At 31.5% G+C, this 166889-nt stretch carries 147 protein-coding genes and 1 riboswitch (1 of these 148 cut by a window edge); of the genes, 87 read left to right on the forward strand and 60 right to left on the reverse strand.

Annotated features, from left to right (window positions below):
* The 4 genes from ASC44_RS01935 to ASC44_RS01950 all read right to left on the reverse strand — a co-directional run.
* Positions 1-719, reverse strand: partial view of a T9SS type B sorting domain-containing protein gene (locus tag ASC44_RS01935; protein ID WP_241491391.1) — the 5' portion only. Its footprint begins 673 nt before the window's first position; only the first 719 of its 1392 coding nucleotides appear in the window; its start codon is at positions 717-719; its stop codon lies off the left edge, out of view.
* 168 nt (positions 720-887) lie between these two features.
* Positions 888-2186 (reverse strand): hypothetical protein, encoded by a 1299-nt coding sequence (locus ASC44_RS01940; protein WP_055445940.1) that lies wholly within the window; start codon positions 2184-2186, stop codon positions 888-890.
* A gap of 245 nt (positions 2187-2431) precedes the next feature.
* Positions 2432-2803, reverse strand: coding sequence for a hypothetical protein (locus ASC44_RS01945; protein ID WP_338035183.1), 372 nt, complete (start codon positions 2801-2803; stop codon positions 2432-2434).
* A gap of 880 nt (positions 2804-3683) precedes the next feature.
* Positions 3684-4328 carry a LysE family transporter gene (locus ASC44_RS01950; RefSeq protein WP_055445942.1) on the reverse strand — a complete coding sequence of 215 codons (645 nt, stop codon included), beginning with the start codon at positions 4326-4328 and terminating at the stop codon, positions 3684-3686.
* A 170-nt stretch (positions 4329-4498) separates the two neighbouring features.
* Between ASC44_RS01950 and ASC44_RS01955 the strand changes: the two genes are divergently transcribed.
* The 5 genes from ASC44_RS01955 to ASC44_RS01975 all read left to right on the forward strand — a co-directional run bounded on the left by ASC44_RS01955 (position 4499) and on the right by ASC44_RS01975 (position 9525).
* The gene (locus tag ASC44_RS01955) at positions 4499-6007 is read left to right on the forward strand and encodes a BCCT family transporter (protein WP_241491392.1); all 1509 of its coding nucleotides are present in this window, start codon (positions 4499-4501) and stop codon (positions 6005-6007) included.
* 7 nt (positions 6008-6014) lie between these two features.
* Positions 6015-6644: an alpha-ketoglutarate-dependent dioxygenase AlkB family protein gene (locus tag ASC44_RS01960; RefSeq protein ID WP_055445943.1), complete on the forward strand. Its 630-nt coding sequence runs from the start codon at positions 6015-6017 to the stop codon at positions 6642-6644.
* 256 nt (positions 6645-6900) lie between these two features.
* On the forward strand, positions 6901-7566 hold the full coding sequence (gene nfsB / locus ASC44_RS01965) for an oxygen-insensitive NAD(P)H nitroreductase (protein ID WP_055445944.1): 666 nt from the start codon (positions 6901-6903) through the stop codon (positions 7564-7566).
* A gap of 20 nt (positions 7567-7586) precedes the next feature.
* Complete coding sequence (locus tag ASC44_RS01970; protein WP_055445945.1) at positions 7587-8594, forward strand: zinc-binding alcohol dehydrogenase family protein; 1008 nt, start codon at positions 7587-7589, stop codon at positions 8592-8594.
* Between the two features lie 448 nt (positions 8595-9042).
* Complete coding sequence (locus tag ASC44_RS01975; RefSeq protein WP_055445946.1) at positions 9043-9525, forward strand: cupin domain-containing protein; 483 nt, start codon at positions 9043-9045, stop codon at positions 9523-9525.
* Between the two features lie 271 nt (positions 9526-9796).
* Here ASC44_RS01975 and ASC44_RS01980 read toward each other — a convergent pair whose 3' ends face one another.
* On the reverse strand, positions 9797-10186 hold the full coding sequence (locus ASC44_RS01980; RefSeq protein ID WP_055445947.1) for a winged helix-turn-helix transcriptional regulator: 390 nt from the start codon (positions 10184-10186) through the stop codon (positions 9797-9799).
* Between the two features lie 222 nt (positions 10187-10408).
* On the opposite strand from ASC44_RS01980, the gene ASC44_RS01985 reads away from it, so the two are divergent.
* The 21 genes from ASC44_RS01985 (at position 10409) to ASC44_RS02085 (ending at position 33701) form a co-directional block, all read left to right on the forward strand.
* Positions 10409-11032, forward strand: a complete 624-nt coding sequence (locus tag ASC44_RS01985; protein WP_055445948.1) for a putative quinol monooxygenase — start codon at positions 10409-10411, stop codon at positions 11030-11032.
* Positions 11033-11044: 12 nt separating this feature from the next.
* The gene (locus ASC44_RS01990) at positions 11045-11947 is read left to right on the forward strand and encodes a hypothetical protein (RefSeq protein WP_055445949.1); all 903 of its coding nucleotides are present in this window, start codon (positions 11045-11047) and stop codon (positions 11945-11947) included.
* A gap of 28 nt (positions 11948-11975) precedes the next feature.
* Positions 11976-12830 carry an acetolactate decarboxylase gene (gene budA / locus ASC44_RS01995; protein ID WP_055445950.1) on the forward strand — a complete coding sequence of 285 codons (855 nt, stop codon included), beginning with the start codon at positions 11976-11978 and terminating at the stop codon, positions 12828-12830.
* 36 nt (positions 12831-12866) lie between these two features.
* A complete protein-coding gene (locus ASC44_RS02000) occupies positions 12867-14384 on the forward strand; it encodes an antibiotic biosynthesis monooxygenase (protein WP_055445951.1) in 1518 nt (505 codons plus the stop codon).
* 213 nt (positions 14385-14597) lie between these two features.
* A complete protein-coding gene (locus tag ASC44_RS02005) occupies positions 14598-15116 on the forward strand; it encodes a nuclear transport factor 2 family protein (protein ID WP_055445952.1) in 519 nt (172 codons plus the stop codon).
* Between the two features lie 39 nt (positions 15117-15155).
* Positions 15156-16097: an NADP-dependent oxidoreductase gene (locus ASC44_RS02010; RefSeq protein ID WP_055445953.1), complete on the forward strand. Its 942-nt coding sequence runs from the start codon at positions 15156-15158 to the stop codon at positions 16095-16097.
* A gap of 29 nt (positions 16098-16126) precedes the next feature.
* Positions 16127-16753: a putative quinol monooxygenase gene (locus tag ASC44_RS02015; protein WP_055445954.1), complete on the forward strand. Its 627-nt coding sequence runs from the start codon at positions 16127-16129 to the stop codon at positions 16751-16753.
* A complete protein-coding gene (locus tag ASC44_RS02020) occupies positions 16750-18588 on the forward strand; it encodes an antibiotic biosynthesis monooxygenase (RefSeq protein ID WP_055445955.1) in 1839 nt (612 codons plus the stop codon). Before ASC44_RS02015 ends, ASC44_RS02020 begins: the two co-directional genes overlap by 4 nt.
* A gap of 29 nt (positions 18589-18617) precedes the next feature.
* Positions 18618-20108 (forward strand): aldehyde dehydrogenase family protein, encoded by a 1491-nt coding sequence (locus ASC44_RS02025; protein ID WP_055445956.1) that lies wholly within the window; start codon positions 18618-18620, stop codon positions 20106-20108.
* A 273-nt stretch (positions 20109-20381) separates the two neighbouring features.
* Positions 20382-21656 (forward strand): DcaP family trimeric outer membrane transporter, encoded by a 1275-nt coding sequence (locus tag ASC44_RS02030; RefSeq protein ID WP_055445957.1) that lies wholly within the window; start codon positions 20382-20384, stop codon positions 21654-21656.
* 36 nt (positions 21657-21692) lie between these two features.
* Entirely contained in the window at positions 21693-23390 is a 1698-nt protein-coding gene (gene aspT / locus ASC44_RS02035; RefSeq protein ID WP_055445958.1) for an aspartate-alanine antiporter, read from the forward strand.
* An 18-nt stretch (positions 23391-23408) separates the two neighbouring features.
* Positions 23409-25004 carry a bifunctional aspartate transaminase/aspartate 4-decarboxylase gene (locus ASC44_RS02040; protein ID WP_055445959.1) on the forward strand — a complete coding sequence of 532 codons (1596 nt, stop codon included), beginning with the start codon at positions 23409-23411 and terminating at the stop codon, positions 25002-25004.
* A 238-nt stretch (positions 25005-25242) separates the two neighbouring features.
* Positions 25243-25866: a MarC family protein gene (locus ASC44_RS02045; protein ID WP_055445960.1), complete on the forward strand. Its 624-nt coding sequence runs from the start codon at positions 25243-25245 to the stop codon at positions 25864-25866.
* Between the two features lie 85 nt (positions 25867-25951).
* Positions 25952-26548 carry a glutathione-regulated potassium-efflux system oxidoreductase KefF gene (gene kefF, locus ASC44_RS02050; RefSeq protein ID WP_055445961.1) on the forward strand — a complete coding sequence of 199 codons (597 nt, stop codon included), beginning with the start codon at positions 25952-25954 and terminating at the stop codon, positions 26546-26548.
* 4 nt (positions 26549-26552) lie between these two features.
* Positions 26553-28442, forward strand: a complete 1890-nt coding sequence (locus tag ASC44_RS02055; RefSeq protein WP_055445962.1) for a monovalent cation:proton antiporter-2 (CPA2) family protein — start codon at positions 26553-26555, stop codon at positions 28440-28442.
* Between the two features lie 6 nt (positions 28443-28448).
* The gene (locus ASC44_RS02060; protein WP_055445963.1) at positions 28449-29327 is read left to right on the forward strand and encodes a helix-turn-helix domain-containing protein; all 879 of its coding nucleotides are present in this window, start codon (positions 28449-28451) and stop codon (positions 29325-29327) included.
* A gap of 113 nt (positions 29328-29440) precedes the next feature.
* A complete protein-coding gene (locus ASC44_RS02065; RefSeq protein WP_083476223.1) occupies positions 29441-30319 on the forward strand; it encodes a nuclear transport factor 2 family protein in 879 nt (292 codons plus the stop codon).
* Between the two features lie 245 nt (positions 30320-30564).
* Entirely contained in the window at positions 30565-30942 is a 378-nt protein-coding gene (locus ASC44_RS02070) for a nuclear transport factor 2 family protein (RefSeq protein ID WP_055445964.1), read from the forward strand.
* A 6-nt stretch (positions 30943-30948) separates the two neighbouring features.
* Positions 30949-32097, forward strand: coding sequence for an ergothioneine biosynthesis protein EgtB (egtB, locus tag ASC44_RS02075; RefSeq protein WP_055445965.1), 1149 nt, complete (start codon positions 30949-30951; stop codon positions 32095-32097).
* A gap of 3 nt (positions 32098-32100) precedes the next feature.
* On the forward strand, positions 32101-33048 hold the full coding sequence (locus ASC44_RS02080; RefSeq protein ID WP_055445966.1) for an L-histidine N(alpha)-methyltransferase: 948 nt from the start codon (positions 32101-32103) through the stop codon (positions 33046-33048).
* On the forward strand, positions 33045-33701 hold the full coding sequence (locus tag ASC44_RS02085) for an aspartate/glutamate racemase family protein (protein ID WP_055445967.1): 657 nt from the start codon (positions 33045-33047) through the stop codon (positions 33699-33701). The genes ASC44_RS02080 and ASC44_RS02085 overlap by 4 nt, the downstream gene beginning before the upstream one ends.
* A gap of 35 nt (positions 33702-33736) precedes the next feature.
* Here ASC44_RS02085 and ASC44_RS02090 read toward each other — a convergent pair whose 3' ends face one another.
* Positions 33737-34468 (reverse strand): NUDIX hydrolase, encoded by a 732-nt coding sequence (locus ASC44_RS02090; RefSeq protein ID WP_055445968.1) that lies wholly within the window; start codon positions 34466-34468, stop codon positions 33737-33739.
* A gap of 380 nt (positions 34469-34848) precedes the next feature.
* Here ASC44_RS02090 and ASC44_RS02095 point away from each other — a divergent pair, with 380 nt between their 5' ends.
* The 6 genes from ASC44_RS02095 to ASC44_RS02120 all read left to right on the forward strand — a co-directional run bounded on the left by ASC44_RS02095 (position 34849) and on the right by ASC44_RS02120 (position 41681).
* The gene (locus ASC44_RS02095) at positions 34849-35607 is read left to right on the forward strand and encodes a hypothetical protein (RefSeq protein WP_241491393.1); all 759 of its coding nucleotides are present in this window, start codon (positions 34849-34851) and stop codon (positions 35605-35607) included.
* Positions 35608-35692: 85 nt separating this feature from the next.
* Positions 35693-36760 (forward strand): substrate-binding domain-containing protein, encoded by a 1068-nt coding sequence (locus tag ASC44_RS02100; protein WP_241491394.1) that lies wholly within the window; start codon positions 35693-35695, stop codon positions 36758-36760.
* 18 nt (positions 36761-36778) lie between these two features.
* Complete coding sequence (locus ASC44_RS02105; RefSeq protein WP_055445971.1) at positions 36779-38302, forward strand: sugar ABC transporter ATP-binding protein; 1524 nt, start codon at positions 36779-36781, stop codon at positions 38300-38302.
* Between the two features lie 18 nt (positions 38303-38320).
* Entirely contained in the window at positions 38321-39289 is a 969-nt protein-coding gene (locus tag ASC44_RS02110) for an ABC transporter permease (protein WP_055445972.1), read from the forward strand.
* A gap of 13 nt (positions 39290-39302) precedes the next feature.
* The gene (locus ASC44_RS02115; RefSeq protein WP_055445973.1) at positions 39303-40799 is read left to right on the forward strand and encodes a mannitol dehydrogenase family protein; all 1497 of its coding nucleotides are present in this window, start codon (positions 39303-39305) and stop codon (positions 40797-40799) included.
* The gene (locus ASC44_RS02120) at positions 40800-41681 is read left to right on the forward strand and encodes a carbohydrate kinase family protein (RefSeq protein ID WP_055445974.1); all 882 of its coding nucleotides are present in this window, start codon (positions 40800-40802) and stop codon (positions 41679-41681) included.
* Between the two features lie 178 nt (positions 41682-41859).
* Here the strand turns inward: ASC44_RS02120 and ASC44_RS02125 are convergent, their stop codons facing one another.
* The 8 genes from ASC44_RS02125 to ASC44_RS02155 form a co-directional block, all read right to left on the reverse strand.
* A complete protein-coding gene (locus ASC44_RS02125; RefSeq protein ID WP_055445975.1) occupies positions 41860-42537 on the reverse strand; it encodes a type 1 glutamine amidotransferase domain-containing protein in 678 nt (225 codons plus the stop codon).
* Positions 42534-42665 carry a hypothetical protein gene (locus tag ASC44_RS18420; protein WP_275044191.1) on the reverse strand — a complete coding sequence of 44 codons (132 nt, stop codon included), beginning with the start codon at positions 42663-42665 and terminating at the stop codon, positions 42534-42536. The genes ASC44_RS02125 and ASC44_RS18420 overlap by 4 nt, the downstream gene beginning before the upstream one ends.
* A 220-nt stretch (positions 42666-42885) precedes the next feature.
* Entirely contained in the window at positions 42886-44043 is a 1158-nt protein-coding gene (locus tag ASC44_RS02130) for an iron-containing alcohol dehydrogenase (protein WP_055445976.1), read from the reverse strand.
* A gap of 80 nt (positions 44044-44123) precedes the next feature.
* Positions 44124-45122: an NADP-dependent oxidoreductase gene (locus ASC44_RS02135; protein ID WP_055445977.1), complete on the reverse strand. Its 999-nt coding sequence runs from the start codon at positions 45120-45122 to the stop codon at positions 44124-44126.
* Positions 45123-45130: 8 nt separating this feature from the next.
* Positions 45131-45763 (reverse strand): NAD(P)H-dependent oxidoreductase, encoded by a 633-nt coding sequence (locus ASC44_RS02140; protein ID WP_055445978.1) that lies wholly within the window; start codon positions 45761-45763, stop codon positions 45131-45133.
* Between the two features lie 17 nt (positions 45764-45780).
* Positions 45781-46446 carry an NAD(P)H-binding protein gene (locus ASC44_RS02145; protein WP_055445979.1) on the reverse strand — a complete coding sequence of 222 codons (666 nt, stop codon included), beginning with the start codon at positions 46444-46446 and terminating at the stop codon, positions 45781-45783.
* Position 46447: 1 nt separating this feature from the next.
* On the reverse strand, positions 46448-47032 hold the full coding sequence (locus ASC44_RS02150; RefSeq protein WP_055445980.1) for a TetR/AcrR family transcriptional regulator: 585 nt from the start codon (positions 47030-47032) through the stop codon (positions 46448-46450).
* Positions 47032-47400: a DoxX family protein gene (locus tag ASC44_RS02155; protein ID WP_055445981.1), complete on the reverse strand. Its 369-nt coding sequence runs from the start codon at positions 47398-47400 to the stop codon at positions 47032-47034. Before ASC44_RS02155 ends, ASC44_RS02150 begins: the two co-directional genes overlap by 1 nt.
* A 414-nt stretch (positions 47401-47814) precedes the next feature.
* Between ASC44_RS02155 and ASC44_RS02160 the strand changes: the two genes are divergently transcribed.
* On the forward strand, positions 47815-49680 hold the full coding sequence (locus ASC44_RS02160) for an OmpA family protein (RefSeq protein ID WP_055445982.1): 1866 nt from the start codon (positions 47815-47817) through the stop codon (positions 49678-49680).
* A 200-nt stretch (positions 49681-49880) separates the two neighbouring features.
* Positions 49881-50885 (forward strand): LLM class flavin-dependent oxidoreductase, encoded by a 1005-nt coding sequence (locus tag ASC44_RS02165; RefSeq protein ID WP_055446077.1) that lies wholly within the window; start codon positions 49881-49883, stop codon positions 50883-50885.
* A 4-nt stretch (positions 50886-50889) separates the two neighbouring features.
* On the opposite strand, the gene ASC44_RS02170 is transcribed toward ASC44_RS02165, so the two are convergent.
* The 10 genes from ASC44_RS02170 to ASC44_RS02210 form a co-directional block, all read right to left on the reverse strand.
* The gene (locus ASC44_RS02170) at positions 50890-51534 is read right to left on the reverse strand and encodes a thiamine phosphate synthase (RefSeq protein ID WP_055445983.1); all 645 of its coding nucleotides are present in this window, start codon (positions 51532-51534) and stop codon (positions 50890-50892) included.
* A 42-nt stretch (positions 51535-51576) separates the two neighbouring features.
* The gene (locus ASC44_RS02175) at positions 51577-52164 is read right to left on the reverse strand and encodes a thiamine phosphate synthase (RefSeq protein WP_055445984.1); all 588 of its coding nucleotides are present in this window, start codon (positions 52162-52164) and stop codon (positions 51577-51579) included.
* Positions 52165-52516: 352 nt separating this feature from the next.
* A complete protein-coding gene (locus ASC44_RS02180) occupies positions 52517-52933 on the reverse strand; it encodes a heavy-metal-associated domain-containing protein (RefSeq protein WP_055445985.1) in 417 nt (138 codons plus the stop codon).
* 22 nt (positions 52934-52955) lie between these two features.
* The gene (locus ASC44_RS18160; RefSeq protein ID WP_169787486.1) at positions 52956-53111 is read right to left on the reverse strand and encodes a hypothetical protein; all 156 of its coding nucleotides are present in this window, start codon (positions 53109-53111) and stop codon (positions 52956-52958) included.
* Positions 53112-53152: 41 nt separating this feature from the next.
* On the reverse strand, positions 53153-54865 hold the full coding sequence (locus ASC44_RS02185) for an efflux RND transporter periplasmic adaptor subunit (RefSeq protein WP_055445986.1): 1713 nt from the start codon (positions 54863-54865) through the stop codon (positions 53153-53155).
* A gap of 77 nt (positions 54866-54942) precedes the next feature.
* Positions 54943-57441 carry a heavy metal translocating P-type ATPase gene (locus ASC44_RS02190; protein WP_055445987.1) on the reverse strand — a complete coding sequence of 833 codons (2499 nt, stop codon included), beginning with the start codon at positions 57439-57441 and terminating at the stop codon, positions 54943-54945.
* Positions 57441-58727: a TolC family protein gene (locus tag ASC44_RS02195; RefSeq protein WP_083476224.1), complete on the reverse strand. Its 1287-nt coding sequence runs from the start codon at positions 58725-58727 to the stop codon at positions 57441-57443. Before ASC44_RS02195 ends, ASC44_RS02190 begins: the two co-directional genes overlap by 1 nt.
* Entirely contained in the window at positions 58727-59080 is a 354-nt protein-coding gene (locus ASC44_RS02200; RefSeq protein WP_055445988.1) for a four helix bundle protein, read from the reverse strand. The genes ASC44_RS02195 and ASC44_RS02200 overlap by 1 nt, the downstream gene beginning before the upstream one ends.
* An 89-nt stretch (positions 59081-59169) precedes the next feature.
* Complete coding sequence (locus tag ASC44_RS02205; protein ID WP_055445989.1) at positions 59170-63036, reverse strand: efflux RND transporter permease subunit; 3867 nt, start codon at positions 63034-63036, stop codon at positions 59170-59172.
* A 109-nt stretch (positions 63037-63145) separates the two neighbouring features.
* Positions 63146-63559: an HYC_CC_PP family protein gene (locus tag ASC44_RS02210; protein WP_055445990.1), complete on the reverse strand. Its 414-nt coding sequence runs from the start codon at positions 63557-63559 to the stop codon at positions 63146-63148.
* A 91-nt stretch (positions 63560-63650) separates the two neighbouring features.
* On the opposite strand from ASC44_RS02210, the gene ASC44_RS02215 reads away from it, so the two are divergent.
* The 3 genes from ASC44_RS02215 to ASC44_RS02225 all read left to right on the forward strand — a co-directional run bounded on the left by ASC44_RS02215 (position 63651) and on the right by ASC44_RS02225 (position 66547).
* Positions 63651-64229, forward strand: a complete 579-nt coding sequence (locus tag ASC44_RS02215) for a Crp/Fnr family transcriptional regulator (protein ID WP_055445991.1) — start codon at positions 63651-63653, stop codon at positions 64227-64229.
* Positions 64230-64312: 83 nt separating this feature from the next.
* Entirely contained in the window at positions 64313-65407 is a 1095-nt protein-coding gene (locus ASC44_RS02220) for an alkene reductase (protein WP_055445992.1), read from the forward strand.
* Positions 65408-65488: 81 nt separating this feature from the next.
* Positions 65489-66547, forward strand: coding sequence for an NAD(P)-dependent alcohol dehydrogenase (locus ASC44_RS02225; RefSeq protein ID WP_055445993.1), 1059 nt, complete (start codon positions 65489-65491; stop codon positions 66545-66547).
* A 97-nt stretch (positions 66548-66644) separates the two neighbouring features.
* Here ASC44_RS02225 and ASC44_RS02230 read toward each other — a convergent pair whose 3' ends face one another.
* Positions 66645-67946 carry a Na+/H+ antiporter NhaC family protein gene (locus tag ASC44_RS02230; protein ID WP_055445994.1) on the reverse strand — a complete coding sequence of 434 codons (1302 nt, stop codon included), beginning with the start codon at positions 67944-67946 and terminating at the stop codon, positions 66645-66647.
* A gap of 54 nt (positions 67947-68000) precedes the next feature.
* A riboswitch (SAM-I-IV-variant riboswitch) is annotated at positions 68001-68099 on the reverse strand.
* A gap of 266 nt (positions 68100-68365) precedes the next feature.
* On the opposite strand from ASC44_RS02230, the gene ASC44_RS02235 reads away from it, so the two are divergent.
* The 4 genes from ASC44_RS02235 to ASC44_RS02250 are packed head-to-tail and all read left to right on the forward strand — an operon-like array spanning position 68366 to position 72879.
* Positions 68366-69697: a TolC family protein gene (locus ASC44_RS02235; RefSeq protein WP_055445995.1), complete on the forward strand. Its 1332-nt coding sequence runs from the start codon at positions 68366-68368 to the stop codon at positions 69695-69697.
* 11 nt (positions 69698-69708) lie between these two features.
* Positions 69709-70908, forward strand: coding sequence for an efflux RND transporter periplasmic adaptor subunit (locus tag ASC44_RS02240; protein ID WP_055445996.1), 1200 nt, complete (start codon positions 69709-69711; stop codon positions 70906-70908).
* Between the two features lie 4 nt (positions 70909-70912).
* Complete coding sequence (locus ASC44_RS02245; protein ID WP_055446079.1) at positions 70913-71656, forward strand: ABC transporter ATP-binding protein; 744 nt, start codon at positions 70913-70915, stop codon at positions 71654-71656.
* A gap of 2 nt (positions 71657-71658) precedes the next feature.
* Positions 71659-72879 carry an ABC transporter permease gene (locus ASC44_RS02250; protein WP_055445997.1) on the forward strand — a complete coding sequence of 407 codons (1221 nt, stop codon included), beginning with the start codon at positions 71659-71661 and terminating at the stop codon, positions 72877-72879.
* Between the two features lie 68 nt (positions 72880-72947).
* On the opposite strand, the gene ASC44_RS02255 is transcribed toward ASC44_RS02250, so the two are convergent.
* Both ASC44_RS02255 and ASC44_RS02260 read right to left on the reverse strand, forming a co-directional pair.
* Positions 72948-74114 (reverse strand): MFS transporter, encoded by a 1167-nt coding sequence (locus tag ASC44_RS02255; RefSeq protein ID WP_055445998.1) that lies wholly within the window; start codon positions 74112-74114, stop codon positions 72948-72950.
* 215 nt (positions 74115-74329) lie between these two features.
* Positions 74330-75292: a bile acid:sodium symporter family protein gene (locus ASC44_RS02260; protein WP_055445999.1), complete on the reverse strand. Its 963-nt coding sequence runs from the start codon at positions 75290-75292 to the stop codon at positions 74330-74332.
* A gap of 351 nt (positions 75293-75643) precedes the next feature.
* Between ASC44_RS02260 and ASC44_RS02265 the strand changes: the two genes are divergently transcribed.
* The 8 genes from ASC44_RS02265 to ASC44_RS02300 all read left to right on the forward strand — a co-directional run bounded on the left by ASC44_RS02265 (position 75644) and on the right by ASC44_RS02300 (position 84159).
* The gene (locus ASC44_RS02265; RefSeq protein WP_055446000.1) at positions 75644-76681 is read left to right on the forward strand and encodes a sensor histidine kinase; all 1038 of its coding nucleotides are present in this window, start codon (positions 75644-75646) and stop codon (positions 76679-76681) included.
* Positions 76682-76684: 3 nt separating this feature from the next.
* On the forward strand, positions 76685-77416 hold the full coding sequence (locus ASC44_RS02270) for a LytR/AlgR family response regulator transcription factor (protein ID WP_193787254.1): 732 nt from the start codon (positions 76685-76687) through the stop codon (positions 77414-77416).
* A 135-nt stretch (positions 77417-77551) separates the two neighbouring features.
* Entirely contained in the window at positions 77552-77851 is a 300-nt protein-coding gene (locus ASC44_RS02275; RefSeq protein ID WP_055446001.1) for a hypothetical protein, read from the forward strand.
* Between the two features lie 234 nt (positions 77852-78085).
* On the forward strand, positions 78086-78664 hold the full coding sequence (locus tag ASC44_RS02280; protein ID WP_055446002.1) for a DUF6515 family protein: 579 nt from the start codon (positions 78086-78088) through the stop codon (positions 78662-78664).
* Between the two features lie 1229 nt (positions 78665-79893).
* The gene (locus tag ASC44_RS18485) at positions 79894-80109 is read left to right on the forward strand and encodes a tail fiber domain-containing protein (protein ID WP_161804994.1); all 216 of its coding nucleotides are present in this window, start codon (positions 79894-79896) and stop codon (positions 80107-80109) included.
* 90 nt (positions 80110-80199) lie between these two features.
* Positions 80200-82038, forward strand: a complete 1839-nt coding sequence (locus ASC44_RS02290) for a leucine-rich repeat domain-containing protein (protein ID WP_055446004.1) — start codon at positions 80200-80202, stop codon at positions 82036-82038.
* Between the two features lie 301 nt (positions 82039-82339).
* Complete coding sequence (locus tag ASC44_RS02295; RefSeq protein WP_275044194.1) at positions 82340-83380, forward strand: aspartyl protease family protein; 1041 nt, start codon at positions 82340-82342, stop codon at positions 83378-83380.
* 179 nt (positions 83381-83559) lie between these two features.
* Entirely contained in the window at positions 83560-84159 is a 600-nt protein-coding gene (locus ASC44_RS02300; protein ID WP_055446006.1) for a DUF6642 family protein, read from the forward strand.
* Between the two features lie 213 nt (positions 84160-84372).
* Here the strand turns inward: ASC44_RS02300 and ASC44_RS02305 are convergent, their stop codons facing one another.
* The 3 genes from ASC44_RS02305 to ASC44_RS02315 are packed head-to-tail and all read right to left on the reverse strand — an operon-like array spanning position 84373 to position 87823.
* A complete protein-coding gene (locus ASC44_RS02305) occupies positions 84373-85113 on the reverse strand; it encodes a hypothetical protein (RefSeq protein ID WP_055446007.1) in 741 nt (246 codons plus the stop codon).
* Positions 85110-86069 carry a hypothetical protein gene (locus tag ASC44_RS02310; RefSeq protein ID WP_055446008.1) on the reverse strand — a complete coding sequence of 320 codons (960 nt, stop codon included), beginning with the start codon at positions 86067-86069 and terminating at the stop codon, positions 85110-85112. Before ASC44_RS02310 ends, ASC44_RS02305 begins: the two co-directional genes overlap by 4 nt.
* Before the next feature lie 2 nt (positions 86070-86071).
* On the reverse strand, positions 86072-87823 hold the full coding sequence (locus tag ASC44_RS02315) for an amidohydrolase family protein (RefSeq protein ID WP_055446009.1): 1752 nt from the start codon (positions 87821-87823) through the stop codon (positions 86072-86074).
* Positions 87824-87981: 158 nt separating this feature from the next.
* On the opposite strand from ASC44_RS02315, the gene hpf reads away from it, so the two are divergent.
* Entirely contained in the window at positions 87982-88284 is a 303-nt protein-coding gene (gene hpf, locus ASC44_RS02320) for a ribosome hibernation-promoting factor, HPF/YfiA family (protein WP_055446010.1), read from the forward strand.
* A gap of 659 nt (positions 88285-88943) precedes the next feature.
* Here hpf and ASC44_RS02325 read toward each other — a convergent pair.
* From ASC44_RS02325 to ASC44_RS02335, 3 genes are all read right to left on the reverse strand, one after another.
* Positions 88944-90176 carry a class I SAM-dependent rRNA methyltransferase gene (locus tag ASC44_RS02325; protein ID WP_055446011.1) on the reverse strand — a complete coding sequence of 411 codons (1233 nt, stop codon included), beginning with the start codon at positions 90174-90176 and terminating at the stop codon, positions 88944-88946.
* Positions 90177-90181: 5 nt separating this feature from the next.
* On the reverse strand, positions 90182-91300 hold the full coding sequence (locus ASC44_RS02330) for a DEAD/DEAH box helicase (protein ID WP_055446012.1): 1119 nt from the start codon (positions 91298-91300) through the stop codon (positions 90182-90184).
* A gap of 88 nt (positions 91301-91388) precedes the next feature.
* The gene (locus tag ASC44_RS02335; RefSeq protein WP_055446013.1) at positions 91389-92942 is read right to left on the reverse strand and encodes a DEAD/DEAH box helicase; all 1554 of its coding nucleotides are present in this window, start codon (positions 92940-92942) and stop codon (positions 91389-91391) included.
* Positions 92943-93044: 102 nt separating this feature from the next.
* On the opposite strand from ASC44_RS02335, the gene ASC44_RS02340 reads away from it, so the two are divergent.
* Positions 93045-93860, forward strand: coding sequence for a DUF1853 family protein (locus ASC44_RS02340; protein WP_055446014.1), 816 nt, complete (start codon positions 93045-93047; stop codon positions 93858-93860).
* A 59-nt stretch (positions 93861-93919) separates the two neighbouring features.
* On the opposite strand, the gene ASC44_RS02345 is transcribed toward ASC44_RS02340, so the two are convergent.
* A complete protein-coding gene (locus ASC44_RS02345) occupies positions 93920-95653 on the reverse strand; it encodes a DUF2891 family protein (RefSeq protein WP_055446015.1) in 1734 nt (577 codons plus the stop codon).
* Between the two features lie 579 nt (positions 95654-96232).
* On the opposite strand from ASC44_RS02345, the gene ASC44_RS02350 reads away from it, so the two are divergent.
* From ASC44_RS02350 to ASC44_RS02380, 7 genes are all read left to right on the forward strand, one after another.
* On the forward strand, positions 96233-98530 hold the full coding sequence (locus tag ASC44_RS02350) for a type IA DNA topoisomerase (protein WP_055446016.1): 2298 nt from the start codon (positions 96233-96235) through the stop codon (positions 98528-98530).
* Between the two features lie 59 nt (positions 98531-98589).
* Positions 98590-99177 carry a pseudouridine synthase gene (locus ASC44_RS02355; RefSeq protein ID WP_275044192.1) on the forward strand — a complete coding sequence of 196 codons (588 nt, stop codon included), beginning with the start codon at positions 98590-98592 and terminating at the stop codon, positions 99175-99177.
* A gap of 71 nt (positions 99178-99248) precedes the next feature.
* Positions 99249-100496 (forward strand): mechanosensitive ion channel family protein, encoded by a 1248-nt coding sequence (locus tag ASC44_RS02360; RefSeq protein ID WP_055446018.1) that lies wholly within the window; start codon positions 99249-99251, stop codon positions 100494-100496.
* Positions 100497-100600: 104 nt separating this feature from the next.
* Positions 100601-101278, forward strand: coding sequence for a TetR/AcrR family transcriptional regulator (locus ASC44_RS02365; protein WP_055446019.1), 678 nt, complete (start codon positions 100601-100603; stop codon positions 101276-101278).
* Positions 101279-102946, forward strand: coding sequence for a peptidase domain-containing ABC transporter (locus tag ASC44_RS02370; RefSeq protein ID WP_055446020.1), 1668 nt, complete (start codon positions 101279-101281; stop codon positions 102944-102946).
* A 1-nt stretch (position 102947) separates the two neighbouring features.
* The gene (locus ASC44_RS02375; protein ID WP_055446021.1) at positions 102948-104300 is read left to right on the forward strand and encodes an HlyD family secretion protein; all 1353 of its coding nucleotides are present in this window, start codon (positions 102948-102950) and stop codon (positions 104298-104300) included.
* Positions 104301-104304: 4 nt separating this feature from the next.
* Positions 104305-105696, forward strand: a complete 1392-nt coding sequence (locus ASC44_RS02380) for a TolC family protein (protein ID WP_055446081.1) — start codon at positions 104305-104307, stop codon at positions 105694-105696.
* Between the two features lie 39 nt (positions 105697-105735).
* Here ASC44_RS02380 and ASC44_RS02385 read toward each other — a convergent pair whose 3' ends face one another.
* The 3 genes from ASC44_RS02385 to ASC44_RS02395 all read right to left on the reverse strand — a co-directional run bounded on the left by ASC44_RS02385 (position 105736) and on the right by ASC44_RS02395 (position 107679).
* Positions 105736-106293 (reverse strand): Pycsar system effector family protein, encoded by a 558-nt coding sequence (locus tag ASC44_RS02385; RefSeq protein WP_055446022.1) that lies wholly within the window; start codon positions 106291-106293, stop codon positions 105736-105738.
* Between the two features lie 140 nt (positions 106294-106433).
* The gene (locus ASC44_RS02390; RefSeq protein ID WP_055437136.1) at positions 106434-106886 is read right to left on the reverse strand and encodes a cold-shock protein; all 453 of its coding nucleotides are present in this window, start codon (positions 106884-106886) and stop codon (positions 106434-106436) included.
* A 97-nt stretch (positions 106887-106983) separates the two neighbouring features.
* Entirely contained in the window at positions 106984-107679 is a 696-nt protein-coding gene (locus ASC44_RS02395; RefSeq protein ID WP_055446023.1) for a hypothetical protein, read from the reverse strand.
* A 421-nt stretch (positions 107680-108100) separates the two neighbouring features.
* On the opposite strand from ASC44_RS02395, the gene ASC44_RS18425 reads away from it, so the two are divergent.
* Entirely contained in the window at positions 108101-108235 is a 135-nt protein-coding gene (locus ASC44_RS18425; RefSeq protein WP_255411477.1) for a hypothetical protein, read from the forward strand.
* 79 nt (positions 108236-108314) lie between these two features.
* Here ASC44_RS18425 and ASC44_RS02400 read toward each other — a convergent pair whose 3' ends face one another.
* Positions 108315-110303, reverse strand: coding sequence for an alpha-ketoacid dehydrogenase subunit alpha/beta (locus tag ASC44_RS02400; RefSeq protein ID WP_055446024.1), 1989 nt, complete (start codon positions 110301-110303; stop codon positions 108315-108317).
* A 234-nt stretch (positions 110304-110537) separates the two neighbouring features.
* Between ASC44_RS02400 and ASC44_RS02405 the strand changes: the two genes are divergently transcribed.
* The 6 genes from ASC44_RS02405 to ASC44_RS02430 all read left to right on the forward strand — a co-directional run bounded on the left by ASC44_RS02405 (position 110538) and on the right by ASC44_RS02430 (position 115335).
* A complete protein-coding gene (locus ASC44_RS02405) occupies positions 110538-111485 on the forward strand; it encodes an isopenicillin N synthase family dioxygenase (protein WP_055446025.1) in 948 nt (315 codons plus the stop codon).
* A gap of 82 nt (positions 111486-111567) precedes the next feature.
* Entirely contained in the window at positions 111568-111894 is a 327-nt protein-coding gene (locus ASC44_RS02410) for a translation initiation factor (protein WP_055446026.1), read from the forward strand.
* 5 nt (positions 111895-111899) lie between these two features.
* Positions 111900-112841 (forward strand): DUF1835 domain-containing protein, encoded by a 942-nt coding sequence (locus tag ASC44_RS02415; RefSeq protein ID WP_055446027.1) that lies wholly within the window; start codon positions 111900-111902, stop codon positions 112839-112841.
* The gene (locus tag ASC44_RS02420) at positions 112831-113700 is read left to right on the forward strand and encodes a nucleoside phosphorylase (RefSeq protein ID WP_055446028.1); all 870 of its coding nucleotides are present in this window, start codon (positions 112831-112833) and stop codon (positions 113698-113700) included. Before ASC44_RS02415 ends, ASC44_RS02420 begins: the two co-directional genes overlap by 11 nt.
* A gap of 140 nt (positions 113701-113840) precedes the next feature.
* The gene (locus ASC44_RS02425) at positions 113841-114695 is read left to right on the forward strand and encodes a substrate-binding domain-containing protein (RefSeq protein ID WP_055446029.1); all 855 of its coding nucleotides are present in this window, start codon (positions 113841-113843) and stop codon (positions 114693-114695) included.
* Between the two features lie 274 nt (positions 114696-114969).
* Positions 114970-115335: an endonuclease domain-containing protein gene (locus tag ASC44_RS02430; RefSeq protein ID WP_055446030.1), complete on the forward strand. Its 366-nt coding sequence runs from the start codon at positions 114970-114972 to the stop codon at positions 115333-115335.
* A 539-nt stretch (positions 115336-115874) separates the two neighbouring features.
* Here the strand turns inward: ASC44_RS02430 and ung are convergent.
* Positions 115875-116540 carry a uracil-DNA glycosylase gene (gene ung, locus ASC44_RS02435; protein ID WP_055446031.1) on the reverse strand — a complete coding sequence of 222 codons (666 nt, stop codon included), beginning with the start codon at positions 116538-116540 and terminating at the stop codon, positions 115875-115877.
* 78 nt (positions 116541-116618) lie between these two features.
* Here ung and ASC44_RS02440 point away from each other — a divergent pair, with 78 nt between their 5' ends.
* The 16 genes from ASC44_RS02440 (at position 116619) to ASC44_RS02510 (ending at position 134342) form a co-directional block, all read left to right on the forward strand.
* Positions 116619-117134, forward strand: coding sequence for a GNAT family N-acetyltransferase (locus tag ASC44_RS02440; RefSeq protein WP_055446032.1), 516 nt, complete (start codon positions 116619-116621; stop codon positions 117132-117134).
* Positions 117135-117191: 57 nt separating this feature from the next.
* On the forward strand, positions 117192-118685 hold the full coding sequence (locus ASC44_RS02445; RefSeq protein ID WP_055446033.1) for a YfcC family protein: 1494 nt from the start codon (positions 117192-117194) through the stop codon (positions 118683-118685).
* Between the two features lie 143 nt (positions 118686-118828).
* On the forward strand, positions 118829-119959 hold the full coding sequence (locus ASC44_RS02450) for an FAD-dependent monooxygenase (RefSeq protein WP_055446034.1): 1131 nt from the start codon (positions 118829-118831) through the stop codon (positions 119957-119959).
* 10 nt (positions 119960-119969) lie between these two features.
* On the forward strand, positions 119970-120464 hold the full coding sequence (locus ASC44_RS02455) for a Cif family virulence factor (RefSeq protein WP_055446035.1): 495 nt from the start codon (positions 119970-119972) through the stop codon (positions 120462-120464).
* A 57-nt stretch (positions 120465-120521) separates the two neighbouring features.
* Entirely contained in the window at positions 120522-121142 is a 621-nt protein-coding gene (locus ASC44_RS02460; RefSeq protein WP_055446036.1) for a Type 1 glutamine amidotransferase-like domain-containing protein, read from the forward strand.
* A 123-nt stretch (positions 121143-121265) separates the two neighbouring features.
* On the forward strand, positions 121266-121442 hold the full coding sequence (locus ASC44_RS18010) for a hypothetical protein (RefSeq protein ID WP_161804995.1): 177 nt from the start codon (positions 121266-121268) through the stop codon (positions 121440-121442).
* A complete protein-coding gene (locus ASC44_RS02465; protein WP_055437123.1) occupies positions 121433-122266 on the forward strand; it encodes a helix-turn-helix domain-containing protein in 834 nt (277 codons plus the stop codon). The genes ASC44_RS18010 and ASC44_RS02465 overlap by 10 nt, the downstream gene beginning before the upstream one ends.
* 207 nt (positions 122267-122473) lie before the next feature.
* Entirely contained in the window at positions 122474-123976 is a 1503-nt protein-coding gene (locus ASC44_RS02470) for an aldehyde dehydrogenase family protein (protein WP_055437407.1), read from the forward strand.
* A 160-nt stretch (positions 123977-124136) separates the two neighbouring features.
* The gene (locus ASC44_RS02475; protein ID WP_055437122.1) at positions 124137-124667 is read left to right on the forward strand and encodes an NUDIX hydrolase; all 531 of its coding nucleotides are present in this window, start codon (positions 124137-124139) and stop codon (positions 124665-124667) included.
* A gap of 140 nt (positions 124668-124807) precedes the next feature.
* Positions 124808-125602 carry a tRNA pseudouridine(38-40) synthase TruA gene (gene truA / locus ASC44_RS02480; protein WP_055446037.1) on the forward strand — a complete coding sequence of 265 codons (795 nt, stop codon included), beginning with the start codon at positions 124808-124810 and terminating at the stop codon, positions 125600-125602.
* Positions 125603-125686: 84 nt separating this feature from the next.
* Positions 125687-125869 (forward strand): hypothetical protein, encoded by a 183-nt coding sequence (locus ASC44_RS02485; protein ID WP_152973249.1) that lies wholly within the window; start codon positions 125687-125689, stop codon positions 125867-125869.
* A 292-nt stretch (positions 125870-126161) separates the two neighbouring features.
* Positions 126162-127841 carry an AAA family ATPase gene (locus ASC44_RS02490; protein ID WP_055446039.1) on the forward strand — a complete coding sequence of 560 codons (1680 nt, stop codon included), beginning with the start codon at positions 126162-126164 and terminating at the stop codon, positions 127839-127841.
* A 458-nt stretch (positions 127842-128299) separates the two neighbouring features.
* The gene (locus ASC44_RS02495; protein ID WP_055446040.1) at positions 128300-129334 is read left to right on the forward strand and encodes a hypothetical protein; all 1035 of its coding nucleotides are present in this window, start codon (positions 128300-128302) and stop codon (positions 129332-129334) included.
* 184 nt (positions 129335-129518) lie between these two features.
* The gene (locus ASC44_RS02500; RefSeq protein ID WP_055446041.1) at positions 129519-131693 is read left to right on the forward strand and encodes an endonuclease MutS2; all 2175 of its coding nucleotides are present in this window, start codon (positions 129519-129521) and stop codon (positions 131691-131693) included.
* A 201-nt stretch (positions 131694-131894) separates the two neighbouring features.
* Positions 131895-132701: an alpha/beta hydrolase gene (locus tag ASC44_RS02505; RefSeq protein ID WP_055446042.1), complete on the forward strand. Its 807-nt coding sequence runs from the start codon at positions 131895-131897 to the stop codon at positions 132699-132701.
* 1209 nt (positions 132702-133910) lie between these two features.
* Positions 133911-134342, forward strand: a complete 432-nt coding sequence (locus ASC44_RS02510) for a thiol-disulfide oxidoreductase DCC family protein (RefSeq protein WP_055446043.1) — start codon at positions 133911-133913, stop codon at positions 134340-134342.
* A gap of 70 nt (positions 134343-134412) precedes the next feature.
* On the opposite strand, the gene ASC44_RS02515 is transcribed toward ASC44_RS02510, so the two are convergent.
* From ASC44_RS02515 to aroC, 7 genes are all read right to left on the reverse strand, one after another.
* On the reverse strand, positions 134413-134655 hold the full coding sequence (locus ASC44_RS02515; protein ID WP_055446044.1) for a hypothetical protein: 243 nt from the start codon (positions 134653-134655) through the stop codon (positions 134413-134415).
* Between the two features lie 424 nt (positions 134656-135079).
* On the reverse strand, positions 135080-136957 hold the full coding sequence (locus ASC44_RS02520) for a CPBP family intramembrane glutamic endopeptidase (RefSeq protein WP_083476225.1): 1878 nt from the start codon (positions 136955-136957) through the stop codon (positions 135080-135082).
* Positions 136958-137034: 77 nt separating this feature from the next.
* Positions 137035-137370 (reverse strand): hypothetical protein, encoded by a 336-nt coding sequence (locus ASC44_RS02525; RefSeq protein WP_055446046.1) that lies wholly within the window; start codon positions 137368-137370, stop codon positions 137035-137037.
* A gap of 3 nt (positions 137371-137373) precedes the next feature.
* Positions 137374-138198, reverse strand: coding sequence for a sulfurtransferase (locus tag ASC44_RS02530; protein WP_083476226.1), 825 nt, complete (start codon positions 138196-138198; stop codon positions 137374-137376).
* Positions 138199-138334: 136 nt separating this feature from the next.
* Positions 138335-139657 (reverse strand): dicarboxylate/amino acid:cation symporter, encoded by a 1323-nt coding sequence (locus tag ASC44_RS02535; protein WP_055446047.1) that lies wholly within the window; start codon positions 139655-139657, stop codon positions 138335-138337.
* 49 nt (positions 139658-139706) lie between these two features.
* On the reverse strand, positions 139707-140279 hold the full coding sequence (locus ASC44_RS02540; RefSeq protein ID WP_055446048.1) for a hypothetical protein: 573 nt from the start codon (positions 140277-140279) through the stop codon (positions 139707-139709).
* Between the two features lie 74 nt (positions 140280-140353).
* On the reverse strand, positions 140354-141412 hold the full coding sequence (gene aroC, locus ASC44_RS02545; RefSeq protein ID WP_055446049.1) for a chorismate synthase: 1059 nt from the start codon (positions 141410-141412) through the stop codon (positions 140354-140356).
* A gap of 110 nt (positions 141413-141522) precedes the next feature.
* On the opposite strand from aroC, the gene ASC44_RS02550 reads away from it, so the two are divergent.
* Entirely contained in the window at positions 141523-142383 is an 861-nt protein-coding gene (locus tag ASC44_RS02550) for a hypothetical protein (RefSeq protein WP_055446050.1), read from the forward strand.
* 111 nt (positions 142384-142494) lie between these two features.
* Positions 142495-143337 carry a UDP-2,3-diacylglucosamine diphosphatase gene (locus ASC44_RS02555; RefSeq protein WP_055446051.1) on the forward strand — a complete coding sequence of 281 codons (843 nt, stop codon included), beginning with the start codon at positions 142495-142497 and terminating at the stop codon, positions 143335-143337.
* Here ASC44_RS02555 and ASC44_RS02560 read toward each other — a convergent pair.
* Entirely contained in the window at positions 143334-146240 is a 2907-nt protein-coding gene (locus tag ASC44_RS02560; RefSeq protein WP_055446052.1) for an FAD-binding and (Fe-S)-binding domain-containing protein, read from the reverse strand. The two genes, ASC44_RS02555 and ASC44_RS02560, sit on opposite strands and share 4 nt — an antisense overlap.
* 115 nt (positions 146241-146355) lie before the next feature.
* Between ASC44_RS02560 and ASC44_RS02565 the strand changes: the two genes are divergently transcribed.
* The gene (locus ASC44_RS02565) at positions 146356-146841 is read left to right on the forward strand and encodes a hypothetical protein (protein WP_055446053.1); all 486 of its coding nucleotides are present in this window, start codon (positions 146356-146358) and stop codon (positions 146839-146841) included.
* Positions 146842-146943: 102 nt separating this feature from the next.
* Positions 146944-147462 carry an OmpH/Skp family outer membrane protein gene (locus ASC44_RS02570; protein ID WP_152973250.1) on the forward strand — a complete coding sequence of 173 codons (519 nt, stop codon included), beginning with the start codon at positions 146944-146946 and terminating at the stop codon, positions 147460-147462.
* Between the two features lie 109 nt (positions 147463-147571).
* Here the strand turns inward: ASC44_RS02570 and bshA are convergent, their stop codons facing one another.
* The 12 genes from bshA to ASC44_RS02635 all read right to left on the reverse strand — a co-directional run bounded on the left by bshA (position 147572) and on the right by ASC44_RS02635 (position 162501).
* Positions 147572-148717 (reverse strand): N-acetyl-alpha-D-glucosaminyl L-malate synthase BshA, encoded by a 1146-nt coding sequence (gene bshA, locus ASC44_RS02575; RefSeq protein WP_055446055.1) that lies wholly within the window; start codon positions 148715-148717, stop codon positions 147572-147574.
* A gap of 160 nt (positions 148718-148877) precedes the next feature.
* Positions 148878-151841 (reverse strand): serine hydrolase domain-containing protein, encoded by a 2964-nt coding sequence (locus tag ASC44_RS02580; RefSeq protein ID WP_055446083.1) that lies wholly within the window; start codon positions 151839-151841, stop codon positions 148878-148880.
* A gap of 373 nt (positions 151842-152214) precedes the next feature.
* The gene (locus ASC44_RS02585) at positions 152215-153330 is read right to left on the reverse strand and encodes a TlpA family protein disulfide reductase (RefSeq protein WP_055446056.1); all 1116 of its coding nucleotides are present in this window, start codon (positions 153328-153330) and stop codon (positions 152215-152217) included.
* A 38-nt stretch (positions 153331-153368) separates the two neighbouring features.
* A complete protein-coding gene (serB, locus tag ASC44_RS02590) occupies positions 153369-154592 on the reverse strand; it encodes a phosphoserine phosphatase SerB (protein WP_055446057.1) in 1224 nt (407 codons plus the stop codon).
* A 33-nt stretch (positions 154593-154625) separates the two neighbouring features.
* Positions 154626-155111 (reverse strand): hypothetical protein, encoded by a 486-nt coding sequence (locus ASC44_RS02595; protein WP_055446058.1) that lies wholly within the window; start codon positions 155109-155111, stop codon positions 154626-154628.
* 35 nt (positions 155112-155146) lie between these two features.
* Complete coding sequence (locus ASC44_RS02600; RefSeq protein ID WP_055446059.1) at positions 155147-156643, reverse strand: PH domain-containing protein; 1497 nt, start codon at positions 156641-156643, stop codon at positions 155147-155149.
* Positions 156644-157150 (reverse strand): PH domain-containing protein, encoded by a 507-nt coding sequence (locus tag ASC44_RS02605; RefSeq protein ID WP_055446060.1) that lies wholly within the window; start codon positions 157148-157150, stop codon positions 156644-156646.
* A gap of 408 nt (positions 157151-157558) precedes the next feature.
* Positions 157559-158350 (reverse strand): (Fe-S)-binding protein, encoded by a 792-nt coding sequence (locus ASC44_RS02615; protein ID WP_055446062.1) that lies wholly within the window; start codon positions 158348-158350, stop codon positions 157559-157561.
* A 223-nt stretch (positions 158351-158573) separates the two neighbouring features.
* Positions 158574-158906 (reverse strand): hypothetical protein, encoded by a 333-nt coding sequence (locus tag ASC44_RS02620; RefSeq protein ID WP_152973251.1) that lies wholly within the window; start codon positions 158904-158906, stop codon positions 158574-158576.
* Positions 158907-159048: 142 nt separating this feature from the next.
* The gene (locus ASC44_RS02625) at positions 159049-160359 is read right to left on the reverse strand and encodes a 4Fe-4S dicluster domain-containing protein (protein WP_055446063.1); all 1311 of its coding nucleotides are present in this window, start codon (positions 160357-160359) and stop codon (positions 159049-159051) included.
* Between the two features lie 18 nt (positions 160360-160377).
* Positions 160378-161340, reverse strand: a complete 963-nt coding sequence (locus tag ASC44_RS02630; protein WP_055446064.1) for an MlaD family protein — start codon at positions 161338-161340, stop codon at positions 160378-160380.
* Between the two features lie 54 nt (positions 161341-161394).
* Positions 161395-162501 carry an N-acetylmuramoyl-L-alanine amidase family protein gene (locus ASC44_RS02635; protein ID WP_055446065.1) on the reverse strand — a complete coding sequence of 369 codons (1107 nt, stop codon included), beginning with the start codon at positions 162499-162501 and terminating at the stop codon, positions 161395-161397.
* Positions 162502-162591: 90 nt separating this feature from the next.
* On the opposite strand from ASC44_RS02635, the gene ASC44_RS02640 reads away from it, so the two are divergent.
* Together ASC44_RS02640 and ASC44_RS02645 are read left to right on the forward strand one after the other, a co-directional pair.
* The gene (locus tag ASC44_RS02640; RefSeq protein ID WP_169787487.1) at positions 162592-165366 is read left to right on the forward strand and encodes a putative LPS assembly protein LptD; all 2775 of its coding nucleotides are present in this window, start codon (positions 162592-162594) and stop codon (positions 165364-165366) included.
* 90 nt (positions 165367-165456) lie between these two features.
* Positions 165457-165837 carry a Rid family detoxifying hydrolase gene (locus ASC44_RS02645; RefSeq protein WP_055446067.1) on the forward strand — a complete coding sequence of 127 codons (381 nt, stop codon included), beginning with the start codon at positions 165457-165459 and terminating at the stop codon, positions 165835-165837.
* A gap of 172 nt (positions 165838-166009) precedes the next feature.
* On the opposite strand, the gene ASC44_RS02650 is transcribed toward ASC44_RS02645, so the two are convergent.
* Positions 166010-166889, reverse strand: an 880-nt coding sequence (locus tag ASC44_RS02650) for a T9SS type B sorting domain-containing protein (RefSeq protein WP_083476227.1), incomplete at its 5' end; no start/stop codon positions are given.

A 166889-nucleotide genomic window follows, 5' to 3' on the forward strand; every position in this document is an offset into this window, starting at 1 on the left:
CCAATAGTACTTAAAGTAGTTGGACCTTGATCTGGACAAAATATATTGCCTAAACTTGAAGATATTCCAGCATCTGCTTCTCCAGAGCTAACCGAACTAATTGTAACACGATTAGAAAATGAATTTGAAGTACACGTACCATAATTAGTCTCTACAAAATAAGTACCTTCTTGATTTACTGTTAGTGATGGACCATCTGAAACAAATACAGAGGTAGTAGAGCTCGTTTCTTTGTACCATTTAAAAATAAGTTCAGGATAGTTTAAAGGAGAGTCGTTATTTCCTGTACCTGGATTATCTATGGTTAGCAAATAACTTCCACCAGCACAATAGACACCAGTTGAAACTAAATTATTTATAGTAAATGGAGCGTCTTGAATTTTATAGTAAGCAGCAAAAGTGGCAGATGGCGAACTAGTTGCAGCAGGCGCACTACTTTTTATACGAATCCTATAGCTTTCTCCAGCAGTTGTATTTGGTAAAGAAAAATTTAAAGTCGCAGGAGAATTTATAACGGTTCCAGCATTAGATGTATATATAATATTTCCGTTAGAGAAATCACCGAAAGCATCGGATAATTCTATTGAAAATTGATTTGAAGCATTTAATTCATTCTCTGGAGAAAATACAAAAGTAGTAGAGTAGGTGTTAAAATTCGAGCTTGCACATGCTTGACTAAAGCCTAAATTTGGAGTTCCAATTACTATTTGTGAGTTCACTTTTTCTTGAGAAAAAAGAATTAAAAAATAGAGTAAGAAATATAGTTTATTGTTTGTATACATTGGGTTGTATTGTAGATTTTTTTTCTATAAGCACTAGATGTTTTTTAGGTTTATTGTTATTTTGATTTATCACAAAGTATAGCGGCTTTGATATTAAATTTTTGTTTAATCTTTTCTAGAAGCAACAATTTTATTAATTATTAACCTATAGTCTGGTTTTTTTTGGTTTTTTGCATCTATAAAAGTTTCAGAATCGGGACCTTTAGAATACACATTATCAAATGCTCTACTACCATACCAATTTTCTAAATCTTCATTTATCCTTTTATCTTTTATAAAAATATTTCCGTTACAATTATTAAAATAGTTATTTGTAAAAACTATTTTTTCGAGGCTATCATTATTAATAATAATCTTTTTATCAAGTATCGCAGCAGGATTAAAACCAGAAATCACACTTTCATTTATTCTAAAAGTAACACTATTTCCAACATATATGGCTTCATTTACTAAGCCTACTTTTATATCATACTCTAAATCATTACTAATATTAATTAGTGTAAGATTATTAGCATCAAACGATGTTTGTTTTTTTGTTAAATCTGTGTTTTCTAATGTGTTATTATTTAGAATATTTAAACACCTTGAAGCTTCTGGTCTAGAGACATATGGTGATTTTACAGCAAGAGAGTTCGTTATTTGACATTGCGCTCCGTAGTTTGCTTCGTAATCATTACTGCTTGATTTATAGGATATAATTTTATTTAAAATTAATTCTCCACCTAAAATTGAAACAGAATTTCCTTCACAGTAAGTTACCATTACGTGTTCAAATGAAGTAGTATTACCAACGCCTGCTAAAGTAAGAGCATTAAAATAACCATGACTTTTAGTTCTTTTACCTGCATATTCAATTCTTACATATTTTAATATTCCCGAATTACTCTCTACGTTATCTCCACCATATTTTAAATATTCTGCGTCTCTTGCATTTAAACCGAAGTTTATTATACTTTTATTACCGGTTATATTGGTTGGTGCATCACCAAGAATAAAAATGCCTCCCCAATCTCCCGGTTTTTTTACACTTCGATTCGATGTAAAGACAATTGGATCAGTATTTTTTCCTTCTGCAATTATAGTAGAGCCATTGCTTATAGTTAATGAACCTTTAGTTTTGTAATCTCCCATAATTACTGTCCCAGGTTCAATTGATAATGTAGTACTATCTGTTACAAACACATCTCCCGATAAAAGATAGATCTCACTTTTGTATAATTTTGTATCTTTATTAATCTCGCCACTTAGAATTTGAGTTGCTTTTCCATAATCAACTTTATTTGGTTTGAATTCCGTCCATGAATTAAGCCAATTTTCATAGCCAATAATTCCTTTTTCTTGTTGACCAAATACATTACTTAGTGTAATGATTAGTAGTAAGATTGTTAGAGCGATTTTTTTCATAATGGTTAAATTCCTAATTATATAGGTTATATGGAAGTAATTTATATTTTAAATATAATAATTATTTATGTGTTAAGTGCTAAAAACACCGATAAAACGTATAAAATATAAATTTTCATAAGTTTTATCCTACGATATAATGGTTGTTGCACCTATTAGGTTATTTAAATTCGTGATTAGTTGTAAAAAAAACCTCAACTATTCTTGTTAAGACTTTTAAAGATTTGTTTGAAATTAATTAAGGATTAATCTGCTTTAAAATCGTTATAAGTATGCAGTGATTTTAAAGTTTCTTCATAAAATAATATAGCAGCTATAAGATCGCCAGAATCTGAGTACGGTAATATTGATTTTTGAAATTCTACTGTACTATCAAAATATTCAATAGAAGCTTTTCTGCTTGTTTCTAATGCTTTTTTATTTTCCTTTGTCTCTGGAATTCCTAAAGACGCCATAGTAACATTTGGTTTTGTAGCAAATGCTATATTTGGTAATATATTCACAATCGCTTCAATACGTTCAATATATAAAGTAAGTAAATCACCTTTATTTAATCTTTTTAATTCATCAAGATTGTGGTATTTGCTTATACCAACTTTTCCGCTAATTAATCTCATTGAAGATTTATTTTTTTGTGCGAAACCTATACTAAGCATCATGAAAAAAATAATTGTAAGGAGTGTAGTTTTTGTTCTCATTTGGGGATTTATTAAATAAGTATGAAGCAAATCTATATAAATAAATGAAAAAAACAACTTTAAAATAACTTTTTTTTGTTTTTCTTAACAATTTAAATGCGTTTTTATCAGACAAACGGTACTAACACTAGTTAAAACGCATATTTTACCGATTAAATGTTTTGAATGAGATTTTCAATTTTTTACCGTTGTAATAGGATGAAACCAAGAATGTTAATGTTAATATTTTGTATATTAAATATCTTTATTTTTAATTATTTGATATTTAAAATGAAGTACTAATCACTTGTTAAACACAATGTTAAATGCATTGCATCGATAATAAATGGAGAGGCAACGAAATTGATTTTTACAACTTATTTCTTTCGTTATATATATGTGAATAATGTTTTTAAAAATTCACCTTATTTGAGATATTGAAGTCAATGTTCCAATTTTTAATAAATTTATATTTAGGAGAAATTGTTGCTAAATTCTTATTTTTATAACAATTCCAAAATTAGTTTCTTATTAGTACATCTTGGTTCGATAACAAATTGTATGCTTCCAAAAGCTTTATAAGCTGATTTAGATAATGAAAATATTATTTTTTACCTGATTATTTTCGTTCGTTTAAATATCAATGTGCATATTGTATTCTTAGATTACAATTGAGATAATTCTAGAATATAAAACATTTTCAATGTTAGTTTTCTTATTTAAGACTATAAATGTTTAATAGTATTATTTTTTTTGATTTGTAAGTTCAGTAAACAATAAATGTAAAAGAAGTATAAAATAGTTGTAAAGTGCTTGGATACTAGAAGAATAGTTTAATAAACTGAAATATAGAACCACAAACTAATAAAACACCAATTATTCTGTTAATTCGTGTCGTTATGTTCTTCATTTTTGTTTTAAGGATATGACTAAATTTTCCGTAACCATAAAGAGTTATTACTTTTCCCAAAAAGACACCAGTTAAAAACAAAATTAATAAAAGTAATTCGATGTCTATATTTAGATATAGCATCTTTTTGTTTAAAAAAGAAATGACTAATATCCAATAAATTAAAACAGTTGGGTTAATTAAACCGAGTATAAAACCTAACATTCGTTTAGAAATATTATATCTTTTTTTTATTAGAATACACTCTTCATTCTCATCTTTTACACATTCCTTTCTACCTAAAACAAGCACAATACCAACCGTTAATAGTATAAATGCAATTATATATTGCAGCCAGATGTTTGTGTCTACAAAATTTTCAATTTGCATATTAAAAGAAATAGCAACTAAAACTAAAATGAGTTCTGCTAACGCGGCTGTATATACAATGTTTAAAGCACTTTTTACATGTTCTTTTATGGTAGTGTTAATTACAGCGACATTAGTTGTGCCCAATGGTAGCGCTCCAATTATAGCAGTAATTAAACCTAGTAAAAAATAGATTAATACACTCATGTGTTATGGTTAGTTTTTAAATATATAAAATAGGTCGTTGGGATTAGAAATAGCTTTCAAATAATAATACTTAAAAAGACTAAGAATAATTATATCCAATAGAATTTTAAATTATTTAACACGGATTAAATTTAAAATCTAATTCCTATTTTTACATAAACAATAATAATTTGATTATAAAAAATATAAAAAACCATTCGATTCTATTAATATCAGTAAGCATTATATTTGCTTGTACATTGATTGTGTTTTTTGCAACCGAAGCAAGTTATAATGCTATTGAAAGTGCTTCATTATGGGTTCGGAATTATTTTGGATACTTCTATTTGTACTTAGGTTTTGGTTGTGTTGTAGCATTACTATTGGTAGCGTTTTCTAAATATGGAAACATAAAATTAGGCAGTTCAGATTCTAAACCAGAATACTCGTTGTGGTCTTGGATTGCTATGTTGTATAGCGCAGGAATGGGTTCTGGTATTTTGCTAAGAGCAGTGCAAGAACCTGTTTATATGCAACAAAATCCGCCTTTTGCATCTGGTGTATCTAATGAAACTGTAGCATTGGAATTCACGTTTTACCAATGGGGAATTACAGCTTGGGCATTTTATGGGCTATTTGCAGTTATTGTTGGTTATGCTTTACATGTCAACAAAAAGAAAGTTAGAATTAGTGCCACTATTGAAGATCGTATTAAAAACGAATCGATAAGAGCAAGTGTAGATATTATCACTATTATCACCACTATTTTTGGATTAATTGCGGCTATTGGTTTAGGTACGACTCAAATTAATGGTGGATTAAATCACGTTTTTAGTACAGATTTTGGACTAATGACAACTATAATTCTTTGTGTTTTTATTTCTACAATAGCCTGCTATTCCGCTTGGCAAGGTGTTAATAAAGGGATTAAAATATTTTCTAAACTAAACATTATTGTCACTTTGGTCATTTTGTTATTCGTTTTTTTTACAAGTGATATTCAGGGTATTGTGGTTTCTTTTTTTACTGCTTTATATCAATACATTATCGACTTTATACCCATGAGTTTGGCAATTGGAAACTATAATCCAGGATTAGAGTTTTTAACAGGATGGACCTTCTATTATTGGGCCTTTTGGTTAGCTTGGGCGCCTTTTACAGGTATATTTATTGCGCGTATTTCTAAAGGAAGAACCATAAGACAGCTGTTGTTAGGCGTTTTAATTATTCCAAGTTTAGGAACCTTCTTTTGGTTTTCGGTTTTTGGATCTTCAGCTTTTCATTTGATTGAAGCTTGGGGCAGTTACGATAATCAATTCGGGAATGTATTCTCATCTATTTTTGTGTTTTTTGAACAGTATCCATTCGCAACATTTTTAAATATAACCTCTATATTTTTATTAATCAGTTTTTTAATTACTTCTGTAGATTCAGCGGTATTCGTGCTAAGTATGTTTACGGATAAAGGGTCCAAAAATCCAAATAAAACGCATCGTGTAATCTGGTCTGTTTTCATCTTATTAGCAACCATTGCTTTAATTCTTTTAGGTAATATTAAGGCAAATGTCAATGTATTGGAAGCTGTGCAACGCTTGTTAATTATCACTTCGCTACCGTTTTCGTTTTTCATCATTATTATGTTTGGCTTTTTTGTAAAAGATCTTAGAAAAAACCGACTAAAAGTTAATAATAAAGAATAGGGTAATTATGGAATCATTCAATCAAATAGATTTGTTTTCGACTAACGAGGTCCATATAACTGAATTTGATTTACCTGGTGCTGCTGTTACTTTATTTGAGAATTTCTTTTCAATAGAAGAAAGCGATCGATTATATAATAGTCTTTTAAAAAACACCAATTGGGAGCAAGACCAAATGGCTATATACGGTAAACAAATAGACTTACCCAGACTTACAGCTTGGTATGGCGATACGGATTTAGAAGTTGCCTATGTTGGAAAAACAACAAAGCTACGGCCTTGGACTGCGGAGCTTTTAAAAATCAAAGAACGCATAGAGCAAGAGGTAGATATCAAATTTTCGCGCTGTTTACTTAATTATTATAGAGATGGAAAAGACAGTGTAGATTGGCATCAGGATTATGAAGCAAATCAACGCAAAAATACCGTTATTGGTTCTGTTACTTTTGGAGAAACAAGACCTTTTCAATTGAAGCACGCAACACGTAAAGATTTAAAACGCTTAGACATTCCTTTAAAACATGGTAGTTTGTTGCTAATGCAAGATGCTACTCAAAATAATTGGAAGCATAAAATTCCGAAAACTACAAAAAAAATTAGACCACGAATAAACCTAACTTTTAGATGGGTTGGATAAAACTAAAATGGTATTAAAAAAAGAGTAACTAAAACTAAATGTACGTTGTGCAGTTTGGAAATTGCTTATTATCTTTTTTATGAAAACTTTAGGAATTACCTTTAATTATACCGGTATTCCCTGTTTTTATACATTAAATTGGATTGATTTTCTAGTTATTTTTGTACTATCATTTATGACCGTTATTGCGAGGTTTTAATACTATACTTACTTTTGTCACTATAAAAATGATAGTTAATTAATAAAACATATAAAAATGAATTTACAAGACACATTAAACTGGAGATATACTACTAAGGAATACGACACAACCAAGAAAATATCTGAACAAGATATGGCACAAGTTAAAAATTTATTACGAATGAGTCCTTCAAGTATTAACCTGCAACCTTGGCACTTTATCGTTGCTGAAACTACAGAAGGTAAAGCACGCATGACAAAAGGAACACAAGGCTTTTTTCATTTTAATGAACCAAAAATAACGAATGCATCAGCTGTAGTCTTGTTTTGTTCGAAAACAAGCGAAGGTGCAGATGACACTTTTTTTAAACACCTTTTAGAAGTACAGGATAAAGACGGAAGATTCCCTAATGAAGACATAAAAAACGGGATGTACGGAGGAATGAACGCTTTTGGAGATATTCATAAATATGATTTAAAAGACTATCAACATTGGATGGAAAAGCAAGTATATCTTAACATTGGTAACTTTTTATTAGGAGTTGCAAGTTTAGGTATCGATGCTACGCCAATGGAAGGTATTGATGTAAAAGCGCTAGACGAAGAATTTGGATTAAGAGCAAAAGGATTCACATCTTTAGTGGTTGTTTCTTTAGGATATAGAGCAGCATCTGATTTTAATTCGACTGACAAAACACCAAAATCTAGATTACCACAAAGTGAAATTATCACTGTAATATAATTGCAAAAATTTTAATTCAGATGAAAGCAATAGGATATAAAGAGAATTTACCAATAGACAATGTAAATTCACTACAAGACATAGAAATAGCGACTCCGAAAGCAACAGGAAGAGATATTTTAGTAGAGATTAAAGCCATTTCGGTAAATCCTGCAGATTACAAAGTACGTTCAAATATGCCTGTACAGGGTGACGATTGGAAAATTATTGGTTGGGACGCAACAGGTATTGTAAAGGAAGTTGGAGAAGATGTCACTTTATTTAAAGTTGGTGATGAGGTTTGGTACGCTGGTGATTTTACACGTCAGGGTAGTTATGCGCAATTTCAGGTGGTAGATGAACGTATTGTGGGTAAAAAACCAACAAGTTTATCGTATGCTGAAGCTGCTGCCTTACCATTAACATCTCTTACTGCTTACGAAATGTTATTTGATAGATTAGAGGTTTCTAAAGACGATGCCAATAAATCTATTTTAATAATAGGAGCAGCTGGTGGCGTTGGTTCTATAATGGTACAATTAGCCAAAAAGCTAACAAAACTGAACATTATTGCTACTGCTTCTCGCGAAGAAACTACCGATTGGTTAAAAGAATTAGGTGCAGATACGGTTATCAACCACAGAAATAAATTGAGTGAAGAGTTTGAAAAATATAACCTTCCTGCTCCAGAATATGTTGTGAGTTTAAATGCTACGGAACAACATGTAGATGAAATTGTAAAGCTGATTAAACCACAAGGGAAATTCGGATTTATTGATGATCCAAAAGTGATGAATGTGATGCCTTTTAAAGGGAAAGCAGTGTCTACACACATTGAGTTAATGTTTACGCGTGCTATGTTTCAAACAGAAGATATGATTGAGCAACACAACATTTTAAACAATGTTTCTCAATTAATAGACAACGGAACAATTAGAACCACTTTAGGGGAGAACTTCGGAAATATTAATGCTGAAAACTTACGTAAAGCACACGCTTTCTTAGAAACCGGAAATGCAAAAGGTAAAATAGTTTTAGAAGGATTTTAATTACGCGTCACTTCGAGTGAATTTTGAGGTACGAAAAAATTAGTATCGAGAAGACTCATAGTTCAGAAGGTTCTCGATACAAAATTCTAAAAAGAATTTCACTCGAACTGACAATCTATATTATTAAAAGATCATCATAAACATACGTCACTTCGAGTGATTTGGAGTTATTGAAAATCAAAATATATTTTTGATTGAAGATATAAGAAGTTTGTATCGAAAAGCCAAATAGATAAGAATGGTTCTCGATATAAAATTCTGAAAATAGAATTTCACTCGAACTGACAAACTAACTATTAATCAATATATAAGATTGTCACTTCGAGTGTTTTTATTGAAATAAAATGGAAATAAAAATGTATCGAGAACTTAGGAATACGGTTGTTTTTCAATACTAACAACTTTAGAATTAATTTCAATCAAACTGACTAAATATATAAATAGAAAAATGAATTTCAAATCAATTATAGCAGCAGTAGCTGTAACCGCTTTATTTGCAAGCAATAGTGTAAATGCACAAGTAAACACCATAGATTCTTTAGCAACATCAAAAGTGCAACATTTCAATTTTGACAAAATGGAATCAGAAACTATTGGAGAAGGAATCAAACGTAAATGGTTCCATGGTGAAAAAGGTCAAATGACAATTTTTAATTTGGAAAAAGGAGCGCATATTCCTTGGCACAAACACCCAAACGAACAGATAACATACATCATGTCTGGTAAGGTTAAAATCAAGACTATTATTGATGGTAAAGAAACATTTGTAGAAGTTGGAGCAGGAGAAGTGATTGTATTTCCTGAAAATGTACCTCACGAATTTTGGGCTTTAGAAGAAACTGTAGATTTAGATGTGCACGTTCCTGTCCGAGAAGATTGGTTGTCTAAAGAGCTTCCAGATTACTTGAAGAAGACAGAAAAACAAGATTAGTGCGTCACTTTTAGTGAATTTTGAGTCATGAGAAATATGTATCAAGAAACCTAATAGATAAAAATGGTTCTCGATACAAAATTCTGAAAAGAATTTCACTCGAACTGACAACCTAAATAAAAACATATTAGATTTTTTAAAAATTTTAACAAATAAAGAAACCGTAATTTATACTAGAAGTAAAGCAGAATTTAAAGATATATAAAAAACAATTATTAAATCCGTAGTGATTAATTAATACCATAAAAGCCACAACATACTGTGGCTTTTTTTATTTCGTTTCTTCAAACAAAAACTCTCCTTTGCTTTCTGCAGCAAACAATCCCCATTCTGTAATAGATTGTAAAATTGGCGAAAGTGTTTGCCCAAATTCAGTAAGCGTATATTCTACTTTCAAAGGTGGTTTTTTTGTAAATACTTTTCTATTTATCATACCGTCAGCTTCTAATTGTTTTAGTTGTAAACTTAATGTACGTTCGGTAATTCCTGGAATCTCCTTTCGTAATTCATTATAACGTCTTTTACCTCCAATTAGGTGGGTAAGAATCACACTTTTCCATTTTCCTCCTATAAGTTCCATAGCGGCACTTGTTGGGCAGAAGGATATTTTATTGTTGATTTTAATCTTTGGTTTTTTTTCAAATAGTTCTTTTCTATCCATTTCTATAGTATTTATTGTTTTCAAATTTACTATACATTAAATTAGTGTGCAACTATATTTTTTATAGTAATAATTCTTTGTTTTATATTATTGATATTCAGTATTTTGAAAATTATTTTTATACTATACTTCTTGACCGTTATTGCACAGTATTCAAACTAAGTATACTTTTGTAACTATAATTTTGATAGTATTAAAAACCAATAAGTTAAAACATATATTATGAAAAGCACAATAGTAAAATTTACCGCAAAACCAGAACACGCTACTAGTTTTGCAACAACATTAAAAGAAGCACAAGCAGCAACACAAAAAGAAGCTGGTAATAAAGAAATTAAAGTATTTGTATCTAAAGCAGACGCCAATGTATTTTTTGTTTATGAACGTTGGGCAGATAAAGCAGCAATAACATCTCACGATAATGAGCCGCACACAAAAAAGTTAATGAAAGTTGGACAAACTGCATTAGCAGGTGCTCCAGATTTTTATTTCTTAGGGGATACAAACCCGTTGCCAGACCATTCTAAATCTGCAAACCCGGAAGATGAAGTATTTATCATTTTCTTCATATTTAAGTTGAAAACAGAATTTAGAGCACAACTTTTAAATCAGTTTGAAGATCATATTAGAAATACAAGAAAAGAGGAAGAAGGAAACATTCTTTTTGATTTATACACGGTAGATGATCAAGAAGATACTTTGGCTGTTTATGAGCATTGGAGAAAAGAATCTGATGTTTGGGACATTCACTTTCACCAACCATACGCAGTAAAAACAGGTAAATTAATGGAAGAAGCTGTTGTTGGAGATTTAAAACAGTATATGAATTTTGTAACTGAAATTTAAAAATTTTTTAAAATGAAAAATATAATTACAGCACTAGTTTACGGAATTATCGTTGCAGTTGGTATTCAGGAAATTTCTGCTCAAGAACCTAGTATGAGAACTTTTAATGAAAACACAAAAGCAGTACAATTAGATAAGGGTACGATGCAAATTTTTGATTACGGTCAAACTAAAGTTCACGTTTACGAAACCAAAGGGTTTTTTAATACACATGCTTTTTTTATTGAAAAAAACGGAAAAGGAGTATTGATTGAAACACCACCAATGAAAGATAATTACAAGGAGCTTGTAAATTATATTGTTGGTTTAGGTTACACAAATATTGATGTGATGGTTTCTTATCATTTAATAGGAAAGCACTTTTTTGATACGGATAAACTAAAATTTAACCATATATATTCTAATCAAGAATCTTTAGATTATATGACGAATTCTGGTAATGAATCGCTCTCAAAATTAGCAGAAGTCTCAGGTGAAGATCTAGACGAAACTACAATAGTACCAACCGATTTGCTAGAAGCAGGAGCACAAGAAATTTCAGGAATTCCTTTTATTATTACGCCAACTGGTTTTGGTTTTGATGTAGAAATGCCAGAAATAAAGGCTGTCCACTTGCATATGGTTGGGCACGATAACCATACTATGATTTTTAATTCTGAATTTATAGACACCGTAATTAACGAGCTTTCTGATTTTCAGGAAAAAGGGTATACCACCTATTTTTCTTCACACAGTGCACCCGAAACTTCGGGAGATGTAACCATTAAAATTAATTATCTTGAAGAAATGAAAGTACTACTTGCTGCTTCTAAAAATAGCGAAGAATTCATTCAGAAAATGGATAAAGCCTATCCTAATTTTGGATGGAGAAATTACTTATTAGGAAGTGCAAATATGTTGTTTACTGAAAACTAATCCAGTTTAACAAAAAAAATCAACCATTATGAAAAAACTAATACTAATATTTTCGTTGGCGCTTGTAGCAAGCTGCGGAAATGAGACTAAAAAAGAAGCAATATCAACTTCGGAAGAAGCACACGGACATTCACATTCTAAAGGTACGGACGAACACGGTTTGGCACCTCATACCGAAAATACCATTCATCAATATGCACCAACGGTTGCCTTGTTAAATAGTATTTACGAAGGTAATATTACGCCGCAACAAATGGTACAACAGGGTAACATTGGTATTGGAACCGTAAATCATTTGGCTGGCGAATTGGTTGCTGTAGACGGAGTGGTATATACGATTGATGCCGAAGGCGGAATCGCAGAAGCACCAGACGATTTAGAATCTCCGAATATGACGATGATAAATTTTCAACCGAAACAAACGGTAACTGTTGAAAATATTGAGTCTTATGAAGATTTAACTAGAGAGCTTCAAAAATATTCAACCTCTAAAAATAGCTTTTACGCATATAGAATTAAGGGTGAATTTAAGCACTTAAAAATGGCTTCAGCGCACAAAGTAGAGAACGAAGATGTGTCTTTATTTGAGTATTTAGACACACGTGTAATGTATACTAGAGATAATATTAAAGGGACTTTGGTTGGCTTATTTACACCAGATTATTTAGGAAACATCGTGATTCCAGGAATGCATTTTCACTTTTTATCAGACGATATAAAATTGGGAGGACATTTAGAAGACATCAAATTTGATAAACTGTCTATTGAAATTCAAGAGGTAAACCAAGTGAATTTACAACTTCCAGAAACTGAAAAATTCAGAAATAAAGATTTAAAACAAGGTGCAGCACCAAAGGCTACAGCAAAACAAAACGGAAAATAATATTGCTCAAAAAAAGCAACTAATTAAAATATAAAGATGAAAAACATACTAATGGCGATTTTTAGTGTCTTGATTATTACAAGTTGTTCTGATAAAAAAGAAACACCAACCATCACACAAATGGTAACTTTTTCTGTTAAACCAGAATACATACAAGCGTTTAGAGAAGCACAAGTAAATAGCTTAAATGCTTCTTTAAAAGAAGAAGGAAATTTAGAAATGAAGTTGTATGCTAATGATAATAACCCTTACGAACTTTCTGTATATTCTAAATGGAAAAACAAGGAGGTTTATGAATTGCATAAAACATTACCACATAGCAAAGCGTTAGCACCATTGTTTGAAAAAGCACTTGCTAGTGCACCAAAAGTGGTGAGATTAGAAGATACAAAATACCCTCATATAGATTCTAAAAAGTTAATTACAACAGGTGATGAGCGCGCTGTATTTATGCCTATTACTATAAAAGAGGAGTATAGAGATCAGGTAATTAAACAATTTGAAAATTATGCTGACAATGCAAGAAAACAAGAAGGAAACATCTTTTTTGATTTTTACACGGTGGAAGGAGATGCAAATGCTTTTTATGTTTACGAAAACTGGAAAAATGGCGATGATATTTGGGCTGCATACGTAGCACAACCATTTGTTACAGAAAGTAAACAGTTATTAGATAAGGCACGCATAAATATAAGGGAAGATCGCGATGTTGTTTTTGCATCTGAATATGATGAGACTACTTTAAATGAAAACTATACTTTAGAAAAATTATGGGAGGTAGAAGATGTAATTATGCCAGAATCTATATTATCAATACCTAATCACGACTTTGTATATGTATCTGTTATTAATACGTATGAAAAACCAGGATATATCAGTAGATATACTAAAAATGGGGTTTTAGATGCTAAGAAATGGGTTGAAGGCATTGCTATCCCAACAGGTAAAGCTTTTTATAATGGAAACATGTATGTAGTTGACCAGTCTCAGGTTCATATTATCAATATTGAAACAGCTAAAATTATAAAAACAATACCATCCGAAGCTAAAACCTTAAATGACATTACTATAGGAAAAGATGGTGTTGGTTATATTTCAGACATAACAACAGGTCGAATTTTTAGATTAAAAGATGATAAAATAACGTTTTGGTTGCACTCTGATGAGTTTCCAACTCCTAATGGAGTATTACTTAAAGAGGGCAATTTAATTGTAGGTAGCATAGGAGATGAGTTGTCTCAAAGTTTAAAACCAGAACAATTAGGGTCTTTGTTTAAAATTAATCTAGAAGACAAATCTATAACTACAATAAAGCCCTCAGAAAGAATGGGAGCAATAGATGGTGTTGTGCCATTTAAAAATGGAATGATTGTTAGCGATCCAATGAATGGTAAAATATTCTATGTAACCAATTACAAAAAAGAAGTAATTACAGATAATACAAGTTTTGGGGGTAGTAATGCTGACTTAGGTATTGATAATCAAACTCAAGTATTATTTGTGCCTTATTTGTTTCATAATAAAATAGCTGCTTATAAAATTGTAAAAAAGTAGTTACAGTTGAGAATAATATATGTTCTAAAAATTAACACAAATCATTCATAAAAAGAAAGTATCATTTTTGTTAATTAAATCATAAAATATTGATATTAAATAAATTACGGACACAATACACCATTAAAGGTACATTATTTACCATTACTAAACTACAAGACATTTATAGATTTGTAGTGTCATTAAAATTAACAAATAACTAAAATTAAAATTATGAAAAAAGTACAACTAACAGTAGTCTTAATTGGTGCTATCTTATTAGCATCTTGTTCTGATAATTCTGGGGAATTAAAAAAATTAAATGAAAACATTACAAATTTGGAATCTAAAATAGAAGTTCAAAATCAGGAGCAAGCGACTTTAGAGGCAAACAAAAAAGTAGTAACAGATTTTTATCAAGACCTCTTCGGAAACCAGAATTATCAAAACATAGATAAATATGTTGGTCCGGTTTACATTCAGCACAACCCTAATGTTGCAGATGGTAGAGAAGCGCTTAAAGAAATGTTACCTATTTGGTTAAAAGATGCTCCTAAATTTAAACTCAACTTCAATCTTATTGTTGCAGAAAAAGACCTAGTTTTTGTACAAGTAATTACAAATAAAGAAGGTGATAGAACCTCTACAATGGATGTTTTTAGAATTACAGACGGTAAAATTTCTGAACATTGGGATGCGTTTAACACCTTCAATAAAGGAGATAAATCTGCGAACGATAATCCTTTATTTTAATCAAATTCATCAAATATAATTTTTTTAAAAACACACATTATGAAAGCAATAGTATTAGAAAAAGCAGGAGGACCAGAAAACCTTCATTTAGCAGAAGTAGAAAAGCCAAGCATAAAAGAAAACGAAGTGTTAGTTGCTGTTAAAGCAATTTCATTAAACCCTGCAGATGTAAAACCAAAGTACGCTGACAAAATGTTGGATTCAATGTACGGTAAAAATCGTCCAGTTATTTTAGGATGGGATATTGCAGGAACAGTAACTGAGGCTGGTACAGCCGTTACCGATTTTAAAGTAGGTGATACTGTTTTTGGGATGGTAAACTTTCCAGGAGCAGGTAAAGCATACGCGGAATTTGTTGCAGCACCAGAAGCTCATTTAGCACTTATGCCAAGCAACGTTTCTTTTGAAGAAGCTGCTGCGACCACTTTGGCTGCTTTAACGGCATTACAAATTTTAGAAGGAAAAATAAATAAAGGCGATAAAGTTTTAATACAAGCAGGTTCTGGTGGTGTTGGCCATTTTGCAATACAAATTGCAAAGAGTTTTGGTGCGTATGTTATTGCAACTGCATCAGCCAAGAACAAAGATTTTATACTGTCTATTGGAGCAGATGAAGCTATTGATTATCATACCCAAAATTTTGAAGAGGTGTTGTCTGATATAGACTTTGTTTTGGATACTCAAGGTGGTCAAGTATTAGTGAACTCCACTAAGGTTTTAAAAGATGGAGGAACAGTAATTACCACTTTTGGTATGGATATGCCCGAGGAAGCTAAAGCTATAGCAGAGAAAGAAAACAAAACGGTTTCTAATATTTTAGTGCATTCTAGCGCTAAAGATATGAACACTTTAAAAGGAATGATAGAAAGTGGTGCTATCAAACCAAACATCTATAAAACGTTTGCTTTTGAAGATATGGCAGACGCGCATAGAGAAGTTGAAAAAGGGAGAACAGTAGGTAAAGTGATTGTTACTCTTTAGAATTAATCAATAATTTAAAATCAAGTAAAATGATAAAAGTTATAGGTCAGTTTGAAGTAAAACCAGCATTCCGTTCTCAATTTAAAGAGGCTTTAATGACTGTAAAAAAGGGAAGTGTTGAAGAACCAGGATGTTTGGGTATTCGCTTGTTTGAAGACAAGCAAAACCCTAATATGTTTTTTGGATATGAATTGTTTACCGGAGAAGAGGCTGTGGCATTTCATCGTTCTCAACCCTACGAACTAAAACTAGCAGAATTAGCAAATGAAGCACTTGTAAATCCACCTAAAGCTTATGTTTTGGTTGGTGAAGTTTCCGAAGAAAAAGGAGTTGAAGAGTTTAGTAGTACTGCAAATTCAGCAGAACTACGTGTTATTGCTTTGTTTGATATTAAAGCTGATGAAAACAAAAAACTGATCGCACAATACGAGAAGCAAATTCCGAATGTGCGAGCACAAGATGATTGTGTTTCTTTCAATGCATATACGGTTTTAGAAAATCCAAATCAGTTAGTGGTTATTGAAGAATGGAAGACGCAAGAATTTGCACAGAAATTTTCTACAACAGACGCACTTTCTATGGAAACTGGTAAAGTGTTATCAGAAACATTAGAACGTCCTATTCCAGAATATTTACATCAAGTAAACGAGATATGAAAAATTCAATTTACACAATAGTAGTACTGCTAGTCATTGTATTAGTAGGATGTAAGGACAAAGAAGTGCCAAAAGTTTCAACAGATAAAGAAAGTGAGGAGCTAATTACTAACGATTTTTCTGTAGCTATAAAATGGGAATTAGACGGGTTTAAAATGCCGGAATCTGTGTATGCCTCACCAAATCATAAATGGTTGTATGTTTCTAACACCAATGGTGCAGCACCTGGTTTTATAAGTCGCGTTTCTAAAGATGGAGTAATTGACAACCTTAATTGGACAACCGGATTAACTGCTCCTACAGGTTCTGATATTTATAAAAACACCTTGTATGTTGCCGACCAAAAGCAAGTGCATCTTATAAATCTAGATAACGGAAGTATCATAAAAAGTTACACAGACAACGAAGCAGGTTCTTTAAATGACTTAACCATAAACCAAAAAACAGGACAAGTTTTTATTTCTGATGTACCTGGTGGTAAAATTTACACTATTGAGAATGACAAATTAGTGGTGTGGTTACAGTCGGATAAAATTCCGTTTCCGAATGGTGTTTTTGTAGAAAACAACACGTTGGTTGTTGCTAATTACGGACTAGAAAATGGAGAAGGATTAATGCGAAAAGAATGGAAACCTGAAGATTTTGGTTCATTATATAACATTGATATCACCTCTAAAAAGGTAACGTTAATAACTTCTTCAAATAAAAAAGGAGTGTTTGATGGTGTTACATCTTTTAACGGTGTTTTGCTTGCCAGCAGTAACCCAACAGGACAATTATTCACGTTTGATGGTGATAAAAGCTATTTAATTGATGCGTCTTCCAAAGGAATTGCAGACATTAATACGGATGGTGAAATCATTTATGCACCTTATATTTTCGATAATAAATTGATTGCCTACCAGCCCGTTTCTTGGGATAGAATTACTACTAAAGAAGGTTATATAGAAAAAGGAGCCGACAATTATTATGGTGATGAAGGCGGAACTTCTATTGCGACTAGCGATGGAATTATTAAAGGGAATTTTGGTGGACAAGAATTGAAAGGGACTTGGAATTGGGAAGGTGAATATTTCTGTAGAACAAGTACTCTAGGAACAATGGATTTAGGTTCAGACTGTATTCAGATTGATGTTACAGATACTAAAATGCGATTAATTTTAAATAAAGGAGCAGGAATGTCTGTGGTTTATGATAAAAAGAAAGACCCAGAAATTACCATTTTATCAACTTTTAAAATAAAATCGGACAAGATTGATTTGTTTAAAAAGGAAATGCTAGCCAATCAAGATGTGGTGCGTAAAGAGGCTGGAACTTTAGAAATTAAGTTGTTTCAAGATAAAAACAATCCAGAAAATTTTTTGGTCTTCGGAATAAATGAAGGAGAAAAGACTTTAGAATCTCATACGGAAGCAGTAGACAAAAGAGGAATTGCAGATCGCGTAAAATCGGCTTTGATAGAAGCGCCTAAAACCTTGTTTTTAAATAACGAAAAACCATTACCAACTAATGATTTTAGTCAAATTAAAGTGGACAATAATGAAGTGTTATTGTTTTTCATTTTTGAAATTAAAGAAGGCTATAAAGAAGAGTTTGTGAAACAATTAATAAAGCACACAGAACTTACCAGACAAGAAGAAGGCAACATCCGTTTTGATTTTTACAGCATTAAAGGAAAAGAAAATTCTTTTGCATTGCAACAACGTTGGAAAAATGATGAAGCTGGTGTTACCCACAGAAAACAATCGTATACACAGGTTACAGATAAATTAATGAAAGAGGCTATTATAGCATCTTCTCAGCAAGAATTTTTTGTGAATCAGATTGAAAAATAGAAAAAATTAATTAAGAAAACATACCAAAAATGAAAACACAAGAAGAATTACCTGATTACACCAAAAAAATATTTGTTGGTGGCGAATGGAAAGATGGAAAAGGACCAGTAATAAAAGATATAAATCCTTGGAATCAAGAGGAGTTATTCTCTTTAAACGGTGCCACAGAGGATGATGTAAATGAAGCTTTTGAAACAGCTGCAATTGCACAAAAAAAATGGGCTGCAGTATTACCTCCAGAAAAGAGCAGAATGATGCAAAAACTAGCTACGGTTGTTAGAAATCGTAAACAAGAATTTGCAGAATGGGCACGAAAAGAAGTAGGAGCAACTTTGGCAAAAGGCTATTTTGAAGCTGAGTTAGTAGCTAGTGTTTTTGAAAGCGCTGTGCATTTACCATTATTAGTAGAAGGTAAAATTTTACCAAGAGATATAGAGGGTAAAGAATCTATTGCAGTTAGAAAACCATTAGGAGTAATAGGATTAATTTCTCCTTGGAATTTCCCAGGACAATTAACAGCTCGTACTTTAGGACCTGCGTTAGCGGTTGGTAATGCAGTGGTTTTAAAACCAGCATCAACATCTATAGTTACTGGAGGATTAATTTTCGCTTCATTTCTAGAAGAAGCAGGTTTCCCAAAAGGATTATTAAGTGTGTTGCCTGGTGGAGGTGGAACTATTGGTACTGCAATTACAAAGCATCCAATCTCAAAATTAATTTCTTTTACAGGTTCAACTCCGGTTGGTCGTCAAGTAGGGCAAAATGCGTTGAGTGCAGATATTATTAAAAATATCGAATTAGAATTGGGTGGTAACAGTCCGTTTGTAGTGCTTGAAGATGCAGATATTGATCAAGCTGTAGAAGCTGCTGCTTGGGGTAAATTTATGAATCAAGGTCAGATTTGTATGGCGATTAACAGAATTATCGTAGAAGATAAAGTCTATGATGAATTCACAGAGAAGTTTATCGCAAAAGTTAAAACCTTAAAACGTTTGGATATGAATGATCCTGACACGTTTGTAGGACCAATTATAGATCAAGCACAATTTGACACCGTTAAAAATTTAATAGACGAAGCTAAAGCACAGGGTTATAAAATGGCTTTAGGTGGTGAAGCAGATGGTTTGCATATGCCACCACACGTTTTTGTAGATACAGATGAAAACTGTCCGTTATTCAAAAACGAGATTTTTGGACCAGCAGTTTCTATTACACGTGCTAAAGATATGGAAGACGCATTGCGTCTAGCTAATGCTACAGATTTTGGTTTGTCTAGTTCTGTATTTACACAAGACGAAGCTAAAGGAATGGCATTTGCACAAGGTATTGAAGCAGGTATGACACATATTAACGATCAGCCCGTAAATGATAGTGCTTATGCACCATTTGGTGGCGTTAAAAACTCAGGATTAGGTCGTTTTAATGGACAATGGGGTGTAAAATCGTTTACCGTAGCACATTGGATTACTATTCAAAAAACACCAAGAAAGTATCCTTTTAAGGCATCAGATTTTCAATAGAAACAGGTAAAGTCTTATTTGTAACATTAGAAAGCCCTATTCTTGAATATTTACATCAAAAAAGTGTATTGTAAACACTATTGAACATTAAATATAAGATCTTTTTTTACTAAACTGACTTATGTCATTTGTGGGGCTTTTATTGAAGACTAGTTTCGCCAATATAAGCTTTAAGCATATGACTAAGTTTAGTAATTAAAGACAGTCATCAATATGGCTTCAGAGTAATACATATGATAATAGTATAATTAAAAATCGTTAAGATTTTCTAAGATGCCAAAACCAAAAAAAATGACAACCAACTTTAAAATAGTAGTAACTTTTTGCTTTACAATGCTAGGTGCTTATGCCTTTGCACAAGATAGCGTAGATACACTATCCGTAAATCAACAAAATAATACAAAAGACAATCAGGATCCGCTTCCGGTTAGAGAAAAAAGGAGTCGTTATAAAGAGAATCGGAAATCAAAGAAAATATCACTCGATTTTATAGGTTATATTAAGCTAATTGGCGGATTAGATTTAGGGAATATTCAAAATACTAGCGAGTTTTATCCTAGTAAAATTCCGATTTATCCAACTTTGCGTGAAGAAAAACCGCGTAGTTTTTTAGATGCTAGACAAACACGACTTGCTGTAGATGGTAAGTATGAAGTATCAGATACTGAGAAAATTCACATTTATGTAGAAATGGATTTTTTCAACACAGAAGCTGCAACCAGCTTTGTACCACATTTACGCCATGCTTACGGAGAATATAAAGGGTTTTTAATTGGTCAAACGTGGAGTACCATGAAAAACACGTCAGCTTTTCCTGTACAAGTAGATTTCGAAGGACCAAATAGTATTACGGGACCTAGAAATCCAATGATTAGATATACACAGTCCATTAATAACAAGTATTCTTATGCTGTAGCTTTAGAAACGCATAGTGAAGATTATACACCTTTTGATGTTAATATAGATGACAGCATGGCTTTTTTATATGTTCCAGATTTAATAGGATATATACAAAAGAACGGTAACTGGGGAAACCTTAGACTAACAGGGATTCTTAAAAATATGTCATATACAAATACCAGCTCAGATGCTATTAAAAGCATAACTAGTGGAGGTGCAGCGGTTTCTGGTATCGTTAAATTTTTAAATAGAAAAGAAATTAATGATGATATTAGATTTAGCTACACGTATGGAGTTGGTATTGCACATTACATAAACGATTTAAGAGGTCAAGGTTTGGATGCCGCACCAGATAATAATGATGATATGTCACCAATACCTGCTATGGGAGGATTTCTAGCCTACAAGCATGCATGGAGTAAAACAGCGACGTCTAGTGCTGTTTTTAGCTTTACGAGTATTGATAATTCTGATTATACAGAAGATAGTATGTATGATTTTTCTACGTATGGTGCAGTAAATTATATGTGGTCTCCTGTAGATAGATTGGATTATGGAATAGAACTTATTTACGGAAAAAATCAAAATAAATTAGGTGATAACGGCGTAGGGTATCGTGCCCAGTTCATGGCAATCTACCACCTGTAATCTAATTACAAATCAGTACTAAAATTAAAACATATTATGGAAATTATTTACAATACACTCAGAAATTTCCCTTATCTCACCTTGTTTTTAGCAATTGCTATTGGGTATTTTGTAGGGAAGTTTAAAATTGGAAAATTCACCCTTGGTGGTGTAGCAGGTACATTAATTATGGCTGTAGTTATTGGTCAAGTTGGTGGGTTTGAAATTAGTGGAGAAGTTAAAAGTCTCTTCTTTGCTTTGTTTATTTTTATGGTAGGTTATTTAGGCGGTCCGCAATTTTTTGCTTCATTAAAATTATCTTCTTTAAAGTTTTTAGTAGCCGCCTTTTCAATGACGGTTTTAGGATTATTAGCAGTAGTCGGTCTTTCAATGTGGATGGGTCTTGACAAAGGTATGGCTGCCGGATTGGCTGCAGGAGGATTAACTCAATCTGCAATAATTGGTACAGCAGGAGAAGCGATAGATAAATTGGGATTAGCCACAGAGGTAGCCAAAATTATGAAAACAAACGTAGCTGTTGGTTATTCAATTACTTACATCTTTGGTTCTATCGGACCAATTTTAATGGTCTCTTTTATTCCAATAGTAATGAAATGGGATATTAGAGCAGAGGCTAAAAAACTAGCGGCAAAACTTGGTGGTAGTAAAGAAATGGTAGAAGGCGAATTTGATCCCATCAAAAGAGTAGATACTAGAGTATTCAAAACTTCAAAAACATCAAAGTATTTGAGTAAAACAGTTCAAGATTTTGAAGCTGATTTTAATTCTAATTTAACGGTAGAGCTTGTTATTAGCGATGGTAAAAACATAGAGCCTACAGTAGATTTTCAAATTAAAGAAGGCGATATTTTATTTGTAACAGGATTAATAACTGCCTTTTCTAATGCTAGTAATACTTTAGGTGAAGAGATTTCAGAAATTGGAGCAAACATTGATTTTACAGAAGAGCAAAGACACGTTATTATTTCAAATAAAAAACTACAAGGCAAGACTTTAGCTGAAATCCGTAAGCAATTAGGTCTAACTAAAACACACGGTGTTTATATAAATAGCATTGTTAGAATGTCTCATGAATTAGCGGTTTTAGATAATACTGAAATTCATGCTGGTGACGAAATAACATTGGTTGGTAAGACCAAAGACTTAGATAGAATAGAAAAAGAAATAGGATATAAGCCAACGTCAATCAATAGTACAGATTTTATAGTCTTTGGTTTAGGTATGGTCGTTGGTTATTTAATCGGCGAAATTAATTTTGATATCAATGGAACAAACGTTGCGTTAGGCTCAGGATTAGGCTGTTTAGTTTCTGGTTTAATCATTGGTTTTTTAAGAACAAAACACCCAAAAATGGGAGGTATAAACGTTGGTGCTGCTAGTTTTATTCAAACTTTCGGACTTGCTGTTTTTGTAGGTATCGTTGGCTTAAATGCTGGTGCTCCTGCTTTTCAAGCTATTCTAAAAAGCGGTATTACCTTATTCCTTTTAGGAATTTTAGTAACAATGATACCTATGATTGTTCAGTTTATTATGAACTTCTATATTTTAAAAATAAGAAATCCTGTAGAAGCTTTAGGTGTACTTGTTGGAAGTAAAAGTGCCAATCCAGCATTCTCATCTCTATTAGATAAAACACAAAACGCAACACCAACGCCAACATTTACAATGACATACGCGGTGGCAAATATATTTTTAACACTTTGGGGACCAATAATTATTGCATTGATGCCTTAAATTATAAAACACATTATAATGAAAAAACAAGAAGAAGTAGAACTTAATACGTTAAGTCCGTTTGAAGTAAAAGATACACTAATTAAATTAGCGAAATCTAATCATCAACATTCAATGATTAATGCAGGTAGAGGTAATCCAAACTGGATTGCAACAAAGCCTAGAGATGCCTTTTTTCAACTTGGTTTATTTGGTTTAGAAGAAAGTAAAAGACAATTTCAGGAACTAGACGGTTTTGGTGGTATTACAGATAAAGATGGTATTACAAAAAGATTTCAAGCGTATTTAGCTTTAAATAAAAATGTTATTGGGTTACGTTATTTAAATGACTTATTTCAATTTGCTGTAGCTAATTATGGTATTGATTCAGACGATTTAATGTTTGAATGGGTTAATGGTATTATAGGAAATAATTATCCAGAACCAGGACGCATGTTAAAGCATTCTGAAACTATAGCTCATGCTTATTTAATGAAAGAAATGAGCGCAGGAGCAACACCTCCAGAATCAAAATATGATGTATTTGCTACAGAAGGTGGTACAGCTGCAATGGTTTACATATTCAATTCTTTAAAAGCCAACAAGTTTTTAAAAGCAGGAGATACCATTGCTATTGGGACGCCTATTTTTACGCCTTATTTTGAAATGCCAGCGTTAAAAGATTACGATTTAAAAATGGTCTTGATTAATGCAGACGAAAACGATAACTGGCAAATTCCAGATTCTGAAATCGATAAACTTAAGGATACCAAAGTAAAAGCATTCTTTTTGGTAAATCCAAGTAATCCGCCATCAGTAAAATTAAGTGAGTCTACTTTAGATAAAATTGCCAAAATAGCAAAAGATAGAGAAGACTTGATTTTATTGACTGATGATGTTTATGGATCATTTACAGAAAACTTTACATCACTAGCAATTAAAGCTCCAGAGAGTACCATTTTAGTGTATTCTTATTCAAAATATTTTGGAGCTACAGGTTGGAGACTTGGTGTAATAGCATTAAATGAAAATAATAATTTTGATAAAATGTTAGCCAAACTTCCTGAGGAAGATAAAGTAGAATTGCGAGAGCGTTATGGAACTATTTCATTAAATCCAGATGGTATAAAAATGATAGATCGTTTTGTTGCAGATAGTCGTAGTGTAGCTTTAAATCACACTGCTGGTTTATCTACACCACAACAAATTCAAATGTCTTTATTCTCTTTAGCAACTTTAATTGATACTGAAAATAAGTATAAAAAAGATGTAAAAAAATTGGTTAGAAATAGATATGATAAACTTTATAAAGACTTACCTGGTAAACCATTAATATCTGAAGATAATAAGAATGCAGCATATTATTACACCTTGGTAGATTTCTTGAATTTAGCTAGAGATAAATATAATGAAGCGTTTAGTAAATGGGTTGGCGAGAATTATAACGCTTTAGATCCAGTAATTCGTTTGGCAGAAGAAGAGTCTATTGTAGCTATGCCAGGTGGTGGTTTTGACGGTCCCGATTGGACTATTAGATTCTCACTTGCTAACTCTTATTCTGAAGATTTTGAAAAAATAAGCATTTTAATAAATGATATTATTGATGAATATTATGATGAATTTCAGAATAAATAAAACACAAAATTATTTAAGATTCCGTATTTTTAATTAAAGGTTATTAGTACCTTAAATAAGAAGACAGTATATTTAAATGCTGAGATTAATTTTTATTAATCTCAGCATTTCTTATATTATAAAACAAAAGAGGTTTATCCTTGATTTTTAGAGTTTTAAATAATTAGAAAATAAGTTAAAATTACTTTGGTAGTATAGAAGTAATTTAATTTTTTTGCAGATTAAAATTTCACAATTAATGGATAACTTAATTACATTTTCAATTACCGTATTTACAGGTTTTTTTGCTATAACAAACCCTATATCAAACATGACTGTTTTTGTGTCTTTAACCAAAGGTGCAGATAAAGTAACAAAAAGAGCAATTAATAAAAAAGCAAATATTATAGCCTTTATAATTGTAACGGTTTTTATTCTTTTAGGTAAATATATTTTTGAGTTATTTAACATTAGTATTCCAGCATTTAAAATAACAGGAGGTATTTTAATATTTTTTATCGGTTTTGATATGTTACAATCAAAACAGTCGAATGTTAAAAGCTTAAATAATGTACATATAGACGAAGATATTGCGGTTTCACCGTTAGCTATTCCTATTTTAGCAGGACCAGGAACCATTGTAACTGCTATGAATTTTGTATCTAATGCAGCACCGTTACAAATGTTTTTAGTAATTGCTATTTTTGGATTTATGAGCTTGTTAACCTTTTTTACATTTAAATTAAGCGATCTTATTGTTAAATTAGTGGGACATAATGTAATTTCTGTAATAGGAAAAATAATGGGTTTAATAATAGCCATTATAGGTACTGGTATGATTATACAAGGAATTAAAATTTCTTTTGATTTAATAGCTAAATAGAATTATAAGCTTTAACCAAACATTTTAGCCATGGTCGTGGTTCATTTTTTATAGCGATAAGAATAAATTTTAGACACCAAATAAAATGAAAAAAATACTAGTTCTATTTTCTCATCCAAAATTTGAAAAATCAAGAGCAAATACTGCATTGGTAAATCATATAAAAGATATTGAAGGTGTGACATTTCATGATTTATATGAACGTTATCCAGATTTTAATATAGATGTTTCAGCAGAAAAAAAATTATTAAATGCACATGATATTATTATCTGGCACCATCCATTTTATTGGTATAGTTGTCCGCCATTAATGAAACAGTGGATTGATATGGTGTTAGAATTTGGTTGGGCTTACGGTCCAAATGGAAACGCATTGCAAACCAAAACATGTTTAAATGTTATAACTACTGGAGGTTCTAGAAAAGTGTATTGCTCAGAAGGTAGTAATAGTTTTACAGTTCGTCAATTTTTAAGACCGTTTGAGCAAACTGCTAATTTATGTGGGATGCAATATTTACCACCATTTGCAGTCATGGAAACACATAAATTAAGTGATAGTGATTTAAGTAACTATGCTTTAAAATATGTCGAATTAATTACTTTGCTTAAACAAAGTCTTTCCAATAGTGATTGTGAAGGATTTTCATTTATAAACGATATTCCGAAACTAAATACACCATAAATTTATGACTGGAAGTATACTTTTTGAAGCCATAGTCTTTTTATTAGGCGCAATTATTTGTGTATCTATTGCTAAAAAATTAGGCTTAAGTTCTGTAATTGGTTATTTATTAGCAGGTGTTTTAATAGGACCTTACGTCTTAGGATTTATAGGTAAAGAAGGTGAAGATATCTTACACTTTGCCGAATTTGGTGTGGTAGTAATGCTATTTTTAATTGGCTTAGAAATCGAACCAAAGAATTTTTGGAATATGCGAAAAACCATACTAGGTATGGGAGGATTACAAGTAGGAGGAACCATGTTGCTTTCCTATATTCTGTTTGCTTTACTTGGTTTCGATTGGAAAGTAGCTTTAGTAATCTCTATGGCAGTAGCGCTATCTTCTACAGCAATTGCCATGCAAACGATAAAAGAAAAAGGCTTAATGAATACTACGTTTGGTTCATCTTCTTTTTCTATTTTATTATTTCAAGATATTATTGTCATTTTTATGTTAGGTTTTATTCCATTATTATCTAATACAGACGATAACGCTTCCGCGGAAAAACATAGTGAACATGCCAATTTATTAGAAACACTACCTATTGGTTTTCAGACTTTAGCGATTATTTTATCTGTAGTTTTAATTATTATAGCTGGTCGTTATTTAATTGTTCCAATGCTACGAAAAGTGGCTAAAACAGGAGTTAGAGAATTACTAATTGCTGCTGCTTTATTAATCGTTTTTAGTATTTCTTTTTTAATGGAATATGTTGGAATAAGTCCAGCATTAGGAGCTTTTTTAGGTGGAGTAGTACTTTCAAACAGTGAGTTTAAACATGAGTTAGAAAGTACATTAGAGCCTTTTAAAAATTTACTTTTAGGGTTGTTTTTTATGGCTGTTGGCGCTTCTATTAACTTTATTGTTATTGCAAATAGTCCTTTAGAAATAGGAGGTGTTCTAATAGCGATTGTAGTTATTAAAGCTTTTATTTTGTTTGTAACTGGCCGTGTTTTTAAATTAAAACTAGATCAAAAATTACTACTAACATTTAGTTTAGCACAAATTGGAGAATTTGCCTTTGTATTATTGTCTTTTGCATTTGGTCTTAATATTTTGTCGCAAGATCAAATGGATATGATGCTTGTAATAACAGCTTTAAGTATGTCGCTTACACCAATTATTGGTATTATTAACGAACGTTTTATTCTGCCAAAAATTGGTACTAAAGAATCGATAAAAAGACCAACAGATCATATTGCAAAATCTCAAAAAATTATATTGGTAGGTTTTGGCCATTTTGGAAATACTATTGGACGGTTCTTGCGCTCTCATGGTGTAGAAGCAACCATTTTAGATCATGATTCTAACCGTGTCGATTTTCTACGTAAAATGGGATTCGAAGTGTATTATGGAGATGCTACTCGTCTAGATTTATTAGAATCTGCGGGAATTGCTGAAGCTAAAATAATTATTTGCGCTACTAATAAAATAGAAGTTTCTAAAGCTATTAGTAAAATAGTAAAAGAAAAATATCCTCATGTAGAAATGATGATTCGTACTAAAAACCGCTATGATGCCTACGAACTACTTAATCTTGGTCACGAAAATATTTACCGTGAATCTCTGGAAACGTCATTAACTTTAGCTAAAGATGTGTTGAGTAGAATGGGTTTCAGAAAATACACGCTTAACAGACAAGTACAGAATTTTATTAAATATGATGAAGACAGTCTAAGGCGTCTAGCATCCGAGCCTAAACAAGAAGATAATTACATTTTTAAGGCTAGAAAAGAGCTAGAGCAACAAGAGAAATTTTTAAACGAAGATTTTAAAAGAGGTATTGTAGATTTCGATAGTCATTGGGATAGTGAGCATATTAGAAAAGTTTTAGAAAAAACGAAAGAAGAATAATTACTAATGGAGAAAAGTATTCCACATATTGAATTTGATTCTTTAAAACCAGATAATAGTGGTATTGAAATATTAACAATTGAAAGTATTGCTATACGTAAAACCGAAATAGATCATAGTCCCGAAAAAGCCCACCAATTGGCTTTTAATATGATTGTGTTTTACACTGCAGGAGAGAGTAGGCAGCTGGTAGATTTTGTATGGCATGAGGTGAAAAGGAATACAATCATTCACCTATCTAAAGGCCAAATTAATGCGTTTCAATTTAACGAAGGTTTACAAGGTTACGTAATACTATTTACCGAGGACTATTTAAAAAAGCAAATAAATACATTGCCTAAAAATGAACTAATTAGATTATTTAATGCACATTTATTTTCTCCAATTATTCAAGCTTCTCAAGACTCTAATGTTTTAAATTATATAGAATTATTTCACAAGGAATATTCTAATATAGAAGAAGGCTATAATCAAGAAAACACATATAATGCTTTGTATTCTATTATCTTTTCAAAATTAGAACGCCTAAAACAATACCAAACCTTTCATTTAAAACGATCGGATAAATTAAACAGTTTCTTAGATTTTAAATCTCATTTAGAAACTCATTTTAATACGAGCAGGAATGCAGATTTCTATGCCGAAAAGCTAAACATTACCTACAAACACTTAAATAGTATTTGTAAAGACATGGTTAGCGTTACAGCAAAGCAATTTATTGATGCTTTTGTAATTTTGGAAGCTAAGCGTTTGCTTATAAATTCGGAAATAAAAAGTACAGAATTAGCGTATTCTTTGGGTTTTGAAGAGCCAACCAATTTTGTAAAATATTTCAAGAAACATACAGGATTTACCCCAAACACGTTTAAAAAAGACTACATATAATTTTTTAAGGTTCGATATTAACCATTTTCACAACCATTTTCACCTTTAGTAATCTGTATTGCTATAGTAATTTTGTACTCAGAATTTAACTATTAAAAAACAAATAGCAATACATGAAAGAAACACTTTTAGCAGTAACTCTAGTTTTAACATTAGGAGCATGCAAATCGGAAAAAGGAATAGAAAAGGAATCACTAGTAAAAAAAGAAGTAAAAATGGAATTATCAGTTAAAGATAAAACAATAGCAGTACTAAAAAGTATTGAAACAGGAGACAAAGAAGCTGTAAGTTATATTAATTCAACAAACTATAAGCAACACAACCTTGCAGTGGGAGACGGACTAGCAGGTTTTGGAGCTTTATTGGCTCTTGCACCAGCAGATGGTTTTAAAGTAAATACAGTAAGAGCTTTTGAAGATGGAGATTATGGTTTTGCCCAAACCGAATACGATTTTTTTGGACCAAAAATTGGTTTCGATGTCTTTCGTTACGAAAACGGACAAATTGTAGAGCATTGGGATAACTTAATTGAAACAGCAGCAGCAAATCCTAGTGGTCATACGCAAACAGACGGAACAACTACAATTACAGATTTAGATAAAACAGAAGCAAATAAAACATTAGTTGCTAATTTTGTAAATGATATTTTAGTAAACGGTAAAATGGAAAAATTAACGGGTTATTTTGATGGCGATAACTACATACAACATAACCCAAATATTGGAGATGGTTTATCTGGTTTAGGTCAAGCATTAGAAGCTATGGCTAAACAAGGAATTACAATGGAATATACAACAATACACAAAGTATTAGGCCAAGGTAACTTTGTATTAACCATTAGCGAAGGTAAATTTGCAGGACAGCCAACATCTTATTACGATTTGTTTAGAGTTGAAAATAATAAAATAGCAGAACACTGGGATGTTATGGAGACTATTGCAGCAGAAGCAGATAGAAAAAACACAAACGGAAAATTTAATTTCCCTAATTAATGTCCTAAACCATTAGTTGATTAATTAATAGTAAAAAGGTTATCAATTTGATAGCCTTTTTACTTTAATAACAGTTTAAAGCAAAAGCTTGGAAAACAAATAATAGTTGTCGCTTTAGCTGCTTTTAATATGATTTAATAAATATTTATGAAAACTCCTTTTTAAAATTAATAAATTAGTGGAGAATAAATAATGAATTAAATAGCATTATGACTTATAAGACAAACCAATTTTAACCGTAGAATATGAATTTGGAACAAAACAAAGAAAACGCAATTGCATTTTATAAAACGGCCTATTTAGGGAATCCTAAAAAAGCAATGGAATTGTATGGAGGTGATAATTATAAGCAACACAATCCTTTGGTTGCAGATGGAAAACAGGCATTTATAGATTATTTTGATCGTATGCATAAAGAATTTCCAGAAAAGTCTATCGATTTTGTAAGAATTATTGCTGAAAACGACTTAGTTTCTTTGCACACACATCAAATTTGGCCGGATAACGATCAATATGTTACAATGGATTTTTTTAAATTTGATGATAATGGTAAAATTATAGAACATTGGGATAGCATACAGCAAATTCCAGAAACGGCTATGCACAATAACACGATGTATTAAAATTATATGAGTATTATAACACATTTTAAACAGGTAAGAGCGCAAACGGTATCGTTTTGCAGTCATTTAAATGTCGAAGACTATTCAATTCAAGTAGTTGCTTTTGCAAGTCCAGCAAAATGGCATTTAGCACACACGACTTGGTTTTTTGAAGAGTTTATTCTAAAACCTTTTCTACCCAATTACAAAGTGTTTAACGATAATTATGGCTTCTTATTTAATAGCTATTATAATACTTTAGGAACACGAGTTTTACAATCTAATCGTGGTAATATGTCTAGACCTGGTACTAACGAAATTTTAGAGTACAGAAGTCATGTAGATGAAAATGTCTTAAAACTATTAGCTCAAAATTCTAGTAAAGAATTAACGGATTTAATTATTTTAGGATTAAACCACGAGCAGCAACATCAAGAATTATTGGTTACAGACGTTAAATATATGTTTGGTCATAATTCATTATTTCCTATTTATAAAAAAGATGAAAATCTTTTAAAAGATCATAATACATCTGCGGACACAACACAAATTAACGAAGGTGTTTACACTATCGGTTACCAAGGAAATAATTTTTGTTACGATAATGAATTAGGAGCACATAAGGTGTTTATAAACGATTTTGAAATAAATAATTTTTTAGTCACAAATGGCGATTACATAGCATTTATGGAAGCTGGAGGATATTCAGATTTTAATCTTTGGTTAGATGAAGGTTGGTCTTGGGTAAACAAAAACAAAATAAACGCACCATTATATTGGTTTAAAATAGATGAAATTTGGCATTATTACACTTTGGCAGGTTTACAACCAGTAGATGAAAATGCTATTTTAGGTCATATTAATTTTTATGAAGCTAATGCTTACGCAGAATGGAAAGGGATGCGATTACCAACAGAATTTGAATGGGAAGTAGCATCCAAAGCATTAAATTGGGGAAAACGATGGGAGTGGACGGCAAGTGCCTATTTACCTTATCCAAAGTTTGAAAAAGCAAATGGTGCAGTTGGCGAATACAACGGAAAGTTTATGAGCAACAAAATGGTATTACGTGGTGCATCTGTTGCAACATCTCAAAACCATAGTAGAAACACATATAGAAATTTTTTCAGCCCTTTAGAGCGCTGGCAATACACAGGAATTAGATTAGTAAAATAATACATGATAGAACAATTTAAAGACTCTGTAAACAACGGTTTAAGCGCAAAACATAAAAATTTACCATCAAAATATTTTTACGATAAAAAAGGAGATGCCCTTTTTGTCGAAATTATGGGTTTACCAGAATATTATCTCACGAGAGCCGAGCATGATATTTTTAAAAACCAAACGTCTAATATTATTGGATCTTTAAAATTAGAGAAAGACACCTATTTTGAGTTGATAGAATTAGGTGCAGGAGATGGAACCAAAACCAAAGAATTACTTAAATTATTAAGTAAAGAAGGTTATGATTTTGATTATCTGCCTGTTGATATTTCTCAAAATGCTTTAGATAACCTGGAAAGTAATCTAAAAACTGAATTGCCTTCGGTTTCAGTTAAAACAAAGCAAGGTGACTATTTTGAGGTTTTAGAGTCTTTAAAGCATAGTAAGCATCCTAAAGTAATACTATTTTTAGGTTCTAACATTGGTAACATGAATGATGCTATTGCATCAATATTTATGCAAAACCTAAGCGCTAATCTAAACTTAGGAGATAAACTGTTTTTAGGAGTAGATTTAATAAAACCCGAAGCTATCGTTTTACCAGCATATAATGATAGTAAAGGTGTAACTGCTGCTTTTAATTTAAATTTATTAGACAGAATTAATAAAGAATTGAACGCTGATTTTAATAGAAATAACTTCGCTCATACACCCGAATATAACGAGACTGAAGGTATTGCTAAAAGTTACATAACAAGTACCAAAAATCAGGAAGTGTATATTAAAGCGATAGATAAAACTTTCAGCTTTGCTAAAGACGAAAAGATTCATTTAGAAATTTCAAGAAAATATAATAGTGAAATTCTGAATAAGATTATTTCCAACACACAATTCAGTATTAAAAATAAATTAAGTGACAGTAATAACTATTTTGCTAATTACATTTTAGAAATAGAATGAGTAAATTAGGAATGTTAGGTCTTGGAAGTTTTTCAACGTTGTTTTATATAAAAGAACTTAATGCTTTGTATAATGCAAAACACGGTGGATTTAGTACATGTCCTTTTAAAATGCTGAATGTAGATTTTGATACTATAAACAATCTATTACCAAACACATCTAAAGCTTTAGATGCTATTGTAAAGGACAATTTAAATAAGCTGAAAGCTTTAGAAATAGACACAATTGTAGTACCAAATATAACTTTACATGAAACTATAGATAGGTTAAGTATTGAAGCCAATATTATTCATCCTGTAGAGGAAACTATTTCTAATGTTAAAGAAAACAAGCACACTAATGTTACCATTTTTGGCACATTATATACTATGCAATCCAATTATATTACATCTAAATTTAGAGCAGAAAAAATTAATGTTTTACAAGTTTCAAAAGAAGATAAGCAACAAATAGATGATTTAAGAATAGCAGTATATAACGGTAAAGAAAACCAAAAACAGTTAGAAATATTTAATGAGTTAATTAATAAATATACTGAAAATGGAGTAGTGGTTTTAGCTTGTACAGAATTATCGGTAGCTTATAATATTAAAAACAACCTAGTTTACGACATGGCTAGAATTCAAATAAAAAAATCTGTTAATCCATTGTAATTAATTGCATTAGCTTGGTTTATCTTTAGCATCACTTACATACTAATTAAATAATTTTTACTAAACATTTTTTTGTAAATATCCATACTAAACATATAAAGTTGAGCAGGTTTTTTAGATACACCTACTTGTTTTTCGTCTAAAGCAATAATATATTTTTTGTTAATTAACTTACGTCTAAAATTTCTATTGTCTATTTCTATTCCTAAAATAGATTGATACAAATCTTGCACTTCATTAATTGTAAACTTATCTGGAAGTAGTTTAAATATAATAGGTTCAGACAAACATTTTACTTTTAAATCCTCATAAGCTTCTAATATTATTTTCTCGTGGTCGAAACCAATTTCAGGTAATGCATTAATAGGAAACCACTTGGCATCAAACTTATTATCTTTTAAATCTACATCTTCAGTTTTTAATAAAAAATAGTAAGCTATTGTTACCGTTCTTAGGTTAAATTCTTCATTTTTAATCCAAATTAAGTCTTTAGGGTTTGTTAAACGATCCGGATTTCCGAAAGCCTTAAATTGTTTTTTGTATTGGTTCGTTAATCCTGTTAACTCCTTTAAAACGCGAGTTGCAGAATCGTCTAAAGTTTCATTATTATAAACATGATATCCAGTAAGAACATAATCATCGACTAAAATCTCTTTTTCAGATTCTAAAAAACGTTTTATTAATAAAACATTTAATGATTTAGTATTAGTATCATATCCAAAAACGACACAATCCACAGATAAATTCAATATTTTTTCAGGTTTCATAAAGATATTTCTATTAAATAGGAATTAATATTTTGCGAGGTATAAATGTATGTAAAATTTATTAAACGTCAATTATACATTACAATTCATTGATTGTTATAAAGTATAATATATTCATATTAAGGATAATATAGCATACATAAAAGATAAAATAACATATTTTTTTAAGAATTTATTAGGGTTTTATAATTTAAATATGATACATTTGAAAAAACAAACGTAATTATGACGTTTAAAATTATTTTATAATTTATAATCTTAATAATATGAACATGAGCAAACTAACGTTATTAGAAAATTCTTCTAAGTCAAAAAAGAGCACTACTCAAAAAGTATTTCAATTAACTCTTGGGTTTTTAATGCTTTGTTCATTTAATATAATGTCAGCACAAAAAGAAGAAAACAAAGTTGATGCTTACGAACCTTTTAGTATTGGTGCGCATTTAAAAAACATGCATACTTGGCATGGATTTGTTGTGCATCCTGGAGCATTGTTTGCCACTAATATAGAATACAATACAAAAAACAAGAAATTTACCTTCGGTTTTTGGGGAGGAGCAAGTTTTTCTTCTGTAGATGTAGAAAACATTAACACTGGAGAAAAAGAAAGTGCTTATTATAAGGAGTTTTCAATTTATACAAAGTATCGTTTTTCTGATAAGTTTTTTATAGAAGCTGTATCGCACAACAATTATACTGGAGTAGAAGAAAGAGGAGATAAACTAAGCTATTGGAGTTACGATAAAACACAAGGTTATAATTTTGTAGATCTAAATTTTGGATACAATCTTACACCTAATACATTACTTTATTTTGCTACTATTATTAATGGAGGTTCTGGTGATTATGATTTTAAAGAAAATGGAGATTTAGAAAACTCATGGACTCATTATTTTGAAGTGAGTAGTAAAGTATGGGAAAAGGACAACTCGAGTTTGTCTTTATTTGCAGGTGGCGCTTGGTCCTTTATAACAGATAAAACCTTTTATACTGAAGGTTCAGGGAATATTATAAATGTTGGTGCTACATTTAGTAAAAAACTAGCAATTAGTAATTATAACGTGCCAGTCGATGTTACTGCCATGTGGAATCCAGAACAAGAAAAAACAGTATTGCAGTTAGATATTACATTGTTTTAAATAGGAAATAAAACAGTAATTGCTACTATATAACAATAAGGTATTAACTTACCTATTAGAATAAAACCTTTAAGTAATATTTAAAATGATGAAAGTAAAAAACTTAAGATTGGCCCTAAAATTAATATGTATGCCATTGTTGGCAATCTTATTAAGTCTACTACTAAATAGCTGTGTAGAACATTTGGATGTTAATAAAGCAACGGTTAACAGTGAAGGAGATACAGGAGCTGTTTTTAAAAGTGCTATTGATCTTACGGGCAAAAAAATAGGCTATTGCACACCATCTTTAAATGCACCGTATTATCAAGCTTTATTACAAAGTATAAAAGCTACGACTGAGAAAAATGGTATGATATTTTTATCGGCAGATGGTCAAGATGATATTACAAAACAAATAGCAGCGGTAGAGGATTTAATTACCAAAGGTGTTGATGCTTTATTGTTAAACCCGAAAGATCCAGATGCTTTAGTTGGTATAACGAAAGTTGCAAAAGCAGCAGGAATTCCTGTATTTATTATAGATAGTTCTATAAATCCTTCGGCAGATTTTGTTACAACAATCCAATCTAATAATCTAGCAAATGGAGAGTTAGCAGGCGAGTGGTTAGTTAAAAAAATGGGAAAAACACCAATGAATATTGCTTTATTGAGTGGTAATGCAGGAAACCCAGTAGGTCGTGCACGTAAGCAAGGTTTATTACAAGGTATTACAGAAGAGCAATTACGTACCCAAGGAAAGATTGATCTTAATGTAAAAACGCAAGCATATACTGAATGGTCTTATGCTGGTGGATTAAAAGCTATGGAGGATATTTTAGTAGCGCATCCAGATATTAATGTAGTGATTACAGAGTCTGATGTGTGCGTGTTAGGTGCTATTAAAGCTATTGCACAAGCAGGTAAAACGGATGACATTTTAATAGTTGCAGGAGCAGACGGACAAAAAGAAGCTATTAAATACATTATGGAAACCGATTTTTATGGTTGTACCGCAATGAATAGTCCAGTACAAATTGGAAAAAATGCTGTTAAATATGCAGTCGAATATATGAACGGAAAACGCGATTTTGATAAAAAATCGTATACAGCACCTTTATTAATTACAAAGGAAAATGCTGCTAAGTACTACAATCCTAATGCTTTATTTTAATAGTTAATATCCATTGATATGAAAAATTCAGAAAATGAATATCGTCTTGAAATGTCTGGTATATCCAAAAGTTTTGGTGTTGTTTCAGTACTTAAAGATGTGACTTTAAAAGTAAAGCCTGGAGAAATTCATGCTTTATTAGGTGAAAACGGAGCAGGAAAATCTACACTTATAAAAATATTAAGTGGTGTACACCATAAAGATTCTGGTACAGTACGTTTAAATGGTGAAGAAATTAATCCAAAAAACACGCACGAAGGTCAAGTTTTAGGAATCAGTGTTGTGTATCAAGAACTGTCTTTAGTAAATGATTTATCTGTTGCCGAAAATATTTATTTACACAAATTAGGTGCGAGTAAATTTTGGATGAATTGGGACAAAATCACCAAAGATGCTCAAGAATTAATTGATTCTTTAGGATTTACAATTGATGCTTCTGCAAAAGTTAGAAATTTAAGTATTGTTCAAAAACAAGTGGTCGAAATTGCAAAAGCATTATCTGAAGACACTAAAGTTTTAGTTTTAGATGAGCCTACAACTGTTTTTGATCCTACAGATACTAAAAAGTTGTTCGACAATCTTTTTAGATTACGAGATCAAGGAATTTCAATAATATACATTTCTCATCATTTAGATGAAATCATTAAAATAGCAGATTCTATTACAGTGCTTAGAGATGGAGTGGATACCGGAACCATGGCTGTAAAAGATACAGATACCGATGGCATTATACGTTTAATGATTGGTCGCGAATTAAAAGATTTGTTTCCTGCAAGAAATGTGGAAATTGGAACAGAACCTATTTTTGAAGTTAAGAACCTAACAGCAAAAGATACTATAGTTCATGATGTTTCTTTTTCAGTACGCCCAAGCGAAGTGCTTGGTATCGCTGGATTAGGAGGAAGCGGAAGAACAGAAACTGCGAAACTTATTTTTGGAGCAGACAAAAAGAAATCTGGAACTTTAATTCTAAATGGAAAAGAAATTAAAACAAAATCTCCGGTAGATGCTGCTGCACATCAAATAGGCTTTGTGTCTGAAGATAGAAAGGAAGAAGGTGTGTTTTTACCATTATCTATTAGAAGAAATGTTAGTGTAACTAATTTTAAATCCATTTCAGGAAAACTAGGCTTTATTAATGTGGACAATGAGTATAAAAAAGTGTTGGGTTTAATTGATAAGTTAAACATAAAAACACCAAGCTCTGAGGTTGATGTTAAAAACCTAAGTGGTGGAAATCAACAAAAAGTAGCCTTAGCCAAATGGTTAAGTATAGATAGTAAGGTCATTTTTATTGATGAGCCAACTAGAGGAGTAGATGTTGGTGCTAAAATAGAAATCTACAACCTAATAAATGAAGTCGCTAAAAAAGGTGTTGGTGTGGTTGTAATATCATCAGATATGCCAGAAATAATGGGTATTTCGGACCGTATTCTTGTAATGCATGAAGGTACTATTTATGGCGAATTACAAAAAGAACAATTTTCAGAAGAAAACATATTGCGTTACTCAATTGGTAAAGCATTAAAACAACACAATTAATATTAAAAATTTCACGTTATGGCTTTAACATTAAAACAACAACTTAGCAGCCCAGGTGGTATTCTTAAGTTTTTAGTAAAGTATAATACTATATTTATTTTTATTTTACTGGTTATCTTTTCAGCATTAATATCCGATGTGTTTTTCACTTCAGTAAACCTTTCAAATTTATTAAAACAAGTTTCAGGTATAGGTATTATTAGTATTGGTATGCTGCTTGTAATTTTAACAGGAGGAATCGATCTATCGGTAGGTTCCATGGTAGCTTTGCTAGCGGTTACGTTCGCAATTCTAATAAACTTAGTCATATTACCATTGGCTATTGTGCTTACTATTGCTATTGGTTTTGGCTTAGGTAGTGTTTCTGGTTACCTCGTCGCTTATCAAAAAATGGCACCATTTGTCGCAACATTAGCATTAATGACTATTGCTAGAGGTTTAGGTTTTATATACGCAAAAGGATCTCCGGTAACGTTTAAAACTGCTGGCGGTGTGTTTATGTCAAACTTCGCAAATAACTCCACTTTAGGGATTCCTAATATTGCTATTGTATTTTTTATAATTGTAATCGCAACCATGGTTATGCTACGTTATAATGTGTTTGGAAGATTAATTATAGCTATTGGTAGTAATGAAGAAGCCTCACGATTATCAGGAATAAAAGTTAATAAATACAAGTTTTTAGTGTATGCTATTTCTGGAGCTTTGGCTGCTACTGCGGCTATAATTGTAGCGTCTAGAACTAATTTAGGATCACCAAACATGGGAATGTCTTGGGAGCTAGATGCCATTGCGGCCGTTGTTATTGGTGGTGCTAGTCTAAATGGAGGTAGAGGAACAGCAATAAACACATTAATGGGCGTTCTTATTTTAGGATTAATAGGAAACATATTAAACTTATTAAATGTACCGTCATATCCACAACAAGTAGTAAAAGGAGCTATTATCATATTTGCCGTATTACTTCAAAGATTTGAAAGCAAATAATTAAATTATTAAGATGAAAAATTACAAATTAAATTCTGAAAATCTTTCTAGTATTTCTGAAAGAATTACAATACCTCAATACGATAGAACTAAAATTAAAACAGGTATTGTACATGTTGGTATTGGTGGTTTTCATAGATCGCACGAAGCTTTTTATACAGATCAATTATTGCACGATCAATCTATTACAGATTGGGGAATTTGTGGTATTGCATTATTAAATTTTGATACCAGAATTTATAATACATTAAAAGAGCAAAATGGCCTTTATACTTTAATTGTTAAAGAACTAGATGGTACACATACTAATCGTGTTATTGGTTCTGTAGTAGAGTATTTGTATGCTCCAGAAAATCCAACTGCTGTTGTCGAAAAAATGGCAAGTCCTGAAGTTAAAATTATATCATTAACCATTACAGAAGGTGGTTATAATTACAATGAGGCTACAAAAGCATTCGATTTTGGTAACTCTTTAATTCAACATGATTTAGATTATCCTGAAGCACCAAAAACGATTTTTGGTTATTTAACACAAGCGTTAAAATTAAGAAAAGAACGTGGTTTAAATGGTGTAACTATCCAATCTTGCGATAATATTCAGGGCAATGGACACATGACTAAAACAATGTTACTTAGTTATGTTGGTAAAGCAGAACCTAGTTTAATGGCATGGATAGAATCTAATGTGTCTTTTCCAAATGCAATGGTAGACAGAATTACACCAGCAACAGCACCTAACGATATATTAAATTTAATTAAAACTACGGGAGTACATGATGCTTGGCCAGTAGTTTGCGAACCATTTAAACAATGGGTTATTGAAGACGATTTTATTGCAGGAAGACCGGCTTGGGAAACTGTTGGAGCTCAATTTGTTGAAAATGTAGAACCTTACGAAAAAATGAAGCTTAGTCTATTAAATGCAGGGCATTCTGTATTAGGTATTCTTGGAGCATTAGTAGGATATTCTACCATAGATGAAGCCGTTAATAATCCTAATATAAGTGCTTTTTTAAATAACTATATGGATACTGAAGTTACACCAACTTTAGGCGATTTAGATAGTATTAACTTAAAGGAGTACAAGCATTCTTTATTAGAAAGATTTGGAAACATAAACATTAAAGACCAAATAGATCGTATTTGTTCAGAGAGTTCTGCTAAGTTCCCAATTTTTGTTTTACCAACTGTTAATGCACAATTAATAGGTAATGGTACTGTAGAATTAGCTGCTTTTATAGTTGCTGCTTGGGCAATTTATAGTTTAGGAAACGATGAAAACGGTAAGTCTTTAATAATTAAAGATGCTATGGAATTGCAATTAAATGAAAAAGCAAAAATGGCAGTAAATAATCCAAAAGTATTTTTAGAAATAGAATCTATTTTTGGTCAACTTAAAAACGATAAAACTTTTGTAGCGGCATATACCAATGCATACAAAAATATTGTTGCCAATGGAGTTGAAAAATCTGTAATGGATATTAATAGTAATGTTTTAAACGAAATTTAAATGAAAAATATAGTTTGCTTTGGCGAAGTACTATGGGATGTTTTTCCAACACATAAAAAAATAGGAGGTGCGCCTCTAAACGTTGCTTTAAGGTTACAATCATTAAACAACAATGTCTCTATTATTAGTAGCATAGGAAATGACAAAAAAGGAAAGAAAATAGAAGCATATATTGAAGATCATGGTGTAAATATTGATAATTTACAAGTTGATGAAAAATTTAAAACAGGAAAAGTAAAAGTCATGCTTAATCAAAAAGGATCGGCTTCTTATGATATTAAATTTCCTCGTGCATGGGATAATATTCAAATAAATGAGAATACTAAAAAAGCAACAAATCAAGCAGATGCTTTTATCTACGGAAGTTTAGTAGCAAGAGACGATACTTCAAGAGATACTTTATATGAACTTTTAAAACTAGCAAAATATAAAATATTCGATGTTAATTTAAGAGAGCCATATTATACTATAGATGTTTTAAATCACTTAATGAATGAGGCAAATTTCATTAAATTTAATGATGATGAGATTTTCGAAATAGGAGGAATGGTAAATTCTAAAACACATTCTTTAGAACAAAACATGAAGTTTATTGCAGAGCAAACCAAAACCGAAACTATTTGTGTTACAAAAGGAAGGCACGGAGCTATTTTACTGTATAACGATACTTACTATTATAATAGTGGTTATCAAATTGAAGTTGTAGATACTGTTGGTGCCGGAGATTCGTTTTTAGCAACATTAATTAGTAAATTAATTAATGGTGATGATCCACAAGAAGCCATAAATTTCGCATGTGCTATTGGTGCTTTAGTTGCAGGCAGTGAAGGTGCAAACCCAGAAATAAAAACAGAAGACATTAATAATTTTATTTTTCCCTAGCTAATTTTAGCATTTAATTAAACTGATTGATAGCGGTTTTAAGGCTTTGTGTTGTGCATAAAGCCTTTTTTATGTGTAATAGATAAAGAGATTTAAATGAATACAATCTGTATTTAGCAGAAATAAGAAAAGGTTGTCCAATTTGGACAACCTTTTTTACTAGTATATAAATTGAAGCTTATTTTAAGCTTGCTAATAACTTTTCTGCAACTAACTCAGAAGATGCTGGATTTTGGCCAGTAATTAAATTACCATCTTGAATAGCGTAAGCTGCCCAGTCTTCTTTTTTAGAATAAACACCACCGTTTTTAGCTAACATATCTTCAACTAAAAATGGTACAACATCTGTTAATCCAACAGCTGCTTCTTCAGTATTTGTAAATCCTGTTACTTTTTTACCATTTACTAATGGTTTTCCATCCGTTCCTTTTACATCTTTTAATGCTGCAGGCGCGTGACATACAAATGCAACTGGCTTTTCTTGAGAGTTAAATTTCTCGATTAACGCAATAGAAGTTTCATCGTTTGCTAAATCCCATAATGGTCCGTGACCTCCTGGGTAAAATACAGCATCAAAATCGTCAGCATTAATATCTGATAATTTATTAGTGTTTGCAATTTTAGCTTTTGCAGCATCGTCTTTATTAAAACGATCTGTAGCTTCTGTAGCAGCATCCGGAGAATCACTACTTGGATCTATTGGTGCAGCACCTCCTTTTGGAGTAGCGATAGTAATTTCAGCACCTTTGTCTAATAATGAGTAATATGGGCTAGCAAATTCTTCAACCCAAAATCCTGTTTTCTTTCCTGTGTCTCCTAATTTATCGTGAGATGTTAATACAAATAATACTTTCATAGTTTTTTCTTTTTTTGTTCTGTTTTAACTTCTGAAACTTTTTCAGAGGTTGTTTTATTTGTTTTGTTGTTACAGCTTGAAGCTGTTACTATTGTTAGCGTTAATGCTAATGTTTTTATTAAATTCATTTAAATATTGGTCAATTGTTTTTGACTAATTATGCCATTTTGAGCACAGTTGAAAACCTTAACACTTATGCTTCGATAGCATATCGACTGTGCCCAATCTGACAATTAATGTAATATATTCTTTTTAACTTTAAATACTTTTGTCATTTTGAGTGCAGCCGAAGACCCTTAAAATTTTGCCATTATAGCAGTTCAACCACACCCATTGTGACGTTTATATTTAATAAGCCATTTTTACTATTTTTTCTGCATCTTCTGGCATTAAAGCTTGACGCTCTCCTAATTTCCAACCTCTTGCTTTAAAACGTTTTGCAATTTCTTCTGCAGTACCTTCGTAATCTTTAGTGTAATCAGACAGTTTAGTGTCGATACCTAACTGATGGAAAAAAGCTTCAGTTTTTTCAATTGCAGCATATGCTTTGTCTTCAGTACTACCTTCGGTAATATTCCAAATACGCTCAGCATATTGTGCTAATTTTTCTTTTTTAGCTTCAAAATTATATTTGTAATGACTTGGTGCAATTACTGCTAAAGTACGCGCGTGATCAATACCAAATAACGCTGTTAACTCATGACCCATCATGTGTACTGCCCAATCTCCAGGTACTCCTTTTTGTATTAATCCGTTTAACGCCATTGTGCAACTCCACATAAAGTTAGAGGCTGCTTGATAATCCGTTGGATCTTTTAGTACTGTTGGAGCAACTTCTACTAAAGTTTGTAAAATACTCTCTGCAAAACGGTCTTGTAATAATGCACCAATTGGATACGTCATGTATTGTTCTAAAACGTGCGTAAAAGAATCCATTAATCCATTTGCTAATTGACGTTGTGGAATAGATGTTATAACTTGAGGATCTAATATTGAAAATTCAGGAAATAAACCAGGTCCACCCATAGCAAGCTTTTCTTTAGTTTCTGCTCTTGTAATTACTGCACCAGAATTCATTTCAGATCCTGTTGCTGGTAATGTTAAAACAGTTCCGAAAGGCATTCCTTTTTCAGTTCTGATACTTTTTGTTAAGATATCCCAAGGTGTATCACCGTCATATACTGCAGCAGCAGATAAAAACTTAGTTCCGTCAATTACAGAACCACCACCAACAGCTAGTAAATACGTAATATTTTGGTCTTTTATAACTTGTAACGCTTCCATTAAAGTCGCGTACTCTGGGTTTGCAGGAATACCGCCAAACTCAACAACATCAACATTAGCCAAAGCTGTTTTTACTTGGTCGTATATCCCGTTTTTCTTAATACTTCCGCCACCGTAAAGTAATAATACTTTAGCGTCTTGAGGAATTTCTTCTTTTACTTTTTCTATCGTATCCTTTCCAAAAATAATTTTGGTTGGATTTTTAAATTCAAAATTGTTCATCTTCTTTTCTTTTTAATTCGTTCTTATTTCTTTTTAATATTCATCTTTAAAGTCTACTTAATGAGACAAAAGGCAGTTGTTTAAATTTTGACAATCATTTTCCCTTTGTTTTTACCTTCAAATAAATCGATAAAAGCGGTTGGGATATTGTCAAAACCTTCCACAATAGTTTCAGTATATTTTAATTGACCATCAGCCAACCAAGTCGATAATTTTTGCATTGCTTCTGGAAATTTATCAGCATAATTTGAGACAATAAACCCTTGCATTAATGCACTGTTTTTTACTAAAAATGGTTGTACACTAATACTTTTAGGTAATTCAGTTTCGTTATAAACAGATATTGCACCACAAATAATGATTCTTGCAAAATGGTTTATGTTAAAAAATACAGCATCAGATATTGGACCTCCGACATTATCAAAATAAATATCGACACCGTTTGGCGCTAATTTTTTTAGGTCTGCATCAATATCCTTACTTGTGTTATAATTGATACCTGCATCAAAACCAAATTTGTCTTTTAGCATGTCAATCTTCTCATCAGTTCCAGCAATTCCAATAACATGAAGGCCTAATAGTTTTGCTATTTGACCAACAACACTACCAACAGCTCCTGCAGCACCAGAAACTACAATAGTCTCACCTTTAACGGGTTTACCTATCTGAGTTAAACCTAAATATGCAGTTAATCCTGTCATGCCTAAAACACCTAAGTAAGTGCTTAATGGCGCTTTAGATCCGTCTACTTTATTTAAACCCTCGCCATTTGAGATTTGTTGAGTAGACCAATTTAACATACCAGATACATAATCGCCTTCAGAAAATTTGTCGTTTTTAGACGCAATTACTTTGGCAACTACTCCAGAATGTACTGGCTGATTTAATTGAAAAGGAGGTACATACGATTTTGCATCGCTCATACGTCCTCTTAAATAAGGATCAACTGAAACGTAAGCAGCTTCCAAAAGCACATCGCCTTCAGATAGTTTTAACTCAGAGTCTTCAGTAATAAATTCGAAATTTGAAACTGTAGGTTTTCCCACAGGTCTGTTATTTAATAAAATGGTCTTTCTCATAATAGTTTTTAGTCAATTACAGTTACTAATTCTGACATTGGTTTTCTAACTTTTACTAAGTTTACTAACCAATCTTCATCTTCTTTTCTATAACCAATAGGTAACATTACAGCACTACGTAATCCTTTTTCGCGTAAGCCTAAAATTTTATCTACCGCATCTGGTTCAAAACCTTCTAATGGTGTTGCATCTACACCTTCAAAAGCTGCAGCTGTTAATGCTTCTGTAAAAGCGATGTAAGCTTGTTTTGCAGCGTGATTAAAGTTTTCTTCTGGGTCTTTTTGAGGATACATACCTAATAACATTTGACGGTAATTTTCCCATCCTTCGTTTTCAAAACCACGAATCTCGTTAGTTAAATCAAACATATGGTTAATACGTTCTGGTGTGTAAGTATCCCATGCAGCAAATACTAATAGGTGAGAACAGTCTGTAATTACAGATTGGTTCCATGCTACTGGCTTAATTTTTTCTTTAATATCTTGGTTTTTTACTACAAAAATTTCAAAAGGTTGCAAACCACTAGAAGTAGGTGCTAAACGTGCAGCTTCTAAAATGCGTTCTACTTTATCTTCTGCTACTTTCTCACCATTCATTGCTTTTGCAGCGTACCTCCAGTTTAATTTGTCTAATAATTCCATAGGGTCAATTTATTTTTTTAATTGTTTTTAGTAATTCTTTTTATATCTGTTGAAGTAATAATGACTTCGGCAAAACTTGTACTATTGGCCAGATTGATCATGGCTTGCGCGATATGATCAGGTTCTGTGATTTTATATTGTTTTAATTTGCCTATAAATAATGGCTGAAGCACTTTAAAAATGGCTAAGCCGATTTTTTCTAACGTACGACGCTCTTCGCGTTGTCCACCAATTAATGAAGGTCTTAAAATAAAGGTACGGCTGATGTTTTGTTGTTTGACATCGCGTTCCATTTCACCTTTAGTTTTATTGTAAAATATTGAACTATTAGCATTAGCACCCATTGACGAAATCACGACAAACGTATCAATACCGTTAGCTTTTGCTAGCTTGGCTGCAGTTACCGGAATTCCGTAATCAATTTTTTTATAAACCGATTTGTTTGGGGTTTTACTAGCAGTTGTACCAATGCAACAAAAGACTTGGTGTGCTGTAAAATCTGCTTTAAACTGTTCTAAATCCAACAAATCACCAATATATTGCGTGACTTTAGTTGGTAAACCTTCGATTTTTGAGCGCGAGAACAATTTTATGCTAGAGTAGTCCGTGTCTTCAATTAACTTTTGAAGTAAAAGACCACCAGTTAAACCGGTCGCACCTAATATGATTGCTGTTTTATTCATTTTAACTACAAACTTTTATACTGCTCCAAGCAGATTGATAGGCTTCGTCTAAATGTGTTTGATCTAATTTAAAGGCGCCACGTTTTTCGGTCATCATTAAAAATGATAATGGATTTATGGCATACGCATATAAAATATAATCTGATAAGGGTTTTATAATCCCTTCCTGTCTGCCACGTTCCCAAAGATCTAAAAGTGGTTGGAGGTGCTTTATACCTTCTTGCCTACTATCTTCGTCAATCATTGGTGTATTATCACATTGCGCTAAAAATAAGGCATTGTCGCACTCTTTAAGCTTGAAATCTGCGATACGTTTCCAAATCAATTCAAAACCAGCTTCTACAGGCATATTTGGATCAAATTTTTCAAACGCATATTTTGTGTATTCGGCTTTAACTTCGACGTAAGTCTTATTAACTAAATCTTGTTTGTTTTCAAAATACAGATAAATAGTAGCAGGAGAGACGTTAGCCATCTTTGCTATTTTACTCATTGGTGTCGCGTGAAACCCGTTGTTGTTTACCAACTCGATAGTCGCTTTAATCAATGCGTTACGTTTATCAATACTTTTTTGAAGTTTTGCCATTACGCGTTTGTTTTATATAATTTAAAAGACAGCGCTATTAACACTAACTGAATAGGTAATCTTATTAATGCGGCTTGGTGACTTCCAATTGCTGGAGTATCTGAAAAAACATCCCAAACGTGAATTGGTAGAAAAAGAAGCATTAAAACGAAAATTGCTAAAGCTGCTTTGCTAGCAAATTTTGGAATAAGTAATAAGACACCCAAAGCAACTTCTAAAATCCCTGACCCATAAATGATGGCGGTTTTGAAAACCAATACATCCGGAACAAAAGGCTTAAAAAAGTCTGGATTTATAAAATGCTGACTACCTGCATATATCATAAATACAGCTAGGAGTACTTTTAAAATGTTCCAAATTAGTTTCATGTCTTTGTTTTGATGGTACAAAGGTATGTAAAAATGAACGTTCATTCTTTTTTTTAACAAAAGTTTAATTTTACATGAATTCTAGTGTAAATATTTAAAATGAGTGTTTTATAACATTCAAGATTTTTATTGATAGATAAATTGAAAATTTAACATGAATTTATAGATTGTTTAAGTCGTAAATAAATTCATAAAATTTAAAATTAAAACCAATATAAATTATAGAAATCACGGAATTGATAAGAGAATTAACTTAGTTGTATTAAATCAATAAATACGTTGTGTTAGCCATGATTTTTAGCGTCTCAATTATAATCGATATAAGTCATTTCTTACTAATATAAATTGTTATTTCGCAAACCTTAAAAAAAATTATTAAAAGGAAGAAATTATTAAATACAATTATTAAGTTTTATGAAACATTATTACAAAATTTTTACATTAACGTTATTATTAGCGTTATCTACACAATTATCTTTTTCACAAGAAGTTAATTCTAATCGTTGGTCTTTTGAAGCTGGTTTAAGTGCAGTAGACCTTTATCCTGTTGGAGAAAATGCACCTCAAGGTGAATATTTCGACGAATTCCTTAATCTTAACGACCATTATAACTTAGGTTTTTATGTTGGAGCTACAAGAAGTCTTACTAAAAACTTATCTATAAGTGCAAGAGGTACTGTAAATGAAATAAGTAAATGGGGAGATTTAGGTCAAGCAGATGAAAGCGTATTAGTAGATAACCTTAAGTACTACGGTCTTGATGGTATGATTAATTACAGTTTTGGTCAAGGTAAATTACAACCATTTATTGCTGTTGGTGGTGGTTATACTTGGATTGAAGAAGGTCCTTTTAATACATTTTCTAGCACATCTAACAGTTTAGTAGGTGCAGGTACTGCAAATGGATCTGTAGGTGTTAAGTATTGGGTAAGTGATAATTTTGGAGTTAATCTTCAAACAACTTACAAACATTCTTTTGAAGATTACTTGCCTAAACATTGGAATCACAATTTAGGTATAGTTTACAAGCTTGCTAAAGATGAGCAAAATGGAGTTGAAACAAAGACGCCAGAGAAAAATAATAGCCGTTGGTCTTTTGAAACAGGTTTAAGTGCTGTAGATGTTTATCCTGTTGGAGAAAACGCACCACAAGGTGACTATTTTGATGAATTTGTAAACCTTAACGATCACTGGAATTTCGGATTTTATGTAGGTGTTACAAGAAGTCTTACAGATAACTTATCTATAACTGCAAAAGGTAGTTTAAACGAACTAAGTAAATGGGGAGATTTAGGTAGTGCAGATGAAAGTGTATTAGTTGATAACCTTAAGTATTACGGTCTTGACGGTATGGTAAATTATAGTTTTGGTAAAGGGAGATTACAACCTTTTATTGCAGTAGGTGGAGGTTATACTTGGATTGAAGAAGGTCCATTTAATACATTTTCTACTAAAGAAGGAACAGATAATTTAGTTGGAGCAGGTACAGCAAATGGATCTGTAGGTGTTAAATACTGGATTAACGATAGATTAGGAGTGAACTTACAAACAACTTACAAGCATTCTTTTGAAGATTACTTACCTAAACATTTCGATCATAACTTAGGTTTAGTTTATAAAATTGGAAATGGTAAAGAAAAAGTTTCTAACGATAGAGATGGAGATACTGTACCAAATGAATTCGATTTATGTCCAGATACTTTTGGTTTAGTTAGCCTTGGTGGTTGTCCTGATACGGATGGTGATGGTGTTACAGATAAAGACGATTTATGTCCAGAAGTAAGAGGTCTTGTTGAGTTTGGTGGATGTCCTGATACAGATGGAGATGGTTTTCCAGATAATAAAGATAATTGTCCTAAAGTAAAAGGAACTGATAATGGTTGCCCAGTAAAAGTTGTTGAACCTGCACCAGTTGTAACTGTTGTTCCAGCAGTTGTTGGACAAAGAAAAGTATATTTTAACTATGATAGCTCTAAGCTTGATGAAAATGCTAAATCTATATTAGATGAAATAGCGGCTAATATTATAGCAGACAAGTCTAACTTTGATATTTCTATTCAAGGTCATGCAGATAGTAGAGGTAGTAATGACTATAACTACAAATTGTCTTTAGTTAGAGCACAAGCTATTAAAGATTACCTTACTTCTAAAAACATAGCTAATAGTTTAATTTCTATTTCTGGTAAAGGAGAGACTGAACCTGTAGCTCCTAATAATACGGAAGCTGGAAGAGCAGCAAACAGAAGAGTAGAGTTAACTATAAACATTACTGCTAAGTAAATTCAATTTACTTTTTATAAATCGTGCTATCATAGTTAATATGATAGCACTTTTTTTTGTTCATTATTTTTGTCTAAACATAGCGTTAAAACTAAGATGTTTTTAGCAAATAGAATTAACAAATCATTGTAATAAAAGGATATCACGTTGTGTAACTTTGTACTATTAAAAGTGAATATTACAATTGATAATTGTTAATTATGGAAACTCAAAAAACAGCTTACTCTATATTAGATCTTGCTTTAGTATCGCAAGATCATACATTAAAACAAACTTATAATAACGCGCTAGAATTGGCACAACAAGCCGAAGCTTTTGGTTACACACGCTATTGGTTGGCAGAACATCATAATTCAAAAAACATTGGTAGTAGTGCAACCTCTGTTTTAATTGGTTATGTTGCTCAAGGTACTAACACTTTGCGTATTGGTTCTGGTGGAATTATGTTGCCCAATCACTCTCCATTAATTGTTGCAGAACAGTTTGGGACGCTAGGATCTTTGTATCCTAATAGAATCGATTTGGGCCTTGGGAGAGCACCAGGCACAGATAGAGAGACCGCTCAAGCGATACGTTCGGATTTCATGCAAGCAGCGCATTCTTTTCCTAACGAATTAGAAAAAATACAAAACTATTTTTCTACAGATAATGCTACTTCTAAAGTACGTGCTACGGTAGCAGAAGGAGTAGAGGTGCCAATCTATATTTTAGGTTCTAGTACAGACAGTGCACATTTAGCAGCGAAAAAAGGACTGCCTTATGCTTTTGCTAGTCATTTCGCAACAACGCATTTATGGGATGCATTGGCTATTTATCGTAGAGAATTCAAGCCTTCAAATATTTTGCAAAAACCATATACAATTGTAGGTGTAAATATTATAATTGCTGAAACCGATGAAGAAGCACAGCGTTTATCGACTTCCTTAATTAGGATGATTGTTGGTATATTTACAGGTAAGCGCGATTATGTACAACCTGCAATGGATATGACTAGTGAGTTAAAGCAAGTGATGCAAAATCCTCAAGTACATCAAATGCTTAAGTATTCGTTTATAGGAAGTAAAGCCACAGTAAAAGCGCAAGTAAAAGAATTTATGGCGCAAACTAAAGCAGACGAACTTATTGCGGTCACTAATATTTATGATATTAAAGACAGAATACTTTCTTATAAATTATTTGCCGAGATTATGAAGGAGTTAAATTAATTTGTTACTCAAATGTATGGCGTTGCTCTTGTGTAGAAGATGCATTTAATAGTTTGTTAAATGTTTTTATACTATCAAAATCTTGAGTAATTGCTCTAGATACAGCAATACCAGAAATATCTGCTTTTAGTAAATCGGTAACATCTTCTAAAGTTATGCCTCCAAATCCAAGAATTGGTTTAGGAGTTTTTAACACATCTGTAATTGCAGTATAACCTTTTAAGCCTAAAACAGGATCTAAATTGTCTTTATTACCTGTGTCTCTAAAAGGACCTAAATTTATATAGTCAATTTCTTTATCTAATAATGTTTCACAATCGGCTAAAGTATTTGCTGTTCCTCCAATACTTTGCCAAGAGAATAAATGCTTTCTTACAAGAATAGGACAGGAGTCTGTTTTTTCTAGATAGACGCCATCTGCTTTAATCTCTTTTGCTACTTTATAAAAACCACTAATTATTAACCTTGTTTGATAATGGGTGGTGATTTTTATAGCTTCTTTTGCTATTTTTAAAACCTTTTTTTCTGAAGCGTTTTTCATACCAAGTCGTACCAATTCAGCACCAGAAGTACATGCTTTTTGTATATTTTCAAGAATGATTTTTGATGATTCTCCTTCAGCTATATAATGTAATTTTGGTATAATCATGTTTTAGTGTCTTGTTATTGTATTGTTAGAATTTTACTTAAATTATTTAAAGTGAAGTTTCATTTTTTTGAAAACAGCTACAGGAGTATCACTGTTCCAAATACCACCTAAAACACCAACACCATTAAAACCTAATGTATCAAAATCTGATAGATTATCTACTGAAACGCCTCCCATACCAATAATTATTTTATCAATACCATTAACATCAAAACCACGACCACTATAACCTTCTTTCGATATCGATGAAAATACAGGACTTAGTAAATGATAATCGAATTCAAAATAACAATCTTCAAGATCTTTTAACTCATGAAAAGACGAGCTTATTGTTTTTCCAAAGAGATTAAGATTTTTAAAGTAACGACCTGGGTTGTCTATATTATCAATTCTTTTTTGTTCTTGAAAATGAATCCCTTTTAAATCAAAGTCATTAATTAACTCATGATGAAAGTGTACAATTATTTTGTTATGGTACTGTTTATCAATTTTATTTAAATAATCACAGTGTGCTTTATAGTCTTTATTCGGTTTTCTTAAATGATAGTATTCTAAACCTTCTTGAAATAACTGATTTAGAATCTCAATTTCGTTTGGAACGTCATTTTCGGGAGCTATTACAATTATCATTATTTGATACTTTTCTTCAGTCTTAATTTATTTTACAAAGATACTTCGGATTCTTCATATTAAAACGGTTTAAGGTATTATTTCATAACATCTTGAGGATTGGTATTTTTAGTTTTAGACTTTAATAGATTATAACAAAAGAATTATCTTTTATGATATGTTTATAGTAGTTGCAACAGACCTAGTAACTGAATATAGTTATTTACGAAAATTAGTAGAAAAACAGCTTCTAGTTAGAGGTCAACTAAGGAAACAATAGAGCTCGCTAATTCTATGCTATTATAAAAAAAAGCCTATTAAAAACAAGTGTTTTAATAGGCTTTTAAATATTAATCATTCTATTCGAAAAGCACTATTCTTCTAATGTACCAGTTTGATTCATCGCCATATCGTGTTCATATTTACAACAATTAGGTAGTCCGTTATAAGCATCTTCACTGCCTTTAACTTTTTCAGTATCATAGCCTGATGCTCCAATTGCATTATGAATAGCCATTGCATTTGTTTTTGTATCGTCAAAAGAAACATCTATCTTTTTTTTCTCTACATCCCAAGTTGCGCTAACGACTCCTTCAACTTTATTAGCAGCTTTTTCTATTGTGCTTTTACACATGCCACAATTACCTCTTACACCAAAGGAAATATCTGCCATTGCCATTTCGTTAGATACTTCGGTAGTTGTTGTTTCTGTTTGTTGTTTGGTTTCGTTTTTACAACTTGTTAAACCCATTGTAGCTATTACAGCTAGACTTAAAACTATTTTCTTCATTGTTTAAAAATTTATGTATTCGTTATTTAATTACTTGTAAAGCCCATACTATTAATAAAAATCCTACACCTGTTAAAGCTGGAGCTGGAATTTTCATTATAACACCAATACCAAGCATCGCTATTGCTGTTAAAGCAAGTAGAACACTAATTATATTTAATTTCTTTTTTCTTGTCATCCTATATTCGTTTTTAATGTTATTATTAATTAATTAATTAATTAATTAATTTCTTCAATGATGCTACCGCAGGTCATCATTGTCTCTCCATAATACGGATTTCGGATATCTTTTTCCGTACTCAACCACATAGCACCATTATTATTGTTTGCCATTGGGCATTTTTGAACATATAATGTGGTATTGAAATCCTCTATATTCATAACGATTACTACAATATTTTCATTGAGTATAACAAAATGTTCTCGTTGGTTTTCTATTTCTTTAGTTTCGGAAATAACCTTTAGCATCGCTAAAATTTTATTAAAATGGGCTAACTCCATTTTACCTAAACTTGTGATATTTAAATTTTGTGCTTTCTGATGCATAGTAGCAGCAAAACCAGAAACGGTATTCCCATCGCTTGCAATAAAAGCATCTTTCATATTCAGGTAAATAGAAAGTGTTTCTTTAAATTCTTTATGAAAATGAACAGGGAATGTCATTTTCATTGATTCCATACTTGGTTTGGATTCTGAGGTATCTGCTCTATTCATCATCGATTTTTTGCCTTGCAATTGTGCAGCTGCATCAACCGTGAAAGTTCCATTTGTTACAATTTCATCACCATTGTTTAAACCTTCTAAAACTTGATAATTATTATTTATTCGATTGCCTAATGTAATTTCTCTCATTTCAAAAATAGATTCATTTGCATTTGCTTTTATATACACTACAGAGCGCTTTCCTGTCCACAAAATAGCCGACGCTGGAATTATTAATACCTTTTCTTTATTTGAAGAAACAATACCTTTAATTTTTCCTTCAACAAACATTCCTGGTTTAAAAAGTTCATTTTTATTATTTAAAACTACCCTTAATTTTACAGTTCTTGTTTGTGTGTTTAAAATTGGGTCTATAAAATCGACCTTTCCTTTAAATGATTTATCAGGATAAGCGTTAGTTGTTACCACAATATCTTGGCCTTTTTTAAATTGGCTTATTTGATTTTCATAAACATCAAAATTTGCCCAAACCGAATTTAGATTAGATACTTTAAAAATTGGTTTTCCATCCATGATATGAGATCCTTTATTTATCGTGATTTCGGTAACAACACCTGATACATGTGAGAAAATGGTGAAACTATTTTTTACCTGTCCTGTTTGCTCGACTTGATCTAATTGTGTCCCATGAATCCTCCAATTTTTAAATTTATTCCTAACCGCAGTATACAATTGTGGCTGTGATGCTTTTAACTTATAGGCTGTAATTAGTTCTTGCTGTGCAGCAATTAAATCTGGCGAATATATTTGAGCAATTGCTTGTCCTTTTGTAACGCGTTCTCCTAACGAGTTTATGTACAATTTTTCTATTCTACCATCAAAATGTGCTGGCATGGTAGCAGTTTCATTCTCATTTTCTGTAATTTTTCCTGATAAAACAAAACCTGTATCAACATCAGAACTATTTTCTCCTACGATTGTGGTTTGTATGTTGGCTAATGCCATCGCGTTTTCTGAAAGCTTAAATTGATCTGCCATCAAACCTTCTGCACTACTTTCTGCCGGAATTAAATCCATTCCACAAATAGGACAGTCGCCTGCTTCTGATTGCATAATTTGTGGATGCATGGAGCAGGTCCACATTTGGTTTGTTTCTGCTACAGCATCGTGCTTGTGTATTTCTTCTGTATTTGAATTCCCTCCAAAAAGCATCCAGCCTAAAAGTAGTCCAAGAGCTATTAAACCTATATAAACACTATATTTTTTCATAAGTTTCTATGTTTTTTTAAACCTACAAGGAAGCTTCCTTTGTCAGCAATACCTTGCAGGTTAATTTATCTTATAATTTATATTTTAATATTTCTTAAACGTAAAGCATTTGCAATTACTGTAACCGAACTAAAGCTCATAGCCAAAGCAGCAATCATAGGAGATAACAAAATTCCGAAAAAAGGAAACAAAACTCCTGCTGCAATTGGTATGCCTAATGTGTTATAAAACAGCGCGAAAAATAAGTTTTGTTTAATATTTTTCATAACAGCTTCACTTAAATGCTGCGCTTTTACAATACCATGTAAATCTCCTTTTACCAAAGTAATCATAGCACTTTCAATTGCTACATCTGTACCCGTTCCCATGGCAATACCAACATCACTTTTAGCCAATGCAGGCGCGTCATTAATTCCGTCTCCAGCCATCGCAACTACTTTTCCCTGCTCTTGTAATTTGGTTACTTCTTGCAATTTATTTTCGGGTAACATACTTGCTTTAAAATCGGCAAGATTCAATTCGGTAGCTACAGCTTGTGCGGTATCAAAATTATCTCCCGTTAACATTATTACCGAAACGCCTCTATCTTGAAGCGCTTTTATTGCTTTTGCGCTTGTTGCTTTAATTTTATCACCAATAACCACATAACCAACAACTTTTTTATCTACTGATAAAAAGGAAACCGTCTTCCCTTGTTTCTGATACGTTTTAGCTTCTTGCTCCATTTTAGGGGTGATTTCAGCATTTACATAATTCATCATTTTAGGATTTCCTAAAGCTACTTTTTTACTGTTGATAGTCGCTTCCACACCTTTTCCTGTAACAGCACTAAATTCTTCCGATTTTAAAACTTCCGTGTTTTGCTCTTCACCATATTTTACAGTAGCTTCGGCTAAAGGATGTTCACTATTTTTATTTAAAGACACAATGTATTGCAACACTGCTGCATCACTTAAAATAGCATTAAACGCAGCCGCTTTTTCTACGGTTGGTTTTCCTTCGGTAATAGTTCCTGTTTTATCAATAATTAAAGTATCTACTTTAGCCATTCGTTCTAAAGCTTCTGCATTTTTAACTAAGACACCATTTTGAGCTCCTTTACCAACACCAACCATTATAGACATTGGCGTTGCTAAACCTAATGCACAAGGACACGCAATAATCAATACGGCAATGGCATTTACAAAAGCATATACATACACAGGTTCAGGTCCATAAATAGCCCAAACGGCAAATGTTATTAAAGAAATAAGCACCACCACAGGCACAAAATAACCAGAAACTTTGTCTGCTAAATTCTGAATTGGAGCGCGACTTCTACTAGCATCATTTACCATTTTAATAATTTGAGAGAGTAACGTATCGCTACCAATTTTCTCTGCTTTCATTAAAAAAACTTGATTGCCATTAATAGTACCTCCGCTTACTTTATCGCCTTTAGATCTGTCTACCGGAAGCGGTTCTCCAGAAATCATCGATTCATCAATCGTTGTATTTCCTTCAGTTATAATACCATCTACAGGAATTTTATCACCAGGTTTTACTTTTAAAACATCATGTAATTCAATTTTATCAATAGTAACTTCTACATCTTCTCCGTTTACTATTTTTATCGCTTTATTAGGTGCTAATTTTAAGAGTTCTTTTACGGCTGAATTCGTTTTTCCATGTGCACGCGCTTCTAATAATTGCCCTAAAAGCACCAATGTTAAAATAACAGTTGCCGCTTCAAAATAAACATGCACAGCGCCTGATTCCGTTTTAAATTGAGCAGGAAAAACATCTGGAAAAAATAGTCCGAATACCGAAAATAACCAAGAGACACCTGCACCAATCCCTATAAGTGTAAACATATTTAAATTCCATGTTTTTATACTTCTATAGGCACGCTCAAAGAACATCCAAGTGGCATAAAAAACAACCGGAATAGACAGTGCTAACTGAACCCAATTCCACTGTTTTTGCTCCAAAATTGTATATAATGGATTGTTTGGAATCATTTCGCTCATGGCAATTAAAAATATTGGCAAGGTAAAAGCGACTGCAATCCAAAACTTTTTTACAATCTTTTTATATGTTTTTTCTTCTGATGAAAGATCTGGTTTCATAGGCACTAAATCCATTCCGCAAATAGGGCAGTCTCCAGGTTCATCTTTTACAACTTCAGGATGCATTGGGCAAGTCCACTGTTCTGCTGTATTAATAGATAGATTTTGTTCTTCTACTAAATCCATTCCACAGACAGGACAATCTCTTGCCTTATCGTACGTTTTATCGTCTTCGCAATGCATCGGACAATAAAATGTACCTGTGCCTTTTCCTTTCGGAAGCTCTTTTTTTACTTCTTTTATATGATGATGTTCTCCCGGTTTATGAATACTATAGCGGCCACCATCATTTTTTAAAGCTTCTTGGAAGGTTTCTAATGAAATATGAGATTCCATTTCTATTGTAGCTTCTGCTTTTTCTAAATTAACTGTAGCTTTAGAAACACCTTTAACTTTAGAAAGTGTTTCTTCTACGTGTCCACGACAACCGTTACAAGTCATTCCGTGTATGTGATATGTATGTTTCATTATTTCTGCGTTAAATAATTAATATTTGTTGTTTGTAAATAATATGTTTTAATCGATTCAATCTGATTCATTTGAAACTTTAATTGTAGTTCCTGAATATCCAAAACATCATTAAAATCAATTGTTCCTGTTTCATAGCTTTTTACTAAAATAGTTTCTGCGTCTTTAGCTTGTTGTAAATTTTTAACCTGTGTATTATAACTAATTCTTGCAGAAATCCGGTCGTTTACAGCCTTGTCTAAAAGCGTTTCTAAGCTATTGAAGCGTTCTTGTTTTTGAGACTCAATCTCTTGTTGTTTCAACTCGTTTTGCTTGGTTTGTGATTTGTATTTTTTATTGAATATTGGAATAGAAACCGATACCATTGGCATAACTATATCTTTTCCATTATCGCTAAAACTCATGTCTGGTCTTTTTTCAATATTAACATAATCTAGACCAAAACCAATCAGCGGACTGCTTTCTTTCTGATTCAATAACTCCGATTTTTCTACAGATTGATACAGTTTATCATATTTCAATAATTCTGGATGTAATTCTAAATTTTTAGTAGTGATTTCAAAATCTTCCGAAGGTAAGTTTAACTCATTTAGAACCTTTACAGCAATAGCTTTCTCACGGTTTAAGAGCTTATTAAATTTTGTTTGCTCAGCAAGAAATTGCTGTCCTAATACTTCCAATAATTGCTGCATTTCATTCTCTCTCATTTGTAAACGCAATACATCTACCGCTGATGCTTTGCCAACTTCTACAGAGGTTAATGCTAATGTTTCATAGGTGTCCAGTAGTTTTATGTTTTCAACTAAAACAGTTTGTTTTGCGGTATTAGCATACAAATTATAATACGATTGAGAAACCGAAGCCATTAATTTTCGTTTAGCAATAACAATGTCTTCATATTTTGCATCTGCCAAGGCATTTACATAATTTTCTCTTGCCGAAATAGTATTAAACCAAGGTAACATTTGTTTTGCAGAGACTTTAAAACGTTGTGGTCCTGTTCGGGTTTCTGGTTCACTTACAAAATAACCAACAGCAAATTCTGTGTTAGGCAACGTGTTTACTTCATTCACTTTTTCTGAAGCAATGTTATATTGCAACTCGAATTTCTGAATTTCAGGACTATTTTCTAAAGCCTTATTAATGTAAGTTTCTAGTTCTTGACCATTAACAAAGTGAATAGTGAAAAGTGAAAAACTAAAAATAACGATCCTCTTTATATTAAAATGGACTGATAAAAAATTAAAAATCTTGAAAGGCGATATTTTTTTTAAATGCTTTTTCATTATAATTTAGATTTTGCTGTTTTTATAGAACTCACTAACATAGCGACCAATTCTTTATTCAAATTATAATGAATTTTATATTGTTGGATATCAATATAATTGGTGTCTTTTAATAAATCTATCCAATACAATGTCTCATTTGCTTCTTTTAGAGAAATGCTCATTTTGTGAATAAAATCTGCTTTACTCTGAGCAAATTCTGCTTCACGAATTAACGCACCAACAGCTGTTCCACTTCTTAAAAGTTGTTTACTTAAAACATATTCCTTTTTTTCTGTAACTAATAATTGAGATAACTTCACAATTAAAATAGCAAAGGCATAACTTTTATCTTTTAATATACTTTTTCCCATGATTTTATATTTTTAGTTATTCACTTTAAACTTTAAACTTTTAACTTTTAACTTATAACTTATAACTTTTAACTTTTAACTTATAACTTTTAGTTTTTCACTCTTTTAAGTTTCATCTCTTCTCTCCAGCTATATAAAACCGGAACAATAAAGTAAGAAGTGATATCAATCACCATTCCTCCAAAAATTGGAATTGCCATCGGAATCATAATATCGCTTCCTTTTCCTGTGGATGTTAAAACAGGTAACAAAGCTAAAATGGTAGTAACCGTCGTCATTAAACAAGGACGAATTCGTTTTTTAGCAGCTTCTAATGCAGAAGCTCTAATGCTCATTTTATCCGCAGGTTTTTCACGATCAAAAGTTTGTGTAAGATAAGTTGCCATTACAACACCATCGTCTGTTGCAATTCCGAATAATGCAATAAAACCAACCCAAACAGCCACACTTAAATTGATGGTTTTCATATTGAAAAGATACCGCATATTCTCACCAAAGAAACTAAAATTGAAAAACCAATCTTGTCCGTATAACCAAATCATAATAAAACCACCAGCAAAAGCCACTGCAATTCCGGTAAACACCATTAATGATGTAGTCACTGATTTAAATTGAAAGTACAAGATTAAAAAGATGATAGCCAGCGCCAAAGGCACCACAACAGCCAATGTTTTTTCTGCTCGTAATTGATTTTCATACGTTCCTGTAAACTTATAACTGATTCCTTTAGGAACAATTAATGCTCCTGAATCTATTTTCTGCTGAAATAACGCTTGTGCATTTTCTACCACAGCTACTTCTGCAAAACCGTCAATTTTATCAAACAAAACATATCCAACTAAAAAGGTGTCTTCACTTTTAATTACCTGCGGACCTTGTTCATAACGAATCGTTGCCAATTCACTTAAAGGCACAGGACTCCCTTTTTCTACAGGAATATAAATGTCTTTAATGTCTTCTGGATTGCCACGTAATTCTCTTGGGTAACGTACACGAACTCCATATCGTTCTCGCCCTTCCACAGTTTGTGTTAAGGACATACCACCAATTGCAACTTTTAGCACACTCTGTACATCTTCGATTGAAATTCCATATCGTGCTATTTTTTCTCTATCAATATCAATCAATAAATACGGTTTACCAACAATTCTATCGGCAAAAACAGCTTCTACTTTAACGCCTTCCGCTTGTTTTAAAAGACTTTCGAGTTCTAGTCCAAAAGCTTCAATTTGTTTTAAATCTTGTCCTTTTACTTTAATTCCCATAGGTGCACGCATACCTGTTTGTAGCATGACTAAGCGGGTTTCTATAGGCTGTAATTTAGGTGCAGATGTAACGCCTGGTAATTTGGTGACTTTTATAATTTCTTTCCAAATATCATCTGGATTCTTAATTTCTGATCGCCAGTTTCGGTAGAATTCTCCGTCGCTGTCTTCGATAAGTTGGTTTGCTTTAATTGATGTGCCTGAAGTAACAAAACGTTTTGCGTCGTTATTATGGTCTATATGAGATTCCTCGTCACTCGTTCTTTGCGCTGTCGGAATGACATTCGTTTTCAATTCAAACAAACCATCGGCATTTATTTTATAACGCTGTCTTTTTCCTTCGGAATTACGCATGTATTCAGATTTATACTGAATCATGTTTTCGTACATCGATAAAGGAGCTGGATCTAAAGCAGATTCTGTTCTACCAGATTTACCTACTACCGTTTCAATTTCGGGAATGGTAGCAACTGCCATATCTAATTGCTGCAACACACGTTTGTTTTCTTCAACTCCAGAGTGTGGTAACGATGTTGGCATCAGTAGAAAAGATCCTTCATTTAAAGAAGGCATAAATTCTTTTCCGGTGTTGTTCATAATCCAAAATCCAGAAACAAGAACGGTGATTGGAACTATTAAAAACAACATCTTATTCGCTAAAGCCCATTGTAAAATTTGTCCGTAATATTTTCTAAAAATAGAGAACAATCCTAAAATTCCGAAGCAAATAATAGCCACAAAAATTAAGTTGATAAAAATACTACGATTAAAACCTAAAGGTCTCCAATATTCAGCCAATAGAAATACAATTGCTGCCGAAGAGATAATGATATTTACAAGATTTTTTGAAAGTGAAAAATGAAAAGTGAAAAGCGAAAAATTTATTTCAGTTTTATTAAAATACAAACTCAAAAAAGACACAATTCCGAAAGCTACTACTATAAGACCTAACCAATAACCGCTTATTACAATTGCAAGTCCGGCAAGAATTAAAACACCACTTACAATGTATTTAAACGATTTTTTTAGCGTTGTTTTACGGAATAAGAAAGCTGCCAAAGGTGGAATTATAAACAAAGCAATCACTAAAGAAGCAGATAATGCCATTGTTTTTGTAAAGGCCAAAGGTCTAAACAACTTCCCTTCTGCACCCACCATCGTAAATACAGGAACAAAACTAATAATGGTTGTTAAAACCGCTGTTAATATGGCTCCGGATACTTCCGCGGTAGCGTTATAAATAATTTCGTTTATGGAAAGCTTGTTAGTTTGATGAGATTCCTCATCGCTCGTGTCTTGCTCTGTCGGAATGATATTTTCACTTTTCACTATTAACTTTTCACTCTTCACTTCATCCTCATCAATATGGCGAATCATATTTTCGGCAAGTATGACGCCAACATCTACCATAGTTCCAATAGCAATTGCAATACCCGAAAGTGCCACAATATTTGCATCAACATTGAATAGTTTCATTGCCACAAACACCATTAAAATAGCAACCGGTAACAATCCTGAAATTAAAATAGAGGCTCTTAAATTAAAAACCATTATAATAATTACTAAAATGGTAATTAAAATCTCTAGAGTTAATGCTTCTGTAAGTGTGTCTAAGGTTTCTACAATTAATTCTGAACGATCGTAAAAAGGAACCACTGTTAGTTGAGATGTTCGTCCGTCTGCCAATACCTTAGTAGGCAAACCGCCTTTTAGTTCCGCTATTTTTTCTTTTACATTTGTAATTACTTCCATAGGATTTGCTCCATATCTAGCAACTACAACACCACCAACAACTTCTGCGCCTTCTTTATCTAATAATCCACGTCGTGCTGCTGGACCTAAAGAAACTTTACCAATATCTTTAATTTTAATAGCTGTAAAATCTTTAGAAGTTACCACTGCATTTTCAATATCTTCTACCGATTTTATATATCCTAAACCACGTACTAGATATTCAGCTTGATTGATTTCTAAGGTTTGAGCACCAATATCTTGATTGCTACTTTTAACCGCTTTTACAACTTGGTTTAAACCAATATTATACTGACGCATTAATTCAGGGTTTACATCTACTTGATATTCCTGAACATAACCACCAATTGAAGCTACTTCTGAAACACCACTTGCAGACGATAATGCATACTTTACATAGTAATCTTGAATACTGCGTAATTCTTGTAAATCCCATCCACCAGTAACATTTCCGTCTTTATCTCTACCCTCTAGAGTATACCAATAAATCTGACCTAATCCTGTAGCATCTGGTCCTAAAGCAGGATTAACACCTTCTGGCAACAAGCCGCTTGGTAGTGAATTTAATTTTTCTAAAATCCGACTGCGGCTCCAATAAAACTCGATGTCTTCTTCAAAAATGATATAAATACTAGAGAAGCCAAACATAGAAGAACTACGGATGGTTTTTACTCCAGGAATACCGAGTAGGGAAGTGGTTAAAGGATAGGTAATTTGGTCTTCGATATCTTGTGGAGAACGACCATCCCACTTTGTGAATACAATTTGTTGATTTTCACCAATATCTGGTATGGCATCTACAGCCACAGAATCACTGGGTAAAAAACCAGTATTCCAATTAAAAGGTGCGTTTACAGTTCCCCATCCTACAAAAAGGACAAGTAATAAAACGGCTACGATTTTATTCTCTATTAAGAATTTGATGCTTCTATTTAGCATTAGATTTAAAATTTAAACAATTAGAAAATGGCGTTAAAAAAAACACCGAATACAAGAAATCATCCTAATGAAATAAATCACTGGATAATACAGTCTATTGTTTAAAAAATCAGATTAAATAGGTCTCGTCTAGCTTGAATATTTCCTTTCTGACGAGTGGTGGTTCATATGTTTCGTAAGAAGACACATTGCTATCTAAACCTTCAAAAAGATTTAAATACGTAAATACAAATGAAGCAATAAATAGTTGTTGATTTAAAGAAATATTGTCCAATTGAATTTGTAATTCATCTTGACCATCAACCACTAACTGTTCATCATTACAGCAATTTTTTTTAGTAATAGAGCAACCATCAGATGCTGGTTTTTCCATTTTCATTCCACAACCTTTTGCTTTATGAAACATTGCAGTTTCCACTAAAGTATCTCCACAATAATGCATACTAAAGCTGAATGACATTGTAGAAAATAAGACTACAAAAGCCAACGTAAAGGATACTATCTTATGGAATATTTGCTTCATAATTATTTACAAACTTATGAAATATTTTGTAATGTAATGACAAAGTTGAGTTAAATTAGTGTTTAGTTATAGAAAATATCATCTTTGTATTATGGTCTATCAGTCTATTACAAAACATATAAATACACACATCAATCCAACCGAGAATGATATGCGAATATTTAATGCTGTTTTAAATGAAGTCACCGTTTCTAAAGGCCAGTTTTTATTAAAACCAGGTACCAAAGTTAAGAACGAGTATTTTGTAATTAAAGGTTGTTTAAAAGCCTATTATATAGACGAAAAAGGAAGCAGACATATCATACAGTTTGCAGTAGAAAATTGGTGGATTGGGGATTTTGAAGCGTTTTATAATCAAGCACCTGCGAAATTATATATCGAAGCGATTGAAGATGCTCAGCTGTTATCCATTAATTACGATAGTCTTGAAAATTTATATAAAGATGCACCCATTTTCGAACGGTATTTTAGAATATTAATTACAAAAGCTTTTATTTCACAAAGTAAACGCATATTGTCTTCGCAAGAAAAAAACACACAGCAACGCTATTTAGAATTCTGTAGCTCGTATCCTTTAATAGAAGACAGAGTGCCCAATTATGATATCGCTAATTATTTAGGTGTTTCACCCGAAAACTTAAGTAGGGTACGACAACAGATAAAAAGTTAAATCTATCTTAATTGATATAGGTCAATGATATGTGTGTAGTAGTCATGTAACTTTGTTTGTCTTAACAATTTACAAAACATCAAATGAACACACAACCTTTATTAACACCATATAACAAAAACCTTAATCTTAAAAACAGAGTCGCTATGGCACCTATGACACGTAGTCGTGCTGATAACGATGGAAAAGTAGCAACAGATGATTTACAAGGTTTGTATTACGAACAACGCGCATCTGCAGGATTACTAATTACAGAAGGATCTCAAGTATCTGAAAAAGCTGTAGGTTATATTAACACGCCAGGCATTTATACAGATGCACAGGTAGAAGGTTGGAAAACTGTGACCAAGCGTGTACACGATAAAGGAGGTAAGATCTTTATTCAATTATGGCACGTTGGACGTATGTCTCATCCAAATTTTCATAATGGCGAATTACCAGTTTCGGCTTCAGCCTTAAACCCAAACGCTAAATCATTTACTTCAGAAGGTTTTAAAGATACTGTAACGCCTAAAGAAATGACTATTGAAGATATAAAAACTACGGTTAAAGATTTTCAGCATGCAGCAGCAAATGCTATAAAAGCAGGATTTGATGGTGTCGAAATTCATTCTTCTAATGGGTATTTATTTCAGCAATTCTTTAATGGATGTTCAAACAAAAGAACAGACGATTATGGAGGTAGTTTTGAAAACAGAGCACGTTTTTTCTTTGAAGTTGTAGACGCTATTAAGGCTGTTATTCCGCAAGAGAAAATAGGTGTTCGTTTCAATCCATCATTACATGGTATGTTTGGGATTACTTTAGATGAAGACACTATTCCTACGTTTGAATACATCATCAAAAAATTAAACGATTACAATTTAGCATACGTTCATTTATCTGAACCGTTTACAGATGTCTCTGAAGTACCTTTTGCAGTAACCGAAATCGCTAAGCATTTTAGACCGTTGTACAATGGAACATTAATGATTAACACTGCGTTTGATCAAGACAAAGGAAATAAAATTATTGAAGCTGGTGAGGCAGATTTAGTAGCTTACGGAAAGCCATTTATCTCTAATCCAGATTTAGTAGAACGTTTTGAAAATAATTTGGAATTAGCAGAATGGGATCAAGATACGTTTTACACAACAGGAGAAAAAGGATATACTGATTACCCAAAGGCCTCTAAATAATTAGTTTAACTTATAACAGTCCTATTTCAAGAGTAATCAATATAGACATTGAATTAAAATCAATATTAAGAAAACATAATTATGACAACGACAACAGTAAAAGCATATGGTGCAACCGCATCAACCGAAGAATTAAAACCATTAAACATTGAGCGTAGAGCAGTTGGAACAGACGATGTAAAAATAGATATTACGTTTTGTGGTGTTTGCCATAGCGATATTCATACTGTAAGAAATGACTGGAAAGGTTCTACTTATCCTGTAGTACCAGGACACGAAATTATTGGTCGTGTTCTAGAGGTTGGTGCAGGTGTAACTAAGTATAAAATAGGAGACAAAGTAGGTGTAGGTTGTTTAGTAGATTCTTGCCAAACATGTGCATCTTGTGAGCAAGATTTAGAGCAGTTTTGCGAAAAAGGAACCACTTATACTTATAATAGTCCAGATAAGCATATAGAAGGTGCGCAAACTTATGGAGGGTATTCAACATCGGTAACGGTAGATGAGAAATTTGTATTACGTATTCCTGAAAATTTAGACGAAGCAGCAACAGCACCTTTATTGTGTGCAGGAGTTACAACTTGGTCACCTTTAAGTCATTGGAAAGTAAAAAAAGGAGATAAAGTAGGTGTCATTGGTCTTGGTGGATTAGGACATATGGGTGTAAAGTTTGCAAACGCTTTAGGTGCTCACGTAGTAATGATTACAACATCTCCAGAAAAAGGAAAAGATGCGAAAAGATTAGGTGCTCATGAAGTATTGGTTTCTAAAGATGCAGACGATATGAAGACCCATCAAGGGAGTTTCGATTTTATCTTAAACACCATTCCTGTTGGTCACGAAATGGATCCGTATTTAGGATTACTTAAAATTGATGCGACTATGGTATTAGTTGGTGCAATCGATGCTTTAGATCCTTTCCACGGTGGTAATCTTATTATGGGACGTAAGCGTATTGCTGGTTCATTAATTGGTGGTATTAAAGAAACACAAGAAATGTTAGATTTCTGTGGAGAACATAATATTACAAGTGATATTGAACTTATAGATATGCAAGATATAAACAAAGCTTATGATCGTGTTACAAGTAACGATGTTAAGTACAGATTTGTTATTGACATGAAGTCTCTTAAAGCATAACATTTTAAAACATTTTTTATAACAAAACAGCATCTAAATATATTAGATGCTGTTTTTTGTTTTGTAATGTTTTGGGTTATGCATACTGTTTAATGTTCTAACTTAAACGTAAAGGTTTAAAGTTGATAAAAAGTAAAGTGTAGATCAATAGAAGTAGTAAATACCAAGTGTTTGATACTAGATCTAAATAATCTATTTTTCCTTTAGAAAAACTTAAAATCATTAAAACTTGTGCTCCATAAGGTAAAAGACCTTGCGTAATACAGGCAAAAATATCTAAAATAGAAGCGGTCTTTTTATTATCTAATTGGTAGTCGTCATTTATAGTTTTTGCAATGGGTCCAGTAATTATAATAGAGACCGTGTTATTAGCAATAGCCATATTAGTAGTACTAACTAACGTTGCAATGCCTAATTGAGCGGTTTTTTTATTCTTGATTAGCTTTTTTATTTTTACCAAAATAAATTCAATACCGCCATTTTTTTTAACCAATGCAGCTAAACCTCCTGTAAGTAGTGATAGTAAGAAAATTTCTGTCATACTTGTAAAGCCAGTATATGCAATTTTTGTAGATTCTATAAGTGTAAAATCACCATAAATAATACCTAACAATCCACCAAATATAACACCTAAAAGTAAAGTTATAAAAACATTGACACCTATAATAGACAATATAATCACCAGTAAATAGGGTAGTATTTTTATAATAGAATAGCTATAAACAACTGTTTCTGTTTCGGTGGATTTTAAACCAAAACCTTGAAAAATTAATATAGCAATAGTAAATAAAGCAGCGGGAACAGCAATTTTGATGTTCTGTTTAAATTTATCGCTCATTTTACAACCTAAAGACTGTGTGGCAGCAATGGTCGTGTCCGAAATAACCGACAGATTATCTCCAAACATACTACCACCTAATAACGCACCACAAAGGATAGCCAAATCAACACTACTTTTATCTGCAAAACCAACAACTATAGGAGCTAATGCAACGATAGCGCCAACAGAAGTTCCGGTAGAAACCGATAAAAATCCAGCAATTATAAAAACACCAAAATAGATATAATGTATTGAAATATAATCTAACCCAAGATTAACAATAGCATCTACACTACCTGTTGCTTTAGTAATTGCTGCAAATGCACCTGCTAATAAATAGATTAAGCACATGGTTAAAATTTTATCGTCACCACACCCTTTTAAAAGCGTTTTAATTTTAGAGTTTATAGATTGTTTAAACATTAAAAAGGCAACAATAATACCTGCAATTACTGCAATAGGAGCAGGAAGTGCATAAAAATCGTTTTGATAAATACCAACACCTAAAAACGTAAAAACGAATACTAATAGTGGTATTAATGCTGAAAATTTTGGTGTAATTGTAGTGGACTTTTCCATTTTTTTATAATTCTTTTTAAAAAGGAAAATAGAATGGACAAATAAATAGAAAGATGAATTAACATTTGTTCCAAATACTTGGCTTATCTATTTAGCACCTTGCTCGTTATTGCAGGTTGCTATCTCCTTTTGTTGAGATTCTTGATAATTTATTTAAGTGGGCAAAAATAGTACTTATAAGAACATGTAATTCTTAATAAGTGTTAATTCTTCAAAATAAAAGGTTGACTTTTTAATGTGAGATCTAATATTAAGGTATCGGCTATTTATGGTTGTTATAGAGGTTTTATTTTTTCTTATGTAAATCTCATCGATAAATAAAGGGCTTTAGTATAGTCAATTGTGGCAAACGTCTATTGCTTTATAATAAGATAGTATATAGTTTAATATTTGAAGTGTAAAATTAAAACACTCAAAAAATGAAACTATATCTAATCCTTACAAGCTTACTATTTGTGCAGCTTTCTTGGTCACAAGAAACTTCAACAAATACTTCAAAAAAAATATGGTCTTTAGAAGACGCTATAACTTACGCTTTAGAAAATAACATTACAGTTAAAGATGCTGCTTTAAGTAAAAGTATGGCAGAAGTAGATTATGAAAAAGCAAAATCTTCTAGATTACCAAATTTGTTTGGTAGCGCCTCTCAGAATTTTTCTAACGGAAGTACTATCGATCCTATTACAAGTAATTTTGTAACAGATCAAATAAATAGTACAAATGTGGGTATAAATAGTTCTATGACTTTGTTTCAAGGTAATCAAATCAACAATCAAATTAAACAAAATAAAATACTATTCGAGCAAAGTGTTTTTGAAGAAGAAGTAGAAAAAAACAACATCGCTTTAAGTATTTTAGAAATCTATTTACAAATACTTTACAGTAAAGAAAGTATCTCTATTGCTGAGAATAATGTAGCAGCTTCAGAAAAAGAAGTCTTGAGAGCAAAAGCACGTTTAGATGCGGGAACAATTGCTTTAAGCGATTATACAGAGGCGCAAAGCCAAACGGCAACAAACAAATTTAATGTTATTGCGGCAAAAAACGATTACCAACAATACATCATTCAATTAAAACAATTATTAGAATTATCGCCATTAGAAGATATTGAAATTGAAAGTATTGATGAAAACATGGATTTAATAAACCTTGAACTGAATAAAATTGATGTTTATAACAATGCTTTAAGTTTTATGCCAGAAATAAAGGCTAGCGCACTTAATATCGAAGCTAGTGAGAAAGCGCTAGATATTGCTAAAGGTGGTTTTTTACCAACATTATCTTTAACAGGAAGTATTGGTTCTGGTTACACGAGTATTAATGATAATACGTTTTCAGATCAATTTGATGTTAATTTTAATCAGAAACTGGGCTTGTCTTTAAGTATTCCAATATTTAATAGAAACCAAACAAAAGCAGCAGTACAAACAGCAAATTTAAATATAGAACGTGCAGAAATTCAAAAGCAATCTACCGAAAAAGAAATTTATAAAAAAGTAGAAACAGCCTATCAAAATGCAGTATCTGCACAAGAGCAAGTTATTGCTGCAGAAGCATCAAAAACAGCTGCAGAGCAATCTTATAAACTGGCACTAAAAAAGTATGAGTTAGGTGCTTTAAGTACAACCGATTTAGTGATTAGCCAAAACACATTCACCAACACACAACAAAACTATTTACAATCTAAATACTTAAATATTTTATACCACCAATTATTACAATTTTATCAAGGAAACGATATCAAACTTTAAACTATACCATTATGAAAAAGAAAATTATAATCAGCGTCTTAGTACTAGCAGCAATTGCCGCAGCAGCCTTTGTATTTTTAAAAGGTGACGATGCCATCATCGTAGAAGCAAAAACGGTTATTGCTAAAAAAGCAAATGTAACCACTATGGTTACAGCAACAGGTACTATGGAGCCTATTACGCAAGTAGAAGTAGGAACGCAAGTGTCTGGAGTAGTAGAAAAAATATATGTAGACTATAACAGTATTGTTAAGGAAGGCCAATTAATAGCAGAATTAGACAAAACCAACCTTAACGCATCAAAAACGCAAGCACAAGCCGCTTACGATAATGCTATAAGCCAGAGAAATTACACGCAAACAATTTACGACAGACAAAAAACATTGTACGATAGTCAAGTGATTAGTAAATCAGATTTTGATGATGCTAATTTTAATTATCAAACAGCAAAAGGTACGGTTACTCAGCGTTATTCAGACTTACAATCGGCAAAAACAAACTTAGGTTATGCTAATATTTATTCGCCAATAAACGGCGTTGTATTATCAAGAGCTATAGACGAAGGACAAACCGTTGCAGCAAGTTTAAGCACACCAACGTTATTTACCATTGCACAAGATTTAAAAGAAATGCAAGTGGAAGCAAATGTAGATGAAGCAGATATAGGACAAGTAAAAGAAGGGCAACGTGTTATGTTTACAGTAGATGCGTACATAGGTGAAACTTTTGAAGGTGTTGTAACACAAGTACGTTTAGATCCTACAGTAACATCAAATGTAGTAACTTATACTGTAGTTATAAAAGCAGATAATCCAGATTTAAAATTAAAACCGGGTTTAACAGCGACCATTTCTATTTTTACTTTAGAATTAAACGATGTGTTGACAACAGAAGCTAAAGCCATCAACTTTAAACCAGAAAAAGCGACTTTAGAAGCTTATAATAAACAAGAAGAATTAGAACCTAGTACTATAGAACGTTCTAGAGAAGGAACTACGCTTTGGGTATTAGAGAATAATGGCGCAATTACTCCTAAAATAGTAACTCTTGGAGCGAGTGATGGTGTTAATGTAGAGATAGTAAACGGTATTGCTGAAGGAGATAAATTAGTATATAGCTTATTAGGAGTTTCTAAATCAGAAGCAGGAACAGACGCTAAAAGTACAAGTCCATTTATGCCACAACGTGGAGGCGGTGGAGGAAAAAGATAAGATTATGAAAAAAGAAATCATAAAAATAGAAAATTTAAAACGTGAGTTTAGGATGGGAACCGAAACGGTTCATGCCTTAAAAGGAATATCGTTTGATATAAAAGAAGGAGAGTTTGTAACAATAATGGGATCAAGTGGTTCTGGTAAAAGTACAATGTTAAACATTTTAGGGTGTTTAGACCAACCAACTTCTGGACTGTATGAAATTGATGGTGTTAGCGTTAAAGATTTAAGCAGAAATGAATTAGCAACCATTAGAAACGAAAAGATAGGTTTCATTTTTCAATCGTATAATTTACTAGCAAGAACATCTGCTATTGAAAACGTAGAGTTACCATTGTTGTATAACAGTAAAGTTAGTACTGAAGAACGAAGAGAACGTGCCATTAAAGCCTTAGAGATGGTTGGTTTGGGCGAACGATTACATCATACACCTTCGCAACTTTCTGGTGGACAACAACAACGTGTAGCCATAGCAAGATCTTTAGTTAATAATCCAGTAATGATTCTTGCAGATGAAGCTACTGGTAACTTAGATACTAGAACCTCTTATGAGATTATGTCGTTATTTCAGGAGTTAAACAAAAAAGGTATTACCATAACTTTTGTAACGCACGAACCAGACATTGCTACATTTAGTAGTAGAACTGTAGTGTTAAAAGATGGCGAGATTATGCAAGATTATCAAAATCATAATGTGCAATCTGCAGCAACCGAATTAGCAAAATTACCTAAACAAGACCATTAATTATGAGACTATTAAATTTATTTAAAATCGCAACAAAGGCAATTATTCTCAATAAAACGAGAACTTTGCTTACTATGTTGGGGATTATTATTGGGGTAGCTTCTGTAATTGCAATGTTAGCCATAGGTGAAGGCTCAAAAGAAAGTATTCGTGAATCAATTTCTGCCATGGGATCTAATATGATTACCATTAAACCTGGAGCTGATGATAAAGGTGCTGTAAGAGGAAGTGGAGGTGATGTTCAAACCTTAACGCTTCAAAATTACGAAGTGATTAAAGAAAAAGCATCTTTATTAAGCTATGTCACACCTGTTGTCAATGGCAGCGGACAAGTTATTAATGGTTCTAACAACTGGCCAAGTAGTATCTACGGTGTAAACCCAGACTATATTAAAATTAAAGTTGTAGGCTTACAAAGTGGTAGTATGTTTACAGATGCTGAGGTTAAATCGGCTTCTAAAGTGGCTGTTATTGGGCAAACCGTTGTAGACAACGTGTTTCCTGATGGGCAAGATCCTGTTGGTCAAATGATTCGTTTTAATAACATTCCGTTTAAAGTGATTGGGGTGTTAGAAGAAAAAGGAGAAAATACCTTTGGTCAAGATCAAGATGATGTAGTATTGGCACCATATACAACGGTACAAAAACGTATTTTGGCCATAGATCATCTAAATCAAATTATAGCATCTGCAATCAGTGAAGATGAAGCATCTAAAGCGGTTACTCAAGTAACAGAACTTTTACGTTCTGAGCATAAGATACTAGATAATGAAGAGGATGATTTTACCGTAAAATCTATGGAAGAGTTAATTTCAACCTTTAGTTCTACAACAGAAATGTTAACCATTCTGTTAGTTGCTGTTGCTAGTATTTCTTTACTAATTGGAGGTATTGGTATTATGAATATTATGTATGTTTCTGTAAAAGAAAGAACTAAAGAAATTGGTTTGCGTATGGCAGTAGGCGCAAAAGGAGCAGATATTTTAATGCAATTTTTAATTGAAGCTATTTTAATTAGTATTACCGGTGGCATACTCGGTGTATTACTAGGATTAGGAGCCTCCGTATTTATAGAGCAATTTCTAGGCTGGCCAACAAGTGTTGCTTTGTATTCTATAATAATTTCCTTTGCAGTATGTGCTGTAACGGGTATTTTCTTCGGATGGTATCCTGCAAGAAAAGCATCCGCATTAGACCCAATAACCGCTTTACGTTACGAATAATAGCGTTCGGTTTATAAATTAATATAAATATCAAAAAGACTAATTGTTTTAAACAGTTAGTCTTTTTTTTATGATTGATGTTTTGGTTCAAAAATAAACTGAACGATTAAAATAGCTACTGATATTAATAAACCTAAAACAGCAACACCCTGCCAACCAAAATGTTGCCAAGCATACGCACCTAAAAAAGTACCGAAAGCACCACCAATAAAAAAGCCCACCATATAAACCGTATTGACTCGATTTCTAGCTTCTGGATTCTTAGAAAAAATAATAACTTGGTTAGTAATATGTAAAACTTGCATCCCTAAATCTACTATAATTACGCCTAAGGCTAAACCAATTAAAGAGTATCCTGAAAAAAGGAAAATCACCCAAGAAATCATTAATAATACGGTAGAGAAGATAATCATACTTTTTCTAGTATATTTATCATTCATTTTACCGACAACGGTTGCGCCAAGTGCTCCAACAATACCAAAGACACCAAAGGCTCCAGCAACATCGCTATCGTAATTAAAATGATCTTCCATTAAAAAAACAAAGGTGGTCCAAAAAACACTCAACCCTGCAAAACCAAGTCCAGCGCGTAAAGCAGCCAATCGTAACGAAGGTTCTGTTTTAAAATAATGACCTATCGATTTTAATAAACTTCCGTAACTTCCTTTATAGTTGGGCTTAATTTTTGGTAATTTATATTGAAGTAAAATAAACAGCAATACCATTAATACCGTTGCTGCAGAAAACATAAAGCGCCACCCAAACCATTTTCCTACAACACCACTTATAACGCGACTTCCTAAAATACCAATTAGCAATCCGCTCATTACAATACCTAAGGCACGTCCTCGACCTTTATCGTCAGATAATTGAGCAACCATTGGCACAAATAATTGTGGTAAGGCAGATGAAAAACCTATGAAAAAGCTACTTATAATCAAAAGGTATAAAGTACTTGATAATGATGCTGCAATTAGTGAGAGAATCATTAAAGCAAAATCGAATTGTAATATTTTTTTGTTGGAAACCTTATCACCTAAAGGGACAATAAATAATAAACCAAAAGCATAACCCAATTGTGTCGCCAGAGGCACATTACTTACAGCAGATTCACTAACTCCAAATTCTACAACCATTTGGTGCAGAAGTGGTTGGTTGTAATAGAGGTTTGCAACAACAAGTCCAGCAGATATACTCATTAAGTACAATACTGAATTGGATAAATTTTTACTCATATTTTAAAACTTAATAACACTTTTGAATGTAGATGTCAAAGGTATTAAACTATAAAAATTTTATAAGTAACTAAGGGTCTAATTAATTAATATATTTTTAGTTTTTTTATTTCCAAATAGAGCGACTGTATTCATTTAGCTAACCGACTTTTAAAGTAATTAAAGGAAAGATTTAAAATAATCAAATAAATGATTTCTAAAAATTTTAGTATTATTTAACTTTCTCTACTTTTTTTAGAAGCGACAATACTAATGATTAATATCTGTGTAGCATGAAACAACATGAGCGGCAAAAGAATAATACCAACCGATGCCATGTTGCCAAATAATATCTTAGAAAAAACAGTACCATGTACTAATGATTTTTTAGTACCACAAAACTGTGCTGTAATTTGATCTTCGGTATTCAGTTTTAACTTTTTAGAAATAAAGCCTGTTAGTAAAAAAGCAATACCAAACAATACGATGACACCTATAAAAATAATGCCTAAATCTAAAAGAGAGACGGCACTAAAAATATTATCATTAAAAGATTCTGCAAAACTTTTATAGATTATCAATAAGATAATAGATTTATCAAACAGCGTTAATTTACTCCTGTGTTTGTGAGCAAACTTCCCTAAAAAACGTTGTAATAAGAGCCCTAAAATTACAGGTAAAATAATTTGAACAATCAGTTTTAAATAGATCGCTGTAAAATCAAAATCTGTTTGAGCATCATTTATAAACAAGCCCATCCAAAGCGGTGTAATTGCAATTCCTATAATACCAGAAATACTTGCATTAAAAATAGCTGCAGGTATATTTCCTTTTGCCATAGACACCATAACAACGGACGATGATACTGTAGAGGGTAATGCTGCCAAGAAAAAGAACGCTAACCAAATGGTTTCTTGTTCTTCATTTTGAAGTAACGGTCTAAACAATAAAACCAATAGCGGAAACATTAAAAAAGTAGCACTTTGTACTAAAAGATGTAATTTCCAATTTTTAAGTCCTGCTTTTAACTGTGTAGGATTTAATTTTAATCCGTAGAAAAAGAAGATAAGCGAAATTCCTACAGCGCTAATTGTGTCGATAGGAATTTTACTTTCCTGTGCTCCATATTGTGGAAAAAAATAAGCTATTAAAATAGTCGCAATAATAGAAAGGACAAATTTATCAATCTTTAACTTCATGTTTGTTTTCTTTGTTTCTATATGCTAAATTAGGTGTTTTAGGTAGTAGATAATATTAATTCTGCTACAATCATAATCAGTAAAGGTTGCTGAATTTTAAATGACATTCCAGAAGATATTGCTTTTGGTAGTAATGTGTGTTTTCATTTTATCTTTATAATAAACAAAAATTACTATCGATAAAATCTGAACATTGGTATAGCAAATAGTCCAAATCGTCTATTATGTAAAAAAATAAATAACAATTAGTTTTATATTTGACGTGTCCTCTTAAATAGGAATTATCACAACATTGATTATAATCTCTTTTAGTGTTATTCGATTTTATAACAAGACTTAAATCATAACCAAATGCATAAAAATAAAAACATAACAATCTTTTCTCATTTATTAGTTTGGATTGTACTATTTAGTATGCCATACTTTTTATCTTATGGACAGGAACAAGATTTAAATAGGCTAGTGGCTCATTTTTGGATTCCATTAATATTTTCTGCAATTATATTTTATCTCAATTATTTTATATTAATCGATGCGTTTCTGTTTCCTAAAAAAATGATGCAGTTTGTTGTTATCAATGCTGTCATTATAATGATATTCTTATTTTTAAAAGAATTTATAGAAGATACTTATTTTTCAGATTTAGTAAAAAAACGCTCTGGTAGCAATGGAGGTGAAGGACGTCCTTTTAAGATGTTTGTATACATTCAAATACTATCTTATATGGCACCTTTACTATTTTCAATAGCAATAAAAACAACAAAAAGGTGGGTAAGAACAGAGACTGAACGTAAAGAAGCTATTAATTTTAAATTACAGTCAGAATTACAACATTTGCATTACCAATTACAACCGCATTTCTTTTTTAATTCGTTAAATAATATTTATGCTATGGTTGATATTTCACCAGATCAGGCCAAAACATCAATACATAGCTTAAGTAAATTAATGCGTTACATGTTATATGAAACAAATGAAGAATCTATAGCGTTATCTAAGGAAGTCGAGTTTATGAAAAAGTATATCGATTTAATGAAGTTGCGAGTGTCTGATAAAACAGTGGTTAATTATAGTTTTCCTTCAGAAGCAACAACAATTAAAATTGCACCTTTATTATTTATATCATTAATAGAAAATGCTTTTAAACATGGCGTATCGGCAAGTAAACCAAGTACGATTAATATAAATATGACGTGTAATGATAAAACAGTTTTGTTTAGTATTGAAAACGATAATTTCCCAAAAAAAACAGACGATAAAAGTGGGTCTGGAATAGGACTTCTTAATATCGAAAAACGTTTAGAATTATTGTATCCAAATAGAAGTAGTTTTAAGACCTTTGTAAAAGACGAGCGTTATATTGCGCAATTAGAAATAGAAACACACTAAATTATGAGTAATATAAAAATAACCTGTGTTATTGTAGACGATGAGCCTATGGCGCTTAATTTAGTAGAAAGTTATGTAGAGAAAACACCTTTTCTAGAGCTAAAAAAGAAGTGTAGTAGTGCTATTGAAGCTATGGAGTTTATAAAAACAGAACCTGTAGATTTATTATTTCTAGACATACAGATGCCAGATTTAACTGGTATTGAGTTTTCTAAAATGTTACCAAAAGAAACACGTGTAATTTTCACAACAGCATTCGACCAATATGCTTTAGAAGGTTTTAAAGTAGAAGCTTTAGATTATTTATTAAAACCTTTTGATTATGCCGAGTTTCTTGCTGCTGCAAATAAAGCACATGCTTGGTTTGAATTGCTAAAAGGAAAACAGCAGAGTAGTAATGTATCCAATGAAAAAGAATTCCTATTTGTAAAATCAGAATATAAGCAACTACGTATTAAGTTGGCTGATGTGTTGTATTTTGAAGGGTTAAAGGATTACATTAAAATTTGGTTAAAAGATAACCCTAAACCTATTTTAACTTTAATGAGTTTAAAATCTTTGCAAGAAGAGTTACCCGAAACTCATTTTTTGCGTGTGCATCGTTCATTTATTGTGTCTTTAAAAAATATTGAAGTTATTGAGCGTAGCCAGATTATTATCAATAGACAACGTATTACAGTTTCTGAGCAGTATAAACCTGCTTTTCTAGAATTTGTAAATAATAACTCTCTTTAAAAATATACTATTTATTATTTGGTCTATAAAATCATGTGTTTGGTAGATTAGTAATTAGCAGATGTCTATTTTACACTTGAATATTTAGAGACGCAGTTATCTTTGCGGTAACATTAATAATAAAACAAATATATCATGAAAAAAATACTACTAACCTTAGTCGTTACAGTAAGTTTATTAAGTTGTAATAGCGTTAAAAACGTAAATACATCAAATATTGCAAATGCAGCAACTTTATTAAGTTCATTAAGCTCCAACTCTACAGTTCAACAAATATCTAGTCTTTTTAGTTTATTAGATTCTAATAAAGATGAAGCTATTAGCTCTACAGAAGCAATAGGATCTGTGTCAGAAAATTTTAATGTTTTAGATACAGACAGTAATTCAAGTTTAAACTTAACAGAGTTAACAGGTTTACTTGAGTTATTAAAGTAATCTATTTAAGTAATTTTAAAAAGGTGCACTTAATAGTGCACCTTTTTTTATGCGGCATATTTAATAATTGTATAAGTTAATAGTATTCAATCTATAAAAACAATGTATAGGTCGATACAATTTTGGCATTGGTCTATTTGCTTTTTTTTAGGGTTTTATCCCTGTACCTTTAAACTATAGAAGCAGTACAGAGTCTTAGTATTGTAATTTAGTTTAACCTTAATACAATTAATTATGAAATCACTTATTAAAATATACGTACTACCAGTGGCATTTTTGTTGGCATTAACCACACAAGTATCTGCACAAACAACAAAACGTACAGTAGCTAAGACAAATACTAAAAAATCTGTTACTATTAAAAGAATACCAAGTAATAAAGTAACTTATAAAACACAGAAAAAGAAAGTAGTTTCTGTTAGAAATGTACCAAATAAAACTGTAGTTAATCATAAAGGGCAAAATTACTACTATGCAAACAATAAGTATTATACACAGTCTAGAGGACGTTATATTGTTATTGCTCCTAAAGTAGGATTCAGAATTAAAACATTACCTGCAAATTATAAAAGAGTTCAGTTTAACAACGGTTTCTATTTTAACGTCAATGGTACCTTTTACACACAAACAAATAATGAATATGAAGTTGTGGATCCAGAAGTAGGAACAATAGTTTATGAACTTCCTGAGGATTACGAAAAAGTAGTAATTAACGGTGAAACATTTTATGAGTATGCTAATATTTTATACGAAAAAGTACAGTACGATGGCACAAGGGCCTACGAAGTAGTAGGTATTATAGAGATGAATTAGTTTTTTTTTGATTGGTTAATAGTGGAAATGAGGATAGTTTTATAATTATCCTCTTTTTTATTTTAGACAAATTGAGGAATCTAAAAAAACTTTTTCTCAATATCCTCAGGTTTTACAACTTCCGTTTTTGCTATAAAATTCATGAGAAGATAAATGGCCATTATATGACAAATAATGATTAGTACAGTAAAAGTTTTACTAAAGATTAAAAACTCATTAATTGGAACGAGTACAATTTGACAAAAAGTAAAAATACCAGAGGCTAGTAAAATTGTACCATTATTATAATTATCATTTATATAAATAATTGCGAATGTAATGGTATAAACAATTAGACTTAAAGTGGCTAAAAAGATAAAAAAGATGTGATTATCCGGAATAGAGTATATAAGTAGTTCCAGAATATTATATAAAATATAGGTAATTAATATAACACTAACTATAACTGGGAAAGATAGTAACGACCTAACTTTTCCTTTATGTAAGTATTTTTTGAGAACAAATGCACAGCATATTAAATATAGAGAAGCGAATAGCGCAATCCATTCGAAACAGCTTTCAAAGCAATAAAGCGAGAGTATATCTGAAGTTAATGTTGCAAATAAGGCAAACACAAAAAATGGGTTAGCCTTTTTTTAGTCAGACTTAAGTACTTTAAAATTATTGAAACAATTACAATAGGTGTTACATATAATAATTGAGCCTTGTCAAAAAGAATGCTCACAACAATAGATGCCAAAAAGGAAAGGTAAAATATAATATCAATAGCATTCGTGTTTTTAAAAAAACGAGTACTAATAGATTCTTTTTTTTCATTTAATGAAGGCTTTACTGTGTTTGCATCAATCCAAAGATATTAATTAGTTTCTATACATGGAAATAGTATACAACTATTATAATGTATAATAGTAACATAAAAGGAATTGAACACTATTTATAATGTGTTTTACAAATTAAGTCAATTGGTTAAATTCTCTTATTGGTAGACTTCATATAGCTATTCGTCTATTTACTTTTTCAAATACATTTTATACTTATACATTTAAACTATTAGAACAAAATATAGTCTAAATATAAAAATAAAGATTAATTGATTTGGTTGGTTAATTAATAGTAGAAAAGGAGAATGGTTTTTTTATAACTGTTCTCCTTTTTGTTTTCTAACAAACAGAAATAGTTACTATCGATAGGATATAACATGATGTAACACATGCGGGAGTCCTATTAGTTTGGACAATTCCTCAGAGAAAAGATGTAAAAACACAATTGAAGATTCAAATTTAGACTTAATTATTAGATTACAGTTTGTATCATACTTTAGAAATAATGACGAAAATAACAAACTAGAATGTGGTTTTATTACTCAAGAATTAAAAGAAACTCAAAAAAAAGTAGTTCAAAAAAAAATGGGATTATTATTGAGGATACCGCCGAATGCATGTTAAATGAGAACTTGGTAATTCAATTGCATTATAATTGAATGCATTTGTTTAAATTCGTGTTCATCTACCATATCAAGACATATCATATTTATAATGGCCTATCACTCTTCAGAAAATGATACTTTAAACTTATCAAACCAATCGCTAAAAACGGTACCTAAAAGCATTTTAGAGAATCCCAATCTAAGAGTACTTAATTTAAAAAATAACCAGCTTACAGAGTTACCAGATTTTATTACAGAATTAAAGTATTTAGAAGTACTAAAACTTCGAAATAACAACTTTAAAATTGCGCCAGAAATAATACTTAAGTTTAGAAATTTAAAAACACTATCGCTTTCCGAAAATGAGATTACAATTATTCCAGAGTCTTTTAAAGCATTGTCTAATCTAGAAGATTTCGATTTTGGATCTAATCCGTTAATAGACTTCCCGCAATGGATTGATAAATTATATAGATTAAAAGACCTTGGAATCTACGATCTTAAATTAGAACATTTACCAGATGTTGTTACGCGAATAAGATATTTGGAAACACTTTCATTAGATGGTAATAATTTAATAACGCTTCCAAATGCTATAGGTAATTTACGCTATCTAAAAAATATATGGGCAGAAGGCAATTGCTTTGAATCTTTACCAGAAAATTTTGGCGATTTAAGACAATTGGAAAAAGCTAGTTTTGGCGTAAGTAAAATTAAAGCACTTCCAGAATCTATTAGTAATTTAAGACAATTAGAATATTTAAATGTAAGCGAGAATAACATTAAAAAGTTACCTGAAAATATAGGTATGCTTAGTCATTTAACTTGGTTAGATATTAGTTTTAATGAAATAACCACGTTACCAAGTTCGTTTTCGAGATTAAATATTAAAGATTTAGATTTTTTGTTTAGTAGAAACCCATTCGATGATGCTACTAAACGAGAAATTAAAAAGTTATTCCCTAATACTGATGCTTCCGAATTAGAATTTAATGAACCAGAACCTAATGATCCAGAAAAAGAATTTATTGGGCCAGAAAACAAAAAGACTTTAGTTTCTAAAAGTGAAGAAAAACCTGTATTCGCAACACGGAGTGTAAGCGAAGAGACGATTAGTAAAAACCATAAAAGAGTTAAAAAACAGTTCAGTTCGCCTGCTCCAATAATTGCAATCATATTATTTGCGGTATTAATAATTACCTTTTTTGTTACTACATTAAGCGAAAAAAAGCCAGTTACAGAAATTACTTCTCAAGAGGCAGAAATTACGGATCAAGGAGCAAGTAACGAACATTATAGCGCCTTTATTAAATATAGAAAACACCGTGAAAAAATACTACGAAAAAATAGATTTATTTATGTCTATACCAACGATACTAAGCATTTAAGAGCTACAGTACAACCTAATATAGAATTTAGTATAAGTTCTCATGCGCCTTATTACTCAAAAGAACGCGAAAAAACAGATGCGTTAAATGCGTTATTTAATGATAAGAGTTTGGGATACAATGTTATCTTAAATAACAAACGTGCTAGATTTACTCAAAGTAAAATATACGATTCTGTTTTTAATAAGGAAACACCCAAAAAATATAATCTCGTTGTCGATTATAAAATGGGTAAAGACGAAATTGAAATTAGAAAAAAATATGCAGATAAAGGCCTAAATACTAATAGTAAAGGCAGCAACAAGCTTCATAATACTCAAAGAATAGTGCTTACAAGTCAAGTGCTTTCGGATAGAGAAATTAATACTGAATTTAAAAGTATTACAGCACCAATTTTAAATTTAGACGCTAAAGATTATCGTTTTTACTTTTCTCCACACGATAATAATTATAGTGATAAAGCTTTTAATGACGCCATATTAGATCTTGAAGCTATGTTTTTAAAAATAAATAATAAACATAGTCTTGGGAAAATTTATAGGTTAACTTTAAGTAGATAATAATAACTCTTAATTATTAGAAGTTAACAATTAGTTATCACTATAATTATTGAGACATTAACAAATTCTTAATTAATAATAAATCTATAATTAGCATTTTTGTTTTGTAAAACCAATAAATATGATGCCTTATTAAAACATTAAGCTTGTTTGTATTCTTTTAATAACACTCCAATCTTCTTTATTATGTTCTTCTCAAAATATAAATAAACTATTAAAAAAAGGTAGTGTTGAAGATAAAGATTACACTACAACCTTTAAATACGAACCTTATGGTAATGCTATAATTGTTAAGGTATTAATTAAAAATAAAGAATACCGTTTATTGTTTGATACAGGCGCAGTTACTGCTATTTCACCAAGAATGGTTGAGGAATTAAATTTAGAGACTTTAGGTAAAAAAGAAGTTTTTGATATCAGTACAACGTCTAGAGTATTAGACTTTGTAAAAATAGATACTATACATTTTAATTCGATTAATTTTTTAAATACAATTGCAGTTGTACTTGATATTGAAACTGTAAAAGATTTTAAATGCTTAAAAATAGACGGTTTTTTAGGTGCTAATTTCATGATGAATTCTATTTGGGAAATAGATATGGTTAAACAAGAGATTACATTTACAAATACTATCGATTCTATTACTATTCCCGAAAACGCGCCTTATTCTAAAATTTTTATTGGGTACGATGGTACACCTGCGATTACATCTTTTTTAGGTAAGGAAAAATTATACAGTACTATTATAGATTACGGTTATGGTGGTGGTATTTCTCTTTTTTCTTATGATTTTAAAAATCTATTAAGCAAAAACCCGGAAATTAAATACATCAAAAATAATGGTAGCAATTTAGCAGGTGTTTATGGAGATATAAAAACCTCGAAATCTTATAAGGCCATTGTAGATAATTTTAAAACAGGAAAATTTGAGGCTCCAAATACGCTTATTTCTTTTGGCGAAATAGAATCGAGGGTTATTGGTGCAGGATTTTTAAAAAATTATAAAGTGGTTTTAAGTTGGAAACATCGTAAAGCATGGTTTATTGACAATGTTAAACCAGAAGAAAAAATAACAGTTAAAGCTAACGGATTTAGGTTTAGACTTGAAGAACAATCCGTATTTATCAGTTCAATTTATGAAAATTCTGAAGCAGAACAAAAAGGTTTAAAAATTGATGATAAAATTTTAAGTATAAACGATTTTGATTATACAAATGTTACTGACGAAAAATGGTGTGAGATATTAGCGACCAATCATTCAGACAAGCAACAAATTACTATAGAAACAAATGGTGAAGAACGAACTGTGCTTGTAGAAAGGCAAGTTTTATTGTCAAATTAAATGTTTTTAAAAATCCGTCTCTTTATTTTTAATAAAATTAAGTTTTCTAAATAAAACAATAGGAGAGAGGTTATTATTTTAAACTCTTAAAAGTGAGTATAGTTTGTATGTAAATCACTTAAAATAAAAAAGATTTATAATATTTTTGTACTTTATATATTTAGCATAAACTCTAAGATTTGTTAGAAAAAAGACAACAATTACCGCAAGAAGAATTAATAGATACAGATTATTTTATTTTCTGTTTAGAAGCAGTTCAAGATGTAGAAATTGATACCGTTACAGAAGCTCAAAAAAAGTTAGAACAATTAACCTTGCAATATGGTGTAGATAGTATTTATAATACATGCGACACTATTGAAGGATTAGAAACGAGTATAAATCGATTGGTCTTAGACGATCATAATTATAAAGATTATGAAATAATTTACTTTATTATACCAGGCGAAGGAAATAACATTTGTTTAAACGATTACTATTATAGTCTACAGGAAATTGCCGAAATCTTTGAAGGACGATTAGAAGGCAAAATTTTACATTTCTCAAATGTTAAAGTTCTAGATTTAGACGAAGAGGAAGCTCAATATTTTTTGGATGTCACAGGCGCAAAAGGTATTTCTGGATACGGTAATAAAAGTATTGGAATAACCAGCTCAAATCTTGATATTGCATTCTTCAACTTATTTAATGAAGATGATAATATGTTAGATGTCGTAGAAGAGCTGCATCAAAAACATTATAAAATGTGTAAACTACTCGATTTTAGATTGTATTATTAACTAAGTTTCTTTAAATGTAGGTATTGTTTTCTTTTAAAAGATAACAATAAAACTATTGGTTTTAATGTTATAAAGACATTTTATATAACGTCGTATTATAATTCTTTTTTTGAATTATAATTAATATTATGTAAAATAGAATATTTTAAACCTCACATAATAATAACTAAACATCCTCCACCAGACAAATTATAAGAATAGTAATAAAGGCAACTAATCATTAAAATTAGGATGGTATTTTAATCTCCGTTTTTGAGAACCCTCAATACTTTGTGTATTTCCTTTTAAAATAATGCGTTTGCCATTTAAGTGAATAGTCTTAACGGTATCTAATTCCGTTTTTTTATTTTCCTGAATGGCTAGAATCCGTTTACTTTTAATAAACCGAATTGGAATACTATATACATCTCTTAAAGTTACTAACTGATTATTAATTGGTGTGTCATCTTTCGTTTTGCTCAATAATGTAGAAATTATATAATCGCAAGCTTTATTATTTCTTGGAGTCATTTGCAATGTTAACGTTTCATTTTTATTAGTAAATACTATAGCATTCTGCTTCATTATTCCGAAGTAAACATTTTCTAAATCATTAGCAAAAACATAGTTTTTATGTAATTCAGTATTAAAATTATCAGGTTCCATGTCAAAACTTCTATCGGTTTTAGTTGTTAGATAAATAACTTTATCTCCTTGTTTTTCGATTAATAAATACAATTCTTCTCTTACTTGCGTACCATTAACCGCTAGTATATTATTGGGTTTGCAATGGTCATCACAACTTAAAAAACGCTCACTACCTTCTACCTCTATTTTTTCGCATAATCTAAAAACATAAATACTATAGTTAGAAACATCTATAACAGCTTTAGTCGCTATCTTATAAGTATTTGCACAGGCATTTATCATTAAAAAACCAATACCAACAACCACTATTTTTAATACCGTTTTCATAATTGATTTTTATAATTAAACGACTCAAAAGCACCACCAACAGCAATACGATAACCATAAAAATAATCGGGATGGTATGGAATATCTCTACTAAAATGAAGAATATCTTGTACATCCCAAACATTAACATCGTACGCGGAAATGTAGCCTGAAAAATTATGATTAAAACTGCTCGCGGCTAATGTCCATTGTTGCTGATTGAAACCAAAAACAGATTTGTTTTTATAAGGAATGTGGTCAAGTTGTAATTTATCGCCAGCATCGAAGGCAAAAGGCTGCCAACCTGTAAACTTATGAAAACTCAATGCTATTAAATTTAAATATGCTTGCGATTTTAAATGCGCGGAAAGTACTAATCCGCCAGTATAATAACGATCTTTTTTATCTCCAAAAATATTTAAAACTGGTCCACCATCATTATAATAAGATAGTTGTACTGTTCTAGCTACGTTTAAATTAAAGAAACCTAAACGTTGGGTACTTCGGTTTTTGTCTGGATTAAAAATAATATTAGATCCAATAGACACCGAGTGTTTAAAGGTGTTTTGCAAAGGATTGGCAGTAAAATCGGCAAAGTGATATAATGGTACTATCCTATCCTCTAGTCTATTTATTGCTGTAATATTTTGACCTCCAATGGTTAGTGTAGCATTCGTGAAAAAGTCTAAAAACAGACTGTTTTTATAGTCTCTACTTAAATTACTTCCTAAAATCCCACGATTATAGAGCATCACTCCCAAATGAGCTGTTGGTAAAATACCAAATCCGTTATTATTAATGCCTACATAATTGCCAATACCACCTGCAGCACTAGCTCTAAACTTTAGCTGGTATCCATTCTGAACTTCGGCAGTTAATGTAATACCAAAACCAAGACGCAAATTGTCGATAGTATGAGATTGCGCTGTGCCTAATTTAAAAATAACAAACAATAAAATAATAGCTATGTTTTTCATTTTTAAACAATTAGATGGTCTTCTTTCTGGTTTAAATACGTTTTACTAAAATACTTGCGTAAAAAAGCATCTGTATTATTATAAAACACTTTATCTATAGCTTCTACCCAAGGTTGTCCAGCCATTAGATCATCAATTTCACTAAGCGAATACTGTGTTTCACTTGGTAGATTAATCACATTAAAACCTTGATATTCTGGCATAACATAATTGTTTAAAGCTTCAGAGATTTTTGCTCTAAAAGCAGGTAAATCTGCCGATGTACTATAATGATCGAAAGGATCTACAATACCATCATTATCTGTACCTAAACAAATGGTCTTCCACGCTTCTACTTCATCAATTTTAGAGGTCGTTTGTGTTTGGTTTTCTTTTCTAATATAGGCAAGATTCACCTTTACTATATGAAACACATTGGTTAAAAACATTTGTACATGAAGTTTCTTAGTGGTTTCAGCATCTGCTTTTTTAAGGAGTTTCCTGAAGGTATTACCTGGCATTCTTCCGTCGTGCATACAAATACCAATTAAGCCGTCAGATTTAAAAATTTCAACAATATCTTCATCTGTTAAATTAATATCCCAAAGACTTACGTACGTGTTTTTATCGAGTTTAAAACTATCTTTATCTGCCAAGGCTTTTGCTAATGTAGCAATACCGCTTACTGCTGTATGACTGCTAATAATTGGAACATTATCTTGCAAAGCATCACTATCTGCACGCATGTTTTCTAGTAATTCGTAGTAACTTTCTCGCGATTTAATAGACATGTGCTTGACGTCTATTAATATTCGCTGACCATTATCTCGAGAGAGCAAATGACCTATTATTAATTGCATTCCGAAGTTAGAAATCCCCAAATCTTGACCTAAACTTTGGTCGAAAATATCAGCAAAACCAGGATCAAACGTGCCTTTGGCATCCATAAAGCTCTTAGCATGACCAACCAGTAAATTATTAAAATGGTGTGCATAGGTTATAAAAAATGGAGGAAACGCTTCTTTCTTTATCGCTTTAATATTTTCAATAAATGAAAGCTTCAGTTTATTCTGTCTGTCTTGAGGTAGATTTTCAATTTTGGCAGTTTCAAATAAATCTTTCTTATTATAAACACCCAACGCATGCATACCTTCTATTGTCATAATACCACAAACGGTTCCATTAGATTGCATTTCTAAAAAATGCTCATAATTTTTTACGAGGTTAAATTTAGGTTGTTTACCATGAATGGTTTTATTTGAAACACTTCCACTAGCATTCAATAAATATTGATATTCAAAGATATAATCGCTAAAATAATCGATGGTATCAATGTCATCATCATGAATAGGATCTATTAAACGACTTGCAGTCTTAATAGAAATTCCGGAAAGTAAAGACGCTATTTTCTTATCTATTGCAATAGCATTTGAATTCATTTTCTTTTTAAAAATAATACCTAATATAAAGCGATGAATACCAGTACTCTTTTTAAACGGTCTGTTTGGTCTTAAAAACGGTTTTTCTATTGGGTAAACAGAACAGAATATTAATCGATTATGGCCTTCAAAACAACGCTCTAAATTAGACTGCGAATAGGTAGCCATTTTCTTTAGAACAATGTTAATTATCCATTTTCTAACACTTATTCCTTTAAAATAGTCTTTTGGTTTCTTGTTTTCAAAGCTATCCCAAATGGTTTTTATGTCTGTGGCGTTACCATGAGGTTTTAGGCTAGGATGATTATGTAAATCTGAAATTGGTTTGTTATCCATTGATTGTAAATTAATTATAGCATTTAAGAATAAAAATACAAAAAATATAACAATTGAATCATCCTCTCCCTAATAGATTAAATTCATAATTTTTGGTTAAAAAGGGATTCTGTATTACAGTTTTTTGTATATTTAAGTACAACTTAAAACAATAATATATGACAGTGAACTATGAATACGATGGCGTAACAGCTAGCCCAGAATTAGAGACTTACGTAAAAGGAAAAATAGATAAATTATTTAATAAATATGAATTTATAGTACGTGCAGATGTTTTTTTTAAGACAGAAAACACCTCTACTAGAAATTCTAAAATGAAAACATCTATTAGGCTTAGCGCTCCAGGACCTAGATTGTTTGCCGATACCACAAGCGATTCTTTCCATAAAAGTGCATCAGAAGTTATTGCAGCACTTGAGAGGCAACTAGAGAAACGAAAAGGTGTAATGCAAACGCATTAAAAAATATATAAAACATTGAATTAAAGCTGCTCTAACGAGTGGCTTTTTTTATTTAATATGAATTGTATATGTCATTGCGAGGCGTTTTTACGAGGTGGCAATCTTTTGAATATTAGTAATATATTTTATGTGTTTTAATTCCTCTTTCTTCAAATTTTATTTAATTAAAATCTAAATTCATTCTTGGCTTTGTAAAAAGAGGAGCGCTACAACGATACAAACTCTTTTTATAAATTTGATATTAAATCTTTCTCGATTACCGCAAAACACTGTAATCACGCGCTCCTTCCTTTAGTTAAAGGAAGGTGGATTCTGATTTATCAGAATTCGGAAGGTTTGAAGAAAAAGGCGAAGCACTTTTAAAAATATAAAGCATCTTAATCTTTAAGTGTTTTAACTCCGCTTTCTTCAGATTTTCTTTAACTGAAAATCTAAATTCATTCTTGGCTTTGAAAAAAGAGGAGAGCTACAACGATACAAACTCTTTTTATAAATTTGATATTAAGTCTTTCTCGATTACCGCAAAACACTGTAATCACTCGCTCCTTCCTTTAGTTAAAGGAAGGTGGATTCTGATTTATCAGAATTCGGAAGGTTTGAAGAAAAAGGCGAAGCACTTTTAAAAGACTTAAACAGAAACAGTTTAAAACAATAACTAATTAACCCTCAAAACGATAATAGCCACACTTTAAATAAGCACCTTCTGGAAAACCAATAGGATGATCGCTATCATGATATGTTTTTAGAATACATTCTGAAGTTCTACTGCTTTCGTTTAAAACATGAGTATTAATGTCGAAAAATACATCGGCTAACACTCGCGAAGAACACGATGCTAAAACCAATAAGCCTTTTTTAGCAGTAAGCTTAACACCTAATTGCGCTAATTGTGCATACTTCTTTTTTGCTAATTCAATTTCACTTTGTTGCTTTGCAAAACTTGGAGGATCTATAATAACAACATCAAAGGTTTGCTTGTCTTTAATCATTTGCTTCATGGCAGCAAAAGCATCATCTGCAATGGTTTTGTGCGTTCCAGTATATGGATTCAATTTCCCATTTAAAACAGCTATTTCCAAAGCTTGTTTACTAATATCTAAACTAGTAACTTCTTTTGCGCCATTCGCTAATGCGTGTACCGAAAATCCGCCAGCATAACTAAACACATCTAAAACCGTTTTTCCTTTACTCCACTCGCCTACTTGCTTTCTATTGGCTCTGTGATCTAAAAAGTAGCCTGTTTTATGACCTTTTATAACATTTGCCGAAAAATTAACATCATGTTCTACAAACTCAACAACTTCATGCTCTAAAACACCATAAACAACTTCTCCATTTTGGAGTTTGTGTAATTTAGATTGTTCCATACTTCGGCTAAGTCTAATCACTATTGTTTTAGCCTTAGAAACAGCCTGTAAGCTTTCTAAAATAGATTCTAAATACGGAAGCCATATTTCAGAATAAATTTTCACAACTAAAACATGTGCATAAACATCTGCAATTAGTCCAGGAAAACCATCGTTTTCACCAAATAATAAGCGGTAGCTGTTGGTGTTTGTTTGTAATAAAGATTGACGTTTAGCAAAGGCTTCTTCAATTTTAGTATTGAAAAACTCAGCGTTTATAGTTGCGCCAGTATTTCCGCTATGCAGCATTTTTATACGAATAGGCGAATTCCCATCATACAAACCAAGACCAATAACTTTGTTTTTATTTTTTCCGAAGATAATAGCCAAATCGCCACTTTTCGCGTCGTCGTTAATTTTAGTAATATTATCACTAAAAAGCCAAGGATGACCTTGTAACACAAAACGCTCTCCACTAGCGTTTAGCTTGGTTGCTAATCGTTTAGGCGTGTAACTTGAAGTAATACTTTCAGTAAACTGCGACATGATAATTATAGCGTAAGTTCCTTAATTTTAATACCTAAAGTCTTTTCTACGTTCGCAATTTTGTTAAGCTCGCTTGGTAGAATTAACGCAATAGATTGTCCTTTTTTTCCTGCTCTTGCAGTACGTCCACTTCTATGTGTGTAGTATTCTATATGTTCTGGTAATTGGTGGTGGATAATAAAAGCTAGGTTATTAACGTCTATTCCACGAGCAGAAACATCTGTCGAAATTAATATCTGTAAATTAGTATTCTTAAACGCACGCATTACTTTATCACGCTCTTTCTGCGTCATATCACCTTCTAAAGCATCTACATTAAAGTTTTCCTTTTGTAACTGTTGCTTTAAAGATTGCGTTCCTGCTTTTGTTCTACAAAATATAATACCACGTTGGTCTTCTCTTTCTTCTAATAGACGCATAACTGTATGTGCCTTATCGACTATAGACGATTTCACATAATGATGAGAAATATTAGCGTTTACAATACTTTCGCGATCAATTTCTACACGAGCAGCATCTTTTGCAATGTAACGCGATACGATGTTTTTTAAGTCATCTGGCATAGTTGCAGAAAACAACCATGTATTACGAGCGCTTTTTGTAGTTGCATCTAAAATGGTATTTAAATCTTTTTTAAAACCCATACTTAGCATCTCGTCTGCTTCGTCTAAAATAAGTGTATTAATATGCGTTAAATCTATAATATTTCTATCTAATAAATCTACCAAACGACCAGGAGTTGCAACAATAATGTGCGTTGGACGCTGTAAATTACTAATTTGTATGTCTATTTTTTCACCACCATAAACACCTTCAACAAAAATCTTTTTGGTATTGTATTTCGTGAATTTAAATAGTTGCTTTTTAATTTGCTGCACCAGTTCTCTGGTAGGTGCAATAATTAATGCTTGTACGGCTCTTTTGCTAGGATCTACTTTATGTAAAGCAGGTAAACCATAAGCTGCCGTTTTTCCAGTTCCCGTTTGAGCTAAACCAATAAAATCTTTTTTAGATTTAATTAATATTGGTATAGCTTGTTCTTGAATATCTGTAGGTGTTTTAATTCCTAATTCTTTAAGCGATTTTATGTAGTCGTTATGTATTCCTAAATCTTTGAAAGTCATATTGCTATATTTTTTAGTCGTTAGACTTTAGTTTTTATATGCAAAATACAACAACTGTAAATTGCTACTGAATACTCTTTAATGAAGATTACTCTTCAGGTGGAAATCCGTTAATATCTTCGAAAACTTCATCAAAATTAGTACGTAAATAGGCGTTTAATTTCTTTTTGTAATCGTCTTTTAACCATTCTACAAAGTTAAAAGTGCTTTTACTAATACACTTTGTATAACGTTGTATGCGGTAATCTATATCGTCTTTCAGCATTTTAGCTAAACCTAAAGCATCCCATACATCTTCACTGTTCTCAATACAAATTCTTGCATGGTGTGCAATAGAACGTTCTAATATAACTTTAGAAGAATCTCCTTCTCTAACCGATTGAATGTACATGGCTTTAATGTTAAAATAGACATCTTCAGACTTTGCAAATTCAGCTCTAAGTGCCTCTGGCATTTCATATCTAAAATTTTCTTCTAAATCTTCATCACTTAAAATACCATCAAGGTAAAAGTTAGGAGATCTAAATATTTTATGCCAATCTAAGTCGCTTCCCCAAGGTCCAAAACGGTGAAGGTTGTTTCCTAAATCTATAACAGTAAACTTATTTTTACTTTTTAAAATACGCGATCCACGACCAATCATTTGGTAGTATAAAGTCAACGATTTTGTGGCTCTATTTAAAATAATACAATCTACAGTTGGCTCATCGAAACCTGTGGTTAAAATACTTACCGAAGTTAGTATTGCATCTGGTGTTTCTTTAAACCATTTTAAAATGGCTTTACGCTCTTTTTTAGTATTGTTATTATCTAAGTGCGCTACATTGTATCCTGCTCTTCTAAAAGTGTCGTAAACGTGTAAAGAGGTATTAATACCATTATTAAATATTAATGTTTTCTTGTTTTTACAACGTTCCTCGTAAGATTGCACAAGCTTGGTAAGCATGTCTGTATTTGTATATAAATCTTCAGAAGATTTTACAGTATAATCACCATTAGCACCTACAATTAAAGAGGTTAAACCTACATTGTAAGAATACACTTCGGCACGTGCTAAAAACTCATTTTCAATTAAAGAATGGATAGTTTCACCAACAATTAATTCGTTATAATTATCCTTCATTGGAAGGTTAATATTACTACTTAAAGGTGTTGCTGTTACTCCTAGTATAAAAGATTTCTCAAAAAACTTAAATAATTTTGTAAACGAGTTGTAGTGTGCTTCATCAATAATAACTAAACCAATATCACTAATATCTAGTTTGTTATCTGTTAAACGATTATTAAGCGTTTCTACCATGGCAACAAAGCAATTAAAATCGCCTTGATCACTTAAATCGGCCTTAGAATCTACAATTTTATTGCTTACACCAAATTCTGAAAGCATATTAGATGTTTGCTTACAAAGCTCAATTCTATGCGTCATTACTAACACTTGCTTTTTATGAAGCTTTAAATACTGACGTACAATTTCAGAGAAAATAACCGTTTTACCACCACCTGTAGGCAGTTGATAAAGTAAATGATAATCTTCTGGAGCATCTTCGAAACAAGTAAAAATCTTATCAATTGCACCTTTTTGGTAACTATATAAACTCTTGCCTTCTTGTCTTTCTTCTAATTCTAAAGCTGTAACCTTCATTAATTTTTTTGAAATTTTGAGATGTGCAAAAATACAACGAATTAAAGGCTTTCAAACAATAATATTTAAATTTTTTTTAAATGATTACTTTCGTAAACTCTTATGAAAGATATCTCAGACAATTTACAAGCGCAGTTTAGCGGATTCTATAACACACCACACTTGTTTTTAGAGCCCGTTTTAGACATACAACCTTTAATAACAAAAAAGCAAAACACACCTGTTTTTGAAGGTTTCGGATTAGAAAAAATAAGACTTGGACAGCGTGTAGAACGGTTTGTTGGTGCAGAGTTACGACTAAATAAAAATATCAATATTTTATCTGAAAATCCACAAATTCAAACCGAAAACAATATAACTATAGGCGAATTAGATTGCTTGTATTTGGATGAAGAACAACCAATACATTTAGAAATACAATTTAAGTTTTATTTGTATGATGAAACACTTGGTGATACTGAAATTGACCATTGTATTGGTCCCATGCAAAGAGATAGTTTAATAGAAAAACTAACCAAACTTAAAAAAAAGCAACTACCACTACTCTATGTGGACGAAACGAAGCCGTTGCTGGATAGTTTGAATTTTAAAGCTAAAGATTTTATTCAAAAAATATATTTTAAAGCTCAAATTTTTGTGCCTTACGGAAGAACAATTCATCTTAAAACGTTAAATCCAAAATGTATTTATGGTTTCTATTTTAAGTATCCTGAATTACCAATGTTTAAAAATTGTAAGTTCTATAAACCAAAGAAAACCGATTGGCTACTTGATGTTACTCAAAATGTAGATTGGAAAACCTACGATGCTATTTTGCCAGAATTGAACGTCTATGAAACCGAAGGCTATTCTCCACTATTATGGTTAAAGCATGAAAATGGTGAGATTTCTAAGTGTTTTGTTACCGCTTGGCAATAACTTTGATTATGTTTCATAAGTAAGTAAGAATCTCATGATTGTTTACTTTAAAGTGAAATTTAAATTTTTATAAATCTTGCTCTTTCCTCTTTGTTATCGTTTTTTATAAGTATAACATAGACTCCTGAACTTAAATACGCTAAATTAATTTTTTCAACTCCATTATCATGAGTTTTATTATATACTGTGCTTCCTTTTGAATCTACTATTGTAAGCTCAGTATTAGAAGTATTATAGTTATTGATATTTAAAATATTATCAACAGCAGTTGGGTATATAATAATTTCAGAATTGATGTTTTGTCCAAAGTTGTTGATCGTTAAAGTGTTGTTCTCTGGATAGTCTTCTACCAATTTAAAACCAAAAACTCCAAAGTTTGGAACCCAATGTGATAAATAAGTGAAATAAGTTATTGGATCATTATCTTGCTGTATTTTTAAATATTGAAATACTTGGTCATTATGTGCAATAAAGGCATCTTTATACCTTATTTCTCCTGTATGATGATACATAAGCCAATAACCCCAAGACTTAGAGATTACTAAACCAGCTTTATGGGCCGGCTCTAAATTAAGGTCTGTAAAAGGTAGATCGGTAGAAGAAGAATCATAAGCTTGAATTAAATTATTCCAAGCGGTACCACTTGTTAAGCCTGCTTTTGTATATAATAAAAGCGCAATAGCTTTTGGGTCAAAAAAATCACCTTCTCCAACAGTGTCCCAATTAACGCTATCAGCATAATTATTTAACTGATTTATTACATATGTACTTGTAGAGTTTAAACCGTTTTGTTCCGCATAAATATATAAATTAAGTAACTGCCAGTTAAAATTAAAATATCCTGAATCAAGACTATTATTATAAACGGAAAAGTTGTTAAGGTTATTTAAAACATGATTATAACTTAAGTTATACGAATTTTGCGCTAATGGTTGAAGAGGATTTGAAACTCCATTATAAATAGATTCATCCAAATATGTATTATAATTTAAAAGCCAAGGCATACCATATTGAATTTCTAACCATTGATAAGGACTAGCATAATTTAATTCTCCTTGAACATTAGGAGCTGTAAATTGAATATTTACATCATCTATAAAAGTAGAGTAATCATTAAGAAAAAAACCTGCGTAATTAGTGGCTAAATGTCCATGAATTGAAGAGTGCCAATCATATGAGCCATGAAAAATTGGAGCAGCCAAATCCACTCCTGTTGTGGTATTAAATGTATCATCATGTGCTTCTTTAGCCCAAATTTCTAATAGAGTATTAATATCTGTTAAAGCTCCAAAACTATTTAAATCATTATAATCACTTGAAGAATTAAAACGCATTTCTGTTTTTTTTAGAGCATACGGATAATACCACATTTTAACATCTTCAGTTTTCTTATCAAAGCCTATGTCTATTTTATAACCTTGATCTTCATTTTGCAATATTCCTTCACTAATTAAACCGTTTTCAACAATAAAAGAACAATACGTTTTTTCATTGTTTGTAGACGTCCCATTAAATTGAATTCTATTATTATCAATTTTGATCCTATTAAATTTCACATTAATATCTTTTAATGGGCCCATAAAATCAATTACAAATATTACATTATCAATAGCTTCATATTTTAATAAAGCATTAGTATTGTAAGTTGAACAGATGGAGTTATTTGAATTGACGTAAGAAAATTCACATTTATCAGCATCATTTTTTTCGTAAATCTTTAATTCTTTTAATTGACCGTAAGTAGTAATGACTTGAAGTAAACAGAAGATTAAGGCGAGTAGATTTTTTTTCATACTTTTATTTGTGATAATTTTATAAATGTATAGAAAAAAACCTGTTTATCGGTTAGATATATTTGCAAAAGAGAAACAATTCTGTTTTTTATTATCAAATAAACTATTTAATAAAAGTCAAAACTATAAATCCTTATCGCCTAACTTTACTAAAGTAATAAAATCACATTTTCAAATCTATTATAAATTGTAATTCAACCAAATATAATAATAATAATAATTAAAATAACATCTTGAATAAAGGCATCTTACACACTTTACTCTACTACATTGTTTTACTAATAACTTATTTATTAGTAACACTATTCAATTTTGAGCCAAGTATTGATGTCATTAAACTAAAACTCGCATTTTGGTTCATAGTATTAATTGTCGCTTCAATTGCAATATTTCTAAATTGCATATTTATTATTTTAATTAAATACAGAAAATGGCACGAAGGTTCATTATTTGTCCATTTTATGGTATTGCTTTTTTGTTTCCTTCTTTTTAATCAATAATAGTTAATAACTCTAAGTAACTTCAATCTAAATTCATCTTTGAATTTCCTATTTTGCGGCACATAATTTAAAGCACAAAATGAAAGTCTGTATCGCCGAAAAGCCATCTGTAGCAAGAGAAATCGCTTCTGTTCTTGGAGCCACCACAAAACGTGATGGTTACTACGAAGGCAATGGCTATGCGGTAACTTATACTTTTGGTCACCTTTGTACACTTAAAGAACCAAGCGATTATAAACCATATTGGAAAAGTTGGGATTTAAACAATTTACCAATGCTTCCTGAGCGTTTTGAAACCAAAGTTTCTAAAGATGCTGGTATAAAAAAACAATTTAAAATTGTAAAAAGTTTATTTGATAGAGCAGATGTTGTAATAAACTGTGGTGATGCAGGACAAGAAGGAGAATTAATACAGCGTTGGGTATTAAACCAAGCTGGTTATAAAGGAAAGGTAGAAAGACTTTGGATTTCGTCGCTTACAACCGAGGCCATAAAAGAAGGTTTTAACAACTTGAAACCTTCAGAAGATTACGACAATTTATACTATGCAGGTTTTTCGCGTGCTATTGGAGATTGGCTTTTGGGCATGAATGCTACACGTTTATACACTGTAAAACATGGTGGCTACAAGCAGGTACTATCTGTTGGCCGTGTGCAAACACCTACTCTAGCCATGCTAGTAAATAGGTTTAAAGAAATAGAAAATTTTAAACCACAACCCTATTGGGAGCTGCAAACCATGTATCGCGATACATTATTTAGCTACGAAGAAGGTCGTTTTCTTAAAGTTGAAGATGGAGAAAAACTTGCAGCTATTGTAAAAGCACATGATTTCGAAATTGTATCAACAACGAAAAAAGCAGGAAATGAATATGCACCAAAACTGTTCGATTTAACAGGTTTACAAGTATATTGTAACACTAAATTTGGATTTAGTGCAGACGAAACTTTAAAGATTGTCCAGAAGCTATACGAACAAAAGGTAGTAACCTACCCAAGAGTAGATACTACATTTTTACCAAATGATGTGTATCCAAAAGTACCTGGAATACTTAAAAACTTAACTAATTACGCTGCTTTAACAGCGCCGCTTCATGGTAAGAAGCTAAAGAAAACGAAAAAGGTTTTCGATGATAGCAAGGTAACAGATCACCATGCTATTATTCCAACCGGACAGCAAATAAACTTGCAATACAACCAGCAGCAGGTTTACAATATTATTGTGCGTCGTTTTATTGCTGTGTTTTATCCAGATTGTAAAGTATCGAACACCACAGTTATTGGTAAAGCAGAAAAAGTAAAGTTTAAAACTACAGGTAAAGAAATTTTAGAAAAAGGATGGCGTATTGTATTCGAAAACCCAAATAGCACTTCTAAAGAAGCTGGTATGTTACCAACATTCGAGAAAGGCGAAAAAGGGCCGCATGAACCGTCGTTTTTAGAAAAACAAACCAAACCACCAAACCAATATACGGAAGCCTCACTCCTACGTGCTATGGAAACAGCCGGAAAACAGGTGGATGACGATGAGCTTCGTGAGATTATGAAAGAAAACGGTATTGGTCGTCCTTCTACACGTGCCAATATTATTGAAACGTTATTCCGAAGAAAATATATAAAACGAAATAAAAAACAAGTCATTCCTACGGTTACAGGAATTCAGTTAATAGATACTATTACTAACGAGTTGCTGAAATCTGCCGAACTTACCGGAAAATGGGAAAAGCAGTTAAAAGATATTGAAAAAGGGACTTTTAGCGCCGGAAGTTTTATTAAACAGATGAAACAAATGGTAGATCGTTTGGTTTACGAAGTGCGAAGCGAAACTAAGAAAGCTAATATATCTTCGGTTAATAATAAAACAGCAACAGCTACTAAGAAAAAAACGGTTAAAAAAACGTCTGGTATTGCCTCAGAAAAATGTCCGAAATGTAAAAACGGATCTGTATTAAAAGGTAAATCGGCTTATGGTTGCTCAGAATATAAAAAGACTTGCGACTTTGTTATTCCTTTTCAGTTTGAAGGAAAAACCATCTCAGAAAAGCAATTTGTTAGGTTGTTTCAAAAAGGCTCAACCGTTAATTTAAAAGGTTTTAAGGTTGATAATGTTTCAACTGAAGGCTTAGTGAGATTTGATGAAAATTTTAAGTTGAAATTAGAACCTAAAAAAGTTAAACCTGAAACGAAGAGTACTTCCGAAGAAAATATTTGTCCGAAATGTAATAAAGGAACCATTATAAAAGGAAAAACAGCTTATGGTTGTAGTGCTTATAAAGAAGGTTGTGATTTTAGATTTACTTACGACTCTATTAGAGAAAAAGCCAACGGACAACAATTAACCAAAGACTTGGTTTTTAAAATATTAAGAGGGAACTAAAACTATTTTTGTCAGTCGTCCCAAGGCGGGAATCCACATTATAACTATATAATACTCATTTGGAACCTAATACACACAAACACTTTAAAATATTTAAACCCTACGGCATGCTTTCGCAATTTGCTAGCAATTCTAGTAAGCAACAACGTAAAAGGTTTTTAGGAGAATTAGCCGAGTTTCCAATAGGAATAATGCCAATTGGTAGGCTCGACGAAAAAAGTGAAGGTTTACTATTGCTAACTACAGATGGAAAATTAAGTAACTTTATAAATTCTAGTGGTATTGAGAAAGAATATTACGCTTTAGTGGATGGAGATATTACTCAAGAAAAGATTGATGAACTCAAAAAAGGTGTAGAAATTGGTTTCGATGGTAAAAAGTATCAAACCAAACCGTGTAAAGTCTATAAATTAGAATCTGATCCAGATTTCCCAGAGCGGTCAAAAAAAATTCGTGATGCTAGACATGGTCCAGTTTCTTGGGTATCTTTAACAATTACAGAAGGTAAATTTAGACAAGTTCGAAAAATGACAAGTGCAGTAGGCTTTCCAACCTTAAGATTAGTGCGTGTTCGTGTTGGAAATATAGCACTTAATAACATGAAAAATGAGGAAGTTATGCCTATCGATATACCTGGTACGCTTTAACTATTATTTATCGTTTTTAATAGTTTATACTGAGTAAATCTGACTAATTTTGTTTAAAATTTAAACTAAAAATGAAGGAGCAAATCGCCTATTTCTTTTATAATTACTACGAAGCTTTTGGATTATCTCCAAAGTTGGCTAAATATGCCAATATGCTTACATTGTTACTAATAGCACTTATTGTAACCTACGTTATAGATAGAGTCCTTAGAGCTATTTTACGAGCACTATCTGTTCGTGTGGCAAAACATACCAAATCTCCTTTTGATGATTTATTATTGGCTAATAAAGTGCCAAGAAATGTAGCACATATTGTTCCTTTATTAACGGCATTAAAAATGCTTCATATTGTTTTTATAGACTTTAATTATATAGAAACGCCTATTCGTAAACTACTTCAGGTTCTTTTTATAGTCTTAACATTATGGATTGTTAGAAGTATTTTATTTACACTTGAAGATTATTTTAAAACTTTACCTCGTTTAAGAGATAAGCCTATAGATAGTTACATTCAAGTATTCATGATTTTTGCGTGGGTTGCTGGTATTTTTGCAGCAATTGCTGTGTTTAGCGATGTGTCAATTTTAAAGTTTATCACTGGTTTTGGTGCGGCTTCTGCTATTATCTTACTTATTTTTAAAGATACTATTCTTGGTTTTGTAGCCAGTATACAGGTATCTATTAACGATATGGTTAGGATTGGAGACTGGATAACCTTCGAAAAATACGGAGCAGATGGTGATGTAACAGAAATAAACCTTGCCACAGTAAAGGTTCAGAATTTTGATAATACTATTACTACTATTCCTACCTATGCTATGATTTCAGATTCGTTTAAGAACTGGCGTGGTATGACGAATTCTGATGGCCGTAGAATTAAAAGGCACTTAATGATTAAGCAAGATTCTATTAAATTTCTAACTCCTGAAGATATAGAGCGCTTAAAAGGTATTGAGCTAATTAGTGTCTATTTAGAACAAATGGGAGAGAAAGTAGATAAGTATAATGAAGATAATAATATAAATAAAACACTTAGACTTAACGGTAGAAACCTTACTAATATTGGTGTTTTTAGAAAATATACTCAAACGTATTTAGAAAATCATTCTGCTATTAATAAAGACATGTTGTTAATGGCAAGACAGTTGCAGCCTACTACACAAGGTGTTCCTTTAGAGATCTATGCGTTTAGTAAAGATAAGCGTTGGGAAAATTACGAATATGTAATGTCTGACCTCTTTGATCATTTTTTAGCTGCAATTCCATTCTTCGAATTAGAAATATTTGAACTTCCAAGCTCTACTACTTTTAAGGTTTAATAGCATTTCTATGCTTCATTAAAATTTACAATTGTTAATTAATAGTTAACTTGATTTCTTTTTTAATAGTATTACTATTATATTTGCACTCAAATTAATTTATTATGAAATATTTACTTTCGAATATCAAGATTAACATTAATGAAAAAATCTACCTTAAAGACCCAGAATCTTCAAGTCTTGGTAAACGTATTATAGAAAACAGTATCTTATTAATAGATGAAATAGGCTTTGATGTCTTCACTTTTAAAAAATTAGGTTTAAAAATAGGTTCAAACGAGAGCTCTATTTATAGGTATTTTGAAAGTAAGCATATGCTACTACTCTATTTAACCTCTTGGTATTGGACTTGGTTGGAGTATCAATTAGTATTCTCCACAAATAGTATTGAAAACAAAAAGGATAAGTTAGATAAAGCTATAACAGTACTTTGTCAAACAACTATTATAGATTCTGCTTTTAGCCATATCGACGAAGTTATATTAAAACGAATTGTTATTAACGAATATTCTAAATCGTACTTAACAAAGGAGGTCGATAGCGAAAATAAAGAAGGCTATTTTTCGGTATATAAAAGATTGATCAATAGATTAAATGACATTATTGTTACTATAAATAGTGACTATAAATACCCACTAACATTGGCCAGTACAGTGGTGGATGGTGCAATGCATCAACATTTTTTAAAAGATCATTTTAGATCGATTACAGAGTGTAATGCTACTGTTCAGCCAACAGACTTCTTTAAAGATTTAGTGTTTAATACTTTAAAAATTAAATAGATGCCAAAAAATGTTGTTGTAGCGTGGAAACGCTTTGTAGGCTTGCTTAAACTAGATAAAAAAGATGTTAGGCAAATATTTTTCTATGCCATTTTTGCCGGATTAGTTAGTTTATCGCTTCCTCTTGGAATACAGGCCATTATTAACCTGCTCCAAAGTGCTCAAATTAGTACATCGTGGATGGTTCTGGTTGGTTTAGTGACCTTAGGTGTGGTATTTGTAGGGATTTTACAATTAATGCAAATAAGAATTATTGAAAACGTTCAGCAAAAAATATTCACTAGAGCATCGTTTGAATTTGCTTATCGTTTTCCAAAAATGACCATGAGCGGATTAAATGGTTATTATCCTCCAGAATTAGTAAATAGATTTTTCGATACACTTACAGTTCAAAAAGGATTGTCGAAGATATTAATCGATTTTCCTGCAGCATTACTGCAAATTATCCTTGGATTAATACTCTTATCATTTTATCATCCATTCTTTATAATTTACGGTATACTCCTATTATTACTTATGTACGTTGTGTTTAAATTTACAGCACAAAAAGGACTTGCAACTAGTTTAGAAGAATCGGATAATAAGTATAAAGTAGCTCATTGGTTACAGGAAGTGGCGCGTTCTATTTTAAGTTTTAAACTTTCAGGACGTACAAGCTTAGCGATGGAAAAAAACGACAAACTAGTTACTAAGTACTTAGAGGCAAGAGAAAATCATTTTAGAATTCTAATTCTTCAATTTATTCAACTTATTGGTTTTAAAGTATTGGTAACTGCAGGATTGTTAATTATTGGAGGTTTATTGGTTTTAAATCAACAAATGAATATTGGTCAATTTGTCGCAGCAGAGATTATTATTTTATTAGTGATTGCTTCCGTAGAAAAATTGATTCTTGGATTAGAAACTATTTACGATGTCCTTACTTCCATAGAGAAATTAGGGAAAATTGTAGATAAACCATTAGAATCCCAAGACGGTGAAATTTTAGATTTATATGAAGATCAATTAACTGTAGAATTAGACGAAGTAAATTACACTGTAGCAGACAGAGATACACCAATATTAAATAATGTTTCACTTAAAATAGAACCTAAGCAAGTTATATTAATTAATGGTAAAAGTGGTTCGGGTAAATCAAGTTTATTAAAACTAATAGCAGGTTTAATTTCTCCTTCAAAAGGAAAAATATACGCGAATAACAAATCGCTAATTGGTTTGAATATTAACTCTTATCGCTCTTATATCGGACAAGCATTAACTGAAGAAACACCTTTTGAAGGTACCTTATTAGAGAATTTAACTTTTGGAGATAAAAATATTACAACAGATCAAGTAAACGATGCTATTAAAAACGTTGGTTTAAAAGATTTTGTAAAAGCATTACCGTTAGGTTTAAAAACAGTTTTACACCCTGAAGGCAAAGGCATTTCTTTTACTATTTCTAAAAAAATAATGTTAGCTAGAAGTATTGTTAAACGTCCTAAACTTTTGCTATTAAAAGAGCCGTTAGATCAATTTGAAACTAACGAAGCAAAACAAATAATAGATTATTTAACTCATCCGTCTCACAATTGGACACTTGTAGTTGTTAGTCAAAATAGACAATGGAATAATAAAGCGACTAAAACAATAACCTTAAATAAAGGAGAAATAACTAACACATTATAGCATGTTAAACATCTCAGAAAACAAACTAAATACTAAAGTTGATATTTCTAAGTACACCTCTTCTAAAAAGGTATTTGGTAAAAAACACTTTAAACAATTTAATAGATTATTAATAGCATCAGCAATCGTTTGTATTATCGTTTTGTTTTTGCCTTGGACACAGAATATTAATGCGGCAGGAACTGTAACTACATTAACACCAGATCAAAGACCACAAAGCATACAATCTCCTATTCCTGGTAGAATAGAAAAATGGTATGTTAGAGAAGGTGATTTTGTAAAAAAAGGAGATACTATTCTTTTTATTTCTGAAGTGAAAAATGATTATTTCGACCCTAATTTAATACAAAGAACTGGGCAGCAAATAGAATCTAAAAATGCTTCTGTAAAAAGTTATGGTTCTAAAGTAAATGCACTTAATAATCAAATTTCAGCTTTAAGTAATGAACGTGGTTTAAAATTAAAACAAGCCGAAAATAAATTATTGCAAGCTAAGCTGAAAGTAAAAAGTGATAGTATAGATTTTGAAGCATCAAAAATTAATTTAGAAATTGCTGAAAAACAATATAAACGTACAGAAACCCTACAGGCTGAAGGTTTAAAATCTTTAACAGATGTTGAACAAAAACGTTTAAAGCTTCAAGAAACACAAGCAAAGCTAATCTCACAGGAAAATAAATTTTTGGTAGCTAAAAACGAGATTTTAAATGCCCAAGTTGAAATTACAAGAACTAAAGCAGCCTATATAGATAAAATCTCTAAAGCGCAAAGCGATAAGTTTTCGGCAGAATCAAATCAGTTTGATGCAGAAGCTCAAGTTTCTAAATTAGAAAATAACCGTTCTAATTATGAAATAAGAAATACCATGTATTACATAAAAGCACCATTTAACGGGTATATTAATAAAGCCATAAAAACAGGAATTGGTGAGAGCTTTAAAGAAGGTGAACGTTTGGTAGGTATTATGCCGGCAAACTATGATGTTGCTGTAGAGACCTATATAAACCCAATAGATTTGCCTTTGGTTCATATTGGAGAAACTTTTAGAGTTCAGTTTGATGGCTGGCCTGCAATTGTATTTAGTGGTTGGCCTAATGTATCTTATGGAACTTATGGTGCAAAAGTAGTAGCAATGGAGAGCTTTATTAGCGAGAACGGAAAATTTAGAATTCTATTAGCACCAGATAGTGAAGATGAATATGCTTGGCCAGAAGCTATTAGAGTTGGCTCTGGAGTTAGAGCTATTGGTTTGTTAAACGATGTGCCAATTTGGTTCGAAATATGGAGACAGCTTAATGGTTTTCCTCCAGATTATTATGTTCCTATAATTAGTGGTAACAAAGCAAAAAAGTAATACTATGAAACATTATATTTTAATTTTTAGCTTTTTGGTCTCTACAATTGCTTTATCACAGACCAAAAACGATTTACAACTAACATTCAGTGAATATTTGGGTTATGTAACACAATTCCATCCTATTGCTAAACAAGCTAATTTAAAGTTAGAAGAAGGTCAAGCGTATTTAATTAAAGCGCGTGGTGGTTTTGATCCTAAGATTGAAGTAGATTACAATAGAAAAGACTTTAAGGATAAGGAATATTACAATCTATTTAATGCCACATTTAAGGTTCCAACTTGGTATGGAATTGAAGCTAAAGCTAATTTTGAAGAAAATAGTGGTGTATTTTTAAATCCACAAAATAGTGTCCCAAACAATGGTTTGTTTACAGCAGGAATCTCTGCATCTTTAGGACAAGGTTTATTTATAAATGAACGCATGGCAACCTTGAAAAAAGCAAAGTTTTATAAAGAGCAAACCAAAGCAGAACGAGATTTACAAATTAATGATATTGTTTATCAGGCGTCTGTTGCTTATTTTAATTGGTTGCAAGCGTTTAACGAAGCAGAAATGTACAAACGATTTCTTTCTAATGCAAAAACAAGATATAACGGAGTTCGAGAAAGTGTTCTGGCTGGAGATAAAGCAGGAATAGACAGTCTAGAAGCTAATATTAACATCAATAATCGTGCACTTGCCTTAGAGCAATCTAAAGTAGGTTTAATGAAAAACAAATTAATAGTTTCTAATTTTTTATGGTTGGACAACCAAATACCATTAGAGATTAATCAAAGCGTAACACCAAAACAATTAGATGTTAATGAGGTGGATACTGTTTTAAAACTAGAGGAGTTATTAAAATTTAATATAGAATCGCATCCAAAGTTAAAAGCATTAAATAGCAAAATTAGTGGCTTAGAAATAGAGAAAAAACTTAAAGCAAACAAGCTGCTGCCTAAAGTAGATGTACAGTATAATTTTATAACTCAAGATCCAGATATAAGCAATACATACAGTACTTCTAATTATAAAGCAGGTATAAATGTAGCTTTTCCTTTATTTTTAAGAAAAGAGCGCGGTGATTTAAAATTGTCTAAACTTAAAATTGAAGCGTCTAAATTTGAGCGCACAAATACTTCATTAAGCTTAAGTAACAAGGTAGAATCTCTAAAGCTTGAATTAGAGTCTTATGTATATCAAAATAAGATAATAGATAAAGTTGTTGAAGACTACCAAACACTACTCGCTGCCGAAGAACGAAAATTTAGTTTTGGAGAAAGTTCTGTATTTTTAATTAATTATAGAGAATCTAGCTTAATAGATGCACAAATTAAACAAATTAAGCTTCAAAATAAATTTTATGAAACCAAAGCGAAGCTATTTAATAGCTTAGGAACAGTTTTAAATTAAGTTTTTAAACAGTACTTAAAGACAATAATTAAAGGTTCTTTAAGTCTTAAAAATAGTATAAATCACAGACCAAATTAAGCCTAAAATTAAAGTAAAAACAGCGCCTTTAATCATAGTTTGTTTATGTTTAATAGCACGTCCCAAAAAATATAAATCTGTTGTAATTTCATCATAAACAGTTTTACCATTTTCTGTTATTCTAGTAAACTCAGTTTTAAACTCAGACAAAGACATAACAGCAAAATTTCCAGCGTACAAACTTCCATTGTATCCGCTTTTTTTATATTTTTTGCCATAATATTTATGTGGTAACATGCCAATAAGAGCAAATAGCATCGAAATCAAGCAAAAATAGATTATAGACGAAATAAAAACGCCAATGTTCTCTTTTTCAACTCCTGTAGTAAGATGAGTTGCTCCAAATAACATAGTTACCAAAATTGAATTGACAGTTAAAATAATTGCAGATTTGTTATCAACCATTCTTAAAAGGCTGTAGTGGTTTCTTGAAAGCGTACGGTATAAAGTATCTAAACTTCTTGCATCTCCTTTTTTACTTTCTACTGTTGCTATTTTAACTTCCTCTTTTAATTCCATTAGGTACTAATCCTTTATTTATATCTGCTTTATTTAATTAGAATAATTACTAACTACCAAATATAGATACTTAGCACAAAAAAGCCTTGACTATTACTAATCAAGGCTAACTGTGATTTATCACACGTTAATAGCAAGTGTTATATTTTCTTTACACGTACAGCGTTTAAGCCTTTCATGCCTTTTTCTAGTTCAAATTGTACTTTGTCATTCTCTGTGATTTCATCAATTAAACCACTGACATGACAGAAATATTTTTCTGAATCTTCTGCATCGATAATAAAACCGAAACCTTTAGAAGAGTCGTAAAAAGAAACCTTACCTTTTCTAATAGGATCTACTTCTGGTAAATCTTCTTTTTTAGGTACGCCTAATACAATATTATCTGCTTTAATTTTAACTTTGTCTTCTGGATCTGGTGGAGTGTCTACCAAATTTCCATTGAAATCTACGTAAGCAAACTGAATGCCTTGTGTACCATTCTCTGCTGCTTCAGCCTTTCTGGCCTCCATTTTCTTTCTCTTGTCTTCACGCTTTTTAAGGCGCTTTTTCTCTTTTTCTAATTTGTTAAATGTCTGTTGCGACTTTGCCATTCTTCTTCTGTGTAATGTTAATTATTAGCTGAAATGCTAATTTTGGTTGTAAAAATACGATTTTCTATTGATTTATTAAAGAAAATAATGAAGTTTACTATTCTTCCTCCTTTGCTCTAACTACTGTTATGGTTGCTTTAACTCCTGTAGCTAAGTTCCATTGGTTAGTAATAAAAGGAGTGCCATTATCGTCTAACACTTGGAATTCAGCGGTGTTTGGACCACTTGTTCCTTGATTTAAAGCTTCAAATTCTATAATATTATCTCCTGGATTAAGCGTTAAAAAGAAACCTTTACTATGGTTTTGTAATAATACTCTAGACTGTGCAATGTTACCATTTACATACACGCGAATTATATCGCCATCTTCGGCTTGATGATCTCTATATATAATATTTACGCGTTTCGCTTTTGTGCTATATTCCCCTAAAAATTGAGTGATTTCACTTCCATTGTGCCTACGCTCATCGTCATTCCTTAATTTTAAAGCATTTTTTAATTGCTTTTGGTATAACTCTGCAGGATTTCTAAATTTATTCTCTTTAATCATAGAGAATTCTTTACGCTCTGCAACCGGAAGCTCTTCTGTTTTAGGTAAAACTATTTCGTTTTCCTGCTCTTTGTCTGGCTCTGCACTGTTGTTTTCTTCAGGCATTATTATAAGCTCATTATCTTCTTTAAGATCTTCGACTTCTTGAGCAGGAATTATTATGGACTTATTTTCACTATCAATTTGAGCGCTTACAGAAAGCACTGTAAATAATGTAAAAAGGAAAAATAAGTTAAACTTCATAGTCATATAAATCTATTTGTCGAAAATAAAACAAAAACTATACCTAAGTATTAAAGTTTTATTAATCTATTAAAAATAGTTCCATTTTGAATAGAAAAAGGCGCATTACCTTGCTCTAACTCTTTAATAAGGTGTTAAAATAGTTAAAATTTGTTAAATTATTACTTTGTTATACATAGTACTGTAACAAAACTATTCTTCTATCGTCTTTCTAATATAACAAACTATCAATCAAATTAAAACTATAATTATTATGAGAACTTTAAACAACAATCAATTAACTGGAACATTAGAAGGAACTAAAAGTAATACTTGGAATACAAGAAGACGTTACAGATAATTTTCGTATCATCAATCAACTGCTGAAGACATTCAGCGTCAATCAAAATCAATCGAAATCAATCAAAAAAAACCAAAGATTATGAGAGCAATTATTAACACCTTAAGAAAAACGAATTGTATCACTGAAGAACGTTTACATGTTAGTAGAGAAATCTACAGATTCAGCAACTCAAGAGATGGATTATGGAATGGCGCAAAACGCTATGTACATTAATAATTAACTCGAATAATCGATAAAAAAACCAGTGAATTAGGGTTCGCTGGTTTTTTTTGTGTTCTAAAGTGTTAAGAGCTTAATAAGCTATTAAAGTTAGTAGTTCTTCTTCAAACCTATCACGCGATAAATACTGGTCTTCTAATTGGTTTATAAAAGGAATAGGTGTTTCTAAACTCGCTACACGTTTAACAGGAGCATCTAAATCCTCAAAACAGTTTTCCATAATTAATGCCGAAACATCACTAGCAATTCCACCAAATAAAGAATCTTCTTGTAAAATAATTACACGCCCTGTCTTTTTAGCTGAAGCGTAAATAGTTTCGGTATCTAAAGGCTGTAACGAACGTAAATCTATTAAATCAGCATCAATTTCTGGATGCTTATCTAACGTATTCATTGCCCAATGCACAGCTTGACCATATGCTATAACAGTAATTTGTTCTCCTGTTCTTAAAACGGCTGCTTTGCCTAAAGGAATCGTGTAATAATCTGTTGGTACTTCTTGACGGATACTTCTATATAAGGCTTTGTGCTCAAAGAATAGTACAGGATTAGGATCGTTAATAGCTGTTGCTAATAAGCCTTTTGCATCTTTAGGAAACGCAGGATAAACAACCTTTAAACCTGGTGTTTTTGTAAACCAAGCTTCATTTGTTTGACTGTGAAAAGGTCCTGCAGCAACACCTGCTCCACAAGGCATACGTAATACTACATCTGCATTTTGGTTCCAACGGTAATGCGATTTTGCTAAATAATTAACTACTGGATTAAAACCAGACGTTACAAAATCTCCAAACTGTAATTCTACCACACTTTTAATACCTGCAATGCTTAATCCCATTGCAGTTTCTATAATTGCCGACTCACAAATGGGTGTATTTCTAACGCGATCTTTACCAAAAGCTTCTACAAAACCATCTGTAATTTTAAAAACACCACCATATTCGGCAACATCTTGTCCCATAATTACTAAGTCATTATGCTTTTCCATAGATTGCTTTAAACCTTCATGTATGGCATCTACTAGACGTAACTCTTCTGTGTTTGAATTTTCTTCAAAATCCTGATATTCAAAACTTTGATAAACATCACTTAATTCGTTACTTATAGAAGATGTTATTTTTTCTTCAGCATCAGCTTGAGCTAAATGTGTATTAATTTCTTCTTTTATTTCAGCTTTAAAAATGTCATCTTGCTTTTCTGTAAGTATATTTTCAGAAATTAAATGTGCGCGATAATTATCTAATGGGTCTTTCTTTTCCCATACATCCATTAAATCTTGAGGGACATATTTTGTACCACTAGCTTCTTCATGACCGCGCATTCTAAAGGTTTTAAATTCTATTAAAACTGGACGTGGATTTTTTCTTATACTTTCGGTAATTTCAGAAATTTTGGTATAAACTTCTAAAATATTATTACCATCTATAATGTGCGATTCCATGCCATAACCAATGGCACGATCGGCTAAATCTTTACAATTATATTGTTCTGTTGTTGGTGTCGAAAGTCCGTAACCGTTATTTTCAATACAAAATAACACAGGTAATTGCCAAACAGAAGCAACGTTTAAGGCTTCATGTATATCACCTTCACTTGTCCCTCCTTCACCTGTAAAAACAGCCGTAACTTGGTTTTTGTTTTTCAATTTACTTGCAAGAGCAATACCATCTGCAACACCAAATTGTGGGCCTAAATGCGATATCATTCCAACAATATTATACTCTTGAGTACCAAAGTGAAAAGAGCGATCACGACCTTTTGTAAAACCATTAGCTTTACCTTGCCATTGGCTAAAAAGGCGATATAATGGAATCTCACGTGTTGTAAAAACAGCTAAGTTTCTATGCATTGGTAAAATATATTCTTCGGGCTGCATAGACATAGTAACACCCACCGAAATAGCCTCTTGTCCTATTCCAGAAAACCATTTACTAATTCTACCTTGACGCAATAGAATAAGCATCTTCTCCTCTATTAAACGTGGTTTTAACATCGCTCTATATAGTGCTATTTTAGTTTCTGGAGATAGCTTGGTTTTATTGTATTTTATATTAGATTTCATGTCTGTAATTTATTGTTTTTTATGGTCACATGTTGTTTTCCATAAAATCATTTGCTTAAATAATACTGTTTTTAATAAGCTTATTTTATAAGTGTATTAGATATCAGTAATAGTGTTTGTCAAATATAACATTATTGCATAAAACTTAATAATTGCGGTTAAAAATTATCAATTATTAATTTTGCAATCTTTTCTTTACATTTGTATATAGATGATTAATAAAAATTACTAGACATGACGAGTATACCAAGTGTTAATTTAGAAGATTTTCTTTCTGATGATCCAAAGAGAAAACAAAAATTTATAGACGAAATAGGAAAAGCTTACCAAGAAATTGGGTTTGTTGCTTTAAAAGGGCATTTTTTAGACGATAAACTAGTTGATGGTTTATATTCTGAAATTAAAAACTTTTTCGATTTACCTGTTGAAACTAAACAAGGTTATGAAATACCAGGTATTGGTGGTCAACGTGGCTATATTTCTTTTGGAAAAGAAAGTGCAAAAGGTAAGAAGGAAGGTGATTTAAAAGAATTCTGGCATTTTGGACAGTATGTAGAAGACGATGCGGAACGTGCTAAAGAATATCCTAAAAATGTAGATGTAAAAGAATTACCTGCATTTAATAAAGCAGGAAAACAAACGTACCAAATGCTGGAAAAAACAGCAAAGTATGTATTAAGAGCATTGGCACTTTATTTGGATTTAGATGAACTGTATTTCGATAATTACATACATAATGGTAATTCTATATTAAGACCAATACATTATCCACCAATTACCGAAGAGCCTAAAGCTGCCGAACGTGCTGCTGCTCATGGAGATATTAATTTAATCACCTTATTAATGGGTGCTCAAGGTCGTGGTTTACAAGTACAGAATCATGAAGGCGAATGGATAGATGCTATTGCTGAACCAGATGAGTTAATGATTAATGTTGGTGATATGTTATCAAGACATACTAATAACAAATTAAAATCGACAATACACAGAGTAATTAACCCACCAAAAGAACTTTGGGGAACTAGCCGCTACTCTATTCCGTTTTTTATGCACCCAATAAGTGAAATGAAATTAGACGTTTTAGACAGTTGTATTGATGCCGAAAACCCAAAGCAGTTTGACGATATTACTGCTGGCGAATTTTTAAACCAACGTTTAATAGAATTAGGACTTAAAAAGTAAGCAGTATACAGTCTTCAGTACGCAGTTTTACTCAAACGTGCTGACTGAATACTGCATACTGTAGACTGCAAACTAAAAAAAGATGGATTTAAAAGATCAATTAAAAAACCTCTTTCCAGAACACGAAGAAAAGGATGTTAAACCAACAGAAGAGAAATCTTCTTTATGGCTACAAGACGGTCCTATTATTTGTAAATACGAAAAACGAAAAGGTAAGCCAATTACCATTTTGGAAGGTTATACAGGAGCAACAACAGATTTTAAAGCATTAGCCAAAGAGCTGAAGCAAAAACTAAGCGTTGGCGGAAGTTTTAAGGATGACAAAATTATTATTCAAGGTGATTATCGCGATAAAATAATGGCGATGTTAAAAGAAAAAGGTTTTAACGTAAAACGTGTGGGAGGTTAGATTATATGACAAAACAAACGCTTAATATTACTAATGGATCAAGTCTTACAGAGTATCTTGAAAAAGAGAAATACGAAGGCGAAATGCTTACATGGCACGAAATGCTATGTGAAGGTCCAACCGAAAAAGAAATAGATACTACTTCTTTTTTCGAAATACGAAAGGCGTTTTTAGAATCTGTTTATGATGCGGAGTACGATATTTTAAAAATACGATCCGAAATTCAAAAAACAAACGCTATTAACGACTATAAAGAGGTTGTCCTTTGGTTCGAATACGATTTATTTTGCCATATTAACCTTATTGCTGCCATTAGTTTATTAAAACAAAAAGACATTAGAATTCCAATATTTTTAGTTTGCAGCGGACGTGTTAAAGGAGAAAAAAGCTTAAAAGGATTGCCAGAACTCTCTCCAAAACAACTAAAAGAACATTATCAAAATAAAATTGAATTAACAATAGACGATATTGCTACAGCACAAAAAGCATGGCGTATCTATTGTGAAGGCGATCATAATTTATTAAAGCCATTAATTACAAGACCTTCAAACTTTAAATATTTAAGTATTTGTTTAAAGGCACATTTAAAGCGCTTTCCAGATACACGAAGTGGTTTAAGTACATTGGAGTATAATATTCTAATTCTAATAAAGGAACACAATATAAAATCACGTCATCATTTGGTTGGGTATGTGTTGCATTATCAAGGTTATTACGGCTTTGGAGACATGCAAATTGTGCGTTTAATAAACGAATTAGAAATATTTTATACTGAAACTGAAGATACCTTAACGCTAAACAGAAATGGACATTTAGCTTTAGAACACCAAAAAAACTTTAGAAAAGAACTGAATTGTAATTTTGTGTTTGGAGGTGTTAATAAAAGAGAATTTCAGTTTGATAAAAAAGAAAATAAATTGATTAAAAATACAATAGATGCCAATTAAAGAATCAGAATTAATATTAAATCCAGATGGTAGTGTTTACCACTTAAATATAAAACCAGAACATTTAGCGAACACCATTATAACAGTTGGTGACCCGGATAGAGTATCTAACGTAACTAAACATTTCGATAGTATAGAGTTTGAGACAAGAAAACGAGAATTCCATACACAAACAGGAACATACAAAGGAAAACGAATTACTGTTATTTCAACAGGAATTGGTACCGATAATATAGATATTGTTTTTAACGAGTTAGATGCTTTAGTAAACATCGATTTAGAAACGCGAGAAATAAAAAAAGAACTTACTTCTCTTACTATTGTTCGTGTTGGAACTTCTGGATCTATTCAAAAAGAGATACCTGTAGACACTATTGTAATTAGCGAAATGGCTGCTGGTTTCGATAGTTTACTGCACTTCTATAATAGCGAAGCGTTTCAAAATAAAGACATTTCTAAAGCTTTAATGGAACATACAAATTGGTATAAAGCAAAGTCCGATCCTTACATTGTGAGTTGTGATGCAGATTTATTAAAACAATTAAGTTCTAACAAAACAGTTACTGGATTTACTGCTACTAACGTTGGTTTTTATGGTCCTCAAGGAAGAGTTTTACGATTAGCACTTCAGGATAACGATTTAAACGATAAATTAGCTAACTTTAATTTTAACGGAAAAACTATTACTAATTTAGAAATGGAAACCGCTGGAATTTACGGTATTTCTAAACTTTTAGGACATAAAGCATTATCTATGAATGCTATTATAGCTAATCGTGCGACAGGAAAATTTAGTGAGAATCCAAATAAAATAGTTGAAGACTTAATTATTTATACATTAAATAAATTAGTCGAGTAAAGTAATATATTAGGTGTTTGCCTTTTATATTTAAGTAAAATTAGAAAGTTGCGACTAAAGTTTTTTAAACTTATGAAATCGTAACAAATAAAATTATCGTTTAAGTTTACCTTGAACGCAGTCGAAAGACGAATAAGACTATGAAAACAATAAACATTGGAGGTGTTCCAGAACATTTTAATTTGGCTTGGTATTTAGGACTTAAAAATGCCGAGTATAAAGATGCAGATATAAATTTACGCTGGAAAGACTATTTTGGAGGTACAGGCGCTATGTGTAAAGGTCTTAGAGATGGGACTATAGATATGGCAGTTATTTTAACCGAAGGTATTGTTAAAGACATTATTGCTGGAAATAAATCTAAAATTGTTCAGGTTTTTGTTCAAACACCACTTATTTGGGGAATTCACGTAGCCAAAAACTCAGATTATAAAACCATTGAAGACGTTAAAGGAACCAAAGCAGCAATCAGCAGGTATGGTTCCGGTTCTCATTTAATGGCCTATATAAATGCTCAAAACAACGGATGGGATATTGAAAAAGATTTAGATTTTGAAGTTATAAAGAATTTGGATGGAGCTGTAGAAGGTTTAACCGAAGGTAAAGCTGATTACTTTATGTGGGAAAAATTCACCACAAAACCATTGGTAGATAATGGTACGTTTAGACGTATTGACAATTGTCCAAGTCCATGGCCTTGCTTTGTTATTGCTGTTCGTGAAGACTTTTTAAAGACTAATAGAGAAGACGTAAAAACCATTTTAGATATTGTAAACAATACTACTGCAGAGTTTAAAGAAATCCCAAGTATTGATAGAATGATTGCAAACCGTTACGAGCAAGAAATTGAAGATGTACAAGAATGGTTAGGTTTAACAGAATGGTCTCAAGAGAATATCTCTAAAGAAACTATTAATAAAGTTCAAGATGAGTTGTTGGCTCTAAATATTATTCCTGAGAAATGGGATTATAAGGATTTGGTGGAAACTTTATAGGTATTATTAACTCCTCTTTCTTTCCATTTCTTAGGAAATGAAAATTCATTGCTCGGCTTAATATAAGAAGAGAGCTATTACAGTTTAACTTCAATACAAAGAAAGAAAACCATAACTTTGTGTATCAACAAAAAATCATAAATAAAAAAGAAGAATAATCTAGCACAGTTCTTCTCTTTAGTCAAAGAGAAGTAGTTTATCAATGAAAAGTCGGAGAGTTTGAAGAGAAATGCAAAGCTATTTAAGTTATCTACAAAATCACTAACTTACAAGGGTGTACAGAAAAAAACTACATTCTAAAGAAGAATTAAAAGAACTCAGATCTATTTTAAGAAAATCTCTAACGCCGGCCGAAGCTTACTTATGGTCTAAACTAAAAGCAAGACAGTTTAAAGGAATTAGATTTACAAAACAGCACAGTATAGGTTATTACATAGTCGATTTTTATTGTGCTGAATATAAGCTCATCATAGAATTAGATGGAGAAATCCATAATACACGTAATCAATTTGAGAAAGACGAAATTAGAACTCAATATTTAGAAGGTCTAGGATACAAAGTTATTAGGTTTGAAAACAAAATGGCATTCGAGAATCTACCATCTATTTATATGGAAATTGAAGATCAGATTAATAGCTGATAGAAAATATAATAATTGTTAACTCCTCTTTCTTCTGATTTTAAAGAAATTCAGAATTCATTCTCCTCTTAAAATAAGAGGAGAGCTAGTACAACTTAACTTCAATGCAAAGTATAGAAAACTAGAACTTTTGTATTAACAAAAGTCATAAATAAAAAAGAAGAATAATCTAGCACAGTTCCTCTCTTTAGTTAAAGAGAGGTGGTTTTTCAAAGAAAAGACGGAGAGTTTGAAGAAAAATGTGAAGCTATTTTAAGCTATCTAAGTAATAAAGCACAGAGTTAAATTATAACGACTATTAACTCCTCTTTCTTTCCATTTCTAAGGAAATCAAAATTCATTCTATTTTTAAAATAAGAGGAGAGCCAGTACAATTCAACTTTAGTGTAAAATATAGAAAACTAGAACTTTTGTATCAACAAACAATCCTAAATATTAAAGAAATACAATCTAGCACAGTTCCTCTCTTTAGTCAAAGAGAGGTGGGTTTTCAAGGAAAAGACGGAGAGTTTGAAAAAAAAAAGGAAAGCAATTTTCACCTACCACTCCACGTCGACCAAACCAAGTTTTTCTAACAAAACATTAGTCTTACTAAAATGTCTATTCCCAAACCAGTAACCTCGATTAGCACTTAAAGGAGAAGGATGACCAGATTCTAAAATATGATGCTTTTTTTTATCAATCAACTTTGCTTTTTTCTTAGCAAAACCTCCCCAAAGTAAGAACACAACATTCTCTTTTTGATCACTTATAGTTTTAATAACCGCATCCGTAAAGATTTCCCAACCTTGTTTTTGATGACTTCCGGCTTCATGTGCACGCACAGATAAAGTTGCATTCAGTAAAAACACACCTTGTTCTGCCCAACGTTCTAAATTTCCGCTTGACGGATAAGAAATATTTAAATCGGTTTCAAGCTCTTTAAAAATATTAATTAACGACGGTGGATGTTTTACGCCATCATTAACACTAAAACACAAACCATTGGCTTGATTGTAATTGTGATAAGGATCTTGACCAATAATAACAACTTTTAAATCGTTGAAATGGCATTTTTCAAAAGCATTAAAAATTAAGTTTTCAGGTGGAAAACATTGTGTCTCTGCATACTGTTTCGTCACAAAAGTCATTAAGTCTCTAAAATACGGACTATCAAACTCGTTTTGCAATTGTGATTTCCAACTTTCGTGAATGTTTGGGGTCATAACTTTTATAATAGCAACTATTAAATTCAGCACAAAATAAGACTATCTTTAATATCTATACCAATTGAAACGACTAAAATGAGAATTAAAAACTCAACACTAAATGACATTAATAGCATTTTTAAACTATACAAAATAGCTTCAGACTACCAAAAAGCAAAGGAAACCGTTGTAGTTTGGCCAGATTTTGAACGCGAATTAGTAGAAAATGAAATCATCCAGAATAGACAATTCAAACTGACTATAGGCGGCGAAATTGCTTGTGTTTGGGCAGTTGCGTTTAAAGACGATCAAATTTGGGAAAACAGTAAAAACGATAAAGCCATTTATATTCATCGTATTGCAACAAATCCAGAGTTTAGAGGACAAGAATTTGTTACTAAAATTGTAAATTGGGCCAAAATTTACGCTGCTAAAAATGAAGTAGATTTTATAAGATTAGATACTGTAGGACATAATACCAAGCTAATTTCATATTACGAAAAAGCCGGTTTCAATTTTCTAGGAATGTTCACTTTAAATAATACAAAGGGATTACCAGACCATTATCACAATCAGCCAGCAGCATTGTTTCAAATAGAAGTTAATAAATAAAATTTCCGTCTACGCGGAAACAAAAAGACAAGCTTCCCGCTTTCTCGGGAAATACATATGAAAAACATTAAATTTCCAACAGCACAAACCATTTTACTAATTATTGCTGCACTTGTAACGTTATTAACTTGGCTTATTCCTGCAGGAAAATACGATACTTTAGTTTACAATACAGATAGTAATAATTTTACACAAGCAAGTTCTGAAAAATCTATAAATCTGCCAGCAACACAAGAAACTTTAAACGCATTATCTATAAAAATACCTTTAGAGAAATTTACAGGAGGTGATATTTATAAAGCGATTAATATTCCAAATACTTATAAAAAACTAGAAGCTAGACCACAAGGCATTTTTGAGTTTATTAAATCACCGGTAAAAGGAATTATAGAATCTGCCGAAATCATTTTTCTAGTCTTAATTATTGGCGGTCTAATTGGTATTATAAACAGCACAGGTGCTTTTGATGCTGGTATTTCATGGCTAACCGATAAATTAAAAGGTTACGAGTTTATACTAATTATTTTAGTAACGCTTTTAATATCTATTGGAGGCACAACGTTTGGTTTAGCTGAAGAAACCATGGCCTTCTTCCCTATTTTAATACCCGTCTTTTTAGCCGCAAAGTATGATGCTTTGGTTGGTGTTGCTTGTATTTTTATTGGCTCTTCCATTGGCACCATGTGCTCAACCGTTAATCCGTTTAGCACAATGATAGCAAGTGATGCGGCTGGAATAAGTTGGACTACAGGATTAATTGGTAGAATAATAATGCTTTCGGCTTGTTTACTAATTTCTATAGGATACATTTTAAGGTATGCAAAACGTGTAAAAAATGATCCTACAAAATCTATAATTTACGATCAAAAAGACGAAATAATGGCACTTTTTGGCAAAGCAGAAACAGAAAGCGTTCAATTTACAACACGCCTTCGTATTTCATTATTTGTTTTTGCAGCATGTTTTATAATCATGATTGCAGGAGTATCAATGTACGGATGGTATTTGCAAGAAATGTCTGCAACCTTTTTAGTAGGTGCTATTTTAATAGGTATTGTTTCAAAAATTAAAGAATCTACTTTTGTCGATACTTTTGTAAAAGGTGCAGGAGATTTACTAGGTGTTGCATTAATTATAGGTATTGCTAGAGGAATAACGGTTATTATGGATGATGGAATGATTAGCGATACCATGTTATATTACGCCAGCGATGTTACCAACGGAATGAATAAAGGTGTATTTGCAAGTGCCATGACAGGTATTTATGCTGTACTCTCGTTCTTTATTCCAAGTTCGTCTGGAATGGCAGTTTTAACCATGCCAATTATGTCGCCTTTAGCAGATGGCGTTGGTGTAGGAAGAGAAATTGTAGTCAATGCCTACCAATACGGAATGGGTTTATTTTATTTAATAAACCCAACAGGATTAATATTAGCGTCTTTAGCAATAGTAAAAGTAGGATACGATAAATGGCTTAAATTTATCATGCCTTTGTTTATTACTTTGGTTGTATTTACTTTATTAGTTATGACTCTTTCCGTATATTTATAGGAAGAAAAACAGTTGTCCGTTTGAGTGAAATCAATAATTGAATGCAATGAAATTATTGATTTTGTATCGAGAACTTGAGATAAGGTTCTCGATACAACTTTCTGTAAAGATCACACGAACCAACAACACACTAAATAACTTTAATGTACGCAATTATAGGTGCCGGAATTGGCGGTTTAACCACTGCTGTAGTCTTCGAGAAATTAAACATAGACTATCAAATATTTGAAAAAGCTAAAGGACCAAACGCATTAGGTGCAGGAATTTGGTTGGCACCAAACGCATTGCAAGTCTTAGAATTCGCAGGTGTTATAGATAATATTTTTAAAGTGAGTAATGTTGTCGATCGTATTACATTATCTACCGAAAAACTAAAACCATTAGCTGATAGTAGCCAATTACCTGCCAAAGAAAAATACGGATTCTCTACAGTAGCTATTCATCGTGCAAAACTACAATTGGCTTTAATAGAAGCTATCCCAAAAGAAAAAATACACTGGAACAAAGCTTTTGCATCTTATAAACAAGAAAATAACACCGTAACTGTAACGTTTCAAGATGGTACAACAACACAAAGCCAATACCTTATTGGTGCAGATGGTATAGATTCTAAAGTACGCGCACAACTATTTCCAAAATCACAAATTCGGTATTCTGGACAAACCTGTTGGCGTGGCGTCATGAAAAGTGCTTTACCTCCAGAATATAAAGACAGAGGTATCGAAATGTGGGGAAAAGGCATCAGGTTTGGTTTGTCTCAACTCTCAGAAAATGAAACTTCGTGGTTTGCAGTAAAAAACAGTGAAGCGTTTCAAAAAGATGATAGAGCAGTTTTAAAAAACAAACTCCTCTCCTACTTTAAAGATTTCCATCCTTTGGTAAATGAACTTATAAATAACACCGAAATCAATGCTATATTAAGAAACGATATCACCGATTTAAAACCCATAAAACACTGGCAAAAAGATAATGTTTGCCTTATTGGTGATGCAGCACATGCTACAACGCCTAATATGGGACAAGGTGGTGCTCAAGCCATCGAAGATGCCTATTATTTAGGGAAATTGATTGCTAAAAATCCAACCGAAAACAATTTCAAAGCTTTCGAAAACAAACGTTTTAAACGTGTAAATAGTATCGTGAAGCAATCTTGGTTTACAGGAAAAATAGCCAACTTAAATACAGGTTATTCTGTAAGGAATGCTCTTTTTAGTGCGATTCCTAAAAAGCTAATAGACAAAAACATGTACTCTGTTTACGATTTAAAAGAATAAACTATTTATTATGAAACACACCATACTTCTACTTCTAGTATTATCAATCTTTAGCTGTAATAACACACCAGAACCAATTGTCAAAGTAGATACTATAGCCATTCAAGAGTCAAACAAAAAGGCCTTTCATTCTGTTTTAAACAAACATTTAGAAGCTGTGCCTAAAAAGGATTTAGTAGCTATGAAAAGCACATTAACTCCTAATGGTAATATGCAACTTATTTTACCAAGTACTGAGCCAATATACACAAATGCAGACTTTATGCAATACCATCAAGATTGGTTTACAGCAGATTTAGAGTGGTCGTTTACAACCAAAGTACTCAATACAAGTATTGGTAAAACACACGGTATGGCAATTGTAGAAGTTGTCTATAGCGAACCACTTCGTAACGGTAAACCTTATTTTAATAAAATGATAGTGAGCTACGATTTGCAAAACATAAATGGCCATTGGTATTTTATTAAAGATCATGCCAGTTCTGTTAAAAAATCTACAGATTAAAAAATAAATTAGGTATTTTGAAACCAAATTCAATTTAACGTTTAAGAAATAAAATTAATGAAAAAACTTTTCCTATCCTCTTCATTTGTCGATGTTGCAGAATTTTTAGAACCTTTTGTAGGTAAAAAACTGAAGCATAAAACAATTACGTTTATTCCAATAGCAAGTGTTCCCGAAGAATACAAAGGCTATGTAGACGACGACAAAAAAGCATTAGAAAAATTAGGCCTTATTGTACAAGACTTAGATATAGCCAATACCTCTCAAGAAAAAGTTAAAGAAACCATTGAAAAAAATGACTTTATTTACGTTTCTGGAGGCAATACATTTTATTTACTTCAAGAACTTATAAAATCTGGAGCAGATAAAGTTATAACTTCCGAAATAGAAAATGGTAAAGTATATGTTGGCGCTTCAGCAGGTTCTGTAATACTATCTAAAAGCATTACATATGTTGAAGAAATGGATGATAAAACTAAAGCCGAAAACCTAAAAGACTACAATGCTTTAAATAGTATTGATTTTTATCCGTTACCACATTACACAAACGAACCTTTTAAAGCAGCAGCAGATAGTGTTTTTAAAGCGTACGACTCTAAAATTAAACTCGTTCCAATAAGTAATACAGAAGTTATTCTAGTAGAAGATAACAAAATGTCTATTGCTGGAAAAAGATAAAAGAAAACAACAAGCGTTTTACATTAACAGTTAAAATATATAATAACTATCTGTTATCTTAAGCCATATTAGCTTTACTTATTTCCAATTTACAGATGCGATATTTTATACCTTTATATTTTAATGGCAGCAATTACAAAGGTTAGCAACGCCAAAGTAGTACAACAAAGACTATTGAAGACATTAGCGAAAAAAGTCTGTTATAATATTTTAAACAAACATTTAGAAGTTATACCTAAAAAGGTTTTAGAAGCTATTAATATTACATTAACACGATTCAGAGAAAATAAATGGCAATAGAAAACATACCCGAACTTTATATTGAGAATAAAAAAGAAAGCCCAGATTTATTTGTTTACGACTTTAAAATGACCACAGACGTTGTTAAAAGCAAAGTGAATTTAGGTATGAATATGTTTAGTTTTTTGCAAGTTGGTAAAAAGCAAGTCCATTTTGCAAATACCTCTAAAGCGGTAAATAGCGAGCAATCGTTATTACTAAAAAAAGGAAACTGGCTTTGGACAGAATTATTAGACACGGAAGCCATTTACTATTGTAAACTCTTCTTTTTTTCAGAAAAAAAACTTACCGATTTTTTAAGTAAATACACCAAAAACGTAAAGCCTTACCAAGAAAAGGTGCCATATTTTGTAATAGAAAATGATGATTATATTGCGTCCTTTATAAGTTCGTTATCTTCCATCACTTTTGAAGATTCTCCATATTGCGATGCAATATTAGCGCTTAAATTTGACGAAATACTATTGTACTTACTAGACAAATATGGTAGTGAGTTTGAACATTACTTACACGCCTTAATATCTAAAGAAGTATCTCCTTTTAAAAATATAGTTGAAGACCACATACACTCTAACCTAAAATTAGAAGAAATTGCATTTTTATGCAATATGAGTTTATCAACTTTTAAAAGACATTTTACTGCAGAATATAAAGAAGCTCCAGGAAAATGGTTAAAAGATAAGCGTTTACAAAAGGCTAAAGAGTTGCTACAAGGAGGCGATTTAAAAGCGTCTGATATCTATTTAGACGTCGGTTATAACAACCTTTCTAACTTTAGTGCCGCGTTTAAAAACAAATTCGGAATTAGTCCAACCGAAATTTAAATATTTCTATTTTATTTTAAACTATTAATAATCAGTGTTTTAATAATTAATTAGGATTTAATTAACACTAGTTTTTACTATTTGGACTATTTTCATAAGTTATTGAACTGTATCAATAAATACGAATCCTCTCCTCCATTCTATCTTTGTACCATAATTAAAATGCTTGTCACAAAGTATTTATTCACATTAAAAAAACTTATAATTATGGCAAATGTAACTAAACCCGAATTTAAAGAAAAGTATGGAAACTTTATCGGAGGAAAATTTGTAGACCCAGTTAAAGGTCAATATTTCGATAACGTTTCTCCTGTAGATGGTAAAGTATTTACACAAGCAGCACGTTCAACACAAGAAGATATCGATCTTGCGTTAGACGCAGCACACGAAGCATTTCCTGCTTGGAGTACATCATCAGCAACAGAGCGTAGTAATATGTTATTAAAAATTGCTCAAGTTATGGAAGATAACTTCGAGTACTTAGCAACTTTAGAAACGATTGATAACGGTAAACCAATTCGCGAATCTCGTGCAGCAGATATCCCTTATTGTATCGATCACTTTCGTTATTTCGCAGGTGTAATTCGTGCAGACGAAGGTAGTATTTCAGAACATGATAAAGATACAGTAAGTATCGTATTACATGAACCCGTTGGTGTTGTTGGAGAAATTATTCCATGGAACTTTCCAATGTTAATGCTAGCTTGGAAAATTGCTCCAGCTTTAGCAGCCGGTTGTACAGCTGTTGTAAAACCAGCAGAACAAACACCTACAAGTGTTATTATGTTAATGGAACTTATTGGTGATATTTTACCAGCAGGTGTATTAAATATTGTAACTGGTTTTGGTGCTGAGGCTGGCGCGGCTTTAGCAACATCTAAGCGTATTGCAAAACTATCTTTTACTGGTTCTACAGAAACAGGACGTAAAGTTTTACATAATGCTGCCGAAAATATTATTCCAGTAACTATGGAGCTAGGTGGTAAATCTCCAAACGTGTTTTTTCCATCTGTAGCAGATCACGACGACGATTTCTTTAGTAAAGCTATTGAAGGTGCATTAATGTTCTCTTTAAATCAAGGTGAAATTTGCACTGCTCCATCACGTATTTTAGTGCATGAGGATATTGCAGATCTTTTTATCGAAAAAATGAAAGTACGTTTAAAAGCAATTAAAACAGGAAACCCATTAGATCCAGAAACTATGATTGGTTCTCAAGTTTCTAAGCCACAATACGACAAAATTCTTGACTATATTAAAATAGGAAAAGATGAAGGTGCAGAAGTTGTTGCTGGTGGTGATGCTGGTAATTATGAAGGTGAACTTTCTGAAGGATACTACATCCAACCTACAGTTTTAAAAGGAAATAATAAGATGCGTATTTTCCAAGAAGAAATTTTTGGCCCAGTTGTAGCTTTAACAACATTCAGTTCTACAGAAGAAGCAATTGCCATTGCAAACGATACGCCTTACGGTTTAGGTGCTGGTGTTTGGTCTCGTGATGCACACGAATTATACCAAGTACCTCGTGCTATACAAGCAGGTAGAGTTTGGGTAAATCAATACCATACTTATCCTGCTCACGCACCATTTGGTGGCGTTAAAGAATCTGGATTTGGCCGTGAAAACCACAAAATGGCTTTAGACCATTACCGCGTTGTAAAAAACATGTTAATCTCTTACGACAAGAAACCAATGGGCTTCTTTTAATTAAAACAAATTAGATTACCATTATAATAAAGCCTTGGATATATCCAGGGCTTTATTTTGTTTAATAACCCACAAATTAAACAAAGCATAAAACAAGTAACTGCACTACTTCTAATATAATAAACAAACCGTTATTTTTGCGCAAAATTAAAAGCTCTAAATGCAGAATTTAAAAACACACTATCATCCAGAGGTTATAGACCTTGAAAACAAATCTGTCTTTACAAGGTTAGCGACCAGAAGCATTGTTATTAATGGCGATTCTATTTTACTACTTTACACTAAAAGATATGAAGATTATAGTCTTCCTGGAGGTGGTTTAGATCTAGACGAAGATAAAATAGAAGGCATGAAAAGAGAGCTTAACGAAGAAACTGGTGCCCAAAACATTAGAAACATTAAACCTTTTGGTATTTACGAAGAGTACAGACCTTGGTACAAACCAGATTTCGATGTGCAACACATGATTTCCTATTGCTACACTTGCGAAATTAATACCGAACTCGGCAATACAAGTTTAGAAGCCTACGAAACAACTAATGGTATGCAAGCCGTTTGGGTTAATATACACACAGCAATTGCTCATAATATTAAAATAATGGCTACGAGCGATAAAAAAGGCATGTCTATAGAGCGAGAAACCTTTTTATTACAGCTAATAGCAGAAAAGAAAACGCTTAGTATTATTTAAAACACAAAAGCATAAATTAAAAAGTTTATGCTTTTTTTATGCAATAGAATCTGTACCGTTTAAAACATATAATAACTATCCTATTTATTTAGGTTGTAACCATTTTACAATACTTAGTTTTACTTTTTCTAATACAACACATGCGATATTTTATACATTTAGGCTTTAATGGTAGCGATTATAGCGGTTGGCAAAAACAAAAAGCCACCACAAATACGGTACAAGAAGTTATAGAAAATACACTTTCTCAAATATTTAAAAAGAATATTAGCGTTTATGGTTGTGGCAGAACAGATGCAGGCGTGCATGCAAGCCAATATGTAATTCAGATTAATTTAGACGAAGCACCAACATTCGATTTAAAATTCCGAATGAATAAAAACTTACCCAACAGCATCGCCGTTTTCGAAATTATAGAAGTTACCGTAGAGCAACATTGCCGTTACCATGCCGTAGCACGCTCTTACGACTATTTTATACATTGGCACAAAAACCCAATACTGCACAATAAAAGCTCCTTTTATCAAGATTATAAGTTAGATTTCGATGTAATGAAACAAGCCACAGCGCTTATTCGCGAAACCAAAAACTTTAAAGCCTTTTGCAAACAACCCGATTTATACGATAATACGTATTGCAACATTACCAACTGCCAACTCTTTATTAACGAAGCACAAGGCAGAATGCGTTTTACAATAACAAGCAACCGTTTTCTTCGTGGTATGATTAGAATTTGTGTGTATTATTTGCTAGAAGTTGGACGTGGTAAAATAAGTTTAGACACATTTAAGCAAATTTTAAGACAAGAAAAAGAGTTAAAAATAACCTATGCTGCACACCCAAATGGTCTTTTTTTAAGTAAGATTGAATATCCCTTTTTAGAGTTAGACAATTCTCAAAATTTGGTTAAGATGCTTAGTTTTGGTTTGGAGTGATTTTAATTTAGTTGAAATTGTAAGTACTAGCTATTGATGCATAATTCTATAAAAACACATATTCAAAAACTCTCTATTTGGATTATGAAAATAATACTTTTTAGTATTATTGTTCATCTTTTAATGCTGGCTATGCTTTTAATTGGAAAAATAAACGGTTCTCATTATAATGATGCTATAAGCTTAAAAAAAAGACTTTTTATGCTATTAACACAAGTTGTTGTTTTCTTTAGTGTAAGATTGATTGTTCGTAAAATGAAGAAATAATTTAACTACTCACCTATCTTTAAATTGAGAACAAATTTTATCTTTTTATTTAATATTTAGGTTTTTACGGGTTTCCGTAATTATTATATAATAGGTTGTTTTAAATTTGGATTTGAAGTGAATTTCGAAAACAAGCTAGTTAACTTATGTTAATAATTTTGTGTAAAACTAGCTCTGTAATCGTTGATAACCAATTTTTAAAAATATAACTTCGCTTAACGTATGATATAAAACATTGAAACGATTTTATATCAACGAACAACCGAGAATTCAATAAACCGAGAAAATATAAATGATACTTAACCAGAAAATAATAGTTAAAAATTATAAATGTTTTGACTCTAAAGAAGGTGGCGGATTTGATAAAATACTTCCAATTAACTTAATAATTGGAAAGAATAATTCTGGAAAAAGTAGTTTAATCGACTTAATTGAATTTTTGGTTAATAGTAACGACAATTTCACTAAAACAGGAAGAGAATCTAAAACACCCGCAATCATAATTGAACACACTCTTAATGAATCAAATATCTCTCGAGTCTTCCCTTCTGGAACTAGTGGTGGCGGAATACCAGGAAGAAGTTTTTACGAATATGGAAAACAATTTATAGGAAAAAAATACACTTATCAATTTAACGGTAAAAATCAAAAAACATTTGTAAGTACTGATGCTGAATATGTGCGGCATGCACAAAAGATGTTTGATTCTTTGGCTTCAGTAGTTGAATTTCCATTTGCAAACAAATCATTTTGTAATATTTCCGCAGAAAGAGATATTATTCCTGAAACGTCGAATACAGAATTAAAATTTTATTCTAATGGTGTTGGTTCAACTAATACCATTCAACAAATACTGAATAAAACAGACAAGGACAGTACAATAATCGAAAAAATATTACTTGAGGAACTAAATGTTATCATAAATCCCGATATCCATTTTTCACGAATTTTAGTTCAACTTGATGAAAATAACAAATGGGAGCTTTTTTTTGAAGATGCAAATCAAAAAAGAATCTCATTATCTAAAATGGGAAGTGGAATAAAAACAGTTTTATTAGTCTTATTAAACTTAATTGTTAGACCTAAAATTGAAAATAAAAATCCAAACTCGTATGTCTTTGCTTTTGAGGAACTGGAAAACAATTTACATCCTTCATTACAAAGACGTTTATATAATTATATAAAAAAATATTCAAAGAAACATGCAGCTTACTTTTTTCTTACAACTCACTCAAATGTAGTTATAGATTCTTTTGGTACTGATAAAAATGCTCAATTAATTCACGTTTCAAATGATGGAGATAAATCTACTTCAAAAACAGTTTTATCTTACAATGGAACAAAACAAATTTTAAATGATTTAGGTTTAAAAGCCAGTGATATACTTCAAAGCAATGGTATTATTTGGGTAGAAGGACCTAGTGATAGAAATTTTATAAATAAGTGGATTGAGATTCTTTCACCCGAATTAAAGGAAGGATTACATTACGTTATAATGTTTTATGGAGGTAGATTACTATCAAACTTATCATTTGATTTCGAATGGTTAAAAAAAGAAGTAATTCCATTATTAAAAATAAACCGTAATGCATATGTGGTTATTGATAGAGATGGAAAGACAATTAATACAAAACTCAATGAAACAAAAGTTAGAATCAAAGAAGAGATTGGAGAAAATAGATGTTGGATAACTAAAGGTCGTGAAATTGAAAACTATTTGTCTGACGAAACTCTATCAAATTGGTTGAATGAAAATCATAAATACAAAGTAGAAATAGTAAATAATAAAAACATTAAACTAGAAGAAAATATAATAAATTCTAACAATAAAATTAAACTAAAGTATAATCTTAATAAGACAATTTATTCATCTGAAATATCTGAATTTATAAACGTTGATTCTATAAGTATTATGGATTTAAATGAAAAACTGAATGAATTAATAGAAGCTATAAAAGAATGGAACAAGTAAATACTACACCTAACACCGTATATAATTTATTGCTGGCTTCTCGCCTACTTACGAAAGTTCTCGCGGACTTTCTTGGTCGGTAATTATTTACTAAATTAGGTGCTTAAACCACGCAACAAACCATATACAACAACGTTAAGCGAACCAACACAAAATTTCTATTCTCACTTACTATTCTCTTATTTTTTGAAAAAATAAAAGCTCTTCCTGTAAAGACATATTCTAAAAACAAAATATCATTCTAAAATAAAAATCTTAGAAAATAAATCTGTTCTAAAAAGATTAGCAACAGTAAGTATTGCTATTATGGAAGTAGAACTTGGAACCGCGTCAATGAAAGCTTACGAAATAAAAAATGGCATGTAAATTAATGATTATAAATAATTGCTTAGCTTTATGTGCTTTAGTAAACTTAAATCATTAAACGACTCAAACTCACAATTTAAAAATCTACAACAATGAACAAAATTCTAATCCTATTTTTATTAATATGTCTTAATATTTCGGCACAAAACGCTAAAAACACAGGTTGGATTATTCAGGAATTACACTATCCAGAAATAGCATTTCCAGAAGCTTTTAAAACCTACAAAGTCGAGATTAACGTTAATAGCGAAAGCATTAAACGCATTACAAATAAAGAGCAAGAAACGTCTACTTATAAAAATCCAAACATTACTAGCTTTGTAGATAGTTATATTAAATTACCAGGTTTCGAACTTTCGGAAACGCCAGATTTTATTTTAGAATTTTCAGATTTAGGGATAAAGCACATTTTAAGCGTATCGGAAAAGAAAAAATATGGTAAAGATGCTAAAAACACCTTTACTGGTGTTGTAGAATTATCGTCGGCTATAAAACTTGTTGTAAAGGACACTAACGGCATTATTCTGTTTGAAAAAGTATACACAAAAAAACAAGAAAGTGAAACTGCTAGTGTTTACAAAAATGCAAGCATTACCTCTAGTGACATTGCATTATCGCAAATTAAAAAGCAATACACAGCAAATGCCAGTGAATACAGATTTAACAAAAACACAACCATAGCAAGTAATAATGTTATGGATATTAATAACGAGTTAAAAGCTAAGTTTTCTAGATATTACAAGCCTAGACGCGTGAATTTATTTCTTGTTAAAAAAGAAGAAAAGTACGGTATAGATAATAATGCACAGGTAGAAAAACTAACAGCATTAAACACTACAAAATATAGCGATACGTATAATGCAGATTTAAAAAAGCTTGCTGAAGAAAGTTTAGCGAAATTTGAATTAGAATTATCTAAAATAAAAGATAAAACTGATAAGAAAGAAAAGAAAATATACTGGAGTTTATTAAGTAATATTTCGGGTGTTTACTACGCTTTAGGCAATTATGATAAAGCTATAGACTATGCAAAATTACGCGAAACGGTAGATTATAATAAAAAGTGGTCTTTTAATCTAGAAATAGCCGAAAAAAGAAAAGAAGTAATAGCGAAAAACAAAAGTTAAGCAACTAGTTTTATTACATAAAGAGAACACTTTAAAGCCATTTTAAAGTGTTTTTATGTTTATATCCGTTTTTCAAATGCGCGTTCTTAGATAAAACAGTATAAAATCTTCTTACTATTCCGTAACTTTGTTCAGCTAAGAAAAAGAATAAATTTAAGAGGTTTCCGTCTTCACGGAAAAACGTATGATAAACATTCACGAAAAAACATTAAAAGATTTAGAATTCGCAACCGTTTTAGAGCAAGTTAGCGAGTACTGTGTTACCAATTTAGGGCATAAAAAAGCATTAACCATTGAGCCTTATTTAGATAAAGAACGCTTGCTTAATGCTTTGCAATTAACCAATGAGTACGTGTCGTCTTACGATAATGGTAACCGAATACCAAATCATGGTTTCGATGCTATTACTAAAGAATTACAACTACTACGTATAGAAAACACCTATTTAGAAACGCATAGTTTAAAGAAAATAATCTCTATTTCGCTTACTGCAAACGAGATTGTTAAGTTTTTAAATAAGTTTGAAGAATATTATCCAAACCTAAAAGACTTTGCTCGTAATATAGAGGTTACTACGGCTATTATAGAGAAAATTGACGCGATTGTGGATCGTTTTGGAGATGTAAAAGATAGCGCCTCTCCTCTACTTTCTGAGATTAGGCAAACCATGAACAAGCTAAAAGGTAAAATTAATTCTAGTTTTACATCGGCATTAAACCAATACCAAAACCTTGAGTATTTAGACGATATTAGAGAATCGGTTGTAGAAAACAAACGTGTACTTGCTGTAAAAGCCATGTACAGACGTAAGGTTAAAGGTGCAATAATGGGCGGTAGTAAAACCGGTAGTATTGTTTACATAGAGCCAGAAACCACTTTACAACACACAAGAGAACTTAATAATTTAGAATACGAAGAAGGTGAAGAAGTTGTTCGTATTTTAAAAGAGGTGACTAATTTTTTACGTGACTTTTTACCATTAATAGAAGGTTATCAGAGCTTTTTAATAGAAATAGATGTAATTGCTGCTAAAGCAAAGTACGCAAAATCTATGGATGCTATATTGCCAGAACTTAGTGATAATCGTGAGTTACATTTACGAGATGCCTATCACCCACTACTCTATTTAAACAATGTCGCGAAGAAAGAAAAAACGTTTCCGCAAACCATAGGACTGAATAACGATAAACGCATTATTGTTATTTCGGGCCCAAATGCAGGTGGAAAAAGTATTACTTTAAAAACCGTTGGTTTATTACAGTTAATGCTGCAAAGTGGTATGCTTATTCCGGTGCATGAGCGTAGTACGGTTACTATTTTCGATCGTATTTTAACAGATATTGGAGATAACCAATCTATAGAAAATCATTTAAGTACTTACAGCTACCGTTTAAAACAGATGAATTACTTTTTAAAGAAAGTAAACAAAAACACACTGTTTTTAATTGATGAATTTGGAACAGGTTCCGATCCAGAACTTGGTGGTGCTTTAGCCGAAACCTTTTTAGAAGAGTTTTATGCCAGAAATGCTTTTGGTATAATTACTACGCATTACGCCAATCTAAAAATGCTAGCCAACGAGAAAGAAGAAATGATAAACGCTAACATGATGTTCGATGAGCGCACGTTAGAACCTATGTATAAATTAGCTTTAGGTCAAGCGGGAAGTTCGTTTACGTTTGAAGTGGCACAGAAAAACGGAATCCCTTATAGTTTAATTAACCGCTCTAAGAAGAAAATAGAACGCTCTAAAGTACGTTTTGATGCTACGATTGCTAAACTTCAAAAACAGCGTGCAAAACTGGAGAAAACAAGCGAGTCTTTAAAGGTTAACGAAAAGAAAAAACAAACGGAAGCCGATAAGCTTGAAGAGATTAATGCTAAGGTGCAAAAGAAACTAGAAAACTATCAAGAATTATACGATAGTAATCAGCGTTTAATTTACTTAGGACAAAAGGTAAACGATATTTCGGAGAAGTTTTTTAACGATAGAAAGAAAAAAGAATTGATGGGAGAGTTATTCCGTTTGGTTCAAATTGAAAACTCTAAACGTAAAAAAGTAACCGTAAAACAGGCGAAAGCTGTAAAGCATAAAGAAAAACAAGTAAAACAAGAAGCCGAGAAAACGGTTGAAGTAATACGCGAGAAAAAGAAAGTTGCCAAAGCGAAAGCAAAACTAGAACCAGTAAAACCAAAGTATATTCTTAAACTTGGAGATCGTGTACGCATGGAAGATGGTCGTGCTGTGGGAACTATAGATAAACTTGAGAAAAAGAAAGCTGTAGTAAACTATGGTATGTTTACAACGAGTGTAAATGTAGATTTATTGGAATTGGTTGAGTCTGTAAAGAAGAAGTAAGTAGTCTTTAGGAGGTAGTCTTAAGAAGGCAGTATTCAGTAGACAGTGCTTACTTTAATGCAACGTTACGTCATTGCAAGGCACGAAGCAATCTCATGATGTTTGGTATTATATTCAAGAGATTGCCACGTCGTAAAAACGACTCGCAATGACAAACATTTTTTAATTATTACATTTACTTCACTCATTAAAATCAAAACCATGAAGAACACTATTTACATACTACTGCTATCACTATTACTATTACTAACAGGTTGCGCAAAACAAGTGCAAGATGCAATACCAAATCACGATACATTTACAGTAATATCTAAAGAAGTGTCAGAGACAAGAGTAATTACTGTTTGGAAGCCAGCAGATTATTCGAAGAGCACAGATTCTCTTCCTGTTATTTATATGTTAGATGGTGGCATTAAAGAAGACTTTCCGCATATTGCAAATACCATTTCTAAGCTTGTTGAAAACAAAAGCATTCCTCCAATCATCCTTGTAGGAATAGAAAATACAGAGCGAAGAAGAGATTTAACTGGAGTATCTCAAGTTGAAGAAGATGAGGAGATTGCGCCTTTAGAAGATGGAGCGTTTACATTCAGGAAGTTTGTAAACAACGAATTGTTTTTAGAAATAAATAAGCGTTACAGAACGACAGATTATAAAGGAATTATTGGAGAATCTGTAGCAGGATTATTTGTTGTAGAAACGTTGTTATTAGAACCAGATATGTTTGATTTTTATATTGCAATGGATCCTTCTCTATGGTGGAATAATGGGCAATTAGTTTCTGACGCTAAAAATTATTTATCGAAATTCCCTTCAACTAAAAAGAAGTTTTGGTTTGCCGGTTCTAGTGCTGAAGATATTTCGATCTACACTAATAAGTTATCAAAAATCTTAAAAATAGATACACCAAATACACTTATTTGGGAATATTCTGACGAACCAAATGAGCAACATAATACTATTTTTAGAGCGACTAAAGAGAAGGCTTTAATTTGGGCTTTAAATTAATTGTTATTTACACACTTGTCACTTCGAGTGATTTGTGAGGCACGAGCAAATTGTATCGAGAAGTCATAAAAAAGTTCTCGATACAAAATTCTAAAAGATAATTTCTCTCGAACTGACAGCTTTACTTTAATTAAGCAAGACGTATTTTTAATATACACTTGTCACTTCGAGTGATTTGTGAGGCACGAAGAAATTGTATCGAGAAGTATTAAAAAGGTTCTCGATACAAAATTCTAAAAGAGAATTTCACTCGAACTGACGGCGTTACATCAATTAAACAAGACGTATTTTAATGCACACTTGTCACTTCGAGTGATTTGTGAGGCACGAATAAATTGTATCGAGAAGTCCTTAAAAAAGTTCTCGATACAAAATTCTAAAAGAGAATTTCACTAGAACTGACAGCGTTACTTTTATTAAACAAGACGTATTTTAATGCACACTTGCCACTTCGAGTGATTTGTGAGGCACGAGGAAATTGTATCGAGAAGTGATAAAAAAGTTCTCGATACAAAATTCTAAAAGAGAATTTCACTCGAACTGACAGCGTTACTTTAATTATTTAAGATGTCTTTTAATACATACTTGTCACTTCGAGTGATTTATGAGGCACGAATAAATTGTATCGAGAAGTGATAAAAAAGTTCTCGATACAAAATTCTAAAAGAGAATTTCACTAGAACTGACAGCGTTACTTTAATAAATTAAGATGTGTTTTAATATATACTTGTCACTTCGAGTGATTTGTGAGGCACGAAGAAATTGTATCGAGAAGTCATAAAAAGGTTCTCGATACAAAATTCTAAAAGAGAATTTCACTCGAACTGACAGCGTTACTTTCATAAATTATGATGTGTTTTAATATATACTCGTCACTTCGAGTGATTTGTGAGGCACGAGGAAATTGTATCGAGAAGTCGTAAAAAGGTTCTCGATACAAAATTCTAAAAGAGAATTTCACTCGAACTGACAGTGTTACTTTAATTAAGTAAGACGTATTTTAATACACACTTGTCACTTCGAGTGATTTGCGAGGCACGAATAAATTGTATCTAGAAGTCATAAAAAGGTTCTCGATACAAAATTCTAAAAGAGAATTTCACTCGAACTGACAGTATTACACCTAACCAATATTGAAAAGATGGTAACCTCACAAAAACTTCTTTCAATGGTATATTATTCTCTTTACTAAATTCGTATTTTTGTTCTGTGATAGATCAATTACCAAATAATAAAAAACTAATCCTATTCGATGGTGTTTGCAACCTTTGCAGCGCATCAGTTCAATACGCGATTACACATGATAAAAACAATGTTTTTATGTTTGCTGCATTGCAAAGTGATGTTGGTGAGCAGGTAATCAATCATTTTAAAATTGATGCTTCAAAAACAGACTCTATCCTACTCTATTCGCCAGAAAAGGACTCTATAAAGATTAAATCTTCTGCAGCTTTACATGTTGCTAAAGGTTTAGGTTTTCCGAGGAATTTATTATTTGTATTTTTAATAGTTCCGCCTTTTATACGTAATTACGTCTACGATTTTATTGCTAAAAATCGCTACAAATGGTATGGAAAGAAAGAGAGTTGCTGGATACCTACTCCTGAATTGAAGGCAAAGTTTATTGGTGAAATAAATTAGACATAAAAAAAAAGTCTGAAATTAATTTCAGACTTTTAAATATTTATTTAGATTGGATAATTAAATAATATTAGCACATTTTAGGTTTCTGCTTTTTAGAAGCAATTAACTTTAAATAAGCTGCTTTGTTATAATTTTCAATGTCAATTTCTTCCATTGTCTTAATACCTTTTACACTTATAACAACAGTTTTTTCAACTTCTAATGTCTTAGTCGTTTCAGTTATTACTTCTTTAATTTCGAGGGATTGATTTTCTTGAGCTGAAGCAAAAGAAACAAAAAGAAGTAAAAGTAATGTCGATAATAATTTCATTGTTTGGGTAATTAAGTAGGTTTAACACTGCTAATATATAATGGATTATTCATTACCAAGTAAAAAACCGCTAAACTACCAAAGTATTTGATTTACGTACTTTTATTACAAATTTCACCGACCAAATACATCATTTTAATCTTTAAATCTATAAGCGTTAGCCTATATTGAAAGTTATATTTCAACCATTTAGGTGTGTTGTTTACATTATAGTCACATTATTAATATTGCTCATGTTGTGATTTTTTTATGATAGTTTTTAAGTCATGAAAATGCAATACAGCTAGTTTTTCTTAATTTTTATGAATTAAGAATGCATGTTCAATCTATTGCGGTTTTTAGTGTAAAGACTTTAGTTACACTCAGTGTCTTATTTGGTAGTATCCCTATTGCAAAATTCGTGTAGAAATGACGTTATATTATATTAATTAACATAAAATAAAGCAACAGTAACTACAAAATTATTGACCATATGAAAAACAATACCAGTTGCTAAGCCTCTTGACCTTTTAACAAAATAACCTGTTACTAAGCCAAAAATAAAGTAAAATATAAATAAACTTAAATTAAAATGTGCTAATGCAAACAACGAAGCTTGTAGGACGTTTGCCACTCTATAACCTAAATGTTTTTCGGTTGATGTGAATATGATGCCTCTAAAGATAATTTCCTCATAAAAAGGAACTATTATAGCAACTACTAAAACACTTATATATAAACCATATTCATTTAATAGTGCGCGAATTTCCTCCTTTGCACTTAGGGATGATATATATTCAGCAGTGTCTGTAATGTCTATAAATGTGCCTAGAATTCTAATTATTATACCATTAAAAATTAGAAATAGAATACTTAACCCAATCATTTGCCTTATTGAGTTATCTGTTTTAAAAACAAACCGTAATCGCTTTTTATTGAGTAATATTAAAGTAAAGAATAATAGTAAACCACAGAATAATAATTGTGCATTTGCAGAAACGAGATCTGTTTCTTCTGCTATTTCACTAGAATAGTCTACAATATCAAAATAATAATTTAGTTCTTCTTGATAATTAAATGCTACAATTAAAATAACTAACGTAAGCATATAGAAAAAGCTAATTAACCAGAAATGTCTTAAAGTCCAATCTCCTGGAAGTTTAACGGCTTCTTTTACTTTTTTAAAACTAAAGTAATTACTAAGGCCATAAATTGGTAGGACCCATAAATAAGGAATAGCCAGTAATATTATTACCAATAGAACTAATACAAAGAGGTGAGATACCTCACCAAAAGACCAATAGTAACTTGGTGCTTTAAAGGCTAAGCGTAGTCGTTTTAATCCTAGGTAATCATCATAATAACTTTCGGTATACATACGTCTTAAAGAACGTATAGCTACCTCTGGATCTGAATATTCTAAATCATGATTGGCTAGTCTTTGAAGATTATTTATTTTATTCCAAGGTGCAATAGTATCGTTTACTAAATACGTTCTGGCTTGGCTATAATCTCCTTTTTGTTTAAAAATTTTATAAAGATTTCCATTTATAGAATAAGTAGAATCATTTGCTTTAATACGCTCATAAAGTTTTAAGGCTTCGGCATCTTCATTTAAAGAGATTAATAGTTCTCCCTTAGTATCTAAAATCCAATTAGGTTGTTCTGCATCTAAGTTTTTAAGAATACTTTCTCTCGCCTTATCTTCATTTTCTAAACGTAAATAGGCATTCGTTTTTAAAACAGATAAGTCTAAAGTATCATTAAACCTTTCAGCTAGATTAGCGTGCTTAATTGATTTGTAATCATCATCTTCAGAATAAAAATTCGCACTAACTTCGAATAAAATAGAAGTGTCTTCATAATCCCAATCGATGGTTTTGCTTTCGTATAAATCTATGGCCTTTTCAAGAAGAAATTGCCTTTCTTCGTTGTAAGTATACTCTAATTTATAAAGTAAAACTTTAGGGTGGTCAGGATATTTTTCTACTAAATTTGTTACACAATCTAGAGTTTCATCGTACTTTAAATTATAGTCTTCGTACTCATCGTAATAAGCACTTCCTATAAATTTACATTTATAAATTTGTACAATTATATCGTCTGGATTAGACCTGATATAGGTATCGTACTTATTCAGAATAACATTATAACGATCCGCTTTGGAATTGGTTAGCGTCTTTGCAAAATCTTTGTGACTGTCTTTTGCATTTACTTTTATGTTTTGTGCATTAGAGCACAAGAAAGTCAGTAAACATAAAAGTATTAGCGTATATCTAACCATGTATTTATTTAAAATGCCCTCGTTGCAAAATAAACTCATTTTTAGACCTATCGACCTATAAACAAGAATAAACGGCAATATTTACTAATATAAGAATTTGTATTCCTATGTATTAACTACTCTTTTAATATTTTACGCAGAAACATTAATGTTGATTCTTCCATTCTATCTGCTTCTCCATCTGCATAAAGCAATAATTTAATATCTGCAAAAAGCTCGGCGTAGTCATCACCAAAATAATCATGTGCTTTTACACCTTCAATTATGTTTTGAATGCATTGGTAGTCACTATTTCCGTCAAACTCTTCATGAATAGTCGCAAAGGTTTTCTTATCAACTTTTGTAAGAATAAATTCTTTCTCTTCATCACTCACGTTTAAATCTGCATTGGCAACATATAAAAGTATATATGCTACTAATTCGTTTTTTGACCAATTTTTAGGTTTGTCCATAATTTATACTATTGTTAAACTTCCATATTCTGTCCACGAACCGTCGTAAACACTATTTTTATATCCAGCAACAGTGGCTGCTAATGCTAAAACCGAAGCCGTAATTCCAGAACCACAAGAAAAGACCAGATGTTGTTGGTCTTTTACTAGGGTTTTGAAAATTGATTGTAATTCTTCTTTGGATTTTAATTTATTTTCATTTAAAACCATATTAAAAGGTAAACTAGATGAAGACGGTATGGTTCCACTTCTTAATCCTGCTCTAGGCTCTGCAACAATACAGTTAAAACGATCGTTAGATCTGGCATCAATAATTTTATAAGTATCGTCCTTAGATATCGTTTCTAAGGATTCAAAATGCACAACATTATCAGGATTGTATATTGCTTTAAAATTCCCTTTTGGATGTCCGTTTTTAATTGATTTATCTTCTAATGGAAAACCTTGAACTTTCCACTCTAACAAACCTCCATCTAAAATAGCGACATTATCAAAGCCAAATGTCTTAAATAGCCACCAAGCTCTAGCACTTGAATAAATACCGTAATCGTCGTAAATAACAATAATAGAGTCCTTATTGACGCCTAATGCTTGTGCGTTCTCTTCAAATTGTTCTGCCGAAGGCATAGTATTAGGATAAGGCGCATCAATAACACTAAATTTCTTTTTTATATCAAAAAATTGAGCACCAGAAATTTTAGAATTCGATAATGCTGAAATATCTCCTACAACCTTAGAAATTGTAGCATCAAATACAAGTACATTTTCATCTTGCAAATGATTTTTTAACCACTCTGCTGGAACTATATTTTCTATTGCTTTTAACATAATTACTCTTTTTCTAAAATTAAAATAAGATTTTCAATTCTACTTTTCAAAACTTCTGAAGCCAACATAAACTCATTCATTTTGCTCAATATAAATGATTTACCATGTTTTTTTTATAAAGAATATGTTCTTCTACTTATTTAACAGCTTCATAATTATCATCCCATTCTTTAGCTTTTGGGTTATCATGTAACTTTCCTAAAGATTTTGCAACTATCATTGAAACTGTAGCATCTCCTGTTACGTTTACAACAGTTCTACACATATCTAACGGCCTGTCTACTGCAAAAATTAAGGCTAAACCAATCGGTAATAATTCCGCAGGAAAACCAATAGATTCTAATACAATAACTAACATTACCATTCCAGCACTTGGTACAGCTGCACTACCAATTGAGGCTAATAATGCTGTCGCAATAATTACTAACTGATTAGTAAATGTTAAACCTTCTGGCCAAATAACTTGCATAATAAAAACAGCAGCAATTCCTTGATACAAACTAGTTCCATCCATATTTACAGTTGCTCCTACAGGTAATACAAAACCAGAAACCTCTTTATCTACACCTAAATGCTCTTCTACACGCTCCATAGTCACTGGCAATGTTGCAGCACTTGAACTTGTCGAAAAAGCTAATAATTGTGCAGGCGCAATTTCCTTTAAAAACCATAAAGGTGATTTTTTAACAACAAATTTTATTAGAATTAAATAGAAACCAATCATTAATGCCAGACCCAAAACAACACATCCAGCGTAGTTTAGCAATTTTAAAAGGATTTCGGTATCATCAAAAGCTATAATTACGTTAGCCATTAAAGCAAATACTGCGTAAGGTGCAAATAACATAATTAAATCAACCATTTTCATAACAACCTCGTTAAGAGAATCGAAAAAATCTATTAATGGTTTTGCCTTTTTTTCTGAAATTAATAATAAACAGATACCTACAAAAAGCGCGAAGAAAATAATTTGAAGCATTTTTGCCTGTCCTAAAGATACAAATATATTACTAGGAAAAATATCGACTAAAGCTTGTAATGGTCCAGCATCGTTTTGTGCTGTTGCTTTTGCTAGTTTATCCGTAACTCCAGCATCATTCTCATACTTCATTTTAATTTTAGTAATCGTATCTTGTGACATTCCTGCTCCAGGTTTAACTGTATTTACTATTGATAATCCAATAATAATAGCAATAAGTGTAGTTCCAATATAAATTGCAATGGTTCTTAATCCCATTGATTTAATTTTAGAAATATCTTTTAAATCTGAAATACCTTTAATTAGCGACGCAAGAATTAAAGGAACAGCAATAAGCTTTAAAAGGTTAATAAAGATTTTACCAAAAGGAGCAATCCAATCGGAAACAAAATCTTTACCATCATAAGTATTCATAATGAATCCAAAGATGATACCTAATATCATACCTATTATTATTTTCCAGTGTAAAGCTAATTTCATAGAGTTATTTTTATCTTTCCGAAAAGGCGGAATCTTGTTAGTTAGTTAGTTAGTTAGTTAGTTTTCTTCCTATTGTTTTGTGTCTCCAAACTTCATAGAGGTTACAATCTATATGTTCTTCGTCTGGACTATTAATTGGTAATGCTGTTACTATTTTCTTTGCTTTATCATATTCTGAAATTAATCCAAAAGTATTTAATTCACTTGGAAGAAAAGTTTCATCAAAACCGCCACAGTTAGTTAAAGCACTAACATCTCCTTTTTTGTCTATTAGATCGTAGCCAATAAAATCGTAATCATCGCCTAAGTTGGCTTTATTTTTTGATGGTTCTTTAATGACTGCCAATAAATTAAAGAACTCAAGATGCTCAACCTTACTTAAAACATAGTCTAAGTTATTAAAAAAGAACATAACCATGCCATCGTTGTTAATAATATAGTTCCATTCTTCGCTAGAATCTAAATCTGGAATAAATGCTAAAGCATTTAAAATACCATCTAAAGAAACGAGCTCTTTTAAATGCTCGATCTCAGAGAAGTTTAAATACTCTTTCCAACTAAATCCGGTTTTATTATCCGAATCGTAAGTTTTTAAAGCTGTATAATATATTTCGGGTTTCATACAACGAAACTATTTTATATTAGAAAACTCCCGCTTTACTAAAAACAAGTTCAGTAAAAATATCAGGAATTTGATTAATACATTTTATTAAGCAACCAAAAATCAGCAATAACTATTGCTGCCATTGCTTCTACAATTGGCACTGCTCTTGGTACAACACAAGGATCGTGACGCCCTTTGCCTTGCATTTCTACAGTATTACCGTGTTTATCTATAGTTTCGTATTTCTGTATTAAAGTGGCAACAGGTTTAAAAGCGACTCTAAAATAAATATCCATGCCGTTACTTATACCGCCTTGTATACCACCAGAAAGGTTTGTTTTTGTTGTACCATCATTATTAAATGGGTCGTTATGATCACTACCTTTCATTTTTGCACCGCAAAAACCGCTTCCGTACTCAAAGCCTTTTACCGCATTAATAGAAAGCATAGCTTTACCTAAATCGGCATGTAGCTTATCGAAAACAGGTTCGCCTAAACCAACAGGTACATTTTGTATAACGCAAGTAATTGTACCACCAATAGTATCGCCTTCTTTTTTAATCTCTTTAACGCGAGCTATCATTTTTTCGGCTGTAGCTGCGTCTGGACATCGTATAGCGTTAGATTCAATTTTAGAAAAATCTAAATCTTGATATGGTTTATCTATAAAAATATCACCAACCGAAGACGTGAACGCATTAATTTTAATATCCTTAAGCACCTGCTTTGCAATAGCTCCAGCAACGACTCTACTTGCTGTTTCTCTTGCAGAACTTCGCCCACCACCACGATAATCGCGATGACCATATTTTTTGTCATACACATAATCTGCATGACTTGGTCTGTAAGAATCCTTTATATGTGAATAGTCTTTAGACTTCTGGTTTGCATTTTCAATTATAAAACCTATTGGTGTTCCGGTAGTTTTACCTTCAAAAATTCCTGATAAGAATTTTACCTCGTCCGGCTCCTTACGTTGTGTAACAATTGAAGACTGACCTGGTTTACGTCTATCCATTTCATTTTGAATAGCTTCAAAATCTAATGTAATATTTGGAGGACAACCATCAATTACTCCACCAATAGCAACGCCGTGAGACTCACCAAATGTTGTGAGATTAAATAGTTTTCCAAAGGAATTTCCTGCCATATAAATTTAATTTATGCTAATGTAAAAGTTATATTACAGAAACAAAAATTGTATAATACTTAATTAGGTATTCTTTTTATTAGTTATACTTTTACAAAAAGTCTCATTTTATGAAAAACATTGCATATTCTATATTAATACTAACTATTGCTTTAGCAAACTCTTGCTCTAGTGATAACAACATTAATGATACTTTAAATCCTGGTGAAATTGAAACTAATGATAATTATTTTCCTTCTACACCCAACGACTATTGGAATTATAATGTTACAAACATAGACAATACTACTAATGAAACTATTATAACCCAAGATAGTCTGTATGTGGTTTCTAACTCTCAATCAACATTTATGCTCGATGCAAACAATGGCATACCGGCAAATGGACCTATAATTGGCTTGCTTTCTAGTGGGACTTTAACAAACTCTAATACGACCTTGGTTTTAGACGGAGCTCTAGAGCTTCCTGCTGAAATAACAGATTTAATTGATTTTGATATTGCCCTAAATAACTTTGTATTATATAATACCGAAGCTAGTATTAATACAGTGTTAGCATCTAATACCAATACTATTACGCAAGATTTTAATGGCTACCCATTAACAATAACTTACCAGCTAACCTCTACTGCTTTAGATTTTAATGAAAATTTAAGTCTTAATGGCGTATCCTATTCAGACGTAGTATCCTCTAAATTAGCACTAAATTTAAGTATCGCTACAGAAATTAATGTCTTTGGATTCCCTATTCCTTTAGCTATTTTAGACCCTCAAGACATTTTGGTTTCAACAAATTATTATGCCGTTGGCATAGGCTTGGTTCAAGCAAACTCTAATACAAGTTATCAAATTAGCCCAACAGCCATAAACACTTTAGCTGAAGCAGAAATCACCTTACCAATTCCTTCTAGTGGTTCAGCGATTGTAAATCAAGAGATTGCAGATTATTATGTAGAGATAATACTAAATTAACATACACATTAATTGCTGGACATCAAGATAACATAATGGTCTAGTTTTTATAACATATAGATAATCTTCAAGTCCTGATATTTTTCGAATTTTACTTAAAATTCAAGAACCTTGAGTATAAAACGAAAAGTAGAAGTTGTAGTTATTTCAGATGTGCATTTAGGAACCTATGGTTGCCACGCTAAGCAATTATTAACCTATCTTGAAAGTATTAATCCCAAAACACTAGTTCTAAACGGAGATATAATAGATATCTGGCAATTTAGCAAACGTTATTTTCCAAAACCACATTTAAAAGTTATTAAAAAGATCATGGATTTTGCTGCCAATGGTGTAGATGTTATCTACATAACAGGCAATCATGATGAGATGCTTAGAAAATTTGCAGATACCAAAATTGGAAACATTTCTATTGTAAACAAAAAAGTGATGTATTTAGATGGTAAAAAAGCATGGTTTTTTCATGGAGATGTTTTTGACGCTTCTATTCAAAATGCAAAATGGATTGCCAAACTAGGTGGTTATGGTTACGATTTTTTAATACTAATAAATCGTTTCGTTAACTGGATATTGGTAAATATGGGTAAAGAAAAATATTCTCTTTCTAAAAAAATTAAAAACAGTGTTAAACAGGCCTTAAAATATATAAGTGATTTTGAAGAAGTTGCCACGGATTTAGCTATCCAAAACGGCTACGATTATGTAATTTGTGGACACATACACCAACCTAAAATAGTAGTTAAAAAGAATAAACATGGCGAAACTACCTATTTGAATTCTGGTGATTGGGTAGAAAACTTTACAGCTTTAGAATATCAGTTTAAACGTTGGAAACTTTACAACTATAGCCAAGATAAACGTGCTCCTTTTTTTGCAGATAGCGACATCAAAGAAATGGAATTAAATGATTTAATCGCCGCTATTACCGTTTTTAACCCAAAAGACGTAGTTTAGATTAACGCAGCTTTTAAAATACTTATAGGATGTGCAGCTAATCTATTGGTTCCGTCCTTTATTTGATGCCTACAACTGGTTCCATTAGCAGCAATAACTGTATCCATTTTTGCTTTACGAATAGCTGGAAACAATGTTTGCTCGCCTATCTCCATGCTTATTTTATAATGCTCTTTTTCGTACCCAAAACTTCCTGCCATTCCACAACAACCACTTGGTATAATAGTTACTTTATAGTTTACTGGTAAGTTTAAGACATTAAAACTATGTATTTGGTTACTTTGTGATTTTTGGTGACAATGCCCATGAAACTTAATTGTTTTTTCTTCGGAAGTAAACTGTGATGATTTAATATTACCACAGGCAATTTCATTACTAATAAACTCTTCAATTAAAAACGTGTTTTTTGCTATTGCTTTAGCTGAATCTTTATCGTCTACTAGTTTTAAATATTCATCTCTAAAAGATAAAATAGCTGAAGGCTCAATACCTAAAAGTGGTGTTTCATTTGAAATAATATCTTTATATAAAGTCACATTATCATTCGCTACTTTTTTAGCTTGTTCTAATAATCCTTTAGATAGAAATGAGCGTCCCGACTCGCTGTTATTTATCAGCTTTACTTCATAATTTAGCGCTTGTAAAAGCGCTATTGCATCTACACCAATTGCGGTATCTAAATAGTTGGTGAACTCATCGTTAAATAAGTATATTGTTTTTATTTTTTTTGAATCAACATTATTATTTTTAATTAGTTGAAACTCTTTATCTAAACTATTAATTGAAATTAATGGTAGACTTCTTTTATTGGCAACTCCTATAGATTTCTTAAGTATTGAAGACGTAAATCCATTAGAAAACATAAAGTTTGTAATCTTAGGTAATTTGCTTCCAATAGTATTTAATTTGTTATTATAAGCAAAGAGTTTTGTCCTTAAACTTGTACCGTTTGCTTTTTGATATTGGTATAAAAACTCAGCTTTTAAACTAGCGACATCAACACTACTTGGACATTCGCTAGCGCATGCTTTACAACTTAAACAAAGGTCGAAAACCTGCTTTAATTCATCATGATTAAACTTATTAGCTTTTTCAGAATTTGTTAGATATTCGCGTAATGCATTTGCTCTTGCCCTCGTTGTATCTTTTTCGTCTCTAGTAGCTCGATAACTAGGACACATTGTACCACCAAATTCAGGCAGTTTTCTACAATCTCCAGAACCATTACATTTTTCTGCTTCACGCAGAATACCTTGCGATGCCGTAAAATCTAGAAATGTTGCAACTTCAGGTTCTTTTCTATCTACTTGATACCGCAGATTTTTATCCATTGGAAAAGCGTTTACAATCTTTCCAGGATTAAAAACATTTTGTGGATCGAACGCAAACTTAATTCGTTTTAATAATTCGTAATTAGTACTACCAATCATATATTCTATAAACTCTGCGCGTACAATTCCATCACCATGCTCTCCACTAAAAGAACCTTTATACTTCTTTACTAAAGAAGCAACATCGGTTGTTATTTTTCTAAATAAAACGACATCTTCTTCCTTTTTAAGGTTTAATATTGGCCTTAAGTGTAATTCTCCTGCTCCAGCATGTGCATAATAAACTGCATCTTGTTTATAACCTTTCATGAGCGCGGTAAACTCATTAATATATTGACTCAAATCTGGTAAAGCCACAGCTGTATCTTCAATACATGCTACTGCTTTTTTGTCTCCAATTATGTTTCCTAATAATCCCAAACCTGCTTTTCTTAAAGCATTCGCCTTATCTATTTCTTTATTTTCAAGGCTTACATTAGCATAACTTAATCCAGAATTTTCAAGTGTATTTATAAGAGCTTTTACTTGTAATTGTACAGCGGTCAAATTCTCAGCCTTTACCTCACACATTAAAATAGCTTGAGGATCTCCTTGAATAAATTGTCTGTTTTCGGTTTGTGTTTTATTATTTTTTGTGCAATCTAAAATGGTTTTATCCATCATCTCACAAGTAAACAAATTATGTTGCATTACAGGCTCTACCGCTTTTAAACAGTCGGAAATTGAATTAAAGTGAGCAGCAACCATTATACTTTGACTTGGAGGAAGTTTATCTAGTTTTAACGTAATCTCTGTAGTAAAAGCTAATGTACCTTCACTTCCTGATAGTAGTTTACAAAGATTAAATATTTCGGTTGAATTAATAAGTTCATCTATTGCGTAACCTGTATTTCTTCTATGTATTTCTCGCTTTGGAAAGTTTTTTATTATTTCGTTTTTTGTTTCTTCCGAAGACAATTCGGAAACAATCGTACTATATATATGCCCTTCTAAAGTATCAAGTTCTGTCTTGTTTTTAAGCGCTACTTTTGATAACTCATTAAAAACAACTTCACTCCCATCACTTAATATAGTTTTGAGCTCTATAACTTTATCTCGTGTAACTCCATATCTAATTGAAGTCGTTCCAGAGGAGTTATTTCCTACCATACCTCCAATCATACAACGATTAGAAGTTGATGTATTAGGACCAAAAAACAATCCGAAAGGTTTTAAGTAATTATTAAGTTCATCTCTAACCACTCCTGGTTGCACGGTAACAGTTTGCGTAGTTTCATTAATATCTAAAATCTTAGTGAAGTATTTAGATACATCAACTACAATTCCTGTTCCAACACATTGTCCAGCTAAAGAAGTTCCTGCCGTTCTTGGAATTAATGATGTGTTATTATCAATAGCAAATGCAATTAATTTTTTTATATCGCTATTAGATTTAGGAAATGCTACAGCCATTGGTAACATTCTATAAACCGAAGCATCTGTTGCATAAAGACGTTTCATTAAATCGCTATAATGCAGCTCGCCTTCAAGGTTTTTTTCTAAATTGTATAAGGTTGATTTTTCTATATTCATTCTATTTCCAAATTTAAGATATCTTAACAATTATTAACTTAATATTAGGGTTATTCTTTAAGCATAATCAAAGGGTAATTGTATATTAGTTTTAACTTTTAATTAAAAAACAAAAATGAAAAAAATATTTTTATTAGCTATAGCTATTCTAGGATTCAGTTATGCTGCAACTGCTCAGGAAATTTCTGAAAATGCTATTGGATTACGAATTGGAGATAATGATGGCTTTGGTGGTGAGATTTCTTATCAGCGTGCTTTAGGTGCTAACAATCGATTAGAAGTCGATCTTGGTATTCGATCTGGTAGTGATTATGATGGCTTTAAGCTAGCTGGTCTTTATCAATGGGTTTGGGTATTAGAAGGAGACTTTAATTGGTACGCCGGGGTTGGTGGTGGTGTAGGAAATTATAGCTATGAATTACCTCCTCCTTTTAAAGATGAAAGTGAAACTTTTATTTTTGCAGCTGGAGATATTGGAATAGAATACAATTTCGACATTCCTTTAATTATTTCTTTAGATGCTAGACCTGAACTTGGTTTTGGAGACTTTAGAGACGATTTAGATTTTGATATTGCGCTAGGTATTAGATATCAATTTTAAAAAACAATAAAAATCATTACTTTTGTAAACCATTTCAACTATTTGAAATGGTTTTTTTGTGGCAAGATAATTGCCTTCACTATTAAAATAAATTTACTTACAATGAAACACAAAACTATACTATCTGTTATTCTAGTCAATCTTTTAATCTTCACTGCTTTTGGCCAAACTAATTTAAAAGTTGGTTATGCGGATATTGATTACATTTTGGGAAACATGCCTGAAACTGTAAAAGCACAAGCAGACTTAGATATTGTGAGTAACAAATTAACTACCACCAGAGATTCTATAGTTAAAGATTACAATGTTAAAATGGAAGACTATAAAAAAAATAGTAAGACGTTAATTGAGGCCACTAGAAAAGTAAAAGAAACTGAACTCGTAAGAATGCAACAAGGTCTTCAAGGTTTTGAAGCTGATATTCAAACGGCTGTAAACTATAAAAAGAATTTACTATTAAAACCTATTTACGATAGAATTGGACAGCTAATTACTTTAGTAGCTAAAGAAAACGGATACACTCATATTATTAATTCTCAAATTGATGGTAACAGTGTTATTTTGTATGCTGAAGAAAGTACGGATATAAGTGACCTTGTTATAGCTAAAGCAAAAATGTAATAAACGTAATTATTATAGAAACAAAAAGCACCTCAAATGAGGTGCTTTTTTTATTTCTATATTTGAAATAAAGTTATCGTATTTATTCAATTGCAACAATAATGCGCTGCTAGAGCTTTTGCGTAAACAAGCACGTTTTAAGAGTTTCTTCATATATAGCTTCGTATTGTGGTACTATATTATGGATATCAAACTTCTTTGCTTGTATTTTAGCATTCTTTTTAAGTTGAGTTAAAAGTTTTTCATCTTTTAAAACCATTATCGCATTCTTACTCATCTCATCAATAGCTCCAACCTCGCTTAAATAACCAGAGAAACCTTCCTCGTTTACTTCGGGAATACCGCCTGTGTTACTTGAAATTACTGGAACTCCAGATGCCATGGCTTCTAAAGCAGATAGTCCAAAACTTTCGGTTTCACTTGGCAACAAAAACAAATCGCTAAAACATAGAATTCTATCTATCTCATTACTATTTCCAAAAAATACTACTTTATCACTAATTCCTAATTCTCTACACAATTGTTCTGCTGGTTCACGTTCTGGACCTTCACCAACCATCATTAATTTTGATGGCACTTCTTTTTGGACATTGTTGAAAATATTTATAATATCTGGAATACGTTTAACCTCTCTAAAGTTACTAATGTGGGTAATTATTTTTTCATCTTCATTAGCCATCATTCCACGTTGGCAATCTGTAAAACCGTTTTTAAACTTCTTTAAATCTATAAAATTAGTAACTACACTAATTTTTTGTTTGATATCGAACAAACGTAACGTATCATCTTTTAAACTCTGAGAAACTGCTGTAACAGCATCCGATTTATTAATACTAAATGTAACCGCAGGTTTGTAAAATGGATGATTACCAACTAAGGTAATATCTGTTCCATGCAACGTTGTAACAATAGGCACGTAAATATCTTCTTCTCTCAGCATTTTTTGAGCCATATAAGCTGCATAGGCATGCGGAATAGCATAATGCACATGAAGAATTTCAATTTCATGAAGCTTAACCATATCTACCAACTTACTCGATAAAGCTAATTCGTAAGGCTGGTAATGAAATAAAGGATACTCCGGAACATTGACTTCGTGATAATAGATATTGTCACCCAAAAGTTCTAACCGAACCGGCTGATTATAAGTTATAAAATGAATAGTGTGTCCTCGCTTAGAAAGTTCTAAACCTAATTCTGTTGCCACTACTCCACTTCCTCCAAATGTTGGATAACAAACAATTCCTATTTTCATTTAGTTAGTTTTAAGTATCTAAAGTTTTAAGAATTTAGAGTCTAGAACTCGAACTTAAAACTATAAGATTTAAATTTTGGTTAATTGATTAGTAGATAAAATGAAAAATACTTACAAGATTTTTCACTTAATACATTTTAAAATTTTAGTATCTAATTTTTTATCTTATAATGGCTTCATAAATAGCAGCTTGAATGTTGGTTCTAATATCTGCACGAAGCAACATATTTTTTCCTTTAGACGATGGATATGTTCTATTTGCCATAAAAACATATACTAATTCTTCATCAGGGTCTGCCCATGTATAAGTTCCTGTAAATCCAGAATGCCCAAAGCTCTCCATAGATAAACAACCGCAAGTAGGTCCAGATTCTCCAAGTTGTGGTTTATCGAAACCAATACCACGTCTTACTTTTTGATCACAATAATAACATGTATTAAATTTGTCTATCGTTTCTGGTTTTAAATATCTAACACCTCCATAATAACCTTTCTGTAAATACATTTGCATAATCTTAGCGATATCGTTAGCATTACTAAAAACACCTGCATGTCCACCAACACCATCTTGCATTGCAGCTCCCATATCGTGCACATAACCTTGTACTTTTTGAAAACGATAGTAATCATCCTCCTCTGTAGGTGTAATACGCGTATTACTAATTGTTTTGTACGGATTATAAATGGTATTATTCGCACCTAAAGATTTGTAAAAGTGGTCTTGAACCAATTCATTTAACGGTTTATTATAATGTCCTTCAATATATTGCTTAAGAATATAGTAAGGCAAATCACTATAACGATAACGCAAACGCGATAATAAGTCTGTTTCTTTAATTATCTTCGGAATAGAATCTTGGTAATCCTCACGCATATATAGGTTCTTCGCAATTTTAACATTGAATTTACCTGTAGGCGATTTACGATAGTACTTAGTTGAAGGACGTTTGGTAACACTATCTAAAGTGGCAAAATAAAACGGAATCCAAGGTTTTAATTGCGCATAATGAGACAACATTTTCTTAAATGTAATATTCTTTTTATTCGTGTTTTTATAATATGGCATTGCTTCTGAAAGTTTCGTCTCTAAAGACACAATACCTTGTTCTTCCATTTCCATAAACAATGGTAAAGTAGCTACAATTTTAGTTAATGAAGCGACATCGTAAAGATCATCTCCTCTCACCTTTTGTGCTCCTTTATTATAAGTATGTTTACCGAAATTTTTATTGTAAACTACTTTCCCTTTTCTAGCAACAATTAACTGAATTCCAGGCGTCATTCCTGCATTTACAGCGTGATTAGCGATAGAATCAATCTTTTTTAAACGATAAGAACTTAGACCAACACGCTCTGGTATACTATAACCTAAGCGTTCTAAAGAGTTTGTTTGTACACCATCTCCAACTTTAAAATATGGTCCTGCAGAAACAGGCAATGTTCCTTTTGCTGCTAATGCTCCAAATATAATTTCGGCAGAAGTTTCTTGAGCTATTTTACTATTTTGATAACTTACAACAACACTTTCAATATTTGTAATTGTTTGCAAATCTAACAAAGCGTAAGGTTTAGCAAAAATATCTAAAATCACAGTATTTGTTCTTGCAATCTCGTATAACCACGTTAATTCTTTATCCTTAAATTTGTATGATTTCCACGGATTATCATTCGATTTATGAAAACCTACAATTACTGTATTATAGTTTTGAAGTTTTGCTATTAAATCGCTTAATTTATCGGCTTTTACCTCATGAACTTGAGCGTATTTTTTTAGAGTATTTAAAAAAGGCTCACCATTATCGTCTCCTAATTGAACATAAGCAATTTTTTTAGTTTCTAAATGACGTAATGGTAATAAATTAGAAGAGTCACGTGCAATTGTTATGGCTTGCTCCATTAATCTTTCATATAACATATCGTCATACAAACGGTTTAAATCTTTACTAAGATTAAAAGTAGAAATAGGCTTATAATTATTTAAACCAACCTTGTATTTTGCTTGTAATAATTTTTTTACAGAATGTGCTAAACGCTCTTCGGTAAACAAACCTTTATTATATGCTTTTTCTAGTTTAGCAATACCAGCTTCAGGATCTTCAGACATTAACATAACATCATTTCCTGCTAAAAAGGCCGCCAAATCAATATTGCCAACAGTGTTTATAGTACTTTCTGTCTCTCCGTCTAAGCCATCAAACTTATAATCCGCAGCTCCTTTCATTGTTAAAGCATCTGTAAAGATAAGTCCTTTAAACCCTAATTTCTCAATTAAAATATTAGTTACAATGTTTTCAGAAATAGACGAAGGATAACCAACTCGTGGCTCTAAACTTGGGATGTTTAAATGTGCTACCATAACACTAGACAAACCTTCCTTTATCAGTTTTTTATATGGATACAACTCTACCGAATCAATTCGTTTTGCATCGAAAGCAACCGTTGGCAACGTTAAATGCGAATCGGCTTCTGTATCTCCATGACCTGGAAAATGTTTAGCATTTGCTAAAACACCTGCACTTTGCATCCCTTTCATAAAAGCAGCTGCTTTTTCTGTAACATTATCTCTATCTTCACCAAAAGAACGGTTCCCAATAATTGGATTCTTAGGATTTGTATTAATATCTACAACAGGTGCAAAATTAAAATGAACGCCCAAACGCTTACAATGCTCTCCTAACTGTCTTCCTGTTTGTTCTATTAAAAAATTATCTTTTATAGCGCCAAGAGTCATATTCCACGGAAAAGAATAAGTAGAATCTAAACGCATACTTAATCCCCATTCTGCATCCATACCAATAAGCATAGGCGTTTGTGAGGCAGCTTGTAGTTCGTTATTTAACTTTGCCTGACGATAAGGTCCTCCTTTAGAGTAGATAATACCACCAATTTTATTTTTCTTTATTAAACTAAGCACTTTTGCTTTTTCGGCCTCTGTTTGACTCGAAAAAACTTGCACCATATACAATTGCGCGATTTTCTCGTTTACAGTTAAAGAATTATAAACGCTATCTACCCATTTTGTTTGCCCTTCTACATCTTTTGCTAATAAAGGATTACTAGTTTCTTGAGCGTGAATGGTAGATGTTATAAGGGATAAGGTAAATAATAGGATTAATTTGTGCATAAAAATTTTCAATTTGAGTTACTATATTATTATAGAACTAAAAACTATGCCAAGTTATTATTTTTCGTACTCTTATTAAAGATTTTAATAGAGATTTATGAAGAAATAATGAACACTTAAATACTTCGTTATTTTGATTTAGACTTCTCCTTATATTTAACAATTAGAATCACATAACTTAGTACAAAAATGAACACTGGTATTTGAAACAATAAGTAGTTAAATTTTTCTAGAGGCACTAAAGATAAACGCCTGATTATGTGAGTAATCATTAAAGAAAAACTTAAAATCTGGACTAGACTACTTTTTTTAAATTTGAAAACATTATGTTTATTAGAGCCATAGCGACAAAAATATTTATAAAAAACGTTTATTATTTTAATTTAGAGTTTAGGAATGTTTCTAGCTTTTCTGCTTTAATATCTCTTTCTATTATTTTACCATCACTACTAATTAAAAAAGTAGTAGGAAAACTGATGATATTTAATTTCATTGTTTCTGTTCCATTTTCGTCTAAATAATGTAACCAATTAAAACCTTTTTCTTTTATTAGCGTTTTCCATCTTTGAATTTTATTAGTCTTATCAACTGAAATACTAATTATTTCAAAGCCCTTATCTTTGTACTTGTTATAGAGAGGAATATATTTTGGCATTTCTTCTAAACATGGCTTACAGTTAGTGTACCAAAAATCTAACAATATATATTTATTTTCATTTATATTACCTAGGTCAAAATTAACAAATTCTAAATCAAAGTCTTTTAGAGCTATTTTGTTATTAAGGAAATATTTTTTTCTTGTTTCATCTATGCTAGTACTTAATTTTTTAAATAATTCCGTGTTTTTAATTTCTTCAGAAAAAGAATTCAATGATTGGTCATATAATTTATTATACTTAAGTCCAAATCTTGAGAAGTAATTAGTCATTAACCAAAGAGGCACATATGAATCTGGATTATCATTTAAGAAATCAACTATCATAGTATCTCTTATAGCAGAAAATCGCCTTCTTTCTTTTACAAGTCCAACTGATTTTTTATACAAAGATTCGATAGAATCTAATCCGTTTTTTTTTAGAGATTCATATTCTTTTTGTGCTTTAGATTTCGTTTTAGAATTTATTATAACTTTTTTATCTTTATCTAGAAAACTTACTGTTAATTCGGTAGTTCCATTATCAATAAAAAACTTTTCGGAAAGCCCATCTCCATCAACTAGTAAATCGAACATAATTGGATGTGAAAGTTTTTTTCCCTTGAAGTTAACAAGTCCATTTTTAATAGCACTTTTGAATAAAAAAGGATAAGTTGTATCAAGAAATTTTTTACTAACAAAACTTGGATACATTGACAAGGAGTCTGTTTTTGCATCAGTTTTAATGATGACTTCAAATTCATTAACTTCTTTTTTATTGTTACATGAAATTACAATGTAAAGAAATAGTAATGGGAGTGTGTTTTTTAAAAGACAGGTTATTCTATGTTTCATAATTATTTGTTATTAAAATTAATCTCGTTAATTTTAACTTACTCCAACAAATCAATATGCTTATCATGGTAACCCAACAAATACAATACACCATCTAAACCAATACTTGATATTGAACTTTGTGCATTATCTTTAACCTTAGGTTTTGCGTGAAAAGCAATACCTAATCCAGCTAGATTTAACATTGCTAAATCATTAGCTCCATCACCAACGGCAATAGTTTGGTTAATGTTTAAACCTTCTTTATCTGCGATTTCTTTTAAGTATTCTGCTTTTTTATTACCATCTACAATTTCACCAAGGTAGTTACCTGTAAGTTCTCCATCTATAATTTCTAGCTGGTTTGCATACACATAATCAATGCCTAATTCTTTTTGAAGGTAATGACCAAAATAAGTAAATCCTCCAGATAAAATAGCTGTCTTAAACCCGTAGCTCTTTAAAGTGTCTATTAAACGTCTTGCTCCTTTAGTAATTGGTAAATTTAAAGCAACGTCTTGGAGAACATCTTCTTTTAATCCTTTAAGTAGTTTCATTCGTTCTTTAAAACTCTCATTAAAATCAATTTCACCTTGCATTGCAGATTCCGTAATTGCTCTTACCTCTGCTCCAACACCTGCCAAATCGGCTAACTCGTCTATTACTTCGGTTTGAATTAATGTAGAATCCATATCAAAACATACCAAACGTCTATTACGTCTATAAACGTTATCTTCTTGAAAAGCAATATCAACATTTAATTCTCTAGAAATCTCCATAAACTTCTCAGTTAACGCAGACTTGTCCTCAATTTCACCACGAATAGATAACTCTATTGATGCTCTTGGATACGCGTCTTTTTTAACAAGTGAAGTTCTTCCTGTTAATCGTTTAATAGCATCTATATTTAAGTTTTTTTCTGAAATAGCCTCTGTTACTTTAGAGATCTGTTCGGCAGAAAGTCTTTCTCCTAAAATTGTAATAATGTAACGGTCCTTACCTTGAAGCGATACCCATTTCTCATAATTTTGTAGTGTAATTGGTGTAAACTTAGCTTGAATACCCAATTCGTAAGCTTTAAATAATAAATCTTTTAAAACAGGAGAAGAATTTGCACCAGATTGTATTTCAAAAAGTATCCCTAACGATAAAGTATCGTGAATGTTGGCTTGTCCAATATCAAGAACTTTTGCACCGGCCTCTGCCAATACAGCTGTTAAGTTTGATGTTAATCCTGGTTTATCTTGACCTGAAATATTTAATAAGAAGATTTCGTTATCCATAAGCATATTAAAAGAAAGGTTATTGTAAATGAATTAGTTTAAAAATCTATTATGCCAGCTATCACTAGCAGGCACTTCCCAATTCTCATTTAACTCAGCGATATTTGTAACTAAATTATTAAAAACGATGGTATTTTTAGACACCGCTTTTTGTTTAGCCATGGCTCTAAAATCTGTTAAAGTTTTATAAGCAACAAATTCTCCTTGTTTGTAAGAAACATTCATTTTATCCATTAAATCTACTGAATATTCTTTTTCTAATTGCTGAATGAAGTGTACAGAAGCGTCAATACTGCAACCAGTTGCAGCTTGAGTGTCTTGGTCTATTGCAAGGATAATAAAACGTTTGTATCTAATATCAAAACCTGCATTTAAGTCACTTCCATGAGCTGTCCAATTGGTTATAAAAACCTTTAATTTCTCTCCTATTTCCTCTAATTCTGTTTCAGAAAAAGAACGATTGGCTTGATATATCCAGATTTTAGAGTGTTCTGGTAACGTATTGAATTCTACTAACATTTTTTTTTAATATTTAATAGTACAAAAATAGCACTTTACATCCAATCTTTGCGCTGTGATTCAACTTGATATAATAAGAAGTTTACAATTTCATTTGCACGACTTTCTTTTACATATATAATTTTAGTAACCTTTGAAGCTGTGTAAACTTCAACACTTGCAATGTTTCTTAATTTCTGAAATACCGTTTGCTTTGTTGCGACCGCTTGTATTTTGTGTATTTCAAGTATTTCAGTTAATGTAGAAATTGAACCTCCTCCAACCACTAATAGGTTATTATTTAATGTGTAATACGACTTCTTGTATTTCCAATAGATCATTAAAGAAAGTAATGGTATTACAAAAAAGTTAATAATCCAAAATAGATTTTCTAATACAAAAAAAGCGATGGAATTAAAAAGTGCAATTGGTATTAAGGCAGTTAATATTAAAATACGAATGTAATACCGTTCTGGTTTTTCTTTTTTAGAAGTTATAGAAAACGGTTGCATGAGTTTTTCAACTAAATAATTTACTTGCAACTGATCCAAACCAATAATTGAAAAATGTTTCTGTAACTTTTTGTCTACCATTGCTTGTTTTATACGCAAGGTGTTTAAACCAAAGAAACGCTTTAGTCTATTGTTTTCTATTTCTATATTTTGAATTCTTGAAGGCGATAAAATAATTGCAACTTTATTAAATAATCCTTTTTTAATTTCTATCGTCTTTTTATGCTCAATAACTTGTAAATCATAATTAAGTAGAAAAGTTTTTGAAATTGAAAAAAGTATTGAAATCGTCAAGGTCACTATTAAAATTCCAAAAATTATAAATATTAAAGCGCTAATAGAACTCTCATTTTGTGTGATTAATACTTCAATTTTATCACCTAATTTTAGCTCATCAATAAAGTCTTCATAAGTAGAATATAATCCTCCAATAAATCCTGCTATAATTAAAAAACTCTTAATATGGTTTTCACTAAATCCTTCTAATAATAATTTTTTAATGGAGGCTCTATAGTATATATGTTGTCCTTGTTCAGTTTCATTACTCGCTTCTTCTGTACTAATAGAGTTTATATTTAACAATAATTCGTCCTTAAGTGCCTTAGCTTTATTTCTACTTAAAGCAGTAATCTTAACTTCGGCTTTAGCATCGCCTGCGGTTTCTATATCTAATTGTACAACATTTATTATTTGCTGAAGAATGTTTTGCCTAATATAGATATTTTGAATTTTTGACTTAGAAACTGTTATTTCCTCTTTATTTAAAATACCTTTTGAAAGCTTAAAATCGTCTCCAGAAATATGAAATTTAAAATTTAAAAACTCAAGTACCGATCGTAATAAAATGAATAAAAAAATAATTGCAATCGCAGAAAAGGCTTGATATTTTGATAGACCAAATACCTTTTCGCCCTTTATTAAATAATAGGAAAAACCCGCAATTAGCAAAAATAGGCTTTTAATAATTTTATAACTATTAAATCCAAAAAGTATGGCAATACCTCGAATAGATTGTCTTGATGGTTTTTTAAAATCGTACACCTAATTAATCTTGGTAGTTAACAGCTCGTTTATTCTGGTAGCCTCTTCAAAAGTTAAACCACTAATGGATAAATCTCCACCAGATTCACCTGCTGTATAAACATGAAGTGATGCTAAGCCAAATTTCTTAGCAATAAAACTTTGCTTGGTTTCTAGATGTTGAATTCTAATAAAAGGGACTGTTGTTTTTTTGTAGTTTAGTAAACCTTTGGCGTATATAATGTCTTGAGTTCTTAATGCATAACCACGTTTTTTAAAACTTAGAATACTAAAGATGCATTGCAATACAAACACTAGAGATAAAACAGTAATTACATACCAAAATACATTAGAGACCCATTCTTCTCTTAAGAAGGTTTTTACCAAGATTACAACTCCGAATAGAATAACATATTGAATGCAAATATTTATAAAAAGTATTTTTAAATAACGTTTAGAAATAGATATAAGCTTAACGCTTTCTACTTTAGGAATTGTGTCGATATCTATTTCTAGGTTAGTGAACATAATTAATCTTCTTATTTCTTATTTTTAAAAACTAAATAACCAACAATTGTCCCGTATAAAATAAAAACGTTAACACAAAAGAATAAGGCTTTACTAAAGTGCTATTCTTTTGCAACTGCATCCATTTAGGAAATACATAGAAATAGAAGTTTAAAATATGGTTTTAAAACTAAATAAAATCCTTTCCTTTTATTCTTCACTTAGTGTAATCATTTCTTTTTCTTATAATTATGTCTAAAAGATATAGCCATAAATAACCCAAAAAAAAGTGAGTGAAATATAAATTTAAAAATAGAAAAAGGATCTTTTGACAAATAATCAAATCCAGCCATAAAGGTGGCAAAAAACAAACCACTAAATACTCCCGTTTTAATAATTGCTTTTAAAGATTTTGTCTCTCTTTGCATATTATAAATTTTGAGAACTCGCTATAAGTTCTGCAATATCCATAACTTTAATTTCGTTCTCTTTTTCTTTAACCTTTACACCGTCAGACATCATAGTCATGCAATAAGGACAACCTGTTGCAATAATATCTGGTTTGGTTTTTAAAGCATCTTCAGTACGAAGCTCGTTAATGTCTTTATCTCCTTTTTCTGGTTCTTTAAACATTTGTGCACCTCCTGCTCCACAACATAAAGCTGTAGATTTACTACGTTTCATTTCTAGCAATGTAGCATTTAAACTGTTTAATACATCTCTTGGCGCATCGTATTCTGAATTAGCTCTACCTAAATAACAAGGATCGTGAAAAGTAATACGTTTCCCTTTGTAATCGCTATCTTTAATCTCTAGTTGCTTTGAGTTTATTAACTCTTTTATAAACTGTGTATGGTGTAATACTTCATAATTACCTCCTAAACCTGGGTATTCGTTTTTTATACAATTAAAAGAATGTGGATCGCAGGTTACTATTTTCTTTACTTCATAGCCATTTAACACTTCAATATTCATTACAGCCTGCATTTGAAACAAAAACTCGTTTCCTGCTCTTTTAGCTAAATCTCCTGTTGCACTTTCTTCTGTACCTAAAACAGCAAAGTTTACTTTTGCTTTGTTTAAAATTTTAACAAATGCTTTTGTTATCTTTTTTGCTCTATCGTCGTAACTTCCAGCAGAACCAACCCAAAATAAAATATCTGGTGTTTTACCTTCTGCCATCATTTCTGCCATTGTTGGCACTATTAGTTGTTCGCTCATGCTTACGAGATTATTTGTTTATTTTCTTTTTCTTTATAATAAATAGAAACCAATGTCTTTAAAAAATATTAATAAAAAACCCTGAGTTGAAAATTCTATTTTCTACTACTCTGCTACTTGATAACTTCCTGTTTGAATAATAAACAACAAAATAGTTTTCGTTATTAACAAAATGAAAATTATTAGCTTCTTAGTTTTTTTTTAAAATCTTAATTAATATTGACTATTCGTCTTCTTTTATACCTGCAAAATCTGTTTTTGCTATTCTTATATAGACTGCTATCTTTTTTTTGCCGTCTTTTAATTTGTTCTTTGGATCGTTCTTTTCGCTATCCGTACGCCTTATTGCATCTTCTCCTATTAAGTCTAATTGGTTTTTAGAACAGTAATCGCAAAATACTTTTTTTAATTTTATATTTAACGCTTCTCCATTTCTATACTCAATTTCGGTATAGGCTTTTATTTGTAACGAATCTTTTTTAAAACCTTGAGCAGAAACTAGTGTACAACATAGAAATAGCACAAAAATTAGTGTGTATTTATGTGTATTTTTCATTGTTACTCGTTTTTTTATTTGTTTCTATGCTAAAACTTAATAGTTAGTATTCCCGCGTTAAGGATTGATGCGGCATCCTTTTTTTTCTTAAAAAAAGATATAGCGGAAAGCCTGACCTTTAGGTAACGCCCAATATATTATTTTACTCGTCTTTCCATTTTAATCTATCTTGTTGGTTGTAAGGCCAAGGTGCTCCATTGTTCTCAATATTAGTCATCATATTATTAAGTTCCATTGGTGCCGCACTTTCCTCCATTACAAGGTAGCTTCGCATTTCCATAATGATATTTAATGGGTCGATGCTTATTGGACACGCCTCTACACAAGCGTTACAACTTGTACAAGCCCAAAGTTCTTCGGGTGTAATGTAATCGTTTAATAATTGCTTTCCGTCGTCTACAAATACGCCTTTATTAGCATCTATATTCTTACCTACCTCTTCTAGACGGTCTCTGGTGTCCATCATTATTTTACGCGGAGATAATTTTTTTCCTGTAAGATTTGCTGGACATTCGCTTGTACAACGTCCACATTCTGTACAAGAATAGGCATTTAGTAAGTTTAACCAACTTAGGTCTTGCACGTCGCTGGCTCCAAATTTAACTGGAGGCTCATCGGTTGCATCTTCTGCTGGTGCTGCGTATGGATCTGCGTCAGGATCCATCATTAACATAACTTCTTTTGTTACCGCATCGTTATTAGGAAACTGTCCTTTAGGCGTTAGTTTACCAAAATACGTGTTTGGAAATGCTAATAAAATGTGTAAATGCTTTGAAAAATATAGGTAGTTTAAAAATATTAATATACCTATTATATGCAACCACCAAGCGCCTCTTTCTATAATATGTAAGGTTTCTGGGTTGTCACCAAATAAGGGCGAAATGAATTGACTAATTACATTTCCTGAGTTTGCTAGTTGAAATGATACATCTGTAGCATTCATTACCAAAAACAAGGTCATTAAAACCATTTCAAAATATAGAATAATGTTTCCATCGTTTTTAGGCCATCCTTTCATTTCAGCACTCATAAAACGTTTAAGTTTTATAATGTTTCTTCTAATCCAGAAGATTACAACTGCTATAAATACTAGGGTTGCTAGTATTTCGAATGTTCCAATTAAAAAACCATAGACTGATTCTGGTAAAATTTCAGAACCTATTCTGTGCGTACCAAAGAGACCATCGATTATAATTTCTAAAACTTCAATATTTATAATTACAAAACCTACATATACTATAATATGAAAAAATCCTGAAACGGGACGTTTAACCATTTTGCTTTGTCCTAAAGCAATCATAGCCATGTTTTTCCAACGTTGTGGTTTATTGTCGTTAATCTCTTGAGCTTTTCCTAATTTAATATTTCGGAATAACTTTTTGACATTGCTGGCAAAATAACCAATGCCTGCTATAAGGATAATGGCAAATAGTATGTTTGGTAAATAATTCATTTTTGGCTGTTAGTTAGTTTATTTCTTTTCTTCTATTTCATTTCCGTCTGAATCGTAACGTTTTGGTTTTTTTCCGAATAAAGAAAAATGTACATAACGCTTAGGATTTAGTTTCATATCTTCAAGTAGTTCTTCCATTTGTTTAGAAGCACCTTCAAGATTATTGTATAATTTATCATCTTTTAATAACTTTCCAATAGAACCTTCTCCGCTTTCTACACTTGCCATTAAATTGTCGAATTTCTTAATGGTAGCTTGTAAATCTTCTACTGTTTTAACAATATCTACTTGAGCTAATTTATTAGTCATTGTAGTTAGATTGCCAGATGTAGTTTCGAAATTAGTAAGCGTATTATCTAATTTGGATTTATTATTATCTATTAAACTATTTAAGGATTTTGCTGTAGCATTAAAGCTCGCTACAGTTGTGTTTAAGCCAGCAATACTGTTTCTTAAGTCTGCTTGTGCTTTAGCATCGAAAGCATTATTAAAACCGACTAAAAGTGTATCGGTTTCACTCATTACTTTTTCTATTTTTTCTTGTAATGGCGTTAAACGTTCGTTAACTAATTCCATCATACCTTCTTTAATAGTACTTTGTAAATAGTCACCCGATTTTACGTTTTCGGCATTATCATAAGCTGGAAGAATTTGTACCTCTTTACCTCCTATAAATCCGTTTTGGAATAATTCGGCCTTACTGTTTTTAGAAAATTTAAAACCAGTATCAATATCCATTTTTACAATTAGAGTACCAGAATTTTCATCTTCAAAATAAATATCTAAGACCTTACCAACAGCATACCCATTAATTGTGACTGGTGTTGATGGCTTTAAACCTTCTACATTATCGTATTTAGCATATACGGTTATAGAGTTTTCTAAAAGGTTATTACCTTTTAAATAACTAAAACCAAAAATAAATAGAACGATTCCTGTAATAGCTAATATGCCTGTTTTGACTTCTCTTGATATTTTCAAATTGAAAGTGTTTAATTTGGTAACAAAAATAAAATAAATATAATAACAATAGCTCTATTTGGTGCCACTATTTAAGGCTTTCTCTAAACTAATGCGCTCACCATCTCTATAAGCTACAATAAAAGCGCTTTTAAACCCTTTTTGTTTAGCAACCTTTTGCATTTGCTGTATCTTATTAATATCTGAAGTATAACCATAAAAATACTTATACAATTTACCTTCTTTATCTCTTGACAACTCTTTTAACCCTTTAAAGTTATAAGATTTTGGTTCTAGTTTTTTTGAAGCTGCTGCAATTTGAACTTTAAAAATAGTATTTGGTATAATTTTTTCTTCGGAAGGAATAATGGTTTCTTCTTCGGTAATATATTCGGTAGCTACAAAATTTTGATCAACACTTTTTTTATATGATTCGATTGCTTTTGCAATTGCAACAGATAATTCACCTTGACCTTTTTTAGAATTAAGGTATTTACCTTCTGATGTGTTTGTAATAAATCCGGTTTCTACTAGAACACTTGGCATTACCGTTTGGTGCAAAACAATAAAACCCGCTTGTTTAACACCTCTATTTTTTCTTTTTAATTTTGAAGTAAAATTTTGCTGAATTAAACTTGCTAGTTGTATGCTTTGGTCTAAATATTGTTCTTGCATTAAAGTAAGGCCTATAAAGGATTCTGGAGAATTAGGGTCGAAACCATTATAGTTATGTTCGTAATCCTCTTCAAGAAAAATAACCTCATTCTCCGCTTTAGCAACATCAAAGTTCGTTTTATTTCTATGCACACCTAAAACATAAGTTTCGGATCCATAAGCTTGAGAGGTATGTGCATTACAGTGTATAGAAACAAACAAATCGGCATTTGCTTTATTTGCTATTTTACCTCTTTGAAATAAATCTATTAAAACATCAGTTTTTCGTGTGTAAACAACTTCAATATCTTTATTTTTCTCAAGTTCTTTACCTACCGCAAGTACAACTTTTAGAGCAATTTCTTTTTCCGTGTAACCATACTTAGATGGTTTTCCAGGATCTTTTCCACCATGCCCAGCATCTAAAACCACAATAAATTTATTAGATTCTGTCTGTGCATTAACAGAAAGAGGTAGTGTTAATGTTATTATAATTAATACGAAAAGTACTTTTAGTCTCGTTTGCATAGTGATATAACAAATTTTAAAGGTGTTTAGTATGGATTTTTAAATTATATAGACTATGATAAATTAATCATAAAAAATATATGTAATTTTGTGAATTCAAATATCGAGCCATACTTTAGCAAAAATACATACAAAACATTGCATACAAATAGAATCCACATACTTTTTGCCCTAAGTTTTACAGTGTTTATAAACACTTTTAGCTTTGCTCAAGTTGAAAGTGAAGATAAAAGTATAGAAGTCCCTGTTAACAAGGAAACTAAAACTGTTATACCGCCCACTAAGCTTAACGACTCTATTGTTCTTCCTGCTGAACAATTACTCACCTTAAAAGAATCTGACTCTACAGAAAATGATTCTATAAAACCAAAACCAGCTCTTTTACAAGCTACTGTAAGTTATAAAGCTACAGATTATAATGCTTTTAATAGAAAAGAGCAAAAGATGTATTTATATAATGAAGCAGAGGTAAATTATACTGATATGGAAATTACTGCTGGTTCTATTATAATAGATTACAGTAAAGATTTAATTTATGCCACAGGAATAAAAGATTCTATTGGAGAATATTCTCAACGTCCCGTATTTAAACAAGCAGATAATGTTATAGAACCTGATTCTATGATTTTTAATTTTAAAAATAAAAAGGCCATTATTTTTAATTCTAATACAGAACAAGACGGTATGAAAATTAGGTCTGAGCGTTCTAAAAAAGAAAACGATTCTGTTTATTTTTTAAATAAAATGCGTATTACTACAGCCGAAAACGAGGAAGATCCTGAATATTATTTTTTAATAGATAAAGCGAAACTTGTTCCTAATAAAAAAATTGTAGCGAGTTCTGCGCAAATGTTTATTTATAACGTACCTACTCCCATTATTGTTCCTTTCGCATTCTTTCCTTTAAGTAAAAAACAAACTTCGGGTGTTATTTTTCCTAGTTTTGGAGAGCAAAATGATAGAGGTTATTTTTTACAGAATGGTGGGTATTATTTTGCTATTAGCGATTATGTAGATTTAGCTGTTTTAGGAGATTACTACACCAACGGTAGTTATGGTTTACGTTTGGAAAATAATTATAAGAAACGTTATAAGTATAATGGTCGTTTAGGATTTAGATACGAGAACTTAATTACAAGCGAACGTGGTTTTCCAGAATATGCTAAAAGTACAGTTTACAATCTACGTTGGTCTCACAGTCAAGATTCTAAATCTAACCCAAGTTCTAGATTTTCAGCTTCTGTTAACTTAGGTAGTAGTAATTACTATCAGCAATCACAAAATCAAGTAAATACAGCTAGTTTTTTAAATAACACCTTAGCATCTTCTGTATCTTATTCTAAAACTTTTGATGGCGAACCACAGGTTAATATGAGTTTAACTGCAACACACTCTCAAAATACGCAAACCGAAGAAATAAACTTAACGCTACCTACTCTTCAAGCTAGTGTAGGTCGTATATATCCTTTTGCCCCTAAAGTAGGTTCTAAAAAAGGGATTATTCAAAATATAAATTTACAATATAGCGTTAGAGGAGAAAACCGTATTCAAACAACAGATTCTCTTTTCTTTAAAAGTGAAATGTTTGATGATGCTCAAATAGGTATGAAACACTCTATCCCTATTACTACAAACTTTAAGGTTTTTAATTATTTTAGTGTGAGTGCTAATGCAAGTTTTGATGAAGCATGGACATTAAATACCATAGATAGATATTACGATAGCGAAACTAGCCAAACAGTAACAGAAGATCTTAATGGTTTCGACGCTTATAGAACTTATAATTTTGGAGCTAGTATTGGTACTACAGTATACGGACAGTTTAATTTTGAATCTGAAGGCGAAGACAAAAAAATAAAAGCAATTAGACATGTTATGCGTCCAAGTATTAGCTACAACATTAATCCAGCTTTCGATAAGTATTACGACTCTTACGAAGTTACAGATATAGATGGTGAAACTATACGTGAAGATGAATTCTCGCGTTTTGAAGGCAGCTTATTTGGAGCTCCTAATAAAACCTACTCTAGCTCAATAGGTTTGTCTTTAAGTAATAATATTGAAGCTAAAGTTAGAGATAAGGACAGTACAAAAACCGAGGCGAAAAAAATTGTTCTATTAAACAATTTAAACTTTTCAACCTCGTATAATTTAGCAGGAGACTCTTTACGTTTTAGTCCTGTGAGAATGAGTGGAGGAACACAATTGTTTGATAACAAAATGAACGTGAATTTTGGAGCAACTTTAGACCCTTATGCTCTTGATAATAATAACACAAAAATTGATGAGTTTAACCTTATTAATGGAGGAAGCTTATTTAGGTTAACAAGTGCTAACCTAACTCTTGGTTATAGTTTAAATAGTAAAGGCAACGATAATAAGTCTAAAACTAGTGATCGTAGCCGTACAGAAACTTTAGATAGTGGTGGTCGTGATGATGATTTATTTGGTAGGTCACAGGATTTTGCAGACCAACGTTATGATGAAGATGATGAAAAGGAAGAGGAAGAACTTGGAGACCTTTACAACTATAGTGTGCCATGGAATCTACGTTTAGCATATGCTGTAAATTATTCTAATGCTCAACGTCAAGATGAAATTTCTTCGCATTCGTTAATGTTCTCTGGAGATATTGAAGTTTCGCCTAAATGGAGTATTGGAGCCTCTTCTGGATACGATTTTAAAAATCAAGGTTTCTCTTACACGCAATTACGTTTTGCTAGAGATTTACTGAGTTGGCGAATGAATTTTAGTTGGATACCTTTTAGTAGCCGAAGTTCTTGGAATTTCTTTATTGGTATAAAATCTAGTATATTAAAGGATTTAAAATACGAAAAACGTCTTAAGCCAGATCAAGGACTTTAGTAAACATTATATGCTTTGCTAGGTTCGGGTCTAAAAAACATAATAAAAACCACTATATAAAATAATCTTATATAGTGAAAAAAAACTGGGATGAAAAAAATAATAACAACTACCAAAGCTCCTGCTCCTATTGGACCATATAATCAAGCTGTATTAAGCGGAAACACTTTATACACCTCTGGACAAATTGCTTTACATCCAGAAACAGGTGAATTAGTTTTAGATGATATTTCAACTGAAACAAAACAAGTTATGGAAAATATGAAAGCAGTCTTAGCTGCTGCAGACATGACTTTTGAAAATGTAATAAAGTCTTCTATATTTATTAGTGATATGAATAATTTTGGAGCTATAAACACTGTCTATGGTGAGTATTTTAATGAGGCTACTGCTCCTGCTAGAGAAACTGTAGAAGTTGCAAAGTTGCCAAAGTCTGTTAATGTTGAAATTAGTATGATTGCTGTAAAATAATATACTCCCTTCATTTAAAAAATAAACAAAACGCTGAAGATATCTTCAGGCGTTTTGTTTTAATAACACTTCTTTATTTAAGTTGCTCCTAAATTAAGTCACATCTTATATTCTAAATAGAAAAGCCTGAACTTTTGTTCAGGCTTTTCTATTTAATAATTAGTATTACTATTTATCTCTTAAGCGTAAAGTGGCTACGTAAAGATTTCTTAGCATTACTGCTTGGTTCTCTATACTCTAAAGTAAACCAATAGTCATTTGTTGGCATTGGGTTACCATTGTAGGTTCCATCCCATCCTGCGCCTGTTGGACTTAATTGTTTTAAGAGTTTACCATAACGATCGAATATATAAATTACTGCGTCTGGCTGTGTTCCAATATCGTAAACATTCCATGTATCGTGGTAACCATCGCCGTTTGGCGTAAAGTATAATGGGTAATCCATAACCATAACTGGTATTGTTGTTTCTCCACAACCTATCGTGTCTCTTACCGTTACAGTGTGTTCTCCAGCTTCGATATCTGTAAAAGTATACGTGTATTCTCCCGCTGCATTTAACGTTCCTAGTTCCCAACTTCCGCCATCTATACTAAACTCGTATACTGCTATTGAAGTACTTGTTGTTCCTGTTGCGGTAATTACAACATCGTGTTGATCGGCAAAGGCTAGTGTTGTTATTTCTGATGTTACTACTGGTGGTTCGCTTACTGTTACTAAAGTATTCACTTCAATACTTGAACATCCTGTTGCAATATCTGTTGCTACAACACCATAGGTACCGCCTTCTGTTGGCTCTATAAACTCTGCCGTTTCTCCTGGAAGCACTGTACCGTTTAAGTTCCATTCAAAAGTATATAATGCAGGATCTAATCCTGTGTTTACAACTGGTGAGTTAACGATTTCACTGCCATTAGTATTAATACATAATAAATACTCTGGTTCTAATGTAAACGATGGCATTGGGTTTACTTGTAATGTAAGTGTTGCTGTTTCATAACATGCTGAAGTATCATTATCTACTTCTCCATCATTGTTTAAATCTACTAAGTAT

The organism is Lacinutrix mariniflava, from assembly GCF_001418015.1.
Lineage (GTDB): Bacteria > Bacteroidota > Bacteroidia > Flavobacteriales > Flavobacteriaceae > Lacinutrix > Lacinutrix mariniflava.

What these genes read in the sequence shown, in the direction of transcription:
- ASC44_RS01940 (WP_055445940.1), bottom strand. Translation starts at nt 2,186, where the DNA reads ATGAAAAAAATCGCTCTAACAATCTTACTACTAATCATTACACTAAGT.
- ASC44_RS01945 (WP_338035183.1), bottom strand. Translation starts at nt 2,803, where the DNA reads ATGAGATTAATTAGCGGAAAAGTTGGTATAAGCAAATACCACAATCTT.
- ASC44_RS01950 (WP_055445942.1), bottom strand. Translation starts at nt 4,328, where the DNA reads ATGAGTGTATTAATCTATTTTTTACTAGGTTTAATTACTGCTATAATT.
- ASC44_RS01960 (WP_055445943.1), top strand. Translation starts at nt 6,015, where the DNA reads ATGGAATCATTCAATCAAATAGATTTGTTTTCGACTAACGAGGTCCAT.
- nfsB (WP_055445944.1), top strand. Translation starts at nt 6,901, where the DNA reads ATGAATTTACAAGACACATTAAACTGGAGATATACTACTAAGGAATAC.
- ASC44_RS01970 (WP_055445945.1), top strand. Translation starts at nt 7,587, where the DNA reads ATGAAAGCAATAGGATATAAAGAGAATTTACCAATAGACAATGTAAAT.
- ASC44_RS01975 (WP_055445946.1), top strand. Translation starts at nt 9,043, where the DNA reads ATGAATTTCAAATCAATTATAGCAGCAGTAGCTGTAACCGCTTTATTT.
- ASC44_RS01980 (WP_055445947.1), bottom strand. Translation starts at nt 10,186, where the DNA reads ATGGATAGAAAAGAACTATTTGAAAAAAAACCAAAGATTAAAATCAAC.
- ASC44_RS01985 (WP_055445948.1), top strand. Translation starts at nt 10,409, where the DNA reads ATGAAAAGCACAATAGTAAAATTTACCGCAAAACCAGAACACGCTACT.
- ASC44_RS01990 (WP_055445949.1), top strand. Translation starts at nt 11,045, where the DNA reads ATGAAAAATATAATTACAGCACTAGTTTACGGAATTATCGTTGCAGTT.
- budA (WP_055445950.1), top strand. Translation starts at nt 11,976, where the DNA reads ATGAAAAAACTAATACTAATATTTTCGTTGGCGCTTGTAGCAAGCTGC.
- ASC44_RS02000 (WP_055445951.1), top strand. Translation starts at nt 12,867, where the DNA reads ATGAAAAACATACTAATGGCGATTTTTAGTGTCTTGATTATTACAAGT.
- ASC44_RS02005 (WP_055445952.1), top strand. Translation starts at nt 14,598, where the DNA reads ATGAAAAAAGTACAACTAACAGTAGTCTTAATTGGTGCTATCTTATTA.
- ASC44_RS02010 (WP_055445953.1), top strand. Translation starts at nt 15,156, where the DNA reads ATGAAAGCAATAGTATTAGAAAAAGCAGGAGGACCAGAAAACCTTCAT.
- ASC44_RS02015 (WP_055445954.1), top strand. Translation starts at nt 16,127, where the DNA reads ATGATAAAAGTTATAGGTCAGTTTGAAGTAAAACCAGCATTCCGTTCT.
- ASC44_RS02020 (WP_055445955.1), top strand. Translation starts at nt 16,750, where the DNA reads ATGAAAAATTCAATTTACACAATAGTAGTACTGCTAGTCATTGTATTA.
- ASC44_RS02025 (WP_055445956.1), top strand. Translation starts at nt 18,618, where the DNA reads ATGAAAACACAAGAAGAATTACCTGATTACACCAAAAAAATATTTGTT.
- ASC44_RS02030 (WP_055445957.1), top strand. Translation starts at nt 20,382, where the DNA reads ATGCCAAAACCAAAAAAAATGACAACCAACTTTAAAATAGTAGTAACT.
- aspT (WP_055445958.1), top strand. Translation starts at nt 21,693, where the DNA reads ATGGAAATTATTTACAATACACTCAGAAATTTCCCTTATCTCACCTTG.
- ASC44_RS02040 (WP_055445959.1), top strand. Translation starts at nt 23,409, where the DNA reads ATGAAAAAACAAGAAGAAGTAGAACTTAATACGTTAAGTCCGTTTGAA.
- ASC44_RS02045 (WP_055445960.1), top strand. Translation starts at nt 25,243, where the DNA reads ATGGATAACTTAATTACATTTTCAATTACCGTATTTACAGGTTTTTTT.
- kefF (WP_055445961.1), top strand. Translation starts at nt 25,952, where the DNA reads ATGAAAAAAATACTAGTTCTATTTTCTCATCCAAAATTTGAAAAATCA.
- ASC44_RS02055 (WP_055445962.1), top strand. Translation starts at nt 26,553, where the DNA reads ATGACTGGAAGTATACTTTTTGAAGCCATAGTCTTTTTATTAGGCGCA.
- ASC44_RS02060 (WP_055445963.1), top strand. Translation starts at nt 28,449, where the DNA reads ATGGAGAAAAGTATTCCACATATTGAATTTGATTCTTTAAAACCAGAT.
- ASC44_RS02065 (WP_083476223.1), top strand. Translation starts at nt 29,441, where the DNA reads ATGAAAGAAACACTTTTAGCAGTAACTCTAGTTTTAACATTAGGAGCA.
- ASC44_RS02070 (WP_055445964.1), top strand. Translation starts at nt 30,565, where the DNA reads ATGAATTTGGAACAAAACAAAGAAAACGCAATTGCATTTTATAAAACG.
- egtB (WP_055445965.1), top strand. Translation starts at nt 30,949, where the DNA reads ATGAGTATTATAACACATTTTAAACAGGTAAGAGCGCAAACGGTATCG.
- ASC44_RS02080 (WP_055445966.1), top strand. Translation starts at nt 32,101, where the DNA reads ATGATAGAACAATTTAAAGACTCTGTAAACAACGGTTTAAGCGCAAAA.
- ASC44_RS02085 (WP_055445967.1), top strand. Translation starts at nt 33,045, where the DNA reads ATGAGTAAATTAGGAATGTTAGGTCTTGGAAGTTTTTCAACGTTGTTT.
- ASC44_RS02090 (WP_055445968.1), bottom strand. Translation starts at nt 34,468, where the DNA reads ATGAAACCTGAAAAAATATTGAATTTATCTGTGGATTGTGTCGTTTTT.
- ASC44_RS02095 (WP_241491393.1), top strand. Translation starts at nt 34,849, where the DNA reads ATGTCAGCACAAAAAGAAGAAAACAAAGTTGATGCTTACGAACCTTTT.
- ASC44_RS02100 (WP_241491394.1), top strand. Translation starts at nt 35,693, where the DNA reads ATGATGAAAGTAAAAAACTTAAGATTGGCCCTAAAATTAATATGTATG.
- ASC44_RS02105 (WP_055445971.1), top strand. Translation starts at nt 36,779, where the DNA reads ATGAAAAATTCAGAAAATGAATATCGTCTTGAAATGTCTGGTATATCC.
- ASC44_RS02110 (WP_055445972.1), top strand. Translation starts at nt 38,321, where the DNA reads ATGGCTTTAACATTAAAACAACAACTTAGCAGCCCAGGTGGTATTCTT.
- ASC44_RS02115 (WP_055445973.1), top strand. Translation starts at nt 39,303, where the DNA reads ATGAAAAATTACAAATTAAATTCTGAAAATCTTTCTAGTATTTCTGAA.
- ASC44_RS02120 (WP_055445974.1), top strand. Translation starts at nt 40,800, where the DNA reads ATGAAAAATATAGTTTGCTTTGGCGAAGTACTATGGGATGTTTTTCCA.
- ASC44_RS02125 (WP_055445975.1), bottom strand. Translation starts at nt 42,537, where the DNA reads ATGAAAGTATTATTTGTATTAACATCTCACGATAAATTAGGAGACACA.
- ASC44_RS18420 (WP_275044191.1), bottom strand. Translation starts at nt 42,665, where the DNA reads ATGAATTTAATAAAAACATTAGCATTAACGCTAACAATAGTAACAGCT.
- ASC44_RS02130 (WP_055445976.1), bottom strand. Translation starts at nt 44,043, where the DNA reads ATGAACAATTTTGAATTTAAAAATCCAACCAAAATTATTTTTGGAAAG.
- ASC44_RS02135 (WP_055445977.1), bottom strand. Translation starts at nt 45,122, where the DNA reads ATGAGAAAGACCATTTTATTAAATAACAGACCTGTGGGAAAACCTACA.
- ASC44_RS02140 (WP_055445978.1), bottom strand. Translation starts at nt 45,763, where the DNA reads ATGGAATTATTAGACAAATTAAACTGGAGGTACGCTGCAAAAGCAATG.
- ASC44_RS02145 (WP_055445979.1), bottom strand. Translation starts at nt 46,446, where the DNA reads ATGAATAAAACAGCAATCATATTAGGTGCGACCGGTTTAACTGGTGGT.
- ASC44_RS02150 (WP_055445980.1), bottom strand. Translation starts at nt 47,032, where the DNA reads ATGGCAAAACTTCAAAAAAGTATTGATAAACGTAACGCATTGATTAAA.
- ASC44_RS02155 (WP_055445981.1), bottom strand. Translation starts at nt 47,400, where the DNA reads ATGAAACTAATTTGGAACATTTTAAAAGTACTCCTAGCTGTATTTATG.
- ASC44_RS02160 (WP_055445982.1), top strand. Translation starts at nt 47,815, where the DNA reads ATGAAACATTATTACAAAATTTTTACATTAACGTTATTATTAGCGTTA.
- ASC44_RS02165 (WP_055446077.1), top strand. Translation starts at nt 49,881, where the DNA reads ATGGAAACTCAAAAAACAGCTTACTCTATATTAGATCTTGCTTTAGTA.
- ASC44_RS02170 (WP_055445983.1), bottom strand. Translation starts at nt 51,534, where the DNA reads ATGATTATACCAAAATTACATTATATAGCTGAAGGAGAATCATCAAAA.
- ASC44_RS02175 (WP_055445984.1), bottom strand. Translation starts at nt 52,164, where the DNA reads ATGATAATTGTAATAGCTCCCGAAAATGACGTTCCAAACGAAATTGAG.
- ASC44_RS02180 (WP_055445985.1), bottom strand. Translation starts at nt 52,933, where the DNA reads ATGAAGAAAATAGTTTTAAGTCTAGCTGTAATAGCTACAATGGGTTTA.
- ASC44_RS18160 (WP_169787486.1), bottom strand. Translation starts at nt 53,111, where the DNA reads ATGACAAGAAAAAAGAAATTAAATATAATTAGTGTTCTACTTGCTTTA.
- ASC44_RS02185 (WP_055445986.1), bottom strand. Translation starts at nt 54,865, where the DNA reads ATGAAAAAATATAGTGTTTATATAGGTTTAATAGCTCTTGGACTACTT.
- ASC44_RS02190 (WP_055445987.1), bottom strand. Translation starts at nt 57,441, where the DNA reads ATGAAACATACATATCACATACACGGAATGACTTGTAACGGTTGTCGT.
- ASC44_RS02195 (WP_083476224.1), bottom strand. Translation starts at nt 58,727, where the DNA reads ATGAAAAAGCATTTAAAAAAAATATCGCCTTTCAAGATTTTTAATTTT.
- ASC44_RS02200 (WP_055445988.1), bottom strand. Translation starts at nt 59,080, where the DNA reads ATGGGAAAAAGTATATTAAAAGATAAAAGTTATGCCTTTGCTATTTTA.
- ASC44_RS02205 (WP_055445989.1), bottom strand. Translation starts at nt 63,036, where the DNA reads ATGCTAAATAGAAGCATCAAATTCTTAATAGAGAATAAAATCGTAGCC.
- ASC44_RS02210 (WP_055445990.1), bottom strand. Translation starts at nt 63,559, where the DNA reads ATGAAGCAAATATTCCATAAGATAGTATCCTTTACGTTGGCTTTTGTA.
- ASC44_RS02215 (WP_055445991.1), top strand. Translation starts at nt 63,651, where the DNA reads ATGGTCTATCAGTCTATTACAAAACATATAAATACACACATCAATCCA.
- ASC44_RS02220 (WP_055445992.1), top strand. Translation starts at nt 64,313, where the DNA reads ATGAACACACAACCTTTATTAACACCATATAACAAAAACCTTAATCTT.
- ASC44_RS02225 (WP_055445993.1), top strand. Translation starts at nt 65,489, where the DNA reads ATGACAACGACAACAGTAAAAGCATATGGTGCAACCGCATCAACCGAA.
- ASC44_RS02230 (WP_055445994.1), bottom strand. Translation starts at nt 67,946, where the DNA reads ATGGAAAAGTCCACTACAATTACACCAAAATTTTCAGCATTAATACCA.
- ASC44_RS02235 (WP_055445995.1), top strand. Translation starts at nt 68,366, where the DNA reads ATGAAACTATATCTAATCCTTACAAGCTTACTATTTGTGCAGCTTTCT.
- ASC44_RS02240 (WP_055445996.1), top strand. Translation starts at nt 69,709, where the DNA reads ATGAAAAAGAAAATTATAATCAGCGTCTTAGTACTAGCAGCAATTGCC.
- ASC44_RS02245 (WP_055446079.1), top strand. Translation starts at nt 70,913, where the DNA reads ATGAAAAAAGAAATCATAAAAATAGAAAATTTAAAACGTGAGTTTAGG.
- ASC44_RS02250 (WP_055445997.1), top strand. Translation starts at nt 71,659, where the DNA reads ATGAGACTATTAAATTTATTTAAAATCGCAACAAAGGCAATTATTCTC.
- ASC44_RS02255 (WP_055445998.1), bottom strand. Translation starts at nt 74,114, where the DNA reads ATGAGTAAAAATTTATCCAATTCAGTATTGTACTTAATGAGTATATCT.
- ASC44_RS02260 (WP_055445999.1), bottom strand. Translation starts at nt 75,292, where the DNA reads ATGAAGTTAAAGATTGATAAATTTGTCCTTTCTATTATTGCGACTATT.
- ASC44_RS02265 (WP_055446000.1), top strand. Translation starts at nt 75,644, where the DNA reads ATGCATAAAAATAAAAACATAACAATCTTTTCTCATTTATTAGTTTGG.
- ASC44_RS02270 (WP_193787254.1), top strand. Translation starts at nt 76,685, where the DNA reads ATGAGTAATATAAAAATAACCTGTGTTATTGTAGACGATGAGCCTATG.
- ASC44_RS02275 (WP_055446001.1), top strand. Translation starts at nt 77,552, where the DNA reads ATGAAAAAAATACTACTAACCTTAGTCGTTACAGTAAGTTTATTAAGT.
- ASC44_RS02280 (WP_055446002.1), top strand. Translation starts at nt 78,086, where the DNA reads ATGAAATCACTTATTAAAATATACGTACTACCAGTGGCATTTTTGTTG.
- ASC44_RS02290 (WP_055446004.1), top strand. Translation starts at nt 80,200, where the DNA reads ATGGCCTATCACTCTTCAGAAAATGATACTTTAAACTTATCAAACCAA.
- ASC44_RS02305 (WP_055446007.1), bottom strand. Translation starts at nt 85,113, where the DNA reads ATGAAAACGGTATTAAAAATAGTGGTTGTTGGTATTGGTTTTTTAATG.
- ASC44_RS02310 (WP_055446008.1), bottom strand. Translation starts at nt 86,069, where the DNA reads ATGAAAAACATAGCTATTATTTTATTGTTTGTTATTTTTAAATTAGGC.
- ASC44_RS02315 (WP_055446009.1), bottom strand. Translation starts at nt 87,823, where the DNA reads ATGGATAACAAACCAATTTCAGATTTACATAATCATCCTAGCCTAAAA.
- hpf (WP_055446010.1), top strand. Translation starts at nt 87,982, where the DNA reads ATGACAGTGAACTATGAATACGATGGCGTAACAGCTAGCCCAGAATTA.
- ASC44_RS02325 (WP_055446011.1), bottom strand. Translation starts at nt 90,176, where the DNA reads ATGTCGCAGTTTACTGAAAGTATTACTTCAAGTTACACGCCTAAACGA.
- ASC44_RS02330 (WP_055446012.1), bottom strand. Translation starts at nt 91,300, where the DNA reads ATGACTTTCAAAGATTTAGGAATACATAACGACTACATAAAATCGCTT.
- ASC44_RS02335 (WP_055446013.1), bottom strand. Translation starts at nt 92,942, where the DNA reads ATGAAGGTTACAGCTTTAGAATTAGAAGAAAGACAAGAAGGCAAGAGT.
- ASC44_RS02340 (WP_055446014.1), top strand. Translation starts at nt 93,045, where the DNA reads ATGAAAGATATCTCAGACAATTTACAAGCGCAGTTTAGCGGATTCTAT.
- ASC44_RS02345 (WP_055446015.1), bottom strand. Translation starts at nt 95,653, where the DNA reads ATGAAAAAAAATCTACTCGCCTTAATCTTCTGTTTACTTCAAGTCATT.
- ASC44_RS02350 (WP_055446016.1), top strand. Translation starts at nt 96,233, where the DNA reads ATGAAAGTCTGTATCGCCGAAAAGCCATCTGTAGCAAGAGAAATCGCT.
- ASC44_RS02360 (WP_055446018.1), top strand. Translation starts at nt 99,249, where the DNA reads ATGAAGGAGCAAATCGCCTATTTCTTTTATAATTACTACGAAGCTTTT.
- ASC44_RS02365 (WP_055446019.1), top strand. Translation starts at nt 100,601, where the DNA reads ATGAAATATTTACTTTCGAATATCAAGATTAACATTAATGAAAAAATC.
- ASC44_RS02370 (WP_055446020.1), top strand. Translation starts at nt 101,279, where the DNA reads ATGCCAAAAAATGTTGTTGTAGCGTGGAAACGCTTTGTAGGCTTGCTT.
- ASC44_RS02375 (WP_055446021.1), top strand. Translation starts at nt 102,948, where the DNA reads ATGTTAAACATCTCAGAAAACAAACTAAATACTAAAGTTGATATTTCT.
- ASC44_RS02380 (WP_055446081.1), top strand. Translation starts at nt 104,305, where the DNA reads ATGAAACATTATATTTTAATTTTTAGCTTTTTGGTCTCTACAATTGCT.
- ASC44_RS02385 (WP_055446022.1), bottom strand. Translation starts at nt 106,293, where the DNA reads ATGGAATTAAAAGAGGAAGTTAAAATAGCAACAGTAGAAAGTAAAAAA.
- ASC44_RS02390 (WP_055437136.1), bottom strand. Translation starts at nt 106,886, where the DNA reads ATGGCAAAGTCGCAACAGACATTTAACAAATTAGAAAAAGAGAAAAAG.
- ASC44_RS02395 (WP_055446023.1), bottom strand. Translation starts at nt 107,679, where the DNA reads ATGAAGTTTAACTTATTTTTCCTTTTTACATTATTTACAGTGCTTTCT.
- ASC44_RS18425 (WP_255411477.1), top strand. Translation starts at nt 108,101, where the DNA reads ATGAGAGCAATTATTAACACCTTAAGAAAAACGAATTGTATCACTGAA.
- ASC44_RS02400 (WP_055446024.1), bottom strand. Translation starts at nt 110,303, where the DNA reads ATGAAATCTAATATAAAATACAATAAAACCAAGCTATCTCCAGAAACT.
- ASC44_RS02405 (WP_055446025.1), top strand. Translation starts at nt 110,538, where the DNA reads ATGACGAGTATACCAAGTGTTAATTTAGAAGATTTTCTTTCTGATGAT.
- ASC44_RS02410 (WP_055446026.1), top strand. Translation starts at nt 111,568, where the DNA reads ATGGATTTAAAAGATCAATTAAAAAACCTCTTTCCAGAACACGAAGAA.
- ASC44_RS02415 (WP_055446027.1), top strand. Translation starts at nt 111,900, where the DNA reads ATGACAAAACAAACGCTTAATATTACTAATGGATCAAGTCTTACAGAG.
- ASC44_RS02420 (WP_055446028.1), top strand. Translation starts at nt 112,831, where the DNA reads ATGCCAATTAAAGAATCAGAATTAATATTAAATCCAGATGGTAGTGTT.
- ASC44_RS02425 (WP_055446029.1), top strand. Translation starts at nt 113,841, where the DNA reads ATGAAAACAATAAACATTGGAGGTGTTCCAGAACATTTTAATTTGGCT.
- ung (WP_055446031.1), bottom strand. Translation starts at nt 116,540, where the DNA reads ATGACCCCAAACATTCACGAAAGTTGGAAATCACAATTGCAAAACGAG.
- ASC44_RS02440 (WP_055446032.1), top strand. Translation starts at nt 116,619, where the DNA reads ATGAGAATTAAAAACTCAACACTAAATGACATTAATAGCATTTTTAAA.
- ASC44_RS02445 (WP_055446033.1), top strand. Translation starts at nt 117,192, where the DNA reads ATGAAAAACATTAAATTTCCAACAGCACAAACCATTTTACTAATTATT.
- ASC44_RS02450 (WP_055446034.1), top strand. Translation starts at nt 118,829, where the DNA reads ATGTACGCAATTATAGGTGCCGGAATTGGCGGTTTAACCACTGCTGTA.
- ASC44_RS02455 (WP_055446035.1), top strand. Translation starts at nt 119,970, where the DNA reads ATGAAACACACCATACTTCTACTTCTAGTATTATCAATCTTTAGCTGT.
- ASC44_RS02460 (WP_055446036.1), top strand. Translation starts at nt 120,522, where the DNA reads ATGAAAAAACTTTTCCTATCCTCTTCATTTGTCGATGTTGCAGAATTT.
- ASC44_RS18010 (WP_161804995.1), top strand. Translation starts at nt 121,266, where the DNA reads ATGGCAGCAATTACAAAGGTTAGCAACGCCAAAGTAGTACAACAAAGA.
- ASC44_RS02465 (WP_055437123.1), top strand. Translation starts at nt 121,433, where the DNA reads ATGGCAATAGAAAACATACCCGAACTTTATATTGAGAATAAAAAAGAA.
- ASC44_RS02470 (WP_055437407.1), top strand. Translation starts at nt 122,474, where the DNA reads ATGGCAAATGTAACTAAACCCGAATTTAAAGAAAAGTATGGAAACTTT.
- ASC44_RS02475 (WP_055437122.1), top strand. Translation starts at nt 124,137, where the DNA reads ATGCAGAATTTAAAAACACACTATCATCCAGAGGTTATAGACCTTGAA.
- truA (WP_055446037.1), top strand. Translation starts at nt 124,808, where the DNA reads ATGCGATATTTTATACATTTAGGCTTTAATGGTAGCGATTATAGCGGT.
- ASC44_RS02485 (WP_152973249.1), top strand. Translation starts at nt 125,687, where the DNA reads ATGAAAATAATACTTTTTAGTATTATTGTTCATCTTTTAATGCTGGCT.
- ASC44_RS02490 (WP_055446039.1), top strand. Translation starts at nt 126,162, where the DNA reads ATGATACTTAACCAGAAAATAATAGTTAAAAATTATAAATGTTTTGAC.
- ASC44_RS02495 (WP_055446040.1), top strand. Translation starts at nt 128,300, where the DNA reads ATGAACAAAATTCTAATCCTATTTTTATTAATATGTCTTAATATTTCG.
- ASC44_RS02500 (WP_055446041.1), top strand. Translation starts at nt 129,519, where the DNA reads ATGATAAACATTCACGAAAAAACATTAAAAGATTTAGAATTCGCAACC.
- ASC44_RS02505 (WP_055446042.1), top strand. Translation starts at nt 131,895, where the DNA reads ATGAAGAACACTATTTACATACTACTGCTATCACTATTACTATTACTA.
- ASC44_RS02515 (WP_055446044.1), bottom strand. Translation starts at nt 134,655, where the DNA reads ATGAAATTATTATCGACATTACTTTTACTTCTTTTTGTTTCTTTTGCT.
- ASC44_RS02520 (WP_083476225.1), bottom strand. Translation starts at nt 136,957, where the DNA reads ATGAGTTTATTTTGCAACGAGGGCATTTTAAATAAATACATGGTTAGA.
- ASC44_RS02525 (WP_055446046.1), bottom strand. Translation starts at nt 137,370, where the DNA reads ATGGACAAACCTAAAAATTGGTCAAAAAACGAATTAGTAGCATATATA.
- ASC44_RS02530 (WP_083476226.1), bottom strand. Translation starts at nt 138,198, where the DNA reads ATGTTAAAAGCAATAGAAAATATAGTTCCAGCAGAGTGGTTAAAAAAT.
- ASC44_RS02535 (WP_055446047.1), bottom strand. Translation starts at nt 139,657, where the DNA reads ATGAAATTAGCTTTACACTGGAAAATAATAATAGGTATGATATTAGGT.
- ASC44_RS02540 (WP_055446048.1), bottom strand. Translation starts at nt 140,279, where the DNA reads ATGAAACCCGAAATATATTATACAGCTTTAAAAACTTACGATTCGGAT.
- aroC (WP_055446049.1), bottom strand. Translation starts at nt 141,412, where the DNA reads ATGGCAGGAAATTCCTTTGGAAAACTATTTAATCTCACAACATTTGGT.
- ASC44_RS02550 (WP_055446050.1), top strand. Translation starts at nt 141,523, where the DNA reads ATGAAAAACATTGCATATTCTATATTAATACTAACTATTGCTTTAGCA.
- ASC44_RS02560 (WP_055446052.1), bottom strand. Translation starts at nt 146,240, where the DNA reads ATGAATATAGAAAAATCAACCTTATACAATTTAGAAAAAAACCTTGAA.
- ASC44_RS02565 (WP_055446053.1), top strand. Translation starts at nt 146,356, where the DNA reads ATGAAAAAAATATTTTTATTAGCTATAGCTATTCTAGGATTCAGTTAT.
- ASC44_RS02570 (WP_152973250.1), top strand. Translation starts at nt 146,944, where the DNA reads ATGAAACACAAAACTATACTATCTGTTATTCTAGTCAATCTTTTAATC.
- bshA (WP_055446055.1), bottom strand. Translation starts at nt 148,717, where the DNA reads ATGAAAATAGGAATTGTTTGTTATCCAACATTTGGAGGAAGTGGAGTA.
- ASC44_RS02580 (WP_055446083.1), bottom strand. Translation starts at nt 151,841, where the DNA reads ATGCACAAATTAATCCTATTATTTACCTTATCCCTTATAACATCTACC.
- ASC44_RS02585 (WP_055446056.1), bottom strand. Translation starts at nt 153,330, where the DNA reads ATGAAACATAGAATAACCTGTCTTTTAAAAAACACACTCCCATTACTA.
- serB (WP_055446057.1), bottom strand. Translation starts at nt 154,592, where the DNA reads ATGGATAACGAAATCTTCTTATTAAATATTTCAGGTCAAGATAAACCA.
- ASC44_RS02595 (WP_055446058.1), bottom strand. Translation starts at nt 155,111, where the DNA reads ATGTTAGTAGAATTCAATACGTTACCAGAACACTCTAAAATCTGGATA.
- ASC44_RS02605 (WP_055446060.1), bottom strand. Translation starts at nt 157,150, where the DNA reads ATGTTCACTAACCTAGAAATAGATATCGACACAATTCCTAAAGTAGAA.
- ASC44_RS02615 (WP_055446062.1), bottom strand. Translation starts at nt 158,350, where the DNA reads ATGAGCGAACAACTAATAGTGCCAACAATGGCAGAAATGATGGCAGAA.
- ASC44_RS02620 (WP_152973251.1), bottom strand. Translation starts at nt 158,906, where the DNA reads ATGAAAAATACACATAAATACACACTAATTTTTGTGCTATTTCTATGT.
- ASC44_RS02625 (WP_055446063.1), bottom strand. Translation starts at nt 160,359, where the DNA reads ATGAATTATTTACCAAACATACTATTTGCCATTATCCTTATAGCAGGC.
- ASC44_RS02635 (WP_055446065.1), bottom strand. Translation starts at nt 162,501, where the DNA reads ATGCAAACGAGACTAAAAGTACTTTTCGTATTAATTATAATAACATTA.
- ASC44_RS02645 (WP_055446067.1), top strand. Translation starts at nt 165,457, where the DNA reads ATGAAAAAAATAATAACAACTACCAAAGCTCCTGCTCCTATTGGACCA.